We start from the raw sequence: 230,686 nt of genomic DNA, 5'->3' as shown, positions 1-230,686 counted from the left end.
CGCGACGGCGTCCCGTACCGGGGCCTCGCGCAGCAGCGGGAGGAGTTCGGCCCGCCACGGCCCCTGGTCGGCCACCGCCCAGAGAGTGCGGTGCGAGGGGGCGTCGTAGTTGGCCGGCACCTGCACCGCCAGCCAGGCACCGGGCGGCAGCTCCCGGGCCCAGCGGGTGAGCAGCCGCTGGTGGCCGGGCACCCACTGGAGCACCGCGCTGGCGAGCAGCACGTCGACGTCCGGACCGGGCCGCCAGTCGTGCAGGTCGCCGACGGCGAAGGTGACCGGCGTGTCCTGCCGCCGGGCCCGCTCGATCATCGTCGGGGACGAGTCGACGCCGACGACGCGGCTCTCCGGCCACCGGTCGGCGAGGGTCGCGGTGAGGTGCCCGGGACCGCACCCCAGATCGACCACGGCCCGGGGGCGCCGCACCGGGACGCGGGCCGTCAGGTCGTGGAAGGGGCGGGACCGCTCGTCGGCGTAGCGCAGGTAGCTGACCGGATCCCACACGGGCGAAACCTCCGAACCGTACGTCTCTCCTGCTGAACCGTGCGACCCCACGCGTCCCCCGGTGACCGGGTCACTAGGCTCACCCGAATGGAGCAGCGTACCGCCGGCCGGCCGGTGCCGGCGGTCGTGCCACGGCAGGGAGGGGAGACGGTGAAGGGGTGGCTTCCACTCACACTCGGCCTGTTGGCCGTCGTGGTCGGTACGGTCTGGACAGTGCAGGGGCTGGGCTACGTCAGCGGCAGCGTGATGACCGACCAGCGGATCTGGGCGTGGCTCGGTTCGCTGCTCGTCCTGGCCGGGGCCGCGGCGCTCTGGTTCGGGATGCGCGCCCGACGCCCGCGTCCCTGACCACCGCCGGCGGCCCGGCGGGACGGGCCACACATGCGGAAAGCCCCGCGTCCGGGCCGGACACGGGGCTTCACGGGCGGACCCGTCGGCGGGTCAACCGGCTGGCCGGCGGGGGCCGACCGGTGCTGCTCAGATGGGACGGACCTGCTCCGCCTGCGGGCCCTTCTGGCCCTGGGCGATCTCGAACTCGACCCGCTGGTTCTCCTCCAGCGAACGGTAGCCGCTGGACTGGATGGCCGAGAAGTGGACGAACACGTCAGCACCCCCGCCGTCGACGGTGATGAAGCCGAAGCCCTTGTCTGCGTTGAACCACTTCACGGTTCCCTGCGCCATGTGTATCTCCTTCTAAAACTGGCGGCCGAGCACGCCGTGCGGCCGGTTGGCCGTTTTCGAGCAGCGGCGCCGGAGGCGGCCCCCTGAACAGGAGACTTCTCTCCACCACGCCATCTCTCAACAGCGTGGAACAGCAAACCACGTACGCAAAAACTCTGCACAGCCTACCGGACGAAATTCTCCTACATGTGACCTGAAGGACGTCGGGAATCGGGCCGGGTGGACATGTCACGGCCCCCGTCCGGGCGTCGGACGGGGGCCGTGGAACGTCGTTCAGTCCGGCCAGTGGCCGGTCAGTCGACGGACGCCGACCGCCCCACCGCGGTCGACCGCCGCCCGGACCACCGAGAAGATGGCGCCCTGGAGAGCGGCGGCAGCCAGTACCTCGCCCCAGCCGCGATCCTCGTCGGTGGCGCTGGGTGCCTCGCCGTCCCCAGCGGTCATCTTCCACACCTGCCGGAACAGCACACCGGCGACGGCACCGGCGGCCAGACCGAGGAACACACCCACCGGCTTGTAGGCGGCCCGGTTGATACCCCTGTTCACCTGCGCCTCCCCCGAACGATCAACAGCACCACCACGGTCGCCAGCGCACCGGCCGCGACCACCGCCCACGGCACCGGGTCGCGGCGCACCATCGTGCCCGTCCCCTGTGCCTGGGCACGCGCCGTCCCGGCCGTCTGCGTGGCCTGTCCGCGCACCTTCGCCACGGTCAGGGCCGCCTGGCTCCGGACCTGACCGGCCTGCTCGCGCACCCGCACCTTCGCCTGCCCGGCCTGCTCGCGCACCCGGTCCTTCGCCTGCCCGGCCTGCTCGCGCACGCGCACCTTCGCCTGCTCGGCCTGCTCGCGCAGCCGCGCCTTGACGTCGACCTTGGCGGCGAGCGCCTCCACCGTCTCACCCAGTTCCACCCGGGTCCGCCTGATCTCCTCGCGGAGGGCCTCCGGGTCGCCGGTTCCGTTGCCCGTCATGACCGCCCCCTGTCCCGTACCGCGGCGGTGACCGTGTCGACGTCCGCGCGGACGCTGCGGACCGCCGCCGCCGGAACCGGCGGGACCGCCTGGCTGACCTGCTTCTTGCCGACCAGGGCGAGAATGCCCGCGACCGCGAAGAGCACCACGGCGACGATCAGGGCGGCCAGCCACGCCGGCAGCACCAGCGCCAGCAGCAGGACCACGGCGGTGAGCAGCGCGCCGAGCCCGTACAGGGCGAGCACCCCACCGCCGCCGAAGAGGCCGACCCCGATACCGGCGTGCTTGCCCTTCTCGGTCAACTCCGCACGGGCCAGCGCCAGCTCGTCCCGGACGAGGCGGGAAACCTGCTCCGTGGCACGCTGCACCAGCTCCGCGGTGGACGGCTCGTTGCGGGCCCGGGACGTACTGGGGTTCGCGACGTCAGCCATGCTGTCCTCCTTTCTTCATCACCGCGCTGTATGCCCTGAGTCGCCAGGGATCAATCCTGCGCGGGGCGACCAGTCGGACCGGATCGCGCCGAGGGCACGTCCCCACAAATCGCCCGCGCAAACCCAAAAGCGGAGCAGACCGGCGGATGGTGGGTCGGGTGCGGAAGCGCCCGTAGGTGCAACGCCGATCGGGCGGGTGAGGTCACGTCCGACCCGGCCGGCTGGGCGGGTCCGCACCCGGCGGCGCACCGCCCGCAGGTCAGCGGCGGTGGTTGTCGGCCGGTTCGCCCGCGTCGACCCGCTCGCGGCCGTCGCCCTCCGGGCGGCGGGACGGGTCCGGCCCGGCCCCGCCACGGCGGTGACCGTCGTCCGGCTCGTCCGGGCCGACGAAGGCCTCGCTACGGGCGTCACCGTCGTCGCTGCCACCGAAGAGCCGGGCGTCGTCCGGGAGGGCGCCGTCCGGGCGGCGGCGGACCGGCCGGCGCGGCTGCACCCACTGCCAGGGCAGGTCGCCGGTGGCGTCGCCCAGTTCGGTCCGCATCCGGGGCATGGCGGTCGGACGCTGTTCGCGGACCCAGCCGACCAGGTGCTCGCGGACCAGGCAGCGCAGGTCCCACAGGTTGCCGGCGTTGGCGGCACTGACCAGGGCACGGACCCGGACGTTCCCGCCGGTGGCGTCGGTGACCTGGAGTACGCAGACCCGGCCGTCCCAGAGTTCGGTGTTCTCGACCAGGCGGCGCAGTTCCTCGCGCATGGTCTGCACCGGGACCGCCCAGTCCAGGTCGAACTCGGCGGTGCCGAGAACGGCGGCCTGGGTCCGGGTCCAGTTCTGGAACGGCTTGCTGGTGAAGTACGAGGTGGGCAGGATCAGCCGGCGGTCGTCCCAGATCTGGACCACCACGTAGCTGAGGGTCAGCTCCTCGATCCGGCCCCACTCCCCCTCGACGACGACCACGTCGTCGAGGCGCACCGCGTCACTGAAGGCCAGTTGCAGGCCGGCGAAGACGTTGCCGAGCAGGCTCTGTGCGGCCAGGGCGGCGACCACGCCGACCACCCCGGCGCTGGTCAGCACGCCGGCGCCGATGCCCCGGACGCTGGGGAAGGTCATCAGCATCACGCCGACGGCGAGCACCACGATCACCGCGATGGTCAGCCGGCGCAGCATCACCACCTGGGTCCGCACCCGACGGGCGTGCCGGTTGTCCGGCACGTCGATCCGGAACCGGGCCAGCGCGACGTCCTCGCAGACCACCAGCAACGCGGCCACCAGCCAGGCGGTGCTGGCGATCACGCAGAGCAACAGCAGGTGCAGCACCACCCGCCGCCACTGGTCGCCGACCGCGTAGCCGGTGCTGAACCGGATGCCGAACTGGACGGCCAGCACGGTGGTCGCGACCTTCAACGGCCGGTGCGCGTGGTCGGCCAGTTCCCCCATCAGCAGCGAGTTCCGACCGAGCCGCCGGACCAGACGATGGGTCACCTCGACCGCCAGAAAGGCGATCGCCGCCGCGGCGAGCGCGGCGACGACCGTCCAGAGGTAACTCTGCACTGCTTCTCTCCCTCATGCCGAGCGGTGGATCACATGGCAAAGGCCCCATGCTGCCCGCCGAACGACGAACCGGCCAGGTTCACACCTTCCGGTAGCGGGACTGGACGAAACAGAACGCGCCGAAGGCGGCGATGCCGAGCGCGACCAGGGCGAGCAGGATGGGACCGTAGGACTGCTCCCGCAGCGTCCGCAGGGCGGCGTCCAGACCGCGGGCCTTCTCCGGGTCGTAGTTGATCGCGGCGACGACGACCAGGATGCCGGCGATGGCGTACGCGGTGCCCTTGGCGACGTAGCCGGCCACCCCGAGGCGACGCGCCAGCTGTCGGGTACGGGCGTCCATCTCGCCGGTCTTCAGGTGCTTCTCGAAGCGCTTGACCAGGCCGTAGATGACCAGGCCGGCGCCGATCGAGGCGAGCGCCACACCGGCCAGGCCGACCAGCCAGCGACCGCCGGAGGAGGTCATCAGCTCGCCGGTGAGCGCCTCCTGCTTGTCGGCGCTGTTGGAGCCGGCGTCGGAGAAGACCTTCCAGGCGGTCCAGGCGAAGTAGAGGTAGACGATGGCGCGGCCGGCGGAGGCGAGCCGCTCGACGACCCGCTCCCCGCCGCGCTCGGCGCGGTGCCCGACGGCGGCTTCGAGCCCCTGCCAGATCGCCATGGCGAGCAGGCCGACCGCGATCGCGACGACGAGGAACTTGCCCATCGGCTGGGCGGCGAGGGTACGCAGGGCCCCGGACTGGTCTCCGTCGTCGGAGGACTTACCGAAGGCGATCTGCAACGCCAACCAGGCGAAGAGGAGGTGGACGATCCCATAGCCGATGAAGCCGACCCGGGCGAGGGTTTCCAGCCACCGGCTGTTCGCCGTACGGGAGGCGGTGGCCTGGGCACTGTGGGTGAGAGACATGGCGGCAGATTCACCGATCGCCATGATTCTCAAACGTCGGGCACCACCGGACGCCCGGGTCGGTCGCGGAAACCGTCGCCGGTCAGTTGCCCGGGTTGCGGGCGACGCGGATCGTGACGTTGCTGTCGGTGACACTGTCGACCGACACCGTGAAGCCCCCGACCTCGGTGGCCTGCTGCCCGGTGGTCAGGGTGAGCTGCTCGCCGGCAACCTCCACGGTGACCTGGTCGTCCTTGGCCCCGATCAGCTTGGCCTCGATGCCGAGGATGTTGGCGCTGGCGTCGACGCCCCGGTCGAAGGTGACGGTGCAGGCGTCCAGTCCACAGTCGGTGGTGGCGTTCTCCGAACTGCACCCGGCGAGCACGGCGACGCCCAGCACGAGGCCGGCGAACAGACCGGCGGCGCGGCGGGCGGGAGTAAGGGCGGTGGTGGCGCGTCGGTTCGTCACCCCAGCAAGGGTACGCAACACGGTCCAGCCCGGCACGACAAAGATCTTGGCAGGGCCGGGCGGGGCCGGGGTGCCGGTGGCCGCGCTAGGGTGCCCGACATGCCGTTCGACATCGCCCGGGTCCGGGCCGCCTACCCGGCGCTGACCGAGGGTCACCTGCACTTCGACGGTGCCGCGGGCACCCAGCCGGCCGCCGGGGTGGTCGAGGCGGTGGCCGGGGTGATGCGCCACGCGGTGGGCAACCGCAGCGCCGCGTTCGCGCCCGGCCGCCGGTCGCTGGAGATCGTCGCGGCGGCCCGGACGGCCGTGGCCGACCTGCTCGGCGTCGCACCCGACGGTGTGGTGCTGGGGCCGAGCGCGACCGCCCTGACGTACACCCTGGCCCGGACGCTCGGCGACACCTGGCGGCCGGGCGACGAGGTGGTGGTGTCCCGGCTCGACCACGACGCGAACGTCCGCCCCTGGGTCCGGGCGGCCGAACGGGCCGGGGCGACCGTACGGTGGGCCGACGTCGACCGGGACACCGGGGAACTCCCCGTCGACCAGTACGCCGACCTGCTCGGCGAGCGGACCCGGCTGGTCGCGGTGACCGCCGCCAGCAACGCCGTCGGCACCGTGCCGGACGTCGCCGCGATCATCCGGCTGGCACACGCCGCCGGGGCGGCGGTCTGTGTGGACGGGGTGCACGCCGTGCCGCACGGGCCGACCGACGTGCCCGCCCTCGGCGCGGACTTCTTCGTCACCAGCGCCTACAAGTGGTCCGGACCGCACCTGGCCGCACTGGTCGCCGAGCCGTCCCGCTGGGCGCAGCTGCGCCCGGACAAGCTGCTGCCCTCGTCCGACGCGGTGCCGGACCGGTTCGAGTACGGCACACCGAGCTTCCCGCTGCTGGCCGGGCTGACCGCCGCGGTGGAGCATCTGGCCGGGCTGGACCCGGACGCCCGGGGCGACCGGCGGGCCCGGGTCCGGGCCGGGCTGACCGCCGCGCGGGCACACGAGCAGGTGGTCTTCGACCGGCTGTTGGCCGGCCTGGTCGCGCTACCCGGGGTGACCGTGCTGCCGGCCCCGGACGGGCGCTGCCCGACGGTGTCGTTCCGGCTGGCCGGGCTGGCCCCGGCGGAGACCGCGGCGGCGCTCGGGGCGGCCGGGATCTGCCTCTCCCACGGCGACTACTACGCCTACGAGTACTTCCAGGCGCTGGGGCTGCGGGAACGCGGTGGGGCGGTCCGGGCCAGCGTCTACCACTACAACACCGTCGACGAGGTCGACCGGTTGCTGGCCGAACTCGACCGGCTGGCCACCGGCGGAGGGAGAATGGCCGGGTGAGCTACCTCGTCGAGGACGACCCGGCCCGCCGCCGCTTCGAGATCCTGGTCGACGACGCGCTGGCCGGGTTCACCGCGTACCGGCCGCGCGGCGCGGACGTGCTGGTCTTCACGCACACCCAGGTCGATCCGGCGTTCCGGGGGAAGGGCGTCGGCGAGGCGCTGATCCGGGGCACGCTGGACGAGGTGCGCCGACGCGGCGCGCGGGTGGTTCCCCGTTGCCCGTTCATGGCCGCCTTCATCGACCGCCACGCCGCATACGCCGACCTCGTCACCGCCACCGACGAGCCGTGACCGGACGGGCCGCCGCCGGCGAGCCGTGACCGGACGGGCCGCCACCGGCACCGGCGGCGGCCGGACGGGACCTAGCCCACCCCGGCACCGGTGAGGATCTCGGCGGCGGCCCGTGCACCGGACCGGCTGGCCCCGTGGGTCGCCACGTGCACCCGCCCGGTGACCAGCACGGGCAGGCCCAGTTCGACCACCACCGCGTCCGGGCGGGCGACCAGCGCGCGTTCCACCGCCGCCCGCATCCACCCGTGCCGGTGCAGGTCCCGGACGACCAGCACGAGCGGCCGGTCGCGCGGGCCGGCTGCCGGGTCGGCGGGGACGTCCGCCTCGGCGTACCGGACGGTGGTGGTGCCGGGTAGCAGCTCGGCCAGGGGCACGCCGACCCCCCACGGGGTCTCCGCGCCGATGGCGATGTTGCGGGGCGGCGCGAACTCCACCACGTGCGCCGGGGCGGTCAGCGGCGTCAACGGCCCCCCGTCGCCGACGGTGACCCGCACCGCCCGGCGCGCGGCGGCCAGCCCGACCCCGTTCGACCCGGCGTACCGGGAACGGTCGGCGCGGGCGGTGGTGGTCCAGGCGGCGAGCTGACCGACCCGCTTGGCCGCCTCGGCGAGCCGTTCCTCGGGCAGTTCCCCGTCGACCACGGCGGCCACGATGCCGTCGCGCAGCCGGCGGGCGGTCTCCTCGTCGGCGTGCTCGCCGCCGACGCAGATCGCGTCCGCCCCGGCCGCAAGGGCCCGGACCGCCACGCCGGTGAGACCGTACGTGTCGGCCACCGCGCGCATCTCGACCGCGTCGGTCACCACGACACCGTGGAAGCCCAGCTCGTCGCGGAGCAGGTCGGTCAGGACGCGCCGGCTCAGGGTGGCCGGCAGGGTGGGATCGAGGGCGGGGACCAGCAGGTGCCCGGTCATCACCGCCTGCGCCCCGGCGGCGATCGCGGCCCGGAACGGCACCAGCTCGCCGGTGTCGAGGCGGGCCCGGTCGGCGGTGATCCGGGGCAGGTCGTGGTGCGAGTCGACCCGGGTGTCGCCGTGCCCGGGAAAGTGCTTGGCGCAGGCCGCGACCCCGCCGGCCTGGAGGCCGCGCACCCAGGCGGCGGTGTGCCGGGCGACCAGCGCGGGATCGGCGCCGAACGCGCGCACCCCGATCACCGGGTTGTCCGGATTGGAGTTGACGTCGGCGTCCGGCGCGTAGTTCAGGGTGACCCCGGCGGCGGCCAGCTCCACGCCGAGGTCCCGGGCCACCTCCTCGGTGAGTGCCGGGTCGTCGACCGCACCGAGGGCGAGGTTGCCCGGACGGGAGCTGCCCGGCCCGGACTCGATCCGGGTCACGTCGCCGCCCTCCTCGTCGATGGCGACGATCACGTCCGGCCGCTCCGCGCGCAACGCGGCGGTGAGCGCGGCGACCTGGGCCGGGTCGACGACGTTGCGCGCGAAGAGGACCACCGAGCCGAGCCCCTCGCCGAGCCACCGACAGATCCACGGGGGCGGGGTGGTGCCGACGAAGCCGGGTTGCAGAACGGCAGCGGCCAGGCTCGCCAGGTTCCCCATCGGTGCGCTCATGCGGTCCCCGTACCCCCTCGGTGTCCCGGCGGCGGTCTCCCCCGCCGCCTGCGGTGCTGCCATGGTCACACCGGCCGGACTAATAGTCAATAAACCTTTCTATTACTGAGAGTGGCGGATCGGGCGACCGGTGGTGTGGCACCGTCGACCGCGCCCGTGCGACAGTGCGGGGGTGCATTCCTCGCTGATCACCGCCGCCGACGAGGTCGACTGGTACGACATCCCCGGAGTCCGCCTGCTCGGGCTGGTCGTCGGCGGCCTGCTCCTGATCGCCGCGATCCGCGCCATGTTCCGCTGATCCCGCCACCCCCCGCCGCACCACACCCCACCGCACCCCGCCGCACCACACCCCACCGCACCCCACCGCGCCGCACCCCACCGCGCCCGCGCCGCGCCGCACCCGCCCCGTACCGCGCCCGCCCCGGTAGCAGGGGACCCCTGTTACCGCTTTTTGACGAGCAGGGGACCCCTGCATCCACACACCCCCGGCAAGGGCGGGGCGGGGCGGGAGCAGGAGCAGCGGCAGCGGCAGCGGCGCGACGGTGCCGGCCCGCCCGGCGCGGTGTGACGCGTCACCCCCGGGGTACGGCGAAGGTTGTCCGACCGGAGGGTCCGGCTGCCCGGACGCGGCGAGGGGGAAAGATGCGGATCGGTTACTTCCTGTCCAGCGAGGAGTTCACGCCGGCCGAACTCCTGGACCAGGCGCGCGGCGCCGAGCAGGCCGGCTTCGAGGCACTGTGGATCTCCGACCACTACCACCCCTGGGTGGACGCCCAGGGGCAGAGTCCGTTCGTCTGGTCGGTGATCGGCGCGCTCAGCCAGGTCTGCCGACTCCCGGTGACCACTGCGGTGACCTGCCCGACCGTCCGGATCCATCCGGCGGTGCTGGCCCAGGCGGCGGCCACGAGCGCGGTGCTGCACTCGGGGCGGTTCGTACTCGGTGTCGGCTCGGGCGAGGCCCTCAACGAGCACATCCTCGGCGACGCGTGGCCGGGCGCGGACGTCCGCCTGGAGATGCTCGAGGAGGCCGTGGCGGTGATACGCGAGCTCTGGGCCGGCGGCTTCGTCAACCACCGGGGCCGGCACTACACGGTGGAGCACGCCCGGATCTACACGCTGCCGGAGACGCCCCCACCGGTCTACGTCTCCGGTTTCGGTCCGAAGGCCGTCGACCTGGCCGCCCGGATCGGCGACGGCTACGTCAACACCTCCCCCGACGCCGAACTGGTCCGACGGTTCCGCGACGGCGGGGGCGGCGACAAGCCGTGCCAGGCCGGCTTCAAGGCCGCGTACGCCAACAGCGTCGACGAGGGCGCACGGATCGCGTACGAGCGCTGGCCGAACGCCGGGGTCCCGGGCGAGCTGTCCCAGGTGCTCCCCTCGCCACGCCACTTCGAGCAGGCCGCCCAGCTGGTCAGCCCGGACATGGTGCGGGAGGCGTTCGTCTGCGGCCGGGACGCCGACGCGCACCTGGCGAAGATCGACCAGTACGCCAAGGCCGGCTTCGACGAGATCTACGTGGCCAACACCGGCCCGCACTGGCAGGGGCTGTTCGACCTGTACCAGCGCGAGGTCCTGCCCCGGCTGCGGTGAGTCGGTCCGGTCCGCCCGCCGGGGCCGTCGGCCGGCGGAAACGCCCTGTCGCCGGCCGGGGGCGCGTCCCGGTTTCGCCTCCGGCCGGCCCGGGTACCACCGGCCACCGATGACACGATCCCGCGACACCACCGCCCTGCGCCGCGCCGCGCGTGACCTGTTCGGCTGGGACGAGCTGCGCCCCAACCAGCTCGCCGCCATGCGGGCGGTGATGCAACGCCGCGACGCGCTGGTGGTCCTGCCCACCGGCGCGGGCAAGTCCGCCGTCTACCAGATCCCGGCGAGCCTCATCCCCGGCTGCACGGTGGTGATCTCCCCGCTGCTCGCCCTCCAGCAGGACCAGATCGCCGCGCTGCACGAGCGGCGTCGCCCCGAGCTGCGGGCGGTGCGGGTCAGCTCCGCCGAGACCCCGGCCCAGCAGGCCGAGGCGCTCGCCGACATCCGGCAGGGCCGGGCGGAGTTTCTCTTCATCACCCCGGAACAGCTCAGCGACCCGACCCGACTGGCGGAGGTCCGGGCGCTGGAGCCGGCGCTGGTGGCGATCGACGAGGCGCACTGCATCTCCGCCTGGGGACACGACTTCCGCCCCGACTACCTCGCGCTGGGGCACCTGATCGAGGGCATCGGCCGGCCGCCGGTGGTGGCGCTCACCGCGACCGCGTCACCGCCGGTGCGCGACGACATCGTCGCCCGGCTGCACCTGCGCGACCCGGAACTGGTGCTGTCCGGGCTGGACCGGCCGAACCTCTTCCTGGAGGTCGCGCACTGCCCCACCGAGGACTACCGCTGGCGACGGCTGGTCACGCTGCTGCGCGAGGACAAGCGGCCGGGCATCATCTACACCCCGACCAGGCGATCGGCGGAGGAGCTGGCCGGACGGCTCACCGACGCCGGCTTCCCGACGAAGTACTACCACGGCGGCATGCCGGCCGGGGCCCGCGACGAGCTGCACCGGGCCTTCCTCGCCGACCAGGTGCCGATCATGGTGGCGACCTCGGCGTTCGGCATGGGCATCGACAAGCCGAACATCGCCTGGGTGGTGCACATGGCCCTGCCGGACTCGCCGGACAGCTACTTCCAGGAGATCGGCCGGGCCGGACGGGACGGGCAGCCGGCCCGGGTGCTGCTGCTCTGGCAGGCGGAGGACGTCGGCCTGCAACGCTACTTCAGCGGCGGCCTGCCGGACGAGCGGCAACTGCACGAGCTGGCCGCGCTGCTGCGCGCCAAGCCGGCCAACCGTAAGCAGCTGCGGGACCTGACCGGTCTCGGGCCCCGCAAGCTCGGCCAGTACCTCTCCCTGCTGGAGCAGGCCGGGGCCGCCGGGCCGCGGGGCCGGCAGCGGATCGGCGCCCCCCGCTACGCCCCGGCACCGGTGGAGGCCGCGCGGGCGGCGCTGGCCGAGGCGGAACGGCAGCAGACCGTGACCCGGTCCCGGACCGACATGATGCGGGCCTTCGCCGAGACCACCGCCTGCCGGGGGCAGACGCTGCTGGCGTACTTCGGGGAGCAGATGACCGAGGTCTGCGGGCACTGCGACAACTGCCATGCCGGCACCAGCGTCGCCACGACCGAGGAGGCCGGCCAGCCACCGTTCCCGGTGCACAGCCAGGTCCGCCACCCGGAGTGGGGTTCCGGCATGGTGCTCGGTTACGAGGAGGACCGGATGACGGTTCTCTTCGACGACGTGGGGTACAAGACGCTGTCCGTGCCCGTGGTGAGTGGGCAGGCGTTGCTGACCCTGGTCTAGCCTGTTTCCGCCCCCGCCGCCACGCGGCACGGGGCCGTCGAGGTGAGTGCACAGCGAGAGGGGCGTTGCCGTGATCGAACAGCCGGCGTACACCGGGTTCGGGTTCTCCGACGAGGAGTGGGGGCTGCTGGTCGGCCTGCCCCAGTCGGTCCTGACCGCGGCGAGCGCGGCGGAGTCCGACGGCACCCGGCGCACCCGGGCGGAGACCGCCGCCGGCCTGGAGACCATCGCGTCCGGCCGGGAGTCGGCGATTCCGCTGGTCGCCGCCGTGGCCGGGGAGATCGTCTCGCGGGTGGGCGACCCGGAGGCGGGCGAGGAACTGCCGGTGATCGCGCCGGCCGACCCGCAGGCCCTGATCGACGACGTGCTGGTCCGGGCCCGCCAGGCCGCCGCGCTGCTCGCCGCCCGGGTGGACGAGGGGCAGGCCGGGGCGTACCGGCACTGGCTGGTGGAGATCGCCGACCAGGTGGTGACGGCGGCCTCGACGGGCGGGATCCTCGGCCTCGGTGGGGACGTGGTCAGCGACTCGGAGCGCCGGTTCCGGGACCGCCTGGCGCAGGTGCTCAACGACTGACCCGTCGCCGGCCGTCCCGCCCCACGGGCCGGGACGGCCGCCCGCGACCGCACGGTGACCCTGAGCACACGTCAGGTCCCAGGTGTCGGTGCCCTTGTCGAGAATGGGCAAGGTGATCGACGAAGGGGGGACGATGCTGCCGACGGAATCCGTGGACACCGCGCGTCTGCCACCCGCCGACCGGTGGCCGTACTGGCTGGAGGTCACCGGCCGGGCCGCCGCACCGATCGCGATGAGCAGCGAACACGCCGCCGAGTTCCGGGGCAGCGCCCGCCTGGTCGATCTCGGCGGCGTCTCGCTGACCCGGTTCCGCTACCAGTCGCTGTCCGGACGGCGCACCCCGAGGCTCATCCGGCAGGCCGATCCCGGCATCTACCAGCTCGCCCTGACCCTCGCCGGGTCCAGCGGGATCAGCGCCCGCCGCCAGCACACCGCCGTGGGGCGCGGCGCCTTCACCCTCATCGACTACGGCCGGCCGTACGAGCTCGTCCACACCGCGGACGGAGCCCGCCGCGAAGCGGGCGCGCTGACCGTGGTGATCCCCAGGGCGCTGCTGCCGATCCCCCCGGCCAGGCTGGACCGGCTCACCGCCGGCCGCCTCAGCGGGTCGGAGGGAATGGGCGCGCTGGTCGCCCAGCACCTCGACCGGCTCATCCGGCACCCGGAGCAGTTCACCGCCGCAGAGGCCCCCCGGCTGGCCGGCATCACCGTCGACCTGGTCGCCGCGATGCTGGCCGGGCATCTCGACGCCGAGGACGCGCTCCCGGTCGACGTGCGACAGCAGGCGATGCTCACCCGGGTGCTCGCCTTCATCGACCGCCACCTCGGCGACGCCACGCTCACCCCGCAGGCCGTCGCCGACGCCCACCACATCTCCGTCCGGACCCTGCACCGGCTCTTCGCCGACGAGCCGGAGACGGTCGCCCAGGTGATCCGCCGTCGTCGGCTCGAACGCTGCCGGCGGGACCTGGCCGACCCGCGCCTGCGCGGCCGGGCCGTCCAGGCGATCGGCTGGCGGTGGGGGTTCACCGACAAGGCCCACTTCAGCCGGGCGTTCCGGGCGGCGTACGGGATGAGCCCCCAGTCCTACCGGGAGGCCGAGGAGTTGGCACGGACGGTCAACCCGGTGACACCGCAGGACAACGACCCACCGGCATACTGGCCACTGACCGGCTGACCGCCGGTCCGGTGACCGGCTGCGAGGAGTGTGCCGCGCGGGCAACGGGGGTTGCGGCAGCGTCGTGACGGCCACTCGACCGTACGCGACGTGGGCTCAAACCGTGGCGGCGTCCTCCGGCATCCGGTCCCCCGTCATCCGGCACCCGACGCCGGGCAGCCGCCGGCCCCACCGCTGCTTTCCGGCGCCGGTGGGGCCGGTCAGGCATCCTCCAGTAAGGCCCGTACCGCCCGTTCGGCCACCGGCCGGGGCGTGTCGGGGGCCACCGGGGCGACCACCCCGTCGTGGTAGAGGTCCACCACCCGGGGATCCACGTAGGAGGCCCGCGCCACCGTGGGGGTGTTGCCGAGCAGGTCCGCGACGCCCCGCATGACCGCGACGACCGCCCGTCGCCGGGCCGTGGCCGAGCGCTGGACGCCCGTCGCGGCCAGGTCGACCGCGGCCAGCACCGTGGCGTGCCAGGTCCGGAAGTCCTTGGCGGTCATCTCCCCGCCGCTGGCCTCGCGCAGGTAGTCGTTGACCTCGTCGCTGCGCACGTCCCGCCAGGTCGTGCCGTCCCAGTAGCCGAAGAGGCGGTCCGCCGTACGCCGCCGCCGGCGCAGGTTGCGCAGCACCTGGCACAGTTCCGGGTCGTCGATCCGGCGCACCTGGTCGACGCCGCCCTTGGCCGGAAAGGAGAGGACCACGCAGCCGCCCCGGGACCGGGTGTGCTCGGGACGCAGGGTGGCCACCCCGAAGGTCGGGTCGTCACCGGCCGCGTACTGGTCGCTGCCGACCCGGAACATGCCCATGTCCAGCAACCGGGTCACCGTCGCCAGCACCCGGTCGCGGCGCAGCCCCCGACCGGTCAGGTCCCGCTCGACCCGCTCCCGCAGCACCGGCAGCCGGCGGGCCACCTCCAGCACGTGGTCGAACTTCGCCTCGTCGCGCCGGCGCCGCCACTCCGGGTGGTAGACGTACTGCCGACGGCCGGCCGCGTCGATCCCGACGGCCTGGATGTGCCCGTTGGGGTACGGGCAGATCCACACGTCCCGCCAGGCCGGCGGGATGACCAGTTCCCGCAGCCGGGCCAACTGGTCGGGGTCGCGGACGGTCCCGCCGGAGGGGTCCACGAAGCACCAGCCCCGTCCCGCCCGCCGGCGTCCGTACCCCGGCCGACCCGGATCGCTACGCCGCAACCGCACCGTCGTCCCGCACCGCCCGTTCCGCCTCGTCCACCTCGGCCAGCACCTGGTCGACGGAGAGCACCGCCATCGTCGGGTGCATCCCCACCCCGTCCCACCGCGGGTCACTACCGGTCCCGGCCCAGAGCACCCGGTGCCGGGGGCGGTCCGGCGGCGGCCCCCAGCGGGTCGGCGGGACCGGGCCGAACAGCACCACCGACGGGGTGCCGTAACCGGTCGCCAGGTGGGCGACCCCGGTGTCGCCGCTGACCACCAGCCGGGCGTGGGCCACCAGGGCGGCCAGGTCGGTCAGGCCGGTCCGCCCGGCCAGCACCGCCGTGGGTGGCAACCCGGCCCGGCGCGCCACCTGCTCGGCGACCGCCCGCTCGGTCGGCGAGCCGGTCACCACCACCCGGTGTCCGGTCCGGGCCAGGTGCCGGGCGACGGCGGCGAACCGGGCCGGTGACCAGCGCTTCGCCGGGACCTTCGTGCCCGGGTGCAGCACGGTCACCCCGACCGGGGCCCGGTCCGGCGCGGGTCGGGCCAGGGCGAGGTCGCCCGGTTCGGCCGGCAGGCCGTACCAGTCGAGCAGGCGGCACCAGCGACGTACCTCGTGCTCCGTGTCGTCCCACTCCGGGCCGTCCGGGTGCCCGGCCGACGGGCAGCGGAACGCGAACAGCCGGCCGGGGTCGGCGGCGAGCAGCAGCGCGTGCGACTGCGGCCCGCGTCCGTGCAGGTTGACCGCGATCCCGGGGGACGGCCCCGGCCGGTCCGGCGGGGCCAGCCCGGTCACCGGCAGCACCCGGTCGACACCGCCGACCAGGTCGACCAGCGGGCTCAGCCAGTCCGGGGCGGCCAGCACCAGTTCCCGGTCCGGGAAACCGGCGCGCAGGGCGCGCAGCGCGGGCACGGCGGTGGCGAGGTCACCGACGCCGAGCGCGCGCAGCACCAGGATCACGGGTACGAGGACTCCTGTTCGGCGCAGACGACCAGTTCCCGTACCGCACAGCCGGCCGGCTGGGAGAGCGCGAACAGCACGGCGGCGGCGGTGTCGGCGGGCTCGTTGAGGACGGCGTCCGGCCCCGGTCGGTACCGCTCGTCCCGGTCGTCGAAGAACGGGGTGCGCATGCCGCCGGGGATCAGCAGGGTGACCCCGACCGCACCGGCGAGTTCCGCGGCGAGGGCGCGGGTGAAGCCGACCACCCCGAACTTCGCCGCGCAGTACGCGGTGGCGTCGCTGACCGCCTTGACGCCGAGCGTCGAGGCGACCGTGACCACGGTGCCCCGCGAGCTGACCAGGTAGGGCAGGGCGGCACGGACCACTGCGGCGGTGGCGAGCAGGTCGACGGCGACGATCCGGTCCCAGGTCTCCCCCGGCACGTCCGCCAGCCTGCCCGGCACGTCGATCCCGGCGGCGGTGACCACCGCGTCCAGGCCGCCGGAGCGTTCGGCGAGTTCCCGGGTGGCGGCCTCGGCGGCCCGGGTGTCGGCCAGGTCGCACTCGATCCAGGGCACACCGTCGCCGGGCGGTTTCCGGTCCAGCACCACCGGTCGGCCCCCCGCGCGGGCGACGGCGGTGACGACGGCCGCACCGAGGCCGCTCGCCCCGCCGGTGATCAGGACGGTCGATCCGCTGGTGAGGGAACCGCTGCTCATCGCGCTCCTTCCGTGGACTGACGCTCGACGGCCCCGGGGCCGCGCGACAGGGTGGCCGGGCGTCGCCGGTCGGTGCCGTCGGGGCCGATGGACGGGCCGGAGCGGAGCCGGTCGCCCCCGGTCGCGTGGGCCGCCGCGATCAGGTCGGTGGTCGAGCGCCCGTGCAGGTAGGGCACGACCACGGTGTGCCCGCCCCAACGGCGCAGCAGGTCCGCCTCGGGCAGCACCGGTTCGTCCCCGGCGCCGGTGGCGTAGTCGCCGCCCTTGACCCAGACGTCCGGACGGAGCCAGGACAGCACCGCGTGCGGGGTCGGCTCGTCGAAGACCACCACCGCGTCGACGCAGCCGAGTGCGGCCAGCAGCCGGCCGCGGTCGCCCTGGGACACCACCGGCCGGTCCGGTCCCTTCAGGCCGGTGACGCTGGTGTCGGAGTTCAGGCAGACCACCAGGCAGTCGCCGAGGCGCCGGGCGGCCTGGAGGGTGGCCACGTGTCCGGCGTGCAGCAGGTCGAAACAGCCGCCGGTGGCGACCACCGTGCCACCGGCCGCCCGGACCGCGGCGACCACCGCACCGGCTGCCGCCGTACCGATCCGCTCCCCGCCGATGCCGGACGCCGCCGGGGTCGGGGCGCCGATCGGGACGGGCGGAATCCCGGCCACTCCCCCGGCGGCGACGTACGCCGACGCCTCGGCGACCGCGAGTTCCACCGCCTCGGAGACCAGCGCGCCCCGGGCCAGGGCCACACTGGCGGTCGCCGCGAACCGGTCCCCCGCCCCGCAGGTGTCCCCCTCCGCGCCACCGGGGGCGGGCACCACCAGCGGGGTCGCCCCGGCGTGGCAGAGCAGCGCGCCGTCGGCGCCGAGGGTCACCGCGACCGCCCCGGCCCGCCAGCGATGCCGCAGTCCCTGCGCGCCCCGGGCCGCGGTGGCCAGGCGGGACGGTCCCGGCGGGGCCTCGGCCAGCTCGCGGACCTCCGCCTCGTTCGGCGTGGCCAGGTGCACCCCGGGAACGGCCGCCGGGCCGCGGGGGTGCGGATCCCAGACCACCGGCGCGGTGGTGGCGGCCAGTGCGGCGCGCAGCGCCGGTTGCCGGGCCACGCCCCGGCCGTAGTCGCTGACCAGCACGGCGGACGCGTTGGCGATCAGCCGTAGCACCGCCTCACCCGGCTCCCCCGGGACGCCCGGCAGGCCGCCCCGGTCGTGCCGCAGCAGCACCCGTCCCCGCGCCCGCAGCCGGATCTTCTCCGGGGTCGCGCCGACCAGCGGCAACGCGTACACCTGCACCCCGGCGGCGGTCAGCAGGCAGCTGAGCCGGGCCCCGGCGGCGTCGTCGGCCAACGCCGTGACCAGGGCGACCTCGGCTCCCTGGGCGGCGGCGAAGAGCGCCGCGAGCCCCGCGCCGCCGGGGCGCTCGACATGCGTGGTCTCGTCCAGCACGGGTCCCGGGGAGTCGGGGCAGAGCCGGTTCACCACCCCCTCCACGTCCCGGTCGAGCAGGACGTCACCGACCACCACCACCGGTCCGGTCACGCCGTACCCCCTCGTCCCCCGGCCCCCGGTGCGGCACCGTCGTCGAGCACGACCTCCACCCCGGTACGCGGGGCGGCGCGGGTCGCCGCGACCGGCTGGGGTTCCCCGCCGGTGACCGCACCCACCGGCAGCGGCAGCGCCCGGTCGACGTGCTCGCAGAGCACGTGCACCGAGACCAGGTGCAGCTCCTGCACGATCTGGCTGTCCGGGGCGGCGACGGCCAGCGCGTCGTGGCAGGCGTCGACGAGGGGGTTGGGCGCCGCTCCGGTCATCGCCCAGCAGCGCAGCCCGGCCTCCCGTCCGGCGCGGGCGGCGGCGAGCAGGTTGCCGCTGGTGCCGCTGGTGGACAGCAGCAGGAGGATGTCGTCCGGCCGCCCGTGGGCGCGGACCTGGCGGGCGAAGACCTGGTCGTAGCCGTAGTCGTTGCCGATCGCGGTGAGCGCGCTGGTCTCGGCGTGCAGCGCGATGGCGGAGAGTGGCTGCCGGTCGTGGCGCAGCTTGCCGACGAGTTCGGCGGTGAGGTGCTGGGCCTCGGCTGCGCTGCCCCCGTTGCCGGCGACCAGCAGCCGGCCACCGGCGGTCAGGGTGCGGGCCAGGACGTCCCCCCAGTCGGCGAGCCGCGCCGCCGAGCGGCGGTACTCCCGCAGGGCCACGGCCAGGTCGGCCAGGTGCGCCTCCAGCACCGTGGACGCCGCCATCAGGCGACCACTCGGGTCGGCCGACGCGCCGCCGTCACCGCCGCGTAGACCTCGGCCAGCCGCGCGGCGGTACGGGACCAGGAGTACCGGTGCCGGGCCCGGTCGAGGGCGGCGGTGGCGTAGGCGAACCGCCGCTCGCGGTCGGCGAGCAGCCGGCGGACGGCGTCACCGAGCGCGACCGGGTCACGGGGCGGCACCAGGTCGCCGGTGAGCCCGTCGACCACGGTGTCCACGATCCCGCCGACGGCGGTGCCGACCACCGGCACCCCACAGGCCATGCCCTCCAGCGGAGTGAGACCGAACGGCTCGTACCAGGGCGCGGCGACGAGCACGTCGGCGGAGCGGTACCAGCGGCCCATCTCCTCGCGGGGGACCGCGCCGACGAGACGGACCCGGTCGCCGACCCCGCAGGCCGCGGCGAGCGCCCACAGCCGGCGGGCCTGCGGGTCGTCGTCGATCGCGCCGGCCGGCGGGCCGCCCACCACCACGCACTCGGCGTCCGGTACGGCGCGCATCGCCCGGATCACCTCCCCGAAGCCCTTCCGCTCGACCAGTCGCCCCACGGTGAGCACCCGGGCCAGCCCGTCGACCCGCTCGGCGACCGGGCCCACCGGGGTGAAGGCGCGCAGGTTGACCCCGGAGGGGACCACCGTCATCCGGGAGCGGGGCACGCCCATCGCGACCAACTCGCGGACCTCGTCGCGGCTCTGCGCGACGACCCGGTCCACGGCCACGCCCAGGATCCGTTCGTAGTCCACCCGCCCGGCCGGGCTGGTGTCCTGGATCCCCTGGTGGCGTCGCTTCACCGTGCCGAGCGCGTGGTAGGTCTGCACCACCGGAATCCCGGTGCGCCGGCCGGCGTTCAGCGCGGCCAGTCCGCTCATCCAGAAGTGCGCGTGCGCCACCTCGGGCGTCCACTCCCCGGAGCCCCACTGCTGCGCCAACCAGGTGGCGAACGGCTCCATGTACGGCAGCAGGGTGTCCTTGCCGACCGGCTCGGGCGGGCCGGCGGGGACGTGCACCACCTCGTAGCCGTCCGCGGTCCGCACCGACACCGGCAGCGCGACGGAGTCCCGGCGGGTGTAGACGCGCACGTCGTGGCCGGCGGCGGCGAGCGCGGCGGCCAACTCCGCGACGTGGGTGTTCTGCCCACCGGCGTCCTCCCCGCCGAGCACGGCGAGCGGACTGGCGTGCTCCGAGATCATCGCGATGCGCATGCTTCCTCCTCCAGCAACCGGTCCCAGTCGGCGAGGAATCGCTCCAGGCCGTACCGGGCTCCGGCCGCCGCGCGGGCCTCGGCGCCCACCCGACGGGCGGTCACGGGATCGGCCACGAACCGGTGGGCGGCCTCCAGCAGGGTGTCGATCCGGGTGGAGAGCACGCCCGCGTCGGGCGGTACGGCCACCACCGCCTCGGTGGTGGCCAGGGCGACCACCGGCATGCCGATCGCCATCGCCTCGATCAGGCTCAGCCCGAGCGAGGTCCACCGGCACAGGTGCAGGTACGCCCGGCGTCGCGCGAGTTCGGCGTGCATCCGGTCCTGCGGCACGTCGTCGTGGCCGGTCACCCGGTCCGGCGGCAGGCCCAGCCGGTCGGCCAGCCCGGCCACCCCCATGCCGAAGACGTCCAGCGGGGCGATCTCGGCGAACCGGGGCAGCAGGTCCGTGCCGGTGACCCGCCAGCGCCGGACCGGCTCGTTGACCACCACGGCCAACCGGTCCAGCTCACCGGTGTACGCCACGCGGGGCGGCACCACGCCGTGCTCGACGACGGTGGTGCGGGTGCCGCCGGTGTCCCAGAACAGGTCGTTGAAGTGCGTGACGTGGGCGACCAGCAGGTCGTCCCGGTCGGCCACCGGGTGCCGGGTGTTCGGCACGTCGCCCTTGGGGGTGTTGTGCTCGACGTAGATGGCAGGGACGTCCCGGCCGACCCGGCGGCCCAGCCACTCGCAGGCCAGGTCGAACTCCTCGGGCCGTTGGAGCACGACCACGTCGACCTCGGCCCGGCGCAGCGCCGCCGGTTCCACCTCGACCGCGCTGTCCGGCCAGGGATAGGTGCGGGCCCGGCCACGCCCGTACGGGCCCCGGTCCGGGGTGACCGGCACCAGGTAGCGGTGCTTGCCGTGGACGAAGGACGTGGTCCAGGAACCGTGCACGTGCCAGAGCAGGACGTTCACCGGCCACCTCCCCCGGAGCCGGCGCCGGCCCCCGGACCGCCGGCCACGCCGCCCGCGCCAGCCACGCCGCCCGCGCCGTTGCCGGCGGTGACGCCGAGCAGGCGTACCGCGTCGACCACCTCGGCCGGGTCGACACCGGCCAGGCAGGGGTGACCGGGCACCGGGCACTGCGCGGCGCGGCTGTCCCGGCAGGGCGCGGCGGCGTCGCCGAGACGGACGGTGGGCACCCGGTAGGGGCCCCACTGCCCGAACGGCACGGTCGGCGCGAACAGGCTCACCACCGGTACGCCGAGCGCGGCGGCGAGGTGCGCGGGACCGGTGTTGCCGACCACCACGGCACCGGCGGCGGCGATCACGGCGGCGAGGTCGGCCAGGCGGGTCCGGCCGCCGAGGTCCACGCCACCGGCGGCGGCCACCCGGGCGGTCAGTCCGGTCTGGTCCGGCCCCCCGGTGACCACCACGCGGTGGCCGGCGGCGGTCAGCGCGGCGACCATGTCGGCGTGCACCCCGGGCGGGCAGGCCCGGGCGGGCACCGAGGCACCGGGGTGCACCACCACGTAGCCGGGCGGCCCGGGTGGTGGTGGCAGCGCCTCCGGACGCAGCCGCAGGACCGGTTCGTCCCCCGGGGGCAGGGCGAAGCCGGCCGCGGCGGCCAGGGAGAGGGCCCGTTCCGGCTCCGGTACCCCCGCCGGCACCCGGTGCCGGACGTCCAGCAGCGAGCCCGGGTAGTCCTCGCTGACCGCGCTGATCCGCCGTACCCCGGCCATCCGCAGCAGCAGGGCCAACGGCAGCGGCGACTGGTGGAACGAGGTGAAGACCACCGCCTCGTCCGCGCCCACGCCGACGAGCCGGGCCAGCAGCGCGTCCATCCGTTCCCGGTCCACGGGACCGGGGTCCGGGTCGATCCACGGCAACGGCCACTCGACGACCTCGTCCACGCCGGGCAGCAGGTCGGCGGCGGCCCGGCCCCGGGGTCCGCAGAGCAGCACGACCCGGCGCGCTCCCGCCGCCACCGCCCGGATCGCCGGACCGGTGACCAGCACGTCGCCGGCCGAGTCGGTCCGGGCCACCAGCACCGTGCCGGCCCGCCGGGGCGCGGCGGGCACCACCGCGGCCCGCCGGCGCAGGATCTCCGTCACCGCCGCCGGCAGGTCCCGCGCCACCGACGGCGCGGCGGCCACCTCCTCCGCCCGGGTGACCGGGGTCGGCACCAGCACCCCGGTCGCCCCGGCGGCCAGGGCGGCGGCCATGTCGCGGCCGATGTCCCCCACCACCACGCACCGCCCCGGGGACGTGTCGAGCTGCCGCGCCGCCGCCCGGACGAGACCCGGCGCGGGCTTGCGGCAGCCACAGCCGGCACCGTCGTCGTGCGGGCACACCTGCCAGGTGTCGAACGGGCCGAGCAGTTCCTCCACCCGGGCGTGCACCCGCCGCATGTCGGTCTCGGTGAACAGGCCCCGGGCCAGCCCCGACTGGTTGGTCACCACGCCCAGGCGCAGCCCGACCGCGCGCAGCCGGTCCAGCGCCGCCCGCGCGCCCGGCACCGGGCGGACCTTGTCCGGGTCGCCGTTGTACGGCACGTCCTCGATCAGGGTCCCGTCCCGGTCGAACAGGACGGCGTCGTACAGTGCCGGGTGCCCGCCGGGCAGCGGGTCGGAACCGGCGTTTCCCCCGGTCGACCTGCGCTGATACCGCTCGTGGCCGCCTCGCACGGCGGGCGGGTTCCCGACCGCCGGGGGCGTAAACCTGGCTCCGGGGCGTACGCGTCGGCCGCGGCGCGACCGTCCCGTCGTCCCGCGCCAGCCCGGCCCGCCGTCCGCCCCCACCCGAGCCCGGTCCGGCCCGCCGTCCGCCCTTACCCGAGCCCGGTCCCGCCCTTACCCGGCGCCCCGGAGAAGCTAACCGGTTAGCCCGCCACCTGGCCGGGGTATGGGAGCCCAGTGGCGATTGTGGAGAAAGTGATCGGGGCGCCCCCGGGGCAGGTCTTCGACGTGCTCGCCGACGGGTGGACGTACAGCGACTGGGTGGTCGGTACGACGCACATGCGGGACGTCGACGACGGCTGGCCGGCCGTCGGCACCCGGCTTCACCACCGGGCGGGGCCGTGGCCGTTCTCCCTCACCGACACCTCCACCGTGCTGGTCTGCGAACCGCCACGGCGGCTGGTCATCCTGGCCGGGCTCTGGCCGGCCGGCGAGGCGACCGTGGTCTTCACCCTCGAGCCGGTCGGCCCGGACGCCACCCGGGTGCGGCTCGCCGAGGACTTCACCGCCGGCCCGCTGCGCTGGGTCCGCAACAAGGTCAACGACCTCGTGCTCAAGCAGCGCAACAAGGAGACGCTCAACCGGCTGGCGGACATCGCCACCCGACAGAAGTGCGACCGTTAACGATCCCCACGGATAGATCCGGGGGATTTTCCTCCGGGGCCAGGCCCTGGATTCCCAGCTCGGACCGCACCTGATCCACCGTCCCGGAAGGAGGCGATCAGATGTCTTACGTCGTCGGCACTGGCACGGTCGCGTTCGGCCGTGGCGAGGATCGTCCTCGCGGCGTTTCGGTCGCGGCATGCGGTATAGCCGCATGCCGCGCACTCGAAGGTACGGATACCCAGTCCGAGGCGAAGATTGGCTCTCTCACCGCACTCGGAGCAGGTCATCGTGGTGTAGGCGGGCGGTACCAGCACCACCTTGCGGCCCGCCCGCGTACCACGCTCGATCAGTTCTTTCTTACATGCGCCGATCGCCGCGTCGGCCGCTTTGCGGGCCATCGTGGTGCGGGCGAGGAGTTTCGGCTTGAAGTCCTCGACCGCGATCAGCGCGTGGTGGTCAGTGACGTTCTTGGCCCAGACGCGGGCGTCGTGGGTGTTCTGTCGGGCGGCCTTCTTCGCGACCCGGGCGGCCTGCCGCTTTGCGGTCTGGTAGCCCTTCGACGGGGCGTGTCCCTTGGGACGACGGCGGCGGGCCATCTCGCGCTGGGCCTTGGCCATCTCGGCGGCGCACCGGCGGCGATGGCCGAGGTGCGGCAGGTCGAACGCCGGGTCGGTCGTGGCGGCGGTGGTCTTGACGCCCCAGTCGACGCCGATACCCGGCGAGTCCGACTCGGGTGCGGTGGTGATCTCACGGCGGACCACGAACGAGGCGTACCAGTGGCCGAGGGTGTCCTGGTAGACGCGCACGCTGGTCGGCTCGGACGGCAGTTCCCGCGACCAGACGACCGGAACGGTCACCGTGCCCGGCAGGCACAGCCGGCCGTCTTTGATCCGGAAGCCGCGGGTGGTGTACTCCAGGGTCGGCAGCGAGTCCTTGAGTCGCTTGACCTTCGGTCGGCCCCGGCCCTTGACCTTGAACGAGTGGTCCAGGGCGGCACCATAGGTGCGCAGTGTCTGCTGCTGTGCGACCTGCGATCCCTCGCGCAGCCAGGCATGACGGCTGCGGGCCTCGGTCAGCAGCTTCGACAGCTTCCCGAACGTCGGCTTACGGCCGGTCTTCTGCTGGTGCACAGCTTCGTTCCACAACCACCGGCACCGGCCCCACTCGTCGAGCAGTGCGGCCTGCGCGATGCGGCCGGGCCGCAGGCGATAGGTGTAACGCACTGTCTCGTCCACGCCGAACACTATACACCACGAAGCTATATAGTCTCGGGATGGACGAGGTCAGGTCGAACAACAACGTCGTGTACCGCTGCCACTACCACGTCGTCTGGTGCCCGAAGTACCGGCGCAAGGTCATCGGCGGCGAGGTGCCTGGTCAAGCAGATCAAGGGTCGATCCTCCCGTCTGCTGCGCCAGGAGCTCCCGCACCTCAAGTCCCGGATGCCGACCCTTGGACCAACTCGTACTTCGTCGCCACGACCGGCGGCGCCACTGTGGAGGTGATCAAGAGGTATGTCGAGAACCAACGCAACGTGTGACCAGACGCCCATCCGCCTTGGCGGCGAATGGGCTATCCCTGACCTGCTCCGCAGGAGATCCGTTTCCTCCCCACGGCTAAAGCCGGGGGCTTCCACGGAAGACACCCGATGACGCAGACCGTAGTGATCACCGGAGCCAGTGCCGGGGTCGGCCGGGCGGTGGCCCGCCACTACGCCGCGCGGGGCGCCCGGCTGGCGCTGATCGCCCGGGGCGCGGCCGGCCTGGCCGCCGCCGGTGACTGCCGGGAGCGGGGCGCGGCGGAGGTGGTCACCCACCAGCTCGACGTCGCCGACGCCGGCGCGGTGCACCGGGCCGCCGACGAGGTGGCGCACCGCTGGGGTGCGCTCGACGTGTGGATCAACAACGCCGGCACGGCACCCTGGCCGCGCTGCGCCACATGCGCGCCCACGGGCGGGGTGCCATCGTGCAGGTCGGCTCGGCGCTGGCCTACCGGGGCATCCCGTTGCAGTCGGCGTACTGCGCCAGCAAGCACGCGATCCAGGGCTTCAACGACTCGCTCCGGGCGGAGCTGCTGCACGACTGCCCGGGGGTGAAGCTGTCGATGGTGCAGCTTCCGGCGGTGAACACCCCGCAGTTCTCCTGGGTGCGGACCCGACTGCCCCGGCATCCGCAGCCGGTGCCGCCGATCTTCGCCCCGGAGGTGGCCGCGCGGGCGATCGTCTGGGCCGCCGACCGGGGGCCCCACGAGCTGAACGTGGGCGGCCCGACCTGGAAGGCACGGCTGGGCGACACGCTCTTCCCCGGTCTGCTCGACCGCAAGCTCGCCCGGGACGGCTACGACAGCCAGCAGACCGACACACCCATCGACCCGGCCGCCTGGCGGGACAACCTGGACCAGCCGGGCGACGCGGACCGTGACCGGGGTGCCGAGGGGGTCTTCACCGACCGGGCGCGGGGCCGCTCGGCGGCGCTCTGGGTCGGCACGCACAAACCGGCGGTCACCGCCGCCGGGCTCGGCGTCCTCGCGCTCACCCTGGGTGGGCTGGCCCGCCGGCACCGTTGAGCCGCTGGTGACGGCCGGGGCGACGGCGTACGGTGGCGCTCCGGGGCGGCCGTGGCGAAGCGCCCGAAGGCCCATCGGGGAGCCCTGACAGCGGGACGCGGTCGGATGGCTACCCTTTCAGGGACACTTGCCGGCAAACTGAGGATGCTCGTCATGATCGAACCCGTACAGTTACCCTCGCCGTGGCGGGACGCGCGCCTGACGGTCGTGGTGCCGACCTACAACGAGGCGGGGAATCTCCCGGTGCTGGTGGAGCGGCTTCTCGCCCTTCCGCTGCCCGGGCTGCGGGTGCTCGTCGCCGACGACAACTCCCCCGACGGCACCGGTGAGGTCGCCGACAAGCTCGCCATCGAACACCCCGGCCGGATCGAGGTCGTGCACCGCGCGGGCAAGGAGGGGCTCGGCCGGGCCTACGTGGACGGCATGAGCCGGGCGCTGGACGGCGGCGCCGACTACGTCGCCCAGATGGACGCCGACCTGTCGCACCCGCCGGAGGCGCTGCCCGGCATGCTCGGCGCGCTGCTCTCCACCGGAGCCGGCGTGGTGATCGGATCCCGGTACGTGCCCGGCGGCGAGCTGGACGAGGCATGGCCGCTCTACCGTCGCGCGCTCAGCGGGTGGGCCAACCTCTACGTGCACACCCTGCTGCGGGTCCGGATCCGCGACCTGACCGCCGGCTTCAAGATCTGGCAGGCCGACGCGCTGCGCGACATCGGCCTCGACCGGGTGCAGTCCAACGGCTACAGCTTCCAGGTCGAGATGCACTACCTGGCGACGAAGCTCGGACACACCATCCTGGAGGTGCCGATCCGCTTCGAGGAGCGACGCGACGGCGTGTCGAAGATGACCACCGCCACCAAGATCGAGAGCGCGCTGATGCCGTTCAAGCTCCGTAGCCGACACCGGGACATCGGCAATGCGACCCCACGGGCGCTGGAGGCGGCACCGGTCGAGGTGGTGGCACCGCGTAAGCCGGAGCAGGCGGACGACGACGGCAACCCGACGGCCGCGCCCGCACCGGCCGGGACCGACGACGAGCCCCGGGCCGCCCTCGGGACGACCGACACGGACGACGAACCGCAGGCGGCGCGGTAGGCGACTCAGCGGTAGACGGCGCGGTTCGCCGCGCCGACGACCCGGGCGTAGAGGCCCCCGGTCAGCGCCCGGTTCCGCACCAGCGCGGCCCGCGCCGCGTTCGCCCCGGGGGCGCCGTGCACACCACCACCCGGGTTCGCCGACGCGCTCGCCAGGTAGAGCCGGTCGATCGGGGTGTCCGGGCGGCCCAGCCCGGGCACCGGACGCAGGAAGAGCTGCTGGTACGCGGCGGCCGTACCGCCGCCGACCGCACCGCCGACGAGGCTCGGGTTGCGCTCCTCGAGATCCGCCGGTCCGGCCACGAACCGGCCCCGGATCCGGGCGCGGAAGCCGGGCGCGTGCCGCTCCAGCACCGCCTCCATCCGCTCCACGTGCCCGGCCACGTCCTCGGCCCGCCAGTCCCGCCGGAAGGGCAGGTGGGTGTACGCCCAGAGTGACTCGGTGCCGGCCGGGGAGCGGCTCGGGTCGGTGGTGGTCATCTGCCCCGCCAGCAGGAACGGGTCCTCCGGGACCTCTCCGCAGGCCAGCGTCGCCGCGTACCGGGTCAGGCCGTTGAGGTCGGTGGCCAGGTGCACCGTCCCCGCCCCGGCCACCTCCGGGTTGGTCCACGGCACCGGGCCGTCCAGCGCCCAGTCGACCTTGACCGTGGAGCCGTCCCAGCGGAAGTGGGCCAGGTCCTCGACGAGGCGGGACGGCAGCCGGGCCGCGCCGACCAGGTCGAGGTAGAGCGCGGGGGCGGGCACGTCGGCGAGCACCGCCCGCCTGGCCCGCCAGGTCCGGCCGCCGACCGTCCGGACGCCCATCGCCCGCCCCCGGGCGACCAGCACCCGGTCGACGTGCGCGTCGTAGCTGATCCGGCCGCCCCGCGCGCGCAGCCGGGCCACCAGCGCGTCGGTGATCCGCTGCGCGCCGCCCACCGGCACCGGCCAGCCGACCTCCTGGCCGAGCATGGCCAGCAGCCAGCCGTAGATGCCGGAGCCGGCGTCCTCCGGAGAGAGATCGGTGTGCAGGGCACAGCTGGCCAGCAGCGCCGGGGCACCCTCGCCGTCGAAGAGTTCCGCACCGAGCTGACGGACCGGCAGGACCAGCCGTCGGGCCAGGCGCAACGCCCCGGCGGTACGCAGCCGGGCGAGCAGTTCCAGCCCGTTGCGCACCGGCGGGAACGGGGTGAACAGGGCGTCCACCAGCGGCCGGGAGATCTTCCGCCAGTCCTCGTACGACTCCAGCCAGCGTTTCCCGTCGCCGGGGGCGAACGCCTCCATCGACGCGGCGGTGCGCTGCGGATCGCGGTTGAGCACCGCCGCCCGCCCGTCGGGCAGCAGGTGCGCCAGCACGTCCGGCGCATGCCCCCAGGCGAGCCCGTGTTCGTCGAGCGCGAGCTGACGCAGCACCGGCGAGGCGTACCCGAGGGGGTAGAACGAGCTGTAGAGGTCGCTGAGGTAGCCGGGGGCGGTGACCTCCGCCGAGCGGACCGCGCCGCCGGGCGCGCCGGTCGCCTCCAGTACCAGGACGTCCCAGCCGGCGTCGGCGAGCAGGTTCGCGGCGACCAGTCCGTTGTGCCCGGCACCGATCACCACGGCGTCCGCGCTCTCCGCGCCGGACCCGGTCTCCGCGTACCCGCTGGACGGCATGGGGGACATCATCCGGTCCCGCTACCCCCCGGGCAACCGGGTGAAACGCGTTTGCCCGGCCCGACTGGGGGCATGCAGCGCGCCATGTGGCGGGTGGAACAGCTCATCGGAGGCGTGTGGGGCGCGGGCGGCGCGGGCGGCGAGTTCGTCGTGACCGATCCGGCGGACGGCACCGACGTCAGCACCGTACCGACGGCCACCGAGGACGAGGTGGCCAAGGCGGTCGGCGCGGCCCGGGGCGTGGCGGCGACGTGGGCGGCGACGGACCCGGCGGAGCGGGCGGCAGCCCTGCGCCGGGCGGCCGACGCCGTCGAGGCGGTCGCCGAGGAGCTGGCGCAGGCGACCACCGCGGAGATGGGCAAGCCCCTGCTCGACGCCCGGGGTGGCGTGGCGGCGGGGGTCGGCACCCTGCGCCAGTACGCCGAACTGGGGCCGCTCCGGGGCGGCCGGACCCTGCACGGCGGGCGGGACGCGGTCGACTTCATGGCACCGGAGCCACGCGGCGTGGTCGCCGTGATCACCCCGTGGAACGACCCGGTGGCGGTGGCCTGCGGGCTGCTCGGCGCGGCCCTGGTCACCGGCAACGTGGTGGTGTTCAAGCCCAGCGAGCGCACCCCGGCCACCGGCTGGCTGCTGGCCCGGGCGCTCGACGGTGAACTCCCGGCCGGGGTGCTGTCCCTGCTGACCGGCGACGCGCGGGTCGGCGCGGCGCTGGCCGCCCAGGAGGTCGACGTGGTGGCGCACGTGGGCTCCACCGCGACCGGCCGGGCGATCGCCTCCGCCTGCGCCCGCACCGGCGCCAAGGCCCTGCTGGAGAACGGGGGCAGCGATCCGCTGATCGTCGACGCCGGGGTCGACCCGGTCTGGGCCGCCGGGCAGGCGGCGATGGGCGCGTTCGCCAACGCCGGGCAGCTCTGCGTGGCGGTGGAACGGATCTACGTGCACCGGGAGGTGGCCGGCGACGTCGTCCCGGCGCTTGTCGACCTGGCCCGCGCGATGCGGATCGGCCCGGGACAGGACGGGGAGACCGAGATCGGTCCGTTGGTGGACCGGCGGCACCGGGACCACGTGCACGGCCAGGTGCTGGCGGCGGTGGCCGAGGGTGCCCGCGTCCTGACCGGCGGGGCGGTGCCGGCCGGACCGGGGGCCTTCTACCCGCCGACCGTGGTCACCGACTGCACCGACCGGATGGCGCTGGTCCGCGAGGAGACCTTCGGCCCGGTCGCGCCGGTGCTCGTGGTGGACTCGTTCACCGAGGCGCTGGGGCGGGCGGCGTGCTCACCGTACGGGCTGGCCGCCACGGTGCTCACCGCCTCGATGGCGCACGCCCAGCGGGCGTGGCGCGAGCTGCCGGTCGGCACGGTCAAGGTCAACGCGGTGTTCGGCGGCGCGCCGGGCGGTGCCGCGCAGCCGCGTCGGGGCAGTGGCCAGGGCTTCGGGTACGGCCCGGAACTGCTCGACGAGTTCACCACCACGAAGGTCGTGCACCTGAGCGCTCCGGGCGGCGGACACTGGTGAGCGAGCCGGCACCCGCCACCCGGGCGGGGTCGGTCAGTCCCCACGCGCCCTGCGGGTCTGCCGGTCGTTGGCCTTGCGGATCGCGTCGACCAGTTCCGGCTTGGTCATCCGGGACCTGCCCCGGACGTCCAGCTTGCGGGCGACCTGCATCAGGTGGTCCTTGGTGGCGTTCGCGTCCACTCCGGCGGCGGTGGGTGCCCGCCGGGCCGGCCCGCCCCCGGCGGCCTGCCGGTCGCTGGGCCCCTTGCGGCCCTTCGGCTCCCAGTGATCGCCGACCTTCTCGAACTCGTGCTTGAGCGCGGCGAAGGCGGTGCGGTGCGCCCGCTCCCCCTCGCCATACGTCTCGACCGCCGAGTCGTGCGTCTTCGCCCAGGTCCGTTGCGCCTTCTCAGGTGAGCGCCGGACGGTGCTGGGCAGTACCTCACGCCCTGGCATGTCGTCCTCCTCCGCGTCGGGTGCTTCCGGGTTGACCGTTCCCGGTCCCGGCAGCGGCAAACGGCGCATCCGGGTTTGTCGAACTCGCGCCCCGGGTACCGCCGGGTTCCGGCCCGGACCGGACCGACCGCGCGACCCGGCGCGACGGACGCCCCCGGGTCACGGCGGCGAGGGCGGGGAGCGGTCATGGCAGCGACGACGACGGAGCCGACCGCACCGGCCGGCGGAGGACGCGAGGTGCGGATCCCCCGGGGGCTGCGGCAGTTGAGCTGGCCGACCTGGCGCGGCGTGCTGGTCCGCAGCGGGCAGAACTTCGTCAAGGACAACTGCGCGGACTGGGCCGCGGCGCTGACCTACTACGGCGTGCTCGCCCTCTTCCCCTCGATCGTGGTGGTGGTGGCCCTGGTCGGGCTGGTCTCCGAGGGCGACCGGACCGTGGACACGCTGCTCGGCCTGGCCCGCGACGTGGGCGCCGGCTCGGTGGTGGCCAACGAGAACGTGGTCGGGGTGATCGAGGGGGTGGTGGACCAGCGGAGCGGGGTGAAGGCGCTGCTCAGCTTCGGTCTGCTCGGCGCGCTCTGGTCGGCCTCGGGCTTCATCGGCGCGTTCACCCGCGCCTCCAACGCGATCTACGGCGTCGAGGAGGGCCGGCCGTTCTACCGGCTGCGTCCGATGCAGATCGGACTGGCCGCGGTCTCCCTGGTGCTGCTGGCGGTGGTGGCGACCGGGTTGATCGTCAGCGGCCCGGTGGCCGAGGCCGTCGGCGACCTGCTCGACCTGGGCGACGCGCCGCGTACCGCGTGGAGCGTGGCGAAGTGGCCGGTGCTCGCCACGGTGCTGATGGTGCTGCTGTCGCTGCTGTTCTGGATCGCCCCGAACGTGCGGCAGCCCCGGTTCCGCTGGCTCACCGTGGGTGGCGCGGTGGCCCTGCTGGCCTGGATCCTCGTCTCCTTCGGCTTCGGCCTGTACGTGGCCAACTTCGGCTCGTACGACGTCACGTACGGCAGCCTGGGCGCGATCATCGCGTTCCTGGTGTGGCTCTACCTGTCGAACTGCGCTCTGATGTTCGGAGTGCAGATCAACGCCGAACTCCAACGTGGCCGCATGATCCAGGCCGGGGTCCCGGAGCCCGGGGAACCGGTCCTCACCCCCAAGCGCGCCGCCGAGTCCTGACCACGCCGTCCCGCTGCGGTACGCGGTTTATCCCCGTCCCGCCCGGGTAGCGCAGTAAGCATGGAACGAGGCAGCAACAAGCACGGACCCCGGCTCGACGACCAGATGAGCCAGGAGGTCAGTGGCCTGGTGCAGGGTCCGGGGGTCGGTGGCTCCCGGGTCGACGAGTTCCGCGAGGCGGAGCCGGCCGGTGAGGACCAGCCGGGCGCGACCACCGCGCCGGCGGGCGAGTTGCGCACCGGCGCGCCGCAGGGGATGAGCTCCACGGACGTGGAGCAGCGCAGCCGGCTCGGCCGGTTCATCGGCCTGTCGGCGCTACCCGGTGACCGGGAGACGTTGCTGGGCAGCGCCCGGGAGAACGAGGCGCCCGACGACGTGATCGCCGCCCTGGAACGGCTGCCGGCCGGCACCCGGTACCGGACGGTCTCCGAGGTCTGGGCGGCACTGGGCCACAAGAACGAGACGCAGCGCTGGTGAACGGTCGGGTCAACCCCCGACCCGTACCGGCCCTGGCAGATGAGGAGGATGCCCTGATGAGTGGCGTTATGGAGCACGTGGACGTGGACGTCCCGATCCGGACCGCGTACGACCAGTGGACCCAGTTCGAGGAATTCCCCCAGTTCATGGAGGGCGTGCAGGAGGTCCGGCAGCTCTCCGACACGATGACCCACTGGACCGTGGAGATCGCCGGCGTGAAGCGTGAGTTCGACGCGCAGATCACCGAGCAGCTCCCGGACGAGCGGGTGGCCTGGAACTCGACCGGCGGTACGGAGCACGCCGGCGTGGTGACCTTCCACCGCCTCGACGAGAGGCACACCCGGGTCACGCTCCAGCTGGAGTTCGAGCCGCACGGCGTGGTCGAGAAGGCCGGCGACAAGCTCGGCATCGTCGACCGCCGAGCCAAGGGCGACCTGGAGCGGTTCAAGTCGTTCATCGAACGGCGCGGTCAGGAGACCGGCGCCTGGCGGGGCAAGGTCGACCGGCCCCAGCCCTGACCCGTACCGCGTCCCGACGGCCGCCGGCCCCGCCCGGCGGCCGTCGCCTCGTGTCCGCGCCCCGGTCGACGTCGTCGCGAGTGTCCGCGCCCCGGTCGACGTCGTCGTCCCGGGGCACCGTCGGTCCGGTTTGTCGACCCGGGCCGGGGGTACGGCGAACCCATGACCGACAACGACGGCGCCGCGTGGCGTGACGAACAACGGCTCCCGCTCAGCGAACTGGACAAGGCGGTGGCGACCTCCCCGGTCGACGGGCAGGCCGACGACATGACCGGCAACGACGCGGGGTACGAGTCCGCCTTCGGGCACGGGCCGATCCCGGCGGACGGACGCACCGCCCACGAGGGCGACCACGAGCGGCAGGCGACGGACGGGCAGCGGGCGTACCGGCCCTCGACGACCGGCCGCACCGGCCCCGACGTCTGATCCGGAGACGGTCGCCGGCCCGAGGCGGTCGCCGACCGTCCTGCGGTGGCTGCCGTCCTACGGTGGCTGCCGTCCTGCGGTGGCTGCCGTCCTGCGGTGATTGCAGGGGACCCCTGCTACCGCATTTTGAGGAGCAGGGGTCCCCTGCAACCAGAACGGTTCAGGCGGCCAGACGGGCGGCCCGCCGGGTGGCGGCGAGTTGCAGGGCGATCAGCGCCACGGCGAGGACGACGAGTGCCGGTCCGAGCGCCTCGACCGACGTCCGGCCGACCAGCACCCCGATCGCGGCCGGGCCGAGGGCACCGCAGAGGCCCGCGACGGCGATCTGCACCCCGATGGCCCGGTCGGCGTGCGCCCCGCCGACCCGGTCGGCGGTGGTGAGGGTGAGCAGTGGAAAGACGGGGGCGGCGGCGAAGCCGATCACCGCGAGACCGGCCACGGCCAGCCAGGCCGGGCCGGGAACCGCCACCAGGACGGCTCCGACGGCGAGGCCCGCCAGGCTTCCCCAGAGCACCCGTCCGCTGCCGAACCGTTCGGCGATCACACCTTGGACGACCCGGCCCACGAAGAGGCTGGCCCAGTACCCCGAGACGCAGATCCCGGCCGCTGTCGCGCCGAGCCCGCGTCCCTCGGTGAGCAGCAGGAAAGCCCAGAGTCCGGCACCGATCTCGATGGCGGCGTAGACGCCGAAGCCGAGCGCGCCCAGCCAGACCGCCGGCAGCCGCAGGGTCTGCCGGACCGGAACGCTGACCGGTCGGGTCGGCCGTCCGGCCACCGCGCCCCGGTCCCGCCAGGCCCGGACGGTGAGCGCGAACGCCACGGCCAGAGCGAGCTGACCGGCGGCGACGAGTCCGTACCCCCAGCGCCAGGAGAGTCCGGCGCTGATCGCCCCGGTCATGATCAGCGGGCCGAGGGCCACCCCGAGGCCGAAGAAGGCGTGCAGCCAGTTCATGTGCCGGGGTCCGAAGGCACCGGCGGCGTACGCGTTGAGCCCGGAGTCGACCGCCCCGGAGCCGAAGCCGAGCACCAGCGCGCAGCACACCACGACGGCCAGGCCGGGCGCGAGGGCGTACCCGGTGAGGGCCAGGCTCGCCAGCAGGGTGCTCCCGGCCAGCAGCCGGCCGACCCCGAGCCGGGCGATGCTGAACCCGGCGAGGAGGCTGGAGGTCAGATAGCCGGCCGTCCCGGCGGTGAGTGCCACGCCGACCGCCTCGGTCGGCACCCCGAAATCCGCCCGCATCGCGGGCCAGCCGACCCCGAGCAGTCCGTCCGGCAGGCCGAGGCTGACGAAGGCGAGGTACGCGAGCAGGAGCAGGGAGGCCCGGGGGGATGTCGGCACGACCGGCCATCCTGCCCCATCGGGCCGACGTTGGCAGTGGCCGATACCACGTCGGCTCCGGGAAGCGGCGGAGACACGGCCGGGGATCCGGACAGGTCACCCAGAATCGGCCGATCGGAGGAAGGGCAATCCGGGCATCGCGCGCAAGACTGTCGGGATGCAACAGGGCAGTAGCTTCCTCACCGATCGTCAGCGCCGCCTGGCTTGGCTCGGCTTCCTGCTGGCCGCGCTCCAGGCGCCGGTCTCCGCCGCGCTGGTCTCCGACGACTCGTGGCTGTTCAGCCTCTGCGTCGCGATGCTGGTCGCGACAGTGATCATCGCGGACGACGCCGGACGACGCCGTCCGGCCGACGCGCGCAGCGCGGACCGGGGCTGACTCAGCCCGTCCCGTCCGGGCGGGCCTCGTGCCCCGGGCGTCCCCGGGTTCGGCGGTGCTCCTTCATCTCCGCCTCGAACAGGTGCCGCCGGCCCTGCACCAGCTCGTCGCGGGCCTGCCGGTCCAGGTTCCGGAAGAGGGCGTGGTACCCGTCGTCGAAGTCCTCGACGATCTGGAACGTCCACCGACCCGCGATGACGTTGCGCCCCAGCAGTTCCTCGTCGATCCGGTCGGCGATCCGGTCGTGCCCGGCGGCGCGGAACCGCTCGACGGCGTCGTCGAGCATCAGGTCGGCGTGGCCGATCAACTGGTGCAGGGAGTAGAGGTGTCCCCGTGCCCGCTCGACGGTCTCCAGCGCCTCGCTGAGCTTGCCGAGCGCGGCGACCGTCTCGTCGTCCACCCCGGCGGGCCGGCGGTGCCGTTCGTCCGGCGCGTCCCCGTGGTTCCGTTCGTCCGGCGCGTCCCCGTGGTGCCGCTCGCCCGGTTCGTTCCCCTGGTGGGCCATCCGTGTCTCCGCTCGCCGGTCCACGCTGCCTCCGGGTAGTGCCCCGACGTGGGGCAGGTCACGCATGTCCGGGCAAACTCCACCCGGTGGTCGAGCCGGTCACCGCCGTCCGGACGAGGTCGGGGCGCCCCCGGCGGGATTACTCTCGCTTTCCATGTATGCGCAGTTCACCAGGGGTCTGACCGACGACACGGCGGTGGGGGTGGCGCGGGCCTCCATCGCCGCCCTGACCGTGTCGATCGGCACCGCGGGATTGGCCGCCGCCGCCCGCCGGCCCGACCTCCTCGCCCGGGTCGACCAGCACGCCGCCGCCGTCCGGGACAGCCTCGACGGCGACCGGCGGCCGCTCACCCTGGCCGCCCTGGCCGGATACGCCGACGGCGTCCGCACGGCGGCCGAGGAGCACGGCTGGGCCCCGCCGGCCGGACCGGTCGACTGGTCGGCCCCGGACTGGGTGCTGACCCGGCTGCTGGCGGTCTGCGCGCTGGCCCGGCCGGTCTCCACGCCCGCCTGACCGACCCCGACGTCGGCCCGACCGGGCCACGCCCGCCGCACCGACGCAGCGCCGAACCGACGCGGCACCCGTCCACCGGCACCACCCGAACGCGGGGAGGACGCCCGCACCGGACGTCCTCCCCTGGTCGTGCCGCACCAGCGCTCACTCGGCGCGGCGGAACTGCTGGGTCTCCTCCCCCATCCCGGCACCGGAGCGGTAGGGGGTCGCCGAGGCGCCGGGCGTCCCGCTCGTCCCCGCCGGCATGCGCGCCGTACCACCCCGGTCGGCCATCTGCCGCTCGGTGTCCATCCGGCCGGCCGTCTGGGCCCGCCGCTGCATCTGCACCGCCCGCGACTCCTCCGCGGCCCGGTCCAGCCAGCGGTCCCACCGGGACTGCATCGGCTTCACCAGACCACCACCGACGCCGATGATCAGGATTCCGGCCACGGTCGCGAGCACCGCGATCAGCACCGGAGTGGTCACCGTGGTGGCGATACCGACCTGGTTCAGCGCGGCGATGACGCCGAGCGCGAGGATGAAGATCGCTGTCAGGTCGGCGAGGATCTTGCCGTACGAGAGCCCGCCGAGTGCCCCGCTGACGAGGTCCTTGACGGCGTTGGCGATCGCCGCGGCCACCACCACGATGACGATCGCGATGAAGGCCCTGGGCAGCCACGCCACCACACCTGAGATCAGGTCGCTGATCGCGTTCGGCCCCCACACCCCGAACGCGAACTGCAGGGTGAACAGCAGCACGGCGTAGTACGCCAGTCTGGCCAGGATGTCACTGGCGTCGTACCGGGTGCGCTCCAGCGCCCGTTTGACCCCACCCCGCTCGACCGCCCGGTCGAATCCCACCCGTTCGAGCACCGTGTCCACGATCTTGAGCACCGCGCGGGCGATGAGCCAGCCCACCACGAGGATCGCGATGAAGGCGATGGCCCTCGGTACGAAGAGCAGCACCGACCTCCACATGTCGGTCAGGGCGTCGCCGATGTCGACCTGCCTGACCGCGAGGGTTTTCCGCATGTTGTCCCTCCCTGTCGCCTGGTCTGCGCCGCCCGCATACCCGGCCGAAGAAGCACCAACCCGCAGCGGCAGCAGCCAGTTTCCGGACATGTCCGCCCTGGTCGGGACGGCGGGAACAGAACACTCCCGGCAGCGGCCGGGGCACGAGGCGGAACGCCACGGGACCACGCCGGATAGGCTGCGTCACATGCCAGGCACGGTCGGGCACGTTCCCGCTTCACCCGCCCCGATCCCGCGGGCTGCCAGCGTCGGCACGGCGGCGCTCGTCCTCGACCATCCGTGGTCCGGCACGCCACTCGGGCCGCTCGAGCGGTGGGACCCGGCGGTCCGGGCCGTCGTCGATCTGGTCCTCGCCTCGCCGGTGCCGATGGCGCTGACTCTGGGCACGGAGTTCCGGCTGCTCTACAACGACGGGTACGCCGAACTGGTCGGCGCGGCCCATCCGGCGATCGGCCGGCCGGCGGCCGAGGTCTTCGCCGGGATCTGGTCCCTATCCGGAGTCGGTGACCTGGTCGAACGCACCTTCCACGAGGGCACGTCCGTGCTGGAGAAGGAGTCGATCCTGCCGATCCTGCGGCACGGCACCGGCCGGGTCGAGCAGGCGGTCTTCACCCGGGGCTGCTCCCCGGTACGCGACAGCGGCGGGACGGTGGTCGGCGTACTGACGGTGGCGGCCGAGACCACCCAGGTGACCGAGCAGTTGCAGAGTCTCAGCGAGCTGGCCGCCGCGCTCTCCGGCACCCTCACCCTGGACGACGTGGCCCGGGTGGCGCTGCGGTACGCCCTCGACTCGTTCGACGCCGACCTGGTGTCCTTCGGGGTGGACGACGGCGGCGGTTGGCGCATCGTCCGCCGGATCCGGGGCGAGCTGCTCGACGAGGCCGACGAGCGGCTGCCCCCGCTCTGGCGGCGCGCGCCGGACGACTCGCCGCTGCCGCTGGTGGTGACCGCCCGCAGCGGGGTGCCGTCGTTCACCACGGACGGCCAGCCGCTCGCGGCGGCGGCGGTGGACCGGCACGACCAGAAGATCCGTGCCCTGGCCGCGCTGCCGCTGCGGACGCCGGTGCTGCACGGCGGGCTCAGCGTCGGGTACCAGCGGGGGCACCCCTGGTCGGCCGCCGAGCGGGCACTGCTGGCCGCCTCCGCCGAGCTGGTCGCGCAGGCGGCCGAGCGCGCCCGCCGGTTCGAGACCCAGCACGGCACCGCCCAGTTGCTGCAACGCAGCATGCTCCCGGAGCACCTGCCGGACCTGCCCCGGTTGCGCATCGCCGCCCGGTACGACCCGGGCGTGGACGGCAACGCGGCCGGGGGCGACTTCTACGACGCCTTCGTCCTGCCCGACGGCAGGCTGGGCGTCGTGCTCGGCGACGTCGCCGGCCACGACGTGCAGGCGGCGGCCCGGATGGGGCAGGTCCGGGCGGCGCTGCGTGCCCTGGCGCTGGCCGATCCACGCCCGGACGCCGTCCTGGCCGGGCTGGACCGGCTGGTTGCCAGCCTGGGTGCCGAGGCCGGCACGTACGAACTCTTCGTGACCGTCGTCTTCGGGGTGATCGACGCCGGGCGGGAACGGCTCACCCTGGCCAGCGCCGGGCACCCCGCGCCGCTGCTGCGCCGGTGCCCCTCCCCGGACGACGAGCCCACGGCCGAATACCTCGACGTGCCGACCGGCGCCCCGCTGGGGCTGGGCTGCCGCCCCGGCACCACCACGGTCCGGTTCTCACCCGGCGACACCCTGCTGCTGTTCAGCGACGGCGTGGTCGAGCGCCGCCGGCAGAGCCTCTCGGTGGGGCTCACCGGGCTGGCCGAGGCGATCGCCGGTGCGGCCAGTGGCGACCCCCGGGCGCTCTGCGCGGTCGCGACCGCCGCGGTGCCCGACGGGACCGAGGACGACGTGGCGGTCCTCGCGGTGGAGCACGCGCTGATGCCGAGCCGGTCGGCCAGCATGGAGGTCCCCGCCGAACCGACCGCGCCGAGCCGGGTACGGCACTGGATGACCGCGCAGCTCTCCGACTGGCAGGTGCCCGAGTCGATCGTCGGGGCCGCCGTCCTGTGCACCAGCGAACTGACCACCAACGCCCTGTTGCACGCCGGTACCGCCGCCCGGGTCGAGATCGACCTCAGCCCCGAGCGGCTGCTGGTGTCGGTCGCCGACTCCGGGACCCGGGGCAGCGTGACGAAGGCGCAGACCGACACGTTGAGCAGCCGGGGCCGCGGACTGGGGCTGATCGAGCAGCTCAGCGACGCGTGGGGGACGGATCCGACGGTACGCGGCTCCACGGTCTGGTTCGAGATCCTCATTCCGCCGGCGGGCTGAGGCCGCGGCGGTGTGTCCGCCCCGACAGAAGGGAAGGCGATGGCCTCCGCGCGTTCCGACGGTGTCCTGTTCGACGTCGACGGCACCCTGGTCGACACCACGTACCTGCACACCGTGGCGTGGTGGGAGGCGTTCCGCCAGCTCGACCACGCGGTGCCGATGGCGCTGATCCACCGGTCCATCGGCATGGGGTCGGACCGCCTCCTCGACCACCTGCTCGGGCCGGAACGCGACCGGGCCGAGGACGACCGGCTCCGCGACGCCCACGACCGCCTCTTCCTCGGGTACGCGGAGCGGCTGACGCCGCTGCCGCACGCCGCCGACCTGCTGCGGGCCTGCGCCGAGCGAGGGCTGCGGGTGGTGCTCGCCACCTCCGCGGCCGAGCACGAGGTACGGGCGCTGCGGGCCGCGCTCGACGCCGACGACGTCATCGACACCGTGACCTCGTCGGCGGACGCGCGGCGGAGCAAGCCCGCGCCCGACATCCTGGTCGCCGCGCTGGAGCAGTCCGGCCTCGCCGCCGAGCGGGTGGTCTTCGTCGGTGACTCGGTCTGGGACGTCGCCGCCGCCGGCCGCCTGGGTATTCCCTGCATCGGGCTGACCTGCGGTGGCACCGGTCGCGCCGAACTCGCCGGGGCTGGTGCGGTCGAGGTCTACGACGACCCGGGTGCGCTCCTGGCGCACCTGGCCGAGTCCCCGGTGCTGAGCCGCCGACGCGACGACACGGACACGAACATGAACGTGAAGGCATAGCCACCCGTTCGACGGGGCACAGTTCGTCTCCACCTGCCCGGACACCACCGGGCGAGGCGAGGGGTGGAGTCTTGGAGCCGGTCGACGTCGCTTTCGCGGTACTCGGGATCGGAGCGTTGCTGGCCGGGATCCTTCCCCGGATGTTGGAGCGGCGTCCCCTCTCCATGCCGATCGCCTTCCTCGGCCTCGGAATGGTGATCTTCCTGTTGCCCACCGGGCTGCCGATCCCGGACCCGCTGGTCCACCCGGACGTCGCCACCCACCTCACCGAGGTCGGCGTGATCGTCGCCCTGATGGGCGCCGGCCTCAAGATCGACCGTCCGTTGAGCTGGCGGCGCTGGTCGTCCACCTGGCGGCTGCTCGCCATCGCGATGCCGCTGTGCATCGCGGCCGTGGCACTGCTCGGCTGGTGGTGGGCCGGGCTCGTGCCGGCGACCGCGCTGCTGCTCGGGGCGGCGCTCGCCCCGACCGACCCGGTTCTCGCCGCCGACGTGCAGGTGGGCGAGCCGACCGACGTGGAGGACTCCGAGGACGAGGTCCGTTTCGCCCTCACCTCCGAGGCGGGTCTGAACGACGGGCTGGCCTTCCCCTTCGTCTACGCGGCCATCGCCATCGCCTCCACCAGCCTCGCCCCGGCCGACTGGCTGGCCGAGTGGATCACCGTCGACCTGCTCTGGAAGGTCGGCGCCGGGGTGGCCGGCGGGCTGCTGGTCGGCTGGCTGCTCGGCAAGCTGTTCTTCCGCGCGCCGAGCGAGCTGCGGCTGGCCCGGCACGCCGAGGGCTTCCTCGCGCTGGCCGCGACGTTCCTGGCGTACGGGCTGGTCGAGGTGATCGGCGGGTACGGGTTCCTCGCCGTCTTCGTGGCCGCCCGGGCGATCCGGGCGGCGGAGCGGACCCACCAGTTCCACTCCGTGCTGCACGACTTCGCCGAGCAGGTCGAGCGGCTGCTCACCGTCCTGCTGCTCCTGCTCTTCGGCGGGGCGGTGGTGGGCGGTCTGCTGGCCCCGCTCACCTGGCAGGCCGCCCTGGTCGGCCTGGCGCTGGTCTTCGTGGTCCGGCCGCTCACCGGCTGGCTGTCGCTACGCGGCGCCCCCGGACGCCCGGCCGAACACTGGGTGATCGCCTGTTTCGGCATCCGGGGCGTCGGCTCGTTCTACTACCTGGCGTACGCCACCACGAAGGCGGATTTCCCGCAGGCCGACCTGGTCTGGGCAACGGCCGGCCTGGTGGTGATCGTCTCGGTGGTGGTGCACGGTGTCGCGTCCACCCCGGTCATGCAGATGCTCGACCGGGCCGGTGAGCGTACCGGCGATCCCGAGCAGGCCGAGCCCGCCCTCACCTGAGGTGGTTGCAGGGGTCCCCTGCTACCGCTTTTTGGTGAGGAAGGGCCCCCTGCAACCACCAAACACCACAGCGCCGCACCCCACGCCTGCGCGAGGCGGGGCAGGGCGACGCGGGGGCGGGGCAGAGCGAGGCGGACGCGAGGCAGGGGCGAGCGGTCAGGTGGTCAGTCTGCGGACCAGCGCCCGCCCCAGTTCCCGTCCGGAGAGCCAGGCGGTCTGCACCCGGGGCTGGCCGAAGGCGTCCCCGGCCAGCCCCACGCCGTCGTCGTCCAGGTGGTACGCCCCGGACAGCCCGGTCGCCGGCTTCGCGTACGTCCAGCGGTGCACGTGCACGTGGTCGGCCGGTTCGGGAAGAGCGAGCAGGTCCCGCACGGCCTGCTCGACGGCGGGTGCGGCGGCGGTCGGCTGGAGCAGGTGCCGCCCGGCGAACTCGGCGGTGGTGTGGGCGACCAGCACGGGTTCACCGTCCCCGCGCCGGTCGCCGTCGTCGCAGAGCAGCGTCAGCACGGGGTGGTCGTTGACGAACGCCCCGGCGAAGTCGGGCCACCGACGGCGCGGGAAGCGCAGCACGGCGGTGAGCGTGGACGTCCACTGTTGGGCCTGCACCGCCCGGGTGGCGTCGGCCAGCGTCGGGTCGAGCAGGAGCGCCGCCTGCGGGCCCGGCATGGCGAGCACCACCGCCTCGCACCCGGTGCCGTCGACGCGCGGCCCCGGCTCCACGCCGAGCACCAGCCGGTCGACCGTCACCGGCAGTCCGGTCGCCAGGTCGGTCACCAGGGAACGCAGCCCGCGCGGCGCGGCCCAGCGCATCGGTCCGGGCACCGCGTGCCGGCCGTCCGCCCCGTACGCGAGAAAGGTGTCGGTCCATTCCCGGGCCAGGCCGGCGGCGCGCCAGCCCTCGACGACGCAGGCGAAGTCCGGGTCGCTGACGGTGAAGTAGGCGGCGCCGATGTCGGCGGGGCGACCGTCGAAGCGTTTGCTGGCCATCCGGCCGCCGGCCACCCGGGCCCGTTCCCGGATCTGCACCGGCACGCCCGCAGCCGCCAGTTCCCGCGCGCACGCCACGCCGGCGATGCCGGCCCCGACCACGACCACCCGAGCCCGTTCCCCCGTCACCACGTGATCGTATGCGCCGCCCGCCGGCCCCCGGCCCGGCGCGCCGGGGGCATGAAGGCACCCACCGACGGGTACTGGCACACCTGTTCGAGGAAAGGTGGAGAGATGGCGGACCGCGACAGCGCCCACGCCAACCCTCGTGGGGCGATCAAGGACCCGGACGAGTGGGTCACCGGCGACGAGCCACCGACGGCGGCCCAGGAGTCGTACCTGGCCACGCTCTCCCGGGAGGCCGGCGCGGAGGTCCCGGACGGGCTGACCAAGGCGGAGGCGGCCCGGCGGATCGACGAGTTACAGGAGGAGACCGGCCGGGGTCAGTGCCCCGGCCGGCGGGGCAGGCGGTGCAGCTCGACCCGGTCGAGCCGCCCCGCCGCCATCCGGGCGGTCAGGTACGTGGCATACGGCTGAGCCCGCCGGTCGGTCGGCGAACCGGGGTTGAGCAGCCGCAGCCCGGTCGGCGCGACGGTGTCCCACGGGATGTGCGAGTGCCCGAAGACCAGCAGGTCGCAGTCGGGGAACCGGGCGGCGCACCGGGCCTCCCGGCCGGTCCGTGGACCGGTCTCGTGCACCACGGCCACCCGGAGACCGGCCAGTTCGACCCGGGCCACCTCGGGTAGTCGCGCCCGCAGCGCCGGTCCGTCGTTGTTGCCGTACACGGCGACCAGACGGCGGGCCCGGGCCTCGACCGCGTCGAGCAACGCGACGTCCACCCAGTCACCGGCGTGCAGCACCACGTCGGCGGTGTCGATCGCCGCCCAGAGTTGTTCGGGCAGGTCCCGGGCCCGCTTCGGCACATGGGTGTCCGCCGTGACCAGCACCCGCATCCCCACCTCCGCCACACCACGAGCATTCCCCATCCGCCCCCGGTCCGCCGCAGGAGGCGGGCGAGAGCGTGGTGGGGCTTCACTTCGGGCGGCGGGAGTCGTACCGTGGAAGGTGGCGTGGGAGCGCTTCCATAGGGCATGTCCGATAGGAGAGGGATTTGAGAACCAACCCCCGACTCGTCGCGGCGACCGCCGCGACGGCTGCCTTCGCCGCCGCGACGACGATCGCGGTGGGCGCGCTCCGGCCACCGCCCGCCACGGCGGCCGACTCCGCCTTCTACGTCGACCCGAAGACGTCGGCGGCCGCCTGGGTCGCCGCCAACCCGGGCGACTCGCGCGCCCCCGTGATCCGCGACCGGATCGCCAGCGTCCCGCAGGGCCGCTGGTTCACCACCACCAACACCGCCACCGTACGCGCCGAGGTGGACGCCCTGGTCGGGGCCGCCGCCGCGGCCGGGAAGATCCCGATCCTGGTGGTCTACAACATCCCCAACCGCGACTGCAGCGGCGCCAGCGGTGGCGGAGCGCCCAGCCACGCCGCCTACCGGCAGTGGGTCGACCAGGTCGCCGCCGGGCTGGCCGGCCGCCCGGCCACCATCGTCCTGGAACCGGACGTCCTGCCGTTGATGACGACCTGCCAGAACGCCGGCCAGCAGGCCGAGACGAAGGCGTCGATGGCGTACGCCGGCAAGCGGCTCAAGGCCGCCTCGGCCCAGGCACGGGTGTACTTCGACGCCGGACACTCCGCCTGGCTCCCGCCCGCCGACATCGCCGCCCGCCTGGTCGGCGCGGAGATCGCGACCAGCGCGGACGGCATCTCGGTCAACGTGTCGAACTACCGCACCACGGCCGAGGCCGTCCCGTACGCCAAGCAGGTGATCGCCGCCACCGGGGTCCCCGGGCTCAAGGCCGTCGTCGACACCAGCCGCAACGGCAACGGGCCGGCCGGTTCCGAGTGGTGCGACCCGCCCGGACGGGCCATCGGGACGCCGAGCACCACCGACACCGGCGACCCCGCGATCGCCGCCTTCCTCTGGGTGAAGCTGCCCGGTGAGGCGGACGGCTGCATCGCCGGGGCCGGGCAGTTCGTCCCCCAGCGGGCGTACGAGCTGGCCATGGCGGCCGGCCCGACCACGCCCCCGGCGACCACCGCGCCGCCGACCACTCCCCCGGCCACCACTCCCCCGCCGACCACCCCGCCACCCGGAGGTGGTTGCACCGCCACGATCGCCCCGAACGCCTGGGCGGGCGGTTTCACCGCCGAGGTCCGGGTGACCAACCGCGGCGCCGCGCTGACCGGGTGGACGCTCACCCTCACCGTCGCCGACGGCGTCCGGCTGACCAACGGCTGGAACGGCGAGTGGAGCCAGTCCGGCAACCGGCTCACCGTCCGCAACGTCTCCTGGAACGGCAGCGTGCCCACCGGCGGAACGGTGGCCGTCGGCTTCCAGGGCACCTTCACCGGCACCACCCTCCCCGCCTTCGGGGAGGTCACCCTCGACGGCACCGCCTGCACGACCTGACCCACCCGGGCCCCCGGCCGCACCGGCCGGGGGCACCCCGGACGTCCGCGTCGCCTCAGGCGCCCTGGCCCTGGTTCTGCATCAGCCCACCGTCCATCACGTACGTGGAACCGGTCACGTAGTCGGCCTCGTCGCTGGCCAGGAAGACCGCCAACCGGCCGATCTCGTGCGGCTGCGCGGCCCGCTTCCACGGAATGCTCTGCACCTGCTCCTCGAGGTACTCCGGGTCGTCGATCGCCCGCTGGTTGAACGGGGTGAGCACCATGCCCGGCGCGATGTTGTTGACGTTCATCCGCATCGGCGCGACCTCCAGGGCCAGCGTCTTGGCGAACTCCAGCATCGCCCCCTTGCTGGTGTCGTAGTCCGCGCCACCGGCCCGGGCCACCTCCTGGTGGATCGAGGTGGTGTTGATGATCCGCCCCCCACCGCCGGACTCCCGGCGGTGCCGGACGAACCGGCGCGAGCAGAAGAACGACCCGTACACGTTGGTGCGGATCGCCCGGTCCCAGGTCCCGGTGTCCAGGTCGGCCACGAAGGTGCCGGAGGCGTCCACCCCGGCGTTGTTCATCAGCACGTCCAGCGTGCCGAACTCGGCCAGCGCCTCGTCGAACATCGACTCGACCCGCCGCTCGTCGCTGATGTCGCCCTGCACCACGATCGCCCGCCGGCCGGCCGCCTCGACCTCGTCCCGGGTACGGTCCGCCCCGTCCCGGTCGTGCAGGTAGTGCACCACCACGTCGGCGCCCTCCCGGCCGAACTCGATCGCCGTCGCCTGCCCGATCCCCGAGTCCGAGCCGGTGATCAGGGCGGTCTTCCCCGCCAGTCGTCCGGTCACGATGCTGCTCCCTCCCTCGTGCCCGCGCCGGTCGGCACGGGCCGGTGCGCCCACGCCCCGGGGCCGCCCGGTGGCCAGGCCCGGCGGTCCACCAGCCAGAACGAGCGGATGGGGGAGCCCCGCCGGGCGACCGTCCCGGCGCGACCGGGCGAACGACGCCTACCCGGTCGGCCCCTGGGGCATTCGCCTCCCGGCCGGGACGGTTGCGCCGCCGCGTCCCGGCCCGTTCCCGGCCCGTTCCCGGAGCCGTCGGCGGCCATGACCCGACCGGGGTTACCGCTCGCCGGGGGCGGGAACGCGGAAGGTCGACCGAAGGAGGCAGCTCATGACCAGATCCTCGGCTCCGACCGCTGCCGGGCAGCCCGGGACGGCAGGCGCTGGCACGATGCCGTCCGGTCCCACCGGCCAGCCGATCCCGCTCGACGACGGCCGTGGCCCGCAGAGCGGCCGTCCCACCGTGACCATCGGGTCGTATCCGGACTATCCGTCGGCCCAGCGGGTCGTGGACCACCTGGCGGACAACCGGTTCCCGGTGGAACAGACCGCGATCGTGGGCACCAACCTGACCCTGGTGGAGACCGTGCTCGGCCGGATGAACACCGGCCGGGCGGCGCTGGCCGGCGCCGGTACGGGCGCCTGGTTCGGGCTCTTCATCGGCCTGTTGTTCGGCATCTTCACCGCCGGCAACTGGGTCGCGGTCATCCTGGTCGGGTTGGTGGTCGGCGCCGTCTGGGGTGCCGTCTTCGGGGCGATCGCCCACAGCATGACCGGCGGGCGTCGCGACTTCACCTCGGCCAGCTCGCTGCGGGCCGGCCAGTACGCGGTGATCGTCGACGCCCAGTTGGCCGACCGGGCGCAGGAACTGCTCGGCCGGATGCACCTGACGCCGACCCGGCGTACGGGCGGGTGACCGGACCGGGACACGGCCGCCGGGCGGCCACCCGACGGGGCCGGTGGGGCGCAGTCCCCGCCGGCTCCGGTCCGTTCACTCGTCGGTGGCGAGCCGGGCGTGCAGGTGTTCGTCGTGGCGGCGGCCGTCGCCGTACCGGTGGGACTCCCGCAGCGTCCCCTCCCACGGGTAGCCGGCCCGGTCGGCGACCCGGCACGAGGCGACGTTCGCCACGGCGTGGCACAGCTCGATGCGGTGCAGTCCGAGCGACCCGAACGCCCAGCCGGTGACCAGCCGGACCGCGGCGGTGGCGACGCCCCGCCCACGGGCCGAGGGCACCGTCCAGTACCCGATCGAGCCCTCGTCGCCGTGGATGCGGTGCAGCGAGACCGAACCGGTCAGGACGCCGGTCGCCGGATCGGTGACGGCGAACGAGGCGTGCGTACCGGCCGACCAGTCGGCCCGGGCCCGGATCCAGGCCTGGGCACCGGCCAGGTCCAGGCCCGGGGCGGAGGGGTTCCACTGCGCCGTCTCCGGATCGCGGAGCGCGGCGAGCACGTCTGCGGCGTCCTCCTCCCGCCAGGGACGCAGCAGCAGTTCAGGGGTGTTCAGCTCGACATGTTCCACGGGGCGGGAGTCTTGCACGCCACGCCGGTCCCATGTGCGGGATTTCCTCGCCACCATCCCGCCGCTGAGCCGATCCATCAATGGGGGTTGAGCGGCGGAAACGTGGAATCCGGAACTGCCGGGGCCGTCCCCGAGGGGGAAGCTAGGGGTCATCTCGGGGCGTTCCCTGAGGAAAACGTGAGCCCCGGCTTGCCTATACTCGTCCATGCGATGGTCCCGGCGAGGGAGCTGCTCCGGATGGACATGATCGAGGCATACGTCGCCGAGTTGGACAAGGCCCTCCGCGGCCCCCGGGCGACCAAGGCCGATCTCCTCGCGGAGGCGCGGGACGGTCTCCTGGATGCGGCCGACGCCTACGAGGACGCCGGTCTCGACCGGCGCGACGCCGAACGGCGGGCGGTCGCCGAGTTCGGGGCGGTTCCCGAGATCGCCTGCGACTACCAGACCGAACTGGGTCTGGCCCAGGGGCGCCGTACCGCTCTGCTGATCTTCTTCGTGCTGGCCGCGCAGCCGGTGCTGTGGCGGTTGACCCGGCACCTGGCCGGCGGCGTGGGATACCACAGCCCCGGCTACCGGCTGGTCGAGGAGACGGTCAGCTGGATGGGTTCGGCGACCCTGTTCGCCGCGATCCTGGTCGCCACCGCCGCCGGCTACGGGGTGCGGTACCTCGGCGCCCGCCGGGGGCTCGTCCGGGTCACCGGGGTCTTCGCCTTCGCGGTCTGCGTGGTCTTCTCCGTGCTCGGGGTGCTGCTGACCGCGCTCACCCCGCACGCCCTGATGAGTGTCGCCGGGTTGCCGAGCGCGCTGGTGTTCCTCGGTATCCCGTTGGCCGGGATCGGCGTCTCCGGCCGGAACTGCCTGAGCGCCGCCTGACCGGACGCCCCGGTGCGACACCCGCCGAGGCGGCCTCGCTCGGGCGGACGACCCACGTCCGCCGTGCGGCCGGGGCACGCGCCATCCGGCGTCCCGCAGCGGTTCGGGTCGCCGGTCCGGTGCCGCCCGGGACCGGGCGGCACCGGGTCGACTCAGGCGAAGCCCACCGCCGTGCCGGGACGCAGCACGCCCTCGACCACTGCGGCGAAGTCCCGCCACTCGGAGCGCTCGTCCGCCAGGGCCCGCCGCCCGGAGGCGGTGAGCTGGTACGTCCGGCGCTTACGGCCACTGACTGTGCTCCACTCGCTCTGCACGTAGCCTGCCCGCTCCAGCCGGCGCAGGGCCGGGTAGAGCGTGCCGGTCGGCAAGTCGAGCGCGCCGCCGCTGCGGGCCTGGAGAGCTTCCATGATCGCGTAACCGTGCAGCGACTCCCGCTCCAGGACGGAGAGAATCAGGGCGTCGAGGTGCCCCCGCAACGCGTTTGGCCTCATGTAGCCAATCTACACGAACGCGGTACGGTAGCCCAGCTACAGGTAGATACCCTATTCGGGATGTTCAGGGCTCTGCCCCGCGTGTCCCACCGGTCCCCGCCACCGCCTCTCGACCGCGCATCGAGTCGTCCCGATCATTCTTGTGCCGCGCCGGGAGACGGCGGGCCGTGCGACACCCGGCGGCCCCTCGTCACCGCGACACGACGTGCGGACGAGGACGGCGGGATGGACGCGTACAGGGTTCTGAGCAGGTGTGGCCGGCTGACCGTCAGCGTCGCCCGGGAGCTGTTCTCCGGGCTGAAGGCGTTCGGCGCGGCGCTCATCGGCACGCCCCTGCCGCCCGAGGCCTTTCCCCCGGCCACCCCACCGACGGGCGGGCCCGTGCCGTCCGGTGGGACGGTCACCGATGCCACCCGGCCGGCGAGCGGCGAGCCGGGGCTCCCGCCGTCGCCGGTGGAGCCGGGCACCCCATGGTCGGGGACGGAACCGGGCGCACCGCCGGCCGGACACCCGGAGCGGTTGATCCCCCACGTCCCCCCGACGCCGGTGGAACGCCGACTCTGGTCGCAGCTGCGCTGACCGCCGGCACGTGGCCGCCGCCCCTGCGGAGAGCGGGGCGGCGGCACCGTTGACGAAACACCGGACCACGGGCACGTTGCCGACGCACCACCGACCGGACCACGGGCACCGCCGCCGACGCACCACCAGCCGGGGCACCGCCGCCGGCCGGCGGCGGTCGGTTCACATGCCCTTGAGGCCGTGCGCGGTGGCCACGACGACCACGTCGGACTCCGGGGTCATCGTCCCGGCGGCCAGGGACCGGGAGACGGCGACCAGACCGGCCGCGCTGCTCGGTTCCAGCGGGAACCCGGCCCGCCAGAGGCGACGGGTCTCGGCGAGGACGCTCTCGTCGTCCACCGCCACGGCCTGCCCGCCGGAGCGCCGGACCGCCTCCACGGCCTGGGCCGCGAGCTGGTTGCCGCCCAGCGACGGCATGGCCCGGGTGCTGCCCGGGAACGTCGCGTACAGGTCGGCACCGGCGAGCACCGCGGCGACCCGGGGGAAGGGCTCCACCAGGCAGATCCGGGGCACCGCTTCGGCTCCGAGCAGCTCCCGGAACCCCAGGTGGATGCCCCACGCGAGGTCGCCCCGGGAGGCCGGCACCACCACCCACTCCGGTGCCCGGCCGTCCCGGTCGACGAGGATCTCCTCGGCGACCAGCTTGTACCCCTCGATGCCGAACGGGCTGCTGCCGACCGGGGGGACGACGAAGTTGGTGACCGGCAGCATGGTCCGGGAGTCGCGGTAGGCGGCGACGTGCTCCCAGCGCTGTTCGCTGCGGGGGAAGGAGACCACCTCCGCGCCGAGGTCGCGCATCAGCTCCACCACCCGGGCCGGGGTGTCGTCGGTGACCGCGATCTCGCAGCGCAGCCCCGCCCGACCGCAGTAGGTGGCCAGCGACACCCCGGCGTTGCCGGAGGAGGCGGCCACGATCCCCTCGTAGCCGGCGTACAGCGCCCGACTCACCACCACCGCGCTGAAGCGGTCCTTGTGCGAGCCGGTCGGGTTGGCGCCCTCCCACTTGAGGGCGACGTCCAGCCCGGGCACGGCCCCGGCGACGTCGGTCAGCAGCGGCGTACGCCCCTCGCCGAGGGTGACCGGCCGCAGGTAGGGCTGGTCGACCCCGGTGGATTCGCCCGGGGTGTACACGCACTCCAGGTTCATCGGTCTGCCCTCGGCCAGGCAGGCCGGGCACCCGGTCGAGTGGTCGGCCACCTCGTACCGGCGGTCGCAACGGATACAGGCGAGCCCCGCCAGGCGCGGGTTCTGAATCGTGGGCATGCTTCTCCCGGACCAGGATGGACGGACGCCGGTCGGGTGGACCCGGCCGGGACGCCCGTGGAAGCGTCCAGTTTAGGCGGAGCGCCACCGCCCGCTCACGGGACCGACCCGGGCCGCCCGGGGGCTCAGCGGCACAGTCCGGCGTACCCGTCGAGCGGAAAGGTGTCCGGGGCCCGGCCGGCCAGCCGCAGCCCCTCCCAGCAGGTCGCCTCGTTGCTGGAGACCACCGGTAGGCCGAAGCGCTCGCGCAGGATCCGGGCGGCCTCCAGCCCCCGGAACGCGGTGCAGCTGATGAAGATGCCGTCGGCGGCACCGGGATCGACGACCGCGGCGGCGATCCCCTCCGGCGGGACGGACGCGGTGTCCAGCGGGTCCGGCAGGGCCGGGCCGGCGGTGGCGGTCACCTCGATGCCGTGCGCGCCCAGGAAAGTCGCCACCAGGTCGTCGAGCCAGGGCTCGTACGGCGTGACGAGCACCACCCGGGTCAGGCCGAGCGACCGCAGCGCCGCCACCACGGCGGTGGACGTGGTGGAGGCGGGCCGGCCGGAGGCGGCGGTGATCCGCTCGGTGATCTCGGCGTCGTAGCCGAGCCCGTGGTAGAGACTGCCACTGGTGCAGGCGAAGACGATCGAGTCGACGGCGGCGTGGGCGAGCATCCGCGCCGCCTCGGGCACGCTGTCGGCGAGCGCGGCGAGCTGTTCGGGGGTGTCCCGCGTGATGGACATCCGGGCGACGTGCGCGCTGACCGTCGTGGGCAGGCTCAGCCGCAGGTCACGCTCGATGACCGTGTTCACGCTGGGCACCAGGAACCCGAGTCGGTGGGTCCACTCGGGATCGCGGTGGTTGGTGGTCTCCGCCATGATCGGACGGTAGCGAGATCCGCTCGAGCGCCGGACGAGTCCATGCGCACCGGGCGGACGACCCCGCCACCCACCATTCGGTTTAGGTAGGGTGGCTACGTGTAGCTTAGTAGGATGTGACCGGCTGTCATACCCGCCGGTCTCCCTCGTGAGGAGCCTGTCATGACCCTGAGCCGGCGACGTCTGATCCAACTGGCGGGCGGCGCAGCCGCCGCCGTCCCCATCGCCGGGTGCTCGGACCTCGGCGACAAGCTCGGCGACAACCTCGGCACCCGGTCCGGCTCCAGCACCGGCTCCAAGATGGAGAGTGAACTCGACGTCCCGGAGCCGTTCCAGGTCCCTCTCCCCCGGCCGCAGGTGCTCAAGCCGACCAACTCCGACGGCACCACCGACTTCTACGAACTTACCCAACGATCCGCCAAAGTGGAGATCATTCCGGGGCACCAGACCGAGATCTGGGGCTACAACGGCACCTTCCCCGGGCCGACGATCGAGTCACGCGCGGGCCGGCGCACCGTGGTCCGGCACCGCAACGAGCTCTCCGTGCCGGTGGTGGTGCACCTGCACGGCGGGAAGACCCCACCCGAGCACGACGGCTACCCGATCGACTACATCCTGCCCAACGGCGGTTGGGAGCCGGGCGGCAGCATGCCCGGCCACAACATGGCCCCCGGCAACACCAGCCAGGGCACGAAGGACTACATCTACCCGCTCGACCAGCCCGCCGCCACGCTCTGGTACCACGACCACCGGATGGACTTCACCGGTCCCCAGGTCTACCGAGGGCTCGCCGGCTTCCACCTCGTGCGGGACGACGAGGAGGACGCCCTGCCGCTGCCCAAGGGCGAGCGGGAGGTGCCCCTGTTCATCTGCGACCGGGCCTTCTCCGAGGACGGCTCGTTCCGGTACCCCTCCGCCGACCACAACCTGCACGACCCGGGGGTGACCGGGCAGTTCTCCAACGGGGTGCTCGGCGACGTCATCCTGGTCAACGGTGCCCCGTGGCCGATCATGGACGTCACCAACACCCGGTACCGGTTCCGGATCCTCAACGGATCCAACGCCCGGCGGTACGGCCTGAGCCTCGACCCGAAGCCGAGCGACGGCAGCTCGTTCGTCCAGGTCGGCAGTGACTCGGGGCTGCTCGGCGCGCCGATCGGGCACGACAAGATCGAGATCGCCCCGGCCGAGCGGTACGACCTGGTCATCGACTTCTCGAAGTTCAAGGTCGGCACGAAGGTCACCCTCCGCAACGAGCTGGACAGCGGCAAGCTGGGCGCCGTCATGCAGTTCCACGTCGCCCGGAGCGCCTCGGACGACAGCACGGTGCCGAGCCGGCTGGCCGACTTCGAGCAGCTCGACCGCTCGATGGCCGTCCAGACCCGGCAGTTCCTGTTCGGCCAGGGGGTCTCCGGCGGCAAGCAGATCTGGGCGGTCAACGGCAAGCCGTTCGACCCGAACCGGATCGACGCCCAGCCGAAGCTCGGCTCGGTGGAGATCTGGAAGCTGGTCACCGACGTCCACCACCCGGTGCACCTGCACCTGGCCCACTTCCAGGTGCTCAGCCGTCAGGGCCGGCCACCGTCGGCCCGGGACGCCGGCTGGAAGGACACCGTCGACATCCTGCCCGGCCAGGTGGTCGAGGTGCTGGCCAAGTTCACCGGCTACAAGGGCAAGTACGTCTTCCACTGCCACAACCTCGAACACGAGGACATGGTCATGATGAGCAACCTCGAAGTGGTCTGATCCCCCGCACGACCGCTGCGGCGACCGGCGCGTACCCGAGCAGGGTGCGCGCCGGTCGCCGTCTGCGTACCCGTCGAGGGGTGTCGGTCGGCGACGGGTGGCGGCGGGTGCCGGGGACAGCGGGGCCCACCTGGCTTGAGCCCTTCCCAATCCGCCTTCGAGCCGGCGGTGGAAACGTGCGCTGCGGCGGAGTTGGCGATCACCAGGCCCGCCCCGTCAGGGCACCCGCCGCACACGATGACCACGCGAAAGGACGCGAGCATGCCGTACGCCGCGATCAGGTACGACGTCATTCCCGGACACGAGGACGAGATCGCCGAGATCTTCGCGAACTTCCGCCGGGTCAGCACCCCGGTCCTGAAGAACGAGCAGGGCGAGGAGGTCGGCCAGCTGCTGGGCAGCGCCGTCTTCATCAGCGGCGAGATCGTCATCCGGGTCATCCACTACGAGGGCGACTTCCGCGCCATCGGCCGGCACATGGGCCAGCAGAGCGGCGTGCACGACCTCGAGGGCAAGCTCGCCAAGTACCTGAAGACCCAGCGGGACACCAGCACTCCGGAGAAGTTCGCCGAGTACTTCCGCAACGCCAACATGCGCTGCATCGCGCAGCTCACCAAGGACAACTACCCCGGTCCGGTGCCGGCCGGCGCGCAGCAGGGCTGACCGGCTCCTCGGCGAATCGGTTGCCGGTGGCGTCGGCCACCGGCAACCGCCCTCTCCCCCACCCCGATCAGCGCGGAAAGGTAGCTCCATGTCTGGCGTTTTTGGCTGGATCGACTTCACCCGGGACCTGGTCCTGGACCGACCCGTCGTCACGATGCTCACGGCGACGCTGGCCCAGCGGGGCCCGGACGGCGAGGCGGTGTGGGTCTCGCCGCGCGCCGCGCTGGGCTACCGCACCCTCGACGCGGACGGCGCGGGCGGCCGGCAGCCGTTCGTCACCGAGGTCGACGGCGCCCCGGTGGTCGCCGCCGTGACCGGCGCGCCGCTGCACCTCGACGACCTGCGGCAGCGGCTGCGCTCGGCCGGGCGCGGCTTCGCCCCGGAGACCCCGGCGGTCGAGCTGATCTCGGCGGCGTACCAGCAGTGGGGGGTGGAGTTCATCCCCTGGCTGGCCGGCCCGTTCGCGATCGTCATCTGGGACGCGCGCACCGAGGAACTGGTGCTGGCCCGCGACCAGCTGGCCCAGCAGCCGCTGTACTACACCCACACCTCCACCGGCCTGATCTTCGCCACCGAGCGCAAGGCCCTGCTGGCCCACCCGGAGGTCGACGCCGTCCTGGACGCGTCCGGGCTGCGCGAGGCGATCTCCCACGCGCTGCCGCCGGGCCCGCTCTTCAAGGGCCTGGAGTCGATCAAGGGTGCCGAGATCGCCCGGTTCGGCCGGGCCGGCTGGAACAAGCGGACGTACTGGAAGCTCTCCTCCCGCCCGCACGAGGAGGACCTGGAGAGCACCACCGCCACCGTCCGCCGGATGCTGGAGGACAGCATCCGGGAGACCCTGCCCGCCGACACGTCCCGGCTGGTGGCCACCCTCTCCGGCGGCATCGACTCCTCCTCGGTGGCGGCGCTGGCCGCGGCCGAGCTGCGCCGCCGGGGCGGCGACAAGCTGCGGACGTACACGGTGGACTTCAAGTCCAGCGAGTTCGAGGCGGACGTCATGCGTGACACCCGCGACTCGCCGTACGCGCAGGCCGTCGCGGACATGATCGACTCGGTGCACAACCTGGTCGAGCTGGAGTCGACCGACATCCTGCACCCGATCATCCGGCAGGGCATGCTCCGGGCCAAGGACGCCCCCACCCGGATCTACGACATGGAGACGTCGCAGTACCTGTTCATCCAGCACGCGGGGGCGCAGGGCGGCAAGATCGTCCTCACCGGCGGCGCGGGTGACCAGCTTTTCCAGGGCGCCCGCTGGTCCACCGACCAGGGCCTGGTGGAGTCCGGCACGTTCCCGTGGATCGCGCTGGCCCAGCGTTTCGGCGCGACGAACGGCTTCGGCACCGCGCTGCTCAACGCCGACACCCTCGCCGCACTGGACCTGCGGAACTACTACGCCGACGAGTACCACAAGGCGATCGGCGAGATCGAGTACCTGCCGGGCGAGGACGAGTGGCAGCGGAACATGCGCCGCGTCTCGTACCTGGTGCTCACCCGGGGTCCCCTGGACTCGTCGGTGTTCGCCGCGGCCGGGCTCCAGACCCGCGCGCCGATCAACTACTACAAGCTCGTCGAGTACGCCTACAACATCCCGGCGCCGTTCCAGCACCACGCCGGCATCGAGAAGAGCCTGCTCCGCGCGGCGGTCGCCGACCTGCTGCCCGAGCAGGTACTGAAGCGCCGGCAGAGCGCGACGCCGGTCAGCAACCACCCGAGTTACGCGCAACGACTCCAGGAGGAGTTCCGGGCGATCCTCGCCGACCCGGACGCCCCGGTCCGTCCGCTGATCGACCTGGAGGCGTCGAAGGCACTCGCCGACGACGCGCCGCGACTGGCCAAGGACCGGCTCGCCCGCGCGGCGGCCGAGCTGACCCTCCAGCTCAACCTCTGGCTGCACCACTACCGGGTACGGCTGGCGCTGTAACGCCGCCTCCTGAGCGGCACACGCGTCGACCGCTCCCCGCACGACCGTCACCAATCCGCTCGCATCGGCGACTTCACGGCGTAGGGGTACGACATGATCAATGACAGTGTGTTGGACACAATCGGCCGTACCCCGGTGGTCCGGCTCAACCGGATCCGGGTCGACAACGGCTCGGAGATCCTGCTCAAGCTCGAATCCCGCAACCCGGCGGGCAGCGTCAAGGACCGTACCGCGCTGTCCATGGTGCTGGAGGCGGAGCGCGACGGGCGGCTCAAGCCCGGCGGCACCATCATCGAGTCCTCCTCCGGCAACACCGGCAAAGGGCTCGCGCTGATCGGCGCGGCCCGCGGGTACCGGGTCATCCTGGTCACCGACCCGAAGGCACCGGCCTCCATGGTGGAGTACGTCTCCGCCTTCGGCGCCGAGCTGGAGATCGTCAAGGAGCCGGACGAGACCGGCTACCAGCGGCCCCGGCTGAACCGCGTGCACGAGCTGCTGGCCTCCACGCCCGGCGCGTTCTGGCCCAACCAGTACGACAACCCGGCCAACCCGAAGATCCACGCGGAGCAGACCGCGTACGAGATCCTCGACGACGTCGGCCAGTTCGACGCGCTGGTCGCGGCGGTCGGCACCGGCGGTCACATCAGCGGGCTCGCCGAGACCCTGAAGAAGAAGCTCCCCGACATGGTCACGGTGGGGGTCGACGCGAAGGGGTCGCGGGCGTTCGGCTTCCCGTACGAGACCTGGCTGATGCGCGGTCTCGGCATCGCCTGGAAGCCGGAGAACCTCCAGACCGAACTGGTCGACCGGGTGCACCTGGTGGCCGACCACGAGGGGATCGCCGCCAGCCGGCTGCTGGCCCGCCGGGAGGGCCTGCTGGTCGGCGAGTCGGCCGGCGCGGCGGTCTTCGGGGCGCTGCACCACGCGCACCACAACCCGGGATCCCGGATCGTCGCGGTGGCCCCGGACGACGGCGGCAACTACCTCGGCGAGTCGTACGACGACGAGTGGCTGCGGGCGCACGGCCTCGGTGACGCGGTGGCCGCGCTGGCCACCACGGAGCTGCTGGTCGCCGCCGCCAAGGACCCGGCCTGGCCGTCGATGACCCTGGAGCAGGTGTCCCGCCTGGTCACGAGTGGGTGAGGAGAGACAGGTGTTCGCCAACGTTGAACGGCTCGCCCGGTTCATGGACGAGCAGGGGCTGGACGGACTCGTCGCCACGACGATCGAGAACGTCTACTACCTGACCGGCGTCGCCGCGGTCGGCCTGGAGATCTTCCCGCACACCGGGCAGGCGTACGCGGTGGTCACCCGGGACGCCCTGGACCGGCCGCACTTCGTCGCCTCCCGGTGCGACATCGACCAGGCTCTGGACGCGTCCGTCGAGATCGCGGGCGCGATCGGGTACGGCGTCTTCTTCCGGGAGCTGCCCGACGGCGTGGAGCTGACCGACCGGGAACGGCGGCTGGCCGAGACGTCGGTGGCCGCCCCGGTGGTGCCGACCCCGATGGATGCCCTGGTGGAGACGCTGCGCCGGGCCGGGCTCGCCGAGGCGCGGATCGGCCTCGACGAGGACGGCGTGGCGCACGGCTACGTCGACGCGCTGCGGCAGAAGCTGCCCCGGCTCGACGTGCGGCTGGCGTCGAACTCGCTGCGCTGGGCCCGCAAGGTCAAGACCGAGCGGGAGGTGCGCAGCATCACCGCCGCCGCGAACGTGGCCGAGGTGGGTATCCAGGCGGTCAGCGCGCTGGCCCGGCCCGGGGTGACCGAGCGGGAACTGGTCCGCGAGTTCGAGCGGGCGGTGGCCGGCGCGGGCGGTCGGGCCAAGTTCAGCCACATCAAGATCGGCCGGGGCGGGGTGGCCGGGCAGACCCGTCCGAGCGACGTGGCGCTGCGCCGGGGCGACGCGATCTGGTTCGACGTCGGCTGCGTGGTCGACGGGTACTGGGCCGACATCGCCCGGGTGGTCAACCTGGGTGAGCCGCCGGAGAAACTGCGCCGGTACTACGCGGCGATGAAGGCCGGCTGCGACCGGGGGTACGCCGAGGCCAAGCCCGGCATGACCGGTGGCGAGCTGTTCCGGATCGTGGTCGAGGCCGTGCACGAGGCGGGAGTGCCGCACTACCGACGCAACCACGTCGGCCACGGCATCGGCGTCGAGCTGTACGACCGGGTGAACGTCACGCCGGACAACGAGGACACCATCGAGGAGGGGGTCGTCGTCAACATCGAGACGCCCTACTACGAGTTCGGCCTCGGGGCGGTGCAGGTCGAGGACCCGTTCCTGGTGACCGCCGACGGCAACAAGCTGCTCACCACCCTGGACCGGGACCTGATCGTCCTGGACTGACCAGCGCTGCTTGGCAGTGCGCCGGAGTCCGTCGCGGGCTCCGGCGCACCGCCGGGTGGTCGGCGGGGTGCGGCAGCACGCGCGCCCTGGTGGTTGCCGGGCATGCGCAACACGTGCACGCCCAGGTGGATGCAACGCGGGTTGAGTGGATGCAGGGGCCCCCTCCTCATCACCAGACGGTAGGAAGGGCCCCCTGCATCCACCTCAGGCGCCTGCGACCATGCGGGGCATGCGGGACGAGAACCTCGTCGGGCTCTGGGACACGAGGCCGTACGACTACGGGGTGATGGAGTCGAGCTGGCTCTGCCTCCGCCCGGACGGCACCGGCTGGAGCGCGTGGGCCGTCGCCGGCGGGGAGGGGTCGGTCAGTCACCTCACCTGGTCCCGCCCCGGCGACGACGAGATCGAGATCCGGTACACCTGGACCGCCGCCGGCAGTTGGCTGCCCGGTGAGCCGCCCGCCCTGGTCGAGATCGACGAGGAGTGGCCGGACGACACGCTGCTGCGTACGCGCTACGCGGTCCGCCTCGACACGCCACCACTGGCCGAGGCACCCATGACCACCCTGCACCTGACGGACGCGGTCGAGTCCGCGTGCCAGTTCGCGCTCTCCACGCGGAACGTCGACCACACGGACCCGGCGGCCCACGGCCGCCGGTGAGCCGACGGCCGGGTGCCGCGGTCGTACCGCTATCCGCTGCGTCGGACGAGCCGCACGCCGTACCCGATCGCACCGATGACGAGCAGGGCGCCCAGGAGCTGGAGGCCCGGCGAGTCGTCGGCCTCCCCGAGCACGATGCCGGCGACGCCGAGCGCGATGCCGAGGAGGACGACGAGGGCGAGGACGAACTTCATGGGATCTCCTTCGAGGGGCCGAACCCGCCGCCGTACGTGCCGGTGCGCGCGTCGGCCTGATCCGGGTGTTCCGTGCGGGGCTGGTGGTGTGCCGTGGTCATTCCTCGACCCACTCGAGCAGGTCACCGGGCTGACAGCCGAGCACCCGGCACATGGCCTCCAGGGTGCTGAACCGGACCGCCTTGGCCCGCCCGTTCTTCAGCACGGCCACGTTGGCGGGCGTGAGCCCGACCCGCTCGGCGAACTCGCCGACGCTCATCTTGCGTTTGGCCAGCTCGACGTCGATACGGACGACGATGGGCATCAGATCACCGCCTCCATGTCGGTGCGCAGCGTGGTGGCCTGCCGCAGCAGTGCCCGCATGACCACCATCAGCAGCCCCAGCGCGGCGACACCCACCACCATCAGGAACAGCAGGAGCGGCAGACCGGGGTCCGACGCGTTGAAGCCGACGTACAGGAAGACACCCACCAGCACCGCCCAGGCGGCGGTGATCGCCCACACGATCGCGTCCACCCACCGCAGGGCGACGTCGCTGAAGATGCGGTCGTGCTCGACCAGGGTGAGCAGCTTCCAGGTGGACACGATCACCACCTGGACGCACAGCACCCAGAACACCGAGACGGCGGTCATCGGCCACCGGAGGTAGGCGAAGTCCGGGGACTCCTCGGCCATGTGCGCGAACTGCCCGGGCAGCGAGAACGTCTGGAGCATGACCAGGATCCCGAACAGCACCACGAGGAAGACTCTGAGCGGGGCGACCGCTCGATGCTCAGCCAACATGCATCGACTATCGCTCGCAACCTATCGAAAGTCAATCGGTTCGGTGAAGCCCGCCCGCCGCTCGCGAGGAACTCCGGGGACGGGTGCCGGACGCCCCCGCACTCCTCACGGCCCGCGACCTCATCCACGCAGGCTCCGGAACGTCAAGAACGATCTTGCTCGATATAGGATCCCCCCGATGCGCGGGCCCGTCCCGACCCGACCCGGGACGTCGACACCGGCACCGCGACAGGACACCTTGGAGGAATGGTGAGATTCGGTCTTGCTCGCGCGGCCACCGCCCTGGTACTCGCCATCGGTGCAGCCGTCGCCCCGGCCGCCCCCGCCGCCGCGCACACCACGGCCGACCCACTGAACGTCTACCCGCCGATCCAGGGCTCGTCCACCTGGGACCGCTTCGGCCAGACCCCGCCGTCCTCGCACCACATCGTCTTCTCCAACTGGGGATACCTCAACGACTGGGCGGTGGACATCTACCGCAACCCGGGTGCCACCGTCGTCTCCCCGTTCGGCACCAAGACCGCTGCCGGGCACCCCGTGGCGGTGAAGGTGGTGACCGTACGGCCGGGATGCGCGACCGGAAACCTCGCCGACGGCGGCTACCGGATCGGGCTCGAGGCGCGCGACACCACCACGGGAGCGATCCTCGCCCGGGCGGACGTCATGCACGTGAACAACAAGCCCAGCACCATCGTCGTGGGGGCCTCGGTCGGCCCGTGGACCAAGCTCGGCGAGACCGGCCGCTTCCGGTGGTCCACCTGCTACCAGGTCAACGGCGACAGCGGCGCGCACATCCACCTTGAGGTGATCAACCAGCACCGGTACTCGTGCTACGTCAGCCGCCCCGCCAACACCGCGCTCACCGACCTGACCGTGATCGGCAAGGTCGGCGTCCACTACACGGCCCAGCGGCAGCGCTGCTGATCCGGCAGATCGACGCGGCGGCCCGCCGCCTGCCGGGGACTCGTTCCGCCACCGGCCGCGAGCAGGCCGGGCCGCCCACCTTCAGGCCACCCCGAGGGTGAGGGCGAGCTGGGTGACCGTCGCCGGGGCGTCCGGGTCACGGGCCACCCGGGCGAGCACCTCCCGGGCGGCCGGTCGGTGGCGTATCTCGGCCGGAGCGACGCGCTCGGCGTCGACCAGCATCCGGCCGGCATTCGCCGCGTCGTCGGTCTGGAGGTACGCCCGCGCGGCGTCGATCAGGTGCCCCGCGCGGTGTTCGGGCGGCAGCCACCGCCACCCCTCCCGTCCGGTCGTCTTCTCGTGCCAGGCGACCGCGTCCTGCCCATCGCCCAGCTCGACCGCCGCGGCGACCCGGGCCAGGCCCACCGCCGTCGGCCCGAAGCCGGTCCGGTGGTGGTCGTGACCGTCACCGACCCGGACCGCCAGGTCGCCGGCCTCGTCCATCAACTCGGCGGCGGCGCGGTCGTCTCCGTGCCGGGCCGCCGCCAGCGCGGCCTGCACCAGCAGCGTCCCGCAGAGCGACAGCTCCGCCGGTGCGCCGTCGTCGGGGTCGGGCGGCGCGATCCGGTACGCGGCGGCCAGCATCGCCGACATGGCCGTCCGCGCCCGGCCGGACGCCCGGAGCACCTGGCCGAGCTGCACCGCGGCGGCGGCCACCAGCACCGGGTCGCCGGTGGCGACCGCCATCGCCCGGTCGGCGGCCAGCCACGCCACGTCCGTCTCGCCGAGCTTCACCAGCAGCGACGTGGTCACCCGGTACGCCTCGACCAGCGGCGCGCGGCCCGCTCCGGGATCGTGCGCGTGGGTACGCTGCGCGTACGCCAGCAGTTCCGGCACCATGGCGATCAACTGCGGGTACCGGGCGTGCTGGTAGGTGGTCCAGGCGTGCCCGACACTCCCGGCCAACCTCTCGGCGGGCAGCACCGCGTGCCGGACCGCCGAGCGGCCGAGAGCGATCTCGTACGTGGACAGCGCCACCCGGATCCGCTCGACGCCCTCGGCCCGCGCGGTCACGTCGGCGGGGCGGGCGTCCCGGCCGAGCAGCACCGCCGTGTCGATCCGCAGCACGGCGGCGATGTCCCGGAGGGTCGACACCCTGTCCAGCGAGCGGACACCACGCTCGATCTTGTCCACCCAGCTCTTCGACCTGCCGAGCCGATCGGCGAACACCTGCTGCGACATCTTCCGTCGCACCCGCCAGTACGCCACCCGACGCCCGACCGGGAGGAGATCACTGTCCACGGCGCCACCGCCGCTCCGGCACCGCCCGGGTCGTCTCCTCCGCCGGTATTCGGTCCGCCTCGGCCTGGTCGAGGAGCCGCTGCTTGGCCGCCTCCCGTTCCGCCGCCTCGATCTGCTCACCGCGGTTCTGCTCCGGCTCCGACTGCGCACCGTCCACGTGACACCCTCCTCGAAAGAGGGCGCGGCAGCGGCACTCGGGGAAGGGCCGACCGCCGCCGCGCCCGACTGAGGGCGCGACGACGACCGGATCACCCACGGAGGGACCTGCGTAGATCACGCCCTGTGATCAGATGGTCACGGAGTTCGTCCGGGTGGGACAGATGCGATCCGGGGCACGACCGACCGCCGGGGAGAAAGGTGGTGCAGCGGGTACCACCTACGCGCCGACGAGTGCGGCCAGGTCGGCCAGTTCCTGTGACATCGCCCGCCGCCGTTGCGCCGAGATGGACTGGACGATGTCCCGGGCGTACCGCTGTTGCCGTAGCCAGGTCGACGCGGTGGCCCGCAGGTCGAGCAGCACCTCAATCGCGTCGGCGTACCGGCGCTGCTCGGCGTGGGCCCACGCCACGTCCAGCCGGTGCCGCTGCCAACTGGACGCCACCGTCGTCGGCCCCGGCGGGACCTGCTTCGCCAGCTCCAGCACCCGGCCGGGGTCGCCGGCCACCGCCGCGTTCTCCGCGCGCTGCATCTGCACCCGCGCGGTGTCGAACCCGCCGACCATCATCAGGTGCCCCGGCTCGGGGGCCCACTGCCCGATCCGGACCGCCGCGGCCGCCGCAGCGGTGGTCAACTCGACCGCCGCGTCGGGCTCGTTGTTCCGGGCACGCGCGGCAGCAGCGACCGTGAGCAGCCACCCCCACGCGGCCAACTCGTCGGGTACGGCGCGGCTGAACCTGGGCTCGACCTGGTCGGCGGTGGCGACCGCCAGCTCGGCCGCCTCGACGAACCGGCCCTGCCGGATGAGCACCCAGCACATGCCCTTGATGACCGTGGTCGCCACCACCTGGTTGCCGGCCTGACGGGCGGCGTCCAGCGCGCCGGACAACGCGGTCATCGCCAGGTCGCTGGCCCGAAGCTGGATCAGGAGGTTCCCGGTGAGGTGCTGGGTCCGGGCGAGCAGGGTGTACGCGCTGGCCCGGTCGATCTCGTCCGCCAGGCCGGCGGCGGCCCGCACGTCGAGCAGCAACGCCGGCATGTCGGCCAGCGCGCGGGCGTAGTCGTTGGCGTGGTAGGCGCGGTCGACGGCGTGCAGCCGCGCACGCAGCACCTCGGGCTTCGGCGGGTCACCGGCCGGCGGGGTGAGTGCCGTTCCGGTGATACCCCGGACGGGCACGACCGCGCGGCGGATCTCCGCGAGGGAGAGCGGTCGGTGGTCCGGTTCGGCCCGGGCCGCCGCGTGGGAGGTGTCGCCGATCAGCGCGCTGGTGGGCACATTCAGAGCGCGGGCGAGCGCGTGGAGGGTGGGCAGTCGGGCACTCTTGCGCGCGCCCTGCTCCAACTTGCGGATGACCCCGACGTCCACGCCGGCACGTTCGGCGAGTTGCTCCTGCGTCAGGGTCGACTGCTGGCGGATCGCCGCGAGGTTCTCTCCGATGGTCGGTTCCACGATCGCTCCCCAGGTAGCGGGCCGAGCGGCGGCCCGCCGGCCGCACCCGGGTCGCCACTTTGGACGGTACACCGAGCGAAGGCCGCCCCGGTGACGCCCGAGTCGTCCCTCGACGCGGAAGTCGCGTCCCGCGCCGCCGTGCCGCGTGGAACGCCGTGGTCAGCGGATACCCACGAAGAAACGGGTCTGGTCGCTCCGGTGCAACGCGTAGTAGGCCTCGAACCGGGTGCCGTCCCGCAGCCAGGCCACGGACTCGATGCCGAGCAGGGGCGTCGAGGTGGTGACCTCGAGCAGGGCGGCGTCCTCGGGTTCGGGGAAGACGGCTTCGATCCACCGGTCGGCCCCGACGGGTTCGAGCCCGTACCGGCGGCGCAGCACGTCGTAGAGCGACTGGTTCTCCAGGACGGCGCGGTCGAGGCCGGGCACCAGCCGGGCCGGCAGCGCGGTGTCGACGAGCAGCCAGGGCTGGCCGTCGACGCCCCGGAGCCGGCGCATCCGCACGACCGGCTCGCCGACCGGAACCTGGAGCAGGTCCGCCTCGCGCTGGTCCGCCGGGCTGAGGCTCTGGCTGACCGTGTGGGTGGTGACCCGGCGTCCCGACTCCCGCAGGTCGTCGGCGGAGCCGGACACGGAGCCGACGAAGCGCAGCTCGGTCTTGCGGGGAGCGACGAAGGCGCCCCGCCCCTTGACCTTGTAGATCATCCGTTGCTGGACGAGCTCACGCAGCGCCTCGCGGACGACGGTACGGGAGACGCCATAGAGGTCGGTCAGTTCCGCCTCCGACGGCAGCGGCTGGTCGGGGGCTATCTCACCGGCCTCGATCTGGCCGCGCAGCTCCCGCATCAGCTGCATCCAGAGCGGCTCGCTCCCGTCCCGGATGAGCCGCCGGTACGTCATCGTCATGGACTTCCTTCCCCATCGACCGGCTACAGCATGCCATGACTGCGCGGCCCTGTCATGACAGGTCGTGCAGCCGGTGACACACGCCGCCAGGGAAGTCGACGGCCCGGAATGCCAGCCCAAGCGCCGAATCGTCACGAGAGCGTAACCCGAATCACTGTGACATGAAACACGTTTGTCATCATCCTCTAGCGAGCCTGTCACTACAGGTCTGTAATGACTGCACCTCATCGCAGCCCAGCTGCGGTCAGCTGACGGAGCACGTCCACCCCCGCCCCGACGGGTTTTCGCTCTCTCTGGAGGCCCCCACCATGCGTACTCACCCCTCGTCCCCACGGCGGCGCACCGCCGTTGCCGCCGCGCTGGTCGCGGCCGTCGCGGTCACCGCGACCGGCTGTGGTTCCGGCACGAGCGGCGGCGGCAGCGCCGGAAGTGGCGACAAGCCGTTCATCGCGCTGAGCAACGGCTTCATCGGCAACGGCTGGCGGCAGACCATGATCGCCAAGTTCGAGGCCGCCGCCACCAAGGCGCAGAGCGACGGGCTGATCGGCAAGTTCAAGGTCGTCAACGCCCCCGGCGAGAACTCGGCCACCGAGCAGGTCGCCCAGATCAAGAGCCTGCTGCTGCAGAAGCCCGACGCCCTGCTGATCGACCCGGCCTCGCCGACCGCGCTCAAGCCGGTCATCCAGCAGGCCTGCGACGCCGGCATCAAGGTCGTGGTCTTCGACTCGGCGATCGACGCCCCCTGCGCCCACGTGCTGCTCAACAGCTTCAAGGACTGGGCGACGGCGGCGGCCGAGCCGCTGGTGAAGGGCATCGGCGGCAAGGGCACGGTGATCGTCAGCCGGGGCGTGGTCGGCTCCCAGCCCGAGGCGGAGATGTACCAGACCACGCAGGACATCCTGGGCAGGAACCCGGGCGTCAAGGTCGCCGCGACCGTCAACGGCATGTGCGACGGCGCCAAGGCGCAGAAGGCCGTGCTCGGTGTGCTGTCGAGCGTGCCGAAGGTCGACGGGGTCATCGGCTGCGGTGACGGCTACGGCGTCGCCCAGGCCTTCACCAGCGCGGGCAAGCCGGTCCCGGCGGTCACCTTCGAGACCAACGGTCGCGCGCTGAAGTACTGGCAGGAGAGCAAGCTCGACAACGGCTCGGTCGCGGTCATGTCCGACCCGGGCCAGTCGGTGGCCGCCCTGTGGGAGGCGATCGACCTGCTCGACGGCAAGGACATCCCCAAGGAGATCACCTTCCCGATCGTGCTGGTGGAGCAGAAGGACGTCGCCGCGTGGGCCGGCGTCCTGAAGCCCGACGAGTACGCCGCCTGGCCGTGGACCCAGGAGCTCTTCCGCAAGCAGGTCGAGGCCGCGAAGAGCGGTGGCGCCCCGGTGCAGCCGCCGATCCCGACGACCGCCGGCTGACCGACAGCGACAGAGGAGCGCATGATGCACGTCGACAACCTGCCGGTGGGGTCGCACGCGGCCCCGCCACAGGACGGCCGGAAGCCGTCCGCGGCACCACCGGTCGTCACCGCCCGGCGGGTGACCAGGACGTACGGGCGCACCCGGGCCCTCACCGGGGTGGACCTCGACGTCCGCGCCGGTGAGGTGCTCGGCCTCGTCGGTCACAACGGCGCGGGCAAGAGCACGCTGATGCGCATCCTCGCCGGCCTGGAGGCGTGCGACGAGGGCACGGTCGTCGTGGGCGGCCAGGAGACGCGCGGCGTCGCGCCGGGCACCGGACCGTTCCGTGCCGTCCGGATGGCGTACCAGGAAACGTCGCTCTGCCCGGACCTCACCGTCGCGGAGAACATCTGGGTCTCCTCCCGGCACTGCCTGCCCCGCCTGCGGTGGCGGCGGGCGGCCGGCATCGCCGCCGCCCGCCGGCTGGACGAGATGTTCCCCGGGCACGGGGTGGCGCCCCGGGACCGGATCGAGGACCTGTCGCTGGCCCAGCGGCAGATGGTGGAGATCGCCCGGGCGAGCCTCGTCGACCGGCTCGAGCTGCTGATCCTGGACGAGCCGACCGAGTCGCTCGGCCCGGACGCCGCGCGTTCGCTCTACACGTACGTCCGGCGGCTCGCCGCCCAGGGCACGGCCGTCCTGCTCATCTCGCACCGGATCCGTGAGGTGCTCTCCGTGGCCGACCGGGTCGCGGTGATGCGCGACGGCGCGGTCGTCGCGGAGCGCCCCGCGGCCGGTCTCGGCGAACACGACGTGCTCGCCCTGATGGGCGCGGAGGTGGCGGAGCCCACCACCGCGCCCGCCCGGGTGGCCGGCGACCGGCCGGTCGTCGCCGAACTACGTGGCGCCACCGGTCACGGCCTGCACGACGTGTCGATCACGATCGGCCGGGGCGAGGTCGTCGGGCTGGCCGGGCTCGCCGGTCAGGGCCAGCAGCAGGTGCTCGAACGGCTGTGGCGCCCCGTCCGGCGGGACACCACGGTGCAGGGCACCCGCGCGTACGTGCCCGGTGACCGGCAGCGCGCGGGCGTCCTGCCGCTGTGGTCCGTGGCGGAGAACCTGGTCGTCACCGCCATGCGCGGCCTGGCCCGGTTCGGCGTACGCCGCACCGGCGCGGAGGAGGCCGCGATCCGCGACTGGGTGGACCGGTTGGCCATCCGCGGTGGCGCCGACGCGGGCATGACCGAGCTCAGCGGCGGTAACCAGCAGAAGGTCATCGTGGCTCGGGCGTTCGCCTCCACGGCCGACCTGATCCTGCTCGACGACCCGTTCCGCGGGGTCGACGTGCACACGAAGACCGACCTCTACACGCTCATCCGGCAGGAGGCGGCGGACGGGCGCAGCGTGGTCTGGTACTCGAGCGAGAACGCCGAGATGGCGCACTGCGACCGGGTCTACGTGCTGCGCGCCGGCCGGGTCGTCGCCGAGCTGACCGGCGCGGAGATCTCCGAGGAACGGATCATCGCCGTCTCCTTCGCCGAGTCCGAGCCCATGGGAGCACCGCGATGACGAATCTCGTCGCGACGGCGATGCCGTCGCGGGCCCTGCTGCGCCGCACCGGACCCGCCATGGTCAGCACGGTCGCGATGGTGGCCATGATCGCGGTCTGCGCGTCGCTACAGTCCGACGTGCTGACCGTCCCCGGTCTCACCCTGGTCCTCTCGGCCGCAGTGCCCCTGGTGATCGCGGCCCAGGCCCAGATGGTGCTCATGGCGGTGGGCGACATCGACCTCGGCATCGGCAACTTCATCGGCCTGGTCACCGTCGTCACCGCCACGAAACTGGTCTCCTCCCCCGGCACCGGCGCGCTGATGCTGCTCGGCCTCGTGGCGGCCTACGCGGTCCTCGGCGCGCTGATCCACCTGCGCCGGGTGCCGTCGCTGATCGCCACCCTCGGGGCCTCGTTCGTCTGGTTGGGACTGGGGATGTTCGTCCTGCCCACGCCGGGCGGCAGCACCCCGCAGTGGCTGGCGGCCTTCGGCTCCTGGCAGCCGGGCGGCTTCCCCGCCCCGCTGCTGCCGATCCTCGTCGTCACCGCGGTGGTCTGGCTGCTGTCCGCCCGCAGCTCCGTCGGGGTCCGGGCCCGCGCGCTGGGCAGCAACCCGGTCGCGTTGCAACGAGCCGGGCTACGACCGCTGGCCGCGCGGGTCGTCGCGTACGCCGTGGCCGGGGCACTCGGCGTGCTCTCCGGGCTCGCCCTCGCGTCGCAGACCGGCGGCGGCGACGTCTCGTCCGCCACCAGCTACACCCTGATCACGGTCGCCGCGGTGATCCTCGGCGGCGGATCCTTCGCCGGTGGAACCGCCGTGCCGTGGGGCGTCGCCATCGGCGGCATCACCCTCGGCCTGGTCAGTGTCGTCCTCAGCCTGCTCGACGTGCCGTCGAACATGCAGTCAGCCGTACAGGGCGCGATCGTGCTGGCCGTGCTCGCCGGCCGCGTCGTGGTCGGAAAGGTGCTCCGATGACCCTCCGTACGCTCGCCCGCCCCTGGATCTGGGGATTCGTCGCCGCCGCGCTGGTCTGGGTCACCATCCTGGCCATCTCCGACCAGGGCAGCGGGCAGACCGTCTCGCTCGCGCTGTCCCTGGCCCCCTACCTGGTCATCGTCGGCCTGGGCCAGATGCTGGTGATCACCGCCGGGCCGGGCAACATCGACGTGTCGGTGGCGCCGATCATCTCCCTCGCCGGCTTCGTCGCGGTCCAGGTCACCGCGTCGACCGGATCGGTGCCCGTCGGCATCCTGGCCGGCATCGGGACCGGGCTGGCCGTCGCGGTGATCAGCGTGGTGGCGATCCTCGGGCTGTCCGTCCCGCCGATCATCGCCACCCTGGCCGCCGGGCTGATCGCCTCGTCGCTGACGCTGTCGCTGGCCGACGGCTTCACCGCGGTGCCCGACGAGGGGCTGCGCAGGCTACTCAACCTGCGTCCGGCCGGCGTACCCGTGCTCGCCGTCGCGGTGGCCGCGCTGACCGCGCTCGTCGTGACCCTCCTCCGCCGCACCACGTACGGTCGCTCGCTGCTCGCGGTCGGCCAGAGCCGGCAGGCCGCGGAGCGCGCCGGCATCCCCATCGCCCGGACGATCGCCACCACCTACCTGGCCAGCGGCGCCCTCGCCGGGCTGGCGGGCGCGCTGCTCGCCGCCTACATCGCGCCGTCACCCGACCTGGGCACCCGCTACCTGCTCGACTCGGTCGCCGTCGTCGTCATCGGCGGCACGCTCATCTCGGGGGGCCGGGCCGTGCCGGTCGGCATCTGGGGCAGCGCGCTCTTCTTCATCCTGCTCGACGGTCTCGTCAACCTCGTGGGCTGGAGCACCGCCGCGCAGAACCTCCTCAAGGGCGGCCTGGTGCTGTTCGTCCTCTTCCTCGCCGGCGGCGGAACCCTCGCCGGCGGGACGACCCGACCCCGTCGACGGCTGCGCCCCGCGGCCGCGACCACCGCTGGAACTAGCACAGGAGAGAACACCAATGGCTGACACCGACGGTCTGCTCGACGCCCGCGACTACGGCGGGACCGCCCCGACGGCCACCGGCTTCCACGTCAAGGGAGCCCACGCCCAGGACTGGGGCCTCCAGAACCGGCTGTCCCGGATCTTCCGACCCGACAACGGCCGTACGGTGATGCTGGCCTTCGACCACGGCTACTTCCTCGGGCCGATGGCCGGCCTGGAGCGGCTCGACGCCACCATCGCTCCGCTCGTGCCGAGCGCCGACGCGATCATGATGACCCGGGGCGCGCTGCGCACCAGCATCCCGTCGCAGAGCAGCGCCGGGATCGTGCTGCGGGCCAGCGGCGGGCCCAGCGTCCTGCGGGAACTGTCGGACGAGCACATCGCCCTGGACATCGAGGACGCGGTCCGGCTCAACGCCGCAGCGCTGGCGATCCAGGTGTTCGTCGGCGGCGAGCACGAGTCCCGGTCGGTGGCGAACCTCGCCGCCCTGGTGGACAGCGGGCAGCGACACGGGATCGCGGTGCTGGGCGTGACCGCCGTGGGCAAGGACATGGTCCGCGACGCGCGCTACTTCCGGCTCGCCACCCGGATCAGCGCCGAGATGGGCGCGCACATCGTCAAGACGTACTACGTCGACCAGGGCTTCGAGACGGTGACCGCCAGCTGCCCGGTCCCGATCATCGTGGCCGGCGGCAAGAAGCTGCCCGAACTCGACGCGCTGACCATGGCGTACCGCGCGATGCAGGAGGGCGCCGCGGGCGTCGACATGGGCCGCAACATCTTCCAGAGCGAGTACCCGGCCGCGATGCTGGCCGCGGTCCGCGCCGTGGTGCACGACGACGCCAAGCCCGCGGACGCCTACGAGCTCTTCCGGGAGCGGTCGGCCTCCTCCGCGTCCTGACCACCGCCAGGGGTGCGGGTCTCCCACCGGCCCGCACCCCGCATCTCCGGGAGCTCCTCATGTCACAACCACAGACCGGCGCCGAGGACATCGTCGACCTCGTGATCATCGGTGCCGGCATCAACGGCCTCGCCATCGCCCGAGACGCCGCCGACCGGGGCCTGAGCGTCGTCGTGGTCGACCGGGGGGACGTCGGCGCCGGCACCACCGCCACCTCCAGCCGGCTCATCCACGGCGGCCTGAAGTACCTCGAGCGCTACGACTTCACCCTGGTGCACGAATCGATCCGGGAACGCCACCTGCTGTTCCGCACCGCGCCGCACCTGGTCCACGACTACCCCATGCTCATTCCGTTCTACGCCGGAGACAGCCGGCCCCGGGCCCTGGTCCGGCTCGGCCTGGCCGCGTTCGACGTCCTGGCCGCCGGCCGGGGGCGCGGACGCAGCCGGGGCCTCTCCGCGCAGGCCGTCGCCCGACGCTGGCCCCACCTCTCCCGCAAGGGGCTGCGCGGCGGGGTGCTCTTCAACGACGCCCAGGTGCCGTGGGCCGAGCGCCTCTGCGTCGAGTTGCTGATCGACGCCGAGCGGCTGGGCGCGCGGGTGCTGACCTACACCACGGTGACCGGTCTTCTCGTCACGGACGGGCGCGTCCACGGCGTCCGGACGCGGGACAACCAGTCGGGGCGAGCGGGGGAGATCCGGGGCCGCGTCACCGTCAACGCCGCCGGGCCGTGGATCGACCGGATCCTCGACAGCCAGGTGGCGAGCCGGCGGCTCAACGGCGGCACCAAGGGCAGCCACATCGTCATCGACCCGTTCCCGGGTGCCCCGGACACCTGCGTCTTCTTCGAGGCCGCCGCGGACCAGCGACCGATCTTCATCTTCCCGTGGGAGGGCCGCTACGTCCTCGGCAGCACCGACCTCACGTACGAGGGGGACCTGGACGAGGTCGTCGCCAGCGACGCCGAGATCGACTACCTGCTCACCGAGGCCAACCGGTTGTTCCCCCAGGCCGGTCTCACCCCGGCCGACGTGCTGTACAGCGTCGCCGGCATCCGCCCGCTGCCCTACACGGCCGGGGTGGCGGACAACGCCAAGATCAGTCGTGGGCACACCGTGCTCAACCACGCGCCCGCGTACGAGGGGCTGCTCACGATCATCGGCGGCAAGCTGACCACCCACCGCGCCCTCGCCGAGGACGCCACCGACGAGGCGCTGAAGGTGCTCGGTCGGCCGCGACGACGGTGCACCACCCGTACCCGGCCGCTGCCCGGGGCCGACACGCCGGACTGGTACGCCTTCCGCGCGGACTTCGCGCGTTCGGCCACTCCGTTCACTCCGGCGCAGTCCGCCCGACTGCTGGACATCTACGGCGTAAGGGCGCGCCGGGTACTCGAACTCGTCGTGGCCGACCCGGCACTGGCCGAGGTCGTCGACGAGCGCACCGGGGCGGTCGCCGCCGAGGTGGTCCTGGCCTTCCGCGAGGAACGGGCCGTGACCTTGGCCGACGTGCTGCTGCGCCGTACGCTGGTCGGTCTCGGCCCGGACATGGCGGTGTCAACGGCCGTGACCTGCGCGGACGTCGCCGTACGGCAGCTCGGCTGGGACACCGGGCGGGCCGACGCCGAGGTGGCCGCCTACCGGGCGGAGCTGCGGCGTTTCCGCCCGCGCGGGCTGGACCTCGTCCCGGCGACCGGAACGAGCGAGAGGAGGGCGTCGTGACGATCCCGCACACCTGCTACCTCGGGGTCGACGTCGGCCTCACCGCCACCAAGGTGGCCGCCTTCGACGTCGTCGGCACCGAGCTGGCCGTCGTGCACGCCCGCACGCCACGCACCAGCGTCACCGCCCACCGCCACGACGTCGACATGACCGCCCTCGCGGACACGGTGCTGTCGCTGCTGGCGGAGGTCGGCGGCCAGCTGGCCGCCGAAGGGTACGCCCCGGCGGGCATCGGCGTGGCCGCACACGGCAACGGCATCTACCCGGTCGACGGGTCCCTGCGGCCGATCGGGCCGGCCATCGCCTCGTCGGACAGCCGGGCGCAGCACATCGTCCAGGCGATCCCGCCGGAGGGAGCCCGCCGGCTGGCCCGGGAGACCGGCTCGATCCCGTGGGCCGCCCAGCCCGCCGTCCTGCTGCGCTGGCTGCGGGACGCCGAACCGGCGGCCTACGCCGCCACCCGGTGGGTGCTGTCCTGCAAGGACTGGGTCACCGCGCAGCTCACCGGCGTGGCCAGCGCGGACTACAGCGATGCCAGCGCGTTCGGCATGGTCGGGCTCGACACTCGCGCGTACACGCCGACGGCGCTCGAACTGGTCGGCCTGCCCGCCGCCGACCTGGACCGGTTCCCGCCGCTGCTCAGGTCCGACGAGGTGGTCGCCGGACTGAGCGCGGCGACCGCGGCCCGCACGGGGCTGCCCGAGGGCCTGCCGGTCATCGCCGGGTGCATGGACTGCGTGGCCGCCACCCTCGGCGCCGGGGGACGGGCACCCGGGGACGGCACGATCATCGTCGGCACGTGGGCGATCAACGGGGTGGTGGTGCCCGCACGCACTCCCGCCCCGGAGGTCACGCTCAGCGCGTTCATGCCCGATCCGGCCACCATGCTGGCCATGGAGGTGGCCCCCACGTCGGCCGCCAACCTCGAGTGGCTCGCCGGCGCCGGGGTGCCCCACCAGCAGACCGGCGGCGTCGCCGCGGCGGAACTGCTCCAGGAGGCTGCCACCGTGCCGCCCGGCGCCGACGGTCTGCTGTTCCTGCCCTTCGTCAACGGCTCACCGGAGCATCCGTCGGCGTCCGGCACGTTCCTCGGCATCTCCAGCAACCACCGCCGGGGGCACCTGACCCGCGCGGTCATCGAAGGCGTCGCGCAGTACCACCGGGTGCAGATCGACCGGGTGCTGGCCAGCGGCGCGGACGTCGGTGACCGGCCCTGGCGGCTGGCCGGCGGGGGCGCGCGGTCGACGGTGTGGGCGCAGATCTTCGCCGACGTGCTCGGCCGCCCGGTCCGGCGGCAGCTCACCAGCGAACTCGGCGCCCGGGGCGTCGCCTCGCTGCTGCCCGGTGCCCTCGGCCACGACGTGCCGCCGTGGACCGTCAACGACGAGGACGACCTCTGCGTGCGCCCGGGGCCCGACCGCGCCGCCTACCGGGAGCACGCCCAGGTGTTCGACCGCTGTCTCGCCCGCATGTCCGCGGTGTGGTCGGAGGTCGAGCGCCACCCGGGCAGAAGCGCCTGACCGGGGCCGGGTGACATCCGGCGGGCCCAGGGAGCGTTCGGCCGGGGTCGGGAGCATCGACCGACGCGGCCCCCGGCGGAAGGGCCGGGGGCCGCGGTCGGTGCGGGCAGGTGCTGGCCGGGGCTACTCCAGCTCGTTCGGGGTGTCGTGGCCGACCTCGTACGGGGTGGTCACGCCCTCGTAGACCACGTGCGACATCATCCCCGCCGCGGCGTGGTCGAGGTTGTGGCAGTGGTCCATCCACAGGCCCGGGTTGTCGGCCTTGAAGGCGACCTCCCAGATCTCCCCCACCTCGACGTTGACCGTGTCCAGCCAGAGCGGGCTGCCGGTGGCCGGCTTGCCGTTGCGGCTGAGCACCAGCACGTGGTGGCCGTGCAGGTGCATCGGGTGGTCGAAGTGGCTGCGGTTGGCGAAGCGGACCTTCACCAGGTCGCCCTCGCGGACGGTGAGCGACGGGGCCTTCGGGAAGGCCATGCCGTTGCTGGCCCAGACGACGGTGAACCTGCCGTCGTAGAACCACAGCTCGTTGTCGAAGACCAGCGAGTGCGTCTTGGTGAATGTGCTGTCCCGGCCGAACGGGGTGGGCATCGGCGAGCCGTACGTGGTCGGGTCGAACGCCTCCGTCGGCTTGTCCGGCTGCACGTCACCGGTGCCGTCGGCGCTGAGCAGCAGACCGCCGTCGACGACCCGCAGTTCGGAGCCGAAGCGCCGCAGCTCGGTGAGGCGTACCGGCTGCGCGGGCATGGTGAACTCCAGGTCGTACCGGCCGCCGCCGCCGATGACGACCTGCTCGCCGGCGACGTCGGTCGGCTGGTTGACCGGGTTGCCGTCGATCGCGACCACCCTGAACGGCGTACCGGTCAGCGAGTAGCGGTGGGTGGCGCCGTCGGTGTTGATCAGCCGGAGCCGGACCGGGGTGCCCGGAGCCATCCGGCGCCGGTCGAGCTGGTCGACGGTGCCGATCGCGGGCGGCTCCAGGGGCAGCTCGCCGGAGTACCAGGTGTGCGTGGAGACGATGAGGTCCTGGGTGCCCGGGGCGAGGTCCGACTGCTCCGGTTCGATGATCAGCGGCCCGAACAGGCCCTTCTTGACCTGGACCGAGGACTGCTGGTGGGAGTGGTACCAGTGGGTGCCGACCTCGTCCGGGCGGAACCGGTAGACGTGCGTGCCGCCGGGCTTGATGGCGTCCTGGGTGACCCCGGCGACGCCGTCCTCGGCGTTGGGCACGTCGACACCGTGCCAGTGCACCGACACGTTGGTGTCCGGCACCTTGTTGTGCACCGTCACCTCGATCAGCTCACCGCGCTTGACCCGCAGCTCCGGGCCGGGGCTCTGCCCGTTGAACAGCCACGCGTCGACCTCCCGGCCGGAGGCCAGCCGCAGCTTCGTCGCCTCGGCGACCAGGGTGAACCGACGGTCCGGGGTCTCGCTGCGCGGCCCGGTCAGGTCGGCCACGCTGACCGTACGGCCGGTCGAGTGGCCGTGCGCGCCGGCCGCGGAGACGCCGCCGTGCGCGTGGTCGGTCATGTTCATCCGTCCCGGCAGGACGGTCTCGTTGGCGGCCCAGCTCAGGCCACCGACCAGGACCAGGCCGACCACCGCGACGACGGCGACCGCGCGCAGCGCCCGGACCGGGCGGGAGCGGCGGACCGGGCCCCCGTTCGCGGCGACCCGGTACCGGTACTGCTGCCAGAGCCAGAGCCCGACCAGGACGGTCAGGAAGGAGACGTAGACGGTGAGGATCGGGACGAGCTGCGGCGGCCCCATGGTGACCATGATCGCGGTGACGAAACCGGTCAGCGCGCCCAGCGCGGTCGCCTGGAACGGCACGACCGCCTGCGGGGCGAAGGTCGCCAACCGGGTCTCGGCCGACGGGTTCCGCCGGTGGGCACGCCAGCGGGGCACCGCCAGCACCAGCACGGCCAGGGCGGGCAGGACCACGAGGGGCAGCGCCACGGCGACCCGGTCGGCCACGAAGAGGTAGCCGAAGCTGCCCATCAGCGCGGTGGTGACCAGGCGGCCGGCGACGAGGAGCCAGCCGAGGGCGACCAGCACCAGCATGAAGGTGGCCCGGCGGCGGCCCCGCCGGTCGGAGCGGTGGTGTGGCCTACGCGCCACCAGGACCGCGCTCGTGCCCCACAGCAGGGTGAGGAAGAGCGCGGCCTCGATGTCGTAGTTGAGATAACTTTCGAACAACACGGGCAACCTCCGTGGTCAGGCATCGGTCGGGGGTGGACGGTCAGGGGCGGGCGGTCGTGCCGTCCACCGCCTCCCACCGGAGTTCGTGGCCCTCGGCCCAGATCCGCGCGGCGGCGGCGAGGACGCTCCGGCGGTCGGCGACCGGCGCACCGGGCGAGGCCGGCAGCAGCGCCACCACGTCACTGGCCTTCGACCGCACCGCGCGGTGCTGGCGGGCCACGTTGGTCAGCCCCTGACCGGCACCGGCCTCCACGAGCAGCAGGTCACCGGTGGCGAGCAGCGCGTCGAGCGCCGGCCAGAAGAGCACCGGGTCGGCGATCTGGGTGGTCCAGAACATCGGGTCGTCGGCGGTGGCGGCGTCCAGCTTCCGTCCGACGTACGCGGAGTAGACCGTGTCGACCGGCGGGCCGGGTCGGGCCGCCTCGACCGCGGGCCGGGTGGCCAGCGACGCATCCAGCACGGCCGGGCTGTGGAACGCCTGTCGCGCCTTGGCCAGCCGGCAGATGTACCCCTGCTCGCGCAGCTTGTCCTGGACCACGGCCAGCGCCTCGTCCGGGCCGGCCAGCATGGTCTGCCGGGGGGCGTTGACGGCGGCGACGGCGACCTGCCCGGTCGGGTCCAGCGTCAGGTAGGGCTGGAGTTCGTCGGCGGTGGCCGCCACGGCGAGCATGCCGCCGGGCGGGGTACGCAGCACCTCGGTGACCCGGGCCCGCATCAGCCGGACGGCGGCGGGCAGGCTGAACGCCCCGGCCAGGGTGGCGGCGACCATCTCCCCGGCGCTGTGGCCGAGCAGGGCGACCGGGCGGACCCCCCAGGAGCGGACCATCGCGCCGAGCGCGTAGCCCACGCCGAAGAGCAGCGGTTGGGCACGGGAGCCGTCGTCGAAGGGAACGCTCGGGTCGTCGGAGAGCCACTCCTCGCGCAACTGCTCCCCGCCCTCGCCCCAGAGGGTGAAGAACGTGTCCATCGCGGTGGTGAAGACCGGGTCGTGGCCGTAGAGGCCGGCACCCATGCGCGGGTACTGCGCGCCCTGGCCGGGGAAGAGCAGCGCGACCGGGCGCTGCTTCGGCACCGTGGGCCGGTGCCGCTCCAGGGCCCCGGCCGCCTCGGTGGCGTCGGCCGCCACGACCGCGCCGCGGATGCCCTCGGGGGTGGCCCGGCGCGGGGCCTGCCGGGCCAGCGTCTCGACCCGCCGCCGGTCGTCACCGAACAGGTCGCCCTCGAAGCGGGCGAGCCGCCCCATCGCCCGGCGTCGCCGGTCCTCGGCCGCCTCGTCGACGGCCGACCAGCGGATCACCAGCGGGTCCCCGGCCGGGGGTAGCGGCGCGGGCGGCGGCAGCAGGAGCACCGAGTGTCCCCGCCGGGAGGTGTCCGGCACCCCGACCGGGGTGGGGGCCCGGTGGTCGGCGACCGGGTTCGGGCGGCGGAAGCCGTCGGCCAGCATGCGGCGCAGGTCGCCGGGGCGGAGCACGCCGGAGCGGGTACGGTCGGCCTCGGTGAGGTCGTCGGTGGTCCGGACGACCGCCAGCGGCGGCTCGTCGGGGGACCAGGACTCGGCGAGGCGACGCAGCGCCACCACCAGCCACCGTCCCGGCTCGTCGTCCAACTCGGCCGCGACCAGGGTGAGGTCGGCCTCGGCCCGGCCCAGCAGGGTCGCCGCGTGGTGCAGCGCCGCGCAGAGGCGGGGTACGACCACCGTCGACCCGGCCGCCCCCGGCGGTACGCAGACCGACCTGACCCCGCCCTCGTACCCGGCCGGGGTGGTCGTACCGGTCAGCACGAGCGAGGTCCGCCGACCCCGCCGTACGGTCGGGCCGAGCCGGTCGAGCACCGCCGCGACGGTTGCCGCACGGCCGGTGGCCCCCCGGTCCTCCTGCCCCGACGGTCCGACCGCCCACCACACGATCGCGGCGTCAGTCGCTGCCATCGCGGTCACCTCTCTCCCGCTCCGGGCCCGACCACCGCCGGCGACCCCATCGAGGACTGTCCGAGCGGGTCGCGCCGATGTCGTTCAGGTCCGCCACAGACACTGGCGGCCGGGTCTCGAAAACGGTTCGAAGGCACCTGGAAGGAAGCCGCCCGCCGTTTCTCCAGCGATTTCGGAGTTGGCGTCGAGACGGCGGTCCGAGGATGTCCCGAAGCCAGATCGACCTCCTGCGGTCGAGCCACCCTCGGGTTGGAAGCGAGAACAAGATGACCTGGACCCAGCTCCTGGTCCCGATCACCCTGACGGGTACCGGGATGGCGGCCGGCGGGCTGATGATCACTGTGCTCGGCGGGGTGCCGCTGCTGCTCAGGTTGCCGACCGACCAGTACGTGCCGATCCACCAGTTCCTGGTGACCCGCTTCGACCCGTTCATGCCGATCTGCATGATCACGTCGTTGGTCGTCGACCTGCTGCTCGCCGTCGTGGTGGACGAACCGGTGTCGCGGATCGCCTTCGGGGTGGCCGCCGTCCTGCTGTTCGGCGCGATGGTCATCTCGCTGACGAAGAACGTCCCGATCAACCGGTGGCTCAAGACCCTCGACCCGGACCGGTTGCCGGAGAATTTCGAGGAGATCAACCCCCGGGTCCGCTGGGGCAGGTGGAACTCGCTCCGGACGGTGTTCGTCGTCGTCGCCCTGGCGCTCAGCGCGATCGCCGTCGGCCCGCTGCTCTAGCGTCTGCCCCCGCTGTTACGAACCCCCTCGATGGAAGGTACACACGCGATGAGCCATGACACGGGCACCGCCGACCGGGCGGTGGACCACTCCGACACACCTGCGGACCGCCGCTTCGTCATCGGCCGCGACGTCGGCCCGGTGGCCGGCTGGTTCCGCATCATCTTCGGGCTGATCGCGGTCGCCAGCCTCTGGTACCGCGTCGACAAGGCCCTGGACGGTGGCGAACTGGCCATGATGGTGGTCTGGTTCGCCGTGGTGGCGGCGGTCTACACCGCGGTCATCTGGTTCTTCGGGCGCATCGACCGGTTCCGGGGCGTCAGCCCGTGGATCCCGTCGGCGCTGCTCCAGCTGCCGATGATGCTCTACCCGATGGGCATCGGCTCGGACCCGCTGCACCAGGCGCTGGCCGTCTACACCACGATCGGCGTGCTGCTCTGCGGTGTGGCGCGGTACGGCGGCCTGGAGGTCGCCGCCCTGCCGATGCTGCTGCTCGGGCGCCGGACGGTCCTCTACAGCCCGTTCAACGCGGTCGACATCGTCGAGCAGGCGTTCCGCCGGGAGCAGACGCGCGGCGTCATGTGGGCCACCTCGCTCGCGCTGACCGTGTTCGTCCTCATCGAGTACTGGTGGGTGGGCCTGCTGCTCAGCGTCCCGCCGGCGAAGGACCTGATCGGCGAGTCGATCCGGCTCCCCGGCTACTGGGCGCTGCTACTGCTCGTCCCGGCCGGCTGGTTCGCCGCCCACGCGGCGCGCGGCCGGGACCGCTACCGGACGGTCCCGCTCGGCCAGCGGTGGCCGGGGCTCGCCGCGGTGGCGCTGCTGCTGCTGATCCCGATGCTCGGCAACCGGCAGGTGCCCGACTCGCTCTGGGGCATCATCATGTTCGTCGGCCTGATCGTCGGCCTGGTCACCCTCGTCCGGCTGCCGTTCCGCAAGGCGTCCGGCGCCGGCCGCCGCGAGGTGGTCGCCCCGTCGCACTGACCCCACCCGTCGCCGATCGGCCGGGCACCCTTTCCGGGTGCCCGGCCGATCGTCTGTTCGCCCTTCACCGCGCTCCCCTCGCCCTCGCCCTTCACCGCGCTCGCCCTCGCCCTCGCCCTTCACCGCGCTCGCGCTCGCCCTCGCCCTCGCCGACAAGTCGAGGACGGGATCCTGTCGTCGCGCGACTCTCGTTGTCGACAGTGGCCGATGATTACTCGCAGCGATATCGGTCTGATCCGCCCAGACCATCCGCGCATCCTTTGCTCTGCACCCCTCCACGCACCATGCACCCACGGTGACCGAACGCTCCCGCACCCGGCGCAGGTCGACACGACGTCTTCCCTGCTCGATAGGGGTGTCGCGGATGAGGGTGCAGAGCAAAGGGAGCAACCGAAGGGAGGGCACGCCCGACAGCAGGTCACTCTCCGCGACAACCGACCACCGCCCTCTCCGTCGACACACAGAGTGACCACTGGTGTCGTACGTCTCTGCCGGTGCACGTGCCGGCCGCGTTCGAGAACCGGCTGTACCGCCGTCGGAGAGGTCAACCGAGAGCCGGGGGTGGGCCCCCGGGAGCGGCGGTGCGCCGCGAGAACGGCGACGGCCGGAAACAGCCGCGTCAACCCGGGCGCGTGCCCCCTGGGGCAGCTGCGGGTGGGCTGCGCGGCGAGCGCCACCGTGACTGACGGTCCGGACGGCGGCGGGGAGGGGATGTGCTGCTGGCGCCGGGCGGGCCGAATCGTCGTGATCCGGCCCGCCCGGTCACACCGCCTGTCGCACCTGCGGCGCGAGCACGTCCACCGGCGGGGACCGCGGCTCAGCGGCCGGCGGCGTCGACCTTGCGGGGCAGGACGAAGACCAGCGCCACGACCAGGAGGCAGAGCACCACCTGCACGCCGAGGGTCCAGCTCATCGCGTCGACGAAGCGGGCCCGGCTCGCGGTGTCCTGGTCGGCGAGGAGGCCGAAGAAGACCGCACCGGTCACCGCCACCCCGAACACCCCGCCGGTCTGCTTGCCGGTGGAGAAGATGCCCGCGGCGGAACCGGCGTCGACGTGCGGGATGCCGGCCAGGGTGACGTTGAGGATCGGGGCGCTGACCAGGCCCATGCCGACGCCGACGACGCAGAGGCTGACCACGATCGGCAGCGAGGTGAGCCGGTCCCCGGAGACGACCACGATCGCGTTCAGCCCGGCCATGCCGAGCGTCATCAGGATCGCGCCGACGACCAGGGCGGTCCGCCCGGCGGTACGGGCCAGCGGGATCGCCACCATCGAGGCGAGCGCGGTGCCGACCGCCCAGGGAGCGACCGTCCAGCCGGTGCGTTCGGCGGTGAAGCCCAGACCGTTCTGGAGGAACACCACGAAGGTCAGGAAGAAGCCGGACATCAGCGCCGCGACGATGACGTTGGCGAGCACCCCGGCGGTGAACGTCCGCTGTCCGAACAGGTGCAGCGCCACCAGCGGCGACTCCCCGGCCCGTTCCTTGCGCCGCTCGAACCGGACGAGCAGCACGAACGCCGGGCCGGCGGCGGCCAGGCACACCCAGGACCACCACGGCCAGCCGAGTTCCCGGCCGTACATGAGGGGGTGCAGCAGGAGCAGCAGCGCGGCGGCGGCCAGGAAGACACCGCCGAGGTCGAAGCCGCGTCCCCGCTCGTCGCGGGACTCGGGCAGCCAGACGAGCCCGCCGAGGAAGGCCGCCAGGCCGATCGGCAGGTTGATCAGGAAGATGGTGCGCCAGCCCCAACCGAACAGGTCGGCGCCCATCAGGACGCCGCCGAGCATCGGCCCGGAGACCGTGGCCAGGCCGATGACCAGGCCGTAGACGGCGAGCAGCGGGGCCCGGCGGGCGGGCGGCACCAGGACCTGGAAGACCGCGAGGACCTGCGGACCCATGATCGCGGCGGCGACACCCTGCACCACCCGGGCGGCGACGAGCCAGCCGACGTCCCCGGCGACCCCGGCGAGCACCGAGGCGACGGTGAAACCGGCGAGGCCGACCAGGAACGCCCGCCGACGGCCGAAGGCGTCCCCGATCCGACCCCCGGTGACCAGCAGCAGGGCGAACGGCAGGGTGTAGCCGGCGAGGACCCACTGCATCGAGGCGTAGCTCGCGCCCAGCCCGTCCTGGATGGACGGCACGGCGATGTTCACGCCGGTGGTGTCGAAGCTGGTCATGAAGGTCGCCAGGAGCACCACGGTCAGCGCGGGGCCGAGCCGCCGCGCGGGCGTCGGAGCGCCGGGCGGGGCGGCGTCGGCGGCCGGGAGCGGGGTCACCACGTCGGGTGCGGGGCCGGGCGTGGTCGCGGTCACGGCAGCACCACCACGCCCGCCGCGGTCACCGTCAGGGCCGCCAGGGCCAGCGCGGTACGGAGCTGGTGCAGGCGCCGCCACTGCGGTCGGGGGTCGTCCCAGTCGTCGGGTACGGCGTCCGGGTCCACCCGCAGCACCCGCTTGTTGATCGGGACGTTGCCGAGGTGGGACACCCCCTGCACGCCCAGCGCCAGCACCGAGGCCAGGATGAACAGCCATCGGGTCGCCGACTCCTCGACCAGGAAGATCAGTGCGATGTCGGCGAACATCGTCGAGTTGACGATCAACGGCATCGACGGGTGGTATCCCTGGCCGAGTTTGCGGTGCAGGGTGATGTAGCTGCCCGCGGGCATGGTGTAGAGGGTCGGCAGCACGCTCACCGCCACGGCGAAGAACACCCCCGCCACGATCCCGCTGCCGCCGACGGCGACCACCGCCAGCGCCTGGGCAATTGTCTCTCTCATCGGCTCGCCATCTTCCGTCGCGTCCGGCAACGAACTCCGCCAGCGATGCTCACGGCCCCGCCTCAAGCCGACGTGGAGGAAAGCTCGACGCCGCCTGCGTCCCGGCCGGTCGGGGGCGGGGCGACGACACCGACGTGCGTGACCTTCGACCGAGCCCCGAGGCAGACCCGAGACGGGCCGCTGAGCATCGACCGCGAGCAGGCGACCGGGCGGCGTGACGCATCGCCCCGGTCCGGGGCCGCGCTGCACGCCTAACGACCGCGAATGTGAGGAGACGAGCCATGTCGGGTATCGCTGGCTGGGTTGACTACGAGCGGGACCTGTCCCGCGCGCAGGCGACCGTCCGTGCCATGAGCGCCACGATGGCCAACCGGGGACCGGACGCGGAGGGGATCTGGACGTCGCCGCGTGCCGCCATCGGACACCGCAGGCTCGCGCTGGTCGAGCTGGACGGCGGCCGGCAGCCGTACGTCGTCGAGGCGGACGGGCAGGTGCTCGCCGTGGTCGCGCTCGACGGTGACGTCTACAACGCACCCGCGCTCCGCGCCGAGCTGGAGTCGCACGGACACCGGTTCCGCAGCCGGGGCGACGCCGAGGTGGTGGCGTACGCGTACCTCCAGTGGGGGGCCGGGCTGGCCGAGAAGCTGGAGGGTGGCTACGCCTTCGCGGTGTGGGACGTCCGCCGCGAGGAGCTGCTGCTGGTCCGGGACCGGCTCGGCAACAAGCCGATGTTCTACTACCCCACCCCGCGCGGCGTGCTGTTCGCCTCCGAGCGGAAGGCGATCCTGGACCACCCGCAGGCCGAGGCCGTGGTCGACGCCGACGGCCTGCGCGAGATCCTCTCCTACGCCGGCACCCCCGGCCACGGCGTGTTCAAGGGCATGTACCAGGTGCGTGCCGGGCACGTCGTCCGGGTCACCCGCTCCGGGCACCGGGAGGAGCGGTACTGGGCGTTGGAGGCGCAGCCGCACACCGACGACCTGGACACCACGGTGGCCACCGTCCGGGAGCTGCTGGAGCAGTCGGTCGGCGGGCAGCTCACCGCGGACGTGCCGCTGGGCATGATGCTCTCCGGCGGCCTGGACTCCTCCGGGGTGACCGCGCTGGCCGCCCGGGCGCTCAAGGAGCGCGGCGAGGGGCCGCTGCACACCTTCACCGTGTCGTTCGGCTCGGTGGAGGAGTTCACCCCGGACGAGGTCTGGGGCTCCTCGGACGCGCCGTACGTGAAGGAACTGGTCGACGGGATCGGCGCCGAGCACACCGACATCGTGCTGGACACCGCCGACCTGCTCGACCCGATCGTCGCGGCGAACGCGCTGCGGGCCAAGGACGTGCCGAGCCCGCTGGGCAACATGAACACCTCGCTCTACGTGCTCTGCCGCGCGGTGCAGGAGCACACCCCGCTGGCCCTGCTCGGCGACGCCGCCGACGGTGTCTTCGGCGGCACCATGTGGATGTCGATGCCGCCGCTGATCGAGGCGCAGACCTTCCCGTGGATCGCGATGGCCCACTGGGGCGGCGGCAAGCACGGCATGGGCACCGACCTGATCGAGGCGGGCCTGCTGGAGCGGCTCGACATGCGCGGCTACACCAGCGGCCGGTACCGGGAGGCGATGGACCGGGTGCCGCTGCTGCCGGGTGAGACCGGCCAGGAGAAGCGCATGCGCGAGATGTGGTACCTCAACGTCACCAACTGGCTGGAGACGCTGATCCCGCACTCGGAGTCGATCGCCGGTTCGGTCGGGCTGGCGCTGCGGCTGCCGTACTGCGACCACCGCCTGGTGCAGTACGTCTACTCCGCCCCGTGGGCGCAGAAGAGCTTCGACGGCCGGGAGAAGAGCCTGCTGCGCGCCGCGGTGAAGGACGTCCTGCCGCCGTCCATCGTGGACCGGAAGAAGTCGCCGTACCCGGTGACCCAGGACTCCGCGTACGCCAAGGCGCTCTGCGACCAGCTCCTGACGCTGACCGAGGACCGCGACGCCCCCATCGCCGGGCTGGTCGACGTGACCGCCGCGAAGGCGTTCGCCGCCGAGCCCGACAGCCTGGTCTCCGGCCCGCGCGCGTGGGTGGCCCGTACCCACGTGGAGATGCTCTTCCAGCTCAACATGTGGCTCGACCAGTACCGGGTGCGGGTCGACCTCTGACCGGCACCGTCCCAGTCGTCTTCGATCTCTCGTCGAGGAGCGGCTGCCAGCGTTTCCCGAGCATCGTGGCGACCACCACGGCCCGCACCACATCCCGAAGGAGCCTTCGTAATGGGAACCAAGAACTCTGACCTGTCGATCCTCGACCTCGCGGCGGGCTACTGGTCGGCCAAGACCTTCCTCAGCGCGGTCGAGCTGGGCCTGTTCGGCGTCCTCGCCGAGGGCGGCAAGACCGAGCCGGAGATCCGCGAGACGCTCGGGCTGCACCCCCGGGCCACCCGCGACTTCCTCGACTCGCTGGTCGCGCTGAAGGTGCTCGACCGCGACGCCGAGGGCCGCTACGCGATCAGCGCCGCCGCCGCCAACCAGCTCGACCCGAAGCACCCGTCGTACCAGGGCGGCTTCCTCCGCATGCACGCCTGGCAGTACGGCGTCTGGGGCAAGCTGACCGACCTGCTGAAGACCGGTGACATGCAGGCGCACACCGACCGCGACTTCAACAAGTTCTACTCCCGGCCGGAGTCGGTGCGGAACTTCATGTCCGCCATGGACGGCGCCAACTCGGCCGTCGGCCCGGCGCTGGCGGAGAAGTTCGACTGGACCGAGGTGGGCTCCTTCGTGGACGTCGGCGGGGCGCGGGGCAACATCGCCGCGGTGATCGCCAAGGCCCACCCGCAGCTGGACGCCGGCACCTTCGACCTGCCGCCGGTGAAGCCGTTCTTCGACGAGCACATGGACCGGCTGGGCATGACCGACCGGGTCACCTTCCACGCCGGTGACTTCTTCAACGACAGCCTCCCCACCGCCGACGTCCTGATCTTCGGGCACGTGCTGCACGACTGGAACGACGAGCAGCGGACCGCCCTGCTGCGCAAGGCGTACGAGGCGCTGCCGGTCGGCGGTCGGGTCATGGTGTACGACGCCCTGATCGACGACGACCGCCGGGAGCCGGCGAACCTGCTGCTCAGCCTCAACATGCAGCTGGTCACCCCGGGCGGTGGCGAGTACACCGGCGCGGACTGCCAGGGTTGGATGCGCGAGGCCGGCTTCACCGAGACCTCGGTCCTGCCGTTGACCGACGCAGACTCGGCCGTGATCGGGCGCAAGACCGCCTGAGCACGGACGGGGACCATCCGATCCCTCCACGAAGGAGAAACGATCCTGTGACAGCGAAACCCGATACCGGGCGCGCCGCGGTCTCCCGCCGTCGCCTGCTGATGGGCACGGCCGCCGGGGCCGCGCTGGCCGGTCTGTCGGTGGCCGCACCGGCCAAGGCCGCTCCGGCGTCCACCTCCGGGGCCACCGGGGTGGACATCGTCATCCACCCCGACAGCTTCACCGCTCCGAGCCAGCTGCGGGGCGGCTCGGTCACCTTCCGGGTCAGCACCCCGGAGCCGGGTGGCCGGTCGCTGCTGCTGATCCGGCTGCGGTCGGGGGTGTCGGTGGACCGGTACCTCACCGCCCTGGCCGCCACCTCGGCCTACAACCCCGCCGAGCGGGCCGCCGCCGAGCGGGAGCTGGTGGCCTGCGCCGAGAACCTCGGCGGCGCGGTCGTGACGCCGGACTCGCGGGTGTCGTTCACGCAGTTCCTGCTGCCCGGGACGTACCACCTGGTCAACTTCGACTACACCAGCGCCACGGCGGTGCCGCAGGTGAAGCCGCTGACGGTGACCGGGCTGGGCGCCCCGCGGTTCCCGGACGTGGACGACTACGTCCTGCACCGGGAGCGGAACGGGGCCGTCTCGTTCCTGCTGCCGAGCCGGACGCTGACGGCGACCGGTGAGCACCTGGTCGTCAACACCACCCGGCACAACAACGAGGCGGTCCTGTCCCGGCTCGCGCCGGGTGCGACGGCCGAGGACGTGGCGGAGTACTTCACGGCGATCAAGAACGGCCAGTGGCCGAGCGAGTCGCCGGTGACCACCATGCCGATCGGTCTCGCCCCGCTCGCGGCGGGCAAGCAGGCCATCGTCCGCACCGAGCTGGCCCCGGGCGCGTACCTCCTCTACTCGTACGCGACCAACGCCGAGACCGGCTACCCGCGTGCGGTCGAGGGTCTGTACCGCCTGGTCACGCTGGTCTGACCGACCCCCTGAAAGAACCATCGAGTACGCGGCGCCGTCGGCCCTGCCGGCGGCGCCGCCCGAAACCGGAGGAATCGTGGATCTTCAACTGGCCGGCAAGCGCGCCCTGGTCACGGGTGGCACCCGCGGCATCGGACGCGCGATCGTCACCGCCCTGGCCGGGGCCGGCGCCTCGGTCGTCACCTGCTACCGCCACGACCGTGAGGCGGCCGAGAGCCTCGAGCGGGAGCTGAAGGCGACCGACGGCAGGCACCAGGTGGTCCAGGCCGACCTGCGCGACCCGGCGGAGGTGACGCGCCTCGTCGAGGTCGCGAAGACCGAGCTGGGCGGGCTGGACATCGTGGTCAACAGCGCCGGGGTGGACAGCCACGCGCCGGCCGCCGAGGTGACCCTCGACGAGTGGCGGCGGGTGCTGGACACCAACCTGACCGCGTTCCACCTGGTCACCCACGCCGCCCTGCCGCTGCTCGGCGCGGGCGCGTCGATCGTCAACGTCGGCGCCTCGGTGAGCACCCGGGGCCTGGCCGGCAAGGCGCACTACACCGCCAGCAAGGCCGCCATCAACGGCTGGATGCGGTCGGTGTGCAAGGAGGTCGGCCCGCGCGGCATCCGGATCAACGAGGTCTCCCCGGGCATCATCGAGACCGAGCCGGGCGCCGGCCTGCCGCCGGAGATGTACGAGCGGATCAAGTCCAACGCCGCGCTGCGTCGCCTGGGCACCTCGGAGGACGTGGCGAACGCCGTGCTCCTGCTGGCCAGCCCGCTGGCGGCGTACGTGACCGGGGCGACCCTGCACGTCGACGGCGGCATCTGATGGCCGCCCGGAAGGTGGCCGTCCTCGGACTGGGCGGCATGGGCGGCGGCATGGCGCACCGGCTGCTGGACAGCGGCGTCGAGCTGACCGTCTGGAACCGCACCGCGGCGAAGGCCGCCGGGCTGGTGGCGGCCGGCGCGCGGCAGGCGGAGTCGCCGGCCGAGGCGGTCGCCGACGCGGACGTGGTCCTGGTCAGCCTCGCCGACGAGGAGGCTGTCGAGCAGGTCCTCTTCGGCGCGGTGTGCCCGGCGGCCAAGCCGGGCACACCGATCATCGACACCTCCACGGTCTCCCCCACGTACGCCCGGGAGGCGGGCGAGCGGGCGGCGAGGGCGGGGGTGAAGCGGATCGAGGCGTGTGTGGTCGGCAACCCGCACCAGGCGCGCAACGGCGAGCTGCGGGTGCTGACCGCCGGCACCCAGGACGACCTGGCCGAGGTGGCCGACGTGCTGGCCCTGCTCGGCCCGCAGGTGGTCTATCTGGGTCCGCCCGGGATGGCCGCCACCATGAAGCTGGTCTTCAACGCCATGCTCGGCGCCCAGGTCGCCTCGATGGCCGAGGCGGTCGCCTACGGCGAGCGCTCCGGCCTGGACCGGGACATGCTGCTGATGGCGGTGGAGCGCAGCGGCTTCAGCTCCAAGGTGATGTCGTTCCGGGCCGCGCTGATGCGTGAGCGCAAGTACGAGCCGGCCGCCTTCCGGACCCGGCTGATGAACAAGGACCTCCGCCTCGCCCTCGCGGAGGCGGCCAAGGTGGGCGTGGACATGCCGGTCATCGAGCGGTCCGCGGTCACCTTCACCGAGGCGATCGACGCGGGCTACGGCGACCAGGACGCCGCCGCGGTGCACGAGATGCTCAGCCGTAACGACGCCTGACGGCGGCCTCCACCCCGGTGGATTCGCGAATGCTCCATCCGGGCTTTAAGCGCCTTCGAGGCGCCGACGAAATCATTTCGCAGTACAGACCGGGATGCCTGGCCGAGCCTGATCGGCACTCCTGGCGATCAACCCTGCATCAGCCGAAAGGAGAGGACTGTGCACCGGACGCTCATTGTGGCCCGTATGAACCCGGCGGATGCCGCGTCGGTCGCCAACATTTTCGCCGAATCGGACGCCACCGAACTGCCCCACATGATCGGGGTGGACCGGCGGACGCTGTTCCGTTTCCACGACCTCTACTTCCACCTCGTGGAGGCGGACCAGTCCATCAACCGGGACCTCTACAAGGCGCGCAGCCACCCGCTCTACCAGGACATCCACGACAAGCTGGCGAAGTTCATCAGCCCGTACGACCCGGCCTGGGCGGAACCGAAGGACGCCATGGCCGAGCCCTTCTACACCTGGACGCCGGACAAATGACCGTCACCGGGGCCGGCACCGCAGGCCGAGAGGAGAAAACCGTGACCACCACGAGCGCCATGAAGGTTTCGTGGAGCGACGTACAGCCGAACCGTCGGCGCGGCGGTGATGTCCGTATCATGCTCAGCCCGAAGACGGTGAAGTCGACGACCGGGTTCGGCGGAATGCTCACCCTGGAGCCGGGCGAATTCGTGTGCGAGCACATTCACCCGTATTCCGAGGAGTCCATCTACGTGGTGAGCGGTCAGATCACCATGCGGATCGACACCGAGTACGTGGACCTCGGTCCGGGTGAGGCGTGCCTGGTGCCGATCAACGTCAAGCACCGGGTGGAGAACCGCGGCCAGGAGCCGGCCCAGGTGATCTTCCACCTCTGCCCGCTGGCGCCCCGCCCCGAGCTGGGGCACATCGACACCGAGTTCCTGCCCGGCCGGGAGAACGAGCCGGCGCCCCAGGTCGGAGGGCACCTGTGAGCACACCGCGCGTCGCGGTCACCGGCATCGGCGTGATGGCGCCCGGCGGCGTGGGCCGCCAGGCGTTCTGGGACATGATGACCGCCGGCCGGACCGCCACCCGACGCATCACCTTCTTCGACCCGTCGAACTTCCGCTGCCAGGTCGCCGCCGAGATCGACTTCGACCCGGCGAAGATGGGGCTGACCCCGCAGGAGGTCCGCCGGATGGACCGGGCCGCCCAGCTGGCCGTGCTGGCCACCCGGGAGGCGGTGGAGGACAGCGGGCTGACCCTGGACGACCTCAACCCGACCCGCACGGCGGTCACCGTCGGCAACGCGGTCGGCTGCACGATGGGCCTGGAGACCGAGTACACGGTGGTCTCCGACGGCGGTCGCAAGTGGATCGTCGACCACGAGTACGCCGTCCCCGAGATGTACGACTACTTCGCGCCCAGTTCGCTGGCGCGCGAGGTGGCCTGGGCGACCCGTGCCGAGGGCCCCGCGTCGGTGGTCTCCTCCGGCTGCACCTCCGGCATCGACGCCCTCGGCTACGCGGCCAACCTGATCCGGGAGGGCGCGGCGGACATCGTGATCGCCGGCTCGACGGACGCGCCGATCTCGCCGATCACGGTGGCCTGCTTCGACGCGATCCGGGCGACGTCGACCTTCAACGACAGCCCGGAGTCGGCCTGCCGGCCGTTCGACGGCAACCGGCGCGGCCTGATCCTCGGTGAGGGCGCGGCGATGTTCGTACTGGAGAGCACCGAGTCGGCCCGCCGCCGGGGCGCGCCGATCTACTGCGAGATCGCCGGCTACGCGACCCGGGCCAACGGCTTCCACATGACCGGCCTCAAGCCGGACGGGCGGGAGATGGCCGAGGCGATCCGGCTGAGCATGGCCCAGGCGAAGCTCAACCCGGAGGACATCGACTACGTCAACGCGCACGGCTCGGGCACCAAGCAGAACGACCGGCACGAGACCGCGGCGGTCAAGGCCAGCCTGGGCCAGCGGGCGTACGACGTGCCGATGAGCTCCATCAAGTCCATGGTCGGTCACTCGCTCGGCGCGATCGGCTCGATCGAGGTGGCCGCCTGCGCCCTGGCCGTCAAGCACAACGTGGTGCCCCCCACGGCCAACCTGACCACGAGGGACCCCGAGTGCGACCTGGACTACGTACCGAACATCGCGCGTGAGCACCGCACCGACGCCGCGCTCAGTGTGGGCAGCGGGTTCGGTGGTTTCCAGAGCGCGATCCTGGTCGTCGACCCCGAGGCGGTGCCGGCATGAAGACAGCGGTGGTGACCGGCCTGGGCGTCATGGCGCCCAACGGCATGGACACCGAAACCTACTGGTCGTCCATCCTGGACGGTAAGAGCGGCATCAACCGCATCCAGCGGTTCGACGCCCCGCGCTACCCGGTGAAGCTCGCGGGCGAGTTGGCCACCTTCGACCCGGCCGAGCACGTGCCGAGCCGACTGCTGGTGGAGACCTCGGCCATGAGCCACCTGGCGTTCGTGGCCGCCGAGATGGCGATCAAGGACGCCGAGGTCGACCTGACCCAGCTCCCCGAGTACGAGATCGGCGTGATCACGGCGAACGCCACCGGTGGCGTCGAGGTCGGCCAGCGGGAGCTGGAGAAGCTCTGGACGCAGGGCCCGGAGCACGTCAGCGCGTACATGTCGATCGCCTGGTTCTACGCGGCCACCACCGGGCAGCTCTCCATCCGGCACAAGCTGCGCGGGCACTGCGGCGTCGTGGTGTCCGAGCAGGCCGGCGGCCTGGACGCGATCGGCCACGGCCGGCGGGTGCTGCGGCAGAACCACCAGCTCGTCCTGGTCGGCGGCACCGAGTCGGCGATGTCGCCGGCCGGTGTGGTGGCCCAGATGCCCACCGGCAACCTGAGCCACAGCGACATCCCGGACGCGGCGTTCCTCCCGTTCGACGTGCGGGCGGGCGGCTACGTCCCGGGTGAGGGCGGCGCGATCCTGGTGGTCGAGGACGCCGAGACCGCCCGCCGGCGCGGCGCCCCGCGGATCTACGGGGAGATCGCCGGCTACGCGGCCACCTTCGACCCCCGTCCCGGCGGGGACCGCAAGCCGACGCTGGAGCAGGCGGCCCGGCTGGCACTGGCCGACGCGGGCGTCGAGCCCCACGACGTCGACGTGGTCTTCGCCGACGCGTACGGCGTGCCGGAGCTGGACCGGATCGAGGCCGCGGCGATCAGCGCGATCTTCGGCCCGAACAGCGTGCCGGTGACCGCGCCGAAGACGATGACCGGCCGGATCTACGCCGGTGCCGGTGCCCTGGACACGGTCGGCGCGCTGCTGTCCATCCGGGACGGCGTGATCCCGCCGACGATCAACGTCGACACCCTCGCCCCCGGCTGCGACATCGACCTCGTCCGGGAGCGCCCCCGAACCGCGCCGGTGCGCACCGCGCTGGTGCTCGGCCGCGGGCACGGCGGGTTCAACTCCGCCGTCGTCGTCCGTGCCACCTCGTAACGACACCCACAACCGACTGGAGGCACCTGCCATGCGTGAGATGACCCTGGACGACCTGACGCGCGTGATCCGCGCGACGGTGGGCGTGGACGACTCGGTCGACCTGACCGCCGACATCCACGACACCCTCTTCACCGACCTCGGCTACGACTCGCTGGCCCTGCTCGAGGTGGTCAGCCGGCTGGAGAAGGAGTTCCCGGCCTCGGTTCCCGAGGAGATGATCAGCGAGCTGCGCACCCCGCGCGAGCTGATCGAGTTCGTCAACGACCAGCTCGCCCCGGCGGCGTGACGATGGCCAAGAAGACGGAGTGCGCCGTCGTCATCGACGCGCCGATGGACCTGGTCTGGGACATGACCAACGACGTGCCGAACTGGCCGGACCTCTTCACCGAGTACGCCGCGGCGGAGGTGCTGGAGCGGGACGGGAACACCATCCGGTTCCGGCTGACCATGCACCCCGACGAGAACGGCCGGGTGAACACCTGGGTCTCCGAGCGGACCTCCGACCCGGCCACCCGGACCGTCCGGGCCCACCGGATCGAGACCGGCCCGTTCGACTTCATGAACATCTTCTGGGCGTACCGGGAGGTCGACGGCGGCGTGGAGATGCGCTGGGAGCAGGAGTTCCACGTCAAGGACGAGATGCCCTTCGACGACGACGCCATGGCCGCGCACCTGCTGAAGAACTCGGCCATCCAGATGGCGGCCATCAAGGAACGGATCGAGAAGGCCGCCGTCGCCCGCTCCTGAGCCGGCGCACCCCTTACCTGGAGGATTGATGGAACAGCTACTGGCCGGCAAGAATGCCCTGGTCACCGGCGGTACGCGCGGCATCGGCCGGGCGATCGTGCTGACCCTGGCGAAGGCCGGCGCGAACGTGGTGACCTGCTACCGCTCCGAGGGCGAGGCCGTGGAGAGCCTGGCCCGCGAGCTGAAGGACACCCCGGGGCAGCACCACCTGGTCCGCGCCGACGTCGGTGACGCGGAGCAGATCGACCAGCTGCTGGCCGAGTGCAAGGTCCGCCTCGGCAGCCTGGACGTGGTGGTCAACAACGCCGGCGTGATCAGCCACATCGGCTACGACGACCTGTCGCTGGCCGACTGGCACGCGGTCGTCGACACCAACCTGACCGGCACCTTCCTGGTCATCCAGAAGGCCCTGCCGCTGATGGGCGAGGGCGCGTCCGTGGTCAACATCGGCTCCCGGGTGGCCAAGGTGGGCATCCCGATGCGGGCGCACTACACCGCCGCCAAGGCCGGCCTGGTGGGTCTGACCCGCTCGCTCTGCAAGGAGCTGGGCCGCCGGGGCATCCGGGTGAACCTGGTCGAGCCGGGCGTCATCGCGACCGAGGAGATGGCGCGCCTGACCCCGGAGCAGCGGGCCGCCATGGAGGCCCGCTACGCGCAGCTCACCTCGCTCGGCCGGCTCGGCCACGTGGACGAGGTCGCCGAGGTCGTGCTCTTCCTCGCCAGTGACAAGTCCCGCTACGTCAGTGGCGCGCAAATCCCCGTCGACGGAGGTATCTGATCATGAGCAACCCCGTGTTCCGGGTCATGCTGCGGTTCGACATCAACCCGGGGATGGAGGCCGACTTCGAGCAGACCTGGCTCTCCATCGGCAGCGTCATCACCGACCACCCGGCCAACCTCGGGCAGTGGCTGATGAAGGACTCCCAGCAGGACTCGACCTACTACGTCATCAGCGACTGGGTGGACGAGCCGCGGTTCCGGGAGTTCGAGCACAGCGACGAGCACGTGGAGCACCGCAAGAAGCTGCACCCGTTCCGGCACGGCGGGGCGATGTTCACCATGAACGTCGTGTTCGCGCTGCCGGCCGGCGAGGCCGCGAAGGCCCTGCGGTGAGCAGCGCCGGTCGCGCCCGGGTGATGGTGTGGCACCGCGCGCCGGCCGACGACGCCGACGCGGTGGCCAAGGCGTACGACCAGATCAGCCGGCACCTGGAGGGGACTCCGGGGCTCATCGGCAACGAGCTGCTCCGGTCCACGAAGGACCCGCACCGCCTGGTGGTGCTCAGCGAGTGGGAGAGCCTCGAGGCGTTCCGGGTCTGGGAGGAGGGTGTCTCGCACCGCCCCTCCACCTCTCCCCTGCGGCAGTACCAGGAACGCGAGCAGGAGAACTTCTTCGAGGTCTTCGAGGTGTCGGCGGCGTTCTGAACGCCGTCGTACCGCCGGGCGGCCGGCGGGCCGCCCGCCACGAGGGCCGGACGACGACCGGGCGGGACGCCCGGCGATCCACCGGTGGCCGGAGGACGACCCTGACCGGGTCGTCCTCCGGCCACCGTCCGCCCGTTTTCCGGCTCCCGCGACCGGGGAGCGCACGACAGGCCCAGGGATGGGCAGCGACGGACTTTGGAGGCCGTTCCATGACCGACACCCTGCTCCAGGTGGGTGCCACCCCGAGCACCGGCGCCCGGCTCGCCGGCGCGCCGGGCGGCCACCGGCACCACAGGACCGAGCGCCACCACCGGCTGCGGCACGCGGGCAGCACCACCGGAGCCGGAACGGGGTCGTCGGCATGAAGGTCGAGAACCTGTACGTCGTCGGCACCGGGCGTCGCCTGTCCCCGGCGATGACGCTGGAGGAGGCCGAACGGGCCGGGCTCTGCGAGCGCCGGCTGGTCTGGCGTACCGAGATGCAGTCGGTCTGCGTGAGCGAGGGCGAGTCCGGTCCGGAGATGGCCGCGCACGCCGCGCGGACCGCGATCCGGCAGGCCGGGGCACGGCCGGCGGAGATCGACCTGATCCTGCACGCCAACACCTGGTACCAGGGGCACGACATGTGGGCCCCCGCCTCGTACGTGCAGCGGGAGGCGGTGGGCAACTCCTGCCCGGCCATCGAGGTGCGGCAGATGTCCAACGGGGGTCTCTGCGCGCTGGAACTGGCGGTGGGCTACCTGCTCGGCGACCCGACCCGGACCAGCGCGCTGGTCACCACCGGGGACCGGTTCTGCGCGCCCGGGTTCGACCGTTGGCGCAGCGACCCGGGCACCGTCTTCGGCGACGCCGGCACCGCCGTCGTCGTCTCCCGCCGGCCCGGGTTCGCCCGGCTGCGCAGCATCGTCACGGTCGCCGACTCCGGGCTGGAACAGATGCAGCGCGGGGTGGACCCGTTCGGCCCGGTCCCGTTCAGCGCCCGCGCCACCGTGGACGTGGAGTCGCTGCGGCAGGCCTTCGTCCGGTCCAGCGGGCTCGACGGCATCCTCGACCGGATCGACCGGGGCCAGTCCGAGGCGATCGAACGGGCACTGGCCGACGCCGAGGTGACCCTCGACGACATCGACTGGTTCGTCCTGCCGAACCTCGGGCGGGGCCGGCTCAACGCCCACTTCCTGCACAAGTTCAAGATCGACCCCGACCGGACCACCTGGTCCTGGGGACGCCAGGTCGGACACCTCGGGGCCGGCGACCAGATCGCCGGGCTGGGGCAGATCGCCGACTCCGGCGTACTGCAACCCGGCCAGCGGTGCCTCCTCGCCGGCGTGGGCGCGGGGTTCACCTGGTCGTGCGCCGTGGTCGAGATGCTCCGCAGGCCACCCACCGCCAGCCGCCCGGCCACGTCGGCCGGTCTCACCCGCACCGCGAGAAGGGGTTGAGAGAGACCATGACCTCGACAGCCACACCGATCCCGCCCACCGAAAAGACCTTCCTCGGCCAGCCGCGCTGGTTCGGCACCCTCTTCGTCGTCGACATGTGGGAGCGGTTCAGCTTCTACGGCATGCTCGCCATCCTGGCGCTGTTCCTGGTCGCCAGCCCGGCCGACGGCGGCATGGGCATGTCCGAGGTGGACGCCGCCGCGCTCTTCGGCATGTACATGTCCCTGGTGTTCATGGCCGCCCTGCCGGGCGGCTGGCTCGCCGACCGGGTGCTCGGCGCGCGGCGGGCCACCCTCTGGGGTGGCATCTTCATCACCGCCGGGCACATCTTCCTCTCCGTGCCCGCGGAGCCCACCCTCTACCTGGGGCTGGGCTGCATCATCGTCGGCACCGGCCTGGTCAAGCCGAGCATGGCGGCGATGGTCGGCGACATGTACCAGGGCCAGCCGGAACGGCGGGAGGCGGCCTTCTCGCTGTTCTACATGAGCGTCCAGGTCAGCGCCCTGCTCGCCCCGCTGATCACCGGCTTCGCCGCCGAGAAGATCAACTGGCACCTGGGCTTCGGGATCGCCGCGTTCGGCATGGTCGTCGGCCTGATCCAGTACGTGGTCGGGATGCGCGGTCTGGGCGACGTCGGCTCGCGCCCGTCGAACCCCGCCCCACCGGAGGTGCGGGCCCGCGTCTGGCGGCGCTCGGCGATCTTCGGTGGCATCCCGGCGCTGCTCGCCGTCGTCGGCGTGGCCAGCGGGGTGGTCGCCCTCCAGCAGGTGCTGATGCTCCTCGGCCTGATGGTGCTCGGTGTGCCGATCGTCTACTGGATCCGGCTCAACCGTCGGCCGGAGATCGCGCCCTACCGGGTCCGGCTGCGGGCGTTCCTCTGGATGCTGATCGCCTCGGCGTTCTTCTGGATGCTCTACGCCCAGGGCCCCGCCCTGATGAACATCTTCGCGAAGGACTCGGTCGACCGGGACGTGTTCGGCTTCGAGGTGCCGGCGAGCTGGTTCCAGTCGGCCCAGCCGCTGTTCCTGCTGATGCTCGCCCCGGCCTTCGCCGCTCTCTGGGTGCGGCTGGGCTCCCGGGTGGCGGTACCGCCGAAGTTCGTCGCCGGCATGCTCCTCGGGGGCGTCTCGTTCGTGGTCATGGCGGTCGCCGCCTCGCTGGCCGAGAGCGGCCCGGTGTCCCCGCTGTGGCTGCTCACCGTCTACCTGATCGTCGTCTGCGGTGAGCTGGTCGTGGCGCCGGTCGGGCTCAGCCTGGCCGCCCAGGTCGCCCCGCCGGGCTTCTCCAGCCAGATGATCGGCCTGTTCTGGCTCTTCGCGGCGGTCGGCGCGGCCACCGGCGGCCAGCTCGCCGGGATCACCGCGGTGGTCTCCGACGCCACCTTCTACCTGGTGCTCGGCGGCGTTGGCCTCGCCGTGGCGGCGGCTCTGGCGTTCTCCGTCCGCTCGCTGACGCGACGCCTCGCCGACGAGCCCGTACCGGACCAGCCGGCGACGACGCCGTCGCCGGCCGAAGGCGTGACCTCCGTGCACTGAGCGCGGGTCCCGTTCGGGTTTGCCCGGTCCGCCCCGGGGAAACCGATATGTAGAATGGCTATGGATATCGACCCGCCGAGGCTGGGAGGCAGCTCGTGAGGACGCTGGTGGCAGTTCTGATCGGCCTCGTCGCCGGGTTCCTCGCCGGACTGGTGGTCGACCAGATCATCGGCGTCGTCGGCCTGCTCACCTCGGGCGACCCGGGCGGCTTCCGGTTCCTGCCGCTCGTCCTGGCCGCCGTCGGCGCGGTCGTCGCGGTCGTCGTCGACCGGCAGAGGCAGCGCCGGAGCGCGCCGCCCCGGCGCTGACCCCACCGACGCACACGCCTTGCGGGCGCCTCCCGTCACCGACGGGAGGCGCCCGTCGTCGTACCGGATCCGAACCCGTGCCGGATCCGACCCCCGTTGATCTCCAAGCGCGCTTCGAGCCGTCCTCCAAGCGGGGCTGCCAGGCTGGGCCAGCCACGATCCGGGAGGAGTCACTCGTGTACGACGAGACAACACCAGTACTGATCGTCGGGGGTGGGGTGGTGGGGCTCTCCACCTCCCTGTTCCTGTCCGCGCACGGCGTCCGGTCGGTCCTCGTCGAACGTCACCCGGGCACCGCCATCCACCCCCGCGCCTGGGGCTGGTACCCGCGCACGCTGGAGCTGTACCGCTCCGTCGGGCTGACCGACGCCATCTACGCCGAGAGCGCCGGCTTCGCCGGTCACGTCCTGAACGGCAAGGTCGAGTCGCTGACCGGCCGGGAGATCCACATGTCCCGGATCCCCGACGAGGAGGACGTCAGCGACATCAGCCCGATCGAGCGGCTGGTCTCGTTGCCGCAGGACCGGATCGAGCCGCTGGTGCTGGACCGGGCCAACGACCTGGGCGCCGACATCCGCTTCGGCGTGGAGCTGGTCGACCTCGCCCGGGACGACGAGGGCGTCACCGCCACCGTCCAGGACCGGAAGACCGGGGCCCGCCGGACCATCCGGGCCGAGTACCTGGTCGCCGCGGACGGCACGCACAGCCCGATCCGGGAGCGGCTCGGCATCCGGCGGCACGGTCGCGGCGTGGTCCGCCACCAGATGAGCATCCTGTTCCGGGCCGACCTGACCGGCCCGCTCGCCGGCCGCCGGTTCGCCATCTGCCAGGTCGAGAACGACCGGGTGGAGGGCATCCTCGGGCACGACGACTCGCTGGGGCAGGGCACCCTGATCGTCACCTACCACCCGGAGAAGGGCGAGCGCCCGGAGGACTTCACCGACGAACGCTGCGTCGAGCTGGTCCGGGCCGCGGTGGGCGTACCGGACCTCGAGGTCGGGCTGCGCAGCGTGATGCCGTGGGAGATGGGCGCGCTGGTCGCCGAGCGGTTCACCGGCGGGCGGATCTTCCTCGTCGGCGACGCCGCGCACGTGGTGCCGCCGGTCGGCGGGTACGGCGCGAACACCGGCATCCACGACGCGCACAACCTGGCCTGGAAGCTGCACGCGGTGCTGACCGGTCAGGCCTCCCCCGCGCTGCTGGGCACCTACGACGCCGAGCGCCACCCGGTCGGGGTCACCGTGATGACCCAGGCCGGACTCCGCCTGGCCACCCGGGGCGGCTTCGCCACCGACGAGCAGAAGGCCGCCGTCCGGGACACCCTGATGGTGACCTTCGGCTACGTCTACGACTCGTCCGCGGTGGCCGCCGAACCGGGCGACACCGTCCCCGCCGCCCCGCCCGGGCCGGGTGGGGTCCGCACCGCCGCCCTGGTCGACCCGCGCCAGCTCGGCGGCCGGCCCGGCACCCGCGCGCCGCACGTCTGGCTGCGCCGGGACGGGGAACGGATCTCCACCCTGGACCTGTTCGGCCAGCGGCCGGTGCTGCTGCTCGGCTCGGCCGGCGAACCGTGGCGCGTCGCCGCGACGGCCGCCGCCAAGCGCCTCGGCGTCGACCTCGACATCCACCGGATCGGAGCGGACCTGGTCGAGGACGACCGGCCCTGGCACGACACGTACGGCGTCGCCCCGCAGGGGGCGGTGCTCGTCCGGCCGGACGGCTTCGTCTGCTGGCGTTCCCCGGCCGACGCCGAGGCCACCGAGTCCACCGTCGAACGGGTACTGGGCGCCCTGCTGCACCGCTGACCCACCCCGCCCGCACCGCCACTCGGCCAGCCACACCCGGCTGGGGTGGAAGCAGGGTCCCCTTGTTACCGCTTTTTGATGAGGAAGGGCCCCCTGCAACCACCTCAGCCCAGCCCAGCGCAACCCGGCGGCGCAACGCGCAACGCAACGCAACATGGCGCAACACAACGCGACGCGGCGCGCAACCCGGCGCAGGGCAGCGCGACGTGGCGCAGCCGAGGAAGGCAGCGCAGCCGGGCTGAGCAGTGCAGGAGACGCGGCACAGCGCGGTGCCGCACAGCCGGGTGCGACGCAGTGCAGTAGTCCAGCAGTGCAGTTCGGTCGTACCGCATCGAACCGTCCGTCAGAGCTTCGCGGCCGTCAGGCGTGCGCAGCGTCGGTGCCCGGCGCGCCCGCGCGGAGCACCGCCCCAGACGACACCACGCGCCTGTCAGAACCACCGCGCCCGGGAGGGAACCGTGAGCGAACCGCAGACCACCGTGGGTGAGGCACCCGTGGGGCGTACCGAACCCATAGCGATCATCGGACTCGCCTGCCGGCTGCCGAAGGCACCTGACCCGGGGGCCTTCTGGGAGTTGCTGCGCGACGGGGTCGAGGCCGTCGGCGAACCGCCGGCGGACCGGTGGCGGGACGTGGGCGAGCCGCCGGTGGACGTACGCCGGGCCGGTTTTCTCGACCGGGTCGACACCTTCGACGCGGCCTTCTTCGGGGTCAGCCCCCGCGAGGCCGCGGCGATGGACCCGCAGCAGCGGCTGATGCTGGAGCTGAGCTGGGAGGTACTGGAGGAGGCCCGGATCGTCCCCGCCTCGGTACGGGACACCCGCACCGGGGTCTTCGTCGGCGCCATCTGGGACGACTACGCGACGCTGTCCTACCGGGGCGGCCCGGAGGCGGTCTCCCCGCACACGGTCACCGGGCTGCACCGCAGCATCCTCGCCAACCGGGTCTCGCACCACTTCGGCCTCACCGGCCCGAGCATGACCGTCGACACCGGGCAGTCCTCGTCGTTGGTGTCCGTGCAGCTGGCCTGCGAGAGCCTGCGGCGGGGTGAGTCCAGCCTGGCCATCGCGGCCGGGGTGAACCTGATCATGGCTCCGGAGAGCACCACCGGCATGGCCCGGGCCGGAGCGCTCTCCCCCGACGGCCGCTGTCACACCTTCGACGCCCGCGCCAACGGCTACGTCCGGGGTGAGGGCGGCGCGGCCGTGCTGCTCAAGCCCCTGGCCCGGGCGCTGGCCGACGGCGACCGGGTGCACGCGGTCATCCTCGGCGGCGCGGTCAACAACGACGGGGTGGCCGAGGGGCTCACGGTACCCAGCCGGGCGGCGCAGGAGGAGGTGCTGCGGCTGGCGTACGCCGATGCCGGCGTCGACCCGCACGACGTGCAGTACGTCGAGCTGCACGGCACCGGCACCCGGGTCGGCGACCCGGTCGAGGCGGGCGCGCTGGGCCGGGTGCTCGGCGCGGGTCGCCCGGCCGACGCGCCGCTGCTGGTCGGCTCGGCCAAGACCAACGTCGGTCACCTGGAGGGCGCGGCCGGCGTCGTCGGCCTGCTCAAGGCGGTGCTCGCCCTGCGTCACCGGCACCTGCCGGCCAGCCTGAACTTCACCACCCCCAACCCGGCCATCCCCCTGGACGATCTGCGGCTGCGGGTGCAGCAGCGGGCCGGCGACTGGCCCCGGCCGGACGCGCCCCTGCTCGCCGGGGTCTCCTCGTTCGGCATCGGTGGCACCAACTGCCACCTGGTGCTCGCCGCCGCCCCGGAACAACCGGCCGACGCGGAGCCGTCGGGAGGCGTGGCTGGTTGCAGGGGGCCCTTCCTACCGTCTGGTGATGAGGAGGGGGCCCCTGCAACCACCTGGCAGACAGCAACCACCGACACGGAACCGGCGACCGGGGCAGCGGGCGACACGGCGGGCGAAGCGGCGACCGGGGCGGCGGGCGAGGTGACCGGCTGGCCGCTCTCCGCACGCGGCGAGGCCGCGCTGCGCGACCAGGCCGCCAACCTGGTCCGGCACCTGGACGCCCACCCGGGCCTCGACCCGGCCGTGGTCGCGCACAGCCTGGCCGCCACGCGGACCCGGTTCGACCACCGGGCCGTGGTGGTCGCCGGGGACATCGTCGAGGCGCGGACGGCGCTGACCGCGCTGGCCCAGGGGCTGCCCGACGGCGGGCTGGTCACCGGCACCCGCACCCCGGGGAAGGTGGTCTTCGCGTTCCCCGGGCAGGGGTCGCAGTGGGTCGGTATGGCGCTGGGACTGCTCGACACCCACCCCGTGTTCACCGCGCAGCTGCACCGCTGCGCCGACGCGCTCGCCCCGTACACCGACTGGAACCTGATCGACGTCCTGCGCGGTGAGCCGGGCGCCCCGCCGCTGGACCGGGTGGACGTGCTCCAGCCGGCGCTCTGGGCGATGATCATCTCGCTGGCGGAGACCTGGCGGGCGCACGGCGTCGAGCCGGACGCGGTGATCGGCCACAGCCAGGGCGAGATCGCCGCCGCGTACATCGCCGGAGCCCTCACCCTCGACGAGTCGGCACGGCTCGTCGCCCGTCGGGCCCAGGCGATCACCGCGATCGCCGGCACCGGCGGCATGGTCTCCATCCCGCTCCCGCCGGACCAGGTCGACCTGACCCCGTGGGCCGGGCGGCTGCACGTCGGCGCGCTGAACGGGCCGTACTCCACGGTGGTCTCCGGCGACCTGGACGCCCTCGACGAGATCACCGCCGCGCACGCGGAGCGGGGTATCACCTGCCGCCGGGTCAACATCGACTACGCCTCGCACACCCACCACGTGGAGCCGCTGCGCGAGCGGTGGGACGAGATGCTCGGCGAGCTGCGGCCGACCGCCGCGCGGATCCCGTTCTGGTCGACGGTGACCGCCGGCCCGGTCGACGGCACCGCCCTGACCGCGGACTACTGGTACGGGAACCTGCGTAACCCGGTCCGCCTCGACGAGACCGTCCGGGCGCTGGCGGCGGCCGGGCACACCCACTTCGTCGAGCCCAGCCCGCACCCGGTGCTGACCGTCGGCATCCAGGACAGCCTGGACGCGAGCGACGTCACCGGCACCACCACCGGCACTCTCAAGCGTGGTGACGGCGGCCCGCGCCGGCTGCTGCTCTCGTTGGCCACCGTGCACACCCGCACCGAACGGACACCGGTCCTCGCCGCCGATCCGGAGCACGTCCCGGACGGCACGGTCGACCTGCCCACGTACCCGTTCCAGCGCCAGGCGTACTGGATCACCGCCGGGCCGGTCCCGACGGGGCCCGCGCCGGGCGGTGCGCCGCACCCGGTCCGGGACGCGGAGCCCGGCCGGGACGCGCGGCCCGGGCTGACCGGCACGCTGGCCGAACGGCTCGCCCTGCTGCCCGCGCCCGAGCAGTCCCGGCTGACGCTCGACCTGGTCCGCAAGAACGCGGCGGCGGTGCTAGGCCATGCCTCCGACGCCGCGATCGGGGTCGACCTCTCCTTCCGGGACCTGGGCTTCGACTCGGTGCTCTCGCTCGAGCTGCGCAACCGCCTCGCGGCGGCCACCGGGCTGCGGCTCGCCTCCGGCCTGCTGTTCAACCACCCCACCCCGACCGCCCTCGCCGGGCACCTGCGCGACCAACTGGTCGGCGACGGCGTCGGCGCGCCGACCACCCGGGCGGACGCGGACGCGGACGAACCGATCGCGGTGGTGTCCATCGGCTGCCGCTACCCCGGCGACGTCCGCTCGTCGGAGGACCTGTGGCGGCTGGTCGCCGGGGGTGTCGACGCGATCGGCGAGTTCCCCACCAACCGGGGCTGGGACCTCGAGGGGCTGTTCGACCCGGAGCCCGGCGCGCCCGGGAAGTCGTACGCCCGGCACGGTGGCTTCCTGCACCGGGCCGACGAGTTCGACGAGGAGTTCTTCGGGATCAGCCCACGCGAGGCCGCCGCCATGGACCCGCAGCAGCGGTTGCTGCTGGAGACCTCGTGGGAGGCGTTCGAGCGGGCCGGCATCGACCCGACCGCGCTGCGCGGCAGCCGCACCGGCGTGTTCATGGGGCTGATGTCCCAGGAGTACGGACCACGCCTGTACGAGACGTCGGCCGGCTCCGACGGCTACCGGCTCACCGGCAGCACCGCCAGCGTCGCCTCCGGGCGGATCTCGTACGTCTTCGGCTTCGAGGGCCCGGCGTTCACCGTGGACACCGCCTGCTCCTCGTCGCTGGTGGCGATCCACCTCGCGGTGCAGTCGCTGCGCCGGGGCGAGAGTGACCTGGCGGTCGCGGGCGGGGCGTGCGTGATGTCCTCGCCCGGGATCTTCGTCGAGTTCAGCCGGCAGCGCGGTCTCGCGCCGGACGGGCGCTGCAAGGCGTTCGGGGCCGGGGCGGACGGCACCGGCTGGGCCGAGGGCGCCGGGGTGCTGCTGCTGGAGCGGCTCTCCGACGCGCGCCGCAACGGCCACCGGGTGCTCGCGGTGATCCGGGGCAGCGCGATCAATCAGGACGGGGCCAGCAACGGGCTCACCGCCCCGAACGGCCCGTCCCAGGAGCGGCTGATCCGGGACGCGCTGGTCGACGCCGGCCTCTCCCCCGCCGACGTGGACGCCGTCGAGGCGCACGGCACCGGCACCCAGCTCGGCGACCCGATCGAGGCCGGCGCGCTGCTCGCCACGTACGGGCAGGACCGGCCGGCGGACCGGCCGCTGCGGCTGGGCTCGCTGAAGTCGAACATCGGGCACAGCCAGGCGGCGGCCGGTGTGGGCGGCGTGATCAAGATGATCGAGGCGCTCCGGCACGACCTGCTGCCGCCCACCCTGCACGCGGCCGAGCCGTCGCCGCACGTGGAGTGGTCGTCCGGCGCGGTCGCCCTGCTCACCGAGGCGGTGCCGTGGCCGCACGACGGGCGGCCCCGCCGGGGCGCGGTCTCCTCGTTCGGCATCAGCGGCACCAACGCGCACGTGATCCTGGAGGAGGCCCCGGCCGACACCGGCACCGATGCCGCCCCGGCCGACGGCGTGCCACCGGCGACGGTGGGCGCGGTCGCCCTGCCACTGTCGGCGCGCGGCCCGGCCGCCCTGCGGGAGCAGGCCGCCAACCTGGTCCGGCACCTGGACACCCACGCCGACCTCGACCCGGCCGTGGTCGCGCACACCCTGGCCACCACCCGGGCGCGGTTCGACCACCGCGCGGTCGTCGTCGCCGCCGACCCGGACGCCACCCGCGAGGCGCTCACCGCCCTCGCCGAGGGACGGTCCGCGCCGAACCTGGTCACCGGCACCCCGACCGAGGGGAAGACCGTCTTCGTCTTCCCCGGGCAGGGGTCGCAGTGGGTCGGCATGGCGCTGGGACTGCTCGACACCCACCCCGTGTTCACCGCGCAGCTGCACCGCTGCGCCGACGCGCTCGCCCCGTACACCGACTGGAACCTGATCGACGTCCTGCGCGGTGAGCCGGGCACCCCGCCGCTGGACCGGGTGGACGTCATCCAGCCCGTCCTCTGGGCCATGATGATCTCGCTGGCGGAGACCTGGCGGGCGCACGGCGTCGAGCCGGACGCGGTGATCGGCCACAGCCAGGGCGAGATCGCCGCCGCGTACGTCGCCGGAGCCCTCACCCTCGACGACTCGGCCAGGGTCGTGGCGCGCCGGTCACAGGCGATCACCGCGCTCGCCGGCACCGGGGGCATGGTCTCCGTGCCGCTGCCGGTGGAGCAGGTCGACCTGACCCCGTGGGACGGGCGGATCCACGTCGCGGCGATCAACGGGCCGCACTCCACGGTGGTGGCCGGCGAGGCCGCCGCCCTCGACGACCTGGTCACGAGCTTCCAGGCCCGGGACGTCAACGCCCGTCGGATCGACGTCGACTACGCCTCGCACACCCCGTTCGTGGAGCCGATCCGGGAGCAGGTGCACGAGCTGCTCGGCGAGATCCGGCCCCGGGCGGCGCGGATCCCGTTCTGGTCCACGTACACCGGTGGCCTGCTGGACACCACCGAGCTGGGCACCGGGTACTGGTTCCAGAACCTGCGCAACACGGTCCGGTTCGCCGAGACCGTCCGGGCGCTGGCCGCCGCCGGGCACACCCACTTCGTCGAGACCAGCCCGCACCCGGTGCTCACCATCGGCATCCAGGACACCCTGGACGCCGCCGACCACACCGGCACCACCACCGGGACGCTGAAGCGCGGCGAAGGCACCGCCGCCCGGCTGCTGCTCTCGCTGGCCCACGTGCACACCCACACCGGGCACCGGCCCCGGCTGGTCGCCGATCCGGCGTACGTGCCGCGCGGCACGGCCGACCTGCCCACGTACCCGTTCCAGCCGCACCGGCACTGGCTCGCCGCACCGAGCGGGGCGACCCCGGCCCGGGACGCCGGGCACCGGTTCCTCGACGCCGAGATCGACCTGGCCGGCGACGCCGGGGTGCTGCTCTCCGGGCGGCTGTCCCGGCGTACGCATCCCTGGCTGGTCGACCACGCGGTACGCGACACCGTGCTGCTCCCCGGCACCGCCCTGGTCGACCTGGCCTCGTACGCCGCCGACCGGGCCGGCTGTGGCGTGGTCGACGACCTGGTCCTGGAGGCACCACTGGTGCTGCCGCCCACCGGCGGGGTGGAGATCCAGGTGAGCGTCTCCCCCGGGGACGACCCGGAGCGGCGGACGCTGGCCGTCCACTCCCGACCCGCCGCCGACGGCACCGGGACCGACCGGACGTGGGTCCGCAACGCCACCGGCACGCTGGCCGGGACGGAGCCGGGCGACGGGCCGCGCCTGGACGAGTGGCCCCCGGCGCGGGCGACCCCGTGGGACCTGGCCGACGCCTACCCACGGCTGGCCGACGCCGGCTACCGGTACGGGCCGACCTTCCGTGGCCTGCACCGGGCCTGGCGGGACGGCGACGACCTGTACGCCGAGGTACGGCTCGCCGACGACCAGTCCGTCACCGGCTTCCACGTGCACCCGGCACTGCTCGACGCCGCGCTGCACCCGCTCGTGTTGAGCCTGCTCGACGGGGACAACCGGGGTGGCATCGCCCTGCCGTTCGCCTGGAGCGGCGTCCGGGTGCACGCCGTGGAGGCGACCGCGCTGCGGGTGCACGTCCGGCGGACCGGCGAACTGAGCGCGGCGCTGACCCTGACCGACGGGTCGGGGGCGCCGGTGGCCGAGGTGGAGTCGCTGACCCTGCAACCCGCCGCCCCCGCCCAGCTCTCCGCCGCCGCGGCGCACCGCGACTCGCTGCTGGAGCTGGCCTGGACCGAGGTGACCGCGCCACCGACCGCCGGCACCATCCGGCTGGCCGTGCTCGGCGAGAGCGACCTGGACGCGGTCGGCGCGACCGTCTATCCGGACCTCGCCGCACTGCTCGCCGCGGTCGAGGCCGGGGCACGGGTGCCGGACGTCGTGGTGGCCACCGCCGGGGCACCGGAACCGGAGATGGTGCCGGCGACCCACTCGGCGGTCACCGCCGCGCTGGACCTGCTCCAGCAGTGGTTGGCCAGCGACCGGCTGGACGCCTCCCGCCTGGTGCTGACCACGTTCCGGGCGGTCGCCGCCGACCCGGGCGAGCCGGTCCGGGACCCGGCGACCACGGCGGTGTGGGGGCTGCTGCGCACCGCGCAGACCGAACACCCCGGCCGGTTCGTCCTGGTCGACCTGGACACCCCGTCGCACCTGCGGGTGCCCGCCGCGGTCGCCACCGGCGAGCCGCAGGTGGCGGTCCGCGGGGATGCGCTGCGCGTACCCCGGCTGGCCCGCACCGGCACCGAGCAGACCCTGCCGGTGCCGGAGACGACCGACTGGCGGCTGGTGGCCGAACCGCGCGGCACCATCGACAACCTGGCCCTGGTCGGCCCTGCGGGGACGGACCGCCCGCTGGCCGACGGGGAGGTCCGGGTCGCCGTCCGGGCCGCCGGCCTCAACTTCCGGGACGTGCTGATCTCCCTCGACATGTACCCGGGTGCGGCGACGATGGGCTGCGAGGCGGCCGGGGTGGTCGTCGAGGTCGGTGCCGGCGTGACCGACCTGGCCCCCGGTGACCGGGTGATGGGTCTCTTCCCCGAGGGGGCCTTCGGCCCGGTCGCGGTGGCCGACCACCGGCTGCTCACCCGCATCCCGGCGGGCTGGACCTTCGCGCTCGCCGCCAGCGTGCCGACGGTCTTCCTCACCGCCTGGTACGGCCTGGTCGACCTGGCCGACCTGCGGTCCGGCGAACGGGTGCTGATCCACGCCGCCACCGGCGGGGTGGGGATGGCGGCGGTGCAGGTCGCCCGGCACCTGGGCGCCGAGGTCTTCGCCACGGCCAGCCCGCCGAAGTGGGACACGCTGGTGGAGGCGGGCTTCGACGACGCGCACATCGCCAACTCCCGCACCCTGGACTTCGAGCAGTGGTTCGCCGACGCCACCGGGCAGGAGGGCGTGGACGTGGTGCTCAACTCGCTGGCCGGCGAGTTCACCGACGCCTCGCTGCGGCTGCTGCGCCGGGGCGGGCGCTTCGTCGAGATGGGCAAGACCGACATCCGGCCCGTCGAGCGGGTCGCCGCCGACCACCCCGGCGTGACGTACCGGTTCTTCGACCTGCTGACCGTGGATCCGGACCGGATCCGGGGGATGTTCGCCGCCCTGATGGACCTCTTCGACGCGGGCGTGCTGGAGCCGAGCCCGATCACCACCTGGCCGGTCGACCGGGCCCCGGCGGCCTTCCGCCATCTCCAGCAGGCCCGGCACGTCGGCAAGCTGGTGCTGACCCTGCCCGGCGCGCTCGACCCGGAGGGGACCGTCCTGATCACCGGCGGCACCGGCACGCTGGGCCGGCTGCTGGCCCGGCACCTGGTCACCCGGCACTCCGTACGGCACCTGCTGCTGACCGGCCGACGCGGCCGGGACGCGGACGGGGTGGCCGAGCTGGAGAAGGAGTTGACCGAGCTGGGTGCGGAGGTGACCGTCGCGGCCTGCGACGTCGCCGACCGGGAGGCCCTGGCCCGGGTGCTGGACGCCGTTCCGGCGGCGCACCCGCTCACGGCGGTCGTGCACACCGCCGGCCTGCTCGACGACGCCACGGTCGAGGCACTCGCACCGGACCAGGTGGCCCGGGTCCTGCGCCCCAAGGTGGACGGTTCCTGGCACCTGCACGACCTGACCCGGGACCGGCCGCTGGACGCGTTCGTGCTCTTCTCCTCGGTCGCCGGAACGATCGGGCTGGCCGGTCAGGGCAACTACGCCGCCGCGAACGCGTTCCTCGACGGGCTGGCGGCGCTACGCCGGTCCACCGGCCGCACCGCCACCTCGCTGGCCTGGGGCCTGTGGGCCGAGTCCAGCGGGATGACGGGGCACCTCGCCGAGGCCGACCTGGCCCGGATGAGCCGCGCCGGCGTCGCCGGTCTCTCCAACGAGGAGGGTCTGGCCCTGTTCGACCTGGCCGTCGCCCGCGACCAGGCCCATCTGGTGCCGGTCCGGCTGGACCGGGCCGCACTGCGCGGCCGGGCGGACCGGGACACCGTGCCCGGGATGTTCCGTGACCTCGTCCCGCCGCCCGGACGGCGGGTCGTCGAGCGGGTGACGCGGGGCACCGGGTCGGCCTCCTCCTGGGCCGACCAGCTCGCCCAGTTGCCGCAGGAGCGCCGGCACGACGCCCTGGTGCGGCTGCTGAGCACCGAGGTCGCCTCGGTGCTGGGCCGCAACGGCGGGATCGACCACGGGCAGACGTTCCGCGACCTCGGCTTCGACTCGCTCGCCTCGGTGGAGCTGCGCAACCGGCTCCGGACCGCCACCGGCCTCCGGCTGAGCGCCGGGGTGGTCTTCGAGTACCCCCGGGTGGGCGAACTGGCGGAGGTCCTGCTCGACCAGGTGCTGGCGGCGGGGAAGGCGTGAGCGGGTGACGGCGGCGGGGAAGGCGTGAGCGGGTGACGGCGGCACCACCGCGCCGGGCCGGGACGGTGACGTCCGGCCCGGCGGCGGTGCCGCCGGCCCGGCGGCCCGGCCGGCACCCACCGCCCCGTGCGGCAGGGCGACCCCGCCGGTGTCGTGCCCGCACGGCCGACGGTCGGGCACCCGGTCCCGGTGCACCGGCGACACGAAGAGACCGCCCGGGTGCCCGATGGCCGCGCGCTGTGCGCGGCACCGGTCACCCGGACGGTCCGACATCGCGGCCCCGACCCGGTGGCCCCATGGCAGCCCGGTCCCGGGGTGGGTCACCGCCCACCGGCCGGTCCCGGCCGACCGGCCCCGGGTGGGGGCGCGGTCACTGCCGAGACGTCCTACTGCACCGCGCCGACCTGCCGGTACTCCAGCCGCCGCTGCCGGGGGATGGACATCGCCAGGGACTCCAGCCCGATGGGCGGCGGGCCGGCCTCGCTGAGGCTCGGGTCGCCTTCGAGGATGGCCCGGTGCAGGCGTTGCAGGTCACCCGAGGGGTCCACCCCCAGCTCGGCCACCAGGGCCTTGCGGGCCCCCTGGTAGACACCGAGCGCCTCGGAACGGCGCCCGGCACGGTAGAGCGCGAGCATCAGCTTGGCCTGGAACCCCTCGTGGGTGGGCTGCCGCGCGGAGAGTCCGACCAACTCGCTGAGGAGTTCGTGGTGGCGCCCCAGCAGCAGGTCCGCCTCGATGCGCAGTTCCAGGGCGCTCTTGCTCATCTCCTCCAGCCGCAGCACCTCCACCTGGAGGATGGGCCCCGGCGTGACGTCCACCAGCGCCGGCCCTCGCCAGAGCGCCAGAGCGTCCCGGAGGATCCGGGCCGCGGCCTCCGTACGACCGGACTCGAGCGCCGCGCGCCCCTGCGCCACGAGTTGTTCGAAGCGCAGCGAGTCGAGTGCCTCCGGAGCGAGCGAGAGCATGTAACCGCCTGCGAACGTCCGCAACTCCGACGTGGGCGCGGAGCCCGGCCCGGTGCCGCCGGACTGGGGGGTGAGTGCCCGCTGCAGATGTTTGCGGAGTTGGTAGACGTACGTCTGGAGGGTGGTGGTGACGCTGGTGGGCGGACTGTTCTCCCACAGCTCTTCGATGATCTGTTCGTTACGGACGACGCGATTGGCACAAATAGCGAGAAGCGCAAGCACCCGACGCGGTTTTGGCGCCGTTGGCGTCATATCCATCTGACCGACATGAACCGACAAGGGACCGAGCACGTTGATCTGCAATGCTGTCACATCCTTCTCTACGCCCTTGGGCCCCGACCCAAATAATGTCAGCGCAATTCCTGAACGCATTCAGGATCACTTTTCCGCCAGGAGAATCCAGTTGCCACACAGGAATGACGGATTGATGGGCATGACAATAAGTGAATCGTGCGTTACTAGGCGTAACGCAGGGCACCCATACGCACAGTGGAATTCGCAGCGACGGGGCGCCCCCCAGCTGCCGCGCCTTACCATCGTTACTCAGTGAGACATGGAGGTAACTCAAGGTGACACTAAGCAGCCCCCCAGCTCCGACGGTCAACCATTGACTGAATCATCGATTGTCGGATCAAATATTTACCAGTGCGGCAACACCGGTCCCCCTGATCGACTAATCGATGCATGCCTCTGTTCATCACTATGCCCCATTGCAGGTTGCCGCACAAGCAGGCACAGAAACCAAGAAGCTTTCGAGCCGGCTTCGAGGCACCCGTGCATTGTTGGGGCAGGCTTCACAGGATGTAGTGAAATTGTGCGCCGCGACCCGGGCCGCGGCAACCTCAATTACACATGTCGGCGGGGCGGCGAAGCCATCGCAAATCACTCACCGAGGGGGCGTTTGCGCTGATCATGACGGCACGCCGGGAGTTGCACCGGCGGGGCCCGGCACCCCGGGGCGGGCCACCGGCTCCACTGGCGACGAGCGACCGGTCCGATCCTGGGCGTATACGATCGGTAGTGTTCGATCCTGGCGGCCAGGGCCCGCAGGCCATGTATCGGGAAGGTAAAGCTGTCAGCTGGCTGACACTGGACAGCACTCCACTCCCCCGGAAACCCACCACCCGCACCGGCATACCGCCCGGTAACCTCGGCTACGGCCTTCCGGGAACCTGGAAAGAACCGGCAGTAGCCGGATCGGACCGCCCAAAACGCGCATCCGAGCACATACGAGGCGGAGAAGGCGGGGCCGCTCCGGATGGCCGTCCCAGCCTCCTCCCTTCCGCTCCCGTCACCCCGCCGGACGAGTGGCACCCGGGGCCCGCCGGGCCGAAGGGACGCACCGTCGGCGCCGGGCCGGGTCAGCCGGCCCGGGAACCACCATCTGCCCGAAACCAGGAACAGACATGCCGGAGCGCTCACTCCAGAAATGGGCATTTCTGGAAGCGCCCTGGACGCTTTCTGGATGAGAAGGGGTCAGCGGAACGTCAGCGGTCGAACACGGATCCGGACGGAGAGTGGAAAGAGCGCAACGGCCGGCTCGGCCCCGGCCGTCCAACCTGGAGCCGATCCCGGACACAACGAAGCGCCACCGCCGCCGGCCGTCACGCGGTGCGGCGGATCTGTCGTCTGAATTGGATTGTCCGAACGGGACGGCAGCGACGGTCGGCAGCGCGGTGGTCACAGGAGCCGGCGCTGCTGGTCCAGTTGCGAGGCGAAGAAGGCACTGGCCGCTGTCAGTATCTCGTTCACCCGGCGGAGTTCGGCGTTCTCTGCCCGGAGTCGTTGCAGCTCCTCCGCCTCGGTCTCCGACAGACGCTCGGCGCGGGGGTCGGGCCGCTCACCGCGTTCGATCTCGTCCTGACGAATCCAGGTCCGCAGCGCCTCGGGGTGAACGTCGAGGTCCCGGGCGAGCTGCACGATGGGGGGCCGCGGATCGGAGCCCCGCCACCGCTCCACCGCGCGGATCCGCAGCTCGTCCGGATACTTCTTGGGCGGTGCCATGAGCATCCCCTCCCTCTCGTACTTCCCGCGGCTCCGCACCGCGCCCGCCTGCAGACCCCCGTGAGCGGTCCAACCGTCACCGGGTGGACCGCCTGCGACGCGGATCATCGGGTGAACCGCGTGCGACTGACTGACCATGTGCTGTGAAGCCCTCCGGCCGTGACCCGCAGGTCACGGCCGGCCCGGCGGCTTCCGGCCGCCGGCTCCGCCGTGGGCCCCGGAGGGCCCACGGCGGTCGTCGTCGTCAGACCCTGACGTCCTCCCGTTCGTCCTCACGGACCTCCTGGTGGGCGGCACCGCTGTGCTCGAGGGCGACCCGGGGCAGCACCCGCTGCAGGAAGCGGGGCAGCCACCAGGCCTTCCGGCCGAAGATCTGCATCACGGCGGGCAGGATCAGACAGCCGATGAGCAGCGCGTCGGCGAGGATCGCGACCGCCAGTCCGAGCCCGAACTGCTGGAGCATGCGGGTCGGGCTGAGCATGAAGGCGGCGAAGACCACCACCATGATCGCGCCGGCCGCGGTCACCACCTTCCCGGTGGTCGCGATGCCCTCGCGGACCGCCTCCGTGGGGTCCTTGCTCCGCTCCCACTCCTCGTGCATGCGGGAGAGGAGGAAGACCTGGTAGTCCATGGAGAGACCGAACGCCACCGCGAAGATCATGACCGGCACGTACGCCTCGATCGGACCCGGCTCGACGCCGAGCCGCCCGTCCTGGAAGACCAGGGTCATGATGCCCAGCGCCACGCCCACGCTGAGGACGTTGAGCACCGCCGCGATGAGCGGGATCAGCAGCGACCGGAAGACCAGGATGAGCAGGAGCGTGGAGAGACCGACCACGACCAGCACGAAGATCGGCATCTTCGCGGCCACCGCCTCGGAGAAGTCGACCGTGGCGGCCGTGCTGCCACCGATCAGGTACGTGGCACCGGTCTCCTCCGCCACCGGCGGCAGGACGGTCTCCCGCAGCCGGTCGACCAGGTCCATGGTCTCCTGGTCCTGCGGCTTCGACTCGGGCAGCACGATGATCAGCGACAGGTTCTCGCCGATCGTGTTCGGCGGGACGGCGGTGGCCACGCCCTCGGTCGCGGCGATGGCGGCCTGGGCGCGGGTCGCGTCCTCCGGGCTGCCGTCGGAGAGGACGATCAGCGGCCCGTTGAAGCCCGGCCCGAAGCCCTCGGCCAGCAGGTCGTACGCCTGGCGGCTGTGGGTCGACTCCGGGTCGTTGCCGGCGTCGGCGAAGCCCAGGTTCATGTTGATCACCGGAACGGCGAGGGCCACCAGGATGCCCAGCGGCACCAGCGCGTTCAACCAGCGGTACTTCTGCACCCAGGTCACCCAGCGACGCCACTGCGTGCCCTCGGTCGCCTTGCCCTTGGCCAGCCGCTTCTGCACGCCCTTCTCGATCCGGCCACCCACGATGGACAGCAGTGCGGGGAGCAGGGTGAGCGAGGAGAGCATGGTGACCAGGACGGTCATCGCGACGGCCACCGCGACACCCTGGAGGGAGCCGAGACCGAGCACCATCAGGCCGATCAGGGCCAGGATGACCGTGCAACCGGCGAAGAAGACCGTCCGGCCGGCGGTGTCCTGGGCGTTGATCGCGGCCTGCCGCCGCGGGACACCCTTGAGCAGCTCCGAGCGGTACCGGGAGAAGATCAGCAGCGCGTAGTCGATACCGACGCCCAGGCCGACCAACATCATCAGCGGCGCGGTGAAGTCGGCGATGGTCGCGACGTGCGAGGCCAGCCCGATCAGACCGATCGCGGAACCCACGGCGAAGATGGCGATGACCAGCGGAAGGCTGGCCGCCACGATCGAGCCGAACAGGATCACCATGATGACGAGCGCGGCGAGCATGCCGGCGAACTCGGCACCGCCACCGCCGCCCTCCTGTGCCGCGCGGATCGGCGCCCCACCGAGTTCGACCCGGAGCCCTTCGCCCTCGGCCGCGTCCGCGGCGTCAATGATCTTGCGGACGTCGTCGGCCGGGACCTCGGCGGACTGGCCGTCCAGCGCGACGGTGGCGTAACCGATGGTGCCCTGCTCCGAGATGCCGAATCCCTCGTACGGGCTCTGCACGCCGGCGACGTGGGGCAGGGTCTTGATCTTGGCGAGCATCCCCTCGACCCGCCCCTGGGTGGCCGGGTCACGCAGGCCGGCCGGACGCTCCAGGACGATCTGGATCGACTCCCCGGACTGCACCGGGGCCCGCTCCTCGAGCAGGTCGAGGGACTTCTGGGAGTCGGTGCCCGGCAGGGAGAAGTCGTTGCGGTAGTCACTGCCGACGGCCTGGGCGGCGACGGTGACGCCGGCCAGCACGAGCACCCAGAGCGCCACGGCGATCCAGCGACGCCGGTACGCCCAGCCGCCCAGCCGTTCGAAGACACTCGGGCGCCGTGTCGGCGTGACTGCGGCGGTTGATCTGGTCATCAGTGCTCGACCTCCTGAGACTCACGGCCCAGATAGATAGCTTGTCTACTTGTAGATACGCCACCTTAACAGGGGGATCGGTAGCCGTACTACAGCTCCGGTCGTGCCAGGCCCCACAGTTCAGCCATCCCAGGCTCGAAACCCGGGGCGACCGGGCACAGGCATCGCACGCCCTCAGGGTCATCGACTTCCGACCACTTCCGACCCTGACCTGGGCCGAATCACCTTTCCCGGCGCCCTGCCCTGACCTGGCGCGCCCGGCCGTCCCCACCCCGGATCAGGGTGAACCCTGCGTTCCCCCTGGACTTGTCAGGGACAGGTGGACGCCCGCGCGGATACCCAGCCAGGCTACGGATGTACCGACCCCTTGAGACCCCAGAGGTGATTGCCATGCGCCCGCTCCGGCGAGTGCTGATCGCCGCCACGGTCGCCGTCGTGCTCCTCTGCGCGGCCGGCGTGGCGGGCGTGGTCTGGACGTTCAACTCCAGGACCGTCTCCACTGCTGGCAGTGTCGAGTTCGTCCACGCGCTCCCGGTGCCGCCGCTGGCCCCGTCCACCGTGGACGGCGAGGGCCGGCGGGTCTTCGAGCTGCGGGCGCGGACCGGTCGGCACGACTTCGGCGACCGCACCGCCGACACCTGGGGCTTCAACGGGGCGTACCTGGGTCCGACCCTGCGCGCCACCCGCGGTGAGCAGGTCCTGGTGAACGTCCACAACGAACTCGACGAAGAGACCACCGTGCACTGGCACGGAATGCACCTACCGGCCCGGATGGACGGTGGCCCGCACCAGATGGTGCCGGCCGGCACGAGCTGGCATCCCACCTGGACGGTCGACCAGCCGGCCGCGACGCTCTGGTACCACCCGCACCCGCACGGCGAGACGGCCCGGCACGTCTACCGGGGACTGGCCGGCATGTTCATCGTCGACGACCCGGAGACCTCGGTCGCGCAGCTGCCCAACCGGTACGGCGTGGACGACGTGCCGGTCATCGTGCAGGACAAGCGGTTCTCCCGGAACGGGAACCTGAACGAGAACACGCCGATGTTCAGCGGCGTCGGCCTGCTCGGTGACACGATCGTGGTCAACGGCGCGACCGCGCCGTACCTGGACGTCACCACCGAACGCGTCCGGCTCCGGGTGCTCAACGCCTCCAACGCCCGGGTCTTCGACTTCGGCTTCCCCGACGACCGCGAGTTCGCCCTGGTCGGCACGGACGGCGGCCTGCTCGACAAGCCGTACCGGATGAAGCGGGTCATGCTCTCCCCGGGCGAGCGCGCGGAGATCGTGGTCGACGTCCGTCCGGGCGAGCGGACCGTCCTGCGCAGCTTCCCGCCGGACCTCGGGGCGGACACCTGGAGCGAGCGGTTCAACGGCGGCGAGGACACCTTCGACGTCCTCCAGCTGCGCGCCGCGGACCGCCTCGAGGAGCGCCCCGAGCTGCCGTCCCGGCTGGTCGACACGCCCCGGCTCGACCCCGGGGAGGCCGCCGAGACCCGGCGGTTCACCCTGAGCGGCACCCGGATCAACGGCGACGCCATGGACATGGACCGGATCGACGTCACGGTCACCAAGGGCACCACCGAGGTGTGGGAGGTGACCAGCCGGGAGGCGCTCCAGCACAACTTCCACATCCACGACGTCCAGTTCCAGGTGATCGACGTCGACGGGGCCGCGCCACCGCCGCACCTGAGCGGCTGGAAGGACACGGTGTTCCTGCGCCCGAACACGACGTTCCGGCTCATCGCCCGGTTCGCCGACCACGCCGACCCGGAGATGCCGTACATGTACCACTGCCACATCCTGTTCCACGAGGACGAGGGGATGATGGGACAGTTCGTGGTGGTCGAGCCCGGGCAGCAGGCCGGCACGCCGGGCGGCGACCACGGTGGCGGGCACGGCGGTGGACACCAGGGACACGGCTGACCCCACCGGCACGGCGAGCGCCCCGGTGCCGGCTCCCTCACCGGAGCCGGCGTCGGTCGTCGGCGTACCGGCCGGGTGGCCCGCGCCGGTCGCGGCCGGGGTCAGGGGCCCGGCGGGATGTTGTGGTTGCGGTGGAAGATGTTCTCCGGGTCGTAGATCCGCTTGAGGGCGGCCAGCCGCCCCAGGTCCGCCGGTCGGTAGGCCGCCATGGTCCGGCTCGGGTCGCTGAGGAAGTTGAGCAGCACCCCGCCGGTGGCGTACGGGCGCAGCCGGCGGGCGAAGGCCGCCATGTGCCCCCGCGCGACGGACAGTTGGGCGGCGTGCAGCCGCGGGGCGACCGCGATCAGCGCGTACGTCGCGTCCCGGTGGCCGGACGGTCCGCCCTCGGCCACCGGCCGGGCCAGCGCCCCGCCCACGTGCCGCAGCTCGATGACCGAGATCGGGGAACGGCTCGCCCCCGAACCGCCGATCTCGGCGAGCAGCACGTCGATCAGCTCGTCGCTCATCCCCCGGAACAGGTCGGTGTGTTCCCGGACGATCTGCGGTCCGGGTTGCGGGTCGTCCAGGGCGGAGGTCTGCGGCCAGGTCATCGGTCCGTACCCGCCGAGCAGGGGTGGGCCGGCCGCGGCCAGCAGGGGGGCCAGTGCCCGCCGCCCCCGGGCCACCGGACCGGTGTGGCAGACGCGCAGCGCCACCACCGTCCGTCCGCGCAGTGGCCCCGGAACAGCCGGCCCGTCCGGCAGCCGCAGCAGGGTGAGCGCGGTGGTCAACTCGTCGGGCAGGTCGGCGGCGTGGTCCCGGTGGCAGGCGAGGATCTCGCCGGCCCGTTCGCCCGGGAAGTACGCCACCCCGCCGTAGACCTCACCGACCGGGTAGAGGCGGAGCAGGAGTTCGGTGACGACGCCGAAGTTGCCGCCACCGCCGCGCAGCGCCCACCACAGGTCGACGTCGTCGTCCGGGCTGGCGACCAGTCGGGTGCCGGCGGCGGTCACCACCTCGGCGCGGAGCAGGCTGTCGGCGGCGAACCCGTGCCGGCGGGACAGCCAGCCGACCCCGCCGCCCAGGGTGTAGCCGGCGACCCCCAGCGCGGACGAGGAGCCGGAGATGGGCGCCAGCCCGAACCGGGCCGCGGCAGCCACCACGTCCCCCCACCGGGCACCGCCGCCGACCCGGGCGGTGGCCCGGACCGGGTCGATGTCGACGTACGACATCCGGGACAGGTTGAGCAGCACACCGTCGTCGGTGGGGCGCACCGTGCCGTTCCCGGTGGCCTGTACCCCGACCGGTACGTCGAACTCGCGCGCGGTGATGACGGCCCGCGCCACGTCGGCCGCGTCGGCCACCTCGGCGACCAGGAGCGGCTGCTGGTCGAGGTCCCGCCGCCAGGCCAGCCGACCGGCGTCGTAACCGACCGCGCCGGGCAGGTGGAGACGGCCGTCGAACTGGTGGCGCAGCCGCCGGGCGACGGCCTCCGGGCTGCGGGGGCCGGGGTAGCCGTCCGGCAGGCCGCCGAGCAACCGGTCGATCCCGGTCGGCGGCAGGTGGAGTCCGCTTTCGGGGACGATCGCGGCGGGGAGGTGCCCGTCGACCACGCCCGCGTCCTCCCCGGGCCACGGGAAGCGCCCTGCGGCGGAGCGCATGGTACGGGTGCAGGGGAACACGAGTCCCGTCCCCTTTCGGCCGGTCCTGCGTCGCTTCATCGGCGCACTCCTCGTCTACCGCACCTTGCGTCACCAGATCATGACAGAAGGTGAGAGGGATAGGAATCGCGAGTCACTGGAGTCTGTGTCGACGCCCACCACAGAAAGGTGCCGCGGGGCGGGTGCCGTCGCCACCCCGCGACCCCGTCAGCAGGTGAATCACACCTCACACCGGTGAAAGGGGTGACCCGCCCCGGCGGTAGCTACATTTGGTGCCATGCCCGCCATCACCGTCGAGGACGTGCTCGTCCTGCCCCGACTGCCCCGGCTGGACGCGACGACGACCGCGTACCGGCCGGTCCGTCGCATGGTCACCGCCCCGAGTGGATTCGAGGGTGAAGGCTTCCCGGTCCGCCGGGCCTTCGCCGGAGTCCCCGTGCGCGAGCTGGACCCCTTCCTCCACCTGGACCAGATGGGCGAGGTGGAGTACGCGCCCGGCGAGCCCAAGGGCACCGCCTGGCATCCCCACCGCGGCTTCGAGACGGTCACCTACATCATCGACGGCGTCTTCGACCACCAGGACTCCCACGGCGGCGGGGGCACCATCACCAACGGCGACACCCAGTGGATGACCGCTGGCAGCGGCCTGTTGCACATCGAGGCACCACCGGAGCACCTGGTGGTCAGCGGTGGGCTCTTCCACGGTCTCCAGCTCTGGGTCAACCTGCCCCGGGCGGCGAAGATGAGCTCCCCGCGCTACCAGGACATCCGGGGCCGGGAGTCGGCGCTGCTGACCAGCCCCGACGGCGGCGCGCTGCTGCGGGTCATCGCCGGTGAGGTCGCCGGGCACCAGGGCCCCGGATCGACCCACACCCCGATCACCATCACCCACGTGACGGTGCAGCCGGGTGCGGAGGTGGACCTGCCGTGGCGACCGGACTTCAACGCGCTCGTCTACGTGCTCGGTGGGCGCGGCACGGTCGGCACCGACCGCCGGCCGATCCACACCGGGCAACTCGCGGTGCACGGGCCGGGCGACGCGTTGCGCTTCGCCGCCGACCCGCAGCAGGAGAGCCGGACCCCGGCGATGGACCTGTACATCATGGGTGGGCAGCCGATCCGGGAACCGGTGGCGCAGTACGGTCCGTTCGTGATGAACACCCGCGACGAGCTCATCCAGGCGGTCGAGGACTTCCAGGCCGGCCGGCTCGGGGTGATTCCCACCGAGCGTCTGCCGCACACCGACGGGTCGCGGCCCTGACCGGCCCTGACCCGACGACGGGCGCTACCGGTCACGACCGGTGGCGCCCGTACCGTTCTCCCGTCCGCTGTCAGGAGACAGCGAAGATCCCGGCGACCCCGAGGATCACCATGAGCAGCACCGCGACCAGCGCCCCCCGCTCACTCTCCACCGCCTGGGGATGCTGCTCGGGCTGGGCGTTCGGCGTCTCGACCGGCATGGTGCGTGTCCTCCTCGATGTCCGAATGCGCATGGGCGTGGCCGGCGGCGGGCGGGAATCGCCCACGCCGTGCGGGCCAACGGTGCTCGTCCTACCGTGAGGGCAACGTCGACCCCGGGAGGCTGGAACGTGACCGTGCGGGAGTGGTTCCTGACCACGGGGGAACGCGCCAACCAGGTCTCAGGGTTACCCGTCTGGACCGACGGAAACCTTGCCGAGCCGTTAATTCACGGTGCGGCGTACTTCGATCGGCTGGTCGAGGAGGTCGAGGCGCTCGGGACCGGCGACCATCTCTTCTTCACGGACTGGCGGGGCGACCCGGACGAGCGGATGCGGCCGGACGGCCCCACGGTGGCCCAGCTCTTCGCCCAGGCCGCGCAGCGGGGCGTGGTGGTCAAGGGCCTCGTCTGGCGCTCCCACCTCGACGTGCTGGCCTACAGCGAGAAGGAGAACCGCAGCCTCAGCGAGGCGATCTCCGCCGCCGGGGGTGAGGTGCTGCTCGACCAGCGGGTCCGCCGGGGCGGGTCGCACCACCAGAAACTGGTGGTGCTGCGTCACCCGGGCCGACCGGAGCGCGACGTGGCGTTCGTCGGGGGGATCGACCTCTGCCACAGCCGCCGGGACGACGCGGCGCACCACGGCGACCCGCAGGCGGTCCAGATGTCCCCCCGCTACGGTCCGCGTCCGCCCTGGCACGACGTGCAGCTCGCGGTGCGGGGGCCGGTGGTCGGCGCGCTGGACACCGTCTTCCGCGAACGCTGGACCGACCCGATGCCGCTGGACTCGGAAAACCCGCTGGCCTATCTGCGGGACCGGCTGCGCCGGGCCGACCTGCGCCCGGATCCGCTGCCCGCCCAGCCCCCGGACCCGGCCCCCTGCGGTCCGCACCACGTGCAGGTGCTGCGCACCTATCCCGCGGTGCGCCCCCGCTACTCCTTCGCCCCCGACGGCGAACGCACGGTGGCCCGCGGCTACACCAAGGCGATACGCCGGGCCCGCCGACTGATCTACCTGGAGGACCAGTACCTCTGGTCGAGGGAGATCGCCGAGCTGTTCGCGGAAGCGCTGCGGACCAACCCCGACCTGCACCTGATCGCCGTGGTTCCCCGCTACCCGGACGTGGACGGACGGCTGGCGCTGCCGCCCAACACGGTCGGCCGGGAACAGGCGCTGTCGCTCTGCGAGGAGGCCGCCGCCGACCGGGTGCACGTCTTCGACGTGGAGAACCACGAGGGCGGCCCGGTCTACGTGCACGCCAAGGTGTGCGTGGTCGACGACGTGTGGGCCAGCGTGGGCAGCGACAACTTCAACCGCCGTTCCTGGACCCACGACAGCGAACTGTCCTGTGCCGTGCTGGACGGGACCCGGGACGAACGCACCCCGGCCGACCCGGCCGGCCTCGGCGACGGGGCCCGCCACTTCGCCCGGGAACTGCGGCTGCGTCTGCTGCGCGAGCACCTGGACCGGCCCGAGGACGGCAGCGGCGACACCGACCTGCTGGACCCGGCGGAGACGGTGGCCGCGGTCAACGCCGCCGCCGACGCGCTCCAGCGGTGGTACGACTCGGGCCGGGTCGGCCCCCGGCCGCCGGGACGGCTCCGGCCGCACCGGCCGGAGCGGCTGCCCTGGTACACCCGGCTCTGGGCGCTGCCGGCGTACCGACTGGTCTACGACCCGGACGGCCGTCCGATGCGAGCCCGCATCGCCGGAACCTGGTGAGCCCACCCGCCCGGACGAAAGCCGCCCACGCGGTCCGGTACGTGGTTCGGCCCCAGGAGAGTGGTCTACGACACGTCCGGCGCGACATGTCGCCCCGCGCGCGTCACCCGAACCCCCCGTAGGCCACCGAGCGTCACGGCCGTCGACCTCTGTGCGACGGTTCGCCCCGGCGTGCGCGGCACAGGGTGACGAGGCGGTGACACGCTTAGCACTCCCGACGACCCGACGCCCACCGGCAGGGCGATTTGCGGGAGTTACTGCAAACATGAGGCTTAAGTACATCGTACTTTCGGCTAGCTTTCGCCGGCACGATCAGGCTAAGGTAAATCCCGAACGGCCTAACTGAAGCTAAACCAAAAGCCTTACGTCTTTATCTGCGGACGAGGTGCAGGGAGGACCACCCATGACCGCGCCAACGATTACGAAGTCGGCGACCACACCCGCCGCCACCGAGAAGCTCGACCCGCGCGCCCTCACCGACAGCGCCGCCGAACTGCTGAACGCCATGGCCGCGTTGCCCGCCGACCACCCGTCGCGGGCCGCCCTGCGTGACCGGGCCATCGAGGCCTGGCTCCCGCTCGCCAACCACCTCGCCCACCGCTACAGCGGTCGCGGCGAGCCCACCGACGACCTGGCGCAGACCGCCGCCGTCGGCCTGATCAAGGCGATCGACAAGTTCGACCCGAGCCGGGGCGTCGACTTCGCCGGCTACGCCATCCCGACCATCATCGGTGAGCTGAAGCGGCACTTCCGCGACCGCACCTGGGACATCCGGGTGCCGCGTCGCCTCCAGGAGCTGCGTCTGGCCATCTCCGACGCCAACAGCTCGCTCCTGCAGACGCTGGGCCGCTCGCCGACGGTCGCCGACATCGCCGCCCACCTCAAGCTCACCGAGGAAGAGGTGCTGGAGGGCCTGGAAGGCGCCCGCGCCTACAACGCGGTGTCGCTGTCCACCCCGACCGGCGACGGCGACCGCGCCACCGAGCTGGGTGACATGCTCGGCGGCGAGGACAACGAGTTCGAGCTGGCCGAGCTGCGGGTCGCTCTCGGCCCGGCGCTGGCCACGCTGGACGAGCGTGAGCAGAAGATCCTCACCCTCCGGTTCTACGGCAACCTCACCCAGTCGCAGATCGCCGACCAGATCGGTGTGTCGCAGATGCACGTCTCCCGGCTGCTGGCCCGAGCGCTGACCAAGCTGCGCGGCCAGCTGGACGGCACCTACTGACCGGGCAGCTTCGACGGCAGCACCGAGCACGGACGGCGGAGGCCGGACCCCTGAGGGGTCCGGCCTCCGCCGTGTCCGCGTCGGCCCTACGCGCTCTCCTATCCGCCAGCCGGCGGCAGGTCGGCGGCGGCGCTCTCCGGGCCGAGGCCGATCCGCACGTACGCCCGGGACCGGCGCGAGCGCAGCAGCACCGCCCAGAGGGCGCCCGCCACCGCCGTCGACGGGAAGACCGCCGGCACCGCCCAGCGCAGCGGAGAGCCCGGCTCGACCCCGAGGAGCACGGCGACGTCGGCCAGCGCCAGCACGACGACCGTCACCAGGGCGACGGTGGCCAGGCCGGGGGCGACCGTCCGCCGCCAGAGGCGCTCCCCGGTGACCTCCCGGGCGAAGAAGGCGAGCACCGCGCACGAGGTCGCCGTGATCAGCAGCAGCGTTCCCAGGGCGCCGGTCACGGTGCTCCCGTAGAAGAGGTGGCGCACCGGCTCCACCCCTGCCGACGCGCACCCGGCGATCACCAGCAACGCGAGGACGCTCTGCGCGACCGAGGCCCACCGTGGCGCCCCGGTCCGGGGCGAGGCCTCGCCGAACGGCGCGGGGAGCAACCGCTCCCGCCCCAGGGCGAAGGCGTACCGGGCGGTGCTGTGGTGCAGCGACACCAGGGCGGCCAGCACGGAGGTGACCAGCAGCATCCGGCCGATTCCCACCGCGCCCTCGCCGAGGTGGTCGCCGGCCAGGGTGAACAGCAGGTCGACACCCCGCTCCCCGGCGACCGCCGCGACCCGGCCCGGCCCGGTGGCCACGGTCAGCGTCCAGGCGGAGAACGCCAGGAGCGCACCGACGAGCCCGACCGCGAGGTACGTGGCGGCGGGCACCGTACCGGCCCCACGGCTCTCCTCCCTCAGCAGCACGGCGGACTCGAAACCGACGAAGCCGACGGCGGCGACGACGAGCAGCGCCCCGCCCCCGGGGGTCGCCAGGTGGGCCGGGGAGAAAGTGGCCAGGTCGATCGTGCCGGCGGCGTGCCGCAGGTGCCCGAGGTCGAACACGACCAGTACCGCGACCTCGGCCAGCAGCAGGACGGCCAGGACGGTCCGGTCGAGGGTCACCCCGGTCACGCCCAGCACGGCGACCAGCGCCCAGGCGGCCAGGGCCACCAGCCACCAGGCCGGCGGGCCGCCGAACCACCGGGCGAGCACCGGGGCGGTGGCCGCGCCGACCAGTCCGTAGAGCCCGATCTGCAGGAGGTTGCGCACGATCAGGGCGACCCAGGCGGCACCGGCACCGGCCGGGCGGCCGAGGCCCCGGGCGACGTACGCGTGGAACGCGCCGACGTGGGTCATCCGGCGGGACATCGCCAGGTAACCCACCGAGAAGAGGCCGAGCACCACCGCGAGCGCGAGGACGGCCGCGCCGAGGGCGTCCGCCCCGGTCACCGCGTACGCGATGGGGACCACTCCGGCCACCACGGTCAGGGGTGCCGCCGCGGAGAGCGTGAAGACCAGCACCCCCGGCACCCCGCGTCCGCCCCGGGTCAGCGCCACGGGGAGATGACCGGGGTGGCCCGGAGTCACGGGCGGCGGTGTCGGCGAGGCGGGCATGGCCACTTCCGGTCGCAGGGGCAGCGGAGCGGGTCAGCCACGGAGCACGGCCGCGCCGACCGCGGCCTCGGTGTGGGCGACCAGTTCCCGCAGCGGCAGCGGCAGGGCGGGCCTGAGCACACCGAAGCGGTGCTGGGCGCGCGGGTCGGCGTGCCAGAGCACGTCGCGGGTGAGCCCGGTCGCCGAGACCAGCCCGCACAGCAGGGCGTCCGGAACGGCCGGCGGATGCGGGCGGTCCAGCAGCGCCAGCAACCGGGTGGCCGGCCAGGCGAGCGCGTTGAGGTCGATGGCCACGTAGTCGACCGTGGTGCGCAGCAACCCGCGCTTCTCCTGCCGGCGTACCACTCCCGACCGGCTCAGCCGCGCCCCCACCGCGTCCGCGGCGGTCCCGGCGAGCAGGCCCAGCCAGGTGCGGACGGTCCGGTGCTGCCGCTGTCCGAGCAGGTGGGCGAGGACGCCGCCGGCCAGCGCGTCGGCCGGAGGGGGACCGTCCAGGACCGACAGCCGGCCGTTGTCCACGGTGACCCGTCCGCTGAGGACCAGCTCGCCGAGGAGTGCGGCAGCGAGGCCGAGGCCGGTGGCTGTCGGGTTCAGCCGAGCCCGGCCACGGCTGTCGCCATGGGCGATGAGGAAGAACTCGTCCGCGATGAGCAACGAACCCTCCCCGGTCGTCCACTGTGCTCGGAATCGGTGAAAGGATGCCCGCTTGAACGATCCAATGCAACTCCCGGATTCGAGCTGTTGCAATTCCAGGGGCCCCACCTGCGGATAGTGCCCGTGGCAGACTCGGCCGGTGACCGCCAGCCCCACCGTCCGCCGTCGTCGCATCGCCCGGGAACTCCGGCAGTTGCGGGAGCGTGCCGGGATGACCCTCGACGTCGCCGCGCGACAACTCGACATGTCCAAGAGCAATCTCTCCCGGATCGAGAACGCCCAGATCGGCATCAAGCCCCGCGACGTACGCGCCGCCCTGGCGCTGTACCAGGTGACCGGGGCGGACGCCGAGGCGCTGGTCGAGATCGCCCGTGGGGCGCAGCAGCGCGGCTGGTGGCAGAACTACAGCGACGTGCTGCCGGAGTGGTTCGAGTTCTACGTCGGACTGGAGGCGGAGGCGGCGACGCTGCGGACGTACGAGGCCGAGGCGGTGCCCGGCCTGCTCCAGACCGAGGCGTACGCCCGGGAGATCTACCGGCTGACCGCCGGCGAGGAGGCGCTGGAGCGTAAGGTCGCCGCCCGGCTGCAACGGCAGAGTGTCCTGCACCGGGAAGCGCCGGTGCAGATGTCGGTGGTGCTCAACGAGGCGGTGCTCTTACGCCCGGTGGGCGCCCCGGCGGTGATGGCCGACCAGTTGGCCCACATCGGCCGAGTGGCCCAACTACCCAACGTCACCATTCAGATACTTCCATTCATGGCTGGCGGACATCCCGCCATGAGCACGCCGTACGTCGTCCTGCACTTCGCCGACGCCGCCGACGACGCCGTGGTTTACCTGGACAACCTCACGATGGGACTCGCTCTGGAAGGCGCCGAACACGTGCGGGGGTATACCCTGGTGCACGAGAAGCTGTGCCGGATGGCGCTTTCTCCAGCGGACTCCCTGACCCGACTTGAGGACGCTTCTCGTTACTTTGCGTGATCAAGGCGCGCTTCTGTGCGAACGAGGGGTACACCACCATGACCGTGCTCGACCTGACCCGCGCGGAGTGGCACACCAGCACGCGCAGCAGCGGCAACGGCAACTGCGTGGAGGTCGCCGGCGTCGACGGTCGGGTGGCCGTCCGGGACAGCAAGGACCGGCCCGGCCCGGTGCTGCTCTTCCCGCGCACGTCGTGGCGGCACTTCGTCGCCGGCATCGACGCACTGGGCTGACCCCGGACCCGGGACACCCACCCGGACCCACCCGCCGGTACCCGCCGGATGCCGGGCCGGTCGGCGCCGTGGTGGCGCGGGAGCGGACGACACGACGACCGGCACGGCCGGGCGACGGTGCGAGACTGGGGCGTGCTCCGCGACGTACCCCTCGAACTGCCGGTCCGGCCGGTCCTGCCCGCGCTGACCGCGGCCCTGCGCGGCGCGGGCACCGCCGTCCTGGTCGCACCGCCCGGTACCGGGAAGACCACCCTGACGCCGCTGGCGGTGGCCGACGAGGTCGACGGTCGGGTGCTGATCGCCCAACCACGCCGGGTCGCCGCCCGGGCCGCCGCGCACCGGATGGCGGCACTGCTCGGTGAGCGGGTCGGCGACCGCGTCGGGTACGCCGTCCGGGGCGACCGGCGTACCGGCCCGGCCACCCGGATCGAGGTGGTCACCACCGGACTGCTGGTCCGCCGCCTGCACCACGACCCGGAGCTGCCCGGTGTCTCGGCGGTGCTGCTGGACGAGTGCCACGAGCGGCACCTCGACGCCGACCTGGCACTGGCCTTCGCCGTGGAGGCCCGGTCCGCGCTCCGCCCCGACCTGTGGCTGCTGGCCATGTCGGCCACCGCCGAGGCGGACCGGTTCGCCGACCTGCTCGGTGGGGCGACGCCCGCGCCGGTGGTCCGCGCCGAGGCGGCACTGCACCCGGTCGCCCGCATCTGGGCACCCCCGCCCCGTCCGGTCGTCGGATACCGGGGCAACCGCGTCGATCCCGCGCTGCTCGACCACGTGGCCGCGACGGTCCGCCGGGCACTGGCCGAACAGGACGGCGACGCCCTGGTCTTCCTGCCCGGCACCGGTGAGATCACCGGGATCGGCGCCCGCCTGGCGGACCTGCGCGACCGGGTCGCCCTGGTGCCGCTGCACGGCCGGCAGCGCGGCACCGAGCAGGACGCCGCGCTGCGCCCGGCCGACCGGCGACGGGTGGTGCTGGCCACCACCGTCGCGGAGAGCAGCCTCACCGTGCCCGGTGTCCGGGTGGTGGTCGACGCCGGGCTGAGCCGGGTCGCCCGGACCGACCTGGCCCGGGGCCTGGGCGCGTTGGTCACCGTGCCGGTCTCCCGCGCCGCCGCGACCCAGCGGGCCGGCCGGGCCGGTCGGGAGGCCCCGGGACACGTCTACCGCTGCTGGTCCCCGGCCACCCACGAGCGGCTCGCCGCCCAGCCGGAGCCGGAGATCGCCACCGCCGACCTGACCGGATTCGCCCTGGAACTGGCGGCGTGGGGACGACCGGACGGCTCCGGCCTCGCACTGCCCGACCCACCTCCGGCGGCGGCGATGGCGGTGGCCCGACAGACCCTCGGCACGCTCGGCGCGGTCGACGCCGAGGGCCGGATCACCGGACGGGGCCGGGCGATCGCGGCGACCGGTGTCCATCCCCGGCTGGGCCGGGCGCTGCTCGACGGGGCGGTACGGGTCGGCACGGACCGCGCCGCCGAGGTGGTGGCCCTGCTCAGCGAGGAGTTCGGCCCGGGCGACGACCTCGCGGCGACCTGGCGGCGGCTGCGCGCCGGCACCGACCCCGCCGCCACCGCGCGCTGGCGGACCGAGGTACGCCGGCTCCGCGCCGCCCTGCCGAGGGACCCGGACCCCGCACCGCCGGGGACGCCCGGCCCGGTCCCCGACGACCTGGCGGTCGGGCTGCTGGTCGGACTCGCCCACCCCGAGCGGCTGGCCCGGGTCCGGCGGCCGGGCGGCCCGGCGTACCTGATGGCCGGCGGGACCGCTGCGGAGCTGACGCCCGGGTCGGCGCTGGCCGGCTGCGACTGGCTCGCCGTGGCGGTGGCCGACCGCTCCCCCGGCGCCCCGGCCGCCCGGATCCGCGCCGCCGCCGCGCTCGACGAGGCGACCGCCCGGGAGGCGGGCGCGGCGCTGCTGTGCGAGGAGCGTCAGGTCGCCTGGTCCGACGGGGACGTGCTGGCCCGGGAGCTGACCCGGCTCGGCGCGATCGAGCTGGTCGAGCGGCCGCTGTCCCGGCCGGACCCGGAGGCGGTGGGCGCGGCGCTCCTGTCCGGCCTGCGCCGGGACGGGCTCGCCCTGCTCGACTGGACCCCGGCGGCCCGGTCGCTGCGGGACCGGCTGGCGTTCTGCCGGCACGTGCTCGGCGACGTCTGGCCCGCGGTCGACGACGACGCCCTGCTCGCCACGGCCCCGGAGTGGCTCGGGCCGGAACTGGCCCGGGCGCGCCGCCGCGCCGACCTGGCCCGGACCGACGTGGCCGGCGCGCTGCGCCGGCTGCTTCCCTGGCCGCAGGCCGCCCGCCTGGACGAGCTGGCTCCCGAGCGGATCGCCGTGCCGAGCGGCACCCGGGCCCGCGTCGGGTACGCCGACCCAACCGCCCCGGTGCTCGCCGTGAAGCTCCAGGAGACCTTCGGCTGGCAGCAGGTCCCCCGGATCGCCGACGGGCGGGTGCCGGTGCTGCTGCACCTGCTCTCCCCCGCCGGCCGGCCGGTGGCGGTCACCGCTGACCTGGCCTCGTTCTGGCGTGTCGGCTACCCGCAGGTGCGTGCGGAGCTGCGCGGGCGCTATCCGCGTCACCCGTGGCCGGAGGATCCCACCACCGCCCCGCCGACCCGGCACACCACCAGCCGCCGTCGGTGACCGGCCGACCGCCGCCCGGGCAACCGTCAGGCGGACGGCGGTGGGCGGGCAGCGGGTGACAGGCGGCCGGCGGGCGGCGGCTCGTGGCGTGGCCGGCGTGGGTCGACCGGCGGTCAGCCCTCGGCCACCACGTCGGCGACCACCACGGTGACGTTGTCCGGCCCGCCCGCGCGCAGGGCCAGGTCGATCAACCGGCGGGCGCACTCCTCCTGGTCGGAGTGACCGGCGAGCACCTCGGCGAGCGTGTCCGGGCGGACCACGTTGGACAGTCCGTCGCTGCACAGCAGCCAGCGGTCCCCGGCCCAGGGCACCATGGTGGCGTAGGCCGGGGAGACCTCGCCGCCCTGGAGGGCCTGGGTCACCACCGCCCGGCGCGGGTGGCTGCTGGCCTGCTCCGGTGTGATCAGCCCCTGGTCGACGAGCATCTGCACGAAGGTGTCGTCCCGGGTGATCTGCTTGAGCACTCCCTCGCGGAACAGGTAGGCGCGAGAGTCGCCGACGTGGGCCAGGGCCAGGCAGCTTCCGGTCCGGGCGAACAGCAGCGCGGTCAGCGTGGTGCCCATGCCCTGCCGCTCCGGGTCCTCCTCGACGGCCTGGCGGATCCGTCCGCTGGCCAGGTCGATGCCACCGCGCAGCGCCGCCACCAGCGCGTCCTCCGGTGTCTCCGCGTCCAGCGGCACGATGGTCTGCATGGCTATGGAGCTGGCGAGGTCGCCGGCCGCCATCCCGCCCATGCCGTCGGCGACGGCCACGAGCCAGGTGCCGGCGTGGAAGGCGTCCTGATTGCCGCTCCGGATCAGGCCACGGTCGGTCGCCCCCGTGGAACGCAGCTTCAGGGTCATGGGACGCAGCCTGCCAGGAGGAGGGCGGGTTGTCTCTAGTAGATCACCATTGGCGGGGTGTGGCGCGGCGAATCTCACTCTCCGCGCCCGGGTCGGGACCCTATCCAGCGCTGTCGATTGACAGGCCGGTCACACCCTGGAAACATCGACCCATATTTGGGAGCGCTCCCAATCTCTCGACCGTCCCCGGAAGGAACCGTCGTGACGTCACCCCCACACCGTCGACGCCGCCTCGCGCTACTCGCCGCGGCGACCTCCCTCGCCCTGACCGGCACCCTCTCCCCCGCCGCCGCCCAGGCCGCCCCCGACGAGGAGCCCCCGGAGCAGATCCGCAACGGCGACTTCAGCACCGGCACCTCACCCTGGTTCTCCTACGGCACCGGCGACCTGACCAACCCCGACGGGCGGTTGTGCACCACGGTCACCGGCGGGCTGGCCAACCCGTGGGACGCCGGCATCGGGCAGGACGGCATCCCGCTGGTGGCCGGCACGTCGTACACCCTCGCCTTCGACGCCACCGCCACCCCCGGTGCCAGCCTCAAGGCGGTGCTCCAGCTCGGCAGCGCCCCGTACACCACGTACGCCAGCGTGGACGCCACGGCGGGCACGACCCCGCAGCGCACCGAGCACACCTTCACCGCCCCGGCCGACGACTCCCGGGCGCAGATCATCTTCCAGGTCGGGGGAAGCTCCGCCGCCCAGACCTTCTGCCTGGACAACGTCTCGCTGCGCGGCGGCGAGCCGGTCCCGCCGTACGAGCCGGACACCGGCCCGAGAGTCCGGGTCAACCAGGTCGGCTACCTGACCGCCGGACCGAAGAACGCCACCGTGGTCACCGAGGCCACCGACCCGCTGCCCTGGCAGCTGCGCAACGCCGCCGGCACGGTGGTGGCCAGCGGCACCAGTACCCCGCGCGGCGTCGACGCCGCCTCCGGGCAGAACGTGCACACCATCGGCTTCTCGTCGTACCGCGCGCCCGGCACCGGGCTGACCCTGGTCGCGGACGGGGAGACCAGTCACCCCTTCACCATCTCCGGCGACCTCTACGACCGGCTCCGGTCGGACTCGTTGCAGTTCTTCTACGCCCAGCGCAGCGGCATCGCCATCGACGGCGACCTGATCGGCGCGGAGTACGCCCGCCCCGCCGGCCACCTCGACGTCGCCCCGAACAAGGGCGACACCGACGTGCCCTGCCAGCCCGGCGTCTGCGACTACTCGCTGGACGTGCGCGGTGGCTGGTACGACGCGGGCGACCACGGCAAGTACGTGGTCAACGGCGGCCTCGCCACCCACCAGCTGCTGAGCACCTTCGAGCGGACCAAGACCGCGGCCACCGCCGACGGCGGCGCGGCCCTGGGCGACAGCACCCTGCGGGTGCCCGAACGGGGCAACGGCGTACCGGACGTCCTCGACGAGGCCCGCTGGGAGCTGGAGTTCCTGCTGCGCATGCAGGTGCCGGCCGGGAAGCCGCTCGCCGGGATGGCCCACCACAAGATCCACGACAAGGCGTGGACCGGGCTGCCGCTGCTGCCGCACGAGGACCCGGAACAGCGCGAACTGCACCCGCCGTCCACCGCGGCCACGCTCAACCTGGCCGCCGTCGCCGCCGAGTGCGCGCGGCTGTTCGCCCCGTACGACGCGGCCTTCGCCGCCCGCTGCGGCACCGCCGCGAAGACCGCCTACGCGGCGGCCAAGGCCAACCCCGCGCGGTACGCCAGCCCGGCCGACGCCACCGGCGGCGGCGCGTACGACGACACCACCGTCACCGACGAGTTCTACTGGGCGGCGGCCGAGCTGTACCTGACCACCGGCGAGCAGGCGTACCTGACCGACCTGACCGCCTCGCCGCACCACACCGCCGACGTGTTCGAGCCGCGTGGCTTCAGCTGGCAGGGAGTGGCCGCGCTGGGCCGCCTCGACCTGGCCACCGTGCCGAGCGGCCTGCCGGCCGCCGAACGCACCCGGATCCGTGTCTCGGTGACCGCCGCCGCCGACGCCTACCTGGCCGAGATCGCCCGGCAGGCGTACGGGCTGCCGATGCCCGGCGACGCGGGCAGCTACTTCTGGGGCGGCAACGGCAACCTCATCAACAACGCGGTCGTGCTGGCCACCGCCTTCGACCTGACCGGCGACGTGAAGTACCGGGACGGGGCGGTGCAGGCGATGGACTACATCCTCGGCCGTAACGCGCTGAACATCTCGTACGTGACCGGGTGGGGCGAGCACGCGGCGGAGAACCAGCACAGCCGGATCTTCGGCAACCAGTTCGACCCGGACCTGCCGAAGCCGCCCGCCGGTTCGATCGCGGGCGGTCCGAACGCCGCCCTCCAGGACCCGTTCGTCGAGCAGCTGCTCGCCGGCTGCAAGCCGATGTTCTGCTACGTCGACGACATCCAGTCGTACTCCACCAACGAGGTGGCGGTCAACTGGAACTCGGCGCTGGCCTGGATCTCGTCCTTCCTGGCCGACCAGGGTGAGGCCGGAGCGATCCCCCCGTCGGGCTGTGCGGTCCAGTACGTCAACCACGGCTCCTGGCCCGGTGGCTTCACCGGCCAGGTGACGATCCGCAACACCAGCCCGAAGACGATCGACGGCTGGACCGCCCGCTTCGCGTTCACCGGCGACCAGAAGGTTCGCGAGGGTTGGCTGGCGACGGTGGCCCAGTCCGGGGCAACGGTCACCGCGAAGAACGAGTCGTACAACGCGAAGATCGCTCCCGGCGGCACGGTGACCTTCGGGTTCAACGCACTCACCGTCGGCGGGGCCAACCCGGCACCGGGCCTGCTCACGGTCAACGGGGTGGCCTGCTCCCTCTCCTGACCCCACCCGTCCCCGCCCGACGACAGGGGCCTCCCGCATGCGGGAGGCCCCTGTCCCTACGCCGACACGGCAACGGGTCGCGGCACAGGTTGTCGCGCCGTCGTGCTGGTTTGTCGCGTCGACTGCCGCGCCGTCGCGCCGTCTCGTTGGATGCAGGGGCCCCCTGCTCGACAAAAAGCGGTAACAGGGGGCCCCTCCTACCACCTCAGACCGGCAGGCCGCCGACCTGGGTGTTGATCCAGGTGCGGATCGAGGGCAGGTCGCCGTAGATGGACGGACCGGTGGCGCAGGTCGAGCTGCCGTTACCGGCACGGCTGGTGGCGCCGATCAGGTTCCACACGCCGTTGATCTTGCGCACCTGCGGGCCGCCCGAGTCGCCGTAGCAGGCGCCCGCGTTGCCGTTGGTGTTGTTGGTGCAGATCTCGTACGGGCCGTTGATGCCGAGGCAACGGCTGTCGGACACGATCGAGGTGTCCAGTTCGTGCGCGATGGTCGGGGCGGAACCGCAGCCCCGGGTCGGGCAGGTCTGGCCCCAGCCGATGATCCGGGTGGCGGTGCCGACCGCGCCGGAGGTGGTCGGGATGGGGGCCGGGGCGTAGCTGACCGAGCTGGAGAGCTGGAAGAGCTTCACGTCGATCGTCGGGTGGTTGACCGCCCGGCTCACGCCGACGACGGTGCCGCCGCTGGTGCGGTTGATGCTGCCCACCCGAACCGAGGACGGCGTGGGGCAGTGCTTCGCGGTGACCACCCAGTTCGACTTGATCAGCGTGCCGGTGCAGCCGGAGGTGTAGACCATCCACGGGTAGTTCTCGGTGGCCGGCTGACCGTTGACGACCAACGGCGAGATGTCGCCCTCGGCCTCCTCGTTCCACACGTGCGCGCCGAGGGCGGCGGAGCTGATCGCGAGGCTACCGGCGAACAGCGAGTTGACCTGGGCGGCTTCGGTGGAGTTCGGGTAGGCGTTGGTGCAGGAGATCGGGGCGCTGCTGCCGGACATCAGGTCGGAGCAGAGGCCGGTGCGCCGATCGGGCAGGCCGAGGATGTGGCCGAACTCGTGGGCGGCGATCCGGGTCCGGTTGTACCCCTCGTTGACCGCCTGCCAGCCCATGTAGATCGTGCCCCGTCCGAGCCCGGTCACGTACGCGCGGGGCCAGCCGGTGTCCACCCGGATGGTGACGGTGGCCGGGCTGCCCGCCTGGAGCCGGACGTTGGTGACCCGGCTGTTCCAGATCGCGGCGGCCTGGTCGAAGTTGGTCTTGAACTCACCGGCCCGGCTCGCGTCGTAGTAGACGGTCCGGACGGTGGCGCCGACGTCCGCGCCGGCCGGCGTGCCGGTTGCGGCCTGCACGCCGACGAGGGACAGGGCGAGCGCGAGCGTGGCGCCCGCCGCCCGGGACAGTTTCCGTATGAACATCGACCACTCCCTGTGTGCCACGGCGGCAGCGCCGCCGACATTGAGTTACGTCGATTTTACGGCTCGTCGCAACATGGACACACATCGTGATTTGGTCATACGTTCCGCCGGTCCCGGTCGACATCGAGCCACGCAGATCACCCACGATGCGGACATGACCGATCGCGACTCGCTCACCATTCGGCCGGGCACCGCGGCGGACGCCGCGACCGTCCTACGTCTGCTCGACACCGCCACCGCCTGGCTGGCCGCCCGGGGCCGCACCGGCCAGTGGGGCAGCGCACCGGCCTCGACCGACCCGCACCGGATCGCGCAGGCCCGGGCGTACGCGGACAGCGGTGGACTGTGGCTCGCCATGCTCGACGGGCAACCGGTCGGCGCACTCGCCGTCGGGCGGGCCACCAAGGAGATCCCACCGGCCGACGAGCCCGAGCTGTACGTCAACCTGCTCGTCACCGACCGCGCGTACGCGGGCAGGGGGATCGGGGGGCGACTGCTGGCGTACGCGGCGGAGCTGGCCCGCGACGCCGGGGTGGCCCTGCTCCGGGTGGACTGCTACGCCGGGGACGACCGGGCCCTGGTGCGCTTCTACGAGCGGCAGGGCTTCACCCCGACCGAGGCGTTCACCGTCGACCGGCCCGGCCGGGAGTCCTGGCCCGGCCAGGTGCTCGCCCGACGGCTGGACCGCCGATGCGCGCCCTCGACGCCCACCCCGCCCTGATCCTCACCGGCTCGACCCGCCGACCCCGGTCATCGGCCCCGCAGCTTCGGCAGCACCTCGGTGCCGAACACGTCGACGAACGGGCCCAGCTCCTGCCCGACGTGGTGCAGGAAGATCCGGTCGAAGCCGAGGTCGAGGTACTCCTCCAGCCAGCCGGTGTGCCGGCCGAGGTCGGCGGAGATGTTCACCACCTGGCGCAGCCGCTCCATCGGCACCTGCGTGGAGATCACGTCGAAGTGCTCCACTGTCTCCAGGTCCCAGCAGACCGGTGGGGCGAAGACGTTGCTGCGCCACTGGTCGTACGCGATCCGCTCGGCCTCCGCCTGGTCCGTCGCCCAGCTCAGATGCACCTGGAGGCTCAGCGGTCCCCGGCCACCGGCGTCCCGGTAGGCGTCGATCATCGCCCGCAGGTGCGGCACCGGGGCATTGACGGTGATCAGGCCGTCGGCCCACTCGGCACACCAGCGGGCGGTGGCCACGCTGACCGCCGCGCCGACCAGAGCCGGGGGCTCCGCCGGTCTGGTCCACAGCTTCGCCCGGTCGACCCGGATCAGACCGTCGTGGCTGACCTCCTCGCCGGCCAGCAGCGCACGGATCACGTCCACGCACTCCCGCAGCCGCGCGTTCCGGACGTCCTTGCGCGGCCAGGGGTCGCCGGTGATGTGCTCGTTGGCCGCCTCGCCGGTGCCGAGCGCGGCCCAGAACCGGCCCGGGTACATCGCCCCGAGGGTGCCGATCGCCTGCGCGATGATCGCCGGGTGGTAGCGCTGGCCCGGGGCGTTGACCACGCCGAACGGCAGCGTCGTGGCCTGGAGGGCAGCCCCGAGCCAGGACCAGGCGAAGGCGGACTGCCCCTGGCGCTCGCTCCACGGGGCGAAGTGGTCCGAGCACATGGCCGCGTCGAAGCCGGCCCGCTCGGCGTGGACCACCGACTCCAGCAGCGCGGCGGGGTGGATCTGCTCGTGGGAGGCGTGCACGCCGAACACCGTCATGCCAGGGACCTCTACCCAGAACCGCCGCCCGGCAATCGGCACCGCCCTGGTGGTAGCAGGGGTCCCCTGCAGCGCAGAAAGCGACTGCAGGGGACCCCTGCTACCACCTCACCCCCGGCCGAGCAGCACCTCCGCGAAGCAGCACCCCCGGCGGAGGGGTTCACTCGGCGTGCGAGCCGACCCCCGCCGAGGGCCCGCCCTCGCCGACCCAGACCGTCTTGACGTTGCAGAACTCGCGCATGCCCAGCGCCGACAGCTCCCGTCCGTAGCCGGAGTTCCGCACGCCGCCGAAGGGCAGTTCCGGGAAGGACGTGGTCATCCCGTTGACGAAGACGCTGCCGGCGTCCAGGTCGGTGGCGAAGCGCTCCTGCTCCTCCGGATCCCGCGTCCAGGCGTTCGCGCCGAGGCCGAAGCTGGTGCCGTTGGCCACCTCGACCGCCTCGTCGTACGACGACACCCGGTAGAGGCCGGCGACCGGGCCGAAGACCTCCTCGCCCCACATCCGCATCCGCGGGGTCAGGTCGGTGACCACGGTCGGCGGGTACCACCAGCCGGGCCGGTCGGGCACCTCGCCGCCGCAGAGCAGCCGGGCGCCCCGCTCGACCGCGTCGCGGACCTGCGCGGCCACCTCGTCCCGGCCCCGCTCGGTGGCCAGCGGCCCGACGTCGGTCCGCTCGTCCATCGGGTCGCCGACGCGCAGCGCCGCCATCCGGTCGACGAACCGCTCGCTGAACGCGTCGAAGACGTCGGCGTGCACGACGAACCGCTTCGCGGCGATGCAGGACTGGCCGTTGTTCTGGCAGCGCGCGGTGGTGGCGACCTCGGCGGCCCGGTCCAGGTCGGCCGAGGGCATCACCACGAACGGGTCACTGCCGCCGAGTTCGAGCACGGTCTTCTTCAGCTCGCGTCCGGCGATCGCGGCGATGGACCGGCCGGCCGGTTCGCTGCCGGTCAGGGTCGCCGCCCTGACCCGGGGATCGGTGAGGATCCGCTCGACGGCGGACGAGCCGACCAGCAGCGTGCCGAACGCCCCCTCGGGAAATCCGGCCCGGCCGAACAGCTCCCCCAGCCAGAGCGCGGTCTGCGGCACGTTCGAGGCGTGCTTGAGCAGGCCGGTGTTGCCGGCCATCAGGGCCGGCGCGGCGAACCTGATCACCTGCCAGAGCGGGAAGTTCCACGGCATCACCGCGAGCACCGGCCCGATCGGCTGGTAGCGGACCAGGGCCCGCCGCGCCCCCACCGCCGCCGCGTCGGCCGGTTCGTCGGCGAGGAAACGCTCCGCGTTGTCGGCGTAGTACCGGCAGGCGGTGGCGCACTTGGCCGCTTCGGCCTTCGCCGCCGCGTACGTCTTGCCCATCTCCGTGGTCATCACCCGGGCGATGTCGTCGCGCTCGGCGTCGAGCAGGTCGGCCGCCGCGGCCATCCACCGGGCCCGCTGGGCGACCGGGGTGCGGCGCAGGGCCGTGAAGCCCCGGTCCGCGGCGGCGATGGCGGCGTCGACCCGGTCCGACGGCATCTCGTCGTACGTCCTGCGCACCTCACCGGTGGCAGGGTCGGTGGTGGCGATGGGCATCCCGTACTCCTGTCACTCGAAGAGCGAGTGCCGCGCGCCCGGCTCCTCCCGACGGCGGGCGGCCCGACGGCGCTGGATGACGACCAGGTCGACCACCGCCACGACGGCGAGGACACCGCAGGCGACGGCGAGCCAGGGCAGGTCGGCACGGGCGGCCAGGACGGCGAAGAGCACCATGGTGACCAGCCCGAAGGAGGCCAGGGCCAGGCGCAGGTTCAACGCGCTGTAGGCGTGCCCGACGGTGCCCCGGGCACCTCGGGGCTGCGATCGCGTCATCCTGGCGAACTACCCGGTGCCCTGCCGGCCTAACCTGACCGCATCCGCCGTCCGGTCGGACGTTCCACCGGCGTCGAGCGGCCTACCATGCCGGTGCTGGCAGCGGGCCGTTGTGCCGGATGACCGACACCGGACGATCCCCGACCGGCAGTGGACGCGTAAGGTGACCACGCTGTCGCACCACGCTCCGGGACGGGAAGCTCATGCCTCGACGTTGGGTCGCCGCCGTGGCCAGTCTGTCCGCGCTGGTGGCGCTGGCCTGTGAGGGTGGGAGCGGAGGCGGCGACGCCACGCCCCGTCCGCCTCAGGGCACCCCCCGCCCCGGCATGCCGACGGCGATGGCCGCGCTCGGCGACTCGGTCACCACCGGCTTCGGCACCTGCGTGGTGCTGGCGTCCTGCGAGCGGAACTCCTGGTCCACCGGGGACGGCCGGCGGGTGGAGAGCCACTACCGACGGCTGGTCGAGCTGAATCCGGCGATCCGCGGTAGGGCGTACAACCACGCCAAGGCAGGGGCCCGCGCGTCGGCCCTGGCCGATCAGGCCACCCGGGCGGTACGCGACCGGGCCGACTACGTCACCGTACTGATCGGCGCGAACGACGCCTGTCGCGCCGACACCGACGCGATGACCCCGGTGAAGACCTTCCGCCAGCAGGTCGACCGGGCGCTGCGCACGCTGCGCGAGGGACGGCCGAAGGCCCGGGTGCTCGTGGTGAGCATCCCGGACCTGTACCGGCTCTGGGAGGTCGGGCACACCGACGAGCAGGCCGTACGGTCCTGGCAGCGCGGCGTCTGCCCCGCCCTGCTCGCGAACCCGACCTCGACGGCGGCGGCCGACCGGGACCGCCGCCGGGTCTTCCGGGAGCGGATCGACGCCTACAACGACGAGTTGGCCGCCGCCTGCCGGGCGTACGGGTCGCGCTGCCGGCACGACCGTGGGGCCGCGCACCGGGTGCGGTTCACCCTCGACGACGTCAACACCGTCGACCACTTCCACCCGAACAACGACGGCCAGGAGCGGCTCGCCAAGGTGACCTGGTCCGCCGCCGGATTCGCCGACTGACCGTCGACAGGCAGCGGGCCGGCTGTCGTCGGTCAGGGCTGGTGCTGGGGTGGGACCACACCGGTGCCGCCCTGGGCGTAGAGCGCCCGGGACCGGTTGGCGAGGTCCTTGGTGGCCGAGGAGTTGGCCCAGGTGCCGAGGACGATCGCCGCGCCCGGCACCACCTTCGCGAACATCCGCTTGGCCGCACGCACCCCGGCCATCTGGGCCAGCCGCACCCCGAGCTTGAGCATCACCCGACCGAGGGCGGTCTGGGAGCCACCCCCGAAGAGCGCTCCGGCCCGCTCCCGGCCGGCGGCGACGCCAAGGGCGAGCCGGGCTGTCTCGGCCACCTTGTGCACCTTCTGGAGGACCAGCAGGTCGGTCGCGCGGTCGGTGTGCCGCGGGTCGATCCCGTGAGCCGCCGCGATGTGCAGCACCATCCGCGCCTGGGTCCAGGCGAGCACGCCCACGTCGATCACCGCGCCGGGCAGGCCGGCGGCCCCCGAGACCGCACCGGAGAGGCGGGCCTGGTTGACGAAGCGGCGTACTGCCAGGTCGGCGAGGGCCTCGGCGGAGACGCCGGGCTGCGCCGCCCGGGCCCGCTCGGCCCAGCGGGCCGCCTCCGGGCCGAGCCGGCGGACCGCCTCCAGGGCGAGGTGTTCCGGGGCGTACTGCGGGTCGTCCCGCATCCGGTCCCAGAGCCGGGCCGGGGGCGCCTCGGTGGCGTCCGGGGGCTCGGCGGGCGTGACGGAGGTCGCGGGCGGGGTCACGGGCGGACGGGGTGCGGGCACGGACTGGCCGTCGACGGGGGTCGAGTCGGTCACGGGATGGCTCCGGGGGTCAGGGGGAGGTACGACGGAGGGTTCAGCGCCGCTTGCCGAACTTGGTCGCCAGGCCCCGCAGCTTCTGCTGGGTGGCGGGCTTGGCCAGTTCCCGGCGACCACGGTCGACCAGCTGCTGTCCCTGCGGGGACCGAAGGAATCGGCTGATCTTCTGCATGAGTGCTGACATGGTGTCCTCCTGTCGTGGACGTGCCACTCATGTGTACCCCGCCCGGGCAACCGCCATGCCCGTTACGTCGCCGGGGCCACGATCGCGGCGACGATCACCGTCGCCCGGGACTCGTGCTGCGCGTACGCCTCGGGGAAGCCGGACACCTGGACGGCCTGGGCCGCGTCGGTCAGCCGCATCTGCTGCCAGCCGGGCACGGCCAGCAGCGTGGTGAGGAACTTGCGGGTCGCGTACGCCGGGTCCATCAGCTGCGCGACCGTCCCCCAGCCCATGCTGGCCCGCTGCTGGAACAGGCCGACGGAGTCGTGGTCCCAGCCGAGGCCCTGGTTCGGGTGGTTCTGCGACTCGGGCAGCGCGCCGCTGGCGAGGTTGTAGAGGTTGCTCTCCTGCATCGCGGTGGCCACCGCGATGACGAGCGCACGCCGCGGTACGCCCATGGCCCGGCCGGTCCGCACGATCTTCTTGGCGTTGTTCATCTGGGCGACGGTCAGGCCGGCCACCGGGGCGGGGTCGACCGGCTTGCGCGGCGTGGGCTTCTTCGTCGGGGTGGACTTCCCGGGGGCGGTCTTCTCCGCGGCGGGCGTGGGGGCGGGAGCGGTCGACGCGCTGGGCGACGGGGTGGCGGACGGGGCGGACGGGGTCCGGGCGAGCCCACGCGAGGCGTGTTCCTGCTCGGCCCGCCGGAGCAGTTCGGTGCTGGCCGCGGAGCTGTCGGCGGCGGCGGATCCCTCGTCCGGCGTCCGGAGTTCGACGACGGTGACCAGGCCGAGGCAGCACGCGGCAGCGGAGGCGAGGGCGATCGTCGTCCGCCCGGGTCGCGCCGCACCGGGGCGGAGGGTCAGGGCCTGCCGCAGCCGCCGCCGGAAGCCGGGACGCTCACTCCCCGCGACCAACCCGCCAGGTGATACGCCATCACCCTTTCGGTTATCTACGCTGGTGGAAGCGGGTCGATAGTGGATCTTGTCATCGTCACGCATCCGCCGAGGCTAGGCAGAGAACGAGGCTTCTTCACCCGGAGTGATCTGTGGCCCTGCCCACATTTTTCCCCATCAAACCCACTAGACCATCATTTGCCACGTCCATCATTTCAAAACCCGGCGAGACGGGCAATTGCCTTGAATGACTCGGAGCCGTCCCCGACGGGCGGGAACCTTCCCACCCGGAGGTCGGCCGGTAGCCCCGACGGCTGATCCGCCGTCCGGTTGACGGCACCTCGTCCGAAGAGTCGAACGCCTCCACGGCAGCGGGCCCCGTTGCCGGCGGGTCGACCGGGAATGGGAGGGCACCCGCCCCCTCCACCGCGCCACGACGGAATGCACGAAGATGGCGAATACGTTTCCCGTACCGGGTGCCGTTGCCCCACGGCCGCCCGTCCGCAACACTCAGGGAGGTCCAGACCGGTGCTCGACCCACACGAGCTGTACCAGCTCACCGACGATCTGCCCGACCTCGGTCAGCCGGTGCTCATCCAGGCGCTGACCGGCTTCGTCGACGCCGGCAACGCCACCCGACTGGCCCGGGAACAGCTGCTCTCCAGCCTCGACGCCCAGACGGTCGCGACCTTCGACGTGGACCAGCTCTTCGACTACCGCTCCCGCCGCCCGGTGATGACCTTCGTCGAGGACCACTGGGAGCACTACGACGAGCCCAAGCTGGAGCTGCACCTGCTCCACGACGACGACGAGACCCCCTTCCTCCTGCTCACCGGCCCCGAGCCGGACCTGCAGTGGGAACGCTTCGTGGCCGCCGTCGGCCACCTCGCCGCCCGGCTGGACGTCCGGCTCACCGTGGGGCTCAACGCGATCCCGATGGCCGTACCGCACACCCGGCCGACCGGGGTGACCGCGCACGCCACCCGGCGCGAGCTGATCGCCGGCTACGAGCCGTGGTTGCAGCGGGTACAGGTGCCCGGCAGCGTCGGACACCTGCTGGAGTACCGGCTCGGCCAACGCGGGCGGGACGCGCTCGGCTTCGCCGCACACGTGCCGCACTACGTCGCGCAGACCGAGTATCCGGCGGCCGCCGAGGTGCTGCTCTCCTCGGTGTCCCGCAGCACCGGCCTGCTCCTGCCCAGCGACGGGCTCCGCTCGGCCGCCGAGGTGGTCCGGGTGGAGATCGACCGGCAGGTCGCCCAGACCGAGGACGCCGCCACCCTGGTCCAGGCTCTGGAGGAGCAGTACGACGCGTTCGCCCGGGGACGCGGCGGGAAGAACCTCCTCGCCTCGGAGACCGGCCCGCTGCCCACCGCCGACGAACTCGGCGCCGAGCTGGAGCGCTTCCTGGCCGAGCAGAGCCGGCCGGGCGACACGCCGGGCAGCTGACCGGCCCACGCCCGCCGGGCACGGGGGGCGGTGGTCGGGGACGCCCGCGCAGAGCACCCCGGGCAGCGTCGGGTGGTGACGGCGGGCCGGCGGGCGGACGGCCCCGCGATCAGGCAGGCTGGAGCCATGCGCCTGGCGACGTGGAACGTGAACTCGGTGAAGGCCCGGCTGCCCCGGCTGCTCGACTGGCTCGCCGACACCGCGCCGGACGTGGTCTGCCTCCAGGAGACCAAGTGCCCGGACGGCGCGTTCCCGGTGCCGGAGGTGGGCGAGCTGGGCTACACCGTGGCCAGCCACAGCGACGGCCGGTGGAACGGGGTGGCCGTCCTCTCCCGGGTGGGTCTGACCGACGTCACCGTCGGCTTCCCCGGCGAGCCGGGCTTCCCCGAGCCGGAGGCGCGGGCGATCTCGGCCACCTGTGCCGGGCTGCGGGTCTGGTCGATCTACGTACCGAACGGGCGCACCCCCGACGACCCGCACTACGCCTACAAGCTGGCCTGGTTCGCCGCGCTACGGGACGCGCTCGCCACCGAACTGCACGGCGGGTTGCCGGTGGCGGTCTGCGGGGACTTCAACGTCGCCCCCACCGACGACGACGTCTGGGACCCCACCGTCTTCGCGCACTCGACCCACGTGACGCCGGCCGAGCGGGCGGCCCTGGCCGCCCTGCGCGACCTCGGGCTGACCGACGTGGTGCCCACCCCGATGAAGGGCCCGCACCCGTTCACCTACTGGGACTACCGGGCCGGCATGTTCCACCAGAACAAGGGCATGCGGATCGACCTGGTGTACGCCTCCGCGCAGTTCGCCCACGCGGTCCGGACGGCGTACGTCGACCGGGAGGCCCGCAAGGGCAAGGGCCCGTCCGACCACGCCCCGATCGTGGTCGACGCCGACCTGGTCCCCGCCGTCGAACCCCTCTGACCGCGCCGGCCGTAGGGTGGACGACATGGCAGTCGTGAAGATCAACGCTATCGACGTCCCGCCGGGTGCCGGCGAGGAGCTGGAGCGCCGGTTCGCCGCCCGTGCCCGCGCGGTCGAGAACTCCCCGGGTTTCCTCGGGTTCGAGCTGCTCCGCCCGGTGGCCGGCGAGACCCGCTACTTCGTCTACACGAGGTGGGATTCGGAGGAGGCCTACCAGGCGTGGGCGTCCGGGCCGGCACGGGCCGCGCACAGCGGCGGCGAGGGCGGCGAACAGCGCCGGCCGGTCGCCACCGGGGCGAACCTGCTGGAGTTCGAGGTGGTGCAGTCGGTCCCCGGCACCCCGTGAGCCGCCGGCCTGCCGGTGCCACCTTCCGGCCGCCGGCAGGCCCCGTCGCGGGTCCTCGGCATCGGGTTTCCGGATCCGCGACGATTGCCGCACCGGGCGACAGTCTCCACTCATGACAACCGGACCAGCACCGGTCCGGTACGCACTGACCGGGAGATCGCTCGACATGACCGACCAGCAGCGCGGGAGCACCCGCGCCGACCGTAGGAACGACACCTGGGCGCGTATCCACGCCGAACGCGCCGCCCTGGCGACCGACCTCACCGGCCTGCCGGCTCAGCGGTTCGCGACGCCGTCGCTGTGCGCCGGGCTGACCGTACGCGAGGTGCTCGCCCACCTCACCGCCGCCGCCAGCCTCAACGGCTGGCAGTGGTTCGCCGGCGTCGTCCGCTGCCGGTTCGACTTCGACAAGCAGGTGACGATGCGCCTCAACGAGCAGTTGGGCGCGGACCCGGCCGAGACGCTGGAACGGTTCCGGGCCGTCGTCACGAGCCGCACCAAACCGCCGCTGCCGCTGCCGGCGATGCTCGGCGAGACGATCGTCCACGGTGAGGACATCCGCCGACCGTTGGGGCTGCGTCACGCGTACCCGATCGGGACGGTCACCAGGGTCGCCGAGTACTACCGGGAAACCGACCAGGTCGTCGTGGCGAAGGGCAGGATCGGCGGGCTGCGGCTCGTCGCCACCGATGGCCCGTTCGCCAGCGGTACCGGCCCACTGGTGTCGGGCACCACCCTCGCGTTGACGATGGCGATGACCGGGCGTGGCACGTACTGCGACGAACTCTCCGGTGCCGGCGTCCCGATCCTGCGCGACCGCATGGGATGAGGTGGCTGCTGGACACCGTGGGAGCGGGGCCGAGTCAGGCGCCACGGCCACGTGGGCGACGAACGCCCGCCCGACCACCGGCTCAGGAGTCGCGGAAGCCGACCAGGGTGGCGAAGGCGATGACGTTGTCGGCGTAGCCGACGCTGCCACCGACGAACCGGCCACCGCAGGTGATCAGCCGCAGGACAGGGCTCCGGTGATCGCCGTACACCCGGTCACCGGGGAGGGCGTTCTTGTCGAAGCGCTCCACCGAGGTGACCTCGAAGACGGCCACCGACCGGTCGTCCCGGGTCACCTCGATCCGGTCCCCCGGCCGGAGCCGGCGCAGCTCGTGGAAGACCGACGGGCCGGACGTGGTGTCCGCGTGCCCGACGATGATCGCCGGGCCGCTCTCCCCCGGCGTGGGACCGCCGTCGTACCAGCCGGTCTCCTGGTGCCGTTCCAGCGGGGGCACCGCGATGGTGCCGTCCGGGGCGAGACCGACCGGGGCCACCGGAGCGGTCACCCGGATCGCGGGCACGCTCAGGCTCACCGGCCGGCTCGCCGGCAACGGGTCGGTCGCGGCCCGCCCCGGCCCGGCGTCGGCGGCCAGGACGCTCCACGGTCGCCCCGCCGACCGGCCGAGCCCGACCCCGGTGACGAAGACCCCGAGCAGAACGAGCACCACGGCCAGCGGGACCCGCCAGCGACGGCCGTCCCCCCGCCGGGACGGCAGCTCCCGGACGGCGACGGTGGGTCGGGGCGTGGCGCGGACGGTGGACACGGCGATCAGCGGTGGGTCCGCGGTCCCCGTCGGCGGGTGGCCAGCATCGCCAGCACCAGTCCGGCGACGGTGATGCCCAGCCCGCCGGGCAGGATCAGCGCACCGAGGTCGGGGCCGCCGGCCGCGCCGCCGAACCCGGTCGCCGGCCCCCGGCTGGGGTGCGGCTGTGGGCGTCCGTCGTCCGGAGGTGGTGGCGGCTGGCCGCCGGCGGTGACGGTCAGCATGGTCGAGGCGTTCGGGCCCTCGGTGCAGAGCAGCTTGACCCGGTGCGTGCCCGGCCGGGTGTGCGCGGGGAGGGTCACCGTGCCGGCCAGGTACCCGTGCTGGGGGTGGACGGTGACGATGCCGAACGCGTCCGACTCGACGCTGGCCGGATCCCGGGTGGACCGGCAGCTCGCCCGGATGCCGACCAGCTCGCCGGGGCCCGCCCGGCTCGGTGTGAGCTGCACGTAGACGTCGGCGGCGCGGGCCGGCGCGGTGGCCACCAGCACGCCGGCGGCGGCGAGGAGCAGCCCCATCAGCACCACCGCGCCCCGGCGCGTGACTGACACCATGACCCCTCCCGGCCCCGTGGCCCGGGCCGGACACGGAGCACCCGGCCTGCCGTATGAGATGACTCGTCCTGCCCCGGCGGTACGCCGCGTCCGGCCGGTCGGTGGCGCTGGCGTAGGCTCGGGTCGCTGTGACCCCCATCGACCACGACCCGGCCGCCCCGACACCGTTCCGGGTACGCGCCACCGTCCGCACCTTCCACCCGCGCCGGGGTCGCCTCAGCAGCCGCCACCTCGACGCGTTGGACCGTCTCTGGCCGACGTACGGGCTCGCGGTGCCGGACGGGGCCGGACCCCCGGTCGACCTCGCCGACCTGTTCGGCCGCCGGGCCCCGGTGGTGCTGGAGATCGGTTCCGGGATGGGCGACGCGACCGCCGCGATGGCCGCCGCCGACCCGGATCGAGACTATCTCGCGGTCGAGGTGCACACCCCGGGAATCGCCAACCTCCTCGCCCTGGTGGAGCGACACGGGCTGGGCAACGTGCGGGTCGCCGACGGTGACGCGCTGGAGCTGGCCCGGCGGCTGCCGGAGGGGACGCTGGACGCGGTGCACGCCTACTTCCCCGACCCCTGGCCGAAGGCGCGGCACCACAAGCGCCGGTTGGTCCAGCCCGCCCACGTGGCGCTGCTGCGCTCCCGGCTCGTTCCCGGCGGCACGCTGCACTGCGCCACCGACTGGGCCGAGTACGCCGCCGCGATGCGCGAGACCCTCGACGCCGACCCGGAACTGGTCGACACCCGACCGGGTGACACCACCCGCCCGGCACACCGCCCGGTCACCAAGTTCGAGCGCCGTGCCCTGCTCGCCGGCCGCCCGGTCACCGACCTGGTCTACCGCCGCCGCGCGCACTGAGGTGGTGGTGGCAGGGCGCTGAGGTGGTAGCAGGGGTCCCCTGTTACTCGTTTTTGTCGTGCAGGGGGCCCCTGCTACCACCAAGGCGGTCGCGGCGGGCAGGATGGACCGGTTATGACGCTCACCGCCGCGCTGCCGAACAGCGCCGACCCCGATGCCCTGTACGACGCGTTCGCCGGTTGGGCGAAGGAGCGCGGCCTCGACCTCTACCCCCACCAGGAGGAGGCGGTCATCGAGATCGTCTCCGGCGCGAACGTGATCATGAATACGCCGACCGGGTCGGGCAAGAGCCTGGTCGCGATCGCGGCGCACTTCGCCGCCCTGGCCGATGACCGGACGACCTTCTACACCGCGCCGATCAAGGCCCTGGTCTCGGAGAAGTTCTTCGCGCTCTGCGAGGTCTTCGGCGCCGACAACGTCGGCATGCTCACCGGCGACGCGAGCGTCAACGCGGACGCCCCGATCATCTGCTGCACCGCCGAGATCCTGGCCAACCTCGCCCTGCGCGAGGGCACGAAGGCCGACGTCGGTCAGGTGATCATGGACGAGTTCCACTTCTACTCCGAGCCGGACCGGGGTTGGGCCTGGCAGGTGCCGCTGATCGAGCTGCCCCAGGCGCAGTTCGTGCTGATGTCGGCCACCCTCGGCGACACCACCCGCTTCGTCGACGACCTGACCCGCCGTACCGGGCGACCGACCGCCGTCGTGCGCTCGGCCGAACGGCCGGTCCCGCTGCTGTTCTCGTACGTGACCACGCCGATGCACGAGACCCTGGAGGAACTGCTCACCACGAAGCAGGCCCCGGTGTACGTCGTGCACTTCACCCAGGCCGCCGCGCTGGAGCGCGCCCAGGCGCTGATGAGTGTCAACGTGTCCACCCGGGCCGAGAAGGACATGATCGCCGAGGCCATCGGCCGGTTCCGGTTCACCTCCGGCTTCGGCAAGACCCTGTCCCGGCTGGTCCGGCACGGCATCGGCGTGCACCACGCCGGCATGCTGCCCAAGTACCGCCGGCTGGTGGAGACCCTCGCCCAGGCCGGGCTGCTCAAGGTCATCTGCGGCACCGACACCCTCGGCGTCGGCATCAACGTGCCCATCCGCACCGTGCTCTTCACCGGCCTGAGCAAGTACGACGGGGTGCGGACCCGGCTGCTCAAGGCACGCGAGTTCCACCAGATCGCCGGCCGGGCCGGACGGGCCGGGTTCGACACGATCGGGCGGGTGGTGGTGCAGGCCCCCGAGCACGTCATCGAGAACGAGAAGGCCCTCGCCAAGGCCGGTGACGATCCGAAGAAGCGGCGCAAGGTGGTGAAGAAGAAGCCGCCGGAGGGCTCGATCGGCTGGGGCGAGCCGACCTTCCAGCGGCTGGTCGAGTCGGAGCCGGAGCCGTTGACCTCCAGCTTCCAGGTCAGCCACTCGATGCTGCTCAACGTCATCGGCCGCCCCGGGGACGCGTTCGCCGCGATGCGCCACCTGCTCACCGACAACCACGAGGACGCCGCCGCCCAGCGCCGGCACATCCGTCGGGCGATCGCGATCTACCGCGCGCTGCTGGCCGGCGGGGTGGTCGAGCAGCTCGACGAGCCCGACGAGACCGGCCGGCGGGTCCGGCTCACCGTGGACCTCCAGCTCGACTTCGCGCTCAACCAGCCGCTCTCCCCGCTGGCCCTGGCCACCATCGAACTGCTCGACGCCGAGTCGCCGTCGTACGCCCTGGACGTGCTGAGCGTGGTGGAGTCGATCCTGGACGACCCGCGCCAGGTGCTCTCCGCGCAGCAGTTCAAGGCGCGCGGCGAGGCGGTCGCCGCGATGAAGGCCGAGGGCATCGAGTACGAGGCCCGCCTCGAACTGCTCGACGAGGTGACCTGGCCCAAGCCCCTCGCCGAACTGCTGGACGCCGCGTACGAGATGTACCGGCGGGGGCACCCGTGGGTCGCCGACCACCAGCTCTCGCCGAAGTCCGTCGTCCGGGACATGTACGAGCGGGCGATGACCTTCACCGAGTACGTGCAGTTCTACGGCCTGTCCCGCTCCGAGGGGCTGGTGCTGCGCTACCTCGCCGACGCGTACAAGACGCTGCGGCAGACCGTGCCCGAGGACGCCAAGACCGAGGAGCTGGTCGACCTCATCGAGTGGCTGGGCGAGCTGGTCCGCCAGGTCGACTCCAGCCTGATCGACGAGTGGGAGCGGCTGCGCAACCCCTCCGACGCGGCCGAGGCCGCCGAGGCCCTGGACGACCGGGTGCCGGCGGTGACCCGCAACGCCCGCGCGTTCCGGGTGCTGGTCCGCAACGCGCTGTTCCGCCGGGTGGAGCTGGCCGCGCTGCGCCGGTGGGACCTACTCGGCGAACTCGACGCGGCGGACGGCTGGAACGCCGACGCCTGGGCCGACGCGCTGGAGCCGTACTTCGCGACGTACGACGCCATCGGCACCGGGCCGGACGCCCGTGGCCCGGCGCTGCTGCTGATCGACCAGACGTCGGCGCAGCGGTGGACGGTGCGGCAGATCCTGGACGACCCGGAGGGCGACCACGACTGGGGTATCAGCGCCGAGATCGACCTGGCCGCCTCGGACGAGGTCGGCGCGGCCGTCGTGCGGGTCACCGACGTCGGACAGCTCTGACGGAGGGCGGTCGGGTCATCCGGTCGCCGGGCCGCTCTGACGGGAGGCCGTCGGGTCATCCGGTCGCCGGGTGACCCGACCGGCCGTCGACCGGCGGGTCGGCCGGGCCGGGCGAACCGCCACCGGGCGGACCGTCGCCGGGCGGACCGTCGCCGGGCGGACCGTCGCCGGTCAGTCGGCCGACCGCCGACAACCGCCGGACCAGCGCGTCGTGCGGTACGGCGTGACTGGTCCGGCCGCCCACACCGGTGGTGGTGACGGCGGTCAGCAGGGAGTTGAGCAGTGCTTCCTCGACCGCGTCCAGGACGGCGGCGAAGACCGGGTCGATATCGGCGTCGCGGATCGGCGGCTCGTCCGCTGGCGCCGTGCTGAACGCGATCGCGTAGTCGCCGCTGCCGTGGCTGTAGGACGCCCCGACCCGGCCCATCGCGAAGACCGCCCGCCGGGCGACCCGGCCGAGCTGTCGGGCGTCCAGGGGCAGGTCGGTGGCGACCACGATCATGCACGAGTTGCCCGGCGGGGTGGCCCGATCGGCCTCCGGGACCAGCTCCTCGACCGGCATCGGGACGCCGAGGACGGTCAGCACGCCGCCGAAGTTCGACTGGACGAGGACGCCGACCGTCGCCGGGCGCGCGGCCACCCGGACGGTCCGGGACGAGGTGCCGATGCCGGCCTTGTAACCGAGGGCCGTGGTGCCGGTGCCGGCTCCGACGCAGCCCTCCGCCGGCGGATCGGCGGACGCCCCGGCGAGGGCGGCCAGCACGTGTGCCGCAGCGACGGGGCGGCGACGGATGTCGGAGAGGTGGCCGTCGTTGGTCTCACCGACCAGGGGATTGAACGACACGCCGTCCGGTCGCCGGTCCATCAGGTGCCCCAGCAGCGCGTCCGCGACCCGGAACACCGACAGCGTGGCGGTCAGGACGATCGGTGACTCCAGGACGCCGAGTTCGTCGACCTGGGTGGAGCCGACGAGCTTGCCGTAGCCGTTGCCGCAGTGGACGGCGGCCGGCAGGGTCCACCGCCCGGGGCCGAGTTCCGCCGGTACGACCGCGGTGACGCCGGTGTGCACGTCCGCGCCGTCGTCGAGGGTGGTGTGTCCGACCCGGACCCCGGGGACGTCGGTGATCGCGTTGTGCCGCCCGGTGGGCAGGGTGCCCACGACGATGCCGAGGTCGCGGGCGCGTCGACTCGCCTGGTTCATGGTCCTCCTGTCGGCGGGGCCGGTGGTCGGCGGGTTGCGCGGGCAACGGACGAGCCGTCCCGGTTGGCACCGGAAGCGGTTCCGACGCCACCCCGGCGGGTCGCGAGCACGGTGGACGCGAGTGCCACCGCGGCCGTGCCGGCCGCACACCACATCATCGCTGTGAAGGTGTGCGGGACCACCCACTCGGCGACCACGACCAGGCCGACCGTCACCGCCCACAGCGGTGCCGACGGCCACCGCGTGCCCGCCGCCACCTTGGCATTGACCAGCACGAACACCAGCGCGTACAGGGCGCCGGTGACGGCGAAGACCGGCGCGTGGCGGCCGAGGCCGACGTAGTCGGCGCCGCCGGCCAACCGGAACGCCAGCCCGCCCGCGAGCGCCGACGCCGCCACCAGCACGGCTCCGCAGCCGGTCACCAGCCCGACGGCGGTCGTGAGCGCCCGCCGGTCACCCTGGGCCAGGCGCGGGAGCGCCAGCACCGTGACCACCTGCGGCGCCCACAGTGCTCCCTTGGTGAGCACCGTCCCGACCGCGTACCCGCCCGAGGCGTCCGCCGGCAGCAGGTGGCGGGCCAGGATCAGGTCGGCGTAGGAGACGACGAGCATCGCGAGCGTCGCCGAGCCGGCGGTGAGGACCTGACGGGCGGTGACGCGGTGGCCGCCCGCCACGCCGGCCGGCGACCGGGCCAGGTGGGCCAGCACCGGCGGGACCAGCAGCGCGACGGCGGTACCCGCCAGGACGGATCCGGACAGTCCCGCGCCGAGCAGCAGGCCGACGATCAGGCCCCCGTACCGGCCGGCGGCCAGCACCGCCATGCCGAGCGCCAGGCGCAGGAAGCGCTCGTCGCCCTGCAGCTCGCCCAGCCACCGGCCGGCCGCCACCACGGCACCGGTGTGCACCGCGAGCAGCAGCGTCACGGCCGGCGGCAGGTCCAGCAGCGCGCTCGACACCGGCGTCAGGACGACCACGGCGCCGGCACAGCCGGCTGCGGTCAGCCAGCCGATCCGGCCGCTCGCCGCGCCGGGCGCGCGGGCCCGCTGGATCGCGACGGCGATCTGCAGCCCCACTCCGGGCACGCCGGCGATCGCCGCGATCGCGAGGACGGTGGCCAGCGCGCCCAGGTCGCCGGGGCTGAGCTGGCGGGCGCCGAGGACGGGCACCAGGTAGCCGAGCGCGTTGGCCGCCGCACCCGCCACGGCCACCGCCGCGCCGGAAACACCGATGCGCCGCCGGGTGGAGGTCGTCATAGTCGTGGCACGGCTAACGTGGGGGTGCGAGGCGATGTCCGGGACCGGCGACTTCCTGGTGTGGGTCCAGCAGAACGGCGGCCCACGACGGTCCGATCTGGTCGACGAGGTACGCAGCCGGCTGGGCATCGCCGTCGCGGACGTCTACCGCACCTGGGCCGACGGGTTCGGGGTCCACATCGCGCCCGAGCGGGCCGCGGGACTGACGGAGGACGCCGAGGTCCGGCGGGTCGTCGCCGACGAGCCCGGTCGGCCGGCACCCTACTGGCCGAGCACGGCACCCAACGTCGTCGCCGGCAGCTACCTCGTGTGGATGGCGGAGGGCAGCGACCCGGTCGGGCTCACCCGGCAGCTGGACATCAGGCCGACCGGGCTGTTCCGGATCTCCTTCACCGGTTTCAGCGCCAACCTGACCGATGAGCAGCGCGAACTCGTCCGCCGCAGCCCCGGCGTGCGGGTGGTGCTCGACAACGCGGTGCACGGCGTCTAGAGACGGCCGTCGTGCACGGCGCGGGTGACCCACGGGATCACCTCGTCGAGCATGGTGTCGAGGCTGGTCGTCGCGGTGAAGCCGAGGACGTCGCGGGCCTTGGCGACGTCCGGCACCCGCCTGGTCACGTCGTGCGCGAACGGCTCGTCGCTGACGTACCGGAACGGCACGTCCGGTCCCTTGATCTTCCGCCAGATCAGCTCGGCCAGCTCCAGCACGGTGGTCGACTCGGCGGTGGAGAGGTTGAAGTCCTCGTTGCGCGCCGCCTCGTGCTCCATCGCCACCGCGATCCCGCGTGCCAGGTCGCCGCCGTAGGTGTAGTGGCGCACCTGCTCGCCGGTGCCGAGGACGTGCAACGGGTCCTGCCCCTTGACGATCTTCTGCACCAGGTCGGGCACCACGTGCGACATCGCCAGCTTGACGTTCCCGGAGAGCACCTCCGCCTCGCCGAGCGCGCGTCCCTCCCCCACACCGACGCAGTTGAACGGCCGCACGATCGTGTACGGCAGCCGGTACTGGTCCCACGCCGCCCGCGCGTAGTACTCGACCGCCAGCTTCTGGAAGCCGTAGGAGGAGAGCGGTGGCGGGATGCGCCGCTCGTCGCCCTCCCGGCTGGGCCAGCGGTCGGTCGACTCGTACACCATGGACGAGGAGACGTAGGTGACCTTGCGCAGCCGGCCGGCCCGGTACGCCGCGATCGCCGCGTCGCAGGACGCCGCCATGATCCGCTCGTTGGTGGCGAGCAGGTCGTAGGCGTACGCGTGGAAGTAGGAGATCCCGCCGATCATCGCGGCACCGGCCACGAAGTGGTCGCAGTCGGCGAGCAGGTCGGCGAGCAGCCCGGCGTCGCGGGCGTCGCCCTCGACGAACCGGTAGCGGGGGTGGTCGTCGTAGCTGTGCGCCACCGGGCCGTACTTCGAGTGGTCGTCGAGCCCCACCACCTCGTGCCCTCGGCCCAGCAACTCCTCGACCAGGTAGCCGCCGATGAAGCCCGCCGAGCCGGTGACCAGCACCGTCGCCATCCGTGTCTCCTCTACCGTGCCGCGTCGATGTCGGTCGCCACGCCCGGTGCGGGTGCCGGCGCGGACCCGGCCGGCGCGGGGCGGCGCGCCGCCCAGCGCGCGGCGAGCTGCTCCGGGGTCAGCCGCCGTCCGAAGGCGAAGAAGTACCAGCGCAGGTAGCTGGGCAAGAACCGCCCCACGTCGAAACGCGACTCGCCGAGCTGCCGGTCCAGCCAGATCGTCGGGATCTCGGCGACCGGGCGGCGCAGCCGGGTCGCCTTCGCGGTCAGCTCGATGCCGATCTCGAAGCCGGTCCGGGACTCGATGCCGACCTCGCGGACGAAGTCGGTGTCGTACGCCTTGAAGCTGTTCGTCGCGTCGCGGGTGCCGACCCGGGCCAGCAGCCGCAGGGTGCGCCCGGCCCACCGGGAGGCCATCCGCTTGAACCGCGGCCCGCCGACCTGCTGCCCGCCGGGCATGTAGCGGGACGCGGCGGCGACCACCACGCCCCGGTCGACGAGCCGGGCCAGCTCGTCGATCTGCCGTGGGTCGTCGCAGCCGTCGGCCATCGTCACCACGGCGACCGGCGCGCGCGCCGCGTCGATGCCGAACCGGATCGCGTTGGCCGGCCCGGGGCCGTACGTGTTGAGCACCGGGCGGACCCGCGGGTCGCGGAGGGCCACCTCCCGGGCGTACGGGACCGTGGTGTCCTCGGGCATGTCGTGCACGATGAGCACCTCGGCCGGCAGCAGCACCTCGCGCAGGATGCGGTCGAGGCAGCGGACGATGTCGGCTCCCTCGTTGTAGACCGGGATGACCACCGTTACCCGGGGTCTCATACCCGTACGCCCCGCCCGGTCAGGCCCCACATGTCGACCAGTGGCCGGTCGGTGTCGAGGTCGGCGTAGTCGGCGTGTGGTGCGGCGATCACCAGCAGGTCGGCCCGGTCGAGCACGTCGGCGAGGGGCAGGAACCGGTCGTCGACCACGTACGGATCGGTGCACAGGGTCTCCCGCGCCTTGACCGTCAGGATCTTGCGCAGCTTGTAGGCCAGGCTGTTGCGGGGGTCGTCGCTGCCGCCCTTGAAGGCCATGCCCAGGATGCCGACGGTCATCCCGGCGAGGTCGAACCGGTCCTCCAGCCGGGACACCAGGTACAACGGCAGGCCCTCGTTGATCAGCATCGCCGAGTGGCCGAGCACGAAGTTGTTCCGGTTGAACGCGGCCAGCTGCATGGTGTCCTTCAGCAGGCACGGTCCGGCGGCGAAGCCGGGCATCGGCAGGTCGGCGGCGCGCGGGTAGTCGAACGCGACGGCATGCCGGATCCGGGCGAAGTCGAGGCCGAAGTCGTTGGCCATCATCCAGAACTGGTTGGCGGTCGCGAACTTCACGTACCGCCAGGTGTTGGTGAACAGCTTCGCCAGTTCGGCCTCCTCCGGCTCCAGCACGACGATCGAGTCGGTGAGCCGGCGGAAGAGCGTCTCCGCGCGTGCCAACGCCCGTGGGGTCCGGGCCGCGACGATCTGCGGCAGCGTGAACAGCTCGGTCATCGCCCGGCCCTCGGCGATCCGCTCCGGACAGAACGCCACGTCGACCGCGAGGCCCCGGCTGGCCAGCAGTTTCTCGGTCAGCGCCGTCACGCCCGGGTAGACCGTGCTGCGCAGGACCACCAACTGCCCGTCGCGCAGGTGCTCGGCGCAGCGTTCCAACGCCCGGGGCACCGCGCCGAGGTCCGGGTTGAGGTGCTCGTCGACCGGGGTGCCGACGACCACGACCAGCGCGTCGGCCAGACCGACGCTCGCCGCCTCCGTGCTCGCGCGCAGCCGGCCGGCGGCCAGTGCCTCGGTCAGTGGTTGCGCGGCACCCTCCTCGGCGAAGGGCAACGCACCGGAGTTGACCCGGTCGACCGCGGCGGCGTCGATGTCGTACAGCACGACGCTCATCCCCCGGGACGCCAGCGCGATTCCCAGCGGCAGACCGACCCGACCACAGCCGCCCACGACGCAGACGTCGACCGTCGCCGCACCATCCGCCCGCGTCATCGCCGCACCCTTCGATCGGCCCGGCGCGGGATTCCCACGCTGGTCAGTGCAGGTTACTGGCGAGGAAACCTCGGGTCTACCCACCCGGGGGAAAGGGTCTAAGGTTCCACACCATGGCCGGCACCCTGTCCACGGAACTCAGCTCGCGGTTCGCCGCCGTGCTGCCGGCCCGCGCCGTCGGCGCCGCCGTCCGGTTCGCCTATCCACGGGTCGAGCCGGAACTTGCCCGCCTCGCCTCCTACGCGCCACGCGGCGGCACCGCGCTGGACGTCGGCGCCTGGTACGGGCCGTGGACCCGTGGCCTGCGGCGGCTGGCCGACCGGGTGGTGGCGGTGGAGCCGGCTGCCGAGCTGGCCCGGTGCGTGGCGGTTGCCTACCCCGACGTACGGGTCGTCGAGGCGGTGGCCTCCGACCGGCCGGGCACGGTGGAGCTGTTCGTTCCCGCCGGTGGTCCCGGTGTCGGCACCTCGTCCGTGGAGCACGGTGACGGGCCCTCGGTCACCGTCGACCGGATCACCGTGGACGACCTCGGTCTCACCGACGTGCGGTTCGTCAAGCTCGACGTCGAGGGACACGAACTCCCGGCGCTGCACGGCGGCGAGCGCACCATCCGGCGGGACGGCCCACTCCTGCTCGTCGAACTCGAGGAGCGGATCCAGCCGATCGCCCCGGTGCTCGAACTGCTCGCCGGCTGGGGCTACCGCCCGTACGTCATGCCGGGCGACCGGTGGGTGCCGCTGGCCGACTTCGACCTGGTCGCGCACCAGCGGACGGCGGTCGGCCGGGTGGCGCAGAGCTTCGCCCGGCGGGTCGTCGCCCCTCATCCGCGCTACGTCAACATGGTCCTGTTCCGTCGCGAAGGGTCGTCTCCTTGACCGCGCAGCCGGCGACCGTGGCCACGCCCGGCACCACCGTCGCCAGGGGACGCGTCGACCCGATCCACGTCGCCGCCGCAGTGCTGATCACGGCGAGCGTGCTCTGGCGGGCCTCGATCACCACCCGGGGCTTCCTCACCGCCGACGACTTCCCCCTCGTCGCCCAGGCCGACGCCGGTGGTCCGCATCCGGACCACCTGTTCTCGCTCTACAACAACCACCTCATGCCGGCCGCCCGGCTGCTCACCTGGGTCACCCACCGGCTGACCGAGTACGAGTACTGGCCGTACGCCACGCTGATGCTGATCGGGCAGGTGGCGGTCAGCGTCGCCTTCTACCGGCTGTTGCGTCTCCTGCTCCCGACGACCTGGGCCCTGCTGGTGCCGCTGTGCCTGTTCGTGTTCAACCCGCTGACGCTGGAGGTCACCGCCTGGTGGGCGGTGGGGATCAACCTGCTGCCGATGCAGTTGGCCATGATCGTGGCCATCGGGGCGCAGGTGCGCTACCTCCGTACCGGTCGGCGTCGGCACCTGGTCACGCTCGGCGCGTCGGTCGTCGTCGCGCTGCTCTTCTTCGAGAAGGCGTTGCTGGTGGTCGCGGCGGTCTTCCTGCTGACGCTCTGCCTGTACGCGCCGGGCGGGCCGGTGCGGGCGGTGCTGACGACGGTCCGCCGCTGGTGGCCCGCCTGGCTGGTGCTCACCGGAATCTCCGTGGCGTACCTCGCCGGCTACCTGTCGGTGTCGGCCTCGTCGCTCCGCGCGCCGGTCTCGGCGGCCGAGGTCGGCACCTTCCTCCAGCAGTTCTACGGGCAGTCCCTGCCGGCGGGGCTGGTCGGCGGCCCGTGGACCTGGCTCGACGGCGCGGACGGCCCCGCTCTCGTCGCCCCGACCCGGCCCGCCCAGTGGGCCTCGTGGGCGATGGTCGCGGCGTTCGCCGGGTTCACGGTGTGGCTGCGGCGTCGGGTGGCCGTCCGGGCGTGGCTCCTGCTGGCGCTCTACTCCGGGCTGGGCGCCGGGCTGATCGGCGTCACCCGGCTCGGGTCCGGGTTCAGCGGGGTGGCCGGTCTGGTGCCGCGCTACCTCGGCGACGTGCTGCTGGTCGCGGCGCTCTGCGTCGGCGTGGCGCTGTGCGGCCTGCGCCGGGGCGAGCCGGACACCTCAGAGCTCGACGCCGCAGGGCCGGACGGTGCGGGGCCGGAGGGCGCCGAGCCCGAGGGTGCCGCGGGACCGGTGCCGCTCCGCGCCCGCCCCCAGCGGTTCGTCACCGCGCTCGCCGTCGGCCTGGTCCTGCTGCTCGGCAGCAGCGTCCACAGCGGTGTCGACTTCGGCACCGACTGGCGCGACAAGGCCGGGCGCGACTACCTGAACACGGCCCGCACCGACCTGGCCACGGCCGAGCCGGGGACCGTGTTCATGGACCAGCCGGTACCCGAGAGGGTGGTTCCCGGGTTGTCCCACCCGTGGAACCTCCAGTCGCGGTTCTTCGCCCCGCTCGACGACGATCCGGTCTTCGTGACCAGGGCCCGCAGGCTGTGGGTCTTCGACGACGCCGGCCACGTCCGCCCGGCCTGGGTCAAGGGCGTCCGGGCGGAACGCGGGCCGGCACCCGGCTGCGGCTACCAGGTCAGGGTGGACCGGCCGGCGCGGATCCCACTGGAGTCCACGGTCGTGGACTACTGGCAGGTGGTGCGGATCGGGTACCTCAGCGACCGGGACACCGTCGCGACGTTCCGCCTCGGCGACGGCGAGACCGTGCCGTTCGACGTGCACCGTGGACTCAACGCGATGTTCCTGCTCGTGTCGGGCGGCGGCGACGAGGTCCAGCTCGCGGTGAGCGACCCGGCGGCGTCGCTCTGCACCGACGAGATCGAGATCGGCGCGCTGGTGCCGCAGCCGGTCGGGTAGCCGGTGCCCCGCCGGCTGGTCCCGCACGTCGTGCCGCACGCCGTCGCGGCGGCGATCACCGCCGTGGTGCTCGCCCCACTGGCCCGGCCCGGCTACGTGCTCCGCTACGACATGGTCTTCGTGCCCCGCCAGCCGCTGAGCTGGGAGATGGTCGCGCCGGCCGACGCGCTGCCGCGTGCCGTGCCCCTGGACGCGCTGGTGTCGGTCGCCAACCTGGTCGCACCGGGCTGGTTGGTGCAGCGGATCGCGCTGGTCGCCGTCGTCTACCTGGCGGCGCTCGGGATGGCCCGGCTGGTGCCGACCGGACGCACGCTCACCCGCGTGGCCGGGGCGTTCGCCTACGCCTGGACGCCGTACCTCGCCGAGCGGCTGCTGCTCGGGCAGTGGGGGCTGCTGCTGGCGTACGCGGCCCTGCCCTGGCTGGTCGCCGCGGTGCGGGACGTACGCACCGGCCGATCCGGCGGGCTGGCCCGTCTGGTGCTGGCGGCGGCACCGGCCGCGGTGACCCCGACCGGCGGCGTGATCGCGTTCGGCACCGTCGCGGTGCTGCTGCCCGGCGGTTTCGCGGGCTGGCGCCGGGTGACCGTCGCCGCCCTCGGCGCGGTCGCCGCGCTCAACGCGCCCTGGCTGGTCGCGGCGACGACGAGCGCCGCCGGTGGCCGGTCGGACCCGGACGGGATCGCCGCGTTCGCCGCGCGGGCCGAGAACTGGGGCGGCGTGTGGACCGCGCTGGCCGGCACCGGCGGCATCTGGAACGCGCAGACCGTTCCGGTCAGCCGGGCCTCACCACTCGTACCCGTCGCGACACTGGTGCTGCTCGCCGTGGCCGTGGTGGGTGTGCGGGAGTTGCGCCGGCGATGGCCGGGCGACACCGGGCGGCTGGGGCTCCTCGCGGTGGGCGCGTTCCTGCTCGCCGGGGCGGGCACCCCGGGCGGCGCACCGGTCCTCCGGTGGCTGGTCGGCGCGGTGCCGGGAGCCGGGCTGCTGCGCGACGGCCAGAAGTTCCTGATCCCGTACGCGGTTCTGCTCGCGCTGGGGGTGGCCCTCGGCGCCGAGGTGCTCGCCGGCCGGTTGGCCGGTCGCCTCGACGCCGGCACGGGCCGGGTCGTGCTGGTCGCGGCCGCGCTGCTGCCGGTGGCGATCCTGCCCGACCTGGCCTTCGGGGCCGCCGGAGCGCTCCGGCCGGTGCGCTACCCGGCCGACTGGAATGCGGTGGCGGCACAGGTCGCCGCCGCCCCAGGTGAGGTGCTCTCGCTGCCCTTCGAGGGCTACCAGCGCTATCCGTGGACCGGCGGCACGGTGGTGCGCGACCCCACGCCGCGCTATCTGGACTCGCCGGTGCTGATGAACGACGCGCTGCGGGTCGGCGACGTGACGGTCGACGGCGAGAACCCCCGGGCGGCGCGGGCCCGCGCCGTCCTGGACTCCGGCGGGCCGGTCGCCGAACTGGGGGTCCGGTGGGTGCTGATCCGGCGCGAGCCGGACGTCGCGCCACCCGCACCGGTCCTCGCCGGGCTGCGCCCGGTCTTCGCCGGTCCGCACCTCGAACTCTGGGAGAACCCGGCCGCCGGCCCGCCGCCGCAGGCCGGCCGACGGTGGCCGGCGGCGTCCGCCCATCTGGTCGCCGCCGGCATCGTGATCTTCGTTCTCGCTGCCCTGCTGCGGAGCCGGCGAAGATCGTGGTATGGTCCGCGCACTCACCAACCCGAGGAGGGAAGCCATGGCTAGGCTGGCCACGTTCGCCGTCGCCGCCGTCCTCGGCGCGGCGCTGGGTCTCATCGGCATCGTCGCGACGGTCGGAGCGGTGAGCCCGTCCGCCGACCACGTCGCGGAGGAGACCACCGTCGACCCGGCGCCGAAGCTCTACGGCACCCGCTGATCCGTCAGCCTCTCCGGCACCCGCTGATCCGTCAGCCTCTACGGCACCCGCTGGTCCGCTAGCCGAGGTGTGCTCGCCGGCAGCTCTGCGGCGACCAGTGCGGCGAATGCCGCCCCCGACACCGACCAGGTGAAACGCCGCGCGTAGGCCCCGGCCGCCGCACCCATCTCCGCGCGTCGGTCCGGGTCCAGCAACAACGCCCGGACCACCCGCAGGAACTGGACCTCGTCGTCCACCAGCACGCCGGTCCGCCCGTCGGCCATCGCCTCCGCGACGCCACCGGCCGAGCGGAACGCGACGGACGGGGTGCCCCGGGCACCGGCCTCCACGATGGTCAGCCCCCAGCCCTCCTTGAGCGACGGCACCAGCGACAACCACGAGCGGCACAGCAGTTCGTGCTTGCGCTCCTCGGAGACGAACCCGGTGAACCGGACCCGGTCCGTGATGCCGAGGTCGGCGGCCAGCTCGCGCAGTGGCTGGTCCCACCAGCCCTGGCCGGCCACCACCAGCTCCAGTTCCGGCAGCTCGGCGGCGAGCAGCGCGGTGGCGCGCAGGGCCAGCTCCACCCGCTTGTGCGGCACGAGCCGGCCGAGCACCACCAGGCTCGGGTGGGCGGTACGCGGCACCGGCGGGCCGACGACGGCCGGCGTCCCGTTGTGGACGATCACGATGCGGTGCGGGTCGACGCCGAGTTCGGCGAGTTCCCCTCGGGTCGACTCGGACACGGTGACGTACCGGCAGGTCCGGTAGATCCGCACCGCCAGCCGCGACTCGATCCACCAGCCGATCCGGGCCATCCACGGGCCGAAGACCACCGGCCACTGCTCCCGGTGCACATGGTGGACGAGCGCGATGACCGGCCGGCGGGCGTAGACCCGGCTGAGGAACGGCAGGCCGTTGCACACGTCGACGATCAGGTCCGGCCGGCCGAGCCGCCGGCGGGCGAGCGGACCGACACCGAGGGCGCCGGCCAGGTAGACCAGGGCCGCGTACAGGTAGACCGTGTGGCGGCCACCGCGGCGCACCATCCGCACACCCGTCGGGGTGGTCTCCAGGGCGGCACCGTCCGGGTGCGCCTGACAGAAGAGGGTGGCACGGTAACCGTGCGTAACCAATTCGGCGGCGACCCGCTCGAGGAAGACCTCCGACCCACCACCCTCCGGATGCCGGGTGTCTCGCCAGCTCAGGAACAGGACGTGATGACCAGAGGCATCGGTCATGGCCAACTCATCCATCCCCTACTTGCGAGTAAGATCCGCGGTTGCGTCACACTAGGTCGCCGTACAGAGATCCGCAATGGTGACGACGAGGAGGGCGCGTGGCCGACCGGTCCCTGCGAGCCCGGCCCGAGTTCTGGCCGGTCCTGCTGCTGAGCGTCGCGTTGGTCGCCGTCCTCGGCGGTTGGGGCTCGGCCACCTACCTCGAACGGACCCGGCGTGAGCCGCCGTGTACGCGACGGACCGAGCTGCGGATCGCGGCGGCGCCGAGCATCGCGCCGCCCGCCCGACTGGTGGCACGCGAACTGACCACCCGGGACCGTTGCCTCGACGTGGTGGTGGAGGCACGCGAGTCCGCGGACGTCCTCCGTGACCTGGCGCGCGCGACGCCCGGCGGTACGGGGACCGGGGCGACTCCGCCGCCCGCCACGGCCCCGGCCGCGACCCCCACCGCACCTCCGGACGCCTGGCTCCCGGAGTCGACGCTGTGGCTGCGCCGCGCCCGTGCCGCCGGCGCCTTCCAGGTACCGGCGGAGGGTGTCTCCGTGGCGAGCACGCCCGTCGTGCTGTCGCTCGACGAGCGGTCAGCCGCCCGGCTCGGCTCACGCGAGCGCCCCCTCGGCTGGGCCGGGCTGGTCGCCGCCCGACGCCCGCCGCTGCACGTCGTGCTGCCCGACCCGACGAACAGTCCTCTCGGTTTCGGCGCGCTGGTGGGCGTCCGCGCGCTCGCCGACTCCGCCCAACCGACGGCCGGCGCGGCCGGCGCGGCGGCGATCATGCGTCGACTGGCGTCCCGCACGGTGGCGCTGCCCGGCGAGGCACCGCCCGCGCCCACCGGCCCCGGCGCGGCCGAGTCCGCGGTCGTCAGCACCGAACAGGCGATCCTCCTGGACGCCGCCGACGGCGGCACACGCCAGGTCGCCGTCTATCCGCCGAAACCCGTACCCGGGCCGGACTACCCGTACGCGGTCCTGGCCACCGGCGCGCGGCGCGAGGGGGCCGCCGCCCTCCTGCGCGGACTGCTCGCGGCCGAGGGCACGGCGGCTTTGACCGGTCACGGCCTGCGGACCACGACCGGAGGGCCGCCCGCCGGCATCCCGGCCGGCAGGGGGATCCGCACCGACGGCTACCCACCCGCGGCCCTACCCGCCGAGACGGACGCGGCCGCGCTGCTCGACGCGTGGGGCGGGGTGCACATCAGTGCCCGGATGCTCGCGGTCCTGGACATCTCCGGATCGATGGCCGCGCGCCTGCCGGGGTCGACGCAGACCCGGCTCTCCGCCACGATCAGGGCCGCCCAGGGCGGCGCGCGGCTGCTGCTGGACACCACCGAGCTGGGCGTCTGGGCGTTCTCCACCGACCTGGACGGCGAGCGTGACTACCGCGAGGTGGTACCGGTGGGACCGGTCGGCCCGCGCCGCGCGGAGATCGTGGCGGCGCTCGACCGGGTACGGGTCAAGCCGAACGGCGCGACCGGGCTCTACGACACCACACTCGCCGCGTACCGCGACGCGACCCGGAACTGGACCGCCGGGCGGATCAACATGGTGCTGGTCCTGACCGACGGCAAGGACGACAACGCCAGCGGGATCAGCCGCGCCGAGCTGCTCCGCGAGCTGGCCGGGCTGCGCGACAAGCGCCGTCCGGTGCCGATCCTGTTCATCGGTGTCGGCCCGGAGATCGACCCGGCCGAACTCGACCAGATCGCCCGCGCCACGGGCGGACGGGTCGCGCTGACCCGGCAGCCGTCCGGCATCCAGCAGATCTTCTTCACCGCGCTGGCCGAGTTCAGCTGCCTACCGCCGGAGTGCCGCCGATGACGTCCGCCGTTTCCCGGCACCGCGCGCCGGCCGCCCCCCGACCGGCCGGGGGCGCCGATGCCGTGGACCACCGCCGGCGCCCGGCCACTGTGGCCGGCGCGCTGCTCCTCGTCGTGGTCGCCGCCCTCCAGCGCCCCGGCCGGACCACCTTCGACACCAAGCTGGACCTGGCCGTCGACCCGCTCGGGTTCATGGGCCGGGCGCTGCACCTGTGGAACCCGGAGGCGGCCTCCGGGGAACTCCAGCAGCAGGCGTACGGCTACCTGTTCCCGATGGGGCCGTTCTTCGCCGCCGGTGACCTGCTCGGCCTCCCCCCGTGGGTGACCCAGCGCGCCTGGTGCGCGGTGCTGCTCTGCGCCGGTTATCTCGGCGTGGTGCTGCTCGCCCGGGCGCTGCGGATCGGCACCGAGCCCGGACGACTGCTGGCCGGGCTGGCGTACGCGCTGGCGCCCCGGATGCTGACCGAGATCGGCCCGCTCTCCTCGGAGATGCTGCCCGTGGTCGTGTTGCCGTGGGTGCTGCTGCCGTTGGTGGCGGTACGCCGCATCGGCTCGGCGCGGCGCGCGGCGGCCCTGTCCGGGCTCGCCGTGCTGTTCATGGGCGGCATCAACGCCGCCGCCACGGTGATGGCGCTGGTGCTGCCCGCCCTCTGGCTGGCGACCCGACGCCGGGACCGGCACCTGGCCGCCCTCACCGCCTGGTGGTGCGTCTTCGTGGCGGGCGCGACCCTGTGGTGGGTGGCGCCGCTGCTGCTGTTCGGGCAGTACAGCCTGCCGTTCCTGGACTACATCGAGTCCTCGGCGACGACCACCGCGGTGACCTCGCTCTTCCAGGCCGTCCGGGGCACGAACCAGTGGGTCGGCTACGTCGTCCAGGGTGAACCGTGGTGGCCGGCCGGCTGGCTGCTCGTCGACCACCCCGTCCTGATGGCGGCGACCGCGCTGCTCGCCCTGGTCGGCCTGGTCGGGCTCGCCCTGCGTGACCTGCCCGAGCGCCGGTTCCTGGTGTTCGGCGTGCTGGCCGGGCTGGCCCTGCTGACCACCGGCTACCTCGGCACGCTGGACAGCCCGTTCGCCCCGGTCGTCCGGGACCTGCTCGACGGGCCGCTCGCGCCGCTGCGCAACGTGCACAAGTTCGAGCCGGTGCTGCGGCTGCCGCTGGTGCTCGGCCTCGCCCACGCGGCCGGCCACCTGGCCGAGCGGCGTCGGGTGCCCATCCACCCGGCACCGGTCGTGGCGGTTCTGCTCCTTGTCGCGTCCGCGCCCGCCTGGCTGCTCATGCTGCGGCCAGGACCGGGCTGGACCGACCTGCCCGCCCACTGGCGGCAGGCGGCCGACTGGCTCGCCACGCAGGACCCGCAGGCCCGGACGTTGGTGGTCCCCGGGTCCGGCTTCGCACAGCACACCTGGGGCCGGACGGTCGACGAGCCGATCCAGCCGCTGGCCGGTGCCCCCTGGGCGACCCGGCACCAGATCCCGCTCGGATCCGAGGGCAACATCCGGGTGATGGACACCGTCGAGGCGGTCCTGGCGCAGGGCCGGGGCTCGCCGGCGCTCGCCGACTTCCTGGCCCGCTCCGGCTACCGCTACCTGCTGGTCCGCCACGACGTCGACCGGGCGGCCACCGGTGCCCCGCCGGTCGCGGTGCTCCGGCAGGCGGTCGCGGGTTCGCCGGGGCTGCGACCGGCCGCGTCGTTCGGTCCCCGGGTCGGGGTCGACGATCCGCAGCGCAGCCCGGTCGACGCGGCGGCGTCCGTACCGGCGATCGAGATCTTCGCGGTCGACCGCGCGGTGCCGACCGTGTCGGTGTCGGCCCGCGCCGACGTGCCGGTGCTCAGCGGCGGCCCCGAGTCGCTGCTCGGGGTCCTCGAACAGGGCCTGCTCGACCCGCGAACGCCGGTCGTGCTGACCGGCGACACAGGACCGTCCGGCGCGGCCGGCGAGCCCGGCCCCCGCATCGTCACCGACGGGCTGCGCCGGCGCGAACTGAACGTGGGCCGGATGCGGGACAACGTCAGCCACACCCTCACCGCCGACGAGGAGACCCGGCAGGGACGGGTCCGCAGCGACCTGCTCCCGTTCCCCGGCGCCGGGCACCAGACCGTCGCCGCGTACCAGGGCATCCGGTCGGTGGACGCGTCCAGCGGCGGCAGCTTCGCCGACACCGTCGGCGGCACCGAGCCGTCGTACCTGCCGTTCGCCGCGCTCGACGGCGACCCCGCCACCGCCTGGCGCTCGGATCCGTTCCAACCGGCTCCGGGACAGTGGCTGGAGGTGGCCCTCGACACCCCCCGGCGGGTCACCGAGGTGACCGTCGACTTCTCCGACGACCTGCGCCGGGCGCTCCCCGTCGGACTGGTCCGGGTGAGCACCGACCAGGGCACGGTCGACCGGACGCTGCCGGACACCCCCGGGCCGCACCGGCTCGAGACGCTGCCCGGACTGACCACGACCGTACGGGTGACGGTGCTGGCCGTACGGGAGGGCTACGGCAGCCGGGGCGGCGCGGTGGCGCTGCGCGAGTTCGGCATCCCCGGGCTGGCCGCCCAGCGCGGGCTGCGCGCCCCGGCGGACCTGCGCGGGACGGCAGCACCGGCGTACGTATTCGGCCGCGCCCCACAGGAGCGCGGCGCCTGTTTCACCGGCCCGGACGGGCTGCGCTGCGACCAGTTCCTGTCCCGCGCGGGCGAGGAGCCGCTGGGCGTGGACCGGTTCTTCGCCACACCGGTCGACGCCACGTACGACCTGCGCCTGACCGCGCGACCGCGCCCGGGCGGGACGATGCCGGTGAACCGGCCGGTGACCGCCTCGGCGTCGTCGGTCCTCACCGGGGACGTCGCGGTCGCCGCCCACGCGGCCGTGGACGGCGACCCGGCAACGGCCTGGCTCGCCGAACCGGTCGACGACGTGCCGACGCTGCGTCTGGCATGGAAGGGGCCACGGGCCGTCGACCGACTGCGGCTGGTCACGCCGGCGGCACCGGTGTCCGCCCGGCCCCGGCAGATCGCCCTGCGCACACCGGCAGGGGTGACCACCGCGACGGTCGGCGCGGACGGCTGGTTCCGCTTCCCGGCGCTGACCACCAACCGGCTGGAGATCGCGGTGACCGCGTCCGACGACGCGTTGGTCGACCCACGCGGCAGCAGGTGGCCGGCTCCGGTCGGGGTCGCCGAGGTCGAGGTGCCCGCCCTCGCCGGCCTTCTCTCGCCGGCCAGCGCCGGTACGCGGGTGGCGACGCCGTGCGGCGGCGGCCCGACGGTGGAACTCGACGGCGTCACCTACCTGACCGCGGTCTCCGGCACCCTGGCGGACCTGCGTGCCGGTCGGTCGCTGCCGGTGCGGGTCTGCGACGACTTCGCGAGCGAGGGGGTACCGCTGCCCGCTGGCGAGCACCGCCTGCGCACCGTACCGTCGACCGCCTTCGTGGTGGACCAGGCGGCACTCGTCCCGGACGGGACCGCCCCGGCGACGCCGGCCCGGACGCGCGCCGCACAGGTCGACCGGTGGGCCGCCACCGAGCGGGCGGTGACGATCGGCGCGGGCGACACGGCGCTGCTCGTGGTGCCGGAGAACTTCAACGCCGGCTGGACCGCGACGCTGGACGGCCAGCGGCTGCGGGCCGTCCGGGTCGACGGGTGGCAGCAGGCGTTCGAGGTACCGGCCGGCAGCGGCGGCGCCGTCACGCTCCGGTTCGCCCCGGACCGGCCCTACCGGGCCGGGCTGGCTGCCGGTGCCGCCGCCGTGCTGGTCGTCGGCCTCGCCGCGCTCGTGCCGGCCGGTCGGCGCCGCCGGTCGATCGACGGCCCGGCGGCGGACCGGCCGGCCGGTGCCGGCGGGTGGTGGGTCGCGGTACCGCTGATGGCGCTCACGGTCGCCCTCGGCGGCGTGGCGGCGGCTGCCCTGCTGCTCGCCACCATGCTGGTACGCCAGTTACGGCCGGGTGCGCTGCCGGGGATCGCGTTCGTGGCGGGCGGCGGCGGTGTCGCGGTGGCCGTCCTGGGCCGCCTGCTGGGGCACGGGCAGGACTGGGCGTACGGGACCGTCGTGCAGGCGGCGATGCTCACGGCGGTGTGCGCCGTCGCGGCGACCGTGGTGCCGGCCGCCGGCCGCCCGCCCGAGGCCGGCACCGTGCCGTCGCCGGATCCGTCGCCCGAGGACCGGGCGGGTGCAGCGTACGGCTGGTCGGGTGTGTCGGCGGCGCACCACCCGGGGCACGGCCGTCCTGCCCAGCCCGGGCCGCCGGGCGAGGAGCGGCACCGGGCGACCCTCGGCCGGTCGGTCGCGCTGTTCCGCGGCTTCCTGCACGAACAGTCCGACCCTGACCGGTTCTACTCGCTGCTCGCCATCGACTCCGTCCGGCAACTGCGCAGCTACGTGGGCCTGGCCGGGGCGCGGGTCCTCGACGTCGGCGGCGGGCCCGGCTACTTCGCCAACGAGTTCCGCAGGGCCGGCGCGGCGTACGTCGGTCTGGACCCGGCGGTCGGCGACTTCGCCGCGGCCGGCGCGGCGGTGTCGGGCATGGTGCGGGGCAGCGGGACCGCGCTACCGGTACGGTCCGGCGGGGTGGACGTCTGCTACTCGTCCAACGTGCTCGAACACGTCGCGGAGCCCGAGGCGATGCTGGACGAGATGGTCCGGGTGACCCGCCCAGGCGGTACCGTCTTCGTCTCGTTCACCCCGTGGCTGTCCCCCTGGGGCGGCCACGAGACCTCGCCGTGGCACTTCCTGGGCGGCGAGCGGGCCCGGCGGCGCTACCTGCGCCGCACCGGCCGGGAACCGAAGAACCGGTACGGGCACACCCTGTTCCCGGTCAGTGCCGCGCGGACCATGCGGTGGGCCCGTGCGGCCCGACGTGCCGGCGTCGTCGAGATCGTCGACGTGCTGCCCCGGTACCACCCCGCGTGGGCACGGTGGGTGGCCCGGATACCGACGCTGCGTGAGACGCTGACCTGGAATTTCACGGTGGTTCTCCGAAAGACCACATCGAGGACAGGAAGATCCGTTCAGGGGTCGCCTCCGGATGTGACCCGGTAGTAACCTCTCGCCAGCCGGCACGCGGTCCGCCTGCCGAATCTCCCCCCACCACCACCTCTTGGAGGCACTATGAGGTCCCGCGTCATCGGCACCGTGCTGTTCGGCGCCGGTGTCCTCGCGCTGGTCTTCGCCGCCGGTCTGGCGTTCTTCGTGGCACCGCGGGTCGAGCGGTTGCCGTACGACCTGGATCGCACACAGTCCGTCGCCGAGGCGCCCAACGCCCGCTTCCTGCAGATCACCGACGGCAAGGCGGAGGTCAACCAGGGCACCCTGCGTTCGACCGTCACCGTGCAACCGGACGTCAAGGAGACCGCCCGCCTGGACGGCAAGCTCGACGGTGACGCCGTCGTCTGGCTGGTCGGCCAGGAGGTCGTCCGCACCGACACCAAGGCCCTGATCAGCGCCTACAGCACGTCGCTGGCGCTCGACCGGAAGACCGGTGCCGCCGTACGGTGGGACAAGCAGTGGCTCGACACCGGCAACAACCGGCAGCGCGTCGACTACTCGGGCCAGATCTACAAGTTCCCGTTCGGCACCGGGAAGAAGACCTACGACATCTTCGACCGGGACATCGGCACCACCCAGCCGGCGCGCTTCGTCAAGACCGAGAAGATCAAGGGCCTGGAGACCTACCAGTTCACCCAGGAGATCCGCGACGCGCGGCAGGAGCTGCCGGCCGACCGCCTCCAGATCCTCGCGGCCCAACTGCTGCCCGGTGCCACCACCGGACACGTCAGCTACAGCAACACCCGCTCGGTCTGGGTGGAGCCCACCACCGGCCAGTTCGTGAAGGTGCAGGAGACCCAGAACAAGACGCTGGTCGGCGACAACGGGCAGAAGGCCGTCATCCTGGACGCGGTGTTCACCTACACCGACGACACGATCGCCCGCAGCGCGGACACGGCCGCCGCCAACCGGCAGCGGCTCCAGCTCGTCACGGTGTACGCGCCGGTCGGGCTCCTGGTCGTCGGCCTGGCGCTGACGGCCGTCGGTCTCGCCATGACGCTGCGCCGCCCCCGCGCCGCGTCGGTCGACGGCGGCCCGGGCTCCGGCCGGGGTCGCCACACCGGCCCCGGGCCCGACGGGTCGCTGGCGAGCACGACGCCGCCGGCCGATCCCGACCTGGCCGGGAAGCCCGGCAGGTAGGCCGGCCAACAGTCTCGGCAGGGGTCGCAGCCCTGCCGAACGGCATGCGACGAGGGGGCCGGCCCGGCTGGGTCGGCCCCCTCTCGCTGACCGCCGCCGCGCTGCGCCGCCGGGGGTGGTTGCAGGGGTCCCCTCCTACCGCTTTCTGTCGAGGAGGGGGCCCCTGCAACCACCCTCGGAGACGGCAGCGGCCGGCAGCGGCCGGGACGCGCCCCGAGACCTTCACGAGGGTCGCCCACTGTGGTCGGGCGATCCTCTTTCCGTGTCCAAAACCCTGGGCGATGTCGTACCCGTCGATTAGAATGTATGTACTAATCTCGGCACTGACCTGGGAGGACGCCCCGTGTCCGCACCCCTCACCACCGCGCTTCCGCCGTACGCCACCCTGCTCGGCTTCACCCGCTACGTCGACCGCACCGGCCCGACCAAGGCCACCTTCGTCGGCGGGCTGCGCAGGCAGCGGGCGAGCCGATCCGGGTTCAACCCGCACGGTCAGTTCGTCAAGGCGCTCAAGGCCGACATCGCCTTCCACACCGGCGGCACCCACCTGGCCGGGGTGGCCGACGTGGTCAAGCCCCGCTGGCGCCCGCTCTACCAGGCACTGACGCCGGGCGCGGCGCGCTGGCTGCACTCCCTCGGCGAGCCGGGCCAGGTCGACCTGGCCCAGACCCGCGACGCGCTCGCGATGCTCGGCGACCTGCCGGTCAAAATCAACCCGCACTTCGGCGTGCGGTACGCCGACGGCCGCGCCGAGGCGGTCCGGCTGCACTTCGACGAGGCCGCGCCGAGCCCGGAGGCCGCCCTCGCCACCCTGCACCTGATGCGCCGGCACATGGACGCCGTCCTGCCGCACGCCGAACCGGTCCTGGTGGACGTCCGCCGGGGCGAGGCGCACCGGATGCCCGAGGGGGTCAAGCCGGAACAGATCGAGCAGTGGCTCGCCGGCGAGGCCGCCGCCTTCCGGGCCATCTGGTCCACCGCGGCCTGACCCGCCCCGGCCTCGGGCGGACACCGCCCGAGGCCGGGCAGGACTGCGGCTGGGGCCGTGGCTGCCGACCGGCGGCCCGGCTCGACATGGCAGACCTGGTGACGCGACGACGGGCCGGTCCCCTGGTGTGGGGGCCGGCCCGTCGTGGTGTGTGGGTGGGTGTGGGTCAGGCGGAGTAGCCGCGGGTGGCGGTCCAGTCGGCGAGGGCTTCGGTGGTGATCCAGTAGGAGGACTGGTCGGGGTTGGCGGAGTCGGCGATCTTGACGGTGTTGCCGTTGTCGCGGTAGCCGACGACGCTGATGTAGTGGCCGCCTTCGAAGGCGTGGGGGGTGCCGTCGGTGTCGGTGGCGGTGCCGGCGATGTTGGCCACGACCGCGCGGCTGTTGTCGATGGCGGTGACGACGTCGCGGCGCATCTGGTCGGTCTGCTTGTCGTCGGCCGTCGGGGTGGAGACCTCGGTGGTGCGGTAGACGTCCTTGCCCAGCTTGGCGTTGAGGGCCTTGGTGATCAGGTGGGCGGAGTCGGTGCCGTTCTCGGTGGTGCCCATCTCGCGGGCGAGGTCGTCCTGGGACAGGTCGCGGTCCATGGTGGACAGGGCGTTACGGGCGGCGGCCGGGCCGCAGTAGTAGAAGTTGGGCTGGGCCTGGTAGCGGACGCGCAGTTCCCGTTCGCTGCGGCCGTTGCCCCGGTCGCTGCGCTCGTCGCGACGGTCGTCACGGTCGCTGCGGCGGTCGTCACGGTTGTCGCGGTTGTCGCGGCGGTCGTTGTCGCGGTCGGTGGTGACGGAGATGGCCGTCGTGGGGGTGGCTGCCGAGGCGGGGGCGGCGAAGGCGGTGGCGGGGGCGGCGAGGGCGCCTGCGGTGAGGGTGGCGCCGGCGATGGTCAGGGCGGCCTTACGGATCAGCGTGGTCATGGGGGTGTCCTGCCTTTCCGTTGCGGGGGCGCGTGGCGTGGGGGACGGCCACGGCGGGGGAGGCTTTTCGAGCGCGTGGGGTGCGGGGTCCGTCGCGTGGCACGGGGGTGGCACGGGCGGGAAGTGTGGGGGGCGGACCCGGGGCTCGGCCCCTTGTGGGTGCGCCAGCCATGTACAACGCCACCGACCTGGCTCGCATTCCGGATCCGGTGGGTCCGGCCCGGGGGTGCGGGGCGGTGGTACTCGCGGGGTGAGCCATGTCCAACACCCCCGACCCGGCCCGCATTCCAGGCTGTCGGGCACCTCGTCGCGAGGCGATCGGTGGTACTCGGGGGTGAGCCGGGTCCAACGCCACCAACCCCCACCCGATTCCCGACCCCCGCCTGCGCGAACCGGACGATCGCCACCGGACCCGACAACCCGCCCATGACGGCGTACCGGACAGTGGCCGCGAACACGACGAACGGAACGTTATGGCGGATCGCGCAAAGTCGGGACGTCGCCGTGGCGGCTGCGGCGGGCACTGCTCGGATCCGCAGGAAGATCGGCTACGCGAACCGGACGTAACAGGTCATGACACGTGGTGGGTCCGACGGTAGTGCCGGACCCACCACACGGTCTGCGCCACCGCCCAGCCGAGCAGCACGACCGCGATCGTCGCCTGGCTCGCCCGCCCGACGAACGCGGCCTCGTCGGCGACCGCCGCCGCAGGTCCCGTGAGCCGCGCGGGGACGGGCTCGGAGTAGTCGAGCCAACCCTGCTTGCGTTTGAGGTCGACCGTGACGTCGGCGGCGGTGACCGTACCGTCGTCGGCGCGGAACGTCCCGGTGCACGAGGCCATGTCGCCGCCGCGCCCGCGGAACTCGCACCACTCGACGGTCAGCGACCCGTGGAGGGCCGTGGGCGTGCGCACTGCGCCCACCACGAACCACGCCGCCCCGGCGAGCAGCCCGGCGATGAGCAGCGCACCGATTACGAGAGTCTTCACACGCCGGAGGATAGGAGTTCGCCGCCCACCACAAGCTCGGACCGATCCGATGCCAGGATCGCGACGTGTCCCTTAAGTACTAGGCTCGGGAACGTGACTGCGGTCCGGAACGGTGCGGGACGGCTGATCGTGGCGGCTCTCCTCACCGGTCTGCTCGCCCTCGGCCTGGTCGCTCTCGGCTGGTGGCTGCGCAACTGGGAGTTCTCCACCGACCGGGGCAGGTTCCTCGACCCGTCGTGGTGGGCCGGTCTGGTGACCACCGGCCTCGGGCACCTCGCGTTCGGCAAGGTCGGCCTCAAGATCGCGCTGGTCGCGGTCGGCGCGGTTACCGCCGGGACGCTGTGGGCCCGGGGTCGACGCGGTGGCAGCGTTCCGTCCGACGCCGCGTCGACCCGGGACGCCGACGGCACCACCGGAGCACGCCCAGACGCGGCTGCCCGGCCGCAGAACGCCGAGGGCTGACCGGCGAATCCCGGATCAGGCCGACGCCGCCGCCGGCAGGTCGGCGAGGGGCAGTACGCGCGGATCCTCCATCGGCCCGACGATCACCCGGATCGCCGGGAAGTAGTCGAGCAGCACCCGCCGGCACCGCTCGCAGGGCGGCAGGATCTCCCGTCCCCGGTCCCCCACCGCCACGATCGTCTCCAGTTCCCCGGCAGCCTGGGTGACGGCCGCGCCGACGGTGACCAGTTCGGCGCAGGTGTCGCCGGTGTCGTGGAGCAGGTTCACCCCGGTGAGGACCCGTCCCTGGGGCGTCCTCGCCGCAGCGGCCACGGTGTGTCGGGCACTGCGGCAGCGCAGCCGGGCGACCGCGCCGGCGGCCTGCACCAACGCCCGGTCGGTGTCCCGCATCGTCATCGCGTCCCCCCGTGCTCGATCGGCGATCAACTGTAGACCGGACCCACGGCGGTCGAGGGGCCCCTCCCGCGCCTCCACGATGGAAGGATCAGGCGATGGCGGTGGACATCGTGTACGAGACGCACTCCCTGACCATCGACAACGAGACGGGCCGGGCCACCGGTTGGCTGCCCGGCACGCTCTCCCCACAGGGGCGTCGCCTGGCCCGCGACCTGGGTGTCCGTCGCCCCGCCGACGCACTCGACGCGATCTTCTGCTCCGACCTGGCCCGCGCGGTGGAGACGGTGGAGATCGCGTACGCCGGGTGGCCGGCGGTCGCCCGGCGGGACCGCCGGCTGCGCGAGTGCGACTACGGCGAGCTGAACGGCATGCCGGTCGAGGAGCTGGACCGCCAACGACCCGGCCGGGTCGACGTGCCCTTTCCCGGCGGCGGGTTGCCCGACGGGTGGGACGGCACCCGGCCTGGCCACTGAGCCCGGGTGCCCGGCCCGACCGGCCGGGTGGGGCCGGAGCCGCCGGCCGGCGGTAACCCGGAAGCGGTCGGGCGGCAAGCTGCCTATCCTTGGCGACGACATGCAGAATCCTCCCGCCTCCGCCGCGCCCGACGCCGTCCGCGAGCCCGCCGCCGCCCTCCGCGAGCTGCACCGCCGGGTCGCCGAGCTGATGTTCCGCGACCAGCGCCGCGTCCAACGCCGGTTGGACGGGGCACGCCGGCTGCGTGACCCCGCCCGTCGGGACGCCGCGCTGGCCGAGATCACCGCCGACGTGGCCGGTGCCGAGGCGCGGCTGGCCGCCCGCCGGGCCGCCGTCCCGAGGGTCACCTATCCGGTGGGCCTGCCGGTCAGCGAGCGCAAGGACGACATCGCCGCCGCGATCCGCGACCACCAGGTGGTGATCGTGGCCGGCGAGACCGGGTCGGGCAAGACCACCCAGCTGCCGAAGATCTGCCTGGAGCTGGGGCGGGGCGTGCAGGGGCTGATCGGGCACACCCAGCCCCGGCGGCTGGCCGCCCGTACGGTCGCCGACCGGATCGCCGAGGAGCTGGGCACCGAGCTGGGCGACGTGGTCGGCTACAAGGTGCGCTTCACCGACCAGGTCAGCGACCGCTCCCTGGTCAAGCTGATGACCGACGGCATCCTGCTCGCCGAACTCCAGAACGACCGGATGCTGCGCCAGTACGACACGTTGATCATCGACGAGGCGCACGAGCGCAGCCTGAACATCGACTTCATCCTCGGGTACCTGCGGCAGCTCCTCCCCCGCCGGCCCGACCTGAAGGTGATCATCACCTCGGCGACCATCGAGACCGACCGGTTCGCCCGGCACTTCGCCGCGCCGCCGGCCGAGGGCGAGACCGAGGGTAAGCCCGCGCCGGTGGTGGAGGTCTCCGGACGGACGTACCCGGTGGAGGTGCGCTACCGGCCGCTGGTCGAGGTCACCGAGGCCGAGGAGGACGAGGGTGACGAGGAGAACGTCCGCGACCAGATCCAGGCGATCGGCGACGCGGTCGAGGAGCTGGCCGCCGAGGGGCCGGGCGACATCCTGGTCTTCCTCAGCGGCGAGCGGGAGATCCGGGACACCGCCGAGGCGCTGGGCAAACTGGTGGAGAAGAAACGGTCGCTGCTCGGCACCGAGATCCTGCCGCTGTACGCCCGGCTCTCCTCCGCCGAGCAGCACCGGGTCTTCGCCCCGCACACCGGACGCCGGGTGGTGCTCGCCACCAACGTCGCGGAGACCTCGCTGACCGTTCCCGGCATCAAGTACGTGGTGGACCCGGGCACCGCACGGATCTCCCGCTACTCCAGCCGGCTCAAGGTGCAGCGGCTGCCGATCGAGCCGGTCTCCCAGGCCTCGGCCAACCAGCGCAAGGGGCGGTGCGGGCGGACCTCCGACGGCATCTGCATCCGCCTCTACGACGAGCAGGACTTCCTCTCCCGTCCGGAGTTCACCGACCCGGAGATCCTCCGCACCAACCTGGCCTCGGTCATCCTCCAGATGACCGCGATCGGGCTGGGCGACATCGCGGCGTTCCCGTTCATCGACCCGCCGGACCGGCGCAACGTCACCGACGGGGTGAACCTGCTGCACGAGCTGGGCGCGCTCGATGTGACCCAGACCGACCCGGCGAAGCGGCTCACCCCGCTCGGGCGGCGGTTGGCCCAGCTCCCGGTGGACCCCCGGCTGGCCCGGATGGTGGTGGAGGGCGAACGCAACGGCTGTGCCACCGAGGTCGTCGTGATCGCCGCCGCGCTCTCCATCCAGGACCCGCGCGAACGGCCGGCGGAGAAGCAGGCCCAGGCCGACCAGGCGCACGCCCGCTTCACCGACAAGGAGTCGGACTTCGTCACCTTCCTGAATCTCTGGCGCTACCTGCGGGAGCAGCAGCGGGCGCTCTCCTCCAGCGCGTTCCGCCGGATGTGCAAGGCGGAGTACCTCAACTACCTGCGGGTACGCGAGTGGCAGGACATCGTCAGCCAGCTGCGCCAGGTGTTGCGTACCCCGGAACCGGGTGCGGGGGGACGCGGTCGGCGCGGGCCGGCGGCGGACGCGGCGGACGGCGGCCGGCGCGACGCGGCGGAGACCGGCGGCGGACGGCGGGACCGGGGCGCGGACCTGCCGGAGGAGATCGACACCCCGAAGGTGCACCAGTCCCTGCTGGTCGGGTTGCTCTCCCACGTCGGGCTGAAGGACCCGCAGAAGCACGAGTACCTCGGCGCGCGGGGAGCGAAGTTCGCCCTCTTCCCCGGATCGGCGCTGTTCCGTAAGCCGCCGCGCTGGGTGATGGCCGCCGAGCTGGTGGAGACCTCCCGGCTCTGGGGCCGGGTCGCCGGCCGGGTCGAGCCGGAATGGGTCGAGCCCCTCGCCCAGCACCTGGTCAAGCGCAGCTACAGCGAGCCGCACTGGGAGAAGAAACAGGCGGCGGTGCTCGCCTACGAGAAGGTGACCCTCTACGGCGTTCCTCTGGTCACCGGCCGGAAGGTCAACTTCGGCCGGATCGATCCGGCGCTGAGCCGGGAGCTGTTCATCCGGCACGCGCTGGTCGAGGGCGACTGGTCCACCCACCACCAGTTCTACGCGGAGAACCAGCGGCTGCTCACCGACATCGAGGAGCTGGAGCACCGGGCCCGTCGCCGGGACATCCTGGTCGACGACGAGACCATCTTCGCCTTCTACGACCAGCGGATCCCCGCCGACGTGGTCTCCGGGCGGCACTTCGACGCGTGGTGGAAGAAGACCCGACGGGAGCGGCCCGACCTGCTCACCTTCACCCGGGACCTGTTGGTCAACGCCGGCCGGGGCGGGGTGGACGAGGCGGACTACCCCGACGAGTGGCACTCCGACGGGGTCACGCTGCCGCTGACCTACCGGTTCGAGCCGGGCACCCCGACCGACGGGGTGACCGTGGACATCCCGCTGCCGCTGCTCAACCAGGTGCCGGCGGAGACCTTCGACTGGCAGGTGCCGGGACTGCGCGAGGAGCTGGTGGTCGCGCTGATCCGGTCGCTGCCCAAGGTGATCCGGCGCAACTTCGTACCGGTGCCGGACTTCGCCCGCGCCGCCCTGGCAGCGATCACCCCGGGCGAGGAGCCGCTGCTGGACGCGCTGACCCGGGTGCTGCGCCGGATGACCGGGGTGACCGTGCCCCGCGACGCCTGGGAGCTCGACAAGCTGCCGGCGCACCTGCGGGTCACCTTCCGGGTGCTCGACGAGGAGAACAAGCCGGTCGCCGAGGGCAAGGACCTGCCGGCCCTGCAACGCCAGCTCAAGGCCGAGGTACGCCAGGTGGTCGCCGCCGCCGCGCCGGACGTGGCCCGCACCGGGCTGCGCGAGTGGAGCGTCGGGACGCTGCCGCGCACCATCGAGCAGGTCCGGGCCGGATACCGGGTCACCGCGTACCCGGCGCTGGTCGACGAGGGCGAGACGGTCGGGGTGCGGGTCTTCGACTCCGAGGCCGAGCAGGCAGCGGCGATGTGGGCCGGCACCCGCCGGCTGCTGCGGCTGACCGTGGCCAACCCGGCGAAGTTCCTCCAGGGACGGCTGAGCAACGAGGCCAAGCTGGCGCTGAGCCGCAACCCGCACGGCGGCGTACAGGCGCTCATCGCGGACGCGACCGGGGCGGCGATCGACCGGCTGGTCGCCGACGCGGGCGGCCCGGCCTGGGACGCCGACGGCTTCGCCGCGCTGCGCGAGAAGGTCCGCGCGGACCTGGTGGACACCGTCGTCGAGGTGATGGACCGGGTCCGGAAGGTGCTCGCCGCCGCCCACGCGGTGCAGCAGCGGCTGACCCGCACCACCGACCTGACCCTGGTGGCCGCGCTGGCCGACATCAAGGCCCAGCTCGCCGGGCTGGTGCACGCCGGGTTCGTCACCGAGGCCGGGTACGCCCGCCTACCGGACCTGCTGCGCTACCTCACCGCGATCGAGCGGCGGCTGGACCGGCTGCCCGGCAACCCGCAACGGGACCGCCAGCAGCAGGACCGGATCGCGGTGGTGCAGAAGGAGTACCAGGACATGCTCGCCGCCCTGCCTCCGACCCGGCGGGACGAGGAGTCGGTCCGGCAGATCCGCTGGATGATCGAGGAGCTGCGGGTGAACGTCTTCGCGCAGGCGCTCGGCACCCCGTACCCGGTCTCGGAGCAGCGGATCTACCGGGCGATGGACGCGGCCGAGGGACGCTGAGGCGGCCCTACAGCGGTTCGACACCGGGCGGCAGCTTCCCCTGGGCGGCGGCGGCCCGGATGTGGTCGAGCAGGATCCGGCGCAGCTCCCGGCCGGCGTGGGTGGGCACCGCGTCCCGCCGGCGGGCCACCGCGATGGTCCGGCGCACGCCGGGCGGGGCGAGCGGGGTGACCCGGATGCGGGGCCGGCGGGCGACCACGATGCCCGGCACCAGGGCCACCCCGAGGCCGGCCTCGACGAAGCTGAGCACCGCGTCCATCTCACCGCCCTCCACGGCGAAGGAGGGCTCGAAGCCGGCGGTCCGGCAGGCGTCCAGGGTGGCGTCGCGGATGTCGTAGCCCTGCCGGAACATGACCAGCGGTTGGTCGCGCAGGTCGGCGATGCGCAACTCGCCGCCGGTGGCGGCGGGGAGCGGTTCCAGCGAGGCGACCACCAGGCTCTCCCGCAGGATCGGCTCGGCGCGCAGTCCGGGCTCGTGGCCCTGGCCCGGCATGATGATCAGCGCCAGGTCGAGGTCGCCGCGGAGCAGGTCCCGGACCAGATCCTGCGAGCCGCCCTCCTCGACCCGCAGGTCGACGGTGGGATGCGCGTCGCGGAACCGACGCAGCACCGGCGGGGCGAGCGAGGTGACCAGGCTGGGCGTGGCCCCGAGACGGACGCGGCCCCGGCGCAGACCGACCAGCTCCTGCACCTCACGCTGCGCGGTCTCCACGTCGGCGAGGATCCGCTTGGCGGACGGGAGCAGCACCTCCCCGGCGGCGGTGAGGGCGATGTTGCCCCGGACCCGCTCGAAGAGGGGGGTTCCGAGCGATGTCTCGAGGGCGTGAATTTGCTTACTCAACGATGGCTGGGTGATCCCGACCTGGTCGGCAGCTTGGGTGAAATGTCGTAGTTCGGCCACTGCCACGAAGTACCGGAGCTGATGGAACTGCATCTACATAGCTTAGAGCTATACAAGGTGCGAGTTCGATGCATTGGACGACTGGTCGCAGTTCCTCCTAGCGTCGATCGGGTGGTAGTCACGTCGACCCGGTCGCCCGTCCGCTCCAGCGTCGGCCTGAAGGCCGTCATGGCGGTCACGGGCATCGTCCTGGTGCTGTTCCTCGTCGCGCACATGCTCGGCAACCTGAAGGTCTTCGCCGGGCAGACCTCGTTCGACCACTACGCCCACTGGCTCCGCGAGATCGGCACGCCGGTCCTGCCCGGCGTCTGGTTCCTCTGGATCCTGCGGACCGGCCTGCTGGTGTCGGTGGTGGCGCACATCGCGGCGGCCACCGCGCTCGCCCGCCGGGCCCGCGCCGCCCGCCCGGTCCGCTACGCCCACCGCAAGAAAGTGCGGGGCAGCTACGCCGCCCGGACGATGCGCTGGGGCGGCGTGATCATCCTGCTCTTCGTGATCTACCACCTGCTCGACCTGACCGCCGGGACGCTGAACCCGGTCGGCGACCCGAGCCGCCCGTACGCCAACGTGGTCGCCGACTTCGCCCCGTCCCGCTGGTACGTCACGCTCTTCTACACCCTGGCGGTCGTCTCCGTCGGCTTCCACCTGCGGCACGGCCTGTTCAGCGCGCTGCGCAGCCTCGGTCAGCAGACCCCGCACGGCGAGCGGCGGGCCCGGATGGTCGCCCTGCTCTTCTCCGTCGCCCTCTGCGCCGGCTACCTGGTGGTCCCGTTCGCCGTACTCACCGGATTGGTGGACTGATCATGGATCTGTACCGTGCGGGCGACCCGATCGCCGACACCACCGCTCCCGACGGGCCGATCGAGACCCGCTGGGAACGGCGGCGGTTCGAGGCCAAGCTGGTCAACCCGGCCAACCGGCGGAAGATGACGGTGATCGTGGTGGGCACCGGGCTGGCCGGCGGGTCGGCCGCCGCCACCCTCGCCGAGCAGGGCTACCGGGTCAGGAGCTACTGCTACCAGGACAGCCCGCGCCGGGCGCACTCGATCGCCGCCCAGGGCGGCATCAACGCCGCGAAGAACTACCGCAACGACGGCGACTCGGTACACCGGCTCTTCTACGACACGGTCAAGGGCGGCGACTTCCGCTCCCGCGAGTCGAACGTGCACCGGCTGGCCGAGGTGTCGGTGAACATCATCGACCAGTGCGTCGCCCAGGGCGTGCCCTTCGCCCGCGAGTACGGCGGCCTGCTCGACACCCGGTCCTTCGGCGGCGCGCAGGTGCAGCGCACCTTCTACGCCCGGGGGCAGACGGGCCAGCAGCTGCTGCTCGGGGCGTACCAGGCCCTGGAGCGGCAGATCGGGCTGGGCAACGTGGAGATGAACGCCCGGCACGAGATGCTGGAGCTGATCGTGGTGGACGGCCGGGCCCGGGGCATCGTGGTCCGGGACCTGGTCACCGGCGAGATCACGTGCGAGTTCGCCGACGCGGTGGTGCTCGCCTCCGGCGGGTACGGCAACGTCTTCCACCTCTCCACCAACGCCAAGGGTTGCAACGTCACCGCCACCTGGCGGGCGCACCGCAGGGGCGCGTACTTCGCCAACCCCTGCTACACGCAGATCCACCCGACCTGCATCCCGGTCTCCGGCGACCACCAGTCGAAGCTGACCCTGATGAGCGAGTCGCTGCGCAACGACGGTCGGGTCTGGGTGCCGAAGGCCGAGGGCGACCAGCGCGCCCCGACCGACATCGGCGAGGACGAGCGGGACTACTACCTGGAGCGGATCTACCCGTCCTTCGGCAACCTGGTCCCCCGGGACATCGCCTCCCGGGCCGCCAAGAACGTCTGCGACTCCGGCCGGGGCGTCGGCCCCGGCGGGCTCGGGGTCTACCTCGACTTCGCCGACGCCATCGCCCGGCTCGGCCGCAAGGCCATCGAGGCGAAGTACGGCAACCTCTTCGAGATGTACGAGCGGATCACCGGCGAGGACCCGTACCGGGTGCCGATGCGGATCTACCCGGCGGTGCACTACACGATGGGCGGGCTCTGGGTCGACTACGACCTCCAGTCGACCATCCCCGGGCTGTTCGTGATCGGCGAGGCGAACTTCTCCGACCACGGCGCGAACCGGCTCGGCGCGTCCGCGCTGATGCAGGGCCTCGCCGACGGGTACTTCGTGCTGCCCAACACCATCGCCAACTACCTGGCCGCCGGCCCGTTCGCGCCGGTGACGGCGAGCCACCCGGCGGCGGTCGAGGCGCGGCGGGGCGTCGAGGACCGCATCCAGCGGCTGCTGGCGGTGAACGGCGACCGGACCGTCGACTCGTTCCACCGCGAGCTGGGCCAGATCATGTGGGAGCACTGCGGCATGGAGCGCTCCGAGACGGGGCTGCGCAAGGCGATCGACGAGATCCGGGCACTGCGCGAGCAGTTCTGGCAGCGGGTCCGGGTGCCCGGCGACGGCGAGGGGCTCAACCAGTCGCTGGAGAAGGCCGGCCGGGTGGCCGACTTCTTCGAGCTGGCCGAGCTGATGTGCGTCGACGCCCTGCACCGGGAGGAGTCCTGCGGCGGCCACTTCCGGGCCGAGCACCAGACGCCGGACGGCGAGGCCCAGCGCGACGACGAGCGCTTCGCGTACGTGGCGGCCTGGGAGTTCACCGACGGTGACCAGCCGCCGGTGCTGCACCGGGAAGACCTGGCCTTCGAATACGTCCACCCCACGCAGCGGAGCTACAAGTGAACCTGACCCTGCGCATCTGGCGGCAGTCCGGCCCGAAGGACAGGGGTCGGATGGTGACCTACCAGGTCGAGGACGTCTCCCCGGACATGTCGTTCCTGGAGATGCTCGACGTGCTCAACGAGCGGCTGGTCCTCGCCGGTGAGGAGCCGGTCGCCTTCGACCACGACTGCCGCGAGGGCATCTGCGGCATGTGCGGCCTGATGATCAACGGCGACGCGCACGGACCGCAGCGCGGCACCACCGCCTGCCAGCTGCACATGCGGCAGTTCTCCGACGGGGACACCATCGACATCGAGCCGTGGCGGGCGCGGGCCTTCCCCGTGATCAAGGACCTGGTGGTCGACCGGAGCGCCTTCGACACGATCATCGCGGCCGGCGGGTACGTGACCGCGCCGACCGGCAGCGCCCCCGAGGCGCACGCCACCCCGGTGCCGAAGGCCGACGCGGACGCCGCGTTCGAGGCGGCGGCCTGCATCGGCTGCGGCGCGTGCGTGGCCGCCTGCCCGAACGGCTCCGGGATGCTCTTCACCGCCGCCAAGGTCACCCAGCTCTCGCTGCTGCCGCAGGGTCAGCCCGAGCGGTACACCCGGGTGGTCGGCATGGTCGACGCGCACGACGAGGCCGGCTTCGGCGGCTGCACCAACGCCGGCGAGTGCACGGTGGTCTGCCCGAAGGGCATCCCGCTGAACACCATCGGCCGCCTCAACCGCGACTACCTGAAGGCGACCGCGAAGCGCGGCGACACCTGAGGCTCCTGACGCGAGAGGTCACCCGGGACGGAGGGCGTGGCAGGGCCACCGCTGCCGGTGCCCTGCCACGCGAGCGCCGTCACCGAGCCGGCGCGGTCACCCAACCACCGCACGTCTCGGTCTTGATGGTCAGTTGACGGCCGGCGTTGCCGAGGCAGACCTGAAAGTCGATCGCCGCGTCCGGCTTCAGCGCCGGCAGGTGATGGACCTTCGGTGGGGGAACCTTCCCGGTCTTGTCGTTGAGCACGCCGGTCTTGCCGTCGCTGTTGGGCACCGGCTTCTGGTCCCGGCCGTCGGTCCGGAAGAGGAGGAAGACCGCGTCCTCGTCCTTCCGACCGTCGTGGATGACAAACCGCCGCTCGTCGCGGTGGAACTCCGCATAGCCCGAATCACCGTCCGCGGTGACCGCCACGGGCGGGACCGGTGCGGCGCTCGGACCGGAACCGACGCCCGGTGCGGCGCTCGTACCGGAATCGGCCAAGCCCAGAGCCAGCGCCGGCACGAGGGCCAGCGCCAGAAAGCCGGCGACCGACATCAAAGCCCTGCCCACGCGCAGCAGGTCCCTGCCGATCGGCACACTGATGACGACGTCGCGGAGCTGGATGACATGGCCCCGGACCTGGCTGCCCGACACCACCTGATGCGGAGGGTCGACGGGCCCGCTTCCGGTCTCCGGGACGACAGCCGGGGCGGCCATCCCCGGCACGGTGGTCGCTGACGATTCCCCCGGTTCCGGAGACGACTCCGGGTCGTGCGCTTCCCGTACCGGGGTCGCCCGGCGGAGTTGGATGAACCCCAACGGAAGAGCGCAGCCAGCGAAGAGCGCGCCGGCCAGGGGTGCCACCCTCACGGCCTCGTCCAGACCGCCGAGCAGCGCGGCCGCGCCCAACGTAGCCGCGCCCGACACGGCCAGGGCAACAGACACGATGATCGCCAGCGGCCGGATCGTGACTTTCCGGTCGAAAACCATGCGGGCATCATGCACGCGACCAGCGAAAACAGCAATCCAGAGGTGGTGCGCCCCACCTCTGCGCGCCGTGTTCGGGGAAGGCAGGATCCGGCGGGCGCGGCGGCGGTGTTCAGCGGGAAGCCCGCCGGGCAGACCGCGGCACTCTCCGTACGGCATCAAGCGGTCGATCCGCTCCCCCGCTGGTGACCGACCCCGATTGACGACGGAAATTCCACGGGCGATCGAGAACTTGTGGTGAACTCGGACAACGGTCATGTCGCGGGTTTATGCGGAGTAAACAACGGTAATTTTCACGCAGGCCGGAAATAGCCACACCAGAATCCCCGGCGACATCGCACCCCACCCGATCCACCGCCCCCGCAGATCCAATTTGGACATCCCGACCACCCTGGTTGCCACCGTTCTTGGGCAGCCGGCACCTTGTGCACCTTTGGCCAGCTTTTGCGGTTGATCGACAATGCATCCGCCCTCCCTTCCGCCACCCGTTCCGACCGGGCGCCACGATCGATCAACGGAGCACCCCTCGTTCCAAATTATTTAATGGCGAGAATCGATAGAAGGCCATTCCTGTGCGTGTTAACGTCTGTCCCGCACGTCTCCCGGAATGCGGTAACCCGACGCTCGGGCACACCCGGTGAGTCGTGCGGCAACCCCTCCACCCGGCGGCGATCCCGGTGACCCCGTTCCGGGTTCCGCGCCGCTTGCGAACGTGTCGGAAGGAAAACAGATGCGTCGGCTCCAACCACCAGGTCGACTACTGACCGTCCTCGTCGCCCTGGGTCTCGTGACCACCTCGGCCGTCCCGGCCGCCGCCGAGGTCGACGCCGGGGGCACGCGGCCTCCGGAGAGCGTACGGCTGCTGGCCAAGGCCGCCGCAGACGAGTGCTTCGCCGGGATCGGCGTCGACTACCCGGCCGGACCGCCCTGCGCGGTGGGCCAGGAGAAGGTCAACCAGTCGTACGTCTGGGGCCTGGCCAAGGCCGGACGCAAGCTCTGGTTCGGCACCGGGGCGAACGTCCTCTGCCTCAAGCCGGACGGCTACAACGTCCGGGAACCGATCCTGAACGACGACTACGCCTGCGAGTTCGCCAACAGCCAGCCGGCCCGGCAGAACCCGGCCCTGCCGGCCAACCTCGGTGACCACCGGCCGCCGGAGGTCTACACGTACGACCTGGCGGACGAGCAGCTCACCGAGCGGACCGCGGACGTCACCGACGCGTCCCCGGCGGACGCGGCCCTGCTGCGCTCGACGGCCGGGCTGCGCAGCGGCGCCGCCCACCGGGGCGTGGTGCTGCTCGCCGGCCCCAGCCTCGTCGCCGGCATCAACCTGTTCGCCTTCGACACCTTCACCGGCGACTACCTCGGCTCGACCAACCTCGGCGACTACGAGAACATCCGGCACTTCACCGTCGCCGACGGGGTGCTCTACGCGGGTGTCGGGATGGGCACCAACGGCGGTGACGCCGGTCGGGTCCTGCGCTGGACGGGTGACCGGACCAACCCGTTCGCCTTCAGCGTGGTCGGTGACCTGCCGACCCAGGCCGCCGACATCGCCGCGCACGACGGCCGGCTCTACGTCACCACCTGGCCGAAGTCGATCGTGGAAGGTGCCGCGGCCAGCCTGGACACCGCCGGCACCACCGGGGCGGACCAGGCCGCGGACAACAACGCCGACCTGGGCAGCCTCTGGATGAGCCCGCCGCTGGCCGACGGGGAGCCGGGCCTCACCCCGCCGGACGCCACCGGCTGGACGCAGGTCTGGTCGCCCGCCGAGTACGAGCCGGACCCGGTGGTCCGGCGGGTGTACGCGATCGGTGGTCTCGCCTCCTACGGCGGTCACCTCTACTGGGGCACCATGCACGTCCCGCTCCAGGCCACCGCGCTGCACGTCCGGGTCTACCCGCCGAAGAACCAGGAGCAGCTCGCGGCCACCGTGGAGAACACCCAGCGGGCGTTCGCTGTCTTCCGGGGTCGGGACTTCGGCGGTGCCGGGGAGACGGTGGAGACGCTCTACGGCGAGTCCGAGCTTCCGGCGTTCGACCCGACGGCGAACAACGGGGTGGGCGCCTGGGAGACCACGCCGACCGGGGTGACCCCGGTGCACGGCCGCTCCGGCTTCGGGGACCAGTACAACCTGTACGCCTGGAAGATGACGGTGGCCGGCGGCCGGCTCTACATCGGCACCATGGACTTCGCCTACATCGCCCTGGAGGGCGAGATGCCGGCGGAGCCGGAGCCCGGTTACGACGCGCCCACCTTCGGCTCGGACCTGTGGTCGTTCGACGCGCCGGGTCGGCCGGCCCGCGCGATCGACAAGACCGGCTTCGGCAACCCGCTCAACCAGGGCGTACGGACCATGGTCGCGGACGGGTCCACGCTGTACATCGGCATGGCGAACCCGATGAACCTGCGCACCGACCCGAGCACGCACCTGGGCGGTTGGGAACTGCACAAGCTGACCCGACGCTGACCCGACGCCACGCGGCGCCCGACGACCGGTGGGGACACCGGCCGTCGGGCGCCGCCCGCGTCCCGTGGATCCGACGGCGGGCGTCGGGCTCGGGTGGTTGCAGGGGACCCTTCCTCGACAGAAAGCGGTAGGAAGGGGCCCCTGCAAACAACCACCACCGGCAGCGCGGGCCGGCAGCGCGGGATGCTCCGTCAGGGCGCTGCCAGGGCCTCGGTGGGCGAGAGCCGGCTGGCCCGGATCGCCGGGTAGAGCCCGGCCACCGCACCGATGACGATCGTCGCGCCGATGCCACCGGCCATCACCCACAGCGGCACCACCGTCGGCCAGCCCTGCGAGAGGGCGTAACCGGCGGTGACGAGGACCCCCAGCAGCACCCCGCCCAGCCCGCCGAGAGCGGACAGCAGCAGGGACTCGGCGAGGAACTGGGTGCGGACCTGCCCCCGGGTGGCCCCGAGCGCGCGGCGCAACCCGATCTCCGCCCGCCGCTCCAGCACCGAGATGACCATGGTGTTGGCCACCCCGACGCCGCCCACCAGCAGGGCCACCGCGCCCAGGCCCAGCAGCAGGCCGGTGAACGCCTCGTCGGTGGCCTGCCGGGCGGCGAGCGCGTCCGAGGGCCGGGACACCTGGATCTCGTTGGCCTGTTCCGGGTTGGCGGTCGCCGCCAGCACCCCGCGTACCGCCTCGACGTGCTCCTCGGCCGAGCGGGTGTAGATCCGGGTCGGGTGCCCGTCCAGCCCGAGGTGGGTGGTGGCGGCCGGCCAGCCGACCAGCGCCGCCGAGTCGAGTTCCGGGGCGAGCGGCACCGGCCGGAGGATCCCGATCACGGTGAACCACCGGCCGTCGATGTAGACCTGGATGTCCGGCCCGGCCGCGCCGAGCCCGAGCCGCTCGGCGGCGACCGCGCCGAGCACGGTGGCCGGATACTGGGCGGTGGCGTCGTTGAGCCAGGTGCCGTGGGCGACCGTGCCACCGACCGTGTCCAGGACGTCCAGGGTGACCGCCTGGGTGCCCAGGCCGCCGGTCTGCGCCGGTGGGATCCGGTCCGACCGGTAGACCGGTGTGTCGGGGAGCTGGGCGACCGCGGCGACCTGCTGCACCGGCCCGATCCGGGAGATCATCGCCACCGACTCGGTCGGCAGTTGGGCGTCCGCCCCGAAGAGGGTGCTGCCCGGCGCGACGGTGAGCAGGTTGGTGCCCAGGGCCGCCAGGGTCCGGTCCAGGTCGGCCCGGGACGACGAGGAGATCCCGACGACGCTGATCATCGCCGCGATGCCGATCGCGATGCCCAGCGCGGAGAGGAACGCCCGCAACGGTCGGGTGCGCAGCCCCACCCCGCCGACGCGCAGCACGTCGCGCGGGTGCATCCGGGCGGGCCGCAGCCGTTCCGGGCGGTCGGCGCCCGGCGGCCGGGTCGTCGTCGCGGTCACCGGAGCACCCCCTCGACCAGCGGGACGCCCCCGGTGACGATCCGCCCGTCCCGCATCCGCACCTGACGGGGCAGGCTCGCCGCGATCTCCCGGTCGTGGGTGATCACCACGACCGTGGTGCCGGCCGTGTGCAGCCCGTGCAGCAGCTCCATCACCCCGGCCCCCGAGGTGGAGTCCAGGTTGCCGGTGGGCTCGTCGGCCAGGAGCAGCGGCGGTTCGCCGACCACGGCCCGGGCGATCGCCGCCCGCTGCCGTTCGCCGCCGGAGAGCTGGTGCGGACGGTGGTCGAGGCGGTGGCCCAGCCCGACCCGGCGCAGGGCGACCTCCGCGCGCCGGTGCCGCTCCCGCCGGGGTACGCCCGCGTAGAGCAGGCCGTCGGCGACGTTCTCCACCAGCGGTACGCCCACCGCGAGGTGGAACTGCTGGAACACGAAACCGATCCGGCTGGCCCGCAGGGCGGACAGTTCCCGGTCGGTCAGGCGGGACGTGTCGTACCCGTCGACGAGCACGGTGCCCGAGGTGGGCCGGTCCAGGGTGCCGATGACGTTGAGCATCGTGGACTTGCCGGATCCGGAGGGGCCCACGATGGCCACCAGTTCGCCCCGGCCGATGGTCAGGTCGACCCGGTCGAGGGCGGCGACGGTGTCGCCGTACCGCCTGGTCACGTCCCGCAACTGCACGACGGGGCCGGCGGCGGCGCGGATCCGGTCAGTCACCGGGCATCCCCACCGTCAGCCCCTCGACGACCTCGTCGCCGGAGACCTCCACCCGGCCGGCGGCGAACAGGCCGGTCTTCACCGCGATGATCCGGGTGCCCGTGTCGTCGGCCACCTGGAGGCCGTAGCCACCCTCGGCGAGGGCGAGCAGCGCGGCGACCGGCACGGTGAGCACGTCCGCCCGCTGGGCCGCCACGAACCCGACGTCGACCGCCGCCTGCTCGAAGCCGGTGAGGGCGGCCGGGTCGTCCCCGGTCACCGAGACCTCGACCTTCGTCTCGGTGACCGGATCCTGTCCGGCCGCCCCGGCCGAGGTCTGCACGACCGTCTCGACGGTGCCGACCCGGCCGGTGGTGCGCCGGCCGTCCGGCAACGTGATGGTCACCTCCGCGCCCTTGCGGGCCAGCCGCTGGTCGTCGACGTCCAGGGTGCAGGTGACCAGCCGGGTGGTGCCGGTCGTGGAGAGCACCGCCCGGCCCGGAGTGACGGCGTCCCCCACCTCGGCGCCCTGGCTCGCCACCCGGACCGTACCGGCGGCGTAGACGATCCGGCCCGGCTCGACCTGCCCGGTCTCGGGCACCCCCAGGTCCTCCTGCCAGCTCCGGACCGCGTCGGCGGTGGCGGAGGTGTAGTCCTCGTCGACGGTGAAGCCGGTGTAGCCCAGGTCGGTGAGGTTCTGCTCGAACTGCCTGACGTCCCGGCCGCTGACCCCGGACCGCAGGACCCGGTACGCCGGCAGGCTGCCGTGCAGCAGCACCACCGGCTCGTCGTCGACCCGGTACAGGGCCTTGCCCCGGGCGACCGTGGCCCCGGTGGCGGCCAGCCAGGTCAGCGTGCCGCTGTAGCGGGTGTCCAGGGCGCGCGGGGTGCCGTACCCCAGTTCGCCGGTCTTGGTCTCCCGGTCGACGAGGGTCTGCCGCGCGACGGTGGTGGTGGTCGGCGGGAGCGGGGCGGCCCCGGCCGACTCCCCGGCGCCACCGTCGGAGGACACACCGACCGCGACCGCGCCGCCGGCCAGCACGACGGCCGCCCCGGCGGCCAGCGCGGTGACCGGCCGCCACCGACGTCGGCGGTGCGGCGCCTCCGTCGTCCCGTCACCACCGCCCACCGGGGTGACCCCGATGTCGGTGCCCATCGGCGCGCTCACGGCGTCCCCAGACGGTTGTCGAGGTTGGGCACCACCTCGCGGCACTTGTCGAACGCCGCCCGGACCGCCGGGTCCTGCCGGTCGATGTCGGCCTTGCCGGGCTGGATCCGGCCGTCGGCGTCCGGGTCGGGGAAGTTCGGCACGCCGTTCTCCCGCATGCAGCGGGCCAGCTTGCGGACCTGTTCGACCTGGTCGGCGTTGAGCTGCCGGGGTTGTCCGCCGTTCGGGGCGTACTCCCGGCACGCTTGGAGGGCCGCCTGGACCTTGGTGCGGTCCACGTTGGAACCGGGTTTGAAACGCGGGCCGTTCTGGCCCGGCTCCGGATCCGCCACGTCCAGCCCCTGCTCGCGCAGGCATCTGGTGAACCTGATCCGGCGCTCCTCGTCGCTCAACGCGACGGCGGTGAGCGTCGGCCGCGCACCGCCGCCACCGGCGGTGGCCACCCCCTCGTCGTCCCGGTCGCCCCCGCTACAGCCGGCCAGACCGAGGGCCGCCGCGAGGGGCAGGGCGAGCAGTACGCCCGTCAGCCGTCTCCGCATCGTCTCGTGCTCCTCTCTCCTCCGCCGGTGAAACCGGCGTCCACGGAGAAGTCAACGTCACGGGGCGTAGCCAGAGCGTAAACGCCGGGGCTCCGTTAACGGTGTGGTTACGTCGCGATGGGCGAGGATGTGACGGTGCGGGTACTGGTGGTCGAGGACGAACGGCTCCTGGCGGACGCGATTGCCGAATGGCTGCGCCGGGAGTCCTTCGCGGTGGACGTCGTGTACGACGGGGACGCCGCGCTGGAACGGCTCGGGGTCAACGGGTACGACGTGGTGGTGCTCGACCGGGACCTGCCGGTGGTGCACGGCGACGACGTGTGCCGGGCGGTGGTCGACTCCGACCGGGAGACCCGGGTGCTGATGCTGACCGCCGCCGCCGCCGTCCGGGAGCGGGTCGCCGGGCTGGCCATCGGGGCCGACGACTACCTGACCAAGCCGTTCGCGTTCATCGAGTTGAGCGCGCGGGTGCACGCCCTGACCCGGCGTACCCGGCCGGCCGCGCCGCCCAGGCTGACCCGGGCCGGCATCGTGCTGGACCCGGCCCGGCGGGAGGTGACCCGGGACGGGCGCCCCGTGCCGCTGTCCCGCAAGGAGTTCGGGGTGCTGGCCGAGCTGCTGCGGGCCGACGGGGCGGTGGTCTCCGCCGAGGAACTGCTGGAACGGGCCTGGGACGAGCACATCGACCCGCTGACCAACGTGCTGCGGGTGACCGTGATGAAGCTGCGCCGCAAGCTCGGCGAGCCGCCCGTCATCGAGACGGTGCCCGGCGCGGGGTACCGCATCCGGTGAAGAAGCTGACCATCCGCGCCCGGCTCACGCTGGTCTACGGCGGGCTGTTCCTGTTCGCCGGCACGGTGCTGCTCGCGGTGACCTATGTGCTGGTCGACCAGCGGCTCACCCGTGGTCTCGGGTTCGACCTGCGCAGCCGGGACTCCGGCAAGGTGTCGCTGCCGCAGTCCGGCACCAAGATCACCCCCGAGCAGGCGGAGACCCTGCGCGGGCTGGTCCGGCAGGTGCAGGAGGACGCCCGGCAGGACGCGCTGGACTCCTTACTGACCCAGGGCGGGGTGGCGCTGGCCGTGGTGACGGTCGCCGCCGTCGCGTTCGGTTGGCTGGTCGCCGGGCGGGCGTTGCAGCCGCTGAACCAGATCACCGGGACCGCCCGCCGGATCGCCGGCGCGGACGGTGCCGGCCGGGGTTTGCACGAGCGGATCGCCCTGGACGGCCCGACCGACGAGGTGAAGGAACTCGCCGACACCTTCGACCTGATGCTGGAACGGCTCGACCGGTCCTTCGACGGCCAACGACGGTTCGTTGCCAACGCCTCGCACGAGCTGCGCACCCCGCTGGCGATCAACCGGTCCCTGGTCGAACTCGCCATCACCCGACCGGACGCCCCGGCGGAGCTGCGCCAGCTCGGGGAGGTGCTGCTCACGGTGAACGAACGGCACGAACGGCTGATCGACGGGCTGCTCACCCTCGCCGACTCGGAGAACACGCTGACCGAGCGTACCGAGGTGGACCTCGCCGAGATGGCCGGTCACCTGACCGACCAGACCGCCGCCCGGACGGCACTGGCGGTCTCCCGGCAGCTGGCCCCGGCCCGCACGGTCGGCGACCCGGTGCTGCTGGAGCGGCTCACCCAGAACCTGCTGGAGAACGCGGTACGGCACAACCTCGGCGAGGACGGGTGGCTGACGGTCAGCACCACGACGACCGACGGCCGGGCCGTGCTGACCGTCAGCAACAGCGGGCCGGTCGTGCCCGGGTACGAGGTCGAGTCGATCTTCCTGCCCTTCCGGCGGTTGAACCGGGAGCGGGCGGCCGGCAACCGGGGTTTCGGGCTCGGCCTGTCCATCGTCCGGGCGGTGGCCCGGGCGCACGGGGGCACGGTGCACGCCCTGCCCCGGCCGGGCGGCGGTCTGGTCGTCACCGTCTCCCTGCCCACCCCCGGCGTGGGGTGAACGGCGGGGAGGTTCACCGGACGCTGCCCGGGTAGCAGTCCTGGAAAGGACGACCCGAGACGGCGGAGGGACCGGTATGAAGGCACTGACCTGGCACGGGAAGCGGGACGTACGGGTGGAGGAGGTCCCGGACCCGAGGATCGAGGAGCCCACCGACGCGATCGTCCGGATCACCTCGACCGCGATCTGCGGCTCGGACCTGCATCTCTACGAGGTGCTCGGGCCGTTCCTGAAACCGGGGGACGTCCTCGGGCACGAGCCGATGGGCATCGTCGAGGAGGTCGGTTCCGGGGTGACCCGGCTCAGGCCGGGCGACCGGGTGGTGGTGCCGTTCAACATCGCCTGCGGCTCGTGCTGGATGTGCGGCCGGCAGCTCTACGCGCAGTGCGAGACCACGCAGGTCACCTCGGAGGGCAAGGGCGCGGCGCTGTTCGGCTACACCTCGCTGTACGGCTCGGTGCCGGGCGGGCAGGCCGAGTACCTGCGGGTGCCGCACGCCCAGTTCGGGCCGATCAAGGTCCCGGAGACCGGCCCGGACGAGCGGTACCTCTACCTCTCCGACATCCTCCCCACCGCCTGGCAGGCGGTGACGTACGCCGACACCCCACCCGGCGGCACGCTCGCCGTCTTCGGGCTCGGCCCGGTCGGCCAGTTCTGCGCCCGCATCGGCCGGCACCTCGGCGCGGACCGGGTGATCGGGCTGGACCTGGTGCCGGAGCGGCTGGAGATGGCCCGCCGGCACGGCATCGAGGTGCTCGACGTGACCCAACTGGAGGACGTGCCGGGCGCGCTGATCGACCTGGTGGACGGGCGCGGCCCGGACGCGGTGATCGACGCGGTCGGCATGGAGGCCCACGGTTCCACCTCGGGCAAGATCGCCCAGACCGCCGCCGGGCTGCTGCCGGACCGGCTGGCCCAGGCGATGACCGACAAGGTGGGCGTGGACCGGCTCGTCGTGCTCAAGGCCGCGCTCAAGGCCGTCCGGCGGGGTGGCACCGTCTCCGTCTCCGGGGTGTACGGCGGCGAGGTGGACCCGCTGCCGCTGATGGAGATGTTCGACCGGGGCGTGCAGCTGCGGATGGGCCAGTGCCACGTCCGCCGCTGGACCGACGAGATCCTGCCGCTGCTGGCCGGCGACGACGACCCGCTGGGCGTGGCGGACCTGCGCACCCACCGGCTGCCGCTGGGCGACGCGCCGAAGGCGTACGAGATGTTCCAGAAGAAGGCGGACGGCTGCGTCAAGGTCGTGCTCGCCCCGTGAGTCGGGTGGTCGTCGTCACCGGTGCCACCAGCGGGATCGGCCGGGCGGCGGCCCGGGCGTTCGCCGCGCGCGGTGACCGCCTGGTCCTCGCCGCCCGCGCGCCGCAGACCCTGGCCGAGGTACGCGCCGAGTGCGCGGTCTTCGGCCCGAACCCGACCGGCGAGGCCCTCCGGGGCGGCTGGCGATCCGACCGTCGGTGACACTCCGGCCACGGTAGGCACCACGCTCCACCGCCAGCGACGATCAGCCGTACCCACCGCACACGTCCCATCGCCTAGGGTGACCGGATGGACACTCCGGCCGCACGGGACGAGGAGACACGCGTGACTGCCAGGATGAACCGTAGGACCGCTCTCGGGCTGGGCACCGCCGCCACCGCCGGCGCGGTGCTCGGCAACGGAGCGCCGGCATCGGCGGAGGAGCGTGCCGTGACACCGACCGCGGGCACCCCCGCCCAGGCCGCCGCCCTGGTCGCCGCCGCGTACCAGCAGCACACCCTCGAAGCGGGTGGCAGCTGGCAGGCGTACGTCAGCGTCGCCGACCCGGCGGGCGCACCGCTGCCGGCGGTCGCCGACGAGCCGGACCGCCTGCTCGAGGCGTACAGCGTGAACAAGATCGCCGTCGCCGTGGCGGTGCTGGACAAGGTCGACCGGGGACTGCTCACGCTCACCCAGCGACTCGACGTCACCTCCGCGATCGTGATCCCCGGCGGGGACGGGATCTTCAGCCTGGACGGGGCGTACCCCAGCTCGGTCACCCTCGGCCACGCCCTCGCGGCGCTGCTCACCGTCTCCGACGACACCGCCGTACGGCTGTGCGGCCTGGTCTGCCCGGCGGCCGAGCTGAACACGATCCTTCAGGCCAAGGGCTTCCCGAACACGCAGGTGCAGCCGGTGGCCAACCCGAACCGGTTCTACCTCGGCACCAGCACCCCCCGGGAGACACACAACCTGCTCCGCGCGCTGGTGGCCGGCACCCTGCTCGCCCCCGCCTCCACGGCGTTCCTGCTGCGCCAACTGCGCGCCCCGATCGCCCACACCGACGGCGTCCGACGCACCATGTCCTCCGACGAACGGGCCCGCGTCGCCGCCAAGGGCGGCTGGTACGCCGACGCCCGCAACGAGGCCGGCGTGATCTTCGACCGGGCCGGGGCCCCGGTGCTGACGTACGCCCTCTTCGCCTCCGGGCAGGCCGACCCGGGCAACTTCGGCGGAACCCACCCGGCGGTCACCGCACGGGCGAAGATGGGACGGAGCTTCCTCGACGCCGTGGACGGCCTGACCGGCACCGGAACGGCCCACCGGGTCACCCGCCAGCGCCCGAGCAACGGCGGCTGACGCGTCGGGGGCTACCGTGGCACCCGGGGTTCGACCGGGCGGAGGGAAAGTTCATGGGGGGACGCGAGCAGCGGGCACGACGGGGCCGGGGTGGCCGGGTGGCCGGGGCGCTGGGCCTGGCCGCGCTGGCCGCCCTGGCCTGGGCCGCCCGGGACGTGCCGGCCGCACTGGGGGGCCGGCTGACCGGGGCCCGCGCCGAACGCGTCCGCCGGTCGCCGCAGTTCCACGACGGCGCGTTCCACAACCCCGCCGACGTCCGCACGACGATCGCCGACCCCGGCCGGAACCTGCTGTGGGAGCTGCTCTTCGGCCAGCAGCGCCGCCGGCCGACGCGACCGGTGCCGCTGCGGCGTCCGGCTCCCGGCAGCGGTGCGGAGCGGGAACTCGCCGTCGTCTGGTACGGCCACGCGTCCGCGCTGGTCGAGATCGAGGGACGGCGGGTGCTCCTCGACCCGGTGTGGAGCGACCGCTGCTCCCCGTCCCAAGCGGTCGGCCCGCGCCGGCTGCACGCCCCGCCGGTGGGCCTCGACGAACTGCCCCCGGTGGACGCGATCGTGATCTCCCACGACCACTACGACCACCTCGACATGGCGACGGTGTGCCACCTGCGGGACACCCAGTCCGCGCCGTTCCTGGTGCCGCTCGGCATCGGCGCGCACCTGGACCGGTGGGGTGTGCCGGCGGACCGGATCGTCGAGCTGGACTGGGCGGAGAGCCACCGGGTGGCCGGGCTGACGATCACCGCCACCGCCGCGCAGCACTTCTCGGGCCGGGGCCTGCGCCGTGACGGCACGCTCTGGGGTTCGTGGGTGCTGGCCGGGGCGCACCGCCGGGTCTTCTACACCGGCGACTCCGGCTACTTCCCCGGGTACGCCGAGATCGGCGAGCGGTACGGACCGTTCGACGTGACGCTGACCCAGATCGGCGCGTACGACCGGGCCTGGCCGAACATCCACATGTTCCCGGAGGAGGCGGTCGCCGCCCACCTCGACGTGCGGGGTGGTCTGCTGGTGCCGGTGCACTGGTGCACCTTCAACCTGGCCCTGCACGACTGGGCCGAGCCGGTGAACCGGCTCTGGCGGGAGGCGAAGGCCCGGGGCGTCCGGATCGCCGTGCCCCGGCCGGGCGAGCGGGTGGTGGTGGACGACCCGCCAGCGGTGGACGCCTGGTGGGACCAGGTCGCCTGAGCGGTGCCGGTCAGAGCACGAAGGCGTCCGTCCAGAGCGCGCCGGAGCGACCGGAGAGCGAGTCCAGCATCGCCACCGCCTGCGAGTCGGTGAGCAGCGCGACGAAGTCGACGATGGCCCGACCCCGGGCGCGCGCCGAGCGGTCCGCGGTGCGCGGGTGCAGCTCCGCCTCGGCCAGCTCGACCAGGTCGTGCAGGCGGCGGGGCAGCCGGGACTCCTCCTCCGGGTCGAGCAGCCACTCCCAGAGCGCCTCGACCAGCGTGCCGAGCAGCCGGGCCTGGCCGCGCTGGTGCAGCGCGAGGTCCGGGCGGGCCAGCACGAACCGGTGGTGGACGAACTTGAGCACCTGCACCTCGTGCCACTGCGGCGCGGCGAGCTGCACGTGCCCGGAGCGCACCGACGGCTCCCGGACCACCTGGATCGCGTCGACGAAGCGGGTGGTCCAGCGGGCGGAGAAGCGGGCCACGTACTGCTCCGCCTCGATCGAGCCGTCGAACGGCAGGGCGAGCAGGCCCTCGACGAGTTCCCGGCGGACGTGCTCGACGGCGGCGGCGAACGCCTCGTCGTCGGCGATCCAGCCGTCCTTGCGGTGCAGTTGCCGGCGCAGCCGCTCGATCGCCGCGCCGGGGCGGCGGGCGGTGCTGGCCAGCGCCGCGTCGGTGACCGACCGGTAGTGCCCGTGCTCCTTCTGCCAGGCGATCAGCTCGGCGGCCACCGCGCCCTGCTGGAGCACGCCGACCCGGTGGAAGTCCTCCACGTCGTGGATGGCGTACGCGACGTCGTCGGCGGTGTCCATGACCGACGCCTCGACGGTCTGCTGCCAGTCGGCGATCCGGCCGGCGAACGGCTCCCGGGCCTGCCGCAGGTCGTCCAGCTCGGTGCGGTAGGCGCCGAACTTCGCCGAGCCGCTGGCCGGGTCGTCCGGCGGGGCGGCGGCACCCCGGGGCGGCGGGTCCAGGTGCCGGGGATGCGGGTCGGGGTGGTCCAGCCGGGTCCACGGGTACTTCAGCATCGCGGCCCGTACCGCCGCGGTCAGGTCGAGGCCGATGGTGGCCGCGCCGCCGATCTCGGTCGAGGTGACGATCCGGTACGACTGGGCGTTGCCCTCGAAGCCGTCGGGCAGGCCGAGACGCTGGCGGGCCAGCCGGTCCAGCACCCGCTCCCCCAGGTGCCCGAAGGGCGGGTGGCCGAGGTCGTGGGCGAGCGCGGCGGCCTCCACCACGTCCGGGTCGCAGCCGCCGAGGGCGGTCAGCAGGTCCCGGTAGCGGTCGTCGGCGGTGAGCCGCTCGGCGATGGCCCGGGCGACCTGGGCGACCTTGAGGCTGTGGGTGAGGCGGTTGTGCACCAGCAGGCCGGAACCGCCGGGGCTGACCACCTGGGTCACGCCGCCGAGGCGGGTGAAGAAGGGCGAGCCCACGATCCGGTCCCGGTCGGCACGGAACGGACTCGCCGCGAGGTCACCCAGGGCGCGGGCGCTGCCGCCGAAGAGCCGCCGGGCCCGGGGATCCGCAGGTTGTTCCATGATCGCCACGCTAGTGCAGCGACACCGTCCGGCGCGCCCACGTACCGCCACAACGATCGTGTCAGCGTGGGGCGGCACAATGCAGGACGGAACCCACCGGAGAAGGCGGATCAGATCGTGACCCAGTCCGTTCATCAGCGGATCGCCGAGGAAATCGGCGTCACCGAACGTCAGGTACGCGCAGCCGTGGAGCTGCTCGACGGCGGCGCGACCGTGCCGTTCATCGCCCGCTACCGCAAGGAGGCCACCGGCCTGCTCGACGACGCGCAGCTGCGCACCCTCGAGGAGCGGCTGCGCTACCTGCGCGAGCTGGACGAGCGGCGGGCCGCCATCCTGGAGTCGATCCGCAGCCAGGGCAAGCTCGACGAGGCCCTGGAAGCGCAGATCGTGGCCGCCGACTCGAAGGCCCGGCTGGAGGACATCTACCTGCCGTACAAGCCGAAGCGGCGGACCCGGGCGCAGATCGCCCGGGAGGCGGGGCTGGAACCGCTGGCGGACACGCTGCTGGCCGACCCGACGCAGGACCCGAAGGCCGTCGCCGCCGGCTTCGTCGACGCGGAGAAGGGCGTCGCCGATCCGGCCGCCGCCCTGGAGGGGGCGCGGGCCATCCTCATCGAGCGGTTCGCCGAGGACGCCGACCTGATCGGCACGCTGCGCGAGCAGATGTGGTCGCGGGGCCGGCTGGTCGCCCGGGTACGCGAGGGACAGGAGACGGCCGGCGCGAAGTTCGCCGACTACTTCGACTTCGCCGAGCCGTTCCCGAAGCTGCCCTCGCACCGGATCCTGGCGATGCTGCGGGGCGAGAAGGAGGGTGTGCTCGACCTGACCATGGACCCGGAGCCCGACGGCGACGCCGACGCCCCGGTCACCGGCCCGACCCGGTACGAGGCGGCCATCGCCGGCCGGTTCGGCGTCAGCGACTCCGGCCGGCCGGCGGACCGCTGGCTGACCGACACGGTGCGCTGGGCCTGGCGTACCCGGATCCTCATCCACCTCGGCGCGGACCTGCGGATGCGGCTGTGGCAGGCGGCCGAGGACGAGGCGGTCCGGGTCTTCGCCACCAACCTGCGGGACCTGCTGCTCGCCGCGCCGGCCGGCACCCGTCCGACCATGGGCCTCGACCCGGGCCTGCGGACCGGGGTCAAGGTGGCCGTGGTGGACGCCACCGGCAAGGTGGTCGCCACCGACACGATCTACCCGCACGAGCCGCGCCGGCAGTGGGACGCCTCGATCGCCACCCTGGCGACGCTGGCCGCCGCGCACGGCGTCGAGCTGGTGGCGATCGGCAACGGCACCGCCAGTCGGGAGACCGACAAGCTCGCCGGTGACCTGATCAAGCGGCACCCGGAGCTGACGCTGACCAAGGTGGTGGTCTCCGAGGCCGGCGCGTCGGTCTACTCCGCCTCGGCGTACGCCTCGCAGGAGCTGCCCGGCCTGGACGTCTCGCTGCGCGGGGCGGTCTCCATCGCCCGCCGCCTCCAGGACCCGCTCGCCGAGCTGGTCAAGATCGACCCGCGCTCGATCGGCGTCGGGCAGTACCAGCACGACCTTTCCGAGGTGAAGCTGTCCCGCTCACTGGACGCCGTGGTCGAGGACTGCGTGAACGCGGTCGGCGTGGACGTCAACACCGCCTCCGCGCCGCTGCTGACCCGGGTTTCCGGCATCGGCGCCGGGCTGGCCGAGAACATCGTCCTGCACCGGGACGCCAACGGGCCGTTCCGGACCCGGGCCGAGCTGAAGAAGGTGTCCCGGCTCGGGCCGAAGGCGTTCGAGCAGTGCGCCGGCTTCCTGCGCATCCCCGGCGGCGACGACCCGCTGGACTCCTCCAGCGTGCACCCCGAGGCGTACCCGGTGGTGCGGCGCATCCTCGCCCACACCGGGCAGGACGTGCGCTCGCTGATCGGGAAGAGCACCATCCTGCGCGGGCTGAAGGCGACCGACTTCGTCGACGACACGTTCGGCCTGCCCACGGTCACCGACATCCTGGCGGAGCTGGAGAAGCCGGGACGCGACCCACGACCGGAGTTCCGGACCGCGACCTTCGTCGAGGGCGTCGAGAAGATCGGTGACCTGACCCCGGGGATGATCCTGGAGGGCGTGGTCACCAACGTGGCCGCCTTCGGCGCGTTCGTGGACGTCGGCGTGCACCAGGACGGCCTCGTGCACGTCTCGGCGATGTCGCACACCTTCGTCAAGGACCCTCGCGACGTGGTCAAGTCCGGAGACGTCGTCCGGGTCAAGGTGCTCGACGTGGACGTACCGCGCAAGCGGATCTCGCTGACCCTGCGGCTGGACGACGAGCCGGGCGCGCCCGCCGGTCGTGGCCCGGCCGACGGTGGCCGGCGGGAACGCGGCGGCCCCCGGGGCGACCAGAGCGGACGCGGTGACCAGGGCGGACGCGGCCAGCGCGGTGACCAGGGCGGACGCGACTCCCGCGGTGACCAGGGCGGACGCGGCGACCGGGGATCCTCGGCGACGGACCGGGGCGGTGCCCGGGGTTCGCGCGGCGGCGCGCCGCAGCGCCAGGGGCGGGGCGGCGCCGCGCCACCGCCGTCCGGGGCGATGGCCGACGCCCTCCGCCGCGCCGGCCTGGCCTGACCCGGAGACCGACCGATCCGGCGAGACGTCGGGCCACCTGTGAGTCTGGTCGTTCCCCGGTCGGGCCGACCGGACTCACAGGTCGGTGTTGGCCGGTGGCCCGCTCTGCTGCCCGCCGGCGACCGGTGGAAGGCTGGACCGGATTCGAGGGTCGGACCGGTGTCGGCGAGGGAGCACGCCTCCGCTTCGATCGCTGTCGAGACCGCTGCCGCACCCGCTTTCGCTGCTGCCGGTGCGCGCCCGATACTGTACGCTCTCACCGGAATGTCAGCCCATTCCGGATGACCTTCGTGTCAGGTTCGTCGGTCGCCCCGGAAGTCATCGCCGGGACAACGGTCCTGGCCGCCACGCGCAGTTGTCGTGGTGACGCCGGTTGACCTTCAGTTGAGCCCGGCATTAGGCGATGATCATGAACGTCGAGAACCCCGATCGTGGCATCGGTGTCCGGCCCGGCGCCGGTCGACCAGGGTCCCTCCGTGGCGACGGCTCGCACCGGGTCGTGAGCTGCCCCCCGGTTCGATCGCTACCCTCCCGTCCGGTGTCCGCGCCGCGCGGTGACTCACACCTGGTGCGAAGGCTCAGGCATCGGAGTCTCGTCGGCCACTAGGATCTCGTGGCGGTGCCCGGGCACCCGACCACGACAGTTGTTCCGATCGGCGACGACGGCGTCGCTGTCCCACACCCCGCGCCCGACTGCCACCGCACGCGGTGGTGGCCCAACGTCCCGGAGAGACCCGGCAGTTCGCGCCGAACGCGTTCGATGCCGACGGACAACGCAAGCTGAAAGGAAGCCGAAGTGAGCCAACACCTGCCGACTTCACCTTATCGGGGCACCCGGGACTTTCTCCCGGCCGAGATGTCGGTACGGACCCAGGTCTTCCATCGGCTCTACGAGGTGATCGAGCGTTACGGGTTCGCCCGCTACGACGGCCCGATCCTGGAGTCGGCCGAGATCTACGAGGCGAAGTCGGGTCAGGAGATCGCCGATCTGCAGCTCTACACCCTCACCGACCGGGGGGGCCGCCGCCTGGCGCTCCGTCCGGAGATGACTCCCTCCGTCGCCCGCATGATCGCCGCGAACGCGAACAAGCTGCAATTCCCGGTTCGCTGGTACTGCCACGTGAACTGCCACCGTTACGAGCGCCCGCAACGGGGCCGGGTACGGGAACACTGGCAGATCAATGTCGACACGTTCGGCTCGGCCAGCCCGAACGTCGAGATCGAGATCTTCGAGCTGATCCACGACATGATGGCCGCCCTGGGCGCATCCCGTGACATGTACGTGGTGCGGGCAAGCGACCGGGTCCTCCTCGACGGCATTCTCACCGAGATGGTCGGCATTCCGGCCGAGAAGGTGAAGACGGTCGCCGCGTTGATCGACCGGTGGGACAAGTATCCCCACGAACAGCTTCTCGAGGAAGCCGCAGGCATCGGGGTGTCACCCGCGCAGTTCGACCGTCTTGAGGAGGCTCTCAGCGCGGGCGAGAAGCTGTTGGAGGCCATCCCCGCCGACGTCATGCAGCGCTCGCAGCTGGCGAAGGTGCTCGACGGACCGGGACGGGAACTGGTGACGTTCGACCCGTTCATCGTTCGCGGACTCGCCTACTACACGTCGACCGTCTTCGAGGTCTTCGACCGTCATCCCGCCAACAGTCGGGCGCTGTTCGGCGGTGGCCGCTACAGCGATCTGGTCAACCTGTTCTCCGATGCCCAGATCCCCGGCTTCGGCTTCGGCATGGGCGACGTCACGCTGTTCGACTTCCTGGAGACGCACGGGATCCTGCCCGAGCCGCTCCCCGAAGCCGACGTGGTCGTCATCCCCAGCCAGGCGGATCTCTACGAACAGGCAGCCTCCGTGGCGCGTATCCTGCGCGGCAGCGGGTGGCGGACCTCGGTGCCCCTGGAGCCGCGCAAACTCGGCAAGGAGATCAGCCGCGCCGACAAGACCGGCGCCCGTGCGATCGTCATCGTCGGGCCGTCCGACTGGGCGGCCGGCAACGTGGTCGTCAGAGGCATGGCCTCGGGTGACCAGCAGACCGTCACCGTCGACGCGGTCGCCACGGCCGTGGCGGCACAACTGGACGCGCGCGCCCCGGAAGGCCAGCAGTGACGCTGCCTTCTCGGCGCGACGGAACCGCACGGTAGCCCGTCGCGGGCGAAGTCCGGACCTGGGGGAGCCCCGTGCTCTGCCCGTGGTCACGGCAGGGAGCGATACGGCCCGCAGCGTGCTGCGGGCCGTATCGGTTCCCACGGGAACCGAAGGCGACCATCACGGCCACCGCCCTGCCCGTAGGCGCAGGCGGATGGTCACCGCACCGACATCCGCCCCGAGCTGATCCGGTCGATCCGGGGGCCTGTCGTCCCGATCCTCATGCCCGACTCATACCGCTCTGCTGGTTCAGCCACAGGTCCAGCAGCTCGCCGAGATCCTCCACCAGGACATCCGGCTGAGCCTTGGCCAGCGCCGCAGCGGACGCCACGCCGCAGCCCACGCTGATGTGAAGGCCGATGCCGGCGGCGCGACTCGCCACGATGTCCGTCACGGTGTCCCCGACCGTGACGGTACGTCTCGTTGACACCCCCGCGCGCTCGCACAACGCGACGAGCATCTCGCTCTTCGCCGCCCCGGCCGGCCCCGCGCTGACGACGAGGCTGGGCGGGGGGCAGCCGAGCATCCTGAGCAGCTGCTCGACGACAGGTGCCTCCGCCCGCCTAGCCGTGCAGACCGCGATGGTCAGGCCGCACGCGCGGGCGAACTGCAGCAGGGCCAGCGCGCCGTCGTGCAGGGCGGGGGGCATCGACGATTCGTCGAACTGGTCCCAGAACAGCAGATCGAGGACCCCGACGTCGTCGGGCCGGAGAAATCCGAACATGTTCTCGTTCCGGGCGAGCGCATGCAGCGTCGGCGCGTCGACGTCGTAGCCGAACCGCGCGACGAAGCGGCTGACCTGCGCGATCAACTGCTCGGTGTGCGCTCGGAGAAGTGTCCCGTCGAGGTCCAGCACCAGCAGTTCGGCGTCGGCCAGACCGTCCTCCACCACCAGGCGTCGGGCCTGGCTCGCGAGGCGGTCGCCGAGCAGGCCGATGAATCGTTCGACGGCCCCGTCAGGTCGCCCGGACCCAGGCTCGCACAGGTCGACGCCCTGGGCGCTGACACCGGTGACCGGTACGAGTTCCGCGATCCGGTCTGCGGTCCGCAGTCCCAGCGCGACCGCGGTGAGCGTCGGGTTGACCACGGTTCCGGTAGGAAACACCGCTCCGCCGGCGATCCACAGGTTGTCCAGCCCGTGGAGTCGGCCGAACTCGTCCGTGGCCCCATGATCGGGGGACGTCGCCATTCTCGTCGTGCCGAGGTGGTGGCACGCACCCACGGTTCCGGCGGGCCACGAGGTGGAAGAGCAGGAACCGGTGACGACGCGACCCAGTCCGTGCGCGCGGAATGCCGCAGCCGTCGACTCCTCGAGCACCCGCAGCGCCCGGAGGTCGGCGGCGTGCAGGTTCCAGGCGATGTCCACCAGCCGCACGCCGTCGCTGTCCACGGCTTCCCGCAGGTGCAGACGGCTGTCCGGGTTCGGGAGCTGCTCCGTCCGGGCGAGGAGCGCGAGGGCGTTCGTCCCGGTCAGCGTGTGCGCGGTCAGGCTCGCCGCCGGCACCGCGTGTCGGTCCTGCGCCTCCGGAGTCAGGTGCAGCAGCATCCTGGCCGGCCCGTGCGCAGAGAATCCCGTCTCGAGCAGCGGTTCCAGGCGGGCGGTGTCCGCCTCGCGGAGCACGCCGAGCAGGGTGTGCGGGTGGTCGAGAAAGGAGCGGCCGACCCAGGCGTTGCCCAGGCCGAAGTGCATGAGGTGCCTGGCGGTCTCGATGGCGCCCATGGCGAGTACCGTGGCCCGGCTGCGCACGCGCACCCGCGTACCGTCCGAGCGGCGCACCAGCGCGGAGTGGATCGATCGAGAAGCGTTGTCGCCGTACAGTTCGACCAGCCGGCCGCCGTCGAGGTAGGAGAGACACTCCTCCCGCACGGCCAGCTGCCGCAGGTTGTCCAGGGCCAGGCCGTCCGGACTGAGGGCGTACACCCGGGGCACGAGACCGAGCGCGGCCATGTCGGGCAGGTCGTTCTGCCACGCCCCCTGCCAGGCCGCGATCGTGTATTCCGCAGCCACACCGAGATGCCGCGCCGCGTCGCGGTGAAAGCCGGCCAGGTCCGCCGACGCCACCGGCCAGCCGCTGCCGGACACCCAGCTGCGCTCACGGAGGTCCTCCTCGGCGAACGGCCGGCACAACCCGCGCCAGTGGCGCAGGGACCCGCCGAACCCCGAGCTTCGTGCCAGGTTGGTGGGCCAGTTGGCCAGGCCGACGTTGCGCGTCGGCGCGGCCGGGGCGGCAGCTTCGACGAGCATGGTCGCCACGCCCCTACGGGCGAGTCGGCACGCCAGCGAGACGCCCACGGGCCCGGCGCCGACGACCAGAACCCCGGTGTCGATGTCAGTGGTCATGATCCATCCCTAGCTACTCAGGTCCAAGGTCGCTTTGGACCGGGCTTGTCTCGCGAAGTACGCCAGGAACACGCAGGCAGCGGCACCGTAGGCGAACACCAGCAGCAGTTCGGTCGTCCAGGCCGCGGTCGTGACAGGTCGGCCGGCGATCACGTCCCGGATCGCGCGCAGGCCGTGGGTGAGAGGGAGCGCCTCGCCGAGCAGGGCGAGCACGCCTGACGTCTCGGCGGGGGTGAGGTTGACACCGCAGAGAAGCATCATGGCGTAGACGGCGACATTCGGGAGAAAGAACACGTCACGGAGATAGAGGCCGATGGCACCCAGTACGAGTCCGAACGCGCCGCAGGACGCGGACACCAGCAGGATGAGCAGCAGCAACGACGGTGTCGCCGACCACGACAGGCGCACACCCGTCGTCGCCATCGCCACGGTCATCATCAGGGCCGCCGAAGCGACGCCGGTGAGGACGGGTGGCAGCAGCCGTCCGCCGAATACCAGCAGCGGGTGGGCCGGCGCGGCCAGGACCGTGATCAGCGTGCCGTTCATGCGTTCGGCGGCGATCACGATGGTGGCCGCGTAGACCGACGCCCGCGCTGTCGTCTGGACCGCGTTGCCGACTGCGTAGAAGTCGGCGGGTTGGCTTCCGAGATACGCGCCGATGACGGTGAACACCGCCAGCTGCATCATCGGCCTGAGCACCAGGGTCGGCAGGATCAGGCGTCTGCTGAACCACTGGAAGAGGCCCTGGTAGGCGAGGAAGCCCCCCACCACGACGATTCGTAGTCCGTTCATGACAGCGGTAACGTGGCCCTTTCTCGAGCAAGTCTCTCCACACGTCGCAGGAGAAGGACGCTGAACAGCCAGTAGAGTGCGGTGACGATCGCGCAGGCGACGAGCGCCGACAGCGCGGCGGTGACGTCGCCGGCCACCGCCGCGCGGATCGATTTCATGCCCCACGCCGGACCCACCACCCAACTGACGGTGTCGACCCAGTCCGGCATGACGCCCAGCGGCACCCAGGCGCCGGTGAGGAGCCAGATCGGGTACTCGAAGATGTTGCTCACCGCGTGCGCTCGCGGGTACAGCACCAGGGACACCGACAGGACGAGACCGAGCGCCGCGGTGGAGAAGACACACGTGACCGCGGCGGCGACCAGCATCGTCGGCGATGCGACGTGCAGAGGCAGGCCGAGCGCCAGCCTGGCCCAGCCGAGTGTCGCGGCCATCGCGTAGATGCCGAGCGCAGAACTCGCCAGGGCGTTGGAGGCGAGCGCTGCCGACAACGGCAGGGGCGCGGCGACCACCGGCTCGAGCAGGCCGAACGAGCGCATGCGCCCGATCGCCGCGCCCGTGCCACTGAGCGTCGCCGCCCACATGCCCAGCACGGCGGCACCCAGGGTTGTCACTGTCGCGGCTGTGGCGTCCCGGACGTCTCCGGCCAGCCGGTGGGCGATGGTGGCAAGGATGACCGGAAGGATGACGGCGTCGAACAGGTAGAGCTTCGTGGTGGACATCTGACGGAAGTTGAGGATCCACGCCGTGGCCAGGAAACGGAGGAGAGTCATGACGCGTCGCGCGGGGCGCGGGACACGAGGGCCACGTACGCGTCCTCGAGGGTGGGATCGTGGGTCGTTATCCGGCCGATGCGGACCCTGCCCAGCGCCTGGATGACAGCCTGCAGGCAGTCGGCGTCCGGCTCGGTCCGCACCTGGATCAACTGCCGCGCGTCGACCGCGTCCACCTCGACGCTCGTCACGCCGGCAAGGCCGCGAATCGCGGCGATGCGCTCCGGTTCCAGCCCGTCGACTTCGATCTCGGTGACGCGGGGTATGCCCACGGCCCGCTTGACGGTGGACGGCGTGCCGGATGCGATGATCCTGCCACGGGCCAGCACGACGAGACGCTCGCACATCGCCTCGGCCTCGTGCATGTAATGGGTGGTCAGCAGGACTGTCTTCCCCTGCCGCGTCAGGCCGGCGGTGAGCTCGCGCAACTCGCGTGCGCCGACGGGGTCGATGCCGTTCGTCGGCTCGTCGAGGATGAGTACCTGCGGGTCGTGGACCAGGCTGCGTGCGATGTGGAGCCGCTGCTTCATGCCTCGGGAATAGACCTCCACCCTGTCCCGCGACCGCTCGCTCAGACCGACCTGTTCCAGGAGCTCCGGGATCCGTGTGCGCTGAACACGATGGGGCACTTCGTAGAGGTCGGCGAAGTAGGTGAGATTCTGCCTCGCGGTCAGCCGGTCGTAGAAACCCTTGTCGCCGCCGAGAACGTGGCCCACCCGGCGACGGACCTGCTTGACGTGGGTCGTCACGTCGTGGCCGAGTACCGACACGCGGCCACTGGTGGGGAGCAGGGTGGTCAGCAGTACCTTGATCGTCGTCGTCTTCCCGGCGCCGTTCGGGCCGAGGATGCCGAACAGTTCTCCACGCGCGACGGAGAAGGAGACGGAGTCGACGGCGCGCAGCGTGCTGCCGCCGCGGCGGTAGTCGCGAACGAGTTCATCCACTTCGATGTCGTTGGTCGCCACGGTGGTCGGCCTCTCGTTGCAGCTCGGCGAGTTCCACGGGATGTCCTGCTTCCCGGAGGTGCGACCGTCCGGCGTCGGTCCGGGGACGCAGCGGCGCCTCGGCGGTGCGCGCGGTGTGGCAGCTTCAGGGTCCGGAGTCGGCGGAGTCCAGCGTCCGCCGGTCGAGCTTGCCGTTGACGGTCAGGGGAAGCGTGTCCACGCCGACGAATCTGGTGGGCACCATGGCCGCGGGAAGCGCCGTCGCGCACCACCGCATGAGGTCCGGCTCGCGCACACCCGGCCCGCCGGACCACATGCAGTACGCGACGAGCCGAGCCTCGCCGCTCGCGCTCGGCGACAGGACGACCACGGCCGCGGTGATGGCCGGATGCCTCGTCAGCCGCTCCTCGATCTCGCCGAGTTCGATGCGGTGGCCCTGCACCTTCACCTGCCGGTCCCGACGGCCGAGGTACTCCAGTTCGCCGCTGTCCAGCATCCGCACCAGGTCGCCCGTGCGATAGAGCCGCAGTGCGCGCCCGCTGATGACGACGTCGACGAAGCGCTCGCTCGTCAAACCCGGCTGGTTCAGGTAACCCCGGGCCATGCCGGGCGTGCTGAAGTACAGCTCGCCCGGCGTGCCCGGCTCGACCGGCTCTCGGGAGTCGTCCAGCACGAAGACCTCGACGTCGAAGATCGGTCTGCCGATGGTGGCCACCAGCGGAGGCTCGCCGAGTAGGCAGGCCGTGACATCCTGCACGGCCTCCGTGGGTCCATAGACGTTGAGTAGCGGGACGTCGCTCAACGCGAACCAGCGCCGCGCCAGTGAGGTGGTCAGAGCCTCGCCGCCGCTGCGCAGCAACCGAAGTCGCGGGATGGCGAGCGCGACCGACGACGTCTCGGCATGCCGCACGAGGTAGTTGATCATGGAGGGAGTCAGCCACAGCACCGTGACGTCGCGGGCCCGGACGTAGTCCAGGAGACCGGCGGCGCTGTACTGACGGCCGCGCACCACCACCTCGGCACCCACCGACAGCGGAGCGAAGATCTGCCCCATCGACGACGCGAACGACAGTGACGCGAACTGCAGCATCACATCGTCCGCCGACAGGTCGTGGAGCCGGGCGGTCTTGATCGCATTGTCACGGAGGGCGTGGTGTTCGATCTCCACTCCCTTGGGCACACCGGTGGATCCCGAGGTGTAGAGGACGTAGGCGAGCTGGGTCGGCGGCGGCGCGACCGCAGGATCCGCCGCTGACGCCCTGCCGATCTCGCCCGCCTGCCGATCCAGGACGAGGCGTCGCACGGGCACGCCCCCCAACCGGTCGTCCAGGTCGCCGTGTGTCACCAGCATCGACGGCCGCGCGTCGTCGATCATGAAGCGGATCCGCTCGTCGGGATACTGCGGATCGAGCGGCACGCAGGCGCCGCCCGCCTTGAGGATCCCGAGCAGGGCGACGATCATGTCGGCGCCGCGGTGCGTGTAGACGCCGACCGGCGCCCCGTGCGTCAGGCCGCGCTCCGACAACGTGTTCGCCAACCGGTTGGCCCGGTCGTTCAGCTCCCGGTACGACAGAGACCCGTGTTCCCAGCTCACGGCGGTGCGCTCGGGGTGCTGGTCAGCACTTCGGGCCACGAGCTCCACGACGGTCATGCCTGCTCCTGCCTCTCGTCCGACGCCCTCCTGCCTGCGACGTGCACCATGGCCGCGCGCCGTCGCTCCGGTGCCAGAGCGCCGCAGCGTGCCGGCACGCTATTCCACGCCCGCCAGAAGTGCGGCCAGTGCGGCCAGCAGGTCGTCGAGGAAGGCCCGCACGTCGGCGACGGGGAACCGTTCGACCGGGAACATGCAGATCAGGCTGAAGTGGTCGTCAGCCTCCAACTCCATGCACAGCAGCATGCGGGGCAGTTCCTTCGCCACCGTCTCGCAGGACTCGGTGCCGGGCGCGCTGTCGGTGGGACGTGGGGCGTGCGGGAACGGGTTGAAGTTGAGGTCGACGGTCGGCTGCTCCGCGACCGTCGTCCCGGTACCGTCGGCGAAGAGCTGCCGGAGGTATTCCCGCGGCGTCGCCTGCCACATCAGCACCTGGCGCCAGCCGGCCGCGGCCAGGGGCACGGCGCGAACCGGGTCGGCCAGTCCGGGGCCCTTCACCCTGACCGGAACGAGGCTCGACATCCATCCGTACGTGGTGAGGAACGGGGCCGGTCTGCCCAGGGTCATCGTACGAACCGTCACGTCTTCGGCCTCGGCATGGCGCGAGATCGCCGACGCGACGGCCGCCAGGTAGAGGATGAACGGGGTCACCCGCGAACGGGCGGCGGACCTGCGCAGCATCTCCGAGGAGAGGAACAGTTTCCGCCGGATCCTGCAGTAGCTCTTCCCCAGCGGTTCGTCGGTGCGGAACCGGAAGCCGGGCGCCCATTCGGGGGCCGAGCCGTCGAGGTACCGACGCCAGAACTCACTCGCCGGGGTCACGCGCCCGCGGGCGCCCATGGGGAACTGCTCGTGTTGCCACCTGAGCCAGTCGACGTACGACCCGGCGGTGGACGGCCCCGACGGTGATCCCAGCGCGTCGGTGAGCTCGGCCCGGAAGAGGTCGAGGCTGCGTCCGTCGGCGACGTGGTGATCGAACACGCCGCACAGGGTGCGTCTGCGTCCCCCGGCCGGACCGGGCCGTTCGACGACGGTGGCGGTCCACAGCGGTCCGCCGTCCTGCCCGAAACGTCTTCCGGCACAGTCCCTGACCAGCGCGTGGAACTCCTCGTCCGAGTCGACGACCTCGTGACGCAGCGGAATGACCGGTTCCGGCGCGAAGAGCGTGTGTCCGCCGGCATCGAGGGACACCTGCGTGATCCGGAGCGCCGCCTGGCGTGCGGCGACGTCGTACAGTCTCCGTGCCACGTGCCCGGTTTCCATGCCGTCCGGCAGATCAACCAGGACATCGAGATTGGACAACGGTTGCCGATACGTGAGCCGGGTGTGCTGCTGCCACGAGATAGGGCCGCGCACCGGCGACCCGGCCGCTCCGGGAATCACCCACCCGTCCCTTCGCCGTCGTCGGTCCGCGCTTCTCCCGGGCGGCAGGAAAACGGAGTCCGCGAGAGGCTCATCGCGAGAACCCGGCATCCGGCAACCGGCATTCATCAGCACCTTTCGGACGGCTGGCCCGGCCACACGCCGCCAGCAGGGCACCGAAAGAGCCGTCGACGAACAACCCCTCCAAGGACAGCTCGACATCCAGCTCACGCTCCACCTGAGCGAGCAACATCATGGCGAGCATGGAGTCTCCGCCACAGGCGAAGAAGTCGTCGTCTAGGTGAACATCGGCCGTGCCGAGGATGTCACACCACGCCTCGGCAACGGTTTCCTCCACTGTGTTGTCCATCCCCCGTACCCTTCTGGACTTTCTGCGGCTCATTCCGCCACAACGCCACTCGTCTGTCAATCCCCCGGGGCACCACAGGGTCTTTCGTGGAGCGTGGTCGCGGCTCGCTGACACCTCAGCTCGCGGCGCACCCGACACCGCCCGAGGCCCGGCCGGAATCGATCCCGGGTTGACACACCTGCGGTTCCACCGCCGCCGAAATCGGGCTCGAATCCGGTGCCGATCGGGCTCGACGTGCCGGGTGCGCACCCCCGACACCGTCGTCACCATGCCCCACCATCAGGGTCTTCACCTGCGGTTTCATCTCCGCCCAAACTGACGCCTCCCCCAATCTAGAACACTCTCGTCAATGTCTGTTATCGTTTCGTTACCTACCGGGACCGTCCCCGACTGCGAACCGAGTTACCGTCGAACCCGGTCGCCCGAAAAATAGCTTCGGGTCGATGACACGGGGGAGGTGGAAAATGTCGATCAAGGCTGCCAAGAAGTCGTGGCGTCGGCCGCAGTGGCGTGCTCGTAACGTCCGTACGCACTGCTAGTCCCTGAGTACGGTGCCGCAGGCGACTGCCCGGCACATCGGTTGAATCGGTTGCCTGCGGCACTGTCGGGCAGAGTCTGTCGCCCCACCGGGGGCGCGACCATCACGGGTAAGAACACGGGGATCCACTCATGCAGAACTTCGCCATCGCAGACCACGTTGTCTGCCGCCAGACCAACACCGACCTCCGGATGCTCTTCGATCGCCAGAAGGGCGTCATGTACGAGTTGAACGAGACGGCATCCAGTGTGGTCGCCATTCTCGAACGGTCCGCCACCACGGCCGAGCAGATCTCCGAGGAACTCTCCGAGGAGTTCGACGCCCCCCGGGACGAAATCCGCGCGAGCGTCGACGAGATGCTGTCGGACTTCGAAAACGCCGGGCTGGTGATTCGCCAATGAGCACACTGTCCGAGCCTGCGGATTTCCAACTTCCGGAGCTGAAGATCCCGATCCTCGTACAGTTGGGGTTGACGTACCGCTGCAATCTGAAGTGCTCGCACTGCTACGCGCTCTACCGCCGGGACCGTAACGAGTTCACCTTCGACGAGCTGCGCAAGCTCACCCAGGATCTGTACGCAGCCGGGGCTGCCGCCGTCGTCTACTCGCACGGTGAGAACATGATTCGCCGGGACTTCCACGACGTCGCTGCGCTCTTCCGTGACCTGCACTTCTACCAGACGCTCATGCTGAACGGCTACTACGTCCGCCAGCCGGCGGACGCCCAGCGGCTGGTCGATGCCGGCATCAACCGTTGCATGATCTCCATCGACAGCGTCGATCCCGAGGTGCACGACCGGGTCCGCGGCAAGGCGGGCGCCTTCGACACGGCCATGCGGGCGGCCGATCTCCTCCTCGACACCTCGATGGACACGGTCGGCTTCTCGTCCACCATCGACCGGCACAACTACGACGACATCGAGGGCATCGTCCAACTCGCTCTCGACCGGGGCGTGCACGCGATCAGCTTCATGCAGAACCGGTACAACCTGCGCGACATCTTCGACCGGGCGCTCTGGCGCCGCTACGAGGAGGTCTGCGCGGAGATCTACGAGATCATGCTGCGGTATCGCGGCAGACTGGACATCTACACGCATGACCCGTTCATGCTGACGCTGCTGGATCAGCGCCTGGACGACAACGCCGCCCGGGACGCCTTCATCGGCGCGAACCTCTGCAACGTGGGCACGAGCATGGTGTCGATCGACCCGGTGGGCAATGTGACCGGCTGCAACTTCATCTCCGAGGCCGTCGGCAATCTGCGTGAGGAACCCTTCGCCGTCATCTGGGACCGGCTGGTCGACAAGTACTCCGACACGCGCCAGCCGCCGACCGGCGCCTGCTCGGGATGCGGCGTGCTGTCCGCCTGCATGGGAGGCTGCAAGGCCTTCCACTACATCGGCAAGTACGACGAGCGGTGCGGCGAGACCCGGTTCGGCGAGAGGCACCCCCATGGCCTGCCGGTGGCCGCGGTGGAACAGATCGTCCCCGATCGCCCCGCCGGAGCGTTCCTCGGCATGCCGCGCGTCGGCGTCCGTCCGCCCACCGCGGGAGCGTGAGTCGTGCGCGTGCTCTTCGTCAATCCGCACTACCCGCACGACCCCTTCACGTTGCTGCTGCACCCGCCGCTCTGCTACGCCTACATGTCGACACATCTCAAGGCCGCCGGTCACGAGGTGCGCCACGCGGATCTGCCGTTCCTCGGCAACACGCTCGACGCGCTGGGCCCGATACTGGCGGACTACCGGCCCGACCTGGTCGGGGTCACCTCGGTGGCTCAGTCGTACTGTCAGGCGCTGGAGATCGCAGCAGCGGTCAAGAACAGCGGTGTCGATGCGAAGGTCGTGTTCGGTGGGCCTCACGTGACGTTCCTGCCCACCGAATGCCTGACCCGGCACGCCGACGTCGACTACGTCCTGCTCTACGACGCCGAGCAGTCGATCGTGGAGTTGTGTGCGGCGATCGGCCCGGGGCGGGCGGAGGAAGCGGCGTTGCGGAAGGTGTCCGGGCTGGCCTTCCGCACGGATGCGGGCAGTGTCGCGCTCACCCCGCCCGCGCCGCCGCTCATGGCACTCGACGAGCTGGGCCGGCCGGACCGGTCGATCTTCGACCTCGCGCCCTATCTGGCCTACGACTACGAGACGGTCGTGATGACCGCGCGCGGATGTCCGAGCCGCTGTACGTTCTGCTCGACCACGATCGCCGGCCGCAAACCACGGTGGAACTCGCCCGTCCACGTCGTCGACGAGATGGAGGAGGTCGCTGAACTCGGCTTCCAGTCGATCTTCTTCGGTGACGACACCTTCTCCGGCGATCCCAAGCGGGCCATCGCCATCTCGGCGGAGATCCGCGCCCGTGGCCTCGACCTGCCATGGACCAGCAACATGCGGGCCCAGGACGCCAAACCCGCAGTGCTGGAGGCGATGCGCGAGGCGGGCGCGTACCGCGTGTTCATGGGCTTCGAGTCGATCCAGAAGGCCACGCTACGTCTGATCAAGAAGGGGGCCACCCCGGAGCGCATGATCGAGAAGGCCAGGCTCGTCATGGACGCGGGACTGGAACTGCACGCGTCGTTCATCATCGGGGCACCCGGGGACACCGACGAGACGCTGGCCGCGACGCTGGACTACATCCGTCTGCTCAACCCCACCGTGGCCACGTTCAACGTCATGGAACCGCGGCCGGGGACGGACGTGTTCAGCCGGCCGGAGCAGTACGGCATCGAGATCCCGGACCGGTACTGGTACGAGTCGACCGGCTGGCTGTACGAGCCGGTGTGTCGTACGACGACGCTCACCTCGACACAGATCCGTGACTGGGTCGACCAGTGCTACATGGAGTTCTGCAGCCCCGACTTCCGGGCGCCGGAGCGCCTGGCGACGCTGGACGACGCGACCAGCCAGTGGCGTTCGTCCGGCCTGGTCGAGCCGGTGGCGGGATGATCCGAGTAGGGGTGGTGGGCGGCGGGATAGCCGGTAGATCCCACCTCTTCGATCTGCTCTGCTGCCCCGGGTTCGAGCCCGTCGCGGTGTGCACCACGTCCGTCGGCTCCGCGACCCGGGTCGCACGCGAGTTCGGGGTCGGATCGGCGTACAGCGACGTCGCGGCGATGATCGCGCAGGAGCGAATGGACGGCCTGGTGGTCGCCGTGCCACCCGGGGCCGGCGACCGCGTGCTGCCGGTGGCGGCCGGTTGCGGCCTGCCGCTGGTCATCGACAAGCCGGGCGCTGCGTCGCCCGCCGTGCTGCGAAACGTCCTGGCGACGTACCCCGGACTCACCGGCCGGACGGTGGTGTCGTACAACCGCAGGTACCAGGCGCACGTGCGGGCATTGCGGTCGCTGCTCGCCGACGGGAGCCTGGGCGCCCTCCAGCGCGTGCACTGCACCTGGACCGGACCGTTTCGCGATCGGTACGCCAGCGGCGACACCTACCGCGGATCGGTGAGGTTCGGCGGCGGCGTGCTGCTCGACACCGTGTGCCATGTCGTCGACACGCTGCTCTTCCTGGGCCTGGGTCCCCTGGAGGTGAAGCGGGCGCGGCTCGACAGGGGCAGCCGGCCCGCCGACGTGGCGGCCGAGGTCCGTCTCCGCGGTGGCGGCGGGCGCGTGTCGGTGACGCTGAGCGTCGGTGAGGGCCCAGAGCACTGGGAGATCGTGGTCGAGGGCTCGGCGGGGCGGGCGCACCTGGTGGCGGCTGGACTCACCGTGCAGACCCCGGCGGGTGCCCGACACGTCGACGGCGTCGACCTCGGGCGCCCGGTCGAGGATCTGGGGCGGGCCGAACGCCTCGGCGCTACCGTCGAGGAGGCCGAAGAGGTGCTCCGTGTGCTCGAGCACATCCGGGCCGCCGCGACCGCACGGCCCTGGTTGCCACCGCGGGCCAAGGCGCTCGGCCGGCTCAACGGGGCCTGCTGACCCAGGGACCACCGGCGACGGCGATTCGCCGGAAACGCCCTCCTGGTCGACGTGCCCCCGGACCAGCCTGCGGGCGGTCCACGCCGAGTCAGCCGCCCGGGTTCGCATCAGTGACCACTACGAAGAGGAACATGATGGGCAAACTTCACCGACTGGACGGCCTCGTTCGGCACGTCCTGAACCAGGCGCCATGTCAGGTCTTCATCGAGACGGGCACCTTCCACGGCGAGAGCCTGGAGTACGCCGCAAGGCTGCCCTTCGACCGGATCCACTCGATCGAACTCTCCCCGCAGCTGCACAGGGCCGCCGCCGACCGGTTCGCGTACGACAACCGGATCACCGTGCACCACGGCGACTCGGCCCGCGTCCTGCCCGAGGTGCTCGCCGGACTGCACGAGCCCGCATTGATCTGGCTCGACGCACACTACTGCTTCCTGGACAGCGCACGGGGTCCCGTGGACTGTCCCCTGCTGGAAGAGGTCGAGGCGATCGTCGCGCACGAGCGTGCCGCCGGGCTCGAGCACATCGTCCTCATCGACGACTACCACATCTTCGGCACGTCTCCCTCCTCGCCATGGCTGGTGGGCGACGACATCACCTTCGTCCCCGAGGCGGACTGGAGCGACATCACCCCGGAGCGGGTTCGCGCGGGCTTCTGCGGCGGGAAGCAGTTCCACGTCTGGGCGGACACGCTGTTCGCCCTTCCCACCTGGATTCAGACGGCCGACGTCGCGATACCGCGCGACCCGTTCGCTGAGGCCCGTCCCGTTGCCGGTTGACCGGTCGGCCCTCCCGCCGGCCGACGTCGCGGCGGTGGCTGACGACATCGCCACGGCCCTGGCCGGGCAGGCTCCCATCGGCCGGCTCACGGCGCTGGAACAACGCTGGTCGTGGGAACTGCTGGTCGAGGCGACCCGGGTCGCGGTGATGCGGCCGGTGTGGCGGCTGCCCGGCGACGAGCCGGCCGGCCTGGTGACCGGAAGCGGTGGGGTTGGCTATCGACTGCCCAACGTGTCCACGCTGGCCGCGTTGACCGCGTCCTGCGCTCCCGGGGTCCGGGTGGTGAAGCCGGGTTCACGGTCCAGCCGGTCCAAGGACGTCGGCCCTGGCGGACTTGCCGCCAGGGTGGGCCTGCCGGTGGCGGACTCGCCGGCCGCGGTCAGTCGCGCCCTGGCCGGCGAGCAGTTCGCGCTGCTCGACACCGACCACCTCTATCCGTGGCTGCGGCTGCCCGAGGTGTTCACCGTTCCGTACCTCGCGGAGGCCATGCACCGAGCGTCCTTCCTGCCGTGTTCGGCGGTGTGGAAGGTCAACGGGGTCGTCGAGCCGGACGTCGGCGTGCACGTCGAACGATGCCGCGGTTCCGAGGTGAGCCGGACTCTGGTCGTCCGTGGCAGCACCGACCTGCCCGACTTCGTCATCGACGACGTCAGCACCTGCGGCACCACGTCGATGATCTCCATTTCGGAAGCGACGTACGAGACATGGTCCGTCGAACCGGAGGACGTCGGCCTGCCGCGGGTGGCCGCCGCAGATCTGATCGTGGCGCGGTCGACCCGGGTCGAGGAGCTGTTCGCTGCGATTCTGCTGGGTGATGCGCCTGCCTCACTCATCCAGCTCGTGGCCATGTCTGCCGGTGCCGTGCTGCTACAGGCGGGTGCTGTGGACACCCTGGCGGAAGGCTGCGCGACCGGCCTGGAGCTGCTGGGTTCCGGAGTGGTCGCCGCCAAGCTGAGCCGGCTTCGGCAAGGCTGACCGGACGGCGACGCCCGGTGGCGCAGGCCGACGGCCCGCAAGGCCCGCGCCGCCAGCGGACGACCGGCGGCGTACCGTCGGGGTCGTGGGTGAGGGCGACGGCCGGGACTGGCGGGAGCAACGACAGCGTGCGGTGCGGGCGCACGCCGCCGCGGACGAACGGCGACGCGCCGCCGAGCGGGCCGAGGCCGCCGATCTGGTCGCCGGGTTCGTCGCCGAGGCGATCCGGCGCGGACTGCGGCCGACCCCGCTGGTGGCCGGTTCCTACTCCGGCGGCGGGCGGTACCGCACCGGCCTGACCGGCTGGTACGTCGACCGTGCCGCGACGCGGGCGGTGGACGTCGAGGGGCGGTTCTACCTGCTGACCGTGCCGGGTGGCCTGCGGGCCCGGCTGTTCGGGGCGACGCCGCGCCCGCACCCCGCCCCGCTGATCGTCGGGGAGGGCGGCCGGGACGGTGACTCCGTCCCGCTGCGGGAACTGCTCAGCCGACGGCTCGACGCGGGCGACGACTGGCCGTGACCGGTCCGGTGGCGCGTCGGGCCACCCGCCACCACCAGAACTGCTGCACGGCCAGGGTGAGCAGCCCGGACACCACGATCGCGCAGATGTTGATCAGAAGTTGCAGCATCGAGCCGCCCGCCTCGTGCCACACCCCGTAGGCCAGGGCGACCGCCGCGTTCGCGGCGGCCGGCACCGTGGTCACCGAGATCAGCACGCCGACCAGGCTGCCGGACTTCTTCGAGGTGAGCGAGAGCATGCCGGCGACCCCGGCGAGCAGACCGACCACCCAGGAGAGGGCGTCGGGACGCCAGATGAAGTCGGTCACCGGCCGCTCGGCGAGCAGCATCCCCCGGTCGACCAGGCCGGCGGCGGTCAGCGCCCAGGTGCTCAGGATGGTGAGCACGATCGCGATCAGGAAGCCGACCACCAGGGCCTGCACCGACCGGGCGATGATCCGGGGCTTGCGGCGCAGCAGGGCGACGCAGAGCGCGGCGAGCGGCCCGAATTCGGGGCCGACCACCATCGCGCCGACGATCAGGATGGGCTGGTCCAGCAGCACCGCGATGCCGGAGAGCATGGTGGCCACGACGATCAGCACCAGATAGGTGCCCGACAGTTCGGTCTGCTCGCCGGTCTTGGCGGCGATCTCGTCCCAGACGACGGCGTCGTCGGCGTGCCCCGGGGCCTCCCGGGCGGCCCGCTCGGCGGCCGAGGAGAGGGTCAGCTCGACGTCGTCGGCGCTGACCCCGCCCCGGGCCTCCACGCCGAGTTCCTGGAGGCGGTGCAACACGTGGTCGGCGCTCTCCCGGACCACGTCGCAGAGGATCAGGTCGCCGGCCGGCTGGCGGGCGGCTCCCGGCAGGACGGCCAGGTGGGCCACGCCCGGGTCGGCGGCGAGCAGATCGGCCACCGCCTCGGACCGGTCGGCCGGTGCGATGATCCTCAAGTGCAGCACGGACGGGCTCCCTGCGGTCGGGCGGCGTACCTGCCGCCGGCCGCAGCACTCTACCCGTCAGGGGTCACATCCGACGCGTCAAGAATCGGCGGTCGGAACGGCCGAGACGGCGTAGCAGTTCATCCGCCGGCCCTCCCGGGTGGCGTACTCCCCCACCAGGGTCCATCCGGCCCGGCGGTAGAAGGCGTTGACCGGGTCGTTGCCCTCGGCGTCGGTGGTCAGGTAGGCGTCGTCCACCCCGCGTTCCCGTACCCGTCGCCACCACGCGTCGATCAGCTGCCGGCCCCGGCCACCGCCGGCCACCGCCGGGTCGACGCAGATCGAGCTGAGCAGCGCCCCACGCGCCGCCACCGGGACGTCCCCCCGGTACGCGATGCCGCGTACCAGGCGCCCGACGGCGCGCGGGTCGCGCAGGGCGGGACGGACGGCGGCGACGGCCATCCGGTGGCCGCGCCGACGCAGCAGCCGGCGGAAGAAGCCGTCGGGCGTGACGGTGCCGACCACGACCCCGACCAGCCGGCCGTCCTCGCCCCGCGACACCACGGTGACCGCGTCCGGGTCGTCGACGAACCCGGCGTAGAACTCGCGCAGGAACGGCGCGCCGAGGCTGGACAGGAAGAACCGGGGGAAGGCCCGCAGGTGCAGGTCAGCCGCGGCGGGCACGTCGTCGTCGGCCAGCGCGGCGAGGTCGACCAGGTCGGCTCCGGTCATCGACGCCGCCCGGTCGCCACGGCCGCCCGCAGCGCCTCCTCGATCCGGGCGACCCCGGCGGCGACGGAGAAGGTCCGCTCGTAGTACTCCCGGCCCGCCGCGCCCAGCAGGTGCAGCTTCTGCCGACCGAGCTGGCAGGACTCGCGGATGGCGGCGGCCACCGAGCCGGGGTCGCCGGGTCGGGCGGTGATCCCCGCGCCGCTGTCCCGCGCCACCGTGGTGGCATCCCCCTCCGCCGCCACCAGCAGGGCCCGACCGGCGGCGAGGGTGGCCTGCACCTTGCTCGGCATGGTGTACGCCGACATGCCGCCCGGCCGGAGACCGACGTAGTGGACGTCGCCCGCGGCCATCAGGGCGGGCATCCGTTCCCGGGGCAGCCGGCCGAGGAAGCGGAGGTTGGTCAGGCCGAGCGTCGAGGCGCGGTCCCGCAGCCGCCGCTCGGCCGTGCCGGAGCCGGCGACCAGGCAGAGCAACCGGGGGTCGTCGACCAGGGCACACGCGTCGACCAGCACGTCGAGGCCCTGCGCCTCGCCGAGGGTGCCCGCGTAGACCAGCACCACCCGGTCCGCCGAGATGCCGAGTTCGGCGCGCAGGTCGGGAGCCGGGGGCGTCGGGGTCTCGTCCGCCCACATCGGAATATGCACGAGTTTCTCCTCCGGCACGCCACGCCGGGCCAGCAGTTCGCCGACGCCGGGCGAGATGTAGGCGACCCGGGCGGCGGCCCGGTACATCGCCGCGCACCAGGTGTGCATCGCCCGTTCGGCGAGCGGACGCCCACGGCGTCCGGCGTCGAGGAAGCCGCTGGCCCGGACGCTGTCCGGCCACAGGTCCAACACGTGCAGCACCACCGGCACCCGGTGGGCGTACCGGACGAACCACATCGGCGCGGCGACGGTGATCGGCGAGTTGCTCACCCAGAGCGCGTCGAGGTCGCGTAACGCGGGTGTGCCGGAGACGAGCGCGGAGGCGGCGAACGAGCCGTAGGTGGCCAGCCGGCGCAGGGCCGAACCATCGTGGCTGGGGTAGAGCGCCACCCGCCGGACGTGGACGCCGTCGGCGACCTCGTCGGCGCGACGGGTGATCCGGTGACCGGGGGCGAGCCGGCCGGTGGGCCAGTTCGGAAAACCGGTGAGCACCTGCACGTCGTGGCCCCGGGCGACCAGGCCACGGGCGAGGACGCCGGGCAGTGCGGCCGGACCGGGCTCCGGGTCGAACCACTGGCTGAGCAGGCCGAGCCGCATACCCTCACCTCACTGCCAAAAATGGTGCAATAAGCCGGAATAGCCCACCTAACGGACAGGCGCAGTTTATCCTCAGTCGCAGCAATTGGTGCGTAAATCGCATAACAGGAGGACCGGGATGCAGGACCGCACTCTTCCCTTCGCGCTGCCGGACGTCGGAGAGGCGGAGATCGCCGCCGTCACGTCGGCGATCCGGTCCGGCTGGCTCTCCAGCGGTCCGCTCGTGCGCGAGTTCGAGGAGCGGTTCGCCGCGTACTGCGGACCCGGCCTCACCGCCGTCGCGATGAACTCGGCGACCGCCGGCCTGCACCTGGCGCTGGAGGCCCTGGGGGTGGGCCCCGGCACGGAGGTCCTCGTGCCGACCTGGACCTTCACCGCCACCGCCGAGGTCGTGGTGCACGTCGGTGCGGTCCCGGTCCTGGTGGACGTCGACCCGGCGACCCTGAACATCGACCTCGACGACGCCGCGCGCAAGGTCACCGGACGCACCGTCGCCGTCCTGCCGGTGCACTTCGCCGGCCAGCCGGTCGACGCCACCCGGCTGCACGAGTTCGCCCGCCGGCACGGCGTGGCCGTGGTCGAGGACGCCGCGCACGCCTTCCCCGCCGCCAGTGGCGGTGTCCCGGTGGGTGCCGGCCCGACCGCCGCCACCGTCTTCAGCTTCTACGCCACCAAGACCATCACCACCGGCGAGGGTGGCATGCTGGTCACCCGGGATCCCGACCTCGCCCGACGGGCCCGGGTGATGCGGTTGCACGGTTTCGACCGGGACGGCTTCGACCGCTACCGCAGCGACCGGCCCGCCTGGCGGTACGACGTGGTCGAGGCCGGATTCAAGAACAACCTGACCGACCCGGCGGCGGCGATGGGGCTGGTGCAGCTCGCCCGCGCCGAGTCGATGCGGCGGCGACGGGAGGAGATCGCCGGCCGCTACCGGGCGGCGTTCGCCGGCCTGCCGCTGGACCCGCCCCCGCCCGCCCCGGAGCGGGACGTGCACGCCTGGCACCTCTTCGTGGTCCGGCTACGTCCGGACGCCCCGGTCGACCGGGACCGGTTCATCACCGAGATGTCCCGGCTCGGCGTCGGGTGCAGCGTCCACTTCATCCCGCTGCACCAGCACACCCACTGGCGTCGTCGGCTCGCGCTGACCGACGACATGTTCCCCGTCGCGAGCCGCGAGTTCGAGCGGGTGGTCAGCCTGCCGCTCTTCTCGGCGATGGACGACGACCAGGTGGATCTCGTCATCCGTACCGTCAGCAAGGTCCTGCAATGATCAAACGAGGTTTCGACATCGTCGCCGCGGCGGTGGGGCTGGTGCTCTGCGCCCCGCTGCTGCTCGTGATCGCCGTGGCGATCCGGTGGGAGGACGGCGGGCCGGTGCTGTTCCGGCAGGAGCGCACCGGTCGGCGTGGCCGGCCCTTCCACATCCACAAGTTCCGCACCATGCGCGCCGCACCGGGCCCGGAGGTCACCGCCGACGGCGACGACCGGATCACCCGCGTCGGCCGGCTCCTGCGGGCCAGCAAGCTCGACGAGTTGCCGCAGCTCTACGACGTGCTGCTCGGCCGGATGAGCCTGGTCGGCCCCCGTCCGGAGGTCCGGCGCTACGTCGACCACTGGCCGTCGGTGGCGCGCTGGCGCATCCTGTCGGTCCGGCCGGGCATCACCGACCCGGCGTCGATCGCCTACCGCGACGAGTCGGCGGAGCTGGCCCGCGCGGACCGGCCGGAGGAGTACTACGTCTCGGTGGTGCTGCCGCGCAAGGTGGAACTCTACGTGCGGTACGTCGAGACCCGCAGCTTCCTCGGCGACCTGCTGATCCTCGCCCGTACGGTGCAGGCGGTCCTGGGCCGCTGAGCCCCGCCGGGCCGGACGCCACGCGGACAACCCCGCCGACCGGAGTGGGTCGGCGGGGTTGTCGGTGTTCGCGGGCAGCTGGACGGTCAGCCGGCCAGGGCGGGGGCCGGCTCGGGGGCCGGCTGCCCGACCGGCTCGGGCCAGGTGTCGGGGCGGCCCGGGTCGAAGACCTCGTTGGTCCAGAAGAGCGTGAGCAGGTCGTCCGGGCCGGTGTTGACGATGTGGTGCGCCCACATGGTCGGCATGTCCACCACCACCGGCTCGGCACCGCTGACCGGGAAGCGGACCACCGTGTCGTCGCCGACCCGGCGGAGCCGGATCTCCGCCGAGCCCCGGAGCACGCAGAACCGCTCCAGCTTGGCCAGGTGGAAGTGCTCCCCGCGTACCGCTGCGGGGCGGGTGGTGGAGCAGAAGGTCTGTCCCCCACCACCGTGCACCTTCACCGTCTCGACCAGCTCACCCCGGGCGTCGGCCCGCCGGGTCAGCGGCACCGGGTAGTGCGCCGGGAAGCAGTGCGACCGGTAGGTGTTGAACAGCCGCACCGCGTGCCGGTCCGGCAGGTCGGGGACCTCCCCCGTGTGGTAGGTGCCCGCGAAGCCGGTGAGCAGCGCGGCCAGGTCCCGCACCCCGATGCGCAACCCGGGCATGCCGGCGTCCCACGGGTGGCCGGCGGGAGCGCCGAGCAGCCGGGCCGCCGCGTCGGTGACGTGCACCAGGGTCAGCTCGCGGTCGTCGTGCACCTCGGGCCGGCCGCCCTCGGCGAGCAGCCGGCAGAAGGTGGCCACCACCGAGTTGTAGTACGGCAGGCCGTGCTCGCCGTACAGGTTGGGCAGGCGCAGGTCGACCAGGTCGGGGCGGACGGCCGCGAGGGTGGCCGCGGCGACGGCCTTCGCGTCACCGTACGGGGTGCCGTTGCCGGCCTGCACGGAGTTGGCGTAGACCACGGCAGCGGGTGGCTCCGGACAGCGTTCCAGGCCCCGGGCCAGGGCGGCGGCCAGCCGGACGTTGCCGGCGGCGACCTCCGCCGGGTCGCCCCGGTTGACCCCGGCCAGGTGCAGCAGCCGGTCCACGCCGGCGATCCGGGTGGCCACGGTCGCCGGGTCGGTCAGGTCGGCGCGGGTGAGCACGACCGGCTCCGGCCAGCCGAGCGCCCGGGCGAGCACCCGGACGTGCCAGCCGAGGAAACCACCCGCCCCGGTGACCGCGACCCTCACCATGCCAGCACCGGATCCCGCAGCGCCAGCTCCGCGCGGATCTCGGGGAGCGTGCGGAGCAGGTCCACGATCTGCGGTACGCCCAACCGGGGCGCGTTGGCCGAGGTGAAGTCCTCGGCCGGGGAGCCGCCGAGGTCACCCTCGGTGACGTACCGCGCGTAGTTGAGGTCACGCACGTCGACCGGCACCCGGAAGAAGTCGCCGAAGTCGTCGGCCCGGGCGAGTTCCTCCCGGCTGGCGAGGGTCTCGTCCTGCTTCTCGCCGTGCCGTACGCCGATCATCTCGATCTTGGCCGGGACGTCGAAGAGCTGGCAGACGGCCTCGGCGAGGTCGCCGATGGTGCACGCCACCGCCTTGCGGACGAACACGTCACCGGGGCGCGCGTGGGTGAAGGCGTGCTCGACCAGCTCGACCGAGTCCTCCAACGACATCAGGAACCGGGTCATCGCCGGATTGGTGACCGTCGGCGCGCGCCCGGCCCGGATCTGCTCGACGAAGAGCGGGATCACCGAGCCCCGGGAGTACATGACGTTGCCGTACCGGACGCAGGAAACGGTGGTCCGGCTGCGCGGGTTGTTGCGGGCGTACGCCTGGGCGACCTTCTCCATCAGCGCCTTGCTGATGCCCATGGCGTTCACCGGGTGGACCGCCTTGTCCGTGCTGAGCAGCACGACCGACCCGACGCCGTGGCGGTCCGCCGCCTCGATCACGTTGGCGCTGCCCAGGACGTTGGTCCGGACCGCCTCCAGGGGGAAGAACTCGCAGGACGGCACCTGTTTGAGCGCGGCGGCGTGGAAGACGTGGTCGACGTCGCGGGTGGCGTTCAGGACGGAGTCGAGGTCCCGGACGTCACCGACGTGGTAGCGGACCCGGTCGTCGCCGAGCATCCGGCGCATGGCGTCCTGTTTGGCCTCGTCCCGGCTGAGCACCCGGATCTCGGCGACATCCCGGTCGAGCAGGCGTCGCACCATCGTCCGTCCGAAGGAGCCGGTACCACCGGTGATCAACACCCGGCACCCGGCAGGCAACACGGTCACGCGGAGCCCCCGTTTCGTCGTTTCCCACATGTCGTGACACCTGGCTCAACGACCACTGAAAACACGAAGAAACGCATAATGGGGCAAATTGCCTGAACCGGAGTCGGGTTGACGGACGGTAGACCCGGCGTGGACGGAGCCGGCCATAACGTGTCGTCGACGGGGACCGACTCCGTCCGGCCCCCTCCCGACGAAGGAGGATCGATGTTCAACGCCGCTGACTTCGGTGCCAGCCCGGCCGCGTCCTGGACGGTGAACCGGAACGCGTTCCAGGCCGCCCACGACGCGGCCCGGAACGCCGGAGGCGGCGAGGTCACCGCACCGCCCGGCGTCTACCAGGTGAAGGGCGTCGTCCAGGACGGCGGGGTGGGGTTCGTCATGCCCGGGGTGACCCTGCGCAGCCCCGACGGACAACTACCCGAGGTGCTCGCCACCCGGGTCGTCACCACCACCGGCTCGACCACGGCCGGCGGCCGGCAGCTCATCGTGGCTTCCAGCACCGGTATCCGGGTGGACGCGGTGATCGCCGTCCAGGCTGCCGGCGGCATCCTCGACACCCAGTTCACCCGCCTGGTCCAGCCGATCACCGCGACGCAGGACAGCGGCATCGCACTGGCCTCCACCACCGGGTTCCCCACGGCCGGCACCCTCCAGGTGGACAGCGAACTGCTCACCTACACCGGGTTGGACGGCGCGACGTTGACCGGCGTCACCCGTGGCGCGTACGGGACGCCTCCCGCCGCGCACACCACGACGAGCCGCATCGGCGTCGCCCGCCGGTTGTACGCCCTCGTCCTCGGGGTGGTCGGCACGACGGTCACCATCGACACACCCGCCCTGATCGGCGCTGCCGGGGTGGCCGTCTCGGTCGGCTGCGTCCGGCCCGCCCTCACCGGTCTCACCGTCGACGGGAACAAGGTCTGGGGCGGTGCGGCCCGCTCCCTCTTCGCCGTCTCCTGGCCCCAGGTCCGGTGGGGACGGGTGGAGAACGTCATCGTGCGCAACGCCGAGAACGGCTTCGCGCTCACCCGGGGGGCCAGCGACTGCACGCTGGTGGACCTGCACCTCCACGACTGCGGCACACCGGAGACGGCCAAGGGCAGCGCGCTCTGGATGTACCAGGGATGCCGCCGCAACCGGGCCCGTGGCGCGTGCGTCACCGGATCGACCTGGACGGCCGTCTACCTCGACGACCGCACCACGACGGCCCAGGAGGGCTGGGACGGCCCGAACGACGACAACGTGATCTCCGACTTCACCGTCAGGATCACCGAATCCCGGGCCCCCGCCCTGGCGGTGGTCGGGGGAAGCCACAACCGGTTCGTCACCGGCACGGTCTCCAGCCCCGGCTACGGCGTCTCCCTGAGCAACGGGACGCAGGGCACCACCGCCGACGGCTCGGTGGCCCCCTGCCGGGGCAACGAGATCGCGGGCATCGCCTTCCGGGTCCGCTTCGGCTGGATCCTCGAAGCACCGGGCAACAGCCTGCACGACTGCTACGTCGCCGCCGGCGCGGAAGGCGTCGGCAGCAACGCCGGAAACAACCTGGTGTACGCGGTCAGTCCCACCCCCGGCGCCACGCCACGTCTCTGACCACTACGACCGGTTCGCGGTGACCGAGGTGGACCCGACGACCTGACCGGGCACCCCACCCGCCCGGCCCACCAGGTCGCGGACGAGCGCACGCAGTCGCGGCGCGCACGTCCGTTCCCAGGACAACTCGTCCCGGGCCCGCGCGGCGGCCCGGTTCACCGCCTCGCAGGTCGCCTCGGCGTCGGCGATGAGGTCGGTGATCGCCCGGGCGAAGCGGTCGGGGCGGGCCGGGGGCACGCAGCGCCCCGCCGCGGAGCGCTCGACGAAGTGCCGCGCGGCCGGCAGGTCGGAGGTCACCACCGCCAGGCCCATGATGGCGTACTCGTAGAACTTGGAGTTGACCGAGAGCCGCGCCTCCCCCACGTCCTGCATCAGGGACAGGCCGATCCCGCAGGTGGCCAGCAGGTCGGCCACCTCGTGCGCCGGGACCGGGTCCAGCATCCGCAGGTTGGCCGGGCGGCCCGCCCGCTCCACCGCCTCGCCGAACCGCCGCCGGGCCGCCTCGCTGGGGAACCGGGAGACGGCCAGGACCTCCACCTCGGGCGCCAGCCGCCGCAACTCCACCGCCAGGCCGACGAGCACGTCCGCCCCGTAGTCGGTGGTCAGGCTGCCGGTGTGCACGACCCGGCGCAACAGGTCCGGCGTGAGCGGCCGGGGCGGCCGGGCGAAGGCGTCGACCGACGGATAGTTCGGGGTGGCCACGGCGGGCAGGCCGAGCGCCCGGAACCGGTCAGCCAGTTGCTCGCTGACCGCGTTGGCGCCCCCGAGCCGGCCGGCGTAGTACTGCTCCACGCCGGCCACCAGTCGCCGGCCGGCGTCCTGCACGAACGAGGGCGCGGTGAACCGCTGCGAGTAGTACTCGGGGTAGTACTCGTGGACGTCGTACAGCACCGGCCGACCGGTACGGCGGGACCAGCGCCGGGCGTGCGGCAGCAGGTAGTAGTCGTGGATGTGCCACAGGTCGGCAGGAACCCGTTCGGCGGCCCGGACGACGGCCGGCACCAGCCGCAACCGCTGCCGCGCCGAGGTCGGCTCGGGCAGGCGGGTCTCCCGTACCCGGGGGTGGGGACGGGACTCGCCCGGCTCACCCCCGAGCCAGATCAGGTGGACGTCGAAGCCGTCGTCCAGCACCGCCTGGGCGCAGCGGAGCACCCGCCGGTCGCCGACCGGGTGGACGGTGGGCACGCACACCGTCCGGTTGACCGTGGCCACCGCCGGTGCCCGCAGCCGCCAGTGCGCGGTCGTGATCATGTCTGCGTCGACGATCATGGTTCCTCCGTGTGGGTTCGTGGGGGTGGCCGGGTACCGCGTCGCCCCGTCACACCTGCTCACCGGCGGGCAGGTTGCTCCCGACCGGCGTCAGTGGATCGACGGTGCTCCGCTGGGCGGTCCCCACCGGACGGTCCGCGACGCGGCCCCCGTCCGGTGGGCGTTCCGCAGCGCGCTCCCCGCCCGCGTGCCGGTCCCCGACGTCGCAGGCCCGGGTCAGGGCCGCACGGGTCAGCAGGACGTGGACGCCGTACCAGCCGACCATCGCGAGGGAGAACACCAGCAGGGACGCCGACCAGCTGATCCAGTCGGCCAGGGCCGGCAGGAAGACCAGCCCCGTCGTCAGCAGCCGCCCGACGTCCCAGAGCAACTGCTGCCGGTTGCCACCGGTGCCGGCGAGCGTCTGGCTGAGCGGGACGACGGCGAACTGCCCGACCAGGAACGGCAGCAGGAGCAGCAGCACCGCCGCCGCACCGGCCCACTCCGCACCGAACACGAGCGGCGCGGCGAGGTGCGTCCCGACCGCGAGCAGTGTCAGCAGCACGGCACCGGCGACCGAGAGCCCGACCAGCGCCCGGTCGTAGCTGGTGCGCGCGCGGCGGGGCGAGGACCGCAACTGGTGGGCGATCTCGCCGAACAGGATGGGCATCAGGGCCTGGCCGAGGAGTGCGGACGGCAGCGCGCCGACCCGCAGGGCCAGGGCCAGGTCCGCCGCGGCGACGCTGCTCACGGCGGCGGCGAAGAACAGCGGCACGTTGAGCGTCAGCCCGTTGATCAGGCTCGCCGGGGCGGAGGCGGTCATGAAGGGCCGGTGCCGCCGCAGCACCTCCCGGACACCGACGTCGGCAGCCGGCCGGAGCGGGCGGAACAGCAGCAGCGCACCGGTCGCGTAGCCCAGTGCCATCGCGGCCAGCAACGCGGCCGCCGAGCGGTCACCGGGCAGCGCGAAGGCCACCATCGCGGCGGTCTGCACCAGGGTGGTGACCAGCTTCGCCACCGCGACCAGCCGGTAGCGGCGGTCCCGGACCCGGGCGTAGACCATCGTGCCGGACAGGCCCAGGGCGGTGGTCAGCGCGCCGAGCGCGACCGCCTCGACGAGCGCGGAACGGTCGAGGTCCCCGGCGACCGCCGCCCAGGCCACCGCGAGGAGCCCCACGACGACGCCGACGACGCCGTTCAGCCGGGCGGCGATCCGCAGGAGCACCGCGGCGTCCCGGTCGGCGGCGGTGGTGGCGGCCACGTCGAGCCGCAGCGCGCCGGCCGCACCGGCCACCGCCGCCACCGCCGCCACCGTGGCGTACCGACCGAAGGCGGCGGGGGTGTAGAGACGGGTGACCAGCAGGATGCTGCCGAGGTTCACCGCCTGCGCCGCCATCATGATCGCGGCCGTGTGCACGCGGCTCCGGCTCGGCACGGACAGCGCCACGGTGGGCCGCCTCATCGTGTGCCGACACCCGGGGGCGACACCACCACTGCCCGGCGTGCCCGCTCCGGCCGGGGCGTACGCCCCGGGCCGGCGGCCAGCAGGGCGGCGGCGAACACCCACACCAGGTAGTTGCCGTTGAGGTCCGCGCTGAACAGCGAGTTGACGAAGGCGAAGGTCAGCAGGGTGGCGACGGCGACCACGGTGGGATCCGCCCGGCGCGTCCACAGCACCCGCGCGACGGCCACGGCCAGCAGCACCAGTCCGGCCAGCGCGACGAGACCGCCCTCCACCGCCACCTCCAGGGGCAGGTTGTGCGGGTAGATGGCGTCCTCCAGGCCGGGCAGGACGATCAGCGAGCCGTCCGGCACCACCGAACCGAAGCCACCCCAGCCCAGTCCGAGGGGACGCTCCAGGAAGACCTCGGCGGCCAGCCGGGAGAGCATCACCCGGACCTCGGCGGAGGCGTCCAGCGGCCCGCCCCAGAGCACCGCGAAACGCGATGTCAACGTCTCCGGCAGGGCCGTCGCGACGGTCGGGGCGATGAGGCCGCCCAGCCCGACCAGCGGGGGCAGCAGCCGCCAGCGACCCTTGCCGCTGACGGTGACGGCGAGGACCAGGCTGGAGAGGGCCACCGCGACGAGCGGCCCCCGGGAACCCGTCATCAGCAGCGGGACCTCGAGCGCCACGGCACCGCACAGCGCCGCCAGTCGCCACCTGGGCAGCAGGACGACCAGACAGAGCAGGCCCACCACGCCGTACCCGATGAGCCGGGCCGTGGTGATCGAGACGGTGCCGGCCAGGACGACCGTGTCGACGGCCTGGGAGGCCGGATCGGGGCGGACCATCACCAGGAGCGCGACGAGCACGCCGATCCCCGCGCTGGCCCAGAGCAGCGCCACCCGTCGGGCCGGTCGGTCGACCACGAGGAGGGTGGCGACGACGAACGCCGGGGTCGTGGTCAGCATCTGCAACGCCTTGCCGGACTGGTACCCGCCGAGGGACGTCAGCGCGAAGCCGGGCAGGAACGACAGGAACAGCACCAGGAACGGCAGCGCTCCCGCAGGTGCCCGGAAGCCCCGCGCGGCCCAGGTCACCACGATCAGCAGCGCGACGGCGCCGAGGTCGGCGTAGAGGAGCAGGTGCCGCAGCGGGCCGACCTCGCCGGACAGCGGCGCGACCAGGTCGGTCAGCACCCCTGAGGCGTCCAGCGCGGCGGCCGCGGGAAAGGCGACGAGCGGGAGCACCGTCGCGACATCGCGCACCCGGACCCGGACGTCGGTCGTCGCACCGGCGTCCAGTCGCGCCTTCGACGGTCGGCCGCCGGCTTCGGTCACGAACGGCCGGGGGCCGCCCTGCCCGACGCTCATCCGGCTCCTCGTGTCCGGCACGCACTCCCCCACGTCGACCGGAGACATCAACGGGGTACGCCGGGTGACGTTCCGGGCGGGCCGCCGGATGTTCCGCGCACGTGCTCGGCGCGGTCCCATCCGGCGGCCGGCAGGCAGGCCATCAGCACGATCGCGTAGGCGAAGCCGTTCGACAGGATGCTGGTGAAGACGCTCATGTTGGCCAGCGCGACAGCGGGCACCAGGAGGATCGCGCCACTCACCTTCAGCGGCAGGTGCCGGGCCGCGCCGTCGATCGCCCAGAGCAGCAGGACGAGAACGGCGGCCTCGATGAGCACGCCCCCGTACCCCAGGTTGCTGTACCCGTCGCCGAACAGACTGGCGTTCGCCGAGGTCTGGGGCTGCTCGAACATCACCGCGCCGACCAGGTGGTCCGGTACCTGGTCGTACGGATAGTCGACGAACGGCCGGAGGAAACTGTGCCCCCACCGTGCCTTGGGCAGATCCGCGAAGACCATGACGTGCGCGGCGGTGACCACACCCGGCGCGATGAACAACCGGTTGACGAAGACCTGGGTGTAGAGGAACGAGCCCAGCAGCGCGTCGGCCACCAGCGCGGCCGCGATGATTCCGACGACACCGGCCACGATCGTCCACGCCCGTGGGCTTCCCCGCCCACGGAAGAGCAGGGCGAGAGCGACGATCGCGGGAATCGAGAGCAGGGTCAGCTTGAACCCGGTGGCGGCGAAGATCGGGATCTGGCCGACACCGCCCAGCAGCGCCATCGTCCACCGTCGCGCGTAGATGCCCCGGGCGATGAGCAGGGGGTTGAGCACGTTGCCCTGGAGTCGCACCAGGTACCCCAGCACGGGACCGCTGGCGGCGACCTGGTCGCGGTACGCCGACCGGATCTCCCACACGTCACCGAGGCCCACCAGACGGAAGCTCAGCCCGGCGGTCAACGTCATGTAGGCGTAGGTGATGAGGGAGAGGACCACCACGATCGCCCAGACGTCGAAGAACTGGATGCCCCTGACCCGCAGCGTCCCGGACGGACCGAACCGGGCACCCCCCACCACCAGCAGGAAGACGGCCGCCACCACCGCCGCGAGTTCCAGCGACTCGGAGGCCGGGAGGATGTCGGCGTACTGCGGAACCACGATGCTGGGGACCACCGCCATCACGAACAGGACCCAGAGCACGAAGTCCGACGGTCGGCGGATCCGCTGCGGCATCAGGACGGCCACCACCGCGACCATGCCCAGCGCCAGGGCGTAGTTCCACGTGTCGGGCGTGCGGTACACCAGGTTCAGGTACTCGAACAACGGGACGATCTCGTGCTGGTACGCGTGGTGCAGCAGGGTGACGTAGCCAGCCAGCGGAATCAGGAGCAGCCACCGGCGCTCGGGGTGCGGGCGGTCCGGTGACGGCTCGTCGACCCGACCGGCCTGCGGTCCCGGCCACGGGTGCGTCAGCCGGGACGGTGCACCGGGCCTGTCGAGCGTGCGCATGTCCTGATCAACTCCTTGCCGACGCACCGGGGAACGGCGGACTGCCGGCCGCCGGGACGGTACGACCCGTGCCCTCCGGTCAACGATTCGACCGCCTCTCGGTAACGATTTGATCACTCTGTGCGACCAGACCGCGTCGGCGGCGCCCGACCCGGCCGACCCGGCGAGCCCCCGGCGAGACCCGGTCACGGGGTCGCAGCCGACCGTGACATCGCAACCGATCGACTCATTGACATGCGTAAAGACGATGCGGAAGGCTCGCCGCTACAGGTCCCCGCCCTTTCGAAGGGAGCCCGATGAGGCGCACACGGCTGGCGGTCGTCGGCGTGTTCACCCTGGTCGGCGCACTGGCGCTGACCGCTCCGGCGAGCGCGCGGCCACCGTCCGACCCGGGCGGTCGCGACGACAGCCTCGAGGTCTACGTCGGCACGGTCGCCCCGGAGCAGCTCGACAAGCTGCGCGCCGCCGGTGTCGACCTCGGCCACGACCACCGGGCCACGAGCCCCACCGGCGACACCACGGTCGAGACGGTGCTCAGCCGACGTCAGGCCGACCGGCTGGCCGGCCAGGGAGTCCGGCTCCGCGTCAAGCAGGTCGACGGCAAGGACGCCTCCCGGGTCCTGCGCGACCAGGCCGCCGACGGCTGGACGGCCTTCCGCCCGTACTCCGGACCGGGCGGCATCTCCGACGAGATCACCGCCACCGCGGCCCGGTACCCGAAGCTGACCAGTGTGGAGACCATCGGCCGCACCCACCAGGGCAAGCCGATCCGTGCGGTCAAGGTCACCAAGAATGCCCGTACGCTGCCGGACGGACAGCGGCCGGCGGTGCTCTACGCCAGCACCCAGCACGCCCGGGAGTGGATCACCCCGGAGATGACCCGGCGCCTGATGCACCACGTCCTGGACAACTACGGCCGGGACCGGGAAATCACCCGGCTGGTGGACACCACCGAGCTGTGGTTCCTGCCGGTGGTCAACCCCGACGGGTACGACCACACCTTCACCCCCGGCAACCGGCTGTGGCGCAAGAACCTGCGCGACAACGACGGCGACGGGCGGATCACCGCCGTCGACGGCGTCGACCTGAACCGGAACTTCGCCTACAAGTGGGGGTACGACAACGAGGGCTCCTCACCGGACCCGGCCAGTGACACCTACCGTGGCCCCGGCCCCAACTCCGAGCCGGAGACCCAGGCGCTGGACCGGCTCTTCCGCCGGGTCGGCTTCGAGTTCTTCGTCAACTACCACTCGGCCGCCGAACTGCTGCTCTACGGCGTCGGCTGGCAGGTCGCCACGCCCAGCCCGGACGACCTGATCTACCAGGCGATGGTCGGCGACGACGACCACCCGGCGGTGCCCGGCTACGACCCGGACCTCTCCGCCGAGCTGTACACCACCAACGGCGACACCGACAGTCACGCCACCGTCCGGTACGGCGCACTCGGCTTCACCCCGGAGATGTCCACCTGCCGTACGGTCGCCGCTTCCGACCCGGACGACCAGTGGCGTCCCGAGGACTGCGTCAGCGGCTTCGTCTTCCCGGACGACGAGAAGCTGATCGCCGCCGAGGTGGCGAAGAACCTGCCGTTCGCGCTCGCGGTGGCGCAGTCCACCCACGACCCGGACGACCCGGTCTCCGTGGTCGGCCGGAGCACCCCGGACTTCGTGGTCGACGCGTTCGACACCTCGTACGGTCGCACCCAGCAGGTCGCCGCGATCACCCGGCGGGCGCTGGCCAACGTGCGGATGCACTACACGGTCAACGGCGGCCGGACGAGCACCGTCGGCGTGCGCGAGTGGCGCGGCGGCGAACGGTACGGCGACACCCACGACGACTACT

The 230,686-nt window shown here is 72.9% G+C and carries 198 protein-coding genes and 6 pseudogenes (2 of these 204 only partly in view); 114 read left to right on the top strand and 90 right to left on the bottom strand.

Annotated elements, in window-relative coordinates; all coding sequences use genetic code 11:
* Positions 1-501 carry the 5' portion of a trans-aconitate 2-methyltransferase gene (locus IGA62_RS23025; protein ID WP_145818904.1) on the bottom strand. 294 nt of this gene lie to the left of the window's left edge, so only the first 501 of its 795 coding nucleotides appear in the window; it begins with the start codon at positions 499-501; its stop codon lies off the left edge, out of view.
* 150 nt (positions 502-651) lie between these two features.
* Here IGA62_RS23025 and IGA62_RS23020 point away from each other — a divergent pair, with 150 nt between their 5' ends.
* Positions 652-849, top strand: coding sequence for a hypothetical protein (locus tag IGA62_RS23020; RefSeq protein WP_091464098.1), 198 nt, complete (start codon positions 652-654; stop codon positions 847-849).
* A gap of 129 nt (positions 850-978) precedes the next feature.
* Here IGA62_RS23020 and IGA62_RS23015 read toward each other — a convergent pair whose 3' ends face one another.
* From IGA62_RS23015 to IGA62_RS22985, 7 genes and pseudogenes are all read right to left on the bottom strand, one after another.
* The gene (locus IGA62_RS23015; protein ID WP_088962828.1) at positions 979-1,182 is read right to left on the bottom strand and encodes a cold-shock protein; all 204 of its coding nucleotides are present in this window, start codon (positions 1,180-1,182) and stop codon (positions 979-981) included.
* Between the two features lie 273 nt (positions 1,183-1,455).
* Complete coding sequence (locus IGA62_RS23010) at positions 1,456-1,716, bottom strand: DUF4235 domain-containing protein (RefSeq protein WP_377465363.1); 261 nt, start codon at positions 1,714-1,716, stop codon at positions 1,456-1,458.
* Positions 1,717-1,937: 221 nt separating this feature from the next.
* Positions 1,938-2,153 (bottom strand): annotated as a pseudogene (locus tag IGA62_RS30820) (DUF3618 domain-containing protein); the annotation flags it as partial.
* Positions 2,150-2,584: a phage holin family protein gene (locus tag IGA62_RS23000; protein ID WP_145818906.1), complete on the bottom strand. Its 435-nt coding sequence runs from the start codon at positions 2,582-2,584 to the stop codon at positions 2,150-2,152. The gene IGA62_RS23000 and the pseudogene IGA62_RS30820, both read right to left, overlap by 4 nt.
* A gap of 355 nt (positions 2,585-2,939) precedes the next feature.
* Positions 2,940-4,133, bottom strand: a pseudogene (locus IGA62_RS22995) (mechanosensitive ion channel family protein); the annotation flags it as partial.
* Between the two features lie 79 nt (positions 4,134-4,212).
* Complete coding sequence (locus IGA62_RS22990; protein WP_145818908.1) at positions 4,213-5,034, bottom strand: DUF1206 domain-containing protein; 822 nt, start codon at positions 5,032-5,034, stop codon at positions 4,213-4,215.
* Between the two features lie 82 nt (positions 5,035-5,116).
* The gene (locus IGA62_RS22985; RefSeq protein ID WP_145818909.1) at positions 5,117-5,482 is read right to left on the bottom strand and encodes a hypothetical protein; all 366 of its coding nucleotides are present in this window, start codon (positions 5,480-5,482) and stop codon (positions 5,117-5,119) included.
* Between the two features lie 99 nt (positions 5,483-5,581).
* Between IGA62_RS22985 and IGA62_RS22980 the strand changes: the two genes are divergently transcribed.
* Together IGA62_RS22980 and IGA62_RS22975 are read left to right on the top strand one after the other, a co-directional pair.
* A complete protein-coding gene (locus IGA62_RS22980) occupies positions 5,582-6,808 on the top strand; it encodes a cysteine desulfurase-like protein (protein ID WP_145818910.1) in 1,227 nt (408 codons plus the stop codon).
* Positions 6,805-7,101 carry a GNAT family N-acetyltransferase gene (locus IGA62_RS22975; RefSeq protein WP_091462816.1) on the top strand — a complete coding sequence of 99 codons (297 nt, stop codon included), beginning with the start codon at positions 6,805-6,807 and terminating at the stop codon, positions 7,099-7,101. Before IGA62_RS22980 ends, IGA62_RS22975 begins: the two co-directional genes overlap by 4 nt.
* 71 nt (positions 7,102-7,172) lie before the next feature.
* On the opposite strand, the gene IGA62_RS22970 is transcribed toward IGA62_RS22975, so the two are convergent.
* The gene (locus tag IGA62_RS22970; RefSeq protein WP_190289200.1) at positions 7,173-8,663 is read right to left on the bottom strand and encodes a glycoside hydrolase family 3 protein; all 1,491 of its coding nucleotides are present in this window, start codon (positions 8,661-8,663) and stop codon (positions 7,173-7,175) included.
* Between the two features lie 172 nt (positions 8,664-8,835).
* On the opposite strand from IGA62_RS22970, the gene IGA62_RS30640 reads away from it, so the two are divergent.
* The 5 genes from IGA62_RS30640 (at position 8,836) to IGA62_RS22950 (ending at position 13,754) form a co-directional block, all read left to right on the top strand.
* Entirely contained in the window at positions 8,836-8,961 is a 126-nt protein-coding gene (locus IGA62_RS30640) for a hypothetical protein (RefSeq protein ID WP_269148516.1), read from the top strand.
* A 344-nt stretch (positions 8,962-9,305) separates the two neighbouring features.
* Positions 9,306-10,256 (top strand): TIGR03557 family F420-dependent LLM class oxidoreductase, encoded by a 951-nt coding sequence (locus tag IGA62_RS22965; protein WP_145818911.1) that lies wholly within the window; start codon positions 9,306-9,308, stop codon positions 10,254-10,256.
* Between the two features lie 109 nt (positions 10,257-10,365).
* A complete protein-coding gene (locus IGA62_RS22960) occupies positions 10,366-12,003 on the top strand; it encodes a RecQ family ATP-dependent DNA helicase (RefSeq protein WP_190289199.1) in 1,638 nt (545 codons plus the stop codon).
* 70 nt (positions 12,004-12,073) lie between these two features.
* On the top strand, positions 12,074-12,577 hold the full coding sequence (locus IGA62_RS22955) for a hypothetical protein (protein ID WP_145818912.1): 504 nt from the start codon (positions 12,074-12,076) through the stop codon (positions 12,575-12,577).
* 112 nt (positions 12,578-12,689) lie between these two features.
* Positions 12,690-13,754 (top strand): AraC-like ligand-binding domain-containing protein, encoded by a 1,065-nt coding sequence (locus tag IGA62_RS22950; RefSeq protein ID WP_186499933.1) that lies wholly within the window; start codon positions 12,690-12,692, stop codon positions 13,752-13,754.
* A 200-nt stretch (positions 13,755-13,954) separates the two neighbouring features.
* On the opposite strand, the gene IGA62_RS22945 is transcribed toward IGA62_RS22950, so the two are convergent.
* The 8 genes from IGA62_RS22945 to IGA62_RS22910 are packed head-to-tail and all read right to left on the bottom strand — an operon-like array spanning position 13,955 to position 22,688.
* A complete protein-coding gene (locus tag IGA62_RS22945) occupies positions 13,955-14,938 on the bottom strand; it encodes a DNA topoisomerase IB (protein WP_145818914.1) in 984 nt (327 codons plus the stop codon).
* Positions 14,922-15,875, bottom strand: coding sequence for a glycosyltransferase family 9 protein (locus IGA62_RS22940; RefSeq protein ID WP_145822053.1), 954 nt, complete (start codon positions 15,873-15,875; stop codon positions 14,922-14,924). The genes IGA62_RS22945 and IGA62_RS22940 overlap by 17 nt, the downstream gene beginning before the upstream one ends.
* A complete protein-coding gene (locus IGA62_RS22935; RefSeq protein WP_145822054.1) occupies positions 15,872-16,573 on the bottom strand; it encodes an SDR family oxidoreductase in 702 nt (233 codons plus the stop codon). The genes IGA62_RS22940 and IGA62_RS22935 overlap by 4 nt, the downstream gene beginning before the upstream one ends.
* A complete protein-coding gene (locus tag IGA62_RS22930; RefSeq protein WP_190289303.1) occupies positions 16,570-18,087 on the bottom strand; it encodes a PfkB family carbohydrate kinase in 1,518 nt (505 codons plus the stop codon). Before IGA62_RS22930 ends, IGA62_RS22935 begins: the two co-directional genes overlap by 4 nt.
* Before the next feature lie 11 nt (positions 18,088-18,098).
* Positions 18,099-18,800 (bottom strand): D-sedoheptulose-7-phosphate isomerase, encoded by a 702-nt coding sequence (locus IGA62_RS22925; RefSeq protein ID WP_377465359.1) that lies wholly within the window; start codon positions 18,798-18,800, stop codon positions 18,099-18,101.
* Entirely contained in the window at positions 18,800-20,017 is a 1,218-nt protein-coding gene (locus tag IGA62_RS22920; RefSeq protein WP_145818916.1) for a glycosyltransferase, read from the bottom strand. Before IGA62_RS22920 ends, IGA62_RS22925 begins: the two co-directional genes overlap by 1 nt.
* Positions 20,002-20,976, bottom strand: a complete 975-nt coding sequence (locus IGA62_RS22915; RefSeq protein ID WP_145818917.1) for a glycosyltransferase — start codon at positions 20,974-20,976, stop codon at positions 20,002-20,004. The genes IGA62_RS22920 and IGA62_RS22915 overlap by 16 nt, the downstream gene beginning before the upstream one ends.
* Positions 20,973-22,688, bottom strand: a complete 1,716-nt coding sequence (locus IGA62_RS22910) for an HAD-IIIA family hydrolase (RefSeq protein ID WP_145818918.1) — start codon at positions 22,686-22,688, stop codon at positions 20,973-20,975. Before IGA62_RS22910 ends, IGA62_RS22915 begins: the two co-directional genes overlap by 4 nt.
* Before the next feature lie 246 nt (positions 22,689-22,934).
* On the opposite strand from IGA62_RS22910, the gene IGA62_RS22905 reads away from it, so the two are divergent.
* The gene (locus tag IGA62_RS22905; RefSeq protein WP_332838451.1) at positions 22,935-23,363 is read left to right on the top strand and encodes an SRPBCC family protein; all 429 of its coding nucleotides are present in this window, start codon (positions 22,935-22,937) and stop codon (positions 23,361-23,363) included.
* On the opposite strand, the gene IGA62_RS22900 is transcribed toward IGA62_RS22905, so the two are convergent.
* A complete protein-coding gene (locus IGA62_RS22900; protein WP_198501101.1) occupies positions 23,360-24,580 on the bottom strand; it encodes an RNA-guided endonuclease InsQ/TnpB family protein in 1,221 nt (406 codons plus the stop codon). The genes IGA62_RS22905 and IGA62_RS22900 overlap by 4 nt on opposite strands.
* A gap of 38 nt (positions 24,581-24,618) precedes the next feature.
* Between IGA62_RS22900 and IGA62_RS22895 the strand changes: the two are divergent.
* The 3 pseudogenes from IGA62_RS22895 to IGA62_RS22885 all read left to right on the top strand — a co-directional run.
* Positions 24,619-24,885 (top strand): annotated as a pseudogene (locus IGA62_RS22895) (transposase).
* A 108-nt stretch (positions 24,886-24,993) separates the two neighbouring features.
* Positions 24,994-25,910 (top strand): annotated as a pseudogene (locus IGA62_RS22890) (SDR family oxidoreductase).
* Between the two features lie 153 nt (positions 25,911-26,063).
* Positions 26,064-26,822 (top strand): annotated as a pseudogene (locus IGA62_RS22885) (polyprenol monophosphomannose synthase); the annotation flags it as partial.
* Positions 26,823-27,010: 188 nt separating this feature from the next.
* Here IGA62_RS22885 and IGA62_RS22880 read toward each other — a convergent pair.
* The gene (locus IGA62_RS22880) at positions 27,011-28,645 is read right to left on the bottom strand and encodes a phytoene desaturase family protein (protein WP_232625126.1); all 1,635 of its coding nucleotides are present in this window, start codon (positions 28,643-28,645) and stop codon (positions 27,011-27,013) included.
* Between the two features lie 75 nt (positions 28,646-28,720).
* Between IGA62_RS22880 and IGA62_RS22875 the strand changes: the two genes are divergently transcribed.
* On the top strand, positions 28,721-30,154 hold the full coding sequence (locus IGA62_RS22875; RefSeq protein ID WP_190289302.1) for an aldehyde dehydrogenase family protein: 1,434 nt from the start codon (positions 28,721-28,723) through the stop codon (positions 30,152-30,154).
* Between the two features lie 33 nt (positions 30,155-30,187).
* Here IGA62_RS22875 and IGA62_RS22870 read toward each other — a convergent pair whose 3' ends face one another.
* A complete protein-coding gene (locus tag IGA62_RS22870) occupies positions 30,188-30,589 on the bottom strand; it encodes a ChaB family protein (protein ID WP_091464108.1) in 402 nt (133 codons plus the stop codon).
* A gap of 186 nt (positions 30,590-30,775) precedes the next feature.
* On the opposite strand from IGA62_RS22870, the gene IGA62_RS22865 reads away from it, so the two are divergent.
* From IGA62_RS22865 to IGA62_RS22850, 4 genes are all read left to right on the top strand, one after another.
* Complete coding sequence (locus IGA62_RS22865; protein ID WP_145818921.1) at positions 30,776-31,762, top strand: YihY/virulence factor BrkB family protein; 987 nt, start codon at positions 30,776-30,778, stop codon at positions 31,760-31,762.
* 60 nt (positions 31,763-31,822) lie between these two features.
* Entirely contained in the window at positions 31,823-32,239 is a 417-nt protein-coding gene (locus IGA62_RS22860) for a DUF2795 domain-containing protein (RefSeq protein WP_091462835.1), read from the top strand.
* A gap of 56 nt (positions 32,240-32,295) precedes the next feature.
* Positions 32,296-32,757 (top strand): SRPBCC family protein, encoded by a 462-nt coding sequence (locus IGA62_RS22855; protein ID WP_091464112.1) that lies wholly within the window; start codon positions 32,296-32,298, stop codon positions 32,755-32,757.
* Between the two features lie 162 nt (positions 32,758-32,919).
* Entirely contained in the window at positions 32,920-33,183 is a 264-nt protein-coding gene (locus tag IGA62_RS22850; RefSeq protein WP_145818922.1) for a hypothetical protein, read from the top strand.
* 160 nt (positions 33,184-33,343) lie between these two features.
* On the opposite strand, the gene IGA62_RS22845 is transcribed toward IGA62_RS22850, so the two are convergent.
* A complete protein-coding gene (locus IGA62_RS22845) occupies positions 33,344-34,522 on the bottom strand; it encodes an MFS transporter (RefSeq protein ID WP_145818923.1) in 1,179 nt (392 codons plus the stop codon).
* Positions 34,523-34,679: 157 nt separating this feature from the next.
* Here IGA62_RS22845 and IGA62_RS22840 point away from each other — a divergent pair, with 157 nt between their 5' ends.
* Positions 34,680-34,898: a hypothetical protein gene (locus IGA62_RS22840; protein WP_091462837.1), complete on the top strand. Its 219-nt coding sequence runs from the start codon at positions 34,680-34,682 to the stop codon at positions 34,896-34,898.
* A gap of 1 nt (position 34,899) precedes the next feature.
* Here the strand turns inward: IGA62_RS22840 and IGA62_RS22835 are convergent, their stop codons facing one another.
* Complete coding sequence (locus IGA62_RS22835) at positions 34,900-35,403, bottom strand: hypothetical protein (RefSeq protein WP_232624750.1); 504 nt, start codon at positions 35,401-35,403, stop codon at positions 34,900-34,902.
* 154 nt (positions 35,404-35,557) lie between these two features.
* On the opposite strand from IGA62_RS22835, the gene IGA62_RS22830 reads away from it, so the two are divergent.
* The gene (locus IGA62_RS22830; protein ID WP_145818924.1) at positions 35,558-35,917 is read left to right on the top strand and encodes a DUF6401 family natural product biosynthesis protein; all 360 of its coding nucleotides are present in this window, start codon (positions 35,558-35,560) and stop codon (positions 35,915-35,917) included.
* Positions 35,918-36,061: 144 nt separating this feature from the next.
* On the opposite strand, the gene IGA62_RS22825 is transcribed toward IGA62_RS22830, so the two are convergent.
* Positions 36,062-36,928, bottom strand: coding sequence for a mechanosensitive ion channel family protein (locus IGA62_RS22825; RefSeq protein WP_145818925.1), 867 nt, complete (start codon positions 36,926-36,928; stop codon positions 36,062-36,064).
* A 187-nt stretch (positions 36,929-37,115) separates the two neighbouring features.
* Between IGA62_RS22825 and IGA62_RS22820 the strand changes: the two genes are divergently transcribed.
* The 3 genes from IGA62_RS22820 (at position 37,116) to IGA62_RS22810 (ending at position 41,338) form a co-directional block, all read left to right on the top strand.
* A complete protein-coding gene (locus tag IGA62_RS22820; protein WP_145818926.1) occupies positions 37,116-39,242 on the top strand; it encodes an ATP-binding SpoIIE family protein phosphatase in 2,127 nt (708 codons plus the stop codon).
* A 39-nt stretch (positions 39,243-39,281) separates the two neighbouring features.
* Positions 39,282-39,995 carry an HAD family hydrolase gene (locus IGA62_RS22815; protein ID WP_145818927.1) on the top strand — a complete coding sequence of 238 codons (714 nt, stop codon included), beginning with the start codon at positions 39,282-39,284 and terminating at the stop codon, positions 39,993-39,995.
* 71 nt (positions 39,996-40,066) lie between these two features.
* Positions 40,067-41,338 carry a cation:proton antiporter gene (locus tag IGA62_RS22810; RefSeq protein ID WP_145818928.1) on the top strand — a complete coding sequence of 424 codons (1,272 nt, stop codon included), beginning with the start codon at positions 40,067-40,069 and terminating at the stop codon, positions 41,336-41,338.
* A 156-nt stretch (positions 41,339-41,494) separates the two neighbouring features.
* Here the strand turns inward: IGA62_RS22810 and IGA62_RS22805 are convergent, their stop codons facing one another.
* A complete protein-coding gene (locus IGA62_RS22805; protein WP_145822057.1) occupies positions 41,495-42,433 on the bottom strand; it encodes an NAD(P)/FAD-dependent oxidoreductase in 939 nt (312 codons plus the stop codon).
* A gap of 72 nt (positions 42,434-42,505) precedes the next feature.
* Between IGA62_RS22805 and IGA62_RS22800 the strand changes: the two genes are divergently transcribed.
* Positions 42,506-42,862: a DUF3072 domain-containing protein gene (locus IGA62_RS22800; RefSeq protein WP_332838474.1), complete on the top strand. Its 357-nt coding sequence runs from the start codon at positions 42,506-42,508 to the stop codon at positions 42,860-42,862.
* Here the strand turns inward: IGA62_RS22800 and IGA62_RS22795 are convergent.
* The gene (locus tag IGA62_RS22795) at positions 42,769-43,278 is read right to left on the bottom strand and encodes a metallophosphoesterase family protein (protein WP_145822058.1); all 510 of its coding nucleotides are present in this window, start codon (positions 43,276-43,278) and stop codon (positions 42,769-42,771) included. The two genes, IGA62_RS22800 and IGA62_RS22795, sit on opposite strands and share 94 nt — an antisense overlap.
* 158 nt (positions 43,279-43,436) lie before the next feature.
* Between IGA62_RS22795 and IGA62_RS22790 the strand changes: the two genes are divergently transcribed.
* Complete coding sequence (locus IGA62_RS22790; protein ID WP_190289198.1) at positions 43,437-44,801, top strand: glycoside hydrolase family 6 protein; 1,365 nt, start codon at positions 43,437-43,439, stop codon at positions 44,799-44,801.
* A gap of 55 nt (positions 44,802-44,856) precedes the next feature.
* Here IGA62_RS22790 and IGA62_RS22785 read toward each other — a convergent pair whose 3' ends face one another.
* Complete coding sequence (locus tag IGA62_RS22785) at positions 44,857-45,636, bottom strand: glucose 1-dehydrogenase (protein WP_145818930.1); 780 nt, start codon at positions 45,634-45,636, stop codon at positions 44,857-44,859.
* Positions 45,637-46,021: 385 nt separating this feature from the next.
* Between IGA62_RS22785 and IGA62_RS22780 the strand changes: the two genes are divergently transcribed.
* Complete coding sequence (locus IGA62_RS22780; protein WP_377465159.1) at positions 46,022-46,546, top strand: general stress protein; 525 nt, start codon at positions 46,022-46,024, stop codon at positions 46,544-46,546.
* A 75-nt stretch (positions 46,547-46,621) separates the two neighbouring features.
* On the opposite strand, the gene IGA62_RS22775 is transcribed toward IGA62_RS22780, so the two are convergent.
* Positions 46,622-47,152: a GNAT family N-acetyltransferase gene (locus IGA62_RS22775; RefSeq protein WP_145818931.1), complete on the bottom strand. Its 531-nt coding sequence runs from the start codon at positions 47,150-47,152 to the stop codon at positions 46,622-46,624.
* Positions 47,153-47,362: 210 nt separating this feature from the next.
* Here IGA62_RS22775 and IGA62_RS22770 point away from each other — a divergent pair, with 210 nt between their 5' ends.
* Positions 47,363-48,025, top strand: a complete 663-nt coding sequence (locus tag IGA62_RS22770) for a permease prefix domain 1-containing protein (protein WP_232624749.1) — start codon at positions 47,363-47,365, stop codon at positions 48,023-48,025.
* Between the two features lie 152 nt (positions 48,026-48,177).
* On the opposite strand, the gene IGA62_RS22765 is transcribed toward IGA62_RS22770, so the two are convergent.
* Entirely contained in the window at positions 48,178-48,516 is a 339-nt protein-coding gene (locus IGA62_RS22765) for a PadR family transcriptional regulator (RefSeq protein ID WP_145818932.1), read from the bottom strand.
* 225 nt (positions 48,517-48,741) lie between these two features.
* Here IGA62_RS22765 and IGA62_RS22760 point away from each other — a divergent pair, with 225 nt between their 5' ends.
* Positions 48,742-49,095, top strand: a complete 354-nt coding sequence (locus IGA62_RS22760; RefSeq protein ID WP_145818933.1) for a DUF6059 family protein — start codon at positions 48,742-48,744, stop codon at positions 49,093-49,095.
* A gap of 162 nt (positions 49,096-49,257) precedes the next feature.
* On the opposite strand, the gene IGA62_RS22755 is transcribed toward IGA62_RS22760, so the two are convergent.
* Together IGA62_RS22755 and IGA62_RS22750 are read right to left on the bottom strand one after the other, a co-directional pair.
* Positions 49,258-50,358 carry a threonine synthase gene (locus IGA62_RS22755; RefSeq protein WP_145818934.1) on the bottom strand — a complete coding sequence of 367 codons (1,101 nt, stop codon included), beginning with the start codon at positions 50,356-50,358 and terminating at the stop codon, positions 49,258-49,260.
* A gap of 125 nt (positions 50,359-50,483) precedes the next feature.
* Positions 50,484-51,218, bottom strand: a complete 735-nt coding sequence (locus tag IGA62_RS22750; RefSeq protein ID WP_145818935.1) for a maleate cis-trans isomerase family protein — start codon at positions 51,216-51,218, stop codon at positions 50,484-50,486.
* A 162-nt stretch (positions 51,219-51,380) separates the two neighbouring features.
* Between IGA62_RS22750 and IGA62_RS22745 the strand changes: the two genes are divergently transcribed.
* The 6 genes from IGA62_RS22745 (at position 51,381) to IGA62_RS22720 (ending at position 58,562) form a co-directional block, all read left to right on the top strand.
* Complete coding sequence (locus IGA62_RS22745) at positions 51,381-52,964, top strand: multicopper oxidase family protein (RefSeq protein WP_145818936.1); 1,584 nt, start codon at positions 51,381-51,383, stop codon at positions 52,962-52,964.
* 237 nt (positions 52,965-53,201) lie between these two features.
* A complete protein-coding gene (locus IGA62_RS22740) occupies positions 53,202-53,627 on the top strand; it encodes a SchA/CurD-like domain-containing protein (protein ID WP_232624748.1) in 426 nt (141 codons plus the stop codon).
* A gap of 88 nt (positions 53,628-53,715) precedes the next feature.
* Positions 53,716-55,551 carry an asparagine synthetase B family protein gene (locus IGA62_RS22735; protein WP_145818937.1) on the top strand — a complete coding sequence of 612 codons (1,836 nt, stop codon included), beginning with the start codon at positions 53,716-53,718 and terminating at the stop codon, positions 55,549-55,551.
* A 93-nt stretch (positions 55,552-55,644) separates the two neighbouring features.
* The gene (locus IGA62_RS22730) at positions 55,645-56,694 is read left to right on the top strand and encodes a PLP-dependent cysteine synthase family protein (RefSeq protein WP_145818938.1); all 1,050 of its coding nucleotides are present in this window, start codon (positions 55,645-55,647) and stop codon (positions 56,692-56,694) included.
* Positions 56,695-56,704: 10 nt separating this feature from the next.
* The gene (locus IGA62_RS22725) at positions 56,705-57,901 is read left to right on the top strand and encodes a M24 family metallopeptidase (RefSeq protein WP_198501100.1); all 1,197 of its coding nucleotides are present in this window, start codon (positions 56,705-56,707) and stop codon (positions 57,899-57,901) included.
* A 229-nt stretch (positions 57,902-58,130) separates the two neighbouring features.
* Positions 58,131-58,562 (top strand): hypothetical protein, encoded by a 432-nt coding sequence (locus IGA62_RS22720; RefSeq protein WP_145818939.1) that lies wholly within the window; start codon positions 58,131-58,133, stop codon positions 58,560-58,562.
* Positions 58,563-58,591: 29 nt separating this feature from the next.
* Here IGA62_RS22720 and IGA62_RS22715 read toward each other — a convergent pair whose 3' ends face one another.
* The 3 genes from IGA62_RS22715 to IGA62_RS22705 form a co-directional block, all read right to left on the bottom strand.
* A complete protein-coding gene (locus tag IGA62_RS22715) occupies positions 58,592-58,756 on the bottom strand; it encodes a hypothetical protein (RefSeq protein WP_186499935.1) in 165 nt (54 codons plus the stop codon).
* A 97-nt stretch (positions 58,757-58,853) separates the two neighbouring features.
* Positions 58,854-59,060, bottom strand: coding sequence for a helix-turn-helix domain-containing protein (locus IGA62_RS22710; RefSeq protein WP_107256509.1), 207 nt, complete (start codon positions 59,058-59,060; stop codon positions 58,854-58,856).
* Complete coding sequence (locus IGA62_RS22705; protein WP_145818940.1) at positions 59,060-59,539, bottom strand: DUF2975 domain-containing protein; 480 nt, start codon at positions 59,537-59,539, stop codon at positions 59,060-59,062. Before IGA62_RS22705 ends, IGA62_RS22710 begins: the two co-directional genes overlap by 1 nt.
* 246 nt (positions 59,540-59,785) lie before the next feature.
* Between IGA62_RS22705 and IGA62_RS22700 the strand changes: the two genes are divergently transcribed.
* Entirely contained in the window at positions 59,786-60,463 is a 678-nt protein-coding gene (locus IGA62_RS22700; protein WP_198501099.1) for a hypothetical protein, read from the top strand.
* An 81-nt stretch (positions 60,464-60,544) separates the two neighbouring features.
* On the opposite strand, the gene IGA62_RS22695 is transcribed toward IGA62_RS22700, so the two are convergent.
* The 4 genes from IGA62_RS22695 to IGA62_RS22685 form a co-directional block, all read right to left on the bottom strand.
* Positions 60,545-61,744, bottom strand: a complete 1,200-nt coding sequence (locus IGA62_RS22695) for a helix-turn-helix domain-containing protein (protein WP_232624747.1) — start codon at positions 61,742-61,744, stop codon at positions 60,545-60,547.
* The gene (locus IGA62_RS30250; RefSeq protein WP_232624746.1) at positions 61,734-61,901 is read right to left on the bottom strand and encodes a hypothetical protein; all 168 of its coding nucleotides are present in this window, start codon (positions 61,899-61,901) and stop codon (positions 61,734-61,736) included. The genes IGA62_RS22695 and IGA62_RS30250 overlap by 11 nt, the downstream gene beginning before the upstream one ends.
* Positions 61,902-62,120: 219 nt before the next feature.
* Complete coding sequence (locus IGA62_RS22690; RefSeq protein ID WP_145818942.1) at positions 62,121-63,350, bottom strand: helix-turn-helix domain-containing protein; 1,230 nt, start codon at positions 63,348-63,350, stop codon at positions 62,121-62,123.
* Positions 63,351-63,509: 159 nt separating this feature from the next.
* Positions 63,510-64,253, bottom strand: coding sequence for a GntR family transcriptional regulator (locus IGA62_RS22685; protein ID WP_186499936.1), 744 nt, complete (start codon positions 64,251-64,253; stop codon positions 63,510-63,512).
* A gap of 308 nt (positions 64,254-64,561) precedes the next feature.
* Between IGA62_RS22685 and IGA62_RS22680 the strand changes: the two genes are divergently transcribed.
* From IGA62_RS22680 to IGA62_RS22650, 7 genes are read left to right on the top strand one after another with little or no spacing between them, the layout of a single operon-like run.
* Positions 64,562-65,665 carry an ABC transporter substrate-binding protein gene (locus tag IGA62_RS22680; RefSeq protein WP_145818943.1) on the top strand — a complete coding sequence of 368 codons (1,104 nt, stop codon included), beginning with the start codon at positions 64,562-64,564 and terminating at the stop codon, positions 65,663-65,665.
* A gap of 21 nt (positions 65,666-65,686) precedes the next feature.
* Positions 65,687-67,216 carry a sugar ABC transporter ATP-binding protein gene (locus IGA62_RS22675; protein WP_198501098.1) on the top strand — a complete coding sequence of 510 codons (1,530 nt, stop codon included), beginning with the start codon at positions 65,687-65,689 and terminating at the stop codon, positions 67,214-67,216.
* Entirely contained in the window at positions 67,213-68,172 is a 960-nt protein-coding gene (locus tag IGA62_RS22670) for an ABC transporter permease (protein ID WP_145818944.1), read from the top strand. The genes IGA62_RS22675 and IGA62_RS22670 overlap by 4 nt, the downstream gene beginning before the upstream one ends.
* On the top strand, positions 68,169-69,182 hold the full coding sequence (locus IGA62_RS22665; RefSeq protein ID WP_145818945.1) for an ABC transporter permease: 1,014 nt from the start codon (positions 68,169-68,171) through the stop codon (positions 69,180-69,182). The genes IGA62_RS22670 and IGA62_RS22665 overlap by 4 nt, the downstream gene beginning before the upstream one ends.
* A complete protein-coding gene (gene lsrF, locus IGA62_RS22660; RefSeq protein ID WP_145818946.1) occupies positions 69,175-70,059 on the top strand; it encodes a 3-hydroxy-5-phosphonooxypentane-2,4-dione thiolase in 885 nt (294 codons plus the stop codon). Before IGA62_RS22665 ends, lsrF begins: the two co-directional genes overlap by 8 nt.
* 59 nt (positions 70,060-70,118) lie before the next feature.
* A complete protein-coding gene (locus IGA62_RS22655) occupies positions 70,119-71,780 on the top strand; it encodes a glycerol-3-phosphate dehydrogenase/oxidase (RefSeq protein ID WP_145818947.1) in 1,662 nt (553 codons plus the stop codon).
* A complete protein-coding gene (locus tag IGA62_RS22650; RefSeq protein ID WP_145818948.1) occupies positions 71,777-73,300 on the top strand; it encodes an FGGY-family carbohydrate kinase in 1,524 nt (507 codons plus the stop codon). Before IGA62_RS22655 ends, IGA62_RS22650 begins: the two co-directional genes overlap by 4 nt.
* A gap of 123 nt (positions 73,301-73,423) precedes the next feature.
* Here the strand turns inward: IGA62_RS22650 and IGA62_RS22645 are convergent, their stop codons facing one another.
* Entirely contained in the window at positions 73,424-75,499 is a 2,076-nt protein-coding gene (locus IGA62_RS22645) for a multicopper oxidase family protein (RefSeq protein ID WP_145818949.1), read from the bottom strand.
* A gap of 40 nt (positions 75,500-75,539) precedes the next feature.
* Positions 75,540-77,426, bottom strand: coding sequence for an acyltransferase domain-containing protein (locus IGA62_RS29690; protein ID WP_198501097.1), 1,887 nt, complete (start codon positions 77,424-77,426; stop codon positions 75,540-75,542).
* Positions 77,427-77,692: 266 nt separating this feature from the next.
* Here IGA62_RS29690 and IGA62_RS22635 point away from each other — a divergent pair, with 266 nt between their 5' ends.
* Positions 77,693-78,160, top strand: coding sequence for a DUF1772 domain-containing protein (locus IGA62_RS22635; protein ID WP_145818950.1), 468 nt, complete (start codon positions 77,693-77,695; stop codon positions 78,158-78,160).
* 48 nt (positions 78,161-78,208) lie between these two features.
* The gene (locus IGA62_RS22630) at positions 78,209-79,144 is read left to right on the top strand and encodes a DUF6410 domain-containing protein (RefSeq protein ID WP_145818951.1); all 936 of its coding nucleotides are present in this window, start codon (positions 78,209-78,211) and stop codon (positions 79,142-79,144) included.
* A gap of 817 nt (positions 79,145-79,961) precedes the next feature.
* On the opposite strand, the gene IGA62_RS22625 is transcribed toward IGA62_RS22630, so the two are convergent.
* Entirely contained in the window at positions 79,962-81,458 is a 1,497-nt protein-coding gene (locus tag IGA62_RS22625) for an MFS transporter (RefSeq protein WP_145818952.1), read from the bottom strand.
* Positions 81,455-81,922, bottom strand: coding sequence for a DUF1772 domain-containing protein (locus IGA62_RS22620; protein ID WP_145818953.1), 468 nt, complete (start codon positions 81,920-81,922; stop codon positions 81,455-81,457). Before IGA62_RS22620 ends, IGA62_RS22625 begins: the two co-directional genes overlap by 4 nt.
* A 281-nt stretch (positions 81,923-82,203) precedes the next feature.
* Between IGA62_RS22620 and asnB the strand changes: the two genes are divergently transcribed.
* The 20 genes from asnB (at position 82,204) to IGA62_RS29685 (ending at position 108,379) form a co-directional block, all read left to right on the top strand.
* Positions 82,204-84,066 carry an asparagine synthase (glutamine-hydrolyzing) gene (asnB, locus tag IGA62_RS22615; RefSeq protein WP_145818954.1) on the top strand — a complete coding sequence of 621 codons (1,863 nt, stop codon included), beginning with the start codon at positions 82,204-82,206 and terminating at the stop codon, positions 84,064-84,066.
* Positions 84,067-84,177: 111 nt separating this feature from the next.
* The gene (locus IGA62_RS22610; RefSeq protein WP_145818955.1) at positions 84,178-85,182 is read left to right on the top strand and encodes a methyltransferase; all 1,005 of its coding nucleotides are present in this window, start codon (positions 84,178-84,180) and stop codon (positions 85,180-85,182) included.
* A gap of 47 nt (positions 85,183-85,229) precedes the next feature.
* Positions 85,230-86,150 (top strand): NADH dehydrogenase [ubiquinone] iron-sulfur protein 5, encoded by a 921-nt coding sequence (locus IGA62_RS22605; protein WP_145818956.1) that lies wholly within the window; start codon positions 85,230-85,232, stop codon positions 86,148-86,150.
* Between the two features lie 76 nt (positions 86,151-86,226).
* Entirely contained in the window at positions 86,227-86,964 is a 738-nt protein-coding gene (locus IGA62_RS22600; RefSeq protein ID WP_145818957.1) for an SDR family NAD(P)-dependent oxidoreductase, read from the top strand.
* Positions 86,964-87,839: an NAD(P)-dependent oxidoreductase gene (locus IGA62_RS22595; protein ID WP_145818958.1), complete on the top strand. Its 876-nt coding sequence runs from the start codon at positions 86,964-86,966 to the stop codon at positions 87,837-87,839. The genes IGA62_RS22600 and IGA62_RS22595 overlap by 1 nt, the downstream gene beginning before the upstream one ends.
* Before the next feature lie 159 nt (positions 87,840-87,998).
* On the top strand, positions 87,999-88,322 hold the full coding sequence (locus tag IGA62_RS22590; RefSeq protein WP_145818959.1) for a TcmI family type II polyketide cyclase: 324 nt from the start codon (positions 87,999-88,001) through the stop codon (positions 88,320-88,322).
* A 59-nt stretch (positions 88,323-88,381) separates the two neighbouring features.
* Positions 88,382-88,795 carry a cupin domain-containing protein gene (locus IGA62_RS22585; RefSeq protein ID WP_198501282.1) on the top strand — a complete coding sequence of 138 codons (414 nt, stop codon included), beginning with the start codon at positions 88,382-88,384 and terminating at the stop codon, positions 88,793-88,795.
* Entirely contained in the window at positions 88,792-90,063 is a 1,272-nt protein-coding gene (locus tag IGA62_RS22580; protein ID WP_091462876.1) for a beta-ketoacyl-[acyl-carrier-protein] synthase family protein, read from the top strand. The genes IGA62_RS22585 and IGA62_RS22580 overlap by 4 nt, the downstream gene beginning before the upstream one ends.
* The gene (locus tag IGA62_RS22575) at positions 90,060-91,277 is read left to right on the top strand and encodes a ketosynthase chain-length factor (protein WP_145818961.1); all 1,218 of its coding nucleotides are present in this window, start codon (positions 90,060-90,062) and stop codon (positions 91,275-91,277) included. The genes IGA62_RS22580 and IGA62_RS22575 overlap by 4 nt, the downstream gene beginning before the upstream one ends.
* 31 nt (positions 91,278-91,308) lie before the next feature.
* On the top strand, positions 91,309-91,566 hold the full coding sequence (locus IGA62_RS22570) for an acyl carrier protein (protein ID WP_091462878.1): 258 nt from the start codon (positions 91,309-91,311) through the stop codon (positions 91,564-91,566).
* 2 nt (positions 91,567-91,568) lie between these two features.
* A complete protein-coding gene (locus IGA62_RS22565; protein WP_145818962.1) occupies positions 91,569-92,027 on the top strand; it encodes an SRPBCC family protein in 459 nt (152 codons plus the stop codon).
* Between the two features lie 28 nt (positions 92,028-92,055).
* On the top strand, positions 92,056-92,805 hold the full coding sequence (locus IGA62_RS22560) for an SDR family NAD(P)-dependent oxidoreductase (RefSeq protein ID WP_145818963.1): 750 nt from the start codon (positions 92,056-92,058) through the stop codon (positions 92,803-92,805).
* Positions 92,806-92,807: 2 nt separating this feature from the next.
* Positions 92,808-93,140 carry an antibiotic biosynthesis monooxygenase family protein gene (locus IGA62_RS22555; RefSeq protein ID WP_091462881.1) on the top strand — a complete coding sequence of 111 codons (333 nt, stop codon included), beginning with the start codon at positions 92,808-92,810 and terminating at the stop codon, positions 93,138-93,140.
* Positions 93,137-93,451, top strand: a complete 315-nt coding sequence (locus IGA62_RS22550) for an antibiotic biosynthesis monooxygenase family protein (RefSeq protein WP_198501096.1) — start codon at positions 93,137-93,139, stop codon at positions 93,449-93,451. Before IGA62_RS22555 ends, IGA62_RS22550 begins: the two co-directional genes overlap by 4 nt.
* 209 nt (positions 93,452-93,660) lie before the next feature.
* On the top strand, positions 93,661-93,816 hold the full coding sequence (locus tag IGA62_RS22545) for a hypothetical protein (RefSeq protein ID WP_186499939.1): 156 nt from the start codon (positions 93,661-93,663) through the stop codon (positions 93,814-93,816).
* On the top strand, positions 93,813-94,889 hold the full coding sequence (locus tag IGA62_RS22540; RefSeq protein WP_145818964.1) for a ketoacyl-ACP synthase III family protein: 1,077 nt from the start codon (positions 93,813-93,815) through the stop codon (positions 94,887-94,889). The genes IGA62_RS22545 and IGA62_RS22540 overlap by 4 nt, the downstream gene beginning before the upstream one ends.
* A gap of 8 nt (positions 94,890-94,897) precedes the next feature.
* Positions 94,898-96,424 carry a peptide MFS transporter gene (locus IGA62_RS22535; RefSeq protein ID WP_145818965.1) on the top strand — a complete coding sequence of 509 codons (1,527 nt, stop codon included), beginning with the start codon at positions 94,898-94,900 and terminating at the stop codon, positions 96,422-96,424.
* Between the two features lie 107 nt (positions 96,425-96,531).
* Positions 96,532-96,732: a DUF5957 family protein gene (locus tag IGA62_RS22530; RefSeq protein WP_198501095.1), complete on the top strand. Its 201-nt coding sequence runs from the start codon at positions 96,532-96,534 to the stop codon at positions 96,730-96,732.
* A gap of 176 nt (positions 96,733-96,908) precedes the next feature.
* On the top strand, positions 96,909-98,537 hold the full coding sequence (locus IGA62_RS22525; protein WP_145818967.1) for an FAD-dependent monooxygenase: 1,629 nt from the start codon (positions 96,909-96,911) through the stop codon (positions 98,535-98,537).
* Between the two features lie 458 nt (positions 98,538-98,995).
* Positions 98,996-108,379: a type I polyketide synthase gene (locus IGA62_RS29685; RefSeq protein ID WP_198501094.1), complete on the top strand. Its 9,384-nt coding sequence runs from the start codon at positions 98,996-98,998 to the stop codon at positions 108,377-108,379.
* Between the two features lie 386 nt (positions 108,380-108,765).
* Here the strand turns inward: IGA62_RS29685 and IGA62_RS22485 are convergent, their stop codons facing one another.
* The 3 genes and pseudogenes from IGA62_RS22485 to IGA62_RS22475 all read right to left on the bottom strand — a co-directional run bounded on the left by IGA62_RS22485 (position 108,766) and on the right by IGA62_RS22475 (position 113,779).
* The gene (locus tag IGA62_RS22485; protein ID WP_280526206.1) at positions 108,766-109,596 is read right to left on the bottom strand and encodes an AfsR/SARP family transcriptional regulator; all 831 of its coding nucleotides are present in this window, start codon (positions 109,594-109,596) and stop codon (positions 108,766-108,768) included.
* 1,464 nt (positions 109,597-111,060) lie between these two features.
* Positions 111,061-111,348, bottom strand: a pseudogene (locus tag IGA62_RS22480) (transposase); the annotation flags it as partial.
* A gap of 244 nt (positions 111,349-111,592) precedes the next feature.
* Positions 111,593-113,779: an MMPL family transporter gene (locus IGA62_RS22475; RefSeq protein WP_186499944.1), complete on the bottom strand. Its 2,187-nt coding sequence runs from the start codon at positions 113,777-113,779 to the stop codon at positions 111,593-111,595.
* Between the two features lie 390 nt (positions 113,780-114,169).
* Here IGA62_RS22475 and IGA62_RS22470 point away from each other — a divergent pair, with 390 nt between their 5' ends.
* On the top strand, positions 114,170-115,705 hold the full coding sequence (locus tag IGA62_RS22470) for a multicopper oxidase family protein (RefSeq protein ID WP_145818970.1): 1,536 nt from the start codon (positions 114,170-114,172) through the stop codon (positions 115,703-115,705).
* A 101-nt stretch (positions 115,706-115,806) separates the two neighbouring features.
* Here the strand turns inward: IGA62_RS22470 and IGA62_RS22465 are convergent, their stop codons facing one another.
* Positions 115,807-117,405 (bottom strand): FAD-binding oxidoreductase, encoded by a 1,599-nt coding sequence (locus IGA62_RS22465; RefSeq protein ID WP_145822067.1) that lies wholly within the window; start codon positions 117,403-117,405, stop codon positions 115,807-115,809.
* Positions 117,406-117,622: 217 nt separating this feature from the next.
* Between IGA62_RS22465 and IGA62_RS22460 the strand changes: the two genes are divergently transcribed.
* A complete protein-coding gene (locus IGA62_RS22460) occupies positions 117,623-118,606 on the top strand; it encodes a pirin family protein (RefSeq protein ID WP_145818971.1) in 984 nt (327 codons plus the stop codon).
* 70 nt (positions 118,607-118,676) lie between these two features.
* Here the strand turns inward: IGA62_RS22460 and IGA62_RS30635 are convergent, their stop codons facing one another.
* Positions 118,677-118,805 (bottom strand): hypothetical protein, encoded by a 129-nt coding sequence (locus tag IGA62_RS30635; protein ID WP_269780459.1) that lies wholly within the window; start codon positions 118,803-118,805, stop codon positions 118,677-118,679.
* A 129-nt stretch (positions 118,806-118,934) separates the two neighbouring features.
* Here IGA62_RS30635 and IGA62_RS22455 point away from each other — a divergent pair, with 129 nt between their 5' ends.
* Together IGA62_RS22455 and IGA62_RS22450 are read left to right on the top strand one after the other, a co-directional pair.
* The gene (locus tag IGA62_RS22455; protein WP_145818972.1) at positions 118,935-120,524 is read left to right on the top strand and encodes a phospholipase D family protein; all 1,590 of its coding nucleotides are present in this window, start codon (positions 118,935-118,937) and stop codon (positions 120,522-120,524) included.
* Between the two features lie 403 nt (positions 120,525-120,927).
* Positions 120,928-121,749, top strand: a complete 822-nt coding sequence (locus IGA62_RS22450; RefSeq protein ID WP_091462891.1) for a SigB/SigF/SigG family RNA polymerase sigma factor — start codon at positions 120,928-120,930, stop codon at positions 121,747-121,749.
* A 98-nt stretch (positions 121,750-121,847) separates the two neighbouring features.
* On the opposite strand, the gene IGA62_RS22445 is transcribed toward IGA62_RS22450, so the two are convergent.
* Both IGA62_RS22445 and IGA62_RS22440 read right to left on the bottom strand, forming a co-directional pair.
* On the bottom strand, positions 121,848-123,347 hold the full coding sequence (locus tag IGA62_RS22445; RefSeq protein WP_377465140.1) for an APC family permease: 1,500 nt from the start codon (positions 123,345-123,347) through the stop codon (positions 121,848-121,850).
* A 33-nt stretch (positions 123,348-123,380) separates the two neighbouring features.
* Positions 123,381-124,001, bottom strand: coding sequence for a GOLPH3/VPS74 family protein (locus IGA62_RS22440; protein WP_232624743.1), 621 nt, complete (start codon positions 123,999-124,001; stop codon positions 123,381-123,383).
* 139 nt (positions 124,002-124,140) lie between these two features.
* Here IGA62_RS22440 and IGA62_RS22435 point away from each other — a divergent pair, with 139 nt between their 5' ends.
* The 3 genes from IGA62_RS22435 (at position 124,141) to hrpB (ending at position 127,865) form a co-directional block, all read left to right on the top strand.
* Positions 124,141-124,983 (top strand): helix-turn-helix domain-containing protein, encoded by an 843-nt coding sequence (locus IGA62_RS22435; protein WP_145818974.1) that lies wholly within the window; start codon positions 124,141-124,143, stop codon positions 124,981-124,983.
* Between the two features lie 38 nt (positions 124,984-125,021).
* A complete protein-coding gene (locus IGA62_RS22430; RefSeq protein ID WP_145822069.1) occupies positions 125,022-125,216 on the top strand; it encodes a DUF397 domain-containing protein in 195 nt (64 codons plus the stop codon).
* A gap of 132 nt (positions 125,217-125,348) precedes the next feature.
* On the top strand, positions 125,349-127,865 hold the full coding sequence (hrpB, locus tag IGA62_RS22425; RefSeq protein WP_145818975.1) for an ATP-dependent helicase HrpB: 2,517 nt from the start codon (positions 125,349-125,351) through the stop codon (positions 127,863-127,865).
* Between the two features lie 113 nt (positions 127,866-127,978).
* On the opposite strand, the gene IGA62_RS22420 is transcribed toward hrpB, so the two are convergent.
* Positions 127,979-128,707 carry a PP2C family protein-serine/threonine phosphatase gene (locus IGA62_RS22420; RefSeq protein ID WP_145818976.1) on the bottom strand — a complete coding sequence of 243 codons (729 nt, stop codon included), beginning with the start codon at positions 128,705-128,707 and terminating at the stop codon, positions 127,979-127,981.
* A gap of 201 nt (positions 128,708-128,908) precedes the next feature.
* Between IGA62_RS22420 and IGA62_RS22415 the strand changes: the two genes are divergently transcribed.
* Positions 128,909-131,527 (top strand): glycoside hydrolase family 9 protein, encoded by a 2,619-nt coding sequence (locus tag IGA62_RS22415; RefSeq protein WP_145818977.1) that lies wholly within the window; start codon positions 128,909-128,911, stop codon positions 131,525-131,527.
* 205 nt (positions 131,528-131,732) lie between these two features.
* Here the strand turns inward: IGA62_RS22415 and IGA62_RS30995 are convergent, their stop codons facing one another.
* On the bottom strand, positions 131,733-132,941 hold the full coding sequence (locus IGA62_RS30995; RefSeq protein ID WP_145818978.1) for a snapalysin family zinc-dependent metalloprotease: 1,209 nt from the start codon (positions 132,939-132,941) through the stop codon (positions 131,733-131,735).
* Positions 132,942-133,095: 154 nt separating this feature from the next.
* Here IGA62_RS30995 and IGA62_RS22405 point away from each other — a divergent pair, with 154 nt between their 5' ends.
* The gene (locus IGA62_RS22405) at positions 133,096-133,662 is read left to right on the top strand and encodes a GNAT family N-acetyltransferase (RefSeq protein WP_145818979.1); all 567 of its coding nucleotides are present in this window, start codon (positions 133,096-133,098) and stop codon (positions 133,660-133,662) included.
* 29 nt (positions 133,663-133,691) lie between these two features.
* Here IGA62_RS22405 and IGA62_RS22400 read toward each other — a convergent pair whose 3' ends face one another.
* The 3 genes from IGA62_RS22400 to IGA62_RS22390 form a co-directional block, all read right to left on the bottom strand.
* A complete protein-coding gene (locus IGA62_RS22400; RefSeq protein ID WP_145818980.1) occupies positions 133,692-134,654 on the bottom strand; it encodes a TIGR03885 family FMN-dependent LLM class oxidoreductase in 963 nt (320 codons plus the stop codon).
* A 160-nt stretch (positions 134,655-134,814) separates the two neighbouring features.
* Positions 134,815-136,227, bottom strand: a complete 1,413-nt coding sequence (locus tag IGA62_RS22395; RefSeq protein WP_145818981.1) for an NADP-dependent succinic semialdehyde dehydrogenase — start codon at positions 136,225-136,227, stop codon at positions 134,815-134,817.
* A gap of 12 nt (positions 136,228-136,239) precedes the next feature.
* Positions 136,240-136,503, bottom strand: a complete 264-nt coding sequence (locus tag IGA62_RS22390; protein WP_091462901.1) for a DUF6343 family protein — start codon at positions 136,501-136,503, stop codon at positions 136,240-136,242.
* A gap of 203 nt (positions 136,504-136,706) precedes the next feature.
* On the opposite strand from IGA62_RS22390, the gene IGA62_RS22385 reads away from it, so the two are divergent.
* Positions 136,707-137,567 carry a GDSL-type esterase/lipase family protein gene (locus IGA62_RS22385; protein WP_145818982.1) on the top strand — a complete coding sequence of 287 codons (861 nt, stop codon included), beginning with the start codon at positions 136,707-136,709 and terminating at the stop codon, positions 137,565-137,567.
* 32 nt (positions 137,568-137,599) lie between these two features.
* Here IGA62_RS22385 and IGA62_RS22380 read toward each other — a convergent pair whose 3' ends face one another.
* The 3 genes from IGA62_RS22380 to IGA62_RS22370 all read right to left on the bottom strand — a co-directional run bounded on the left by IGA62_RS22380 (position 137,600) and on the right by IGA62_RS22370 (position 139,453).
* Positions 137,600-138,373 (bottom strand): EcsC family protein, encoded by a 774-nt coding sequence (locus IGA62_RS22380; protein ID WP_377465144.1) that lies wholly within the window; start codon positions 138,371-138,373, stop codon positions 137,600-137,602.
* A gap of 40 nt (positions 138,374-138,413) precedes the next feature.
* Positions 138,414-138,560: a hypothetical protein gene (locus tag IGA62_RS22375; RefSeq protein WP_186500378.1), complete on the bottom strand. Its 147-nt coding sequence runs from the start codon at positions 138,558-138,560 to the stop codon at positions 138,414-138,416.
* Positions 138,561-138,622: 62 nt separating this feature from the next.
* The gene (locus IGA62_RS22370) at positions 138,623-139,453 is read right to left on the bottom strand and encodes a peptidase M23 (protein ID WP_186500380.1); all 831 of its coding nucleotides are present in this window, start codon (positions 139,451-139,453) and stop codon (positions 138,623-138,625) included.
* 507 nt (positions 139,454-139,960) lie between these two features.
* Here IGA62_RS22370 and IGA62_RS22365 point away from each other — a divergent pair.
* From IGA62_RS22365 to IGA62_RS22350, 4 genes are all read left to right on the top strand, one after another.
* Positions 139,961-140,881 carry a proteasome assembly chaperone family protein gene (locus IGA62_RS22365; protein WP_145818984.1) on the top strand — a complete coding sequence of 307 codons (921 nt, stop codon included), beginning with the start codon at positions 139,961-139,963 and terminating at the stop codon, positions 140,879-140,881.
* A gap of 126 nt (positions 140,882-141,007) precedes the next feature.
* Positions 141,008-141,805 (top strand): exodeoxyribonuclease III, encoded by a 798-nt coding sequence (locus tag IGA62_RS22360; RefSeq protein WP_145818985.1) that lies wholly within the window; start codon positions 141,008-141,010, stop codon positions 141,803-141,805.
* A gap of 25 nt (positions 141,806-141,830) precedes the next feature.
* Positions 141,831-142,151, top strand: a complete 321-nt coding sequence (locus IGA62_RS22355; RefSeq protein WP_145818986.1) for an antibiotic biosynthesis monooxygenase family protein — start codon at positions 141,831-141,833, stop codon at positions 142,149-142,151.
* 112 nt (positions 142,152-142,263) lie between these two features.
* A complete protein-coding gene (locus IGA62_RS22350) occupies positions 142,264-142,980 on the top strand; it encodes a maleylpyruvate isomerase family mycothiol-dependent enzyme (RefSeq protein WP_232624742.1) in 717 nt (238 codons plus the stop codon).
* 82 nt (positions 142,981-143,062) lie between these two features.
* Here the strand turns inward: IGA62_RS22350 and IGA62_RS30245 are convergent, their stop codons facing one another.
* Positions 143,063-143,743: a class F sortase gene (locus IGA62_RS30245; protein ID WP_377465148.1), complete on the bottom strand. Its 681-nt coding sequence runs from the start codon at positions 143,741-143,743 to the stop codon at positions 143,063-143,065.
* Positions 143,744-143,748: 5 nt separating this feature from the next.
* Entirely contained in the window at positions 143,749-144,297 is a 549-nt protein-coding gene (locus tag IGA62_RS30240) for a hypothetical protein (protein WP_145818988.1), read from the bottom strand.
* 128 nt (positions 144,298-144,425) lie between these two features.
* Here IGA62_RS30240 and trmB point away from each other — a divergent pair, with 128 nt between their 5' ends.
* Together trmB and IGA62_RS22335 are read left to right on the top strand one after the other, a co-directional pair.
* On the top strand, positions 144,426-145,148 hold the full coding sequence (gene trmB, locus IGA62_RS22340; RefSeq protein ID WP_377465150.1) for a tRNA (guanosine(46)-N7)-methyltransferase TrmB: 723 nt from the start codon (positions 144,426-144,428) through the stop codon (positions 145,146-145,148).
* Between the two features lie 114 nt (positions 145,149-145,262).
* Entirely contained in the window at positions 145,263-147,770 is a 2,508-nt protein-coding gene (locus IGA62_RS22335; protein WP_145818989.1) for a DEAD/DEAH box helicase, read from the top strand.
* A gap of 55 nt (positions 147,771-147,825) precedes the next feature.
* Here the strand turns inward: IGA62_RS22335 and IGA62_RS22330 are convergent, their stop codons facing one another.
* Positions 147,826-148,971, bottom strand: coding sequence for a P1 family peptidase (locus IGA62_RS22330; protein WP_145818990.1), 1,146 nt, complete (start codon positions 148,969-148,971; stop codon positions 147,826-147,828).
* On the bottom strand, positions 148,968-150,224 hold the full coding sequence (locus IGA62_RS22325; RefSeq protein ID WP_145818991.1) for a polysaccharide biosynthesis protein: 1,257 nt from the start codon (positions 150,222-150,224) through the stop codon (positions 148,968-148,970). The genes IGA62_RS22330 and IGA62_RS22325 overlap by 4 nt, the downstream gene beginning before the upstream one ends.
* 34 nt (positions 150,225-150,258) lie before the next feature.
* Between IGA62_RS22325 and IGA62_RS22320 the strand changes: the two genes are divergently transcribed.
* Positions 150,259-150,714 (top strand): protease inhibitor I9 family protein, encoded by a 456-nt coding sequence (locus IGA62_RS22320; RefSeq protein WP_186499947.1) that lies wholly within the window; start codon positions 150,259-150,261, stop codon positions 150,712-150,714.
* Here the strand turns inward: IGA62_RS22320 and IGA62_RS22315 are convergent.
* Genes IGA62_RS22315 through IGA62_RS22305 form a run of 3 tightly spaced genes read right to left on the bottom strand, consistent with a single transcriptional unit; the run spans position 150,711 to position 153,756 of the window.
* A complete protein-coding gene (locus IGA62_RS22315; protein WP_145818993.1) occupies positions 150,711-151,736 on the bottom strand; it encodes an NAD-dependent epimerase/dehydratase family protein in 1,026 nt (341 codons plus the stop codon). The genes IGA62_RS22320 and IGA62_RS22315 overlap by 4 nt on opposite strands.
* 11 nt (positions 151,737-151,747) lie before the next feature.
* Positions 151,748-152,554 (bottom strand): glycosyltransferase family 2 protein, encoded by an 807-nt coding sequence (locus IGA62_RS22310; protein WP_145818994.1) that lies wholly within the window; start codon positions 152,552-152,554, stop codon positions 151,748-151,750.
* On the bottom strand, positions 152,551-153,756 hold the full coding sequence (locus tag IGA62_RS22305) for a nucleotide sugar dehydrogenase (RefSeq protein WP_145818995.1): 1,206 nt from the start codon (positions 153,754-153,756) through the stop codon (positions 152,551-152,553). Before IGA62_RS22305 ends, IGA62_RS22310 begins: the two co-directional genes overlap by 4 nt.
* Before the next feature lie 113 nt (positions 153,757-153,869).
* On the opposite strand from IGA62_RS22305, the gene IGA62_RS22300 reads away from it, so the two are divergent.
* From IGA62_RS22300 to IGA62_RS22285, 4 genes are read left to right on the top strand one after another with little or no spacing between them, the layout of a single operon-like run.
* Positions 153,870-154,631 carry an FkbM family methyltransferase gene (locus IGA62_RS22300; protein ID WP_145818996.1) on the top strand — a complete coding sequence of 254 codons (762 nt, stop codon included), beginning with the start codon at positions 153,870-153,872 and terminating at the stop codon, positions 154,629-154,631.
* A complete protein-coding gene (locus IGA62_RS22295) occupies positions 154,628-156,535 on the top strand; it encodes a hypothetical protein (protein ID WP_145818997.1) in 1,908 nt (635 codons plus the stop codon). The genes IGA62_RS22300 and IGA62_RS22295 overlap by 4 nt, the downstream gene beginning before the upstream one ends.
* Before the next feature lie 3 nt (positions 156,536-156,538).
* On the top strand, positions 156,539-158,263 hold the full coding sequence (locus IGA62_RS22290; RefSeq protein ID WP_145818998.1) for a hypothetical protein: 1,725 nt from the start codon (positions 156,539-156,541) through the stop codon (positions 158,261-158,263).
* Positions 158,256-158,414, top strand: coding sequence for a hypothetical protein (locus IGA62_RS22285; protein WP_186499949.1), 159 nt, complete (start codon positions 158,256-158,258; stop codon positions 158,412-158,414). The genes IGA62_RS22290 and IGA62_RS22285 overlap by 8 nt, the downstream gene beginning before the upstream one ends.
* 38 nt (positions 158,415-158,452) lie before the next feature.
* Here IGA62_RS22285 and IGA62_RS22280 read toward each other — a convergent pair whose 3' ends face one another.
* A complete protein-coding gene (locus IGA62_RS22280; protein WP_145818999.1) occupies positions 158,453-159,634 on the bottom strand; it encodes a glycosyltransferase family 4 protein in 1,182 nt (393 codons plus the stop codon).
* Positions 159,635-159,732: 98 nt separating this feature from the next.
* On the opposite strand from IGA62_RS22280, the gene IGA62_RS22275 reads away from it, so the two are divergent.
* The 4 genes from IGA62_RS22275 to IGA62_RS22260 all read left to right on the top strand — a co-directional run bounded on the left by IGA62_RS22275 (position 159,733) and on the right by IGA62_RS22260 (position 168,618).
* Positions 159,733-161,451: a substrate-binding domain-containing protein gene (locus tag IGA62_RS22275; protein ID WP_145819000.1), complete on the top strand. Its 1,719-nt coding sequence runs from the start codon at positions 159,733-159,735 to the stop codon at positions 161,449-161,451.
* On the top strand, positions 161,448-166,484 hold the full coding sequence (locus IGA62_RS22270; protein ID WP_190289196.1) for an alpha-(1->3)-arabinofuranosyltransferase domain-containing protein: 5,037 nt from the start codon (positions 161,448-161,450) through the stop codon (positions 166,482-166,484). The genes IGA62_RS22275 and IGA62_RS22270 overlap by 4 nt, the downstream gene beginning before the upstream one ends.
* Before the next feature lie 69 nt (positions 166,485-166,553).
* Positions 166,554-167,630 carry a DUF3068 domain-containing protein gene (locus IGA62_RS22265; RefSeq protein WP_145819002.1) on the top strand — a complete coding sequence of 359 codons (1,077 nt, stop codon included), beginning with the start codon at positions 166,554-166,556 and terminating at the stop codon, positions 167,628-167,630.
* A gap of 343 nt (positions 167,631-167,973) precedes the next feature.
* The gene (locus IGA62_RS22260) at positions 167,974-168,618 is read left to right on the top strand and encodes a hypothetical protein (RefSeq protein ID WP_145819003.1); all 645 of its coding nucleotides are present in this window, start codon (positions 167,974-167,976) and stop codon (positions 168,616-168,618) included.
* Between the two features lie 166 nt (positions 168,619-168,784).
* Here the strand turns inward: IGA62_RS22260 and IGA62_RS22255 are convergent, their stop codons facing one another.
* Positions 168,785-169,531: a C39 family peptidase gene (locus tag IGA62_RS22255; RefSeq protein WP_145819004.1), complete on the bottom strand. Its 747-nt coding sequence runs from the start codon at positions 169,529-169,531 to the stop codon at positions 168,785-168,787.
* A 571-nt stretch (positions 169,532-170,102) separates the two neighbouring features.
* Positions 170,103-170,519: a hypothetical protein gene (locus tag IGA62_RS22250; protein WP_145819005.1), complete on the bottom strand. Its 417-nt coding sequence runs from the start codon at positions 170,517-170,519 to the stop codon at positions 170,103-170,105.
* Positions 170,520-170,612: 93 nt separating this feature from the next.
* Between IGA62_RS22250 and IGA62_RS22245 the strand changes: the two genes are divergently transcribed.
* A complete protein-coding gene (locus IGA62_RS22245) occupies positions 170,613-170,981 on the top strand; it encodes a hypothetical protein (RefSeq protein ID WP_145819006.1) in 369 nt (122 codons plus the stop codon).
* 15 nt (positions 170,982-170,996) lie between these two features.
* On the opposite strand, the gene IGA62_RS22240 is transcribed toward IGA62_RS22245, so the two are convergent.
* Complete coding sequence (locus IGA62_RS22240) at positions 170,997-171,377, bottom strand: cytidine/deoxycytidylate deaminase family protein (RefSeq protein ID WP_145819007.1); 381 nt, start codon at positions 171,375-171,377, stop codon at positions 170,997-170,999.
* 95 nt (positions 171,378-171,472) lie between these two features.
* Between IGA62_RS22240 and IGA62_RS22235 the strand changes: the two genes are divergently transcribed.
* Together IGA62_RS22235 and hrpA are read left to right on the top strand one after the other, a co-directional pair.
* Positions 171,473-171,850: a histidine phosphatase family protein gene (locus IGA62_RS22235; protein ID WP_145819008.1), complete on the top strand. Its 378-nt coding sequence runs from the start codon at positions 171,473-171,475 to the stop codon at positions 171,848-171,850.
* 100 nt (positions 171,851-171,950) lie between these two features.
* Positions 171,951-176,057 (top strand): ATP-dependent RNA helicase HrpA, encoded by a 4,107-nt coding sequence (hrpA, locus tag IGA62_RS22230; protein ID WP_145819009.1) that lies wholly within the window; start codon positions 171,951-171,953, stop codon positions 176,055-176,057.
* A 7-nt stretch (positions 176,058-176,064) separates the two neighbouring features.
* On the opposite strand, the gene IGA62_RS22225 is transcribed toward hrpA, so the two are convergent.
* A complete protein-coding gene (locus IGA62_RS22225; protein WP_145819010.1) occupies positions 176,065-176,991 on the bottom strand; it encodes a LysR family transcriptional regulator in 927 nt (308 codons plus the stop codon).
* Between the two features lie 78 nt (positions 176,992-177,069).
* Between IGA62_RS22225 and IGA62_RS22220 the strand changes: the two genes are divergently transcribed.
* The 3 genes from IGA62_RS22220 to IGA62_RS22210 are packed head-to-tail and all read left to right on the top strand — an operon-like array spanning position 177,070 to position 180,448.
* Positions 177,070-177,759: a succinate dehydrogenase cytochrome b subunit gene (locus tag IGA62_RS22220; RefSeq protein ID WP_280526172.1), complete on the top strand. Its 690-nt coding sequence runs from the start codon at positions 177,070-177,072 to the stop codon at positions 177,757-177,759.
* Positions 177,760-177,761: 2 nt separating this feature from the next.
* On the top strand, positions 177,762-179,699 hold the full coding sequence (locus IGA62_RS22215) for a fumarate reductase/succinate dehydrogenase flavoprotein subunit (RefSeq protein WP_145819012.1): 1,938 nt from the start codon (positions 177,762-177,764) through the stop codon (positions 179,697-179,699).
* Positions 179,696-180,448, top strand: coding sequence for a succinate dehydrogenase/fumarate reductase iron-sulfur subunit (locus IGA62_RS22210; RefSeq protein WP_145819013.1), 753 nt, complete (start codon positions 179,696-179,698; stop codon positions 180,446-180,448). Before IGA62_RS22215 ends, IGA62_RS22210 begins: the two co-directional genes overlap by 4 nt.
* Positions 180,449-180,527: 79 nt before the next feature.
* Here the strand turns inward: IGA62_RS22210 and IGA62_RS22205 are convergent, their stop codons facing one another.
* Positions 180,528-181,673, bottom strand: coding sequence for a hypothetical protein (locus IGA62_RS22205; RefSeq protein WP_145819014.1), 1,146 nt, complete (start codon positions 181,671-181,673; stop codon positions 180,528-180,530).
* Between the two features lie 472 nt (positions 181,674-182,145).
* On the opposite strand from IGA62_RS22205, the gene IGA62_RS22200 reads away from it, so the two are divergent.
* Positions 182,146-183,888, top strand: a complete 1,743-nt coding sequence (locus IGA62_RS22200; protein WP_186499953.1) for a hypothetical protein — start codon at positions 182,146-182,148, stop codon at positions 183,886-183,888.
* 191 nt (positions 183,889-184,079) lie between these two features.
* Here IGA62_RS22200 and IGA62_RS22195 read toward each other — a convergent pair whose 3' ends face one another.
* From IGA62_RS22195 to IGA62_RS22180, 4 genes are read right to left on the bottom strand one after another with little or no spacing between them, the layout of a single operon-like run.
* Positions 184,080-185,255: an ABC transporter permease gene (locus tag IGA62_RS22195; protein WP_145822075.1), complete on the bottom strand. Its 1,176-nt coding sequence runs from the start codon at positions 185,253-185,255 to the stop codon at positions 184,080-184,082.
* A 59-nt stretch (positions 185,256-185,314) separates the two neighbouring features.
* Positions 185,315-186,034 carry an ABC transporter ATP-binding protein gene (locus IGA62_RS22190; RefSeq protein WP_232624741.1) on the bottom strand — a complete coding sequence of 240 codons (720 nt, stop codon included), beginning with the start codon at positions 186,032-186,034 and terminating at the stop codon, positions 185,315-185,317.
* Positions 186,027-187,181, bottom strand: a complete 1,155-nt coding sequence (locus IGA62_RS22185; protein ID WP_232624740.1) for a peptidoglycan-binding protein — start codon at positions 187,179-187,181, stop codon at positions 186,027-186,029. Before IGA62_RS22185 ends, IGA62_RS22190 begins: the two co-directional genes overlap by 8 nt.
* Positions 187,178-187,720 (bottom strand): hypothetical protein, encoded by a 543-nt coding sequence (locus tag IGA62_RS22180; protein WP_145819015.1) that lies wholly within the window; start codon positions 187,718-187,720, stop codon positions 187,178-187,180. Before IGA62_RS22180 ends, IGA62_RS22185 begins: the two co-directional genes overlap by 4 nt.
* A 135-nt stretch (positions 187,721-187,855) precedes the next feature.
* On the opposite strand from IGA62_RS22180, the gene IGA62_RS22175 reads away from it, so the two are divergent.
* The 6 genes from IGA62_RS22175 (at position 187,856) to IGA62_RS22150 (ending at position 193,472) form a co-directional block, all read left to right on the top strand.
* Entirely contained in the window at positions 187,856-188,512 is a 657-nt protein-coding gene (locus IGA62_RS22175; protein WP_176738144.1) for a response regulator transcription factor, read from the top strand.
* On the top strand, positions 188,509-189,687 hold the full coding sequence (locus IGA62_RS22170; protein WP_145819016.1) for a sensor histidine kinase: 1,179 nt from the start codon (positions 188,509-188,511) through the stop codon (positions 189,685-189,687). Before IGA62_RS22175 ends, IGA62_RS22170 begins: the two co-directional genes overlap by 4 nt.
* A 76-nt stretch (positions 189,688-189,763) precedes the next feature.
* Positions 189,764-190,948, top strand: a complete 1,185-nt coding sequence (locus tag IGA62_RS22165) for a zinc-dependent alcohol dehydrogenase (RefSeq protein WP_145819017.1) — start codon at positions 189,764-189,766, stop codon at positions 190,946-190,948.
* Complete coding sequence (locus IGA62_RS22160) at positions 190,945-191,148, top strand: SDR family NAD(P)-dependent oxidoreductase (RefSeq protein ID WP_232624739.1); 204 nt, start codon at positions 190,945-190,947, stop codon at positions 191,146-191,148. Before IGA62_RS22165 ends, IGA62_RS22160 begins: the two co-directional genes overlap by 4 nt.
* 135 nt (positions 191,149-191,283) lie before the next feature.
* Positions 191,284-192,285: a serine hydrolase gene (locus IGA62_RS22155; protein ID WP_145819018.1), complete on the top strand. Its 1,002-nt coding sequence runs from the start codon at positions 191,284-191,286 to the stop codon at positions 192,283-192,285.
* 53 nt (positions 192,286-192,338) lie between these two features.
* Positions 192,339-193,472, top strand: a complete 1,134-nt coding sequence (locus tag IGA62_RS22150) for an MBL fold metallo-hydrolase (RefSeq protein WP_145819019.1) — start codon at positions 192,339-192,341, stop codon at positions 193,470-193,472.
* Positions 193,473-193,482: 10 nt separating this feature from the next.
* Here IGA62_RS22150 and IGA62_RS22145 read toward each other — a convergent pair whose 3' ends face one another.
* Positions 193,483-194,994, bottom strand: coding sequence for a deoxyguanosinetriphosphate triphosphohydrolase family protein (locus IGA62_RS22145; protein WP_145819020.1), 1,512 nt, complete (start codon positions 194,992-194,994; stop codon positions 193,483-193,485).
* Between the two features lie 117 nt (positions 194,995-195,111).
* On the opposite strand from IGA62_RS22145, the gene IGA62_RS22140 reads away from it, so the two are divergent.
* Positions 195,112-197,592, top strand: coding sequence for a Tex family protein (locus IGA62_RS22140; RefSeq protein WP_145819021.1), 2,481 nt, complete (start codon positions 195,112-195,114; stop codon positions 197,590-197,592).
* Between the two features lie 796 nt (positions 197,593-198,388).
* The gene (gene hisS / locus IGA62_RS22135) at positions 198,389-199,702 is read left to right on the top strand and encodes a histidine--tRNA ligase (RefSeq protein WP_145819022.1); all 1,314 of its coding nucleotides are present in this window, start codon (positions 198,389-198,391) and stop codon (positions 199,700-199,702) included.
* 259 nt (positions 199,703-199,961) lie between these two features.
* Here hisS and IGA62_RS22130 read toward each other — a convergent pair whose 3' ends face one another.
* The 7 genes from IGA62_RS22130 to IGA62_RS22100 form a co-directional block, all read right to left on the bottom strand.
* On the bottom strand, positions 199,962-202,082 hold the full coding sequence (locus IGA62_RS22130) for a GMC oxidoreductase (protein WP_145819023.1): 2,121 nt from the start codon (positions 202,080-202,082) through the stop codon (positions 199,962-199,964).
* Positions 202,083-202,091: 9 nt separating this feature from the next.
* Positions 202,092-202,874 (bottom strand): ABC transporter permease, encoded by a 783-nt coding sequence (locus IGA62_RS22125; RefSeq protein ID WP_145819024.1) that lies wholly within the window; start codon positions 202,872-202,874, stop codon positions 202,092-202,094.
* Complete coding sequence (locus IGA62_RS22120; protein WP_145819025.1) at positions 202,871-203,647, bottom strand: ABC transporter permease; 777 nt, start codon at positions 203,645-203,647, stop codon at positions 202,871-202,873. Before IGA62_RS22120 ends, IGA62_RS22125 begins: the two co-directional genes overlap by 4 nt.
* Positions 203,644-204,612 (bottom strand): ABC transporter ATP-binding protein, encoded by a 969-nt coding sequence (locus tag IGA62_RS22115; RefSeq protein WP_145819026.1) that lies wholly within the window; start codon positions 204,610-204,612, stop codon positions 203,644-203,646. The genes IGA62_RS22120 and IGA62_RS22115 overlap by 4 nt, the downstream gene beginning before the upstream one ends.
* 124 nt (positions 204,613-204,736) lie before the next feature.
* Positions 204,737-206,242 (bottom strand): amino acid adenylation domain-containing protein, encoded by a 1,506-nt coding sequence (locus IGA62_RS22110; protein WP_145819027.1) that lies wholly within the window; start codon positions 206,240-206,242, stop codon positions 204,737-204,739.
* A 99-nt stretch (positions 206,243-206,341) separates the two neighbouring features.
* Entirely contained in the window at positions 206,342-207,490 is a 1,149-nt protein-coding gene (locus tag IGA62_RS22105) for a condensation domain-containing protein (protein WP_190289195.1), read from the bottom strand.
* A gap of 205 nt (positions 207,491-207,695) precedes the next feature.
* On the bottom strand, positions 207,696-207,974 hold the full coding sequence (locus IGA62_RS22100) for a phosphopantetheine-binding protein (RefSeq protein WP_186499956.1): 279 nt from the start codon (positions 207,972-207,974) through the stop codon (positions 207,696-207,698).
* A 669-nt stretch (positions 207,975-208,643) separates the two neighbouring features.
* Here IGA62_RS22100 and IGA62_RS22095 point away from each other — a divergent pair.
* The 7 genes from IGA62_RS22095 (at position 208,644) to IGA62_RS22065 (ending at position 214,702) form a co-directional block, all read left to right on the top strand.
* Entirely contained in the window at positions 208,644-208,913 is a 270-nt protein-coding gene (locus IGA62_RS22095) for an HPr-rel-A system PqqD family peptide chaperone (protein ID WP_145819030.1), read from the top strand.
* Complete coding sequence (locus IGA62_RS22090; protein WP_145819031.1) at positions 208,910-210,070, top strand: radical SAM/SPASM domain-containing protein; 1,161 nt, start codon at positions 208,910-208,912, stop codon at positions 210,068-210,070. Before IGA62_RS22095 ends, IGA62_RS22090 begins: the two co-directional genes overlap by 4 nt.
* Before the next feature lie 3 nt (positions 210,071-210,073).
* Positions 210,074-211,453: a B12-binding domain-containing radical SAM protein gene (locus tag IGA62_RS22085; RefSeq protein ID WP_145819032.1), complete on the top strand. Its 1,380-nt coding sequence runs from the start codon at positions 210,074-210,076 to the stop codon at positions 211,451-211,453.
* Positions 211,450-212,427, top strand: a complete 978-nt coding sequence (locus IGA62_RS22080) for a Gfo/Idh/MocA family protein (protein WP_145819033.1) — start codon at positions 211,450-211,452, stop codon at positions 212,425-212,427. The genes IGA62_RS22085 and IGA62_RS22080 overlap by 4 nt, the downstream gene beginning before the upstream one ends.
* 131 nt (positions 212,428-212,558) lie before the next feature.
* Positions 212,559-213,206, top strand: a complete 648-nt coding sequence (locus tag IGA62_RS22075) for a class I SAM-dependent methyltransferase (protein ID WP_145819034.1) — start codon at positions 212,559-212,561, stop codon at positions 213,204-213,206.
* A 34-nt stretch (positions 213,207-213,240) separates the two neighbouring features.
* On the top strand, positions 213,241-214,182 hold the full coding sequence (locus IGA62_RS22070; protein ID WP_145819035.1) for a hypothetical protein: 942 nt from the start codon (positions 213,241-213,243) through the stop codon (positions 214,180-214,182).
* Between the two features lie 85 nt (positions 214,183-214,267).
* A complete protein-coding gene (locus tag IGA62_RS22065) occupies positions 214,268-214,702 on the top strand; it encodes a hypothetical protein (RefSeq protein WP_091462926.1) in 435 nt (144 codons plus the stop codon).
* Here the strand turns inward: IGA62_RS22065 and IGA62_RS22060 are convergent.
* The 3 genes from IGA62_RS22060 to IGA62_RS22050 all read right to left on the bottom strand — a co-directional run bounded on the left by IGA62_RS22060 (position 214,665) and on the right by IGA62_RS22050 (position 217,591).
* Positions 214,665-215,639 (bottom strand): DUF389 domain-containing protein, encoded by a 975-nt coding sequence (locus IGA62_RS22060; RefSeq protein ID WP_145819036.1) that lies wholly within the window; start codon positions 215,637-215,639, stop codon positions 214,665-214,667. The two genes, IGA62_RS22065 and IGA62_RS22060, sit on opposite strands and share 38 nt — an antisense overlap.
* Positions 215,640-215,717: 78 nt before the next feature.
* Entirely contained in the window at positions 215,718-216,350 is a 633-nt protein-coding gene (locus tag IGA62_RS22055; RefSeq protein ID WP_145819037.1) for a GNAT family N-acetyltransferase, read from the bottom strand.
* Positions 216,347-217,591 carry a glycosyltransferase family 4 protein gene (locus tag IGA62_RS22050; protein WP_145819038.1) on the bottom strand — a complete coding sequence of 415 codons (1,245 nt, stop codon included), beginning with the start codon at positions 217,589-217,591 and terminating at the stop codon, positions 216,347-216,349. Before IGA62_RS22050 ends, IGA62_RS22055 begins: the two co-directional genes overlap by 4 nt.
* Before the next feature lie 118 nt (positions 217,592-217,709).
* Here IGA62_RS22050 and IGA62_RS22045 point away from each other — a divergent pair, with 118 nt between their 5' ends.
* On the top strand, positions 217,710-218,864 hold the full coding sequence (locus IGA62_RS22045) for a DegT/DnrJ/EryC1/StrS family aminotransferase (RefSeq protein WP_145819039.1): 1,155 nt from the start codon (positions 217,710-217,712) through the stop codon (positions 218,862-218,864).
* On the top strand, positions 218,861-219,448 hold the full coding sequence (locus tag IGA62_RS22040) for a sugar transferase (protein ID WP_091462931.1): 588 nt from the start codon (positions 218,861-218,863) through the stop codon (positions 219,446-219,448). Before IGA62_RS22045 ends, IGA62_RS22040 begins: the two co-directional genes overlap by 4 nt.
* Before the next feature lie 86 nt (positions 219,449-219,534).
* Here IGA62_RS22040 and IGA62_RS22035 read toward each other — a convergent pair whose 3' ends face one another.
* Positions 219,535-220,665 (bottom strand): polysaccharide biosynthesis C-terminal domain-containing protein, encoded by a 1,131-nt coding sequence (locus IGA62_RS22035; protein WP_145819040.1) that lies wholly within the window; start codon positions 220,663-220,665, stop codon positions 219,535-219,537.
* Positions 220,659-221,699, bottom strand: coding sequence for a polysaccharide biosynthesis protein (locus tag IGA62_RS22030; RefSeq protein ID WP_269780457.1), 1,041 nt, complete (start codon positions 221,697-221,699; stop codon positions 220,659-220,661). The genes IGA62_RS22035 and IGA62_RS22030 overlap by 7 nt, the downstream gene beginning before the upstream one ends.
* 204 nt (positions 221,700-221,903) lie before the next feature.
* On the opposite strand from IGA62_RS22030, the gene IGA62_RS22025 reads away from it, so the two are divergent.
* The gene (locus IGA62_RS22025; protein ID WP_145819042.1) at positions 221,904-223,292 is read left to right on the top strand and encodes a hypothetical protein; all 1,389 of its coding nucleotides are present in this window, start codon (positions 221,904-221,906) and stop codon (positions 223,290-223,292) included.
* 3 nt (positions 223,293-223,295) lie between these two features.
* Here IGA62_RS22025 and IGA62_RS22020 read toward each other — a convergent pair whose 3' ends face one another.
* From IGA62_RS22020 to IGA62_RS22005, 4 genes are read right to left on the bottom strand one after another with little or no spacing between them, the layout of a single operon-like run.
* The gene (locus tag IGA62_RS22020) at positions 223,296-224,561 is read right to left on the bottom strand and encodes a glycosyltransferase family 4 protein (RefSeq protein WP_145819043.1); all 1,266 of its coding nucleotides are present in this window, start codon (positions 224,559-224,561) and stop codon (positions 223,296-223,298) included.
* A 49-nt stretch (positions 224,562-224,610) separates the two neighbouring features.
* Complete coding sequence (locus IGA62_RS22015; protein ID WP_145819044.1) at positions 224,611-226,002, bottom strand: oligosaccharide flippase family protein; 1,392 nt, start codon at positions 226,000-226,002, stop codon at positions 224,611-224,613.
* On the bottom strand, positions 225,999-227,354 hold the full coding sequence (locus IGA62_RS22010; protein ID WP_186499957.1) for an O-antigen ligase family protein: 1,356 nt from the start codon (positions 227,352-227,354) through the stop codon (positions 225,999-226,001). The genes IGA62_RS22015 and IGA62_RS22010 overlap by 4 nt, the downstream gene beginning before the upstream one ends.
* A 47-nt stretch (positions 227,355-227,401) precedes the next feature.
* The gene (locus tag IGA62_RS22005) at positions 227,402-228,844 is read right to left on the bottom strand and encodes an oligosaccharide repeat unit polymerase (protein ID WP_145819046.1); all 1,443 of its coding nucleotides are present in this window, start codon (positions 228,842-228,844) and stop codon (positions 227,402-227,404) included.
* Positions 228,845-229,140: 296 nt separating this feature from the next.
* Between IGA62_RS22005 and IGA62_RS22000 the strand changes: the two genes are divergently transcribed.
* A protein-coding gene (locus IGA62_RS22000) for a M14 family metallopeptidase (RefSeq protein WP_145819047.1) crosses the window boundary here: on the top strand, positions 229,141-230,686 show its 5' portion. Its footprint extends 1,565 nt past the window's final position; only the first 1,546 of its 3,111 coding nucleotides appear in the window; its start codon is at positions 229,141-229,143; its stop codon lies beyond the right edge, outside the window.

Origin of the sequence: Micromonospora sagamiensis (assembly GCF_014680085.1) — a bacterium.
GTDB classification, from domain to species: domain Bacteria; phylum Actinomycetota; class Actinomycetes; order Mycobacteriales; family Micromonosporaceae; genus Micromonospora; species Micromonospora inyonensis.
This window is presented reverse-complemented; position numbering and strand designations above follow the sequence as displayed.

Excerpts from the sequence above, each read along its gene's own strand:
- IGA62_RS23015 (WP_088962828.1), bottom strand. The coding sequence starts at position 1,182 with ATGGCGCAGGGAACCGTGAAGTGGTTCAACGCAGACAAGGGCTTCGGC.
- IGA62_RS23000 (WP_145818906.1), bottom strand. The coding sequence starts at position 2,584 with ATGGCTGACGTCGCGAACCCCAGTACGTCCCGGGCCCGCAACGAGCCG.
- IGA62_RS22990 (WP_145818908.1), bottom strand. The coding sequence starts at position 5,034 with ATGTCTCTCACCCACAGTGCCCAGGCCACCGCCTCCCGTACGGCGAAC.
- IGA62_RS22980 (WP_145818910.1), top strand. The coding sequence starts at position 5,582 with ATGCCGTTCGACATCGCCCGGGTCCGGGCCGCCTACCCGGCGCTGACC.
- IGA62_RS22970 (WP_190289200.1), bottom strand. The coding sequence starts at position 8,663 with ATGAGCGCACCGATGGGGAACCTGGCGAGCCTGGCCGCTGCCGTTCTG.
- IGA62_RS22965 (WP_145818911.1), top strand. The coding sequence starts at position 9,306 with ATGCGGATCGGTTACTTCCTGTCCAGCGAGGAGTTCACGCCGGCCGAA.
- IGA62_RS22960 (WP_190289199.1), top strand. The coding sequence starts at position 10,366 with ATGACACGATCCCGCGACACCACCGCCCTGCGCCGCGCCGCGCGTGAC.
- IGA62_RS22935 (WP_145822054.1), bottom strand. The coding sequence starts at position 16,573 with ATGAGCAGCGGTTCCCTCACCAGCGGATCGACCGTCCTGATCACCGGC.
- IGA62_RS22925 (WP_377465359.1), bottom strand. The coding sequence starts at position 18,800 with ATGGCGGCGTCCACGGTGCTGGAGGCGCACCTGGCCGACCTGGCCGTG.
- IGA62_RS22920 (WP_145818916.1), bottom strand. The coding sequence starts at position 20,017 with ATGCGCATCGCGATGATCTCGGAGCACGCCAGTCCGCTCGCCGTGCTC.
- IGA62_RS22880 (WP_232625126.1), bottom strand. The coding sequence starts at position 28,645 with ATGTCCCCCATGCCGTCCAGCGGGTACGCGGAGACCGGGTCCGGCGCG.
- IGA62_RS22875 (WP_190289302.1), top strand. The coding sequence starts at position 28,721 with ATGTGGCGGGTGGAACAGCTCATCGGAGGCGTGTGGGGCGCGGGCGGC.
- IGA62_RS22870 (WP_091464108.1), bottom strand. The coding sequence starts at position 30,589 with ATGCCAGGGCGTGAGGTACTGCCCAGCACCGTCCGGCGCTCACCTGAG.
- IGA62_RS22865 (WP_145818921.1), top strand. The coding sequence starts at position 30,776 with ATGGCAGCGACGACGACGGAGCCGACCGCACCGGCCGGCGGAGGACGC.
- IGA62_RS22860 (WP_091462835.1), top strand. The coding sequence starts at position 31,823 with ATGGAACGAGGCAGCAACAAGCACGGACCCCGGCTCGACGACCAGATG.
- IGA62_RS22855 (WP_091464112.1), top strand. The coding sequence starts at position 32,296 with ATGAGTGGCGTTATGGAGCACGTGGACGTGGACGTCCCGATCCGGACC.
- IGA62_RS22850 (WP_145818922.1), top strand. The coding sequence starts at position 32,920 with ATGACCGACAACGACGGCGCCGCGTGGCGTGACGAACAACGGCTCCCG.
- IGA62_RS22840 (WP_091462837.1), top strand. The coding sequence starts at position 34,680 with ATGCAACAGGGCAGTAGCTTCCTCACCGATCGTCAGCGCCGCCTGGCT.
- IGA62_RS22835 (WP_232624750.1), bottom strand. The coding sequence starts at position 35,403 with ATGGCCCACCAGGGGAACGAACCGGGCGAGCGGCACCACGGGGACGCG.
- IGA62_RS22830 (WP_145818924.1), top strand. The coding sequence starts at position 35,558 with ATGTATGCGCAGTTCACCAGGGGTCTGACCGACGACACGGCGGTGGGG.
- IGA62_RS22825 (WP_145818925.1), bottom strand. The coding sequence starts at position 36,928 with ATGCGGAAAACCCTCGCGGTCAGGCAGGTCGACATCGGCGACGCCCTG.
- IGA62_RS22820 (WP_145818926.1), top strand. The coding sequence starts at position 37,116 with ATGCCAGGCACGGTCGGGCACGTTCCCGCTTCACCCGCCCCGATCCCG.
- IGA62_RS22815 (WP_145818927.1), top strand. The coding sequence starts at position 39,282 with ATGGCCTCCGCGCGTTCCGACGGTGTCCTGTTCGACGTCGACGGCACC.
- IGA62_RS22800 (WP_332838474.1), top strand. The coding sequence starts at position 42,506 with ATGAAGGCACCCACCGACGGGTACTGGCACACCTGTTCGAGGAAAGGT.
- IGA62_RS22795 (WP_145822058.1), bottom strand. The coding sequence starts at position 43,278 with ATGCGGGTGCTGGTCACGGCGGACACCCATGTGCCGAAGCGGGCCCGG.
- IGA62_RS22780 (WP_377465159.1), top strand. The coding sequence starts at position 46,022 with ATGCCGTCCGGTCCCACCGGCCAGCCGATCCCGCTCGACGACGGCCGT.
- IGA62_RS22770 (WP_232624749.1), top strand. The coding sequence starts at position 47,363 with ATGGTCCCGGCGAGGGAGCTGCTCCGGATGGACATGATCGAGGCATAC.
- IGA62_RS22765 (WP_145818932.1), bottom strand. The coding sequence starts at position 48,516 with ATGAGGCCAAACGCGTTGCGGGGGCACCTCGACGCCCTGATTCTCTCC.
- IGA62_RS22760 (WP_145818933.1), top strand. The coding sequence starts at position 48,742 with ATGGACGCGTACAGGGTTCTGAGCAGGTGTGGCCGGCTGACCGTCAGC.
- IGA62_RS22755 (WP_145818934.1), bottom strand. The coding sequence starts at position 50,358 with ATGCCCACGATTCAGAACCCGCGCCTGGCGGGGCTCGCCTGTATCCGT.
- IGA62_RS22750 (WP_145818935.1), bottom strand. The coding sequence starts at position 51,218 with ATGGCGGAGACCACCAACCACCGCGATCCCGAGTGGACCCACCGACTC.
- IGA62_RS22745 (WP_145818936.1), top strand. The coding sequence starts at position 51,381 with ATGACCCTGAGCCGGCGACGTCTGATCCAACTGGCGGGCGGCGCAGCC.
- IGA62_RS22740 (WP_232624748.1), top strand. The coding sequence starts at position 53,202 with ATGACCACGCGAAAGGACGCGAGCATGCCGTACGCCGCGATCAGGTAC.
- IGA62_RS22735 (WP_145818937.1), top strand. The coding sequence starts at position 53,716 with ATGTCTGGCGTTTTTGGCTGGATCGACTTCACCCGGGACCTGGTCCTG.
- IGA62_RS22730 (WP_145818938.1), top strand. The coding sequence starts at position 55,645 with ATGATCAATGACAGTGTGTTGGACACAATCGGCCGTACCCCGGTGGTC.
- IGA62_RS22720 (WP_145818939.1), top strand. The coding sequence starts at position 58,131 with ATGCGGGACGAGAACCTCGTCGGGCTCTGGGACACGAGGCCGTACGAC.
- IGA62_RS22715 (WP_186499935.1), bottom strand. The coding sequence starts at position 58,756 with ATGAAGTTCGTCCTCGCCCTCGTCGTCCTCCTCGGCATCGCGCTCGGC.
- IGA62_RS22710 (WP_107256509.1), bottom strand. The coding sequence starts at position 59,060 with ATGCCCATCGTCGTCCGTATCGACGTCGAGCTGGCCAAACGCAAGATG.
- IGA62_RS22705 (WP_145818940.1), bottom strand. The coding sequence starts at position 59,539 with ATGTTGGCTGAGCATCGAGCGGTCGCCCCGCTCAGAGTCTTCCTCGTG.
- IGA62_RS22700 (WP_198501099.1), top strand. The coding sequence starts at position 59,786 with ATGGTGAGATTCGGTCTTGCTCGCGCGGCCACCGCCCTGGTACTCGCC.
- IGA62_RS22685 (WP_186499936.1), bottom strand. The coding sequence starts at position 64,253 with ATGACGATGACGTACCGGCGGCTCATCCGGGACGGGAGCGAGCCGCTC.
- IGA62_RS22680 (WP_145818943.1), top strand. The coding sequence starts at position 64,562 with ATGCGTACTCACCCCTCGTCCCCACGGCGGCGCACCGCCGTTGCCGCC.
- IGA62_RS22675 (WP_198501098.1), top strand. The coding sequence starts at position 65,687 with ATGATGCACGTCGACAACCTGCCGGTGGGGTCGCACGCGGCCCCGCCA.
- IGA62_RS22670 (WP_145818944.1), top strand. The coding sequence starts at position 67,213 with ATGACGAATCTCGTCGCGACGGCGATGCCGTCGCGGGCCCTGCTGCGC.
- IGA62_RS22665 (WP_145818945.1), top strand. The coding sequence starts at position 68,169 with ATGACCCTCCGTACGCTCGCCCGCCCCTGGATCTGGGGATTCGTCGCC.
- lsrF (WP_145818946.1), top strand. The coding sequence starts at position 69,175 with ATGGCTGACACCGACGGTCTGCTCGACGCCCGCGACTACGGCGGGACC.
- IGA62_RS22655 (WP_145818947.1), top strand. The coding sequence starts at position 70,119 with ATGTCACAACCACAGACCGGCGCCGAGGACATCGTCGACCTCGTGATC.
- IGA62_RS29690 (WP_198501097.1), bottom strand. The coding sequence starts at position 77,426 with ATGGCAGCGACTGACGCCGCGATCGTGTGGTGGGCGGTCGGACCGTCG.
- IGA62_RS22635 (WP_145818950.1), top strand. The coding sequence starts at position 77,693 with ATGACCTGGACCCAGCTCCTGGTCCCGATCACCCTGACGGGTACCGGG.
- IGA62_RS22630 (WP_145818951.1), top strand. The coding sequence starts at position 78,209 with ATGAGCCATGACACGGGCACCGCCGACCGGGCGGTGGACCACTCCGAC.
- IGA62_RS22620 (WP_145818953.1), bottom strand. The coding sequence starts at position 81,922 with ATGAGAGAGACAATTGCCCAGGCGCTGGCGGTGGTCGCCGTCGGCGGC.
- asnB (WP_145818954.1), top strand. The coding sequence starts at position 82,204 with ATGTCGGGTATCGCTGGCTGGGTTGACTACGAGCGGGACCTGTCCCGC.
- IGA62_RS22610 (WP_145818955.1), top strand. The coding sequence starts at position 84,178 with ATGGGAACCAAGAACTCTGACCTGTCGATCCTCGACCTCGCGGCGGGC.
- IGA62_RS22595 (WP_145818958.1), top strand. The coding sequence starts at position 86,964 with ATGGCCGCCCGGAAGGTGGCCGTCCTCGGACTGGGCGGCATGGGCGGC.
- IGA62_RS22585 (WP_198501282.1), top strand. The coding sequence starts at position 88,382 with ATGAAGGTTTCGTGGAGCGACGTACAGCCGAACCGTCGGCGCGGCGGT.
- IGA62_RS22575 (WP_145818961.1), top strand. The coding sequence starts at position 90,060 with ATGAAGACAGCGGTGGTGACCGGCCTGGGCGTCATGGCGCCCAACGGC.
- IGA62_RS22570 (WP_091462878.1), top strand. The coding sequence starts at position 91,309 with ATGCGTGAGATGACCCTGGACGACCTGACGCGCGTGATCCGCGCGACG.
- IGA62_RS22565 (WP_145818962.1), top strand. The coding sequence starts at position 91,569 with ATGGCCAAGAAGACGGAGTGCGCCGTCGTCATCGACGCGCCGATGGAC.
- IGA62_RS22560 (WP_145818963.1), top strand. The coding sequence starts at position 92,056 with ATGGAACAGCTACTGGCCGGCAAGAATGCCCTGGTCACCGGCGGTACG.
- IGA62_RS22555 (WP_091462881.1), top strand. The coding sequence starts at position 92,808 with ATGAGCAACCCCGTGTTCCGGGTCATGCTGCGGTTCGACATCAACCCG.
- IGA62_RS22545 (WP_186499939.1), top strand. The coding sequence starts at position 93,661 with ATGACCGACACCCTGCTCCAGGTGGGTGCCACCCCGAGCACCGGCGCC.
- IGA62_RS22540 (WP_145818964.1), top strand. The coding sequence starts at position 93,813 with ATGAAGGTCGAGAACCTGTACGTCGTCGGCACCGGGCGTCGCCTGTCC.
- IGA62_RS22535 (WP_145818965.1), top strand. The coding sequence starts at position 94,898 with ATGACCTCGACAGCCACACCGATCCCGCCCACCGAAAAGACCTTCCTC.
- IGA62_RS22485 (WP_280526206.1), bottom strand. The coding sequence starts at position 109,596 with ATGACGCCAACGGCGCCAAAACCGCGTCGGGTGCTTGCGCTTCTCGCT.
- IGA62_RS22475 (WP_186499944.1), bottom strand. The coding sequence starts at position 113,779 with ATGACCAGATCAACCGCCGCAGTCACGCCGACACGGCGCCCGAGTGTC.
- IGA62_RS22470 (WP_145818970.1), top strand. The coding sequence starts at position 114,170 with ATGCGCCCGCTCCGGCGAGTGCTGATCGCCGCCACGGTCGCCGTCGTG.
- IGA62_RS22465 (WP_145822067.1), bottom strand. The coding sequence starts at position 117,405 with ATGAAGCGACGCAGGACCGGCCGAAAGGGGACGGGACTCGTGTTCCCC.
- IGA62_RS22460 (WP_145818971.1), top strand. The coding sequence starts at position 117,623 with ATGCCCGCCATCACCGTCGAGGACGTGCTCGTCCTGCCCCGACTGCCC.
- IGA62_RS30635 (WP_269780459.1), bottom strand. The coding sequence starts at position 118,805 with ATGCCGGTCGAGACGCCGAACGCCCAGCCCGAGCAGCATCCCCAGGCG.
- IGA62_RS22450 (WP_091462891.1), top strand. The coding sequence starts at position 120,928 with ATGACCGCGCCAACGATTACGAAGTCGGCGACCACACCCGCCGCCACC.
- IGA62_RS22445 (WP_377465140.1), bottom strand. The coding sequence starts at position 123,347 with ATGCCCGCCTCGCCGACACCGCCGCCCGTGACTCCGGGCCACCCCGGT.
- IGA62_RS22430 (WP_145822069.1), top strand. The coding sequence starts at position 125,022 with ATGACCGTGCTCGACCTGACCCGCGCGGAGTGGCACACCAGCACGCGC.
- IGA62_RS22420 (WP_145818976.1), bottom strand. The coding sequence starts at position 128,707 with ATGACCCTGAAGCTGCGTTCCACGGGGGCGACCGACCGTGGCCTGATC.
- IGA62_RS30995 (WP_145818978.1), bottom strand. The coding sequence starts at position 132,941 with ATGTTCATACGGAAACTGTCCCGGGCGGCGGGCGCCACGCTCGCGCTC.
- IGA62_RS22405 (WP_145818979.1), top strand. The coding sequence starts at position 133,096 with ATGACCGATCGCGACTCGCTCACCATTCGGCCGGGCACCGCGGCGGAC.
- IGA62_RS22400 (WP_145818980.1), bottom strand. The coding sequence starts at position 134,654 with ATGACGGTGTTCGGCGTGCACGCCTCCCACGAGCAGATCCACCCCGCC.
- IGA62_RS22395 (WP_145818981.1), bottom strand. The coding sequence starts at position 136,227 with ATGCCCATCGCCACCACCGACCCTGCCACCGGTGAGGTGCGCAGGACG.
- IGA62_RS22390 (WP_091462901.1), bottom strand. The coding sequence starts at position 136,503 with ATGACGCGATCGCAGCCCCGAGGTGCCCGGGGCACCGTCGGGCACGCC.
- IGA62_RS22385 (WP_145818982.1), top strand. The coding sequence starts at position 136,707 with ATGCCTCGACGTTGGGTCGCCGCCGTGGCCAGTCTGTCCGCGCTGGTG.
- IGA62_RS22375 (WP_186500378.1), bottom strand. The coding sequence starts at position 138,560 with ATGTCAGCACTCATGCAGAAGATCAGCCGATTCCTTCGGTCCCCGCAG.
- IGA62_RS22360 (WP_145818985.1), top strand. The coding sequence starts at position 141,008 with ATGCGCCTGGCGACGTGGAACGTGAACTCGGTGAAGGCCCGGCTGCCC.
- IGA62_RS22355 (WP_145818986.1), top strand. The coding sequence starts at position 141,831 with ATGGCAGTCGTGAAGATCAACGCTATCGACGTCCCGCCGGGTGCCGGC.
- IGA62_RS22350 (WP_232624742.1), top strand. The coding sequence starts at position 142,264 with ATGACAACCGGACCAGCACCGGTCCGGTACGCACTGACCGGGAGATCG.
- IGA62_RS30240 (WP_145818988.1), bottom strand. The coding sequence starts at position 144,297 with ATGGTGTCAGTCACGCGCCGGGGCGCGGTGGTGCTGATGGGGCTGCTC.
- IGA62_RS22335 (WP_145818989.1), top strand. The coding sequence starts at position 145,263 with ATGACGCTCACCGCCGCGCTGCCGAACAGCGCCGACCCCGATGCCCTG.
- IGA62_RS22330 (WP_145818990.1), bottom strand. The coding sequence starts at position 148,971 with ATGAACCAGGCGAGTCGACGCGCCCGCGACCTCGGCATCGTCGTGGGC.
- IGA62_RS22325 (WP_145818991.1), bottom strand. The coding sequence starts at position 150,224 with ATGACGACCTCCACCCGGCGGCGCATCGGTGTTTCCGGCGCGGCGGTG.
- IGA62_RS22320 (WP_186499947.1), top strand. The coding sequence starts at position 150,259 with ATGTCCGGGACCGGCGACTTCCTGGTGTGGGTCCAGCAGAACGGCGGC.
- IGA62_RS22315 (WP_145818993.1), bottom strand. The coding sequence starts at position 151,736 with ATGGCGACGGTGCTGGTCACCGGCTCGGCGGGCTTCATCGGCGGCTAC.
- IGA62_RS22310 (WP_145818994.1), bottom strand. The coding sequence starts at position 152,554 with ATGAGACCCCGGGTAACGGTGGTCATCCCGGTCTACAACGAGGGAGCC.
- IGA62_RS22305 (WP_145818995.1), bottom strand. The coding sequence starts at position 153,756 with ATGACGCGGGCGGATGGTGCGGCGACGGTCGACGTCTGCGTCGTGGGC.
- IGA62_RS22300 (WP_145818996.1), top strand. The coding sequence starts at position 153,870 with ATGGCCGGCACCCTGTCCACGGAACTCAGCTCGCGGTTCGCCGCCGTG.
- IGA62_RS22285 (WP_186499949.1), top strand. The coding sequence starts at position 158,256 with ATGGCTAGGCTGGCCACGTTCGCCGTCGCCGCCGTCCTCGGCGCGGCG.
- IGA62_RS22280 (WP_145818999.1), bottom strand. The coding sequence starts at position 159,634 with ATGACCGATGCCTCTGGTCATCACGTCCTGTTCCTGAGCTGGCGAGAC.
- IGA62_RS22270 (WP_190289196.1), top strand. The coding sequence starts at position 161,448 with ATGACGTCCGCCGTTTCCCGGCACCGCGCGCCGGCCGCCCCCCGACCG.
- IGA62_RS22265 (WP_145819002.1), top strand. The coding sequence starts at position 166,554 with ATGAGGTCCCGCGTCATCGGCACCGTGCTGTTCGGCGCCGGTGTCCTC.
- IGA62_RS22255 (WP_145819004.1), bottom strand. The coding sequence starts at position 169,531 with ATGACCACGCTGATCCGTAAGGCCGCCCTGACCATCGCCGGCGCCACC.
- IGA62_RS22240 (WP_145819007.1), bottom strand. The coding sequence starts at position 171,377 with ATGACGATGCGGGACACCGACCGGGCGTTGGTGCAGGCCGCCGGCGCG.
- IGA62_RS22235 (WP_145819008.1), top strand. The coding sequence starts at position 171,473 with ATGGCGGTGGACATCGTGTACGAGACGCACTCCCTGACCATCGACAAC.
- hrpA (WP_145819009.1), top strand. The coding sequence starts at position 171,951 with ATGCAGAATCCTCCCGCCTCCGCCGCGCCCGACGCCGTCCGCGAGCCC.
- IGA62_RS22225 (WP_145819010.1), bottom strand. The coding sequence starts at position 176,991 with ATGCAGTTCCATCAGCTCCGGTACTTCGTGGCAGTGGCCGAACTACGA.
- IGA62_RS22215 (WP_145819012.1), top strand. The coding sequence starts at position 177,762 with ATGGATCTGTACCGTGCGGGCGACCCGATCGCCGACACCACCGCTCCC.
- IGA62_RS22205 (WP_145819014.1), bottom strand. The coding sequence starts at position 181,673 with ATGACCGTTGTCCGAGTTCACCACAAGTTCTCGATCGCCCGTGGAATT.
- IGA62_RS22200 (WP_186499953.1), top strand. The coding sequence starts at position 182,146 with ATGCGTCGGCTCCAACCACCAGGTCGACTACTGACCGTCCTCGTCGCC.
- IGA62_RS22195 (WP_145822075.1), bottom strand. The coding sequence starts at position 185,255 with ATGCACCCGCGCGACGTGCTGCGCGTCGGCGGGGTGGGGCTGCGCACC.
- IGA62_RS22180 (WP_145819015.1), bottom strand. The coding sequence starts at position 187,720 with ATGCGGAGACGGCTGACGGGCGTACTGCTCGCCCTGCCCCTCGCGGCG.
- IGA62_RS22165 (WP_145819017.1), top strand. The coding sequence starts at position 189,764 with ATGAAGGCACTGACCTGGCACGGGAAGCGGGACGTACGGGTGGAGGAG.
- IGA62_RS22155 (WP_145819018.1), top strand. The coding sequence starts at position 191,284 with ATGAACCGTAGGACCGCTCTCGGGCTGGGCACCGCCGCCACCGCCGGC.
- IGA62_RS22150 (WP_145819019.1), top strand. The coding sequence starts at position 192,339 with ATGGGGGGACGCGAGCAGCGGGCACGACGGGGCCGGGGTGGCCGGGTG.
- IGA62_RS22145 (WP_145819020.1), bottom strand. The coding sequence starts at position 194,994 with ATGGAACAACCTGCGGATCCCCGGGCCCGGCGGCTCTTCGGCGGCAGC.
- IGA62_RS22130 (WP_145819023.1), bottom strand. The coding sequence starts at position 202,082 with ATGACCACTGACATCGACACCGGGGTTCTGGTCGTCGGCGCCGGGCCC.
- IGA62_RS22125 (WP_145819024.1), bottom strand. The coding sequence starts at position 202,874 with ATGAACGGACTACGAATCGTCGTGGTGGGGGGCTTCCTCGCCTACCAG.
- IGA62_RS22120 (WP_145819025.1), bottom strand. The coding sequence starts at position 203,647 with ATGACTCTCCTCCGTTTCCTGGCCACGGCGTGGATCCTCAACTTCCGT.
- IGA62_RS22110 (WP_145819027.1), bottom strand. The coding sequence starts at position 206,242 with ATGACCGTCGTGGAGCTCGTGGCCCGAAGTGCTGACCAGCACCCCGAG.
- IGA62_RS22100 (WP_186499956.1), bottom strand. The coding sequence starts at position 207,974 with ATGGACAACACAGTGGAGGAAACCGTTGCCGAGGCGTGGTGTGACATC.
- IGA62_RS22095 (WP_145819030.1), top strand. The coding sequence starts at position 208,644 with ATGCAGAACTTCGCCATCGCAGACCACGTTGTCTGCCGCCAGACCAAC.
- IGA62_RS22090 (WP_145819031.1), top strand. The coding sequence starts at position 208,910 with ATGAGCACACTGTCCGAGCCTGCGGATTTCCAACTTCCGGAGCTGAAG.
- IGA62_RS22080 (WP_145819033.1), top strand. The coding sequence starts at position 211,450 with ATGATCCGAGTAGGGGTGGTGGGCGGCGGGATAGCCGGTAGATCCCAC.
- IGA62_RS22075 (WP_145819034.1), top strand. The coding sequence starts at position 212,559 with ATGATGGGCAAACTTCACCGACTGGACGGCCTCGTTCGGCACGTCCTG.
- IGA62_RS22055 (WP_145819037.1), bottom strand. The coding sequence starts at position 216,350 with ATGACCGGAGCCGACCTGGTCGACCTCGCCGCGCTGGCCGACGACGAC.
- IGA62_RS22050 (WP_145819038.1), bottom strand. The coding sequence starts at position 217,591 with ATGCGGCTCGGCCTGCTCAGCCAGTGGTTCGACCCGGAGCCCGGTCCG.
- IGA62_RS22045 (WP_145819039.1), top strand. The coding sequence starts at position 217,710 with ATGCAGGACCGCACTCTTCCCTTCGCGCTGCCGGACGTCGGAGAGGCG.
- IGA62_RS22040 (WP_091462931.1), top strand. The coding sequence starts at position 218,861 with ATGATCAAACGAGGTTTCGACATCGTCGCCGCGGCGGTGGGGCTGGTG.
- IGA62_RS22035 (WP_145819040.1), bottom strand. The coding sequence starts at position 220,665 with ATGGTGAGGGTCGCGGTCACCGGGGCGGGTGGTTTCCTCGGCTGGCAC.
- IGA62_RS22025 (WP_145819042.1), top strand. The coding sequence starts at position 221,904 with ATGTTCAACGCCGCTGACTTCGGTGCCAGCCCGGCCGCGTCCTGGACG.
- IGA62_RS22020 (WP_145819043.1), bottom strand. The coding sequence starts at position 224,561 with ATGATCGTCGACGCAGACATGATCACGACCGCGCACTGGCGGCTGCGG.
- IGA62_RS22015 (WP_145819044.1), bottom strand. The coding sequence starts at position 226,002 with ATGAGGCGGCCCACCGTGGCGCTGTCCGTGCCGAGCCGGAGCCGCGTG.
- IGA62_RS22010 (WP_186499957.1), bottom strand. The coding sequence starts at position 227,354 with ATGAGCGTCGGGCAGGGCGGCCCCCGGCCGTTCGTGACCGAAGCCGGC.
- IGA62_RS22005 (WP_145819046.1), bottom strand. The coding sequence starts at position 228,844 with ATGCGCACGCTCGACAGGCCCGGTGCACCGTCCCGGCTGACGCACCCG.